This window comes from Paenibacillus sp. FSL R7-0179 (assembly GCF_038002265.1).
Classification (GTDB): Bacteria; Bacillota; Bacilli; order Paenibacillales; family Paenibacillaceae; genus Paenibacillus_AQ.
Genome location: NZ_JBBOCC010000001.1, coordinates 3,400,582 through 3,631,267, shown reverse-complemented (window position 1 = coordinate 3,631,267; position 230,686 = coordinate 3,400,582). Strand labels below are relative to the sequence as shown.

222 protein-coding genes, 1 pseudogene and 1 riboswitch (2 of these 224 running past the window's edge) are annotated in these 230,686 nt (G+C 52.6%); of the genes and pseudogenes, 48 read left to right on the top strand and 175 right to left on the bottom strand.

The features are described 5' to 3' along the window. Both MKX63_RS15930 and MKX63_RS15925 read left to right on the top strand, forming a co-directional pair. Positions 1–687: the 3' portion of an ABC transporter substrate-binding protein gene (locus MKX63_RS15930; protein WP_445321881.1), read on the top strand. 333 nt of this gene lie to the left of the window's left edge; only the last 687 of its 1,020 coding nucleotides appear in the window; its start codon lies beyond the left edge, outside the window; the stop codon is at positions 685–687. A gap of 143 nt (positions 688–830) precedes the next feature. Beyond that, positions 831–1,064 carry a hypothetical protein gene (locus MKX63_RS15925; RefSeq protein WP_341018233.1) on the top strand — a complete coding sequence of 78 codons (234 nt, stop codon included), beginning with the start codon at positions 831–833 and terminating at the stop codon, positions 1,062–1,064. Here the strand turns inward: MKX63_RS15925 and MKX63_RS15920 are convergent. The 31 genes from MKX63_RS15920 to MKX63_RS15770 form a co-directional block, all read right to left on the bottom strand. Beyond that, entirely contained in the window at positions 1,061–2,167 is a 1,107-nt protein-coding gene (locus tag MKX63_RS15920) for a GerAB/ArcD/ProY family transporter (RefSeq protein WP_341018232.1), read from the bottom strand. The two genes, MKX63_RS15925 and MKX63_RS15920, sit on opposite strands and share 4 nt — an antisense overlap. Before the next feature lie 34 nt (positions 2,168–2,201). Further along, positions 2,202–3,407 carry a Ger(x)C family spore germination protein gene (locus MKX63_RS15915; RefSeq protein ID WP_341018230.1) on the bottom strand — a complete coding sequence of 402 codons (1,206 nt, stop codon included), beginning with the start codon at positions 3,405–3,407 and terminating at the stop codon, positions 2,202–2,204. Continuing rightward, on the bottom strand, positions 3,397–4,929 hold the full coding sequence (locus MKX63_RS15910; RefSeq protein ID WP_341018229.1) for a spore germination protein: 1,533 nt from the start codon (positions 4,927–4,929) through the stop codon (positions 3,397–3,399). Before MKX63_RS15910 ends, MKX63_RS15915 begins: the two co-directional genes overlap by 11 nt. Positions 4,930–5,109: 180 nt before the next feature. After that, a complete protein-coding gene (locus MKX63_RS15905) occupies positions 5,110–6,150 on the bottom strand; it encodes an NAD(P)/FAD-dependent oxidoreductase (RefSeq protein ID WP_341018228.1) in 1,041 nt (346 codons plus the stop codon). Positions 6,151–6,177: 27 nt separating this feature from the next. Then, a complete protein-coding gene (locus MKX63_RS15900) occupies positions 6,178–7,194 on the bottom strand; it encodes a FecCD family ABC transporter permease (RefSeq protein ID WP_445323507.1) in 1,017 nt (338 codons plus the stop codon). Positions 7,195–7,214: 20 nt separating this feature from the next. Then, complete coding sequence (locus MKX63_RS15895) at positions 7,215–8,273, bottom strand: FecCD family ABC transporter permease (protein WP_341018225.1); 1,059 nt, start codon at positions 8,271–8,273, stop codon at positions 7,215–7,217. Between the two features lie 174 nt (positions 8,274–8,447). Continuing rightward, positions 8,448–8,759: a hypothetical protein gene (locus tag MKX63_RS15890; RefSeq protein ID WP_341018224.1), complete on the bottom strand. Its 312-nt coding sequence runs from the start codon at positions 8,757–8,759 to the stop codon at positions 8,448–8,450. A 95-nt stretch (positions 8,760–8,854) separates the two neighbouring features. Further along, a complete protein-coding gene (locus MKX63_RS15885; protein WP_341018221.1) occupies positions 8,855–9,076 on the bottom strand; it encodes a hypothetical protein in 222 nt (73 codons plus the stop codon). 72 nt (positions 9,077–9,148) lie between these two features. Then, positions 9,149–10,843, bottom strand: coding sequence for an oleate hydratase (locus tag MKX63_RS15880; protein ID WP_341018219.1), 1,695 nt, complete (start codon positions 10,841–10,843; stop codon positions 9,149–9,151). Between the two features lie 133 nt (positions 10,844–10,976). After that, positions 10,977–11,582: a TetR/AcrR family transcriptional regulator C-terminal domain-containing protein gene (locus tag MKX63_RS15875; protein WP_341018217.1), complete on the bottom strand. Its 606-nt coding sequence runs from the start codon at positions 11,580–11,582 to the stop codon at positions 10,977–10,979. Between the two features lie 85 nt (positions 11,583–11,667). Then, a complete protein-coding gene (locus MKX63_RS15870; protein WP_341018216.1) occupies positions 11,668–12,408 on the bottom strand; it encodes a metallophosphoesterase family protein in 741 nt (246 codons plus the stop codon). A 241-nt stretch (positions 12,409–12,649) separates the two neighbouring features. Further along, positions 12,650–14,017 carry a sigma factor-like helix-turn-helix DNA-binding protein gene (locus MKX63_RS15865; protein ID WP_341018215.1) on the bottom strand — a complete coding sequence of 456 codons (1,368 nt, stop codon included), beginning with the start codon at positions 14,015–14,017 and terminating at the stop codon, positions 12,650–12,652. Beyond that, positions 13,924–14,244, bottom strand: a complete 321-nt coding sequence (locus MKX63_RS15860) for an RNA polymerase sigma factor (RefSeq protein WP_341018678.1) — start codon at positions 14,242–14,244, stop codon at positions 13,924–13,926. Before MKX63_RS15860 ends, MKX63_RS15865 begins: the two co-directional genes overlap by 94 nt. Positions 14,245–14,338: 94 nt before the next feature. Then, on the bottom strand, positions 14,339–14,878 hold the full coding sequence (locus tag MKX63_RS15855) for an RNA 2'-phosphotransferase (RefSeq protein WP_341018214.1): 540 nt from the start codon (positions 14,876–14,878) through the stop codon (positions 14,339–14,341). Between the two features lie 749 nt (positions 14,879–15,627). Continuing rightward, positions 15,628–16,383: an RNA polymerase sporulation sigma factor SigF gene (sigF, locus tag MKX63_RS15850; RefSeq protein WP_076084301.1), complete on the bottom strand. Its 756-nt coding sequence runs from the start codon at positions 16,381–16,383 to the stop codon at positions 15,628–15,630. A gap of 11 nt (positions 16,384–16,394) precedes the next feature. After that, entirely contained in the window at positions 16,395–16,850 is a 456-nt protein-coding gene (spoIIAB, locus tag MKX63_RS15845; RefSeq protein WP_341018213.1) for an anti-sigma F factor, read from the bottom strand. Next, positions 16,847–17,200, bottom strand: coding sequence for an anti-sigma F factor antagonist (gene spoIIAA / locus MKX63_RS15840; RefSeq protein WP_036727462.1), 354 nt, complete (start codon positions 17,198–17,200; stop codon positions 16,847–16,849). The genes spoIIAB and spoIIAA overlap by 4 nt, the downstream gene beginning before the upstream one ends. A 194-nt stretch (positions 17,201–17,394) precedes the next feature. Beyond that, entirely contained in the window at positions 17,395–18,633 is a 1,239-nt protein-coding gene (locus MKX63_RS15835; RefSeq protein ID WP_445323506.1) for a D-alanyl-D-alanine carboxypeptidase family protein, read from the bottom strand. A gap of 189 nt (positions 18,634–18,822) precedes the next feature. After that, entirely contained in the window at positions 18,823–19,248 is a 426-nt protein-coding gene (locus MKX63_RS15830; protein WP_341018211.1) for a hypothetical protein, read from the bottom strand. 75 nt (positions 19,249–19,323) lie between these two features. Beyond that, a complete protein-coding gene (locus tag MKX63_RS15825) occupies positions 19,324–20,334 on the bottom strand; it encodes an acyltransferase family protein (protein WP_341018210.1) in 1,011 nt (336 codons plus the stop codon). A 773-nt stretch (positions 20,335–21,107) separates the two neighbouring features. Beyond that, entirely contained in the window at positions 21,108–22,070 is a 963-nt protein-coding gene (locus tag MKX63_RS15820; RefSeq protein ID WP_341018208.1) for an ABC transporter ATP-binding protein, read from the bottom strand. After that, positions 22,067–23,044, bottom strand: coding sequence for an ABC transporter ATP-binding protein (locus tag MKX63_RS15815; RefSeq protein ID WP_341018206.1), 978 nt, complete (start codon positions 23,042–23,044; stop codon positions 22,067–22,069). Before MKX63_RS15815 ends, MKX63_RS15820 begins: the two co-directional genes overlap by 4 nt. 107 nt (positions 23,045–23,151) lie before the next feature. Then, entirely contained in the window at positions 23,152–24,432 is a 1,281-nt protein-coding gene (locus tag MKX63_RS15810) for a M20 family metallopeptidase (RefSeq protein ID WP_341018205.1), read from the bottom strand. A 107-nt stretch (positions 24,433–24,539) separates the two neighbouring features. Next, positions 24,540–26,141 carry an ABC transporter substrate-binding protein gene (locus MKX63_RS15805; RefSeq protein ID WP_341018203.1) on the bottom strand — a complete coding sequence of 534 codons (1,602 nt, stop codon included), beginning with the start codon at positions 26,139–26,141 and terminating at the stop codon, positions 24,540–24,542. Between the two features lie 145 nt (positions 26,142–26,286). Further along, the gene (locus MKX63_RS15800; RefSeq protein WP_445323505.1) at positions 26,287–27,183 is read right to left on the bottom strand and encodes an ABC transporter permease; all 897 of its coding nucleotides are present in this window, start codon (positions 27,181–27,183) and stop codon (positions 26,287–26,289) included. A gap of 30 nt (positions 27,184–27,213) precedes the next feature. After that, positions 27,214–28,224, bottom strand: a complete 1,011-nt coding sequence (locus MKX63_RS15795) for an ABC transporter permease (RefSeq protein WP_341018202.1) — start codon at positions 28,222–28,224, stop codon at positions 27,214–27,216. A 241-nt stretch (positions 28,225–28,465) separates the two neighbouring features. Further along, positions 28,466–29,992, bottom strand: a complete 1,527-nt coding sequence (locus MKX63_RS15790) for a PucR family transcriptional regulator (protein ID WP_341018201.1) — start codon at positions 29,990–29,992, stop codon at positions 28,466–28,468. A gap of 1,209 nt (positions 29,993–31,201) precedes the next feature. After that, positions 31,202–31,873, bottom strand: coding sequence for an aspartate/glutamate racemase family protein (locus MKX63_RS15785; protein ID WP_341018200.1), 672 nt, complete (start codon positions 31,871–31,873; stop codon positions 31,202–31,204). Positions 31,874–32,054: 181 nt separating this feature from the next. Continuing rightward, on the bottom strand, positions 32,055–32,999 hold the full coding sequence (locus MKX63_RS15780; RefSeq protein ID WP_341018199.1) for an aminopeptidase: 945 nt from the start codon (positions 32,997–32,999) through the stop codon (positions 32,055–32,057). Between the two features lie 17 nt (positions 33,000–33,016). After that, entirely contained in the window at positions 33,017–33,685 is a 669-nt protein-coding gene (locus tag MKX63_RS15775) for an AroM family protein (protein ID WP_341018198.1), read from the bottom strand. Between the two features lie 115 nt (positions 33,686–33,800). Then, on the bottom strand, positions 33,801–34,751 hold the full coding sequence (locus tag MKX63_RS15770) for a DUF1177 domain-containing protein (protein WP_341018197.1): 951 nt from the start codon (positions 34,749–34,751) through the stop codon (positions 33,801–33,803). 246 nt (positions 34,752–34,997) lie between these two features. Between MKX63_RS15770 and MKX63_RS15765 the strand changes: the two genes are divergently transcribed. Then, positions 34,998–36,047, top strand: coding sequence for a serine hydrolase domain-containing protein (locus MKX63_RS15765; RefSeq protein WP_341018196.1), 1,050 nt, complete (start codon positions 34,998–35,000; stop codon positions 36,045–36,047). Positions 36,048–36,165: 118 nt separating this feature from the next. Here MKX63_RS15765 and MKX63_RS15760 read toward each other — a convergent pair whose 3' ends face one another. The 14 genes from MKX63_RS15760 to MKX63_RS15695 all read right to left on the bottom strand — a co-directional run bounded on the left by MKX63_RS15760 (position 36,166) and on the right by MKX63_RS15695 (position 49,886). Then, a complete protein-coding gene (locus MKX63_RS15760; protein ID WP_341018194.1) occupies positions 36,166–38,550 on the bottom strand; it encodes a hypothetical protein in 2,385 nt (794 codons plus the stop codon). Positions 38,551–38,997: 447 nt separating this feature from the next. Beyond that, positions 38,998–40,329 carry a pyrimidine-nucleoside phosphorylase gene (locus MKX63_RS15755; protein WP_341018193.1) on the bottom strand — a complete coding sequence of 444 codons (1,332 nt, stop codon included), beginning with the start codon at positions 40,327–40,329 and terminating at the stop codon, positions 38,998–39,000. Further along, positions 40,329–41,192: a purine-nucleoside phosphorylase gene (locus MKX63_RS15750; protein ID WP_341018191.1), complete on the bottom strand. Its 864-nt coding sequence runs from the start codon at positions 41,190–41,192 to the stop codon at positions 40,329–40,331. Before MKX63_RS15750 ends, MKX63_RS15755 begins: the two co-directional genes overlap by 1 nt. 57 nt (positions 41,193–41,249) lie before the next feature. Further along, positions 41,250–42,074: a purine-nucleoside phosphorylase gene (locus MKX63_RS15745; protein ID WP_341018190.1), complete on the bottom strand. Its 825-nt coding sequence runs from the start codon at positions 42,072–42,074 to the stop codon at positions 41,250–41,252. Between the two features lie 19 nt (positions 42,075–42,093). Next, positions 42,094–43,272, bottom strand: a complete 1,179-nt coding sequence (gene deoB / locus MKX63_RS15740) for a phosphopentomutase (protein ID WP_341018189.1) — start codon at positions 43,270–43,272, stop codon at positions 42,094–42,096. Positions 43,273–43,472: 200 nt separating this feature from the next. Next, positions 43,473–44,366, bottom strand: coding sequence for a site-specific tyrosine recombinase XerD (gene xerD, locus MKX63_RS15735; protein WP_341018187.1), 894 nt, complete (start codon positions 44,364–44,366; stop codon positions 43,473–43,475). A gap of 139 nt (positions 44,367–44,505) precedes the next feature. After that, entirely contained in the window at positions 44,506–44,739 is a 234-nt protein-coding gene (locus MKX63_RS15730; protein WP_341018185.1) for a DUF4227 family protein, read from the bottom strand. 414 nt (positions 44,740–45,153) lie between these two features. Next, positions 45,154–45,342: a hypothetical protein gene (locus MKX63_RS15725; RefSeq protein WP_341018184.1), complete on the bottom strand. Its 189-nt coding sequence runs from the start codon at positions 45,340–45,342 to the stop codon at positions 45,154–45,156. 15 nt (positions 45,343–45,357) lie between these two features. Then, positions 45,358–46,215: an IS3 family transposase gene (locus MKX63_RS15720; RefSeq protein ID WP_341018673.1), complete on the bottom strand. Its 858-nt coding sequence runs from the start codon at positions 46,213–46,215 to the stop codon at positions 45,358–45,360. 11 nt (positions 46,216–46,226) lie between these two features. Continuing rightward, positions 46,227–46,523 (bottom strand): transposase, encoded by a 297-nt coding sequence (locus tag MKX63_RS15715; RefSeq protein ID WP_341016938.1) that lies wholly within the window; start codon positions 46,521–46,523, stop codon positions 46,227–46,229. Between the two features lie 231 nt (positions 46,524–46,754). After that, positions 46,755–47,222 (bottom strand): ferric iron uptake transcriptional regulator, encoded by a 468-nt coding sequence (gene fur, locus MKX63_RS15710; protein ID WP_341018183.1) that lies wholly within the window; start codon positions 47,220–47,222, stop codon positions 46,755–46,757. Between the two features lie 204 nt (positions 47,223–47,426). Continuing rightward, the gene (spoIIM, locus tag MKX63_RS15705; RefSeq protein ID WP_341018182.1) at positions 47,427–48,062 is read right to left on the bottom strand and encodes a stage II sporulation protein M; all 636 of its coding nucleotides are present in this window, start codon (positions 48,060–48,062) and stop codon (positions 47,427–47,429) included. Between the two features lie 67 nt (positions 48,063–48,129). Next, positions 48,130–49,323: an endonuclease Q family protein gene (locus MKX63_RS15700; RefSeq protein ID WP_341018180.1), complete on the bottom strand. Its 1,194-nt coding sequence runs from the start codon at positions 49,321–49,323 to the stop codon at positions 48,130–48,132. Next, positions 49,314–49,886 (bottom strand): NUDIX hydrolase, encoded by a 573-nt coding sequence (locus MKX63_RS15695; RefSeq protein ID WP_341018178.1) that lies wholly within the window; start codon positions 49,884–49,886, stop codon positions 49,314–49,316. Before MKX63_RS15695 ends, MKX63_RS15700 begins: the two co-directional genes overlap by 10 nt. A gap of 77 nt (positions 49,887–49,963) precedes the next feature. Here MKX63_RS15695 and MKX63_RS15690 point away from each other — a divergent pair, with 77 nt between their 5' ends. Beyond that, a complete protein-coding gene (locus tag MKX63_RS15690; RefSeq protein ID WP_341018176.1) occupies positions 49,964–50,137 on the top strand; it encodes a hypothetical protein in 174 nt (57 codons plus the stop codon). Between the two features lie 164 nt (positions 50,138–50,301). Here MKX63_RS15690 and MKX63_RS15685 read toward each other — a convergent pair whose 3' ends face one another. Then, positions 50,302–51,429 (bottom strand): M20/M25/M40 family metallo-hydrolase, encoded by a 1,128-nt coding sequence (locus MKX63_RS15685; protein WP_341018175.1) that lies wholly within the window; start codon positions 51,427–51,429, stop codon positions 50,302–50,304. 99 nt (positions 51,430–51,528) lie between these two features. On the opposite strand from MKX63_RS15685, the gene prli42 reads away from it, so the two are divergent. Then, a complete protein-coding gene (prli42, locus tag MKX63_RS15680) occupies positions 51,529–51,630 on the top strand; it encodes a stressosome-associated protein Prli42 (protein WP_155991680.1) in 102 nt (33 codons plus the stop codon). On the opposite strand, the gene lipB is transcribed toward prli42, so the two are convergent. From lipB to lpdA, 5 genes are all read right to left on the bottom strand, one after another. After that, the gene (gene lipB, locus MKX63_RS15675; RefSeq protein ID WP_445323504.1) at positions 51,627–52,385 is read right to left on the bottom strand and encodes a lipoyl(octanoyl) transferase LipB; all 759 of its coding nucleotides are present in this window, start codon (positions 52,383–52,385) and stop codon (positions 51,627–51,629) included. The genes prli42 and lipB overlap by 4 nt on opposite strands. Positions 52,386–52,418: 33 nt before the next feature. After that, a complete protein-coding gene (locus MKX63_RS15670) occupies positions 52,419–53,852 on the bottom strand; it encodes a dihydrolipoamide acetyltransferase family protein (protein WP_341018173.1) in 1,434 nt (477 codons plus the stop codon). 436 nt (positions 53,853–54,288) lie between these two features. Further along, on the bottom strand, positions 54,289–55,275 hold the full coding sequence (locus MKX63_RS15665) for an alpha-ketoacid dehydrogenase subunit beta (RefSeq protein ID WP_341018171.1): 987 nt from the start codon (positions 55,273–55,275) through the stop codon (positions 54,289–54,291). A gap of 3 nt (positions 55,276–55,278) precedes the next feature. Next, a complete protein-coding gene (locus MKX63_RS15660) occupies positions 55,279–56,310 on the bottom strand; it encodes a thiamine pyrophosphate-dependent dehydrogenase E1 component subunit alpha (protein WP_341018170.1) in 1,032 nt (343 codons plus the stop codon). A 395-nt stretch (positions 56,311–56,705) separates the two neighbouring features. Beyond that, positions 56,706–58,127 carry a dihydrolipoyl dehydrogenase gene (gene lpdA, locus MKX63_RS15655; protein WP_341018168.1) on the bottom strand — a complete coding sequence of 474 codons (1,422 nt, stop codon included), beginning with the start codon at positions 58,125–58,127 and terminating at the stop codon, positions 56,706–56,708. A gap of 174 nt (positions 58,128–58,301) precedes the next feature. Between lpdA and MKX63_RS15650 the strand changes: the two genes are divergently transcribed. Next, positions 58,302–58,607 carry a DUF2627 domain-containing protein gene (locus tag MKX63_RS15650; RefSeq protein WP_341018166.1) on the top strand — a complete coding sequence of 102 codons (306 nt, stop codon included), beginning with the start codon at positions 58,302–58,304 and terminating at the stop codon, positions 58,605–58,607. Between the two features lie 491 nt (positions 58,608–59,098). Here the strand turns inward: MKX63_RS15650 and MKX63_RS15645 are convergent, their stop codons facing one another. The 3 genes from MKX63_RS15645 to MKX63_RS15635 are packed head-to-tail and all read right to left on the bottom strand — an operon-like array spanning position 59,099 to position 62,897. After that, positions 59,099–60,946, bottom strand: coding sequence for an ABC transporter ATP-binding protein (locus tag MKX63_RS15645; RefSeq protein WP_341018164.1), 1,848 nt, complete (start codon positions 60,944–60,946; stop codon positions 59,099–59,101). Beyond that, positions 60,927–62,669, bottom strand: coding sequence for an ABC transporter ATP-binding protein (locus tag MKX63_RS15640; protein WP_341018162.1), 1,743 nt, complete (start codon positions 62,667–62,669; stop codon positions 60,927–60,929). Before MKX63_RS15640 ends, MKX63_RS15645 begins: the two co-directional genes overlap by 20 nt. A gap of 18 nt (positions 62,670–62,687) precedes the next feature. Continuing rightward, complete coding sequence (locus tag MKX63_RS15635) at positions 62,688–62,897, bottom strand: hypothetical protein (protein ID WP_340752771.1); 210 nt, start codon at positions 62,895–62,897, stop codon at positions 62,688–62,690. Between the two features lie 182 nt (positions 62,898–63,079). Between MKX63_RS15635 and MKX63_RS15630 the strand changes: the two genes are divergently transcribed. Beyond that, positions 63,080–63,649 (top strand): thymidine kinase, encoded by a 570-nt coding sequence (locus tag MKX63_RS15630; protein ID WP_341018160.1) that lies wholly within the window; start codon positions 63,080–63,082, stop codon positions 63,647–63,649. Between the two features lie 72 nt (positions 63,650–63,721). On the opposite strand, the gene MKX63_RS15625 is transcribed toward MKX63_RS15630, so the two are convergent. Together MKX63_RS15625 and MKX63_RS15620 are read right to left on the bottom strand one after the other, a co-directional pair. Next, positions 63,722–63,976, bottom strand: a complete 255-nt coding sequence (locus MKX63_RS15625) for a hypothetical protein (RefSeq protein ID WP_341018158.1) — start codon at positions 63,974–63,976, stop codon at positions 63,722–63,724. A gap of 15 nt (positions 63,977–63,991) precedes the next feature. Next, a complete protein-coding gene (locus tag MKX63_RS15620) occupies positions 63,992–64,510 on the bottom strand; it encodes a DinB family protein (protein WP_341018156.1) in 519 nt (172 codons plus the stop codon). A 137-nt stretch (positions 64,511–64,647) separates the two neighbouring features. On the opposite strand from MKX63_RS15620, the gene MKX63_RS15615 reads away from it, so the two are divergent. The 5 genes from MKX63_RS15615 (at position 64,648) to MKX63_RS15600 (ending at position 66,709) form a co-directional block, all read left to right on the top strand. After that, positions 64,648–65,316 carry a hypothetical protein gene (locus MKX63_RS15615; protein ID WP_341018153.1) on the top strand — a complete coding sequence of 223 codons (669 nt, stop codon included), beginning with the start codon at positions 64,648–64,650 and terminating at the stop codon, positions 65,314–65,316. Beyond that, positions 65,240–65,821 (top strand): accessory gene regulator B family protein, encoded by a 582-nt coding sequence (locus MKX63_RS32575; RefSeq protein WP_445323503.1) that lies wholly within the window; start codon positions 65,240–65,242, stop codon positions 65,819–65,821. The genes MKX63_RS15615 and MKX63_RS32575 overlap by 77 nt, the downstream gene beginning before the upstream one ends. After that, positions 65,818–65,937: a cyclic lactone autoinducer peptide gene (locus MKX63_RS15610; RefSeq protein ID WP_341018152.1), complete on the top strand. Its 120-nt coding sequence runs from the start codon at positions 65,818–65,820 to the stop codon at positions 65,935–65,937. The genes MKX63_RS32575 and MKX63_RS15610 overlap by 4 nt, the downstream gene beginning before the upstream one ends. Positions 65,938–65,958: 21 nt before the next feature. Beyond that, the gene (locus tag MKX63_RS15605) at positions 65,959–66,294 is read left to right on the top strand and encodes a LytTR family DNA-binding domain-containing protein (RefSeq protein WP_341018150.1); all 336 of its coding nucleotides are present in this window, start codon (positions 65,959–65,961) and stop codon (positions 66,292–66,294) included. Positions 66,295–66,535: 241 nt separating this feature from the next. Continuing rightward, positions 66,536–66,709 (top strand): sporulation histidine kinase inhibitor Sda, encoded by a 174-nt coding sequence (locus MKX63_RS15600; RefSeq protein ID WP_341018149.1) that lies wholly within the window; start codon positions 66,536–66,538, stop codon positions 66,707–66,709. 100 nt (positions 66,710–66,809) lie between these two features. Here MKX63_RS15600 and MKX63_RS15595 read toward each other — a convergent pair whose 3' ends face one another. Then, the gene (locus MKX63_RS15595; protein ID WP_341018148.1) at positions 66,810–67,118 is read right to left on the bottom strand and encodes a hypothetical protein; all 309 of its coding nucleotides are present in this window, start codon (positions 67,116–67,118) and stop codon (positions 66,810–66,812) included. Between the two features lie 119 nt (positions 67,119–67,237). Further along, positions 67,238–67,897: a helix-turn-helix domain-containing protein gene (locus MKX63_RS15590; RefSeq protein WP_341018146.1), complete on the bottom strand. Its 660-nt coding sequence runs from the start codon at positions 67,895–67,897 to the stop codon at positions 67,238–67,240. Between the two features lie 239 nt (positions 67,898–68,136). On the opposite strand from MKX63_RS15590, the gene MKX63_RS15585 reads away from it, so the two are divergent. Then, the gene (locus MKX63_RS15585; protein ID WP_341018145.1) at positions 68,137–68,508 is read left to right on the top strand and encodes a hypothetical protein; all 372 of its coding nucleotides are present in this window, start codon (positions 68,137–68,139) and stop codon (positions 68,506–68,508) included. Positions 68,509–69,846: 1,338 nt separating this feature from the next. Here the strand turns inward: MKX63_RS15585 and MKX63_RS15580 are convergent. From MKX63_RS15580 to MKX63_RS15450, 27 genes are all read right to left on the bottom strand, one after another. Continuing rightward, the gene (locus MKX63_RS15580) at positions 69,847–70,131 is read right to left on the bottom strand and encodes a hypothetical protein (RefSeq protein ID WP_341018144.1); all 285 of its coding nucleotides are present in this window, start codon (positions 70,129–70,131) and stop codon (positions 69,847–69,849) included. A gap of 45 nt (positions 70,132–70,176) precedes the next feature. Then, a complete protein-coding gene (gene spo0A, locus MKX63_RS15575) occupies positions 70,177–70,995 on the bottom strand; it encodes a sporulation transcription factor Spo0A (protein ID WP_036731960.1) in 819 nt (272 codons plus the stop codon). 197 nt (positions 70,996–71,192) lie between these two features. Continuing rightward, positions 71,193–72,302, bottom strand: coding sequence for a SpoIVB peptidase (gene spoIVB, locus MKX63_RS15570; protein WP_341018143.1), 1,110 nt, complete (start codon positions 72,300–72,302; stop codon positions 71,193–71,195). Between the two features lie 138 nt (positions 72,303–72,440). Continuing rightward, entirely contained in the window at positions 72,441–74,168 is a 1,728-nt protein-coding gene (gene recN / locus MKX63_RS15565; protein ID WP_341018142.1) for a DNA repair protein RecN, read from the bottom strand. Positions 74,169–74,218: 50 nt separating this feature from the next. Continuing rightward, the gene (ahrC, locus tag MKX63_RS15560) at positions 74,219–74,668 is read right to left on the bottom strand and encodes a transcriptional regulator AhrC/ArgR (protein ID WP_341018141.1); all 450 of its coding nucleotides are present in this window, start codon (positions 74,666–74,668) and stop codon (positions 74,219–74,221) included. A gap of 26 nt (positions 74,669–74,694) precedes the next feature. Continuing rightward, the gene (locus MKX63_RS15555; protein ID WP_341018140.1) at positions 74,695–75,141 is read right to left on the bottom strand and encodes a hypothetical protein; all 447 of its coding nucleotides are present in this window, start codon (positions 75,139–75,141) and stop codon (positions 74,695–74,697) included. Between the two features lie 146 nt (positions 75,142–75,287). Beyond that, on the bottom strand, positions 75,288–76,178 hold the full coding sequence (locus tag MKX63_RS15550) for a TlyA family RNA methyltransferase (protein WP_341018139.1): 891 nt from the start codon (positions 76,176–76,178) through the stop codon (positions 75,288–75,290). A gap of 42 nt (positions 76,179–76,220) precedes the next feature. After that, positions 76,221–78,125 (bottom strand): 1-deoxy-D-xylulose-5-phosphate synthase, encoded by a 1,905-nt coding sequence (gene dxs, locus MKX63_RS15545; protein ID WP_341018137.1) that lies wholly within the window; start codon positions 78,123–78,125, stop codon positions 76,221–76,223. A gap of 97 nt (positions 78,126–78,222) precedes the next feature. After that, a complete protein-coding gene (locus MKX63_RS15540; RefSeq protein WP_341018669.1) occupies positions 78,223–79,173 on the bottom strand; it encodes a polyprenyl synthetase family protein in 951 nt (316 codons plus the stop codon). After that, entirely contained in the window at positions 79,160–79,417 is a 258-nt protein-coding gene (xseB, locus tag MKX63_RS15535) for an exodeoxyribonuclease VII small subunit (protein ID WP_341018136.1), read from the bottom strand. The genes MKX63_RS15540 and xseB overlap by 14 nt, the downstream gene beginning before the upstream one ends. After that, positions 79,401–80,774 carry an exodeoxyribonuclease VII large subunit gene (xseA, locus tag MKX63_RS15530; RefSeq protein WP_341018134.1) on the bottom strand — a complete coding sequence of 458 codons (1,374 nt, stop codon included), beginning with the start codon at positions 80,772–80,774 and terminating at the stop codon, positions 79,401–79,403. The genes xseB and xseA overlap by 17 nt, the downstream gene beginning before the upstream one ends. 9 nt (positions 80,775–80,783) lie before the next feature. Further along, the gene (gene folD / locus MKX63_RS15525; RefSeq protein WP_341018133.1) at positions 80,784–81,641 is read right to left on the bottom strand and encodes a bifunctional methylenetetrahydrofolate dehydrogenase/methenyltetrahydrofolate cyclohydrolase FolD; all 858 of its coding nucleotides are present in this window, start codon (positions 81,639–81,641) and stop codon (positions 80,784–80,786) included. 88 nt (positions 81,642–81,729) lie between these two features. Next, positions 81,730–82,179, bottom strand: a complete 450-nt coding sequence (nusB, locus tag MKX63_RS15520; RefSeq protein WP_341018131.1) for a transcription antitermination factor NusB — start codon at positions 82,177–82,179, stop codon at positions 81,730–81,732. A gap of 132 nt (positions 82,180–82,311) precedes the next feature. Next, complete coding sequence (locus MKX63_RS15515) at positions 82,312–82,545, bottom strand: DUF2273 domain-containing protein (protein ID WP_341018129.1); 234 nt, start codon at positions 82,543–82,545, stop codon at positions 82,312–82,314. 15 nt (positions 82,546–82,560) lie between these two features. After that, positions 82,561–83,100 carry an alkaline shock response membrane anchor protein AmaP gene (gene amaP / locus MKX63_RS15510; protein WP_341018127.1) on the bottom strand — a complete coding sequence of 180 codons (540 nt, stop codon included), beginning with the start codon at positions 83,098–83,100 and terminating at the stop codon, positions 82,561–82,563. A gap of 72 nt (positions 83,101–83,172) precedes the next feature. Next, entirely contained in the window at positions 83,173–83,589 is a 417-nt protein-coding gene (locus MKX63_RS15505) for an Asp23/Gls24 family envelope stress response protein (protein WP_036698392.1), read from the bottom strand. 119 nt (positions 83,590–83,708) lie between these two features. Next, the gene (gene accC, locus MKX63_RS15500) at positions 83,709–85,052 is read right to left on the bottom strand and encodes an acetyl-CoA carboxylase biotin carboxylase subunit (RefSeq protein WP_341018126.1); all 1,344 of its coding nucleotides are present in this window, start codon (positions 85,050–85,052) and stop codon (positions 83,709–83,711) included. 56 nt (positions 85,053–85,108) lie between these two features. After that, positions 85,109–85,618, bottom strand: a complete 510-nt coding sequence (accB, locus tag MKX63_RS15495) for an acetyl-CoA carboxylase biotin carboxyl carrier protein (RefSeq protein ID WP_341018124.1) — start codon at positions 85,616–85,618, stop codon at positions 85,109–85,111. Positions 85,619–85,897: 279 nt separating this feature from the next. Then, on the bottom strand, positions 85,898–86,827 hold the full coding sequence (locus MKX63_RS15490; RefSeq protein ID WP_341018122.1) for a SpoIIIAH-like family protein: 930 nt from the start codon (positions 86,825–86,827) through the stop codon (positions 85,898–85,900). 109 nt (positions 86,828–86,936) lie between these two features. Further along, a complete protein-coding gene (gene spoIIIAG, locus MKX63_RS15485; protein WP_341018121.1) occupies positions 86,937–87,575 on the bottom strand; it encodes a stage III sporulation protein AG in 639 nt (212 codons plus the stop codon). 18 nt (positions 87,576–87,593) lie between these two features. Continuing rightward, a complete protein-coding gene (gene spoIIIAF, locus MKX63_RS15480; protein WP_341018119.1) occupies positions 87,594–88,394 on the bottom strand; it encodes a stage III sporulation protein AF in 801 nt (266 codons plus the stop codon). A 24-nt stretch (positions 88,395–88,418) separates the two neighbouring features. Continuing rightward, positions 88,419–89,714 carry a stage III sporulation protein AE gene (spoIIIAE, locus tag MKX63_RS15475; protein WP_341018117.1) on the bottom strand — a complete coding sequence of 432 codons (1,296 nt, stop codon included), beginning with the start codon at positions 89,712–89,714 and terminating at the stop codon, positions 88,419–88,421. Between the two features lie 47 nt (positions 89,715–89,761). Then, the gene (gene spoIIIAD / locus MKX63_RS15470; RefSeq protein ID WP_036698407.1) at positions 89,762–90,151 is read right to left on the bottom strand and encodes a stage III sporulation protein AD; all 390 of its coding nucleotides are present in this window, start codon (positions 90,149–90,151) and stop codon (positions 89,762–89,764) included. A 9-nt stretch (positions 90,152–90,160) separates the two neighbouring features. Further along, a complete protein-coding gene (spoIIIAC, locus tag MKX63_RS15465) occupies positions 90,161–90,364 on the bottom strand; it encodes a stage III sporulation protein AC (protein ID WP_020426549.1) in 204 nt (67 codons plus the stop codon). 13 nt (positions 90,365–90,377) lie between these two features. After that, positions 90,378–90,896 carry a stage III sporulation protein SpoIIIAB gene (spoIIIAB, locus tag MKX63_RS15460; protein ID WP_341018116.1) on the bottom strand — a complete coding sequence of 173 codons (519 nt, stop codon included), beginning with the start codon at positions 90,894–90,896 and terminating at the stop codon, positions 90,378–90,380. Then, positions 90,889–91,896 carry a stage III sporulation protein AA gene (gene spoIIIAA, locus MKX63_RS15455; protein WP_341018115.1) on the bottom strand — a complete coding sequence of 336 codons (1,008 nt, stop codon included), beginning with the start codon at positions 91,894–91,896 and terminating at the stop codon, positions 90,889–90,891. Before spoIIIAA ends, spoIIIAB begins: the two co-directional genes overlap by 8 nt. 83 nt (positions 91,897–91,979) lie before the next feature. Then, positions 91,980–92,252: a YqhV family protein gene (locus tag MKX63_RS15450; RefSeq protein WP_341018113.1), complete on the bottom strand. Its 273-nt coding sequence runs from the start codon at positions 92,250–92,252 to the stop codon at positions 91,980–91,982. Between the two features lie 230 nt (positions 92,253–92,482). On the opposite strand from MKX63_RS15450, the gene MKX63_RS15445 reads away from it, so the two are divergent. Beyond that, positions 92,483–93,349 carry a YitT family protein gene (locus MKX63_RS15445; protein ID WP_341018112.1) on the top strand — a complete coding sequence of 289 codons (867 nt, stop codon included), beginning with the start codon at positions 92,483–92,485 and terminating at the stop codon, positions 93,347–93,349. 79 nt (positions 93,350–93,428) lie between these two features. Here MKX63_RS15445 and MKX63_RS15440 read toward each other — a convergent pair whose 3' ends face one another. The 4 genes from MKX63_RS15440 to MKX63_RS15425 form a co-directional block, all read right to left on the bottom strand. Further along, positions 93,429–94,682, bottom strand: coding sequence for an aspartate kinase (locus tag MKX63_RS15440; RefSeq protein ID WP_341018110.1), 1,254 nt, complete (start codon positions 94,680–94,682; stop codon positions 93,429–93,431). A 702-nt stretch (positions 94,683–95,384) separates the two neighbouring features. Then, on the bottom strand, positions 95,385–95,942 hold the full coding sequence (gene efp, locus MKX63_RS15435; RefSeq protein ID WP_036731916.1) for an elongation factor P: 558 nt from the start codon (positions 95,940–95,942) through the stop codon (positions 95,385–95,387). A 45-nt stretch (positions 95,943–95,987) separates the two neighbouring features. Further along, positions 95,988–97,058, bottom strand: a complete 1,071-nt coding sequence (locus MKX63_RS15430) for a M24 family metallopeptidase (protein WP_036731914.1) — start codon at positions 97,056–97,058, stop codon at positions 95,988–95,990. A gap of 76 nt (positions 97,059–97,134) precedes the next feature. Next, complete coding sequence (locus MKX63_RS15425) at positions 97,135–97,626, bottom strand: YqhR family membrane protein (RefSeq protein WP_341018108.1); 492 nt, start codon at positions 97,624–97,626, stop codon at positions 97,135–97,137. Between the two features lie 206 nt (positions 97,627–97,832). On the opposite strand from MKX63_RS15425, the gene MKX63_RS15420 reads away from it, so the two are divergent. Both MKX63_RS15420 and MKX63_RS15415 read left to right on the top strand, forming a co-directional pair. After that, positions 97,833–98,786, top strand: coding sequence for a DUF1385 domain-containing protein (locus MKX63_RS15420; RefSeq protein WP_445321880.1), 954 nt, complete (start codon positions 97,833–97,835; stop codon positions 98,784–98,786). Between the two features lie 7 nt (positions 98,787–98,793). Next, entirely contained in the window at positions 98,794–99,132 is a 339-nt protein-coding gene (locus MKX63_RS15415; RefSeq protein WP_341018104.1) for a hypothetical protein, read from the top strand. Between the two features lie 145 nt (positions 99,133–99,277). On the opposite strand, the gene MKX63_RS15410 is transcribed toward MKX63_RS15415, so the two are convergent. From MKX63_RS15410 to mntR, 3 genes are all read right to left on the bottom strand, one after another. Further along, positions 99,278–100,258: a patatin-like phospholipase family protein gene (locus MKX63_RS15410; RefSeq protein ID WP_341018102.1), complete on the bottom strand. Its 981-nt coding sequence runs from the start codon at positions 100,256–100,258 to the stop codon at positions 99,278–99,280. 64 nt (positions 100,259–100,322) lie between these two features. Then, complete coding sequence (locus tag MKX63_RS15405) at positions 100,323–101,999, bottom strand: family 10 glycosylhydrolase (RefSeq protein ID WP_341018101.1); 1,677 nt, start codon at positions 101,997–101,999, stop codon at positions 100,323–100,325. Between the two features lie 177 nt (positions 102,000–102,176). Beyond that, positions 102,177–102,602 (bottom strand): transcriptional regulator MntR, encoded by a 426-nt coding sequence (mntR, locus tag MKX63_RS15400; RefSeq protein WP_036698430.1) that lies wholly within the window; start codon positions 102,600–102,602, stop codon positions 102,177–102,179. 193 nt (positions 102,603–102,795) lie between these two features. Here mntR and splB point away from each other — a divergent pair, with 193 nt between their 5' ends. Continuing rightward, positions 102,796–103,872 carry a spore photoproduct lyase gene (gene splB, locus MKX63_RS15395; protein WP_341018099.1) on the top strand — a complete coding sequence of 359 codons (1,077 nt, stop codon included), beginning with the start codon at positions 102,796–102,798 and terminating at the stop codon, positions 103,870–103,872. 7 nt (positions 103,873–103,879) lie between these two features. Here the strand turns inward: splB and MKX63_RS15390 are convergent, their stop codons facing one another. From MKX63_RS15390 to MKX63_RS15305, 18 genes are all read right to left on the bottom strand, one after another. After that, positions 103,880–104,611: a cytochrome c biogenesis CcdA family protein gene (locus MKX63_RS15390; RefSeq protein ID WP_445321831.1), complete on the bottom strand. Its 732-nt coding sequence runs from the start codon at positions 104,609–104,611 to the stop codon at positions 103,880–103,882. Positions 104,612–104,701: 90 nt separating this feature from the next. Next, positions 104,702–105,505, bottom strand: coding sequence for a metal ABC transporter permease (locus tag MKX63_RS15385; RefSeq protein WP_341018096.1), 804 nt, complete (start codon positions 105,503–105,505; stop codon positions 104,702–104,704). Positions 105,506–106,202: 697 nt separating this feature from the next. Continuing rightward, positions 106,203–106,952: a metal ABC transporter ATP-binding protein gene (locus MKX63_RS15380; RefSeq protein ID WP_341018095.1), complete on the bottom strand. Its 750-nt coding sequence runs from the start codon at positions 106,950–106,952 to the stop codon at positions 106,203–106,205. 48 nt (positions 106,953–107,000) lie between these two features. After that, complete coding sequence (locus MKX63_RS15375) at positions 107,001–107,978, bottom strand: metal ABC transporter substrate-binding protein (protein WP_341018093.1); 978 nt, start codon at positions 107,976–107,978, stop codon at positions 107,001–107,003. Positions 107,979–108,178: 200 nt separating this feature from the next. Then, on the bottom strand, positions 108,179–110,209 hold the full coding sequence (metG, locus tag MKX63_RS15370; protein ID WP_341018092.1) for a methionine--tRNA ligase: 2,031 nt from the start codon (positions 110,207–110,209) through the stop codon (positions 108,179–108,181). Between the two features lie 360 nt (positions 110,210–110,569). Further along, positions 110,570–110,833: a membrane protein insertion efficiency factor YidD gene (gene yidD / locus MKX63_RS15365; protein ID WP_339249555.1), complete on the bottom strand. Its 264-nt coding sequence runs from the start codon at positions 110,831–110,833 to the stop codon at positions 110,570–110,572. 2 nt (positions 110,834–110,835) lie between these two features. Further along, a complete protein-coding gene (locus MKX63_RS15360; protein WP_036731890.1) occupies positions 110,836–111,297 on the bottom strand; it encodes a Fur family transcriptional regulator in 462 nt (153 codons plus the stop codon). Positions 111,298–111,469: 172 nt separating this feature from the next. Further along, complete coding sequence (locus tag MKX63_RS15355; protein WP_341018091.1) at positions 111,470–113,773, bottom strand: copper amine oxidase N-terminal domain-containing protein; 2,304 nt, start codon at positions 113,771–113,773, stop codon at positions 111,470–111,472. 245 nt (positions 113,774–114,018) lie between these two features. After that, positions 114,019–114,813, bottom strand: a complete 795-nt coding sequence (locus MKX63_RS15350; RefSeq protein ID WP_341018089.1) for a response regulator transcription factor — start codon at positions 114,811–114,813, stop codon at positions 114,019–114,021. Further along, entirely contained in the window at positions 114,791–116,644 is a 1,854-nt protein-coding gene (locus MKX63_RS15345; RefSeq protein WP_341018087.1) for a cache domain-containing sensor histidine kinase, read from the bottom strand. Before MKX63_RS15345 ends, MKX63_RS15350 begins: the two co-directional genes overlap by 23 nt. A gap of 27 nt (positions 116,645–116,671) precedes the next feature. Further along, positions 116,672–117,502 carry a carbohydrate ABC transporter permease gene (locus MKX63_RS15340; protein WP_341018085.1) on the bottom strand — a complete coding sequence of 277 codons (831 nt, stop codon included), beginning with the start codon at positions 117,500–117,502 and terminating at the stop codon, positions 116,672–116,674. Further along, entirely contained in the window at positions 117,502–118,386 is an 885-nt protein-coding gene (locus MKX63_RS15335) for a carbohydrate ABC transporter permease (RefSeq protein ID WP_341018083.1), read from the bottom strand. Before MKX63_RS15335 ends, MKX63_RS15340 begins: the two co-directional genes overlap by 1 nt. Positions 118,387–118,462: 76 nt before the next feature. Continuing rightward, entirely contained in the window at positions 118,463–119,869 is a 1,407-nt protein-coding gene (locus MKX63_RS15330; RefSeq protein ID WP_341018082.1) for an extracellular solute-binding protein, read from the bottom strand. Between the two features lie 201 nt (positions 119,870–120,070). Further along, the gene (gene pflA / locus MKX63_RS15325; protein WP_341018080.1) at positions 120,071–120,808 is read right to left on the bottom strand and encodes a pyruvate formate-lyase-activating protein; all 738 of its coding nucleotides are present in this window, start codon (positions 120,806–120,808) and stop codon (positions 120,071–120,073) included. Between the two features lie 121 nt (positions 120,809–120,929). After that, positions 120,930–123,191 carry a formate C-acetyltransferase gene (gene pflB, locus MKX63_RS15320; protein WP_341018079.1) on the bottom strand — a complete coding sequence of 754 codons (2,262 nt, stop codon included), beginning with the start codon at positions 123,189–123,191 and terminating at the stop codon, positions 120,930–120,932. Between the two features lie 261 nt (positions 123,192–123,452). Then, the gene (adhE, locus tag MKX63_RS15315; RefSeq protein ID WP_341018078.1) at positions 123,453–126,074 is read right to left on the bottom strand and encodes a bifunctional acetaldehyde-CoA/alcohol dehydrogenase; all 2,622 of its coding nucleotides are present in this window, start codon (positions 126,072–126,074) and stop codon (positions 123,453–123,455) included. A gap of 476 nt (positions 126,075–126,550) precedes the next feature. Further along, entirely contained in the window at positions 126,551–127,075 is a 525-nt protein-coding gene (locus MKX63_RS15310; RefSeq protein ID WP_341018077.1) for a GNAT family N-acetyltransferase, read from the bottom strand. Further along, positions 127,065–127,895 carry an alpha/beta hydrolase gene (locus MKX63_RS15305; protein WP_341018076.1) on the bottom strand — a complete coding sequence of 277 codons (831 nt, stop codon included), beginning with the start codon at positions 127,893–127,895 and terminating at the stop codon, positions 127,065–127,067. Before MKX63_RS15305 ends, MKX63_RS15310 begins: the two co-directional genes overlap by 11 nt. A 425-nt stretch (positions 127,896–128,320) precedes the next feature. Between MKX63_RS15305 and MKX63_RS15300 the strand changes: the two genes are divergently transcribed. Further along, complete coding sequence (locus MKX63_RS15300; RefSeq protein ID WP_405115098.1) at positions 128,321–129,040, top strand: Crp/Fnr family transcriptional regulator; 720 nt, start codon at positions 128,321–128,323, stop codon at positions 129,038–129,040. 233 nt (positions 129,041–129,273) lie between these two features. On the opposite strand, the gene MKX63_RS15295 is transcribed toward MKX63_RS15300, so the two are convergent. The 15 genes from MKX63_RS15295 to MKX63_RS15225 all read right to left on the bottom strand — a co-directional run bounded on the left by MKX63_RS15295 (position 129,274) and on the right by MKX63_RS15225 (position 141,686). After that, positions 129,274–130,497: an MDR family MFS transporter gene (locus MKX63_RS15295; RefSeq protein WP_341018075.1), complete on the bottom strand. Its 1,224-nt coding sequence runs from the start codon at positions 130,495–130,497 to the stop codon at positions 129,274–129,276. Beyond that, complete coding sequence (locus MKX63_RS15290; RefSeq protein ID WP_341018074.1) at positions 130,494–131,462, bottom strand: pyridoxal phosphate-dependent aminotransferase; 969 nt, start codon at positions 131,460–131,462, stop codon at positions 130,494–130,496. The genes MKX63_RS15295 and MKX63_RS15290 overlap by 4 nt, the downstream gene beginning before the upstream one ends. Then, positions 131,459–132,499: a TrpB-like pyridoxal phosphate-dependent enzyme gene (locus MKX63_RS15285; protein ID WP_341018072.1), complete on the bottom strand. Its 1,041-nt coding sequence runs from the start codon at positions 132,497–132,499 to the stop codon at positions 131,459–131,461. The genes MKX63_RS15290 and MKX63_RS15285 overlap by 4 nt, the downstream gene beginning before the upstream one ends. Beyond that, positions 132,500–132,676: a hypothetical protein gene (locus MKX63_RS15280; RefSeq protein WP_341018071.1), complete on the bottom strand. Its 177-nt coding sequence runs from the start codon at positions 132,674–132,676 to the stop codon at positions 132,500–132,502. Positions 132,677–133,024: 348 nt separating this feature from the next. Next, positions 133,025–133,564 carry an orotate phosphoribosyltransferase gene (locus MKX63_RS15275; RefSeq protein WP_341018069.1) on the bottom strand — a complete coding sequence of 180 codons (540 nt, stop codon included), beginning with the start codon at positions 133,562–133,564 and terminating at the stop codon, positions 133,025–133,027. Continuing rightward, positions 133,551–134,216: a dTMP kinase gene (tmk, locus tag MKX63_RS15270; RefSeq protein WP_341018066.1), complete on the bottom strand. Its 666-nt coding sequence runs from the start codon at positions 134,214–134,216 to the stop codon at positions 133,551–133,553. The genes MKX63_RS15275 and tmk overlap by 14 nt, the downstream gene beginning before the upstream one ends. Before the next feature lie 30 nt (positions 134,217–134,246). After that, positions 134,247–135,161: an inositol monophosphatase family protein gene (locus MKX63_RS15265; RefSeq protein ID WP_341018065.1), complete on the bottom strand. Its 915-nt coding sequence runs from the start codon at positions 135,159–135,161 to the stop codon at positions 134,247–134,249. Further along, the gene (locus tag MKX63_RS15260) at positions 135,119–135,394 is read right to left on the bottom strand and encodes a hypothetical protein (protein WP_341018064.1); all 276 of its coding nucleotides are present in this window, start codon (positions 135,392–135,394) and stop codon (positions 135,119–135,121) included. Before MKX63_RS15260 ends, MKX63_RS15265 begins: the two co-directional genes overlap by 43 nt. 20 nt (positions 135,395–135,414) lie before the next feature. Continuing rightward, the gene (locus MKX63_RS15255; RefSeq protein WP_341018063.1) at positions 135,415–135,906 is read right to left on the bottom strand and encodes a hypothetical protein; all 492 of its coding nucleotides are present in this window, start codon (positions 135,904–135,906) and stop codon (positions 135,415–135,417) included. A 4-nt stretch (positions 135,907–135,910) separates the two neighbouring features. After that, positions 135,911–136,636 carry a CPBP family intramembrane glutamic endopeptidase gene (locus MKX63_RS15250; RefSeq protein WP_341018061.1) on the bottom strand — a complete coding sequence of 242 codons (726 nt, stop codon included), beginning with the start codon at positions 136,634–136,636 and terminating at the stop codon, positions 135,911–135,913. Between the two features lie 2 nt (positions 136,637–136,638). Then, entirely contained in the window at positions 136,639–136,890 is a 252-nt protein-coding gene (locus MKX63_RS15245) for a PqqD family protein (protein WP_341018059.1), read from the bottom strand. Between the two features lie 182 nt (positions 136,891–137,072). Further along, on the bottom strand, positions 137,073–137,900 hold the full coding sequence (locus MKX63_RS15240; RefSeq protein ID WP_341018058.1) for a hypothetical protein: 828 nt from the start codon (positions 137,898–137,900) through the stop codon (positions 137,073–137,075). Positions 137,901–138,104: 204 nt separating this feature from the next. Next, positions 138,105–138,206, bottom strand: a riboswitch (purine riboswitch). Positions 138,207–138,987: 781 nt separating this feature from the next. Then, positions 138,988–139,608: an NAD(P)-dependent oxidoreductase gene (locus MKX63_RS15235; RefSeq protein ID WP_341018056.1), complete on the bottom strand. Its 621-nt coding sequence runs from the start codon at positions 139,606–139,608 to the stop codon at positions 138,988–138,990. Positions 139,609–139,805: 197 nt separating this feature from the next. After that, positions 139,806–140,450: a cysteine hydrolase family protein gene (locus tag MKX63_RS15230; protein WP_341018055.1), complete on the bottom strand. Its 645-nt coding sequence runs from the start codon at positions 140,448–140,450 to the stop codon at positions 139,806–139,808. 48 nt (positions 140,451–140,498) lie between these two features. Then, positions 140,499–141,686, bottom strand: a complete 1,188-nt coding sequence (locus MKX63_RS15225; RefSeq protein ID WP_341018053.1) for an MFS transporter — start codon at positions 141,684–141,686, stop codon at positions 140,499–140,501. A 122-nt stretch (positions 141,687–141,808) separates the two neighbouring features. Between MKX63_RS15225 and MKX63_RS15220 the strand changes: the two genes are divergently transcribed. Further along, a complete protein-coding gene (locus MKX63_RS15220; RefSeq protein WP_341018052.1) occupies positions 141,809–142,678 on the top strand; it encodes an AraC family transcriptional regulator in 870 nt (289 codons plus the stop codon). Between the two features lie 79 nt (positions 142,679–142,757). Here the strand turns inward: MKX63_RS15220 and MKX63_RS15215 are convergent, their stop codons facing one another. The 5 genes from MKX63_RS15215 to ric form a co-directional block, all read right to left on the bottom strand. Then, positions 142,758–143,576: a formate/nitrite transporter family protein gene (locus MKX63_RS15215; RefSeq protein WP_341018051.1), complete on the bottom strand. Its 819-nt coding sequence runs from the start codon at positions 143,574–143,576 to the stop codon at positions 142,758–142,760. Positions 143,577–143,595: 19 nt separating this feature from the next. Next, positions 143,596–143,940 (bottom strand): nitrite reductase small subunit NirD, encoded by a 345-nt coding sequence (nirD, locus tag MKX63_RS15210; RefSeq protein WP_341018050.1) that lies wholly within the window; start codon positions 143,938–143,940, stop codon positions 143,596–143,598. 25 nt (positions 143,941–143,965) lie between these two features. Further along, positions 143,966–146,392 (bottom strand): nitrite reductase large subunit NirB, encoded by a 2,427-nt coding sequence (nirB, locus tag MKX63_RS15205; protein WP_341018049.1) that lies wholly within the window; start codon positions 146,390–146,392, stop codon positions 143,966–143,968. A 268-nt stretch (positions 146,393–146,660) separates the two neighbouring features. Beyond that, entirely contained in the window at positions 146,661–147,281 is a 621-nt protein-coding gene (locus tag MKX63_RS15200) for a hypothetical protein (protein WP_341018048.1), read from the bottom strand. A 198-nt stretch (positions 147,282–147,479) separates the two neighbouring features. Next, positions 147,480–148,175, bottom strand: a complete 696-nt coding sequence (gene ric / locus MKX63_RS15195) for an iron-sulfur cluster repair di-iron protein (protein WP_341018667.1) — start codon at positions 148,173–148,175, stop codon at positions 147,480–147,482. Positions 148,176–148,401: 226 nt separating this feature from the next. Here ric and MKX63_RS15190 point away from each other — a divergent pair, with 226 nt between their 5' ends. Then, positions 148,402–148,626, top strand: coding sequence for a helix-turn-helix transcriptional regulator (locus MKX63_RS15190; RefSeq protein ID WP_341018046.1), 225 nt, complete (start codon positions 148,402–148,404; stop codon positions 148,624–148,626). Beyond that, positions 148,604–149,047, top strand: coding sequence for a DUF6773 family protein (locus MKX63_RS15185; protein ID WP_341018045.1), 444 nt, complete (start codon positions 148,604–148,606; stop codon positions 149,045–149,047). Before MKX63_RS15190 ends, MKX63_RS15185 begins: the two co-directional genes overlap by 23 nt. Positions 149,048–149,154: 107 nt before the next feature. Here the strand turns inward: MKX63_RS15185 and MKX63_RS15180 are convergent, their stop codons facing one another. The 4 genes from MKX63_RS15180 to MKX63_RS15165 form a co-directional block, all read right to left on the bottom strand. After that, positions 149,155–149,877 carry a hypothetical protein gene (locus MKX63_RS15180; RefSeq protein WP_341018044.1) on the bottom strand — a complete coding sequence of 241 codons (723 nt, stop codon included), beginning with the start codon at positions 149,875–149,877 and terminating at the stop codon, positions 149,155–149,157. A 385-nt stretch (positions 149,878–150,262) separates the two neighbouring features. Continuing rightward, positions 150,263–150,580 (bottom strand): winged helix-turn-helix transcriptional regulator, encoded by a 318-nt coding sequence (locus MKX63_RS15175; protein ID WP_036698497.1) that lies wholly within the window; start codon positions 150,578–150,580, stop codon positions 150,263–150,265. Between the two features lie 125 nt (positions 150,581–150,705). Continuing rightward, on the bottom strand, positions 150,706–151,032 hold the full coding sequence (locus MKX63_RS15170; protein WP_341018043.1) for a hypothetical protein: 327 nt from the start codon (positions 151,030–151,032) through the stop codon (positions 150,706–150,708). A 32-nt stretch (positions 151,033–151,064) separates the two neighbouring features. Next, positions 151,065–152,000 carry a Gfo/Idh/MocA family protein gene (locus tag MKX63_RS15165; RefSeq protein WP_341018041.1) on the bottom strand — a complete coding sequence of 312 codons (936 nt, stop codon included), beginning with the start codon at positions 151,998–152,000 and terminating at the stop codon, positions 151,065–151,067. Positions 152,001–152,160: 160 nt separating this feature from the next. On the opposite strand from MKX63_RS15165, the gene MKX63_RS15160 reads away from it, so the two are divergent. Continuing rightward, positions 152,161–152,772, top strand: coding sequence for a TVP38/TMEM64 family protein (locus MKX63_RS15160; RefSeq protein WP_341018039.1), 612 nt, complete (start codon positions 152,161–152,163; stop codon positions 152,770–152,772). Positions 152,773–152,870: 98 nt separating this feature from the next. Continuing rightward, complete coding sequence (msrA, locus tag MKX63_RS15155; protein WP_341018038.1) at positions 152,871–153,857, top strand: peptide-methionine (S)-S-oxide reductase MsrA; 987 nt, start codon at positions 152,871–152,873, stop codon at positions 153,855–153,857. Positions 153,858–154,163: 306 nt separating this feature from the next. On the opposite strand, the gene MKX63_RS15150 is transcribed toward msrA, so the two are convergent. The 3 genes from MKX63_RS15150 to MKX63_RS15140 form a co-directional block, all read right to left on the bottom strand. Then, the gene (locus tag MKX63_RS15150; protein ID WP_341018665.1) at positions 154,164–154,928 is read right to left on the bottom strand and encodes an IS3 family transposase; all 765 of its coding nucleotides are present in this window, start codon (positions 154,926–154,928) and stop codon (positions 154,164–154,166) included. Between the two features lie 174 nt (positions 154,929–155,102). After that, positions 155,103–155,417: a helix-turn-helix domain-containing protein gene (locus MKX63_RS15145; RefSeq protein WP_341018037.1), complete on the bottom strand. Its 315-nt coding sequence runs from the start codon at positions 155,415–155,417 to the stop codon at positions 155,103–155,105. 272 nt (positions 155,418–155,689) lie between these two features. Further along, positions 155,690–156,829 carry a DUF4349 domain-containing protein gene (locus tag MKX63_RS15140; RefSeq protein WP_341018036.1) on the bottom strand — a complete coding sequence of 380 codons (1,140 nt, stop codon included), beginning with the start codon at positions 156,827–156,829 and terminating at the stop codon, positions 155,690–155,692. 370 nt (positions 156,830–157,199) lie between these two features. On the opposite strand from MKX63_RS15140, the gene MKX63_RS15135 reads away from it, so the two are divergent. After that, positions 157,200–157,352 (top strand): DUF1540 domain-containing protein, encoded by a 153-nt coding sequence (locus MKX63_RS15135; RefSeq protein WP_076079942.1) that lies wholly within the window; start codon positions 157,200–157,202, stop codon positions 157,350–157,352. Positions 157,353–157,542: 190 nt separating this feature from the next. Here the strand turns inward: MKX63_RS15135 and metE are convergent, their stop codons facing one another. Together metE and MKX63_RS15125 are read right to left on the bottom strand one after the other, a co-directional pair. Continuing rightward, positions 157,543–159,843 (bottom strand): 5-methyltetrahydropteroyltriglutamate--homocysteine S-methyltransferase, encoded by a 2,301-nt coding sequence (metE, locus tag MKX63_RS15130; RefSeq protein WP_341018035.1) that lies wholly within the window; start codon positions 159,841–159,843, stop codon positions 157,543–157,545. 194 nt (positions 159,844–160,037) lie between these two features. Then, positions 160,038–160,898 (bottom strand): undecaprenyl-diphosphate phosphatase, encoded by an 861-nt coding sequence (locus tag MKX63_RS15125; protein WP_209871277.1) that lies wholly within the window; start codon positions 160,896–160,898, stop codon positions 160,038–160,040. A 198-nt stretch (positions 160,899–161,096) separates the two neighbouring features. On the opposite strand from MKX63_RS15125, the gene MKX63_RS15120 reads away from it, so the two are divergent. The 4 genes from MKX63_RS15120 (at position 161,097) to MKX63_RS15105 (ending at position 163,865) form a co-directional block, all read left to right on the top strand. Next, entirely contained in the window at positions 161,097–162,128 is a 1,032-nt protein-coding gene (locus MKX63_RS15120; RefSeq protein WP_341018034.1) for an NADH:flavin oxidoreductase/NADH oxidase, read from the top strand. An 89-nt stretch (positions 162,129–162,217) separates the two neighbouring features. Beyond that, entirely contained in the window at positions 162,218–162,652 is a 435-nt protein-coding gene (locus tag MKX63_RS15115) for a MarR family winged helix-turn-helix transcriptional regulator (RefSeq protein ID WP_341018032.1), read from the top strand. A gap of 128 nt (positions 162,653–162,780) precedes the next feature. Then, entirely contained in the window at positions 162,781–163,062 is a 282-nt protein-coding gene (locus MKX63_RS15110) for a PQ-loop domain-containing transporter (RefSeq protein WP_341018030.1), read from the top strand. Positions 163,063–163,127: 65 nt separating this feature from the next. Continuing rightward, on the top strand, positions 163,128–163,865 hold the full coding sequence (locus MKX63_RS15105) for a class I SAM-dependent methyltransferase (protein ID WP_341018029.1): 738 nt from the start codon (positions 163,128–163,130) through the stop codon (positions 163,863–163,865). A 403-nt stretch (positions 163,866–164,268) separates the two neighbouring features. On the opposite strand, the gene MKX63_RS15100 is transcribed toward MKX63_RS15105, so the two are convergent. From MKX63_RS15100 to MKX63_RS15080, 5 genes are all read right to left on the bottom strand, one after another. Continuing rightward, complete coding sequence (locus tag MKX63_RS15100) at positions 164,269–164,955, bottom strand: YitT family protein (protein ID WP_036698508.1); 687 nt, start codon at positions 164,953–164,955, stop codon at positions 164,269–164,271. A 320-nt stretch (positions 164,956–165,275) separates the two neighbouring features. After that, positions 165,276–165,776, bottom strand: coding sequence for a Crp/Fnr family transcriptional regulator (locus tag MKX63_RS15095; RefSeq protein WP_341018027.1), 501 nt, complete (start codon positions 165,774–165,776; stop codon positions 165,276–165,278). A gap of 174 nt (positions 165,777–165,950) precedes the next feature. Further along, positions 165,951–167,900 carry a PTS fructose transporter subunit IIABC gene (locus MKX63_RS15090; RefSeq protein WP_341018026.1) on the bottom strand — a complete coding sequence of 650 codons (1,950 nt, stop codon included), beginning with the start codon at positions 167,898–167,900 and terminating at the stop codon, positions 165,951–165,953. Positions 167,901–167,946: 46 nt separating this feature from the next. Continuing rightward, positions 167,947–168,858: a 1-phosphofructokinase gene (gene pfkB / locus MKX63_RS15085; protein ID WP_341018024.1), complete on the bottom strand. Its 912-nt coding sequence runs from the start codon at positions 168,856–168,858 to the stop codon at positions 167,947–167,949. 39 nt (positions 168,859–168,897) lie between these two features. Next, positions 168,898–169,659 (bottom strand): DeoR/GlpR family DNA-binding transcription regulator, encoded by a 762-nt coding sequence (locus MKX63_RS15080; RefSeq protein WP_036731798.1) that lies wholly within the window; start codon positions 169,657–169,659, stop codon positions 168,898–168,900. Positions 169,660–170,046: 387 nt separating this feature from the next. Here MKX63_RS15080 and MKX63_RS15075 point away from each other — a divergent pair, with 387 nt between their 5' ends. Next, positions 170,047–170,364, top strand: coding sequence for a hypothetical protein (locus MKX63_RS15075; protein ID WP_209871792.1), 318 nt, complete (start codon positions 170,047–170,049; stop codon positions 170,362–170,364). Positions 170,365–170,390: 26 nt separating this feature from the next. On the opposite strand, the gene MKX63_RS15070 is transcribed toward MKX63_RS15075, so the two are convergent. Further along, entirely contained in the window at positions 170,391–170,858 is a 468-nt protein-coding gene (locus MKX63_RS15070; RefSeq protein WP_341018022.1) for a hypothetical protein, read from the bottom strand. A gap of 173 nt (positions 170,859–171,031) precedes the next feature. On the opposite strand from MKX63_RS15070, the gene MKX63_RS15065 reads away from it, so the two are divergent. Beyond that, positions 171,032–172,168: an AI-2E family transporter gene (locus tag MKX63_RS15065; RefSeq protein ID WP_341018021.1), complete on the top strand. Its 1,137-nt coding sequence runs from the start codon at positions 171,032–171,034 to the stop codon at positions 172,166–172,168. A gap of 75 nt (positions 172,169–172,243) precedes the next feature. Here MKX63_RS15065 and MKX63_RS15060 read toward each other — a convergent pair whose 3' ends face one another. The 4 genes from MKX63_RS15060 to MKX63_RS15045 all read right to left on the bottom strand — a co-directional run bounded on the left by MKX63_RS15060 (position 172,244) and on the right by MKX63_RS15045 (position 174,817). Continuing rightward, a complete protein-coding gene (locus tag MKX63_RS15060) occupies positions 172,244–172,648 on the bottom strand; it encodes a hypothetical protein (protein WP_341018019.1) in 405 nt (134 codons plus the stop codon). Between the two features lie 31 nt (positions 172,649–172,679). Beyond that, entirely contained in the window at positions 172,680–173,348 is a 669-nt protein-coding gene (gene ung, locus MKX63_RS15055) for a uracil-DNA glycosylase (protein WP_339219046.1), read from the bottom strand. Positions 173,349–173,419: 71 nt separating this feature from the next. Next, entirely contained in the window at positions 173,420–174,085 is a 666-nt protein-coding gene (rnhA, locus tag MKX63_RS15050; RefSeq protein ID WP_341018018.1) for a ribonuclease H, read from the bottom strand. A gap of 156 nt (positions 174,086–174,241) precedes the next feature. Next, positions 174,242–174,817, bottom strand: a complete 576-nt coding sequence (locus MKX63_RS15045; protein WP_341018017.1) for a TetR/AcrR family transcriptional regulator — start codon at positions 174,815–174,817, stop codon at positions 174,242–174,244. A 158-nt stretch (positions 174,818–174,975) separates the two neighbouring features. Here MKX63_RS15045 and MKX63_RS15040 point away from each other — a divergent pair, with 158 nt between their 5' ends. The 3 genes from MKX63_RS15040 (at position 174,976) to MKX63_RS15030 (ending at position 177,962) form a co-directional block, all read left to right on the top strand. Next, positions 174,976–175,530, top strand: a complete 555-nt coding sequence (locus tag MKX63_RS15040) for a hypothetical protein (RefSeq protein ID WP_341018016.1) — start codon at positions 174,976–174,978, stop codon at positions 175,528–175,530. Positions 175,531–175,602: 72 nt separating this feature from the next. Further along, on the top strand, positions 175,603–176,985 hold the full coding sequence (locus MKX63_RS15035; RefSeq protein WP_341018015.1) for a metallophosphoesterase: 1,383 nt from the start codon (positions 175,603–175,605) through the stop codon (positions 176,983–176,985). A gap of 74 nt (positions 176,986–177,059) precedes the next feature. Continuing rightward, the gene (locus MKX63_RS15030) at positions 177,060–177,962 is read left to right on the top strand and encodes a manganese catalase family protein (RefSeq protein WP_341018014.1); all 903 of its coding nucleotides are present in this window, start codon (positions 177,060–177,062) and stop codon (positions 177,960–177,962) included. A gap of 120 nt (positions 177,963–178,082) precedes the next feature. Here MKX63_RS15030 and MKX63_RS15025 read toward each other — a convergent pair whose 3' ends face one another. Next, entirely contained in the window at positions 178,083–179,192 is a 1,110-nt protein-coding gene (locus MKX63_RS15025) for a hypothetical protein (protein WP_341018013.1), read from the bottom strand. Positions 179,193–179,395: 203 nt separating this feature from the next. Here MKX63_RS15025 and MKX63_RS15020 point away from each other — a divergent pair, with 203 nt between their 5' ends. The 7 genes from MKX63_RS15020 (at position 179,396) to MKX63_RS14990 (ending at position 187,300) form a co-directional block, all read left to right on the top strand. Continuing rightward, complete coding sequence (locus MKX63_RS15020) at positions 179,396–179,614, top strand: hypothetical protein (RefSeq protein WP_341018011.1); 219 nt, start codon at positions 179,396–179,398, stop codon at positions 179,612–179,614. A gap of 228 nt (positions 179,615–179,842) precedes the next feature. Next, complete coding sequence (locus tag MKX63_RS15015; protein WP_341018010.1) at positions 179,843–180,838, top strand: LacI family DNA-binding transcriptional regulator; 996 nt, start codon at positions 179,843–179,845, stop codon at positions 180,836–180,838. A 137-nt stretch (positions 180,839–180,975) separates the two neighbouring features. Next, positions 180,976–182,397, top strand: coding sequence for a tagaturonate reductase (locus tag MKX63_RS15010; protein ID WP_341018009.1), 1,422 nt, complete (start codon positions 180,976–180,978; stop codon positions 182,395–182,397). A gap of 188 nt (positions 182,398–182,585) precedes the next feature. Beyond that, complete coding sequence (locus MKX63_RS15005; RefSeq protein WP_341018008.1) at positions 182,586–184,073, top strand: UxaA family hydrolase; 1,488 nt, start codon at positions 182,586–182,588, stop codon at positions 184,071–184,073. Between the two features lie 45 nt (positions 184,074–184,118). Then, entirely contained in the window at positions 184,119–185,540 is a 1,422-nt protein-coding gene (uxaC, locus tag MKX63_RS15000; protein WP_341018007.1) for a glucuronate isomerase, read from the top strand. A gap of 16 nt (positions 185,541–185,556) precedes the next feature. Beyond that, the gene (locus MKX63_RS14995) at positions 185,557–186,243 is read left to right on the top strand and encodes a rhamnogalacturonan acetylesterase (RefSeq protein ID WP_341018005.1); all 687 of its coding nucleotides are present in this window, start codon (positions 185,557–185,559) and stop codon (positions 186,241–186,243) included. A 214-nt stretch (positions 186,244–186,457) separates the two neighbouring features. After that, positions 186,458–187,300, top strand: a complete 843-nt coding sequence (locus MKX63_RS14990) for a sugar phosphate isomerase/epimerase family protein (protein WP_341018004.1) — start codon at positions 186,458–186,460, stop codon at positions 187,298–187,300. Between the two features lie 1,022 nt (positions 187,301–188,322). Here the strand turns inward: MKX63_RS14990 and fucU are convergent. From fucU to MKX63_RS14970, 4 genes are all read right to left on the bottom strand, one after another. Next, on the bottom strand, positions 188,323–188,763 hold the full coding sequence (gene fucU, locus MKX63_RS14985) for an L-fucose mutarotase (RefSeq protein ID WP_341018002.1): 441 nt from the start codon (positions 188,761–188,763) through the stop codon (positions 188,323–188,325). Between the two features lie 25 nt (positions 188,764–188,788). Then, the gene (locus MKX63_RS14980) at positions 188,789–189,439 is read right to left on the bottom strand and encodes a class II aldolase/adducin family protein (protein ID WP_036731751.1); all 651 of its coding nucleotides are present in this window, start codon (positions 189,437–189,439) and stop codon (positions 188,789–188,791) included. A 257-nt stretch (positions 189,440–189,696) separates the two neighbouring features. Beyond that, positions 189,697–191,277: a rhamnulokinase gene (locus MKX63_RS14975; RefSeq protein ID WP_341018000.1), complete on the bottom strand. Its 1,581-nt coding sequence runs from the start codon at positions 191,275–191,277 to the stop codon at positions 189,697–189,699. Between the two features lie 24 nt (positions 191,278–191,301). Further along, positions 191,302–193,068: an L-fucose isomerase gene (locus MKX63_RS14970; protein ID WP_341017999.1), complete on the bottom strand. Its 1,767-nt coding sequence runs from the start codon at positions 193,066–193,068 to the stop codon at positions 191,302–191,304. 321 nt (positions 193,069–193,389) lie between these two features. Between MKX63_RS14970 and MKX63_RS14965 the strand changes: the two genes are divergently transcribed. Continuing rightward, positions 193,390–194,163, top strand: coding sequence for a DeoR/GlpR family DNA-binding transcription regulator (locus MKX63_RS14965; protein WP_341017998.1), 774 nt, complete (start codon positions 193,390–193,392; stop codon positions 194,161–194,163). Between the two features lie 3 nt (positions 194,164–194,166). On the opposite strand, the gene MKX63_RS14960 is transcribed toward MKX63_RS14965, so the two are convergent. Beyond that, complete coding sequence (locus MKX63_RS14960; protein WP_341017997.1) at positions 194,167–195,006, bottom strand: MBL fold metallo-hydrolase; 840 nt, start codon at positions 195,004–195,006, stop codon at positions 194,167–194,169. Between the two features lie 193 nt (positions 195,007–195,199). Here MKX63_RS14960 and MKX63_RS14955 point away from each other — a divergent pair, with 193 nt between their 5' ends. Continuing rightward, on the top strand, positions 195,200–197,137 hold the full coding sequence (locus tag MKX63_RS14955; RefSeq protein ID WP_341017996.1) for an NAD(+) synthase: 1,938 nt from the start codon (positions 195,200–195,202) through the stop codon (positions 197,135–197,137). Between the two features lie 84 nt (positions 197,138–197,221). On the opposite strand, the gene MKX63_RS14950 is transcribed toward MKX63_RS14955, so the two are convergent. From MKX63_RS14950 to MKX63_RS14925, 6 genes are all read right to left on the bottom strand, one after another. Continuing rightward, positions 197,222–197,656 carry a GreA/GreB family elongation factor gene (locus MKX63_RS14950; RefSeq protein WP_341017994.1) on the bottom strand — a complete coding sequence of 145 codons (435 nt, stop codon included), beginning with the start codon at positions 197,654–197,656 and terminating at the stop codon, positions 197,222–197,224. Between the two features lie 174 nt (positions 197,657–197,830). Continuing rightward, complete coding sequence (locus MKX63_RS14945; RefSeq protein ID WP_341017993.1) at positions 197,831–198,763, bottom strand: methyltransferase domain-containing protein; 933 nt, start codon at positions 198,761–198,763, stop codon at positions 197,831–197,833. A 187-nt stretch (positions 198,764–198,950) separates the two neighbouring features. Further along, positions 198,951–199,352, bottom strand: a complete 402-nt coding sequence (locus MKX63_RS14940) for an Rrf2 family transcriptional regulator (protein WP_341017992.1) — start codon at positions 199,350–199,352, stop codon at positions 198,951–198,953. Between the two features lie 98 nt (positions 199,353–199,450). Further along, positions 199,451–199,987 (bottom strand): hypothetical protein, encoded by a 537-nt coding sequence (locus MKX63_RS14935; RefSeq protein ID WP_341017991.1) that lies wholly within the window; start codon positions 199,985–199,987, stop codon positions 199,451–199,453. Between the two features lie 229 nt (positions 199,988–200,216). Next, positions 200,217–200,651: an IS200/IS605 family transposase gene (gene tnpA, locus MKX63_RS14930; RefSeq protein WP_341017990.1), complete on the bottom strand. Its 435-nt coding sequence runs from the start codon at positions 200,649–200,651 to the stop codon at positions 200,217–200,219. 263 nt (positions 200,652–200,914) lie between these two features. Then, the gene (locus tag MKX63_RS14925; protein ID WP_341018663.1) at positions 200,915–203,587 is read right to left on the bottom strand and encodes a glycoside hydrolase family 78 protein; all 2,673 of its coding nucleotides are present in this window, start codon (positions 203,585–203,587) and stop codon (positions 200,915–200,917) included. A 139-nt stretch (positions 203,588–203,726) separates the two neighbouring features. Between MKX63_RS14925 and MKX63_RS14920 the strand changes: the two genes are divergently transcribed. After that, on the top strand, positions 203,727–205,472 hold the full coding sequence (locus MKX63_RS14920; RefSeq protein ID WP_341017988.1) for an ABC-F family ATP-binding cassette domain-containing protein: 1,746 nt from the start codon (positions 203,727–203,729) through the stop codon (positions 205,470–205,472). Between the two features lie 354 nt (positions 205,473–205,826). On the opposite strand, the gene MKX63_RS14915 is transcribed toward MKX63_RS14920, so the two are convergent. From MKX63_RS14915 to MKX63_RS14905, 3 genes are all read right to left on the bottom strand, one after another. Then, positions 205,827–209,030 (bottom strand): alpha-mannosidase, encoded by a 3,204-nt coding sequence (locus MKX63_RS14915; protein WP_341017987.1) that lies wholly within the window; start codon positions 209,028–209,030, stop codon positions 205,827–205,829. 134 nt (positions 209,031–209,164) lie between these two features. Further along, on the bottom strand, positions 209,165–209,662 hold the full coding sequence (locus MKX63_RS14910) for a hypothetical protein (RefSeq protein WP_341017986.1): 498 nt from the start codon (positions 209,660–209,662) through the stop codon (positions 209,165–209,167). A gap of 218 nt (positions 209,663–209,880) precedes the next feature. After that, the gene (locus MKX63_RS14905) at positions 209,881–210,948 is read right to left on the bottom strand and encodes a LacI family DNA-binding transcriptional regulator (RefSeq protein WP_341017984.1); all 1,068 of its coding nucleotides are present in this window, start codon (positions 210,946–210,948) and stop codon (positions 209,881–209,883) included. A 210-nt stretch (positions 210,949–211,158) separates the two neighbouring features. Here MKX63_RS14905 and MKX63_RS14900 point away from each other — a divergent pair, with 210 nt between their 5' ends. Together MKX63_RS14900 and MKX63_RS14895 are read left to right on the top strand one after the other, a co-directional pair. Continuing rightward, entirely contained in the window at positions 211,159–211,797 is a 639-nt protein-coding gene (locus MKX63_RS14900; protein ID WP_341017983.1) for a TetR family transcriptional regulator, read from the top strand. A gap of 10 nt (positions 211,798–211,807) precedes the next feature. Beyond that, positions 211,808–213,082, top strand: coding sequence for an MFS transporter (locus MKX63_RS14895; protein ID WP_341017981.1), 1,275 nt, complete (start codon positions 211,808–211,810; stop codon positions 213,080–213,082). A gap of 70 nt (positions 213,083–213,152) precedes the next feature. On the opposite strand, the gene MKX63_RS14890 is transcribed toward MKX63_RS14895, so the two are convergent. Continuing rightward, positions 213,153–213,668 carry a hypothetical protein gene (locus tag MKX63_RS14890; RefSeq protein WP_341017980.1) on the bottom strand — a complete coding sequence of 172 codons (516 nt, stop codon included), beginning with the start codon at positions 213,666–213,668 and terminating at the stop codon, positions 213,153–213,155. 207 nt (positions 213,669–213,875) lie between these two features. Between MKX63_RS14890 and MKX63_RS14885 the strand changes: the two genes are divergently transcribed. Continuing rightward, entirely contained in the window at positions 213,876–214,880 is a 1,005-nt protein-coding gene (locus MKX63_RS14885; protein ID WP_341017979.1) for an ABC transporter substrate-binding protein, read from the top strand. Between the two features lie 155 nt (positions 214,881–215,035). Here the strand turns inward: MKX63_RS14885 and MKX63_RS14880 are convergent, their stop codons facing one another. The 9 genes and pseudogenes from MKX63_RS14880 to MKX63_RS14835 form a co-directional block, all read right to left on the bottom strand. Further along, positions 215,036–216,391 carry a glycoside hydrolase family 30 protein gene (locus tag MKX63_RS14880; RefSeq protein ID WP_341017978.1) on the bottom strand — a complete coding sequence of 452 codons (1,356 nt, stop codon included), beginning with the start codon at positions 216,389–216,391 and terminating at the stop codon, positions 215,036–215,038. Between the two features lie 50 nt (positions 216,392–216,441). Continuing rightward, on the bottom strand, positions 216,442–218,082 hold the full coding sequence (locus tag MKX63_RS14875) for a sugar ABC transporter substrate-binding protein (protein WP_341017977.1): 1,641 nt from the start codon (positions 218,080–218,082) through the stop codon (positions 216,442–216,444). Positions 218,083–218,115: 33 nt separating this feature from the next. After that, positions 218,116–219,003 carry a carbohydrate ABC transporter permease gene (locus MKX63_RS14870; RefSeq protein WP_341017976.1) on the bottom strand — a complete coding sequence of 296 codons (888 nt, stop codon included), beginning with the start codon at positions 219,001–219,003 and terminating at the stop codon, positions 218,116–218,118. A 13-nt stretch (positions 219,004–219,016) separates the two neighbouring features. Further along, complete coding sequence (locus MKX63_RS14865; RefSeq protein WP_341017975.1) at positions 219,017–220,012, bottom strand: ABC transporter permease; 996 nt, start codon at positions 220,010–220,012, stop codon at positions 219,017–219,019. Between the two features lie 125 nt (positions 220,013–220,137). Further along, positions 220,138–221,157 (bottom strand): LacI family DNA-binding transcriptional regulator, encoded by a 1,020-nt coding sequence (locus MKX63_RS14860; RefSeq protein WP_341017973.1) that lies wholly within the window; start codon positions 221,155–221,157, stop codon positions 220,138–220,140. Between the two features lie 187 nt (positions 221,158–221,344). Next, positions 221,345–222,294, bottom strand: a pseudogene (locus tag MKX63_RS32570) (transposase); the annotation flags it as partial. Between the two features lie 268 nt (positions 222,295–222,562). Then, on the bottom strand, positions 222,563–222,943 hold the full coding sequence (locus tag MKX63_RS14845) for a hypothetical protein (protein WP_341017971.1): 381 nt from the start codon (positions 222,941–222,943) through the stop codon (positions 222,563–222,565). An 87-nt stretch (positions 222,944–223,030) separates the two neighbouring features. Beyond that, positions 223,031–223,831, bottom strand: coding sequence for a hypothetical protein (locus MKX63_RS14840; protein WP_341017970.1), 801 nt, complete (start codon positions 223,829–223,831; stop codon positions 223,031–223,033). A gap of 1,541 nt (positions 223,832–225,372) precedes the next feature. Then, positions 225,373–226,128 (bottom strand): YheC/YheD family protein, encoded by a 756-nt coding sequence (locus MKX63_RS14835; protein WP_341017968.1) that lies wholly within the window; start codon positions 226,126–226,128, stop codon positions 225,373–225,375. Positions 226,129–226,345: 217 nt separating this feature from the next. Between MKX63_RS14835 and MKX63_RS14830 the strand changes: the two genes are divergently transcribed. Next, complete coding sequence (locus MKX63_RS14830) at positions 226,346–227,161, top strand: DUF6492 family protein (RefSeq protein ID WP_445323521.1); 816 nt, start codon at positions 226,346–226,348, stop codon at positions 227,159–227,161. A 16-nt stretch (positions 227,162–227,177) separates the two neighbouring features. Further along, a complete protein-coding gene (locus tag MKX63_RS14825; RefSeq protein WP_341017966.1) occupies positions 227,178–228,242 on the top strand; it encodes a sugar phosphate nucleotidyltransferase in 1,065 nt (354 codons plus the stop codon). Here MKX63_RS14825 and MKX63_RS14820 read toward each other — a convergent pair. Then, a protein-coding gene (locus tag MKX63_RS14820; RefSeq protein WP_341017965.1) for a glycoside hydrolase family 2 TIM barrel-domain containing protein crosses the window boundary here: on the bottom strand, positions 228,239–230,686 show its 3' portion. Its footprint extends 1,038 nt past the window's final position; 2,448 of the gene's 3,486 nt are visible here — the last part of the coding sequence; its start codon lies beyond the right edge, outside the window; the stop codon is at positions 228,239–228,241. The genes MKX63_RS14825 and MKX63_RS14820 overlap by 4 nt on opposite strands.

Here is a 230,686-nt window from a genome sequence, read left to right as displayed (position 1 = left end):
AATATGTATTTCAAGGAATTCCTAACAGGAGTAGCCGATACCGGCACTTACGGCAAAATGTCACCGGAGAATATCCTCGCGCTGAATCCCGACTTGATTATCTCCGGCAATGCAGACAGCTATGCCGCGCTCAGCAAAATTGCCCCAACGGTTATTGTGCCGTACGGTGATTTGAAGAATGCGCATGAAGAGCTGACCTATTTCGGCAAGCTGCTGGGCAAGGAGCAGGAGGCAGCAGCATGGCTGGCTGATTACGATAAGCGTATTGCGGACGCCAAGGCCCGCGTGGATGCAGCGATTCCTGCCGGGGCCACCTTCAGTATTCTCGAGCATGCAGACAAGTCCACCTGGGTCTATGGGGACAACTTCGGACGGGGAGGACAGCCTATCTATCAGGCACTGGGGCGCAAGCCTCCGGCTGGAGTGGCTGATGAAATTATGGAGAAGCAGTGGGCAGAATTATCCGCTGAGACCCTGGGTAAGTATGCGGGTGATTATCTGGTCATCACTGACAATACCCGAACTGCTCAAGACTTCCAGGCAGACCCGATCTGGGGCAGCCTGCCAGCGGTCAAGAACGGGAAGATTTACGTATGGAAAGAAGAGCGCTCCTGGTATTATGATCCGATTGCCGTTCTGGCCCAGACGGAGGAGCTGGCCGATTGGCTGACCGGGGCACAACAATAATGGTGTCATGAATACGCTGCCTGTGGCCTTGAACGGCTTCCGGCAGCTTTTGGCGTTTACCCTATCCATAACTCGGAGATAATATCTGTAGCCCGCCGCGCCGGAACCGGCAAATTATTCTTGCGGTGCACAAGGAGACCTCCATGAAGATTATCAGTATCTATGTCCTGTTCGCTGTTCTTACGCTCACGTTAATAGTCATCATTGATGTGATGTCCGGGATCAGTCTGCCTGCCTCCATTCATTCGCTCGGGACCATCTTTGCCACAACTACACTGCAGGAAGGGGTATGTATCACAATCTTCCTGCTCCTCCCGTTCATCCAGGTTGCCATTCATGCCTCTAAGAAGCGTCAATCCCGCCGGAAACCCTCTTAATTCTGCTGACGGTACAAGCCGAACCTCCGCCGGACACGATGAATCAGCAGCAGCAGTATGGGAATTACCGCACAGAATACCGGCAGAAGCGTCTGCAGAAAAGTCTTCCCGTCATTCATATGCTCCGTGTAATTCTGCGCGCTGACAAAAGAGCTGAACAGCATAATCACAGCTGCCGGGATAACCAGCCTGCTGGTATCGTTTACCTTGAACAGATCGTTAGCAATCGCAACAGCAGCATAACAATAGACGGTCAGCTTAAAGAACGCCCCGATAATCAGCGTCAGCATCACCAGGGCATCCAGCCGTTGAATGAAATTGGCCATATTTACAAGAGTAATGGTCGTAAACATGGGAAAGGCGGTCCGGCTGTACAGATTTTCTCCCAACACAGCCATCTCAATGGCATGGGTGAAGCTCAGCAGGCAGGCACTGACAATAATCGCTGCGATCCCTGTTTTCTTGATTTTCCGGGAGTTGTTGAAATGGGGCAGAATGGTGGTGAAGCACATCAGCTCGCCGAACGGAAAGATCAGGATGTTGGGATAGGCTGATTTCAAGGCTTGCTTATAATCGCCCATATGAAGCGGAAACAGATTTCTATACTCCACCAGCCCGGCCGAGATTACAGCGACAATACAGATGCACCCCATAATGATCACAATCCACAAAACAATCTCGGCGGTCCTGGCAAATACCTCTATCCCTTTGCTAAGGATGTACATCACTGCAATAATCATAATTGAATTAATGATCAGAATCGGGGTTTTGTCATAGGAGGCCGAGATCAGCAAATCCCCCGCTTCCCGCAGATTTCTAGACCCGTTATAGAGAATTACCGGCAGGAACAGCAGACTTACCGGCCAGCCCAGCCATGGCCCTAGAATAGAACGCGTATATCCGCTTATGATCTGGTTCGGGAACTGGAGAGAGAGGTGTGCGAACACCAGATACAGCAAAATGCCTCCCGGGAGGGCAAACAGAATGGCGAGCCAGACTGCATGTCCGCTCTCCAGGCCGATAGGGACGAGGACGGCAGTCCCCAGCTCAAACAGAATAATCAATGCCAGCAGCTGGTTCGGGCCGATCACTTCTTTTTTCATAACAACAATCACCTGATTTCTGCGGTTAAGCCGATTATTTACCTTCGGGGATATAGGGTTTCAGACCCATGCCGGTACTGCGGATGTAAGCCTTGATCTTAAGGTCCAGCCTTCCCTTCGCAAAGACTCGGCCCCAGTCCCCGTCCAGTGCCGCCCATTCCTGCGGATTCGTCCGTTTCAGCTCATTGCCGAAATTGAATATATCACTCTCCAGCTGCTGCCCCTTCTGAAAAGCCTGCATGACCTCAATCCTCGTCTTCTTCTCCAGCCCCTGTTCAATCTTCATGATTTCCTCCCGCTTGCTGAGGTCTACGAAGCTGTCTGTTTCGTTAACGCTTCCCTCCTCCGCAATCGTCACATGAAAGACCGGAAGACCCTCCTCCATCGTGGTCTTTACCTCCGTTCTGGAATAGATGATATTGACGGCAACGGACTCTTTTTTATCATCTGCATCAATATTGAGTACTGTTTCTTCTATCTGGTTAAGCAGCCACTCGGTTCCTCTTGCTTCGGAGTCCTTCATCCAGTAGAGCAGCTTCCCCTGCCTGAACACCCCAAGCCCGTTCATCATCGTCTCAGTCAAGGTTTCAGACCCTTCCAGATTACTGCTCTTCTCCCCCTCCTCGGCATTTCCCTTAATCTTCACCGCATTGATCGTCAGATCGCCTTCTCCTGTAATGGCGTGAATGACATCGAAGACGCTGATTGGCCGGTTCTCGCCCCAGACTCTGGAGGTATTCTGCGCCTTTTTGACCAGCCCCAGGGCCGGCAGACTCTCTACAGGGGTCAGCAGCTTCAAGACTGAAGCGGCATCACTGTCACGGGCGACTAATATTTCTGAATTGAGCCGCAGCTCATGGGACCGCTCGAAGATGTCGAAGATATCGTTAATCCCGTCCCGCGCCAGGCGCTCCCCGAGTACAATTAGCTGGGTATGGGCAAAAAAAAGCTGGCGGGTCACATGCTTCGACGCCCGCCGCAACGCGCCGAACATCGTTTTGTCTGTGGCTGACACCACCACTACAGCAGGCTTGCCGCTTCCGGGAGAGGTACTTGTTGATGTGGAAGACGGATTGACCAATTGAAAGGTGACCCGGTATTCATCGGTCTCCGGAACGAGATCCATCCCGATCCCGCTGACAACGGCCAGCTCATTCAATTCCCGGCTGTTCCAGCAGCCGCCCAGCGGCAGGACCAGCACCGCTACGGCAATCAGACGCAGCAGCCCCTTACCGTTCATCAGATTTCCTCCCGGCGGCCCTTTTCCCTGCGGGAGAGGCTGAAGAGCGCTTGCTGTTGTTGACAAGCCGCTTTCTGAGCCTCGTGAAGCTCTGCGGGGAGCGGATGAAGGTATCCTTCAGATTCCCCGGAACAAAGGGACCAATAGGCGTCATGTAAGGAACACCGAGCGAACGCAGGCTGCACAAATGGGCAATCAGCATAATAGTGAATATGGCGATGCCATACAGCCCCATAAATGCGGCGATTCCCATGATGATAAACCGCAGCATGCGGATGGAGAGGGCCATGTTGAAGGCCGGGGTAGCGAAGCTGGATATTCCTGTTAGGGAGACCACGATTACCATCGCCGGCGAGACGATCCCTGCCTGAACCGCTGCTGTCCCGAGCACCAGACCGCCGATGATGGAGACGGTCTGGCCGATGGGCGAAGGCATACGTACCCCTGCTTCCCGGATAATCTCGAAGGTAACCTCCATGAGAACCGCTTCAACAAAGGCAGGGAACGGCACCCCTTCCCGCTGTGACGCCAGATTGATCAGCAGCGGGGTTGGAATCATCTCCTGATGGAAGTTCAGCGCAGCGACGAAGATCGCCGGGCCATACAGGGAAATAATAAGGCATACGAACCGGAGCATCCGGATCAGCGAGGAGATATCATACCGCTGGTAGTAATCCTCCACCGTATGAAAGAACATGAAGAAGGTGGTAGGAGCGATGAGGACAAACGGGGTACCGTCCACGAAGATAGCGATCCGTCCATCCAGCAGATTGGCTGCCACGCTATCCGGGCGCTCCGTATTGAACATGGTGGGGAACGGCGAATATTTATTGTCTTCCACAATCTGCTCGATATATCCCGACTCCAGAACCATATCGACCTTAATCTCCAGGAGCTTATCCTTGAACGCCTGAATCGTCTCTTCATCTGCAATGCCGCGGATATACATAATCGTAATATCAGTGTGGGTGACATCGCCCAGCTTCATCGTTTCAGTCCAGAGGTCCGGGTTCTTGATGATTTTGCGGACCAGGGCAATATTCGTGCTGATGGTCTCGGTGAAGCTTTCTTTGGAGCCGCGGATGGCGACCTGGGTACCTGCCTCCGTAACCGCGCGGGACTCCCCGCCGCAGGTGCTTCCGCTGATACCTCCCCCCACTCCGTTCACCAGAATAACCGTATCGCCCGAGAGCAGCGCCTCCAGCAGCCCGTTAATATCTGTAACGAGCTTCTCCTTGCCGATGCTAAGGGCATTCTCTTTAATATAGCTGTAGACTTCCTCCGGGGTTACCGCAAGCCGCGCACGGTCATTCAGAGCTTGAAAGGACATCACATGCGAGATATAATCATCAACCATCACTCTGTCTGTTATGCCAGCGACATAAATTGCAGCCACACGGGCTGTTCTATTAATTAGTTCATAGGTGCGTATAACCAGATCGGGGCTGTTGCCGAGCCTTGCTTGAATGGTACTGATGTTGTCTTCCAGCTTAGGGGAGACCGGCGAATTTAAATTATCCATATCCGCACCTCCTGGCTCTTACTATTCGCCCGCTATTCATTTTTTATACAGCATATGGAATGTGTACCAAGTGGAAACAAGCTGTCCCCCTACGGAATAATCCGTGTAAGGGACAGCTTGTGCAGATATTGCTTATAATGTAATGCAGGTACACCGGCTGGTATCTCTGAAGGAGGAATGCTAGTGATTATCTACTACGCCAAGCGCCTTATTTTTCTCCTTGAACCGGTCATTATGCGAGGAGACGTAGGCTACCTTCTCAGCGGTAGGGTCCATGTACAGCTTCGCGCTGTTCAGGGCAAGCACCGCATCGGTGAATGTTCCGGCAATGAGCCGTACCTTGCTCTCATGATCCACGAAATCTCCGGCAGCGAAGATGCCCGGCAGATTGGTCTCCAGCTTCCCGCTGACGTTCGCACACCATTCCCCCATATCCAGCCCCCAGTCCTTCAACGGACCGAAGTCGCTTCTCAGCCCGTGGTTGACAATGACGGCATCGACCTCAAGCTGCTCGTGCTCTCCGGTCTGGATATGGCAGACGGTCACCTGATCAATCTGCTCTCCGTCGCTGCTGTGCAGCTGGCTTACCGCGCAAGGCACACGCACATCCACCGAGGAGGCCTTCATCCGGGCAATATTCTTCTCATGCCCGCCGAACTGCTCCCGCCGGTGTACCACGGTTACACTGGCCGCAATCCCCTCCAGCTCATTCGCCCAGTCCACTGCGGAATCTCCGCCGCCCGAGATCAGCACCCGCTTGCCGCGGAAGGGCTCCAGCTCCTGAACCGTGTAGTGCAGGTTCGTCACCTCATAGCGGTCCGCCCCTTCAATCTCCAGCTTCGCCATCTGCAGAATACCGTATCCGATGGTGAGAATAACGGTACGGGTCCAGTGCTGCTCGCCGGTGGCCGAGGTCAGGATATACGTTCCGTCCTCCTGGCGGGCTTGATGAACAATCTGCTGTCCGAATACGAGGGTAGGATCGAAGGTGCGTGCCTGCTCTGCCAGCTGATCGATTAACTGGCGGCAGAGAATAGGTGTTACTCCTCCGACATCCCAGATCATTTTCTCGGGATAGATCAGCATTCTGCCGCCCAGCTCATCCTTCGCTTCAATCAGCTTGGTCTTCAAATCCCTCATTCCGCTATAGAACGCTGTATACATGCCTGCGGGGCCGCCGCCAATAATCGTCACATCGTATAATTCCATTGGTTCATTCATTGATATCCCTCCAAGGTCTGGTTGTATTTAAGATTTGGTACGGGCCAGAAGATACAGAAAGTATGGAGCGCCGATGACAGCTACCACTATGCCGGTAGGAATCTCGGATGGCTGCAATATCCGCCGTCCTATTGTATCGGCCGTAATGACAAGCAGCGCGCCGATCAGCGCGGAGGCGGGCAGCATCAGCTGATGCTTCGGCCCGACCAGCCGCCGTGCCAGATGCGGACCAACCAGCCCGACGAAGCCGATGCCGCCGCTGACCGCTACGCTGGAGGCCGCAAGGCCGACCGCTGCTGCCAGCAGGCGGAACTGCTCTCTGCTAACGTTAGCTCCGAGTCCTGTCGCTGTCTGCTCGCCCAGATTAAGTACATTCATCACCCGGGCCTTGTAGATGACATAAGGCAGCAGAATCACGATCCAGGGCAGCAGGGACAAGACAAACTTCCAGCTTGTACCCCAGATGCTGCCCGCCAGCCAGGTAGCCACGAACTGATACTTGTCCGGGTCGAGGCGAAGCGTCAGCACGATCATCGCCGCGCTCATGCCTGCCGCCACTGCGACCCCGGTTAGCAGCAGCCGGATCGGCGAAATACCCTGATGCCGCTTGAAGGCGAGGCTATAGATCAGAGCGGCAGTGCAGGCCGCTCCGGCAAAGGCAACCACAGGCAACAGATAGACCGGAGCCGCCGAGGTCGTCGGGTAGAAGGAAATCAGCAGCATGACCATCAGTCCGGCCCCGGCATTAATGCCGAGAATGCCCGGGTCAGCCAGATCATTGCGGAAGACCCCCTGCATCACTGCGCCGGATACGGCAAGTGCGATACCAATTAACAGAGAAATGACAATCCGCGGCAGGCGGAACTGGAACAGAATCAGCTCCTGCTTGTCCGTCCCCTTGCCGACCAGCGTATCCAGCAGCTCAAAGGGAGTAAGTCTTATGTATCCTGTATTCACACTTATAATGAACATGATCACAATCAGAACGGACAGCACGCCAATCACCCTCAGGCCATGCTTACGCCTTGTATCTTCTGAAGACATTATCTTATGGCTCTGCATCTTTACAGCTCCCTTCTTTCTTTTCGGGCCAGATACAGGAAGAACGGTACCCCAATCAGCGCTATAATCGCACCTACCGGCGTTTCATGCGGCGGATTGATCATCCGGGCCGTCAGATCGCCCCCGACCACCAGCAGTGCACCCAGCACCGCAGAGCAGGGAATAATCCAGCGGTAATCCACACCGACCAGATATCGGGTCAGATGGGGGATGATCAGGCCGACAAACCCTACAGCTCCCACTACAGCTACCGAGGCTCCGGCCAGAATCAGGACAATTAGCGTACCCGCCAACTTCACCAGCCCTGTACGCTGCCCAAGCCCCTTGGCAATATCCTCACCCAGGCTGAGCATCGTAATCGAACGGGACAGCACAACGGCTCCGAGGATAGCCGCTATCACCCATGGAGACATGATCTGCAGCTGGAACCACTTCGTTCCGGCCAGACCGCCGGCATACCAGAAGGCGAGATCTTGTCCGATCCGGAAATACAGGGCGATGCCTTCACTTAGCGCCGAGAGCAGCGCACTGAGGGCAGCACCTGCCAATACAAGCCTGGCCGGGGTTAGCCCGCCCTTCGCCAGCGAGCCTACTCCATAGACAATTCCCGCTCCCGCTCCGGCGCCAACGAAGGAATAGAGAATGAGATACATGAACGGCAATCCCGGAAAAAAGGCAAAGCAGACCGCCAGCGCAAAACCCGCGCCGGAGTTAATACCCATCAGTCCCGAATCCGCCAGCGGATTGCGGGTCATCCCTTGCATAATAGCCCCTGCCACAGCGAGGCTGGCTCCCACCATTACGCCGCCCAGCACACGCGGCAGCCTAAGCTCGCGGATGATCTGATGGTCGGTAATCTCGGGATTGAAATGAAAGACTGCGGTCCATACCACCGACAGCTTAATATCTGCGGCACCGAACGATACAGATATAGCGATACCAAGCGCCAGCACAATGAGGCCGCCAATAAGAATTAGTGTTGCCGCCCAAGGACGGGACCGCAGCTTCAGCGGCTTGGCTTTCTCATCCAGCCCGCTCCCGGACACTGCCTGTTGATTCATGAATGTCACCTGTTTCTTTGAAATTGATTCTCATTATCATTATAATATTGTAATGGAACAGGTCAAGGTTTGGCAATGGACAAAAAAATAAAATAAAACAGCCTATCCTCCCGGTTCCATCCTGTTAGAGATGTAGCTGGAGCTTAGGCTGTCAGATTGGCTGTTCGTTGAGTTCTATACATTCTGAAGCGTACCGCCGAATATTTTGCGGATGTACCCTTGCAGCTTACCGATATGCGGCACGAAGAGGCTTTTGTCATACACATAATTAGATTGGGTTACCAGCTGTGAATAGAGCAGGAAAAGGATGGCCGCAAGCTCCCGGTCAATCTGCCGCTCATGCTCCATCAGAGCATACGTCTCATCCAGCGCCTCATAGAGCTGAAGCATGGCCGCCTCATTAATGATCTTACGGCGCAGAGGTACAAGAATATCTGTAGCAATAGCGTCAATCCGCAAAATAACGGCCGCCAGTCTCTCGTTCACTCGATTCTCCTCCTGCAGTGACTGAATGGTAAAGCGCTTGCTTATTACCATCCTATGTCTGCCGGACCCTTAGCATGCCTGAGCTGCGGAATCAGCTACCTCGTGTAATCCTCGTATTCGTCTCTCCTGTTCAGCTTGGAGTACATATATTCATCATTCTTCAGCTTATAGAGCTGGCCCATGGCACCAAAGATCAACAGCAGCACTACAATCAGACCATAGGCATAGCTAAACTGGTTGAAATAGAAGCACAATACAATGGCTGCAAAGGTCATAAGCAGCAATGCAAATGCGATCCGGCTCAAAATTCTCTTCATCAGGTTCCTCCGCAGAAATTTTTAGTCTAAATGTATCATAATCTACGGACGAATCCTGTCGAAAGCTGGCAGCTAGATCAATTTCGAGAGTACCGTTCCCGCCAGCAGCTCACCGAGCGTCTTATCGAGCGGCAGCGGCTTGTTGCCCAGACAGGTGCGGAGCGCAGTCAGCAGCACACGGACATCATATTTGCTCGGATGGACGGGAATGACCTCTTTGTCCAGCGCCAGTAAATTGTAGACGGCCATCATTGCGGAGCGGACCGAATACTCCACAGTGAACACGCAGTCGTCCGGCACTTCGGCGAACTGGCCAAGGAAGGCCAGATTCAAGCTGCCCTGCGGCACGACCTGCGGACGGTCACCAAGCACGCGCGGCATGAACTGTGCAGTGATATAAGGCATCATACAAGGGATGACATTCGTGGTATGCTCCAGAATCTCGGGAATGCGGTCCGCAAGCCCCATATGGTAGCACAGTTCCTCCAGCAGCTCGCGTCCGGTGCAGTCGCTCATTTTTTTCTTAATATAGTCGCCTTCGGCATCCGGGAACAGGCCATACGCCCACAGCACCTTCACATTGTCCGGCTGGTTAATGAAATGCGGCTGCTTCGGTGCGGTCCAGGACATCATCCAGCTGGAGTCTTTGATCGTCACCACGCCGCCCATGCCGGGAGCATCTCCCGTCAGTTCAAGCAGATAAGGGAATACAATCTCATCATCGGTAAAAGTCATCGTGAACGACAGCCATTTGGACTTGTCGATATCCCCGCAGAACACCTCAGGACGGCCGAAATCCGGAGATTTGGCGGCAAGCTTCTCCCATAGGCTCCAGCAGCCGCGCTCAGTCAGAGAGCGGTTCAGCACCGCCGGATGGTCCAGATCGCCAAGGGTAGAATTCTCTGTCATTGAGCCGTTCGTGACCATGACCAGATCCCCGCGTGTCACCGGAATGGTCTTCGGCGAACCGTTCACCAGCACCTGAATTGCGGTTACAACCTTCTCATCATCGTTGATATCAAGCTCCAGATCTGTGACCTCATGCCCTTTGTCAAAATGAACGCCCTCACGCTCCAGCCACTTCATCAGCGGCAGGATCAGCGAGTCGAACTGGTTGTATTCGGTGTGCAGAATCCCCTTCAGCTGGTTCATCCCGGAGATCAGGTGCATGAACCGTTCCATGTAACGCTTGACTTCAACCACACTATGCCAGTTCTCGAAGGCGAACATGGAGCGCCAGAAATACCAGAAATTCGTCTCCAGGAAGCTCGGGTCAAAAAACTGCTCAATCGTCACCGCGCCCAGTCTCTCTTCGGTAGCCAGTGTCAGCTTGCCTAATTGCAGGGCGTGTGCGGTAGAGAGTCCCAGCGAGGAGAAGTCGGCGGGGGTGCCTTGCTTTTCGACCAGACGGCAATGCGATTCAATCGGTTCTGCCAGATTCAGCTCCCGGAATTCATCCAGCACCGTCCGGTCCGGATTGGTCAGGGAAGGGATGAAGCCGAACAGCTCCATGAAGCATTCGAAGTGCTCTTCAATCTCGCGTCCGCCCCGGGCGCTGTAGCCGTCCTTGGCATTACCCGCCCCGTCCATGGAACCGCCGTATATCGATGATTGCTCCAGAATATGAATATTCCGTCCGGGCATATGCCCGTCACGGATCAGGAATGCCGCCGCCGACAGGGAGCCGATTCCTCCTCCGACGAGATAAGCCTTGCGTGAAGCGATGCCTTCCTGTACCTGCGGATGAATTCTTTGATATGTACCCATATGTCCTCTTCCTTCCTTGATCAGGGGATAAGTGCCTGCTAACTGCCTTCACTATACCCGCCGTGAACCAGGGATTCTATGGACAGCCGGACGCAACTGTCTAGGGATTACACATCCGCCGGATATTGTGTCATTACTTCGCCGGATGCACCGCAGTCTGATAATGCTCTAGCCCCCGGGCAATGCATCCGTCCATAATCCTTGATACCTTATCCACCACTCCGGCCGGATCTGTGTTCGCTCCTGCTTTGAGCCAATGGATTACCTGTTCAAGGATGGCCAGAGTGTAGAAATCGGTTATATCGAGTCTGGCCTGCATTCTCACTGGCTCTGGGATCTGCTCCTGTCCCGGCCACGCCTGCCCGTCCAGCTCCTCCACTACGCTGATCATGACGCGGTAAATCACCCCGTACAGGAACTCTTCCAGATGCTCGCGTCCCAGCGAGTGGAAGGTATTCAGACAGATGGTTTTGTTATTTACGGTATAGCGCAGCACGCTTAAGAACCCTTGCTTCCAGCCCGCCAAGCAGCAATATTGGTCCAGTCCTTCAATCACTTCTGACTTGTAGATCCAGCCGAGCAGCTCATAGATATCCTGAAAATGATTATAAAACGTATGGCGGGTCACCCCGCAATCCGCCGTGAGCTGCTGGATCGTTATTTTATTCAGCGGCCTTGTGAGCATTAGCTTCTTCAGGGACCGGGCTAACGCATTCTTCGTTAAAAGGGAACCCAACATCTCTTCCTCCTGAACATTCGGATTTAATATTCCAATTATAACCAATTACGAGTTTGTTTTCACCCCGTCTGTTCCCCAGCTCTTGTTACTCCCGTTCCCCAAGCCGAACCGCATAGGTCTTATATCCGGCTTCGCTAATCTCCAGGCAATTCAATTGCTCCCCGTACACACAGCCGCCGTCGATGCCTATTTTGTCACCCAGCGGACTGAACCAGACTCCTGCCCCGTCCTGCAGATCTACCGTAGAGGTATGGCCGAATACAACCGTCTTCTCCGTAGAGGTAACAGGATGATTGTAGAAAGGCTCCCGAATCCAGATAAAATCATACTCCCGCTGGGTCCGCCAGTCGGCAAGGGAAGGATCAATGCCCGCATGAACGAACAGATGGGTCTCCGTCTCATAGTAATAGGGCAGCGAACCCAGGAAATCCAGGTGCTCCTTATGTTCCGTGCGCATGAACCGCTTCATCTCCGTATAATCCCTCCACCCTGAATCCGGGTGCAGGAGCACCGAATCCCGGCCTCCGCAATAGCTCAGCAGGGTGTGGAATCCCCCATTCGTAATCCAGTGGGTATCCCGCTTATCATCCTCTCCCGCCAGCGCATCGCAGGCCATTTGATCATGGTTGCCCCGTAGCACAATAACCCCCTCGGCCTCGGCAAGCCGCTTCACCTGTTCCACAACCGCTCTGCTGTCCGGCCCCCTGTCCACATAATCGCCCAGCAGGACTAACTGATCCCTTGAGGAGTCATATTCCGCCCGGCGGAGCAGCAGGTTGAATTCCTCTATACAGCCGTGGATGTCACTGATTACTAATGTTCTCATGCCGCTCTCCTCCTTTTTTAGACGAAACTATTATACTATAAAGAGCATATGAGGTACTCCATAAGGCATAAGGCGCACTTCAGAGCTTAACTTGAAGCATGGCCGGCGCTGCGGTTAACATTTGGCCCTCCGGCCGCTGCCGCTCCTCCACAACAGACTAAAGCTATAATTTGCTAAATAGCACAAAAAAGAGGCTCACCCGCAAGCATTCAGCTTAGCAGGAAAACCTCCTGGTTACATTCTATTCCGTCCGCTCGGATAACGGGGTCTGTACAGGCCTTCCCGCAGTGCGGTCCCAGCGCCAAGGGGCGCCATGACCCTCCAGATGCAGGCCGCCGTACCATTCATCGATATTTTGCAGCTGTAGCCGGTCGGCTGCTCCGGCCATCACCTGCTCTCCCCATCCAGTCAGCGTAACGCTGCGGTGCAGAAATTCCGGTACCTCCCTGTAATCTCTCAGCTCTGTTGCACCATCAATCTCAAGCAGCGGCTGCGTGCCCGCCGTAAGTGTGCGCAGGACCTTCCAGTATTCCGTATCGCCCATGCCAAGCCGGTGGAGCTGATCCGTAACCTGGCGGAACAGCTTAAGCGGCGTATCCATACCGTTAGCTACAGCTTGGAGAGTGGTCTGTTCGACAATGCCGAGTCCATTCTCTACGGAAGGCAGGCGGGAGAGATGGGCCATGAAGGCATCATAGGCAAAAGCAAGCGCACCTCCCGCCAGCTCCTCCCGCTTCGCTGCAAGCAGATCCGCCAGTTCGCGGGGATTGGGATCGGCATAGGCTTCCCACAGCAGGCTCCCCAGCTGCAGCTCCTTGCGGCCAATCTTCCGCCAGGTTCCCGGCAGGGTGCTAAGCTGGGCTTCCGTCAGCTGTCCCAGACCATGGAACCGCTCAATCCCGGGGTAATCTCCGATGCAGAGCAGGCTCAGCTTGGTGTTGCCCAGCTTTTGCCCATTGAACCAGTGTAATAGGTAGGCAAGCATACTCTGGTCGAACAGATCATGATCGAACCACAGCACCACCTCATCATACTGGCGGAATCCGCTAATCCTCCGCTCCTGCTCCGCACAGCCGGCCAGATATTCAGCCGCCGGAATACCCAGCGTGGCCTGTAGCACCTCAGCCCGCAGCAGCCGGTTTTGCTCTGCCGCCGGATCGGTGAAGATCGGCCCCGCCGAATAGATCTCTCTCCACACCAGCACCTCCCCCTGGACAATTCCCCGTTTCAGCTTATCTCCCACCGTGTCACCATTGACAATATGCAGCATACGTGCTCCCCCTTCATGTAACAGATGAAATGCGGCAGCCAGATCGGCAACAGGTAAAGCGCCCTTCAGCTTGCGTCTGCCGTCATACAGCCTTTTCTTCAGCGTAGCGACGGGAAGGCTCAGATATACGGAAATCTCCTGAAGCGAGTAGCCGTAGAAATAGAACAATTGCAGCGGTACCCGCAGCTTGGCGGACAATTCCGCCACTGACTTGTGCAGCACCTGTGTCCATTCCCTGTATTCAACTATCTCGGCTGCGCCGGGGATGCCCCGGGCACCTGCTCCGCTGCCTCCAGAGGCAGGATCGTCTCTGTCTTGCGCCGCAGCAGCCGGTGGCACTGCCTGACCACGATCGTTTTGAACCATCCCGGGAACGCGGCCGGCTCCTGAAGGCTGCCAAGATTCATATACGCCTCCAGCAAAGCTTCCTGCACCGCGTCTTCCGCGAGCTGTACATCACTGAGCATATCGTAGGCCACTACGTAAGCCATCCCCCGCACATGCCCGCTAAGCTCCCGGAAGGCTTCGGCATCGCCCTGCTGCGCTTGTTCAATCCACTGTTGCATCACTCTACCGAACCTCATTTCTGTAAGTCTTGATCACGTTACACTACTAAGTGCCAATAAGGGGGAGAAAGGTTACAAAAGAGCTCTATCCTATTCAGTTCAATGTAATGAATCCGGGAGGAATAGAGTCCGCGAGCCAAATATTATGATTTCCGTGGTAGAACTTGATTCCTTCCTGTGCGGCCCGCCCGGCATCGATGGTTAAGATTACAGGACTTGAATCCTTGCGCCCTCCCACCAGCTTGGCTGTAGCCGTATCCACCGAGAAATGAACATACTGCCTCTTCATTGGTTTCAGTCCTTCGTGCAGAATCGTCTCTACCCATTGCCTGGCTGTTCCGTGGTACAAAATAGGGGGCGGCGTTTCAGCCTGCTTGATTATTTTTTGCGGGACCGAGTGACCATACAGCGCCCTTATTCTGCCCTCCGCAAGCTCGTGCCGCTGCTTATCCGATGCCGCGATCATTTTGTCCAGATCCTCTGCACCGACTGCTTCCCACTTCTTGTCCTGATGCAGTGAGTGGAGCAGCTGTTCAATATCCACCCACCCCTGTTCATCCAATTCCAGTTCATATTCCCACGGAGCGTGACGCAGAGCGTAGGAGACCTCCTTGCTGAGTTTTGCATAATCCATTGGCTTTAGTCCTCCATAGTCATTTGGGATCATTAGTTAGTTGCTGCAATCATCAATTGTTGAGTTTAGCCTAGTTTAGCATATGTGAAGCTTCCGGGATAACCATGCGCAAAGCTATAGGTGTGCTGCTTCTTTCGGGGCGCTCCATCGGGGGGCTACAACAAGAGTCCACTGGGAGGCTCCATCTGGGGCTCCATCCGCTATGTAGGCGGACTGGCATTCCGCTATTTCTGCTTATCCGTCGGATATGCGAAGTGCGCGGACTCAGTGGAGCTATGTGGCTGGATTTCGCTTGATTAGGGGCCAAAAAAACAAGATAACGTAATCTGAGTCCACCTCACACTTCTCAGCTATGCATTATGGAGCATTCTAGCTAAACAGCTCTCTCAACACTGGCCTTAGACTAATCTGGTCTCTGTATAGCTCAGGTATGGTTGGCGTGGTAGCACAATGATCGTGGTAAAAGAGGGCCGTGAACGCACGCAAAAAGCCGCCCCTCAAAGGGGCGGCCCGCCTTGCACCCGTCACTGAACATTACTTACCTAACCATGCTCCACACGGTCCCTGCCGCTTAGCGGCCGGGCTTCTTGCCTGCTGCACTGCTGCGTGCTGTACCGGGCCTTACCGAGCTGCCGCCGATCCAATGTTGCAGCATACCCGCTGCGGCCAATGCCACTCCACTGTGATACGCTGCTCGCTACTGCTTATCAGCGGCGGCTGCACGAGGCGGCTGCGCACCAGCCTTAATTCTACTGCGCAATCTGCTCGCGGATGTTCGCGAGAATCTTCTTCTCCAGCCTCGACACCTGCACCTGCGAGATGCCGAGGCGGCTGGCGACTTCCGACTGGGTCTGATCGCGGTAATAGCGCAGATACACGATCAGACGCTCGCGCTCGGTTAACGCACCGATGGCCTCGTTCAAGGCCAGCTTGTCGAACCAGCGCTCCTGCGACTCGTCAGCGATCTGGTCGATCAGTGTGATCGGATCGCCGTCATTCTCGAAGACGGTCTCGTGGATCGAAGTCGGCGGCTTGTTGGCCTCCTGGGCGAAGACGATTTCTTCGGGCGTGACGCCCAGCGCTTCGGCCACTTCACCGATGGTCGGGAGGCGGTCGAGCGTTTTGGACATCTCATCCTTCATCTTGCGCACCTTGTTGGCCATCTCCTTCAGCGAGCGGCTGACCTTAAGTGTGCCGTCATCGCGCAGGAACCGCTGGATCTCGCCGATAATCATCGGCACCGCATAGGTGGAGAACTTGACCTCATAGCTGAGATCGAATTTATCAACGGACTTCAGCAGTCCGATACAGCCGATCTGGAACAAATCATCCGGTTCATATCCGCGGTTCATAAACCGCTGCACCACCGACCAGACGAGGCGGATATTGCAGTTGACCAGCGTGTCGCGGGCCGTATGGTCTCCGGCTTGACTGAGCGCGATTAGACGTTTGACCTCCGCATCGTCCAAATAGGTCGGCGGAGCTTTTTTTGCTTCTGCATCCATGGCTCCAACCCCTAATTGTATAAAGCTTTTTTCGAGACGATGGTTTTCTTCATGGAGATTGAGGTTCCGCGTCCCGGTTCGCTGATAACCTCGAATTCGTCCATGAAATTCTCCATAATGGTGAAGCCCATACCCGACCGCTCCAGCTCCGGCTTCGAGGTATACAGCGGCTGCTGGGCCAGCTCCAGATCCTCAATGCCCCGGCCCTTATCCTCAATCTTCAGATGCACGGTCTCATTGTCGAGCGAAGCGGATATGCTGACAATGCCAGCGGGATCACTGTCATAACCGTGAATAATACAATTGGTAACGGCCTCCGAGACTACCGTCTTCAGGTCATTCAGCTCCTCCATCGTCGGATCGAGCCGGGAGACAAAGGCAGCCACTACGACACGCGCGAACGATTCATTCTCCGACAGCGCAGCAAACTGGACACTCATGAAGTTACGGGCTTCGCTACTAGTCATAACGCGACCTCCAAATCCGAGAGTGCAGCGCTCTCGTCGTCATATAAGGGCATGATTTTGAACAGGCCCGACATTTCCAGCAGGCGCTTCACAGGCGCTGTGGCATCGCAGACTGCCATTTTGCCGCCCTTACTGCGGATCAGCTTGTACCTCCCCAGAATCACTCCAAGACCCGAGCTGTCCATGAACTGCAGCTCCTTCAGACTCAGAATCAGATGCTCCACCTGGCCCCGCATAATTGCTTCATCCATATCCATACGTACATAATCGGCTGCGTGATGATCCAGTTCCCCGGACAACCGGACAATCAGCACACCCCGGTGATGCTCCATCTCCACATGAGAATTCATGCTTGCCACTCTCCTCTTCGTTGCTTGGACAACCTTCCTGTAACCATTTCTTTCCCCTACAGGGACAAGGTTTCTACACCGCAACTTAGGATTCCTGCCTCACGACAAAACTAGAAGAAAACCCCTAAGAACTTACACAAAGCCCCTAGTTCAATCTACAAAAAGGAACAAACAAGCTTGAAGCGGCTGCGGCCTTAATCCTTCGTGAACATAGCGCCCGTTGCCCGCTTGAACAGCTTCCACCAGCCTGCCTTCGGGACAGCCTCGCCTGCCTTCAGCTCGTATTCCTTCAATACATCGTTCCCCTGATAGACCACCAGCTTGCCGACCGTCTGGCCTTCAGCGACCGGAGCCTTGACATGCTCATCCAATACCAGCTTATTACGGATACCCTCCTGGGTTACTCCTTTGCGGAGCAGGACACTATAGTCTTCCTTCGCCACCAGCGGCAGCTGCGACTTGACGCCCTTCTCAATCCTTACCGTGCCGATGGTGTCGCCTTCCTTGTGAATCGTATGCAGTTTATATTGGGAAAAGAGGTAGTCGAACATCGCCGAGACCTCGCTGTTGCGGGTCTTGGTGTTCGGTTCGCCCAGCACCACCGCTACAGCGCGCAGACCGTCTCTGGCCGCCGTCGCCGACAGGCAGAACTTCGCTTCGGACGTATATCCCGTCTTCAGTCCGTCAGCTCCCGTGTAGAACCGCACCAGCTTGTTAGTGTTGACCAGCCAGAACGGCTTGGTGGAATCCTTGCGCAGGTAATCCTGATAAGAGCCGGTGTATTTGATAATCTGCTCATGCTTCAGCAGCTCCCGGCTAATGACGGCAATATCATGCGCGGATGAATAATGATTCGCAGCAGGCAGACCATTACAGTTGGCGAAATGAGTATCCTTCAGGCCCAGGTCCTGCGCCTTCTGGTTCATGAGATCAACGAAGGCGCTCTCCGAGCCGGCGATTTTCTCCGCCATAGCTACGGAAGCATCATTGCCGGAGGCCATCGCAATACCCTTCAGCATATCGTCTACCGTCATTTCCTCACCCGGCTCTAAGAAAATCTGTGAACCGCCCATCGATGCCGCATATTCGCTGGTCCGCACCTTGTCGGTCAGCTGCAGTCTGCCCTCGTCCAGCGCCTCCACGGTCAGCAGCATGGTCATAATCTTGGTAATACTGGCCGGCGGAAGTTTATCATGGCTGTTCTTCTCATAGATGACCGTGCCTGTGCTGGCATCCATAAGAATGGCAGAACGTGCCCCCGGCGCAAGCGTAGCAGCCGCCCCTCCGGCATTGCCGGAATTTGCGGTGCCTTTGGCTTTTTCCTCGGCCCAGGCTCCTGTAGCGCCTCCCAGAACCGATACAGCAATGCACAGCACAAGCGTAACATAACGAATTTTCCTCACAATGGTTCCCCTCCTGAACTTAACCTTCATTTCACAGGTACTGTGTTCCAGTTTCGTCAGAATGGCAGGAAATTATTCCATTTCAGCGAGAAATAGAAGGATTAGCTATCTTGTGAAACAGATATATTCTGTATTTCAAACTATATTTCAAAAAAAGGCTTCCCCAGGTATCTTCACAGATACTTGAGAAAGCCTCTTTTCCATGGCGCTAAGAATGGCCTATCCGCCGATAGCCAATGCGCTGAAAATAACAGGTCCCACCACTGTAGCAATGGCGTCAACATCCTGATTCTCCACAATCAGCTGATAGTTCTGCACACCGGCCGGGACGTTGATATCTACCATATGCAGCGAAATAATACCGTCGTCATTGTAATTCTCTTCAAGCTCTACCCGAGCATAGAATATTTCGGTGCCTGCCCGCCAGATGCGGACCAGCACATTAGGAGTATCCAGAGTAACATCCACGCCGATGGTGGCTTTCAGTTCAACCTTATTGGGAAAATGTCCTGGAACTGCGGGATCGATATGAACCGAGGTTCCTGCAATCTGTATACCTGCCGGAGAAACAGGGACGGGTATGGAAACCCCGTTAGTAATAGGTGTAACTACGGATGCGTTATAATCCAACAGTATTTTGGCCAAAGGGTATCACTCCTTTTCATATTCTACTAAAGTATATGTAAAATATGAAAAAGAGCTTGTGCACCTGTCCGCGCGTTAGCGTGCGTTGCTAGAGTTCACTGCCGGACGGCTCCCGCCCTTATGCCCGAGATAGAGTCTGGAGAGCACCGGAGAGCGCACAGCCCACATGGCCACGAGCAGCGGCACACCTACCCCGATCAGCGTAAAGGGGATTAGCCCGTAATCCGCGCCAAGCAGATATTTCAGGCTGTAATTCAGCGGCAGATGCAAGTACATGATCGCAATAGAGTTGCGCCCCAGGCTGCCCATCCAATCCAGCGGAACAAGCTGCACCAGCCGGTACACCCCGGCGCAAATGGTCAAAGAGACCAGCAGCGGAACCGCGAGATCCAGCACGAGTGAGGTATATTCCTTGTACTTCATATTCAAGCTGTATTGAATAACCCCCCTCCGTTCCAGCAGCAGCACAAGGCCGCATAACGGGAGCAGCACCGGGAGCGCCCAATAGCGGCGGATCAGCGCAGGGATCACCTTTTTACCGTAGAAGCCAATGGCATAGTAAGTGATGGCAAGCAGCGACACATCTATATTCCAGGGAAGGTTGAAGTTCTTGAGCGAGGTCAGCGAGATTACATGAGAGAGGAGGTAAGCAGAGGCGATTATGAGTAATTGGATACTGCGGGAATAACGGACGATATATCCGAACAGCAGCTGGGTGAACAGCAGGCAGGTGATGAACCAGAACACCCCGTAAGGACCGGTAAGCGACAATCCCCCGTACAGCAGCCTCGCCACATTCTCTGCGAACCCCTTAAGATTCAGGTTGAACAGCAGCAGCACTGCGGCAATCAGGAGCCCGTAGGCAAAATAAGGAGTCATCAGCCCCCGTGTCCGCTTCACTGCCCAGCGCAGATAACGTCCGGATTCGATCGGCTTAAACAGCAGCCCGCTAAGCATGAAGAACAAAGGCATCCGGAACCAGGACAAATAATGATTCGCTGCCGCATCGCCCGAGTGGCCCATAACGACAAAAATAATACTGAATCCCTTGGCGGCATCAATCCATAATTCGCGTGGTTTATTCACTGTCTTCTCCCATCTCCTCCCATAACAGTTGTAATTTAAAGTAATTATAAAAGGGTTTGTTTTTATTTTCAAACTTCTGTGAAATATTTCATTGTTATTTCTGAAAGGTTATTCCCTTAACAACGGAGCAGACTCTGTAAAAATAAGTCATTCTGCCTAGACGGGGGATGCTGTCCCAAACTAGCTTATCATAGGGCTAAAGTCTACGGTGTTGCCAGTGACGTAGCGGGCAGAAAAGGCGGCTGGTAGGGTGAGGGGAAGATGGAGGCGGGCTGCCGAATGTAATCGGTTTTTCGATTACATTTGGACCACACGCCTCCGCAGGGGCGAATGTAATCGGTTTTTCGATTACATTTGGACCGCACGCCTCCGCAGGGCCGAATGTAATCGGTTTTTCGATTACATTTGGACCACGCGTCTCCGCAGGGCCGAATGTAATCGGTTTTTCGATTACATTTGGACCGCGCGCCTCCGCAGGGGCGAATGTAATCGGTTTTTCGAATGTATGCTGTTTTCCGCATACATTCGGCCCACATGGCTGCGTCGAGCCTAATGTATGCTGTTTTCCGCATACATTCGGCCCACATGGCTGCGTCGAGCCTAATGTATGCTGTTTTCCGCATACATTCGGTCCACATGGCTGCGTCGAGCCTAATGTATGCTGTTTTCCGCATACATTAGGCCCACATGGCTGCGTCGAGCCTAATGTATACTGTTTTCCGCATCCAGCAAAAGCAAAGGGCCACCCGCTGCCGGATGGCCCATAATATTACTTAATACAAATGACAGGCCACCTGATGGCCCGAATCCAGCTCCCGCAGCACGGGCGCTTCCGACTTGCAGCGGTCCATCGCATGCGGACAGCGGGGGTGGAAGGCACAACCCGTGGGCGGTGTCTCCGGGTTCGGAACATCCCCGGTCAGGACGATGCGCTGCTTCTTCAAGCCCGGATCCGGCACCGGAACGGCAGACATCAGCGCCTGCGTATACGGATGCAGCGGCTTCGCGAAGAGTGCCTTTGTCGGCGCCAGCTCGACAACCCGTCCCAGGTACATGACGGCCACCCGGTCGCTGATGAACTTCACAACCGACAGGTCATGCGAAATGAACATATAAGTAAGGCCATATTGCTCCTGCAGATCCTGCATCAGATTCAGCACCTGGGCCTGGATGGAGACATCCAGTGCCGATACCGGCTCATCGCAGACAATGAACTTCGGATTCAGCGCAAGCGCACGGGCAATCCCGATCCGCTGCCGCTGGCCGCCGGAGAATTCATGGGGAAAACGGTGAGCCTGATAGGGGGACAGGCCCACCACCTCCATCAGCTGCTCGACTCTGCTTCGCAGCTCGCGGGCGGGAGCCGATCCGTGGGTACGGAGCGGTTCCTCCAGAATGCGCTGGACTGTCCAGCGGGGGTCGAGTGAAGCATAAGGGTCCTGGAACACCATTTGCATATCGGTACGGAACTTGCGGAGCTGCTCCGTATTCAGGCTGCGCACATCGGTGCCGGCGAACATAATCTCGCCTTCTGTCGGCTCAATCAGCCGCAGAATGGCCCGTCCGGTGGTCGACTTCCCGCAGCCGGATTCCCCGACCACCGCCAGCGTCTCTCCCTGCTCAACGGATAGGGTAATGCCGTCAACGGCTTTGACCGCACCGACCTGCTTGGAGAAGAAGCCTTTGCGGATCGGATAATGCTTCTTCAGATTGCGTACTTCCAGTAATGTGGTCATAGAACCCCCTCCTGCTGCAGGATACAGCGGCATGTATGACCCGGCTGCACTTCAAGCAGCTCCGGGAGCTGCTCCCGGCAGCGGTCCACCGCTACAGGACAACGCGGCGCGAACCGGCAGCCGGGCGGCAGGCTGGCCGGATTCGGCACCTGGCCCGGAATCGAGCTGAGGCGGTCCTCATCCCCCGCCAGCTGGGGCAGGGAAGCCAGCAGCCCTTGCGTATACGGATGCAGCGGCTGGCTGTACAGGGTAGCCACGTCCGTCTCCTCGACAATCTGACCCGCGTACATGATAACGACCCGGTCACACATCTCGGCAACGACTCCCAGATCATGCGTGATCATCAGGATCGACATGCCCTCATTCTTTTGCAGATCCCGCATCAGATCAAGGATCTGGGCCTGAATGGTCACATCCAGCGCTGTCGTGGGCTCATCGGCTATGAGCAATTGTGGATTACAGACCATCGCCATGGCAATCATCACCCGCTGCCGCATCCCGCCGGAGAGCTGATGGGCATACTGCTGGGCAATCTTCTCCGGGCGGGGAATCCCCACCTTGCGCAGCATCTCCACCGCCCGGGCATCCGCCTCCTTCTTGCTTAGCTTCAAATGATACCGGGCAGATTCGGAGATCTGGCGCCCGATCTTGAACACCGGATTCAGCGAGGTCATCGGCTCCTGAAAAATCATCGCAATCCGGTTCCCCCGGATGCTCCGTACCTCTTTCACCGACATCTCCAGCATATCCTTGCCCTCAAACCGGATACGGCCGGAAGCAATCCGGCTGATCCGCTTAGGCAGCAGCTGCATGATGGAGAGTGAGGTGATACTTTTGCCGCAGCCGGATTCTCCGACAATGCCCAGCGTCTCTCCCTTGCGCACTGACAGACTGATGCCGTCCACCGCACGGATCGTACCCGCCGCTGTCTGGAACTCGGTGCATAGCCCTGATACCTCCAGCAGTTCTGTCATGATTGCCCCTCCCTTCTTCATCCCCACAAAGTGAAGTATTTACTTCGATGATTACTCAGGTACTTTGCGGAGCCCCCAAGTAATTATTCCTCATCTTATTCCTCTTCTTATTGCTCTTCTTCCACACCCAGATATTTAAGCGCCGTCAAAGCATACACCTTCGCACACTGGATAATCTGCCAGACAGGAGCTTTCTCATTGAAATTATGAATCGTAGACAGCTCGGCCGGGCCATATTGCAGCACTGGAATGTTATGAGTGCGGAAATGGCGCGCATCGCTGGAGGCCCATTGCAGCACCCCGTAGGCTTCTTCCCCGCTTACCTCACAAATGCTCTCAACCAGATCCTTGACTACAGGCTCCTCATCGGATGTCCAGTTGGCATTGCCCTGGAAGCCGAAGCCCTTCACCTCGGATTCAATGCCAGCTTCAAGCAGCAGGGAGCGGGCACGGTCCAGCACATCACGGTAGTCTACCCCGAACGGTACACGGGAATCGACCTGAATCGTGCAGCGGTCTGCCACTACGTTCACCTTGGTTCCGCCCTGGATCGTTCCGATGTTGACCGTCACATGGTCGAATACCTGATAGGCAAGGGAATCTCTGTCTTCGCTGCCCTTTACATACTCCTGCGAGATGCGGATAATCTCCCTTACTTCCTCAGGCACCTCGACCTTAATGTCCCACAGGCGCTGTAAGGCTTCAATCCCTTTGGCGGCCTTCACAATGGCGCTGTCTCCAACCACTGGCGACAGGCTGCCGTGACCCGGTGTGCCTTCGACGGTGAATTCGAACCAGCAGCTGCCCTTTTGCCCGATGGTCGGGTTCAGCGGGCCGGAAGGCTCGGCAATCACCGCAGCGGTTCCGGTAATCAGGCCGCGCTCCAGCACCCAGGGAACTCCGAGATGACCGCCCGTTTCTTCATCGGGCACGATCAGAAGGGACAGATCCCCTTGCAGCGGGACGCCCAGCTTCGACAGCAGTGCAGTGACGTAGATTAACCCGGCCAGCCCCGCTTTCATATCCGAAGCGCCTCTGCCCAGCAGATAGCCGTCCACAATATCGCCGCAGAAGGGATCAAAGTCCCAGCGCGAACGGTCCCCGGCCGGAACGACATCGGTATGTCCGCAGTAGATCAGCTTTTTGCCGGTGCGCTCCTCTGCTCCTGCGCCCAGGGTGGACACCAGATTGAACATGGTTTCAGTCGCCGGATAGATCGAAGTATCGATCCCGGCTTCCTTCAGATAACTAATAATATAAGCGCTGATCTCCCGCGAATCTCCCGGCGGATTCTCCGAAGGGAATCGGATCAGCTCAGAGCACAGCGCAAGCAGCTCCTCCTGCCCGGCATCAATGGCCTCCAGTACCTTGCTTTTCCAGTCCGTCATGGGTTACGAATTCTCCTTTGTGCTCCCCTCTCCGGGGACCGCTTGAATTTGTGACAAGAAGAGGGACGAAGCCCAGGGCTTGTCCGCTCTCTTTTAGCCAAACCTGCTTATTCTGTAATCGACAGCGGATAGAAACGGATCACTTCATCCGGGTAGAAGGCGTAGCCGCTGATCTTGTTGCTCATACCGACAATGCGGTTATATTCGTAGAGATACGCCCAAGGTGCTTCTGTCGTGATGATCTCCTGAGCCTGCTTGTAGAGCTCTGTACGCTTCGCCGTATCTGTCTCCAGGTTCGCCTGCTCCCACAGCTTGTCTACTTCAGCATTCTGGTAGTTGATATAGTTGGAAGAGCCCTTGCCGTACAGCAGGAAGCCAAGATGGTAGCCAGGATCATTGACGAATGAAGTCCATTTAGAGATATAAGAGGTCAGATTATTGGTCTTCTGCTGCTCTAGGAACTGGGCACGGGCCAGCTTGTTGATCTTCATGTTGACTCCGATTTTGGCCAACTCAGCCTGGATCAGGACTGCATCATCTTCCCAGTCATCGAAGCCGGAGCCCAGCGTGAAGTCGAAGTCAAAGCCTTTCTCGTAGCCTGCTTCCTTCAGCAGCGCCTTAGCCTTGTCCAGGTTGTACTCATACACATAGCCTGCATCAGTGAAGCCTGGGGTGTTGCTCGCTACCGCACTCTTCATCTGCTTGGCCTGGCCGTACATGACCCCGCTCAGCAGCTGATCGTAAGGAATCGCATAGTTGATCGCCTGACGGACTTTTACATTATCGAACGGCTTGATCTTGTTGTTCATGGCGAAGAACAGAATCCGGTTACTCGCATTGGAAGCGACCGTCAGCGCCGAATTGCTCTCCAGCGTGGATACATCCTTCGGAGGAATCTCAATCGCCATGTCTACATCGCCCTTACCCAGCAGCAGCACGCGGTTCGAGGCTTCCTTGGTGAACTTCAGAGTTACCTTGCCGAGGCTTGGCGCACCCTGCCAGTAGCTATCATTAGCGGTGAATACAGCTTCAGTAGCCGGGTCCCACTTCGTAAGCTTGAACGGGCCGGAACCGGCGGCATTCGTCTTCAGGTAATCTGCACCCTGTGCTTCTACCGTCTTCTGGTCCACGATGGAGAAGGTGTACATCGCCAGAATCTGCAGGAAGTTATGGTTGGCATTCGTCAGGGTCACTTCAACGGTCGAAGGATCTTTTACTGTCACCGTCTTGATGGAGGCCATGCCGTAGAGGAAGCTGCCGGAGCTGGACTTCGCCACACGTTCAAAAGAATACGCCACCGCCTCGGCATCCACCGGATTGCCGCTCTGGAAGCTCACGCCGGATTTCAGCTTGAACGTATACACCGTGTTGTCAGCATTCACTTCCCAGCTCTCTGCGAGCATGGGCTTGATATCTTCGGTATTGGCGATGCTGGCGCCATTCTCGGTCTTGATGCCGTAAGTGACCAGCTGATCATAAGCGGCCAGTACAAGCGTATCGGAGGTCAGATCGTTGGCTTCCGCCGGGTCGAGCGTGGTGCCGCCCTCGGAATAGGCCACCGTCAGGTTCTTTTTGACCGGCGCTGCGGTTGCTGCGGTATCTGTTCCTGCCGAAGTGGCAGCAGGGGTCTGCGGATTGGCACTGCTGGCGCAGCCGGCAAGCATGATTGAAAAAGCGACGAGTGTGGACAACAGTTTAACTTTTTTCATCGGTAATTCCTCCCTTTTCTATATCCTGCCTGCAAAACAACTACTTGTGCTGCTGATGATTGTCTGCCACCCTACGTTCCAGCTGACATTAATCTATCTATCTTTATCGGGGATGGGGCAGCCTTGGGGGATTCCCTGCTACGCCTCATTTCCCCGAACGCAACCGCGGGTCTAGCACATCCCGGAAGCCGTCTCCGAGTAAGTTGAAGCCTAAGATGGAAGTAGCAATGCCGAGGCCTGGAAAAGTAACCAGCCACCACTGCCCGGAAATGATATATTCCCGGCCTTCGGAGATCATCGCGCCCCATTCGGCAACCGGGGGTCTGACCCCCAGCCCCAGGAAGCTGAGACTGGACGCGGTCAGGATGGCGAAGCCCATCCCGAGCGTAGCCTGTACCATTAACGGAGCCAGGGCATTCGGCAGAATGTGGCGGTACAGAATGACTCTATCCTTCACACCAATGGCGCGGCTGGCTTCGATATACTCCTTCTCCCGCAGCGAGACCGTCTGGCCGAACATCAGCCGGGCGAATTCGGGAATGCCGACAATGCCGACGGCGATCATTGCGCTGCTGAGTCCGGCGCCGATCGAGGCGGCAATCGCCATTGACAAGACCAGGGACGGGAAGGACAGCAATACATCCATGACCCGCATGATGATGGTTCCGGTCCGGCCGCCATAGTAAGCGGCAATCCCGCCCAGCGGCATCCCGATCAGGAAGGAGATCGAGACCGCGATCAGGCCGGTCCAGATGCTGATCCGCGCGCCGTACAGCACCCGGCTGAGAATATCCCGGCCGAAGTTGTCGGTTCCGAACCAGTGGCTGCCGGAGGGCGGCTGCAGCTTGTTCGCCATGTCCGTGACGAACGGATCATGCGGAGCCAGCCAGGGGGCGAAGATGGCTACCATAGTCCAGATCAGGATGAAGGTCAGCCCGATGGCCGCCAGGCGGTTGTGCAGCAGCAGGGATAATAGGGTCCGGGGCTTCGCCGGTGCTGGCTTCGCCGGACTGCCCTGTGCTGAATGTGCTGCAGTGCTCACAAGCAATCTCCTCCTCTCACACAAGCTGTTCTATTCATAGCGGATTCTCGGATCAATGAACCCGTAGATCAGGTCGACCGCCAGGTTAATTCCGCAGTAGAGCACGGCACTGACCAGGGTGAACGCCTGGATCGGCGCGTAATCCGCCGCCAGGATGGAGTCGGTGACATAGCCGCCGATTCCCGGCCAGGAGAAGATGGTCTCCGTGATGACCGCGCCGCCCATCAGGAAGCCGAACTGGAGTCCGAGCACCGTTAGCGTAGGGATCAGCGCATTGACCAGCGCGTGCTTGTAGATGACGGCCGATTCCCGCAGCCCCTTGGCCCGGGCGGTGCGGACGAAGTCCTGATCGACCACCTCCAGCATGCTGGAGCGGGTCATCCGGGCGATGATCGCCATCGTGCCGGTACTGAGGCAGATGGCCGGAAGCAGCAGATGCGCGAGACTGCTTTTGAGTGCGGCGGTATCTGCGGAGAGCAGACTGTCCAGTACGTACAGCCCGGTGATATGCACCGGCGGGTTGAGATCCCCGCTGATCCTGCCCATCGGCGCCGGTGCCCAGCCCAGAATGGAGTAGAAGATATAGATGAACATCAATCCGAGCCAGAAGATTGGCACACAAGCACCTATCAGGGAGAACACGCGGGAGATATGATCCAGAATCGACTCCTTGCGAGTCGCGGCGATAATGCCTACCGGAATGGCGATTAGAACGGCAATCAGGATGCTGGCCAGGGTCAGCTCAATCGTAGCCGGGAAGCGTGAGGCCAGATCACTTGCGACCGAATGTCCGGTGTGATAGGCATAGCCGATATCGCCTTGCAGCAGCTGCCCGATGTAAGCGAAGAACTGGATATACAGCGGCTTGTCCAGCCCCATATCCTGGCGGATCTTGTTCACAATCTCCTCTGGAGCCTGCTCTCCGGCCAGCATAATCGCAGGATCGCCCGGCAGCACTCTCGATAGAATGAAGGTGATGACGATAATGCCGAGCAAGGCTGGAATCATCTGCAGAAGTCTTTTTAATGTATAAGCAAACAATGAATCAACCCCCTTACGACTTCGACTGCTGTGCCTCTGTTACGGAATTCTTCTCTCATGTCAGGTAATGCGTGTATGCTTTGTCTTATTAAAGTGTTGAGCTAATTCTACATAGATTTTCACAGTCACTCTACGTCCCGTTCAGCTAAAAAAATGCACAACCGTTTGTCGGTTGTGCACTATCAAGGACCATGAATGTTAGATTTACTCACACAACATTCCAGAAATCTTCCAAAGCGCCCTATTTTTCCTGGAGGTAGTAGTAAATCAGGCATAAATGACAGACGAACTGCTCGCGCGGATCATTCAGATCGAAGCCGGTGATATCCCGAATCCGCTCCAGCCGGTACTTGACGGAGTTACGGTGGATATAGAGGCTGTTCGCCGTCTCAATCAGACTGCCCCGGCACTCCAGATAATGATAGAAGGTCAGCAGCATATTGCTGTCATGCTCCTGGTCGTATTGCAGCAGCTTGCCCAGCTTGCGCTCGAACAGCCGCTCGAATCCCGGACCGCCAAGCCCCTCCAGCAGATGATAGACCTCCATCTCTTCATAGCGGGTGATCTCGCCGGGGCCTTGTCCCAGCCTTCTGGAGATGGACAGCGCTTTGCGCGCCTCGTTATAGCTGGTGTGGATGTCCCACAAATATTCCGAGGTGCCGATACCGCAGCGGTAGCTGCTTAAGCCTTCGTTCTTATCCTGCAGCCAGCCGCCCAGCGTCTTCTCCCACGGCTCCTCTGCGTCACCGCCCGGCGTGAACCTGCGCCCCTCCTGTGTAGGCAGGAACAGCACCGCCCGGCTCGAACGGTACTCTGCGTGCGGCATGACGCCGCGCTTCTTCGCCTCCCGCTCCAGCAGCCGGTTCACTGTATCCTCGCTCGGCGCCGTCTCCCCTTCAATGACGGCCACCTCCCACTTGTGCTCCGGGTTCATCCCAAGCTGGCGGGCCCGCCGCTGGACTTCATGTCTAGACGGCAGCGGCGGGGTCAGCAGCTCATCGATGAAGTTGCCGCGCAGCCGGAATTCCGTATCTTCAGCTACCTTACGGCGCATCAGTTCAAGGGCAAAAACAAGCCGGGCCTGCTCTATGCCCACCTCTTCCATATCATCGAGCCGCTCCTTGTGGACGAGCAGCCGGGCAACCGTCCTGCGGTCCACATGGATGTTCCAGCTCAGCGGTGCGGCGCTCTGCACCCAGTCATAGTCTGCCGGTGAGGATACAATAATCTTCCGCTCCGTATCCACGAGTGCTACCGGAGCCTTCAGGAACTCCGCCACACTGTCGCTGACCGCCTGAATGCCGCTGTTCTCCAGCACCATGGTGGTCAGCGTGCGGTAGACCTCCTCCGCCCGGCGCAGCAGCATTGCCTGCCGCCCCAGCAGCAGCTCCATCACCGGCTGCGTGATATCCGTGTACGGAATCTCGGGCGGGATCTCCACAATCGGCAGACCGCAGGCATTGCTGGCCTCGATGGCTCCCTGTGGGATCTCCTTTAGGAAGCGGGCCGGCTTAATCGCCAGCGCCGCTGCACCCAGATTGTCGAGCGTGTAGATCACCTCGGTCAGCAGCGAAGGATCATGCCGGATCGAATAGGCCGTTGTCAGCAGCATCACCCCTTCGCTGATCCAGCCTTTCAGATCCGGGACCTCCATAATATCCACGAACCGGACCACCCGGTCCAGCCCCTGCTCCCCGCTGATGACCTTCGCTTTCCCTAGCACCGAGAGCTCCATTAGCTCCCGCAGCGTAATTCCTCGTGTATTCACCCTTCCGCCTCCCTCTCCTGTCTTCAGTATTTCATGATTTTTCCTAAAATATGCCACATCTCTGCCGCCAGCCACTTTTTGCGTTCCCGCTAGTTTATCAGAGATTCCCGCCGAGCCACAGGAAAATCATATCCAGTTGGCGATATTTTCGGTGTGAACACGCATTAGGAATAAATTGGATGGTGGTGGATGCGACGGGAGCGATTTCAGGGGGAAGGGGTTAGTAGCGCTAGGGACAGAGATAGGGGCGGCAAATGGGAAGAGGGTGAGAGAGGGAGGTAGGTAGGGAGGTAGGGAGGTAGGGAGGCGGGTCAGAGGGATTTATCCCTTTAATTATGCGCAGCGGGCGCGTTTCGCCGCATTCAGAGGGATTTATCCCTTTGATTTCGAGCGGCGGGCGCGTTTCGCCGGATTCAGGGGGATTTATCCCTTTGATCTCGAGCATGGAGCGTGTTTCGCCGATTTCAAAGGGATTTATCCCTTTGATTTCGAGCGGCAGATGTATGCAGATATGTTACCTATGGCTAAGTGCTCTAACCAATTTAGTACTCTACACCTTCTGGCTATTTCCCATTCTATAGCGCTGCATCATACTCCCTATGTACCTGACCAACTATAATTCACCTCGTTACTCTCCTCACTAACTGTTCTATTCAGCACAGCTAACCACAACGATTCAACAGATCTTTAACTAACTGTTCCCTAATTTGTTTCCCCTCCCATTCACTGAACACATGAAATGCCAAATGTTACTCAAAAGTTACTCTTCCACGCCGCCCCACTCTCCTCCTCCCCCAAAGCTCTCCCCCGCCAATACTCCCCTCATAGTCAATCTGCCCAATTCAGGGGCACTAATGCTCCTCATTCTCTCCTTTTGCCCACTTACGCCGAATTCAGGTGCACTTCTGCACCTCATTCTCTCCTTTTGCCCACTTACGCCGAATTCAGGGGCACTTGTGCTCCTCATTCGCTCCCATTGCCCGCATACGCCGAATTCAGGTGCACTTCTGCTCCTCCAACCCCCTAACCATAAATAAGCGCCCCCCTGGCCTGAGCCAGGAGGAACGCTTGGAAGAGATCAGCTATTAATTTGCCACACATTGATTTTCACGCATTATTTGCCGCACATCGCCTACACACTTAGTCTGCCCCACACTTAGAGCAACAGCGAGTTTCAGCAAATTGCGAAACCGTCCAACACAAGGCCAACTACGAGCGACGCATATCTCCCGCAGCAGAAGCTCCTGCACCAGAGGCTGATGCAGCGGCAGCCGCACCGAGGCAGAGAATCGGATCGAACGCGCGGATGCCCAGCCGTTCTTCCAGCTCCGACGCCAGCCCGATGGTGGCGAAGCCGGTGCACGCCAGCACCAGGACTTCGGCGCCGCGCTCCACGAGCCGGGCGGCACCGGCCATCGCACCAGCCCGTCCGGCAGGCGTGCCCAGATCCAGCGTAGTTGTTACGCCGTCGGGGCGATCCATGCCGATGTAGGCATCGCCGAGAATGCTGCGGATGTGCGGCGGCACCTCTTCCAGAATCGTCAGCACGCCCACCCGGTTGCTGTACGCCATAGCCATATGAGCTGCGCAGGAGCCTGCTCCCAGCACAGGAACATTCACCACTGCCCTGGCTTCTGTCAAGGCCGGATCAGCAGCACAGCTGATGCCGATTGCCGTGCAACCCTGCTGCTCCAGCTCCTGGGCAAGCGTGATAATCTTCGGAATGGATTCCGCCTCTGTCTGCGCATCATACACACCCTGAGGCTGATCCGGGATACAGCGGCTTATCACCGGCAGACCGTACCGCCGCTCAATTAGAGCCCCATGTAACTGAATTGCAGAGTTCTCCTGCAATGTAATAACACGTATGATTCCAAGCATCCTGTCTCCTCCTGATCCGCTCTGATTTAGATGCTGCAAAAACATAACCAGCCACCCTATTTCAGCCGTAAACAGCAATAGCAACCGGAAATCCAAAGGTTCACTACAGTAGCGATTGCACCCCCCGTCCAAATCTGTGATGCAGCCTGCTTAATCTTGCGTTCAGCAGGTTCCATTCCGTTTACAGCAATTCCCCAGCCTGCATAATCAGCTTATCATCGATATACACATCCGGCTTCATGACTACAGCATCAATATGTACGCCAGCCGCTACAACTCCGCCGAACGTATTATTGCTGCCAAAAGCCACATGGATCGTCCCGTACACCTTCTCATCCTCCAGCACCACACCTGTGATCCGGGCCTTGTTGTTAGTCCCGATGCCGAATTCGCCGAGCAGCCTGCCATCGCCATTGCCAAGCATGTCCAGCAGCTTGACGCCATGCTCCCCGTCTGCATGGATCAGCCGTCCATCTTCCACTGTCAGAACCATCGGACCGTCCAAGGCACCGATCCCTGCAACTGAACCATCCACCTTAATCTGGCCGCTGGCTGTGCCTTCCAGTGGCGCAATATAAGCTTCACCGGAGGGCAGATTGCCTGATTCGCCCGGATTTAGATATAATCCGGTGCTGAGAATGCCCTCCCGGCCGTCAATAGAGAAACTAAGAACCAGACCTTCCTTCTCTACACGCACCCGGCTGCCCGCAGACAACAGCGCAGCAACCTGCTCGGTCAGTGCCTTCACCTGCCCGTAATCCGCAGTAATCGCCCCGTTGCTGAACATATCATCGGTGATCCCCGGCATGGTCGCTACCCGGGTTCCCGCTGCGGCTGCCTGCTTGCGCGCCGCTGTATGTGTCATCGAATGGGTCGTGATGCATACGGCTACATCCGCCTTGGCCATAGCTTCGGCAACCGGAGCCGGAGGCTCTTCTCCTGATCTGCTCCGCGGCTGCATGACCAGCAGCATCGATTCCGCTCCCAGCCGCTTGCCTGCCTCATAGACCGACTCAGCCAGATCACGCTTATCATCGTCGGCTACTACGGCCAGCAGTTCTCCGCTGGCAAGCCCTAGACAATCCTTAAGAACATTCATGCTAATTCCAATTCTTGCTTCACTCATCTTCATTTCCTCCCGAATCACACCATTTCTGCTACCAGCTTGCCCATCAGGGCATTGGACAGCAGGGCGGGCACTCCTGCGGAGGCCGCCCACTGTCTATGCTGCTCCACATATCCCATACAGTCAAGCACTATCACATCCGCATGATCCCGCAGACGCTCTGCTGCGGCACGAAAATCCGCTTCCGTCCCCGTATAAGGTGAAGCCGCTGTGAACGGCAGCCGTGCTCCGGCTCCTGCGAATTTCTCAATCATTGCGCCCTCCTGCTCGGGCAAAGGGCCAATCAATCCCAGACGGCGCCCGTCCAGCATCGCCTGCACGACCGGTGGAATAATCCGGTCCGGCTCAATCAGATGGGCAGCAGATGTATGCAGCCCCGGAAAAACTCCCGTGCAAGCCAGCAGGATCGTCCGAATCCCAGCAGCTTCCATAGCATCAATCTTCCCTTGCAGAACGGTCTGTATCCGCTCCCGGGAGATTACCGCAGCAGACCCGTCTGTCATACGGGTGGTCAGCACATACTCCCCCGGGGCTGGACTGTAATATTCCTTAACCTGTTCAGCCGTGAAGCCGTCCAAGACCCCGGATTGTACCAGTCCCGCCTTGCCTTCAAGATATTTCTCAATGATAGGCGCGACATCCTGCCTGGGCGCTTGCCCAATTGTAATCAGCCCGATATTCTTCATCCTTATCCCTCCAGACGCTATGGGTTACAGCAGCCACGCTGTGCTAACCTGTGCTAACAGAGCAGGCGCTGAAGAAAGCTCAGCGCCTGACTGTACATGTACATCTGTTATCCTGTTAGTGAGAGGTGACTGCAGGTTTACCAAGTGTCTGCAGCACGTTCATGGAGCCGTACAGCTCAGTGATTTTGGCAAACTCCGCTTTGTTGTAGAAAGAGCATGTCCCCTGTGTTACTTCCTTGGCCGTCTCGATGGCGAACCGCACCGCCTGGGCAATATCCACCTCATGACTGGCACCAGTACCGCAGCCCGGAACCATAGACTGGGCAGTAATCGCGAGGCCCACCACCGGAGCAGAGGTAGCCACCGCAGGCTGAAGAATGGAATTGATATGATACAGCCCGTTGCCGTAAGGGGTAATATCCTGAGTCGTCACCGGAAAAGTAACCGGATATTGCCCTGTCGTCATTTCCTTGATCCGCAGCAAATCTTCGCTGACCCGCAGAATATAGCCTTCTTTGACCGTCGGCGAGATGGCGATCCCTTTGTGGTTAACCACACGGTTGCCTTTGGTCGTATCAATCGATAGAACCGCTTCCATCTCCGGCAGCACTTCATGCTCATTCATCTGCAGAATATCCACAGGGGAATCCATGAAATCCACCGGCTCGTGCGGCAGGGTCGGAGCATCCGGGCAAATATGGGTAGTAACCAGCACATCCCCCAGCAGCACATCCCCTTTGGTCTGCATGTCTGCCAGCTTCAGCGCAGAAGCAATCGCCGCAACCGCACCGTCTGCATCTGAGACCAGGCCAATCCGGCTCGGGCGTGCCCCGATACCACCCAGTCTGCCGACAATACCGAACGTTGGGGCAGATCCGCCGCCAAACTTTCCTTCGCTGCCCGGGATCGTAATTTTGACGAATTCTGTGCTGCCCTTTTCCCCGTCCACCTTCTGAATCTCAACCTTAACCGCAGGATATTCTGCAAATAACTGCTTGACCTGCTTACCATTAACATAAGCGCTGTCCAGTGCGTTCAAGACTGTAATCGTTTGATGAAGTGCCATTCTAATTCCTCCCCGGATGCATGCTCATGTTTGTCATGTTTGCATTTATACTATCCCATCTTCCAAAATGTCCACAATGTACCGCCCTGCCAAACTGGAACAGCATTTCTTGTCCTTTGCAGATAAACCTTACGCGCGGAGTACACTCTTACAGCTTAATGCCATATAAATAAAGGTGAATTCTCCCAAGCAGCGAATTGTAACAGGGGAATGATGCATATTTTCAGACAGGAGGTGCTTCATAGGGTGAAGCCTGCACATCAGATTAACACGGACAAGCTGGCCCAAATCATCAGTGAAGAGGCTCGGCTGAGAGAGTTCTCAGGGGTCGCACAAGTGGCAGAACGGGAGCAAGTCCTTGCAGCCGCAGCTTTTGGATTAGCCAATATGGGGGACGTACGGCTCAATCAGATCCATACCCGGTTCGCCATCGCTTCCGGCAGCAAGCTATTTACCGCCATTGCCGTCTGTCAGCTCGCAGAGCAGGGACTATTTTCTTATGACGATAAAATACTGGACATCCTGCCGAAGCAGGAATTCCCATTGTTCGACCCAGTGGTCACGGTGCATCAGTTATTGACTCACAGCTCAGGCATACCGGATTATTTCGATGAAGAGGAGATGGAGGATTTCGCCGCACTGTGGAAGGTGACTCCGATGTACACACTGAGGCGGCCCGGAGATTTTCTCCCGCTGTTCGCCGGACTTCCTATGAAATTCGCCCCAGGCGGGCGTTTTCACTATAACAATGCAGGATATATCATGCTTGCTATGCTTGTAGAAGCCATAAGCGGACAGCCATTCACGGAATATGTAGAACAGCATATTTTTCGCGCTTGCGGGATGAAGGATTCCGGTTATTTCGCGCTTGATGCGCTTCCGGCACACACTGCTCAGGGATACATCGACAGCGCCAACGGGAAAAAGACCAGCAACATCTACTCCATTCCGGTCGTCGGGGGCGGGGACGGAGGGGCATTTGTTACGGCGGCGGATATGCATAAGCTGTGGAGCGGCTTACTTGAACACAAGCTGTTACGGGCTGAGACCACGGCTCTGTTGCTGACACCGCATTCGCAGGAGCGGAAAGACAGCTATTACGGTTATGGAGTGTGGATACAAGTCGGCCCCGGCGAAAAGGTGCTGAAGTACCATATCATGGGCTACGATCCCGGAATCAGCTTCCACTCCGCATACTATCCTGAACGCGGCCTAACGACTACTGCTCTCTGCAACAAGAGTAACGGGGCTTACACGATGATGTCTGCCATGGAGGGCTATCTGCCGGTGGGGTAGCGGTATGTTTCCGTTTAGCGGTTACGGGACATGATTCAACTGTCCTCAGATGCACTTAGAGCCTTAGCCCAATTTCTGGGCTAAGGCTCTTTACTTTTAATCTGCTGAATGGAGTAGATTAGGGTGTGAACGTAATAATATTCAGATTTCGATTGATAACTGTTACTGAGGTTATATTGGTATCCGTGGTAACAATTGCACGAACTTGGTAGGTTACAGAAGCTGTAGCCGGAGCTGTATCCACATAAGTGTCCGCAATAGGAAAACGTTGAGTTCCCGACGCATTTCCGCTACGGTTAAGGGTTCTTGTAGAGATCAACGTAGCACCGCGGTAAATGCGAAGCTCAGCAACAATTGACCAGTTGGAAGATGTAACAGCTTCCAATGATATAGCATAATCAATTTTCAGCAGCTGGGAGATGACTTCAGCCTGATTCACCGTAACGGCAACGACTTCTGTATTAAGTGGCGGATAGACCGATATCGAACCAGGTGAATTGGAAAATGCCAGAGTAGGCGCACCTGTGGCGCCTGTTGCTCCAGTTGTTCCTGTGACCCCGGTTGCTCCTGTTGTACCTGTGATCCCCGTTGCCCCGGTGGTTCCCGTAGTCCCCGTTGTACCTGTGACACCTGTTGTCCCGGTGGTTCCCGTCACTCCTGTTGCCCCGGTTGTCCCCGTTACCCCAGTTGCTCCCGTCACTCCGGTCACTCCTGTTGCTCCGGTTGTTCCCGTAACTCCAGTGACTCCTGTTGTTCCCGTTACACCAGTAGCTCCGGTCTCTCCCGTTGCTCCTGTAACTCCAGTTGCCCCCGTAGTCCCCGTTGTTCCTGTGACCCCTGTTGCCCCAGTGGCTCCCGTGGCTCCGGTTGCACCTGTTATTCCTGTCGTACCCGTAATCCCGGTCTCGCCTGTTACTCCCGTAACTCCTGTTCCCCCGGTTCCTCCCGTTATTCCTGTAACCCCGGTTGCACCGGTTCCTCCCGTTATTCCCGTCGTTCCTGTGACCCCTGTCGCCCCGGTTGTTCCCGTAGCTCCTGTCGCTCCTGTTGTCCCTGTCATACCCGTGATTCCGGTCTCGCCCGTTGCTCCCGTAACTCCAGTTGCCCCGGTGGCTCCCGTTGTTCCTGTTGTTCCCGTGGTCCCGGTCTCGCCCGTTGTTCCCGTAACTCCTGTTGCCCCAGTGGCTCCCGTATTCCCCGTTGTTCCTGTGATCCCTGTTGTCCCTGTCGTACCCGTAATCCCGGTCTCGCCTGTTACTCCCGTAACTCCTGTTCCTCCGGTTCCTCCCGTTATTCCTGTAACCCCGGTTGCACCGGTTCCTCCCGTTATTCCCGTCGTTCCTGTGACCCCTGTTGCCCCGGTCTCGCCTGTTACTCCCGTGACTCCAGTTACCCCGGTGGTTCCCGTAATCCCCGTTGCACCTGTGACCCCTGTCGCCCCGGTTGTTCCCGTAGCTCCTGTCGCTCCTGTTGTCCCTGTCATACCCGTGATTCCGGTCTCGCCCGTGGCTCCCGTAACTCCAGTTGCCCCGGTGGCTCCCGTTGTTCCTGTTGTTCCCGTGGTCCCTGTTGTCCCTGTCGTACCCGTGGTCCCAGTCTCGCCCGTGGCACCTGTGCCCCCTGTCGCCCCGGTTGTTCCCGTAGCTCCTGTCGCTCCTGTTGTCCCTGTCGTACCCGAGGTCCCAGTCTCGCCCGTTGTTCCCGTAACTCCTGTTGCCCCAGTGGCTCCCGTATTCCCCGTTGTTCCTGTGATCCCAGTTGTCCCTGTCGTACCCGTGGTCCCAGTCTCGCCCGTGGCACCTGTGTCCCCTGTCGCCCCGGTTGTTCCCGTAGCTCCTGTCGCTCCTGTTGTCCCTGTCATACCCGTGATTCCGGTCTCGCCCGTTGCTCCCGTAACTCCTGTTGCCCCGGTTGTTCCCGTAATCCCCGTTGCACCTGTGCCCCCTGTAGCACCCGTGGTCCCGTTCTCGCCCGTTGCTCCTGTTGCCCCAGTAGCTCCCGTATTCCCCGTTGTTCCTGTGACCCCTGTTGTCCCAGTTGACCCCGTGGCTCCCGTCGTACCCGTGGTCCCAGTCTCACCTGTTGCTCCCGTGACTCTAGTGATACCGGTTGCCCCTGTTGCACCCGTGGTACCCGTAACTCCAGTTAGCCCAATTAGCCCAGTGACTCCAGTCGCTCCGATTGTTCCCGTATTCCCCGTTGCTCCGGTTGCTCTCGTTACCCCGGTTACCCCGGTAGCTCCAGTTACTCCCGTAACTCCAGTTGCCCCGGTTCCTCCTGCTACACCCGTAACTCCAGTTACACCAGTCGCTCCCGTAGCCCCTGTAGCACCAACTGCTCCAGTTGAGCCTAATAATTCTGCAGAGACTAAACGATGAGGTGTGGTTAGCTGTCCTGAACTTCCTTTTCCCCATGCAGATATATCTGTATTGTCTACTGCTCCGCCAGTGACTGTAAATACAAACTCAAAGGAATTAAGATTACTATAATAATTCTTCGACAACACCGTACCCGGCAGAATCCATCCTGGCTCAAGACAAATAATGCTCTGGTTCCACTGAGATTGTACCCCTGAGTTAAGACTACAACGCTTTGAGTGGCACTTTCATTCACGATGATTACAGTTGTTGATACCGTGGGTCTTGAGCCGCTAACGGCATTATTCTCAATAGGCCCCGTATTCCATACCGCCATTATCCGCCCTCCTACTCTAGATACTAGCTGCTCAATTCCTCTAGAATCTATCTCTTCCTTTCTATATGAATCCGCTAATAAAATTGTACGTAGTCTATCATATTCATACCAATCTCAACTGCGTATGCTGTTGACCCCAATAATCAGTTGGTTAGCCGGATTGTTACAAAAATAAAACAAGCCGTACGCCAGCAATCTGCTGATTCGTACGGCTTGTTTATATTAATGCAGTTTTCCAGAGTGTACTCCGTTCCGGCTAGTAACGCGTTACCCCATCCTTGGTCACCAGCGCAAAAACCAGCGGCTGCGGCGGAACCGGCTGGGCGGAGATGCGATAAGCCTCAAGGACCTTGGCTTCGGCTTCCTGCACCTTGCTCTCGCTGGCATCGTTCACGTGCAGCACAGCCAGCGTATCGCCTGCGGCCACGGCGTCGCCGACCTTCAGCGAGAGCTGAATGCCGACCGCCAGATCGATCACGGACTCCTTCGTCTCGCGTCCGGCACCGAGCAGCATCGCGGCCACCCCAATCTCTTCAGCCTGGATGCTCTCCACATAGCCTGCGGCCGCAGCCTTGACTTCGATGAATCTGCGGGCAGCGGGCAAGGTGTCAGGAGAATCAATCTGCGAAGCATCGCCGCCCTGAGCCGACACCATCTGCTTGAACTTATTCAGCGCACTGCCGTCCTTGATATGGGACAGCAGCATGGAGCGTGCTTCTTCTTCATCCTTCGCCTTGCCGCCAAGTACGAGCATCTGGCTGCCCAGGATCAGGCAGACCTCCTGCAGATCCTTCGGCCCGTGGCCGTTCAAGGTCTCGATGCCCTCCTTGATCTCCAGAGCATTGCCGATGCCGAAGCCCAGCGGCTGATCCATGTCGCTGATGACCGCTACCGTGTTGCGGCCAAGGTGAGTGCCGATATCTACCATCGCCTGGGCGAGTGCAATGGAATCGTCAAGCGTCTTCATGAACGCCCCGCTGCCGGTCTTCACATCCAGCACGATGGCGTCCGCACCTGCGGCAATCTTCTTGCTCATAACGGAGCTGGCGATCAGCGGAATGGATTCCACTGTGGCCGTTACATCACGCAGAGCGTACAGCTTCTTGTCTGCCGGCGTGATGTTGCCGGATTGGCCGATCACAGCTGCGCCGATCTCGCCCACCTGGGCGAAAAACCGTTCCCGGTCCATCTCCACCGAGAAGCCTGTAATCGACTCCAGCTTATCCAGTGTGCCTCCGGTGTGGCCCAGGCCGCGCCCGGACATTTTGGCTACCGGAACTCCGGCCGCTGCGACCAGCGGTGCAAGCACAACCGTCGTCTTGTCGCCCACGCCTCCGGTAGAATGCTTGTCCACCTTGATGCCCGCAATCGGGCTAAGGTCCACCTGGTCGCCGGACATCGCCATCTCCAGGGTCAGGTCGCCGGTCTCCCGTGCGTTCATTCCGCGGAAATACACAGCCATTGCCCAAGCGGAAATCTGATAATCCGGGATCTCTCCCTTGCTGTAGCCCTGAATAAGGAACGCTATTTCTTCGCGGCTGAGTTCACCGCCGTCTCTTTTCTTCTGAATGAGATCAACAGCACGCATCAGACCTGCACCTCACGGACGAAGGCACGCACCAGTCCGATGAATTTAGGCTTGGTCAGGTTCGCCACTTTTACCACCTGCTCATGGGTGAGCGGCTCCAGCTCATCGCCGATAGCCATGTCTGTGATACAGGTAATGCCGAGCACGCGCAGCTTGCTGTGGCTGGCTACGATAACCTCCGGCACAGTGGACATGCCCACGGCATCGCCGCCGAGATAAGCCAGCATTTTCAGCTCAGCCGGGGTCTCATAAGTCGGGCCGCTGATGCCGGCATATACGCCTTCCTGCAGAACAAGCGCTTCACCGTCCACACCTGTAACTCCGCCTGCAAGCTTTTTCGCAAGCTGAATATATTCAGGGTCATAAGCACTGGACATATCAGGGAATCTTACGCCGAGCTCCGGATCATTTGGTCCGATCAGCGGATTGTCGCCGGTCATATTGAGGTGGTCGGTAATCAGCATCAGGTCGCCTGCCTTGAACGCTCTGTTCATTCCGCCGCCAGCGTTGGTAATGACAAGGGTGCCGATGCCCAGCTTAGCCATTACATAGACCGGAAGAACTACCTTGCGCATCTCATAACCTTCATAGTAGTGAAAACGGCCCTGCATAATCATAACATCCTTGCCTTCCAGCTTACCGATTACGAACCGTCCGGCATGACCTTCCACCGTTGAATGGGGGAAATGCGGAATTTCTTCATAAGGCAGGTAAACTGCATCTTCGATCTGATCGCCCAGATCGCCAAGCCCCGAACCCAGAATAAGACCGATTGCCGGTGTATACCCGCCGAATTTGGATTGAATATAAGCAGCGGCTTCCTTCACTTGAGTGCCGTATGGGACTGCTGTTGGTGTTGTCATAGGTTGATCCTCCCGGATATGAATTGTGTATAGAATAACGCTTAAGTGAAGCAGTACCTACATTTTGGGAATAAAAGCAAGCACAAGCTTCAGGAACTGCTCGCGCACACGCTCAGCGGTCTCCATCACCTCTGCATGATTCAGCGGCAGCGGCAGAATACCGGCGGCCATGTTGGTGATACAGGAAATGCCCAGCACTTCAATCCCGGCATGACGGGCAACGATGGTCTCGGATACGGTGGACATGCCTACGGCATCTGCTCCCTGGCGGCGCAGCATCACGATCTCGGCAGGCGTCTCATAGTTCGGTCCGAGCAGACCGGCGTATACGCCTTCCTTGAACTCGAAATTCAGGGCGGCGGCAGCTTCCTTGGCGGCTGCAATCAGACGCGGGCTGTAAGCCGAGGACATATCCGGGAACCGTACGCCCAGCGCATTGTCATTCGGTCCGCTCAGCGGATTACGTCCGGTCAGATTCAGATGATCCGTGATCAGCATGAGATCGCCTGGTGTGTATTCAGTGTTGACGCCACCGGCAGCGTTGGTGACCAGCAGGCTGGTTACGCCCAGCTCCTTCATCACCCGTACGGGGAAGGCTGTAACCTCCGGGCCGTAGCCTTCATACATGTGGAAGCGGCCCTTCATCATGACCACGCGGCGGCCTTCGATCATGCCGATCAGCAGCTCGCCTTCATGTCCTTCTACCGTGGACACCGGGAAATGGGGAATCTCATGATAAGGAATAACAACCTCATCTGTGATGAGATCCGCCAGAATGCCGAGGCCGGAGCCCAGAATCAGCCCGATTTCAGGGGCGACGGTGCATTTATCTTTGATATATACGGCTGCTTCTTGAATATGGTTAAGAGTCACACTGGTCATAGTTTGGTTTCCTCCAGAATTAGATTAGTTGAGCCAGGAAGCTTGTCCCGTACTGCGGAGCCTTCGCCCCGAAGTTATCGGCGATTGTGGCGGCCACATCCGAGAAGGTCTGGCGGATGCCGAGGCTGCCGGGAGTCTTGAATCTCGGGCTGTAGACCAGGAGCGGCACGTACTCGCGCGTGTGGTCCGTTCCGGCATGGATCGGGTCGTTCCCGTGATCTGCGGAGATGATCAGGAGATCATCCTCACCGAGCGTACTGAGCAGCTCAGGCAGCGCCTGATCGAATACCTCCAGCGCACGGCCGTAGCCTTCCGGATCACGGCGGTGGCCGTAGAGGGAATCGAAGTCCACCAAATTAGTGAACAGGAATCCGTCAAATGGCTTGCGCAGCTCGTCGATGGTAATCTGGATGCCGTGTTCATTGCTTTTGGTCGGGTAGGAAGCTGTCACTCCTTCGCCGGTAAAAATATCATTGATCTTGCCGACAGCAATCACATCCTTGCCGATATCCTCCAGAGCGTTCATCACCGTAGGCTCCGGCGGCTTCACCGCATAATCATGGCGGTTCGGCGTACGTACGAAGTTCCCCGGCTCGCCTACATAAGGGCGGGCGATCACGCGGCCTACGGAGAACTCGGGAGCCATCGTCAGCTCACGGGCGATTTTACAGGCGCTGTACAGCTCCTCCAGAGGGATAATATCTTCGTGCGCTGCAAGCTGGAACACGCTGTCCGCCGAGGTATAGACAATCCATGCCCCCGTCTTCATCTGCTCCTCACCGTATTCCACGAGAATCTCGGTGCCGGAAGCTGGCTTGTTGCCGATAACCTTGCGTCCGGTAGCCGCTTCGAATTTCTCGATCAGCTCCGCCGGGAAGCCGTCAAAGTAGGTGTTAAAAGGAACCTCGATCTTCAGCCCCATCAGTTCCCAGTGGCCGGTCATTGTGTCCTTGCCTACAGATACCTCCTGCATTTTACCGTAGTAGCCTGTAGGAGCCGTTACCGGTTCAAGCGGCGGCAGCGGCGCAATATTCGCCAGCCCGAGCTGCTGCAGATTCGGAAGCTTAAGACCCGGAACCCGCTGCAGAATATGTCCGAGCGTATGGGAGCCTGTATCTCCGAAATTAGCGGCATCCGGCGCTTCACCGATACCTACACTGTCCAGAACAATAAATCCGATGCGTTTAAATGAGGACATTGCCGTCTTCACTCCTTTTATAGTTTGCATAATTCTGCCCTGTGCGCTAAGCATGAAGAAACTCCGGGAGAACCTCTCCCGGGAGCGATTTCTTCAGTATGATTCCATCATAACTTTCTTACTCACAAAAAGCATCTTTTCGGCCCAATCCAAGTCCATCTGCCCGTTATTTCTAAGGTCCCTCATCCCTGTAGAGCGGGCTATTTCGCCCGGGGATGATGATTCTCGTAGACCTCCTTCATATTCTTGCGGGCAATTCCGCTGTAAATCTGAGTGGTCGATATATCGGAATGGCCCAGCATCTGCTGCACAGAACGCAGGTCCGCCCCTCCTTCCAGCAGATGCGCAGCGAAGGAGTGGCGCAGGGTATGCGGCGTGATGTCCTGCTCAATCTGAGCTTCACGCGCGTATTTTTTGATAATTTTCCAAAAGCCCTGACGGGTCAGCCGTCCGCCCAGACTGTTCAGGAACAGCGCAGGCTCGTCCTGATTGACGCGCAGCAGCTTGTCCCGCATCCCCGAGGTATAACGGGCAACGCAGTCCGCAGCAATCACGCCGATCGGGACTACACGCTCCTTACCGGAAGCGCCGCTGCAGCGAGCGAACCGCAAGGAGGTGTTCACATCGTCCACATTCAGTGAGATCAGCTCCGTCACACGGATACCCGTCGCATAGAGCAGCTCCAGCATAGCCTTATCGCGCATCCCCTGGGGAGCAGCTTCGTCCGGAGCCGCCAGCAGACGTTCGATCTCCTCAATGCTAAGAATCATCGGCGGCTTCTGGCTCGGCTTGATGGCTTCCATATCCAGCGTAGGATCTTGGACAATCAGCCGTTCCTTCAGCAAATAATGAAAATAAGCACGCAGCGATACCGTATTCCGGTTCACAGTGGCCGCTGCCTTCCCTGCTCCGCGCAGGGCGCCCAAATAAAGCATAATATGTGTTCTTCTAATCTCTTCCGCCGCGTCCAGGCCGCGCTCTTCCGCGAACTCCAGAAACTGCGATATATCCCGTCCATAGGATTCCAGCGTACTAGGAGACAATCCTTTGTCCCCGGACAAATACTGCATAAACGGCTGTAAGTATGACTTCATCAATTCACGCTCCTGTCAGACTCAGGCTGCTTCATGCAGCTTCACAGCGGATGGGGTCCAGCAGCCGGAACAGCGTTGTTCCATGACATGCTATAGATTGATTCGACATACTTCTCCCTTAATCCTGCAATCCGTGCCGTTACTCCCCGTACCAGTAAAATAGGCGCAGGCGATCCCCCGCACTTATCCCCTGTTCCCCATACTGGACATCCTGAAATGCCCGGACGGCGGTGCCTTCCGGAATCTCAGCATTGCGGGCCGGACTGATCCAAGCGCTAACCCAGCTCAAAACATAATACAGCACACAGCTTACCGCCACAAGCATCGTCATGAAATACAGCCGGCGCACCGTGCGGGGCAGAGAAATAATCATCCAGGCAGCCTCCTCAAAATGATACTAGCGTCTGCGTCAGCCTCCTGTATAACACGTATACAGTGCACATGCTCCCCTTCTGCTGCCTGCGTATGCGCGCGGCCGGACGGCGAGTAAAAGATAGCGGGCAAAAGGATGTGAGCAGAAGGAATGTGAGCAGAACTCGTCCTTCACTTTATGCGCCGGAGAGTAGTATTATGTATGTGGAGTAATATTCGGCTCCCTGGCCGCTCTCAATGAGACGGCTCTGCCGAGATCAGGTGTACTTTTACACCTTATTCCCCCTGTCTGGTACACGTTTGCCAAAATCAGGTGCACTAATGCTCTTCATTTCCCCATTTAGCCGACTTTGGCTGAATTCAGGTGCACTTATGCTCTTAATTACTCTCTTACAGCTACCAGTCCAGCCTATGTTCAGCCGAATCCAAAGGGATTTATCCCCTTCATTCCCTCATCCAGCCCACTTCCAGCGAATTCAAAGGGATTTATCCCCTTCATTCCCTCATCCAGCCCACTTCCAGCGAATTCAAAGGGATTTATCCCCTTCATTCCCTCATCAAGCCCACTTTCAGCAAAATCAAAGGGATTTTGGACTCCTGTCAAGAAAGTAGACAAAACCTACAACGTTTTTCGCTTAAATGTGGCTGCAAACTGAACCGGAGAAACGTACCCCAGTGCCCCATGGATTCGTTTACGGTTGTAGAAAAATTCAATGTACTGGAAAATGGCATCATACGCCTGTTGCTTCGTTTTAAATCGATTCCAGTACACCAACTCTTTTTTTAAGAGGCTGTGAAAAGATTCGATACAGGCGTTATCATAACAGTTTCCTTTGCGGCTCATGCTTGCGGTCATCTGGTACGTCTTTAGGCGTTCCCGGTAGTCTGCAGAGGCGTACTGGGAGCCTCGATCCGAATGGTGAATCAAGCCCTTTCCGGGGCGTTTGGCCTGGTAGGCAGCGTCCAGAGCGCCCTGTACGAGGTCAGTGGTCATCCGGTCGCTAAGCCGCCAGCCGACAATCTCCCGGGTACACAGGTCCAGCACGCTCGCCAAGTACATTCGTCCTTCCCGGCAGGGAATGTAGGTGATATCCGCTACCCACGTCTGGTTCGGCTTTTCCGTGTGAAATTGCTGGTTTAACAAGTTGGGGGCAATGGGTAGCGGATGGTTGGAGTCGGTGGTGCATACGCGAAATCTCTTTGCGACACAAGAGCGCAGCCCCAGTTCTTTCATGTACTTGCCTACCGTGCGTTCACTGACCTGGTGCCCTTCACGCACTAGGAGAACCTTGATTTTGGGGCTGCCATAGCGACCCTTAGAGTCGTGAAAATGATAGGCAATCCGCTTTAGCAACAAGGCTTTACGAGTGGCTTGAGGGCTGGGCTTCGCTGTTCTCCATTTGTAATACCCGCTCCGGGACACCTGAAAGACACTGCACATCTTCTCCACGCGGAACTCGGAGCGATGATCTTCAATAAACCGAAATCTCAGTTCTTTGGATTGCTGAAGATGTGCACGGCTTTTTTTAGGATGGCCATCTCCTCTGTCAGGTCTGCGAGTTCTTGCTCCCGCTCCTTCAGTTGACGTTCCAGCTCTCTGTATTTGTCTGGAGTAATGATGGGCTCATTCTCAAACTGCCGGTACTGACCTAGCCATTTATGCAACGTTTTGGCGGGGACATCCAGCTCCAGGGCCAATTCCGCCACCGTTTTCGTCTGCTCCTGGATGTACTTTACGGCCTGTCTTTTGTATTCTTCATTGTAGCTTCTCCGTGTTCCACTCATGCGGACACCTCCTCGTTAAACTCATTATCTCTATTCTCTTAACGGGTGTCCACGGTTAACACTAACAGCATTTATCCCCTTCATCCCCGCTGCAGCCCAATAACCTGCTCTCCAGGCATCAAAAAGCTCCCCTCCAGCCATTCAGCCGGGGAGAGCTTGCGCGGTCGTTCCTCAAAGATGAACCCAGAAATTTCGCAATGAAGCATTCATAAGTCCACATTCTATATAAGCTTATTCGGGAGTATCGCCCTCTGCCGGATTCTTCTCCTTGCAGCGGTAGCATATTCCGTGAAAATCAAGTCTATGATCAACCACCGTGAAGTTGTATTCCTGCTCCAGCCGCTCTTCCAGCGGTCCCAGCCAATCCTCACGAATCTCATCCATCGTTCCGCACTGCACACAAATCAGATGATGGTGATGATGCTTCGCCGTATCCGTACGCAGATCATAGCGGGCCACACCGTCTCCGAAATTGATCTTCTCCACGACATGAAGCTCGCTAAGCAGTTCCAGGGTACGATATACGGTGGCAAGACCGATCTCGGGCGCCTTTTCTTTCACAAGCATGAATACATCTTCCGCACTTAAATGATCATCCTCGTTCTCCAGGAGAACTCTTAAGGTCGCTTCCCGTTGAGGTGTAAGCTTGTATCCTTGGGATTGTAGTTGTTGCTTAATCTTGTCTATTCGGGCTTCCATTGTCTGCCTCCCCCTTGGAAAATTACCACACCGGGCTTCAAGCCACTTCTTCCATTATAGGGGGATTTCCTTTGAGAAGTCAAACGGTTTTAGCAGCTGGAGGGAGCTGACCCGCACGTTCACAAATACTCCATATTAGTAAAATATCCCACTCTCTCTCCGCAGCACCGGCGCCGCTTCCCTGCCCCTGTCTGCTTCTCACTTTCATCCGGCCGCCACCAGAAGCGGCGTCACCCAGCGCATCATCACCGGCGTCAGATAGGCCTCGAAACCCGAGATCCCCATCACCAGCAGCGCCATCCCCAGGGAGAGAAGTGTATACATCATGAACGGATGAGTAATTTGCGTGCGGCGCTGCTGTCCCAGCACACGGCTGCGGATCATCAGCAGGGAGAACCCGAGGGCAGCCGCGCTGCACACCAGCAGCACCGGAATCAGCACCAGATTATGCGGAGCGACGGAGACCAGGGCGAACAGCATGCCGTGCCAGGAATATTGGCTGACCAGTGTACCGACGGTGAAGCCGATCAGCACGCCTTTGAGGAAATCCAGAATCAGAATGCCCGGGAGCCCGATTACAGACAAGCCAAGCACCCAGATCAGGCCGACCCACTTCAGATGAAAAGCGGCGATGCTCCAGTATGAATCCTGCGCGTCAGGCAGTCCCTGCTGATCGACCGTCACGAAGAAGTTGCTTAAGTAATCGCCCAGCTCCTGCTGCTGATCCAGCGTAAGCGCAGTGACGATAAGCGCCCCGAATACCACCCCGACCAGAAATAATACCGCGACAAAAATATAAAGAGGCGTCTGTTCCTTCACCATCAGCTTTAGACTGCGCACCCTGACATTCCCCTTTCCGGTCACATGTTACACCATATGAGGGAATGTCCTGAACTATGACTTGTCCTTAGCTCTTGACCACCTTGCCGTAGGTCCCGCCGCCTCCCGAGGAGAGGACGAGCTGCCCGCTGCGGGCCAGCACGATCAGCCCCGCCAGCTCTGCTCCCGCTACAGCGGCAAGCTCGGCTTCCGCAGCACGGTGCAGAATATTCATCTCTGTGCCAAAAGCCTCCAGCAGCAGGTTCAGCTTACGCTTGCCAAGGCCGGGAATGAACTCCAGCGGTACCTGGTAGTGATACGGGGGCCGGTAATCCGGAACCTGCGGCTGCGAACGGTCGGCAATGTGCAGAATCCGGTCCAGTACACCCTGGACCAGCTTCGGACTGCCGCAATACGGGCAGCGCTCCGAGGTGCTGTAGGCTTCGTCAATGATGCTGCCGCAGCCGCTGCAGTAGGTCCGGTGATATTTGCCCAGCCGGGGATTCAGCCCGAAGTTGGCGCTGACCCTGCGTCCTTCCGAGCGCTGGAGCGCAAGCTCCAGCTCCTCGAAGGAGGGCTCCTGCATCTCGATGACATTGTACTCGCGGCCGATTTTGCCAAGGGAATGGGCATCGGAATTGGTCAGGAAGCTGTAACGGTCAAGCTCCGAGATATACCCCGCCATCTCTGAATCCGCACTGAGCCCCAGCTCCACCGCCGCGATGCGGTCCAGATCGAATAACTCAGACATCCGCTCGGCCGCACAGCCATAGAGTCCCTTGTGGGGCGTGAAAATATGGGCCGGGATCAGCAGCCCGCCCCGCCCGGTAATCTCGTCCTGAAGCACCCTGGAAGGGGCGTACAGACGCTGGGAGCTGAGATTCACATTACGCATATGGGCGCTCATCCAGGTGCTGAAATCCTCCATCGTCCCGAGGTCCGGCATGAAGGCCAGGACATGGCACTCTTTTCGCCCGGGCTCACGGATCTCAATCTCGGTTCCCAGCAGGATCGTCGTCCCCCGGTAAGCAATTCCGCCGCCTGCGGCTATCGTCATCTCACCGGAATCCAGCGCCGCAGCAATATCCCGCAACACGCCAGGAGAGTGGCTGTCGATAATGCCGATCAGGCCAATCCCCTTGCGTTCCGCTGCCTCCCTGGCAATCCCGGCGAAGGTCAGATCACGGCTGCCGCTGATTTTGACCGCCTGGCCCTCCGAAGTCCGTCCGATATGCACATGCAGATCACAGTAGACGCTGCTGAGCTCCGCCGCTAGTGCCATTGGCCTGTCAGCGTATAGAGATGCCAGGCATAGACCGCCATCATCGTCTTGGCATCGGCAATACGTCCGTCTGCAATATACTGGTAGGCTTCCTCCAGCGTCAGCTCGGAGACCTCCAGGAACTCATCCTCATCCAGCGCCATCTCACCCGGTTGGGCATCCTCGGTCACATAGAGGTGAATAATCTCGTCGGCGAAGCCGGGAGAGGTATAGAACGACTTCAGCAGCGTAAGCCCCCCGCTATGAAATCCGGTCTCCTCCTGAAGCTCACGGCCCGCAGCCGCCAGCGGATCTTCACCCGGGTCCAGCTTCCCTGCCGGAATCTCCACCTCGGTACGGTGCATCGGCTGACGGTACTGCTCCACGACCAGCATTTTACCTTGATTCAAGGCCAGCACGGCTACAGCTCCAGGGTGCTTCACAACCTCACGGGTTGCAGTGTTGCCATCCGGCAGTCTCACAGTATCCACCTGAAGCGAAATAATGTGGCCTGCAAAAATCGGCTTCGTCGACAATGTTTCTTCATCCAATGCGGGGTTGCGGTTTATTTCATCTTTTTTCATAGATTAGTGGTCTCCTTTGGCATCGTTATGCATAGGGTGTATTATAGCAAACTTAAGCAGAAAGAAGGAATGCAGGCATGAAAGACATCCTTGTCCAAGCAAGCTCATCCGCAGTAACAATGGTAGGTAAACCGGAACAGATTATGGCCGTAATGGCCGGGTGGATGAAGCAATACGGGCGCGATATGCCCCTCTCTTACATCCTGCTGCTCCAGGCAGATTCGCGGATCAAAGCTTCCAAGGCTGGATAATGCCGCTTCGTTCTTCCGGTCAGCGTCTATGATATTCCAGGGTATAAGAAGGAGCTGTCTCCCGGATCCCGGAAGCAGCTCCTTTAATGTTATTTTTAAGCGGCAGCAGACCGCCTGAGCACAAGCTTTGCCCTGTCCGGGTCCCTGCATAGCCTCTTATCAGCTTAGCCCTTCTGGCTCTCGGCCACAATGGCAACTACCAGACTGGCCACCTTGACGATGTCTGCGGCCTTGATCCGCTCCTTCGTGGTATGGATATCCTCGTAGCCAACTGCCAGGTTCACAACCGGAACGTTCAGGCCATTGAACACATTGGCATCACTGCCGCCGCCGGAGGCGAACAGGCGGGGTGTCAGGCCCTCCGAAGTGACCGCACGGGCCGCCAGTTGAACGACCGGATCACCCGCACCAAAGCTGAATGCCGGATAAATAGTCTCGCTGCGGAATTCACTCTGCGCCCCGTGTTCGCGTGCAGTAGTCTCCAGTGCCTCCCGCATGGAGGCCACCTGAAGGTCTACCTTCTCCTGCACAATACTGCGGGCTTCCGCATCCAGCTGCACATGGTCACAGACCACATTCGTTGGACCGCCGCCGGCGAACTTGCCGATATTCGCTGTAGTTTCGTTGTCGATCCGTCCCAGCTTCATCGCCGAAATGGCTTTGCTCGCTACCTGGATGGCGCTGATGCCGTCCTCCGGGTTCACGCCGGCATGTGCGGATTTGCCGAAGATCTGCATGGAGATCCGGGCCACGCCCGGTGCCGCAGTAGCAATGGCTCCCACCTCTCCGTTGGAATCCAGCGCAAAGCCCATATCTGCATCCAGCTGCGCCGGGTCCATGGCGCGTGCGCCCATCAGCCCCGACTCTTCGCCTGCCGTAATGACGAACTGAATCTGGCCGTGCGGCAGCTTCTGCTCCTGAATCACCCGGATCGCTTCGAACAGGGCAGCTAGTCCCGCTTTGTCATCCGCTCCGAGAATGGTGCTGCCATCGCTTCGGATCCAACCGTCTTCCCCAAGGGTTGGCTTGATCTTCTGGCCGGGCACCACGGTATCCATATGGCAGGTGAACAGCAGCTTCGGCGCGCTCACTCCGCTGTCCGCAGGCCAGGTCACGAACAGGTTGCCGGCTCCGTGTCCCGTTCTCTCCTGCGAATCATCTTCCACCGCGCTCAGCCCCAGGCTGCTGAATTTCTCCTTAAGCACATCGGCAATCTGCCGTTCATTCCGGGTCTCACTGTCAATCTGGACAAGCTCCATGAATTCATGGATCAATCGGTCTTCTGATATCATATGGACTTCCCTCTCTTTCTCAGATACGTTACAATGGTTGTACTGCGTTCAATTGTGGGCTTATGCTCATAACTTACACTAATCCCAAAGGAGTCACTCATGCAACGACAAAAATGGTTCCGCATTATCATCTACATCATGCTGTTCGCTATGATCGCCTCTACGGTGCTGTTCGTCATCGAACCGTTTATGGCCGGTTAATCAAGCTTAGCGCTTAAGTAACAGCGTCCGGGTTCCCCGGGCGCTGTTTGGCTATAGGGAAACTGCTCCAGGAAGTAAGGCACCAGCTCTTCAGCAACCGTCCCGATGTCAAAAGCCCGCCCTGTGCATTCCTCAAGCGAAGTCACTCCGTATTCCGCAATACCGCAGGGGATAATGCCGGTGAAGCCGCTTTGTCCGATCCCGGCCGATACGTTGAAGGCGAAGCCATGGCTGGTGACAAAACCCCGGCGGAATTTACACTTGTTGAACTTGACGCCGATTGCACAGATTTTCTCATCTCCGACCCACACCCCGGTATACCCCTGCTTGCGGGCTCCCGTAATTCCATAGGCCTCCAAGTAAGCAATAATCACCGACTCCAGCCTGCGCAGATAGCCGTGCAGATCAACCTTGCCGTGCTCGCCCAGCTTCAAAAGCGGGTACCCGACCAGCTGGCCGGGCCCGTGATATGTAATATCTCCCCCGCGGTCAATCTCAAACAGCGCAATGCCCTGCTGCCTGAGCTGTTCCCTGCTGAGGAGCAGATGCTCCGGATGATTCTGAGAACCGATGGTATACGTGGGTGGATGCTGCAGCAGAATCAGCTGCTCGGAAGCCGTGCCAGCGTCAATTTCATGCACTGCTTCCTTTTGCAGCTCCCAGGCCGCTCCGTACTCCATCAGCGGAAGAATGGTAACTGTAAGTTTGCTTAGGTTCTGGTTCTCCATGATCGTAAGTTCCCCTTTGCTTCTCATTCTCCCTGTCCCAGGGGTCCGCAGCCGCCTTACTTAGTAGAGCTTCGTCTCCGGGGTGTAGCCTTCCACATTATCCTTCACGCGCTGCAGGAAGCGTCCGCTGATGACTCCGTCCAGAATCCGGTGATCCAGCGACAGGCAGATATTTGCCATCGAGCGTACGGCAATCATATCATTGATGACGACAGGCTTTTTGACAATGGATTCAAAAGTGAGAATCGCAGCCTGCGGATAGTTGATAATCGGATAAGACAGAATCGAGCCGAACGAGCCGGTGTTGTTCACCGTGAACGTGCCGCCCTGCATATCATCCAGGCGCAGCTTGCCCTCCCGTGTCTTCAGCGCCAGTTCGTCGATCTCCCGGGCCAGCCCGGCGACATTCTTCTGATCGGCCTTCTTGATGACCGGCGTCATGACGGAATCCTCTGTGCCTACGGCCAGCGAGATGTTGATGTCGCGTTTGACGATGATTTTGTCAACGGCCCAGACCGAGTTCATGATCGGGTAATCCTTGATCGCACTGACCACCGCCTTCATCAGAAAAGCGAGATAGGTCAGGTTAATGCCCTCTTTACGCTTGAATTCATCCTTCAGCTTGTTGCGCAGCACCACCAGATTGGTCACATCGACCTCGATCATCGTCCAGGCATGCGGGATCTCCGAGACACTCTGGCGCATTCTGGTGGCAATCGTATTACGGATCGGCGTAACGTCGATCAGGTACTCCGAGCTGCTGCCCCGTCCGCCTTCGATCTCAATCGTCGGAATCTTCGGCGATTCGCTGAGGTGCAGGCCGGAGTTGCGGACCGGCTGCAGCTCTTCCCGCAGGTCCGGCTGGGCAACCTGGACGGGCGGTGCCAGAGGTGCGGCTGCCGGAGCGGGCGCAGCCGCCGGTGCTGAAGCAGCAGGCTGCGCTGCTGCGCCGCTCTCAAGGAACGTGAGCACATCCTTGCGTGTGATGCGTCCGCCCAGGCCGGTGCCCGGCACGGCCGCCAGGTTGATGCCGTGCTCGGCGGCCAGCGACTGCACAGCCGGAGAGTAACGGGCGCGCATTGGCGCTGCGGCGTCATACGCAGCAGCGGGCACGGGCGGCCGCGCGGCGGCGTGAGCCGCCTGCGGGGCGGTGCCGGATGCCGCAGCCGGGGCAGCGGCAGGGGCTGGGGCGTCACCGGAAGCTGCCGGTGACGGGGCCGCTGTGGCTGGCGCGGCGGAGCCGGCCACAGCGATGCGGGCGATGATCTCGCCGACGCTGACCGTCTGGCCCTCCTCGGCCAGCAGCTCGGCCATGGTGCCGTCTACCGTTGCAGGCAGCTCCGCGTTCACCTTATCCGTGATCAGCTCGCAGATCGGCTCATATTGCTCTATTGAATCGCCCGGCTGCTTCAGCCATTTCCCGATGGTCGCCGATACCAGCGATTCAGCCAGCTGCGGCATAATTACATCCGTCAGCGTTGTATTGTCAGACATAATGTCACTCCTTAAAGTTTTGTAAGCATAAGCTTCCTGATAGACTCCGTACAAAAGTGGCTTCGGAAGCATACGCTTAGTTTTGTAAGCGTGGATTTCTCGAATTTGCTTCGTACACAACTGGCTTCGGAAGCATAGGCTTAAAGTGTTCTAAACGGAATTTTCCGTTTTCTTCTCCCAGGTGGCCAGTCAGCCACGAAATCCTGCACTTCATGCAACATTCGCCCATACCAATCTGCCCAAACTCAAAAATGTTGCACAAAAAGCAGCAATTCTCTTCATTCAGGCGGCTAAGCGGACAATTTGTTGCATTTCCTGCAGCATTCTGCCAAATCCACTGTCTATTTCATATCCAAGTTGCACATTCTGCAACATTATCGCTCAATGTTGACACAGGCAGTTTCAACTTACTCATCCCGCCTGTTCCACTTATATATTAATACTCCGCCAGACGCAGCATCTCAGCCTTAACCTTATCCTTGCTGAGCAGGAAGAATTTTTCCATCGGCGGTGAGATCGGCATCGCCGGAACATCGGGTCCGCACAGGCGGAAGATTGGGGCATCGAGGTCGAAGAGACAATGCTCGGCGATAATCGCCGCCACTTCAGCGCCGATACCTCCGGTCTTGTTGTCCTCATGGACAATCAGCACCTTGCCGGTCTGACGTACCGCAGCGATGATCGCCTCACGGTCCAGCGGCTGCAGGGTGCGCAGATCGAGGATATGTGCGGTAACGCCATGCTCCTTCTCCAGCTCCTCCGCTGCCTGCATCGCAAAATGCAGCGGCAGGCTATACCCGATCACCGTAATATCGCTGCCTTCACGCAGCAGATTCGCTTCACCAATCGGCACGGTGTAGTCGCCTTCCGGCACATCGCCCTTGATCAGCTTGTAGCATTTCTTGTTCTCGAAGAACAGCACCGGATCTGGATCACGGACAGCCGCCTTGAGCAGTCCCTTCGCATCTGCAGCCGAATAAGGGGCCACAATCTTAAGTCCCGGCGTGCCGAAGAAGATCGACTCCGGGCACTGCGAATGGTACAGCCCGCCGAAGATGCCGCCGCCGATCGGCGCGCGGATAACAACCGGACAGTTCCAGTCATTATTGGAACGGTAGCGGATTTTGGCTGCTTCGCTGATAATCTGGTTCGTTGCGGGCAGCATGAAATCCGAGTACTGCATCTCGGCAATCGGCTTCATACCGTACATCGCAGCACCGATAGCCACCCCTGCAATGGCAGATTCCGCAAGCGGTGTGTCCAGCACCCGTTCTGCGCCGAACTGCTCCTGCAAGCCTTTGGTCGTTGTGAAGACGCCTCCCTTCACGCCGACATCCTCACCAAGCACGAACACCGACTCGTCACGTTCCATCTCTTCCTTCATCGCCAGCCGGATTGCATCGATATATTCCATCATCGCCATGGCTTAAGCGCCCCCCTTCAGGCCGGATTCATCGTAGACATGCAGCAGCGTATCTTCCGGTTTCGGGAACGGCGCATTCTCCGCGTAGGTTATAGCTTCTTTCAGTTCAAGATTATATTCGGCAGCCAGATCACGCTCCTGCTCGTCACTCCATAGACCGAGTCCGGTCAGATAGGTGCGGAACGCGGCGATGCCGTCTTTTTTCCAGTTCTCATCGACTTCCTCCTGCGTCCGGTAAGCCAGATCGTTATCCGAAGTGGAGTGCGGCGACAGACGGTACATCATCGCTTCAATCAGGGTCGGGCCTTCTCCGGCCAGCGCGCGTTCGCGGGCTTCCTTCACCACGCGGTACACCTCAAGCGGATCATTGCCGTCCACCCGGACACCCGGGAATCCGTAGCCCAGCGCACGGTCACTGACCTTGCCGCCAAGCTGCTTGTGGGCCGGAATCGAGATTGCATACTGATTGTTCTGGCAAAAAATAATCATCGGCAGCTTATTCACACCGGCAAAGTTACACGCTTCATGGAAATCCCCCTGGTTGCTGGAGCCTTCCCCGAAGGTGACGAAGGAGACGAACCTCTTCTTCTGCATCTTCGCCGCCAGCGCGAAGCCCGCAGCATGCGGAACCTGGGTCGTGACCGGGCTTGAGCCCGTTACAATCCGCAGGCGCTTGTGCCCGAAGTGGCCCGGCATCTGCCGGCCGCCGCTGTTCGGATCTTCCGCCTTGGCGAAGACGGACAGCATCAGCTCGCGCGTGGTCATTCCGACAGAGAGAACAAAAGCATAATCCCGGTAATAAGGAAGGAAATAGTCGTTCTCCCGGTCCAGTGCAAATGCCGCCGCGACCTGTGCCGCCTCCTGCCCGATGCCGGATACATGGAAATTGATCTTGCCCGCACGCTGTAACAACAGACTGCGTTCATCATATTTCCGTCCCAGCTGCATGAATCTGTACATATCGATAACCTGGCCGTCTGTGAGTCCAAGCTGCTTATGTCTGTTAACGGTGTCTACAGTACCTTGGGATTCCATATAAGAGGTACCTCCTTGAAAGTATTGCCGGCGCCAGCTTCCAGCCCCCGCTATCTCTAACCGGTTCAGGACGCGTCCGCCAGGCGGATTGACTTTAATATTAATATATGCGCCCTGATCCTATCACCAGGTACTAAATTCATTATAATCGTTTTTCCGGCAAAAAGAAAAGCCAAAATCCCTCCGCCAAGCGGAGATTCTGAAACCCTAGTGGAAACGGCTTTGCCGTCCTATTAAAGGACGGTACCGTTTCAGCGAGAAATAGAAGGATACGATATTGTATGCAATTTACAAAATTCTTATATTTGAACAAATATAGCCGGTATGGAGCGATACCCAGCGCAGTACGCGCCTTCCGCTCCCTCCGGCCTTCTTGTTAAGCTCTCTATCGCACGCTAGAATCCGATTGCTCTTCCATCCACTGCCAGCATCGCCTCGCCCAGAACCTCCGACAGTGTCGGATGAGCATGTACAGCCTCCCCGACCTCCCAAGGTGTGGCATCCAGAATCTGCGCCAGCGCCGCTTCGCCGATCAGATCAGTAACATGCGGGCCGATCATCTGCACGCCGAGGATATCCCCGTTCTTCGCGTCAGCCACCACCTTCACGAAGCCGTCCTTCATGCCGTAGACAATAGCTTTGCCGATGGCGGAGAACGGGAACTTCCCGGTCACCGTCTCACGGCCGAGCTGCTTCGCTTCCTTCTCCGTGTATCCGACACTTGCCACTTCCGGCCGTGTATAGACACAGCGCGGAACCAGATGGGCTTCATACGGATGGAGCGCTTCACCGGCCAGATGGTTGACGGCACGGATGCCTTCATGGCTGGCAGCATGAGCCAGCTGCAGTCCGCCGATACAATCGCCAATCGCATAGATATGCGGTTCACCCGTCTGCATATTGGCATTTACCGCAATGACACCTGTGTCGAAGCGGATATCTGTATTTTCAAGTCCAAGATTCTCAATATTCGCTACGCGTCCTACGGATACGAGCAGCTTATCAGCCGACAGACTCTGGCTCTGCTCCCCCTTGCGGGCTTCAATCGTAATCCCTGTCTCCGACACTATGCAGGTCTCGGCATCCACCGTTGTTCCGGTGAGCACCCGGACTCCGCGCTTCTTCAGCAGGCGCAGCAGCTCGCGGGCCACCTCTTCATCCTCCTGCGGCAGCAGTTGTCCGGCAGCCTCAACTACAGTCACCTGTACGCCAAAATCAGCCAGCATTGATGCCCACTCCACTCCGATTACCCCGCCGCCCACAATAAGTATTGAGGCCGGCAACTCCTCAAGCGTCAGCGCTTCTTCACTGCTCAGAATCACCTTACCGTCAGGCACCAGACCCGGCAGAACGCGCGGACGCGAGCCGGTAGCGATGATGAGATTCGTAGAGACCACGGTCTCCATCTCGCCATCCTCCAGCTCCACGGCCACAGCGCCGCTGCGCGGGGAGAAGATCGACGGGCCGATGATCCGGCCTTTGCCCTTTACCACCTGAATCTTATGCTTGCGCATCAGATACTGTACCCCCTGATGAAGCTGCTCCACCACCGCTTCCTTGCGCTGTTGCACTTTGGGGAATACCAGCTTGGTGCCCGTAGTCTCTATACCGTAGCTCTCGCTCTCGTTGATTTCAGCCAATACCTCTGCACTGCGCAGCAGTGATTTGCTGGGAATACAGCCGCGGTGCAGACAGGTTCCGCCCAGCTTGTCCATTTCAATAACGATAACAGACTTGCCCAGCTGTGCAGCGCGGATCGCTGCTACATAACCGCCGGTGCCACCGCCAAGTATCGCTACATCACAGGTCATTGTCATGATATGTATCCTCCAGTCATTCCTCTTGAATTCAGTTCAATCTCTTATATTGTACTCTCTTTCGGGAGTAATACAAAACTTACAAACATCATATATCCGTAGACTTTTATGGAATGAAGCGTTATCATATGGTTGAAATCTAAGCGGCTGCGAAGAGGAGGGTGTGTTACCGTTATGAAACTGCTGATATCACGCTTCATTGCCATACTGATCCTGGTCATTCCCGGCCTGCTAGCGATGACGGGCTTCCTGATGATGAAAGATGATCTGTTCAATTATTTCGCCATGCATGGCGATGAGACTGCTATTCCCGAATTTGCGTGGCTGCATTTCGGCGGCGGGCTGCTTTTATTCCTGGCAGGAATGACCTTCCTCGGCGGCTGGATTCTGACCCGTGACCGCAAAAAGAACTACGTAGGCCCCCGCTTCCGGGAGAAGCAGCAAGCGCAGCAGCCCCCGTCCTCCGAAGCACGCTCGTAATCCTATACTTGAAACAGGGGATGCCTCAAGCCATGAACGAACCGGCTGCTGAGGCATCCCCTTGTTGGTAACAGATCCTACCCAATATTAGTTACCTGCTGTACACGTTACGCATAGAGCAATTGCACAATGTACAGCAGAATAGAGCCATATCCGGCAGAAATCAGAAGCTATTGTACTTTGTACAACAGAATTTCGCTCAAACCCGCTATTAGCCCCAAGCTGACAAAATCTAATGTACCAAATACAACAGACTGAGCTTTTCCGCTGCGAATCCGGTTTTCTGTTGCACAAACTACAATCAGCTTACTCGAATGGCAATTGAATCCCATCTACAGCGCATTTTAACCGCCAGCGTACCTTCCTCATCAGCCTATATATGAACCGCCTTCCTTCATCGGACTCCACACGTGCTTTCTTCCTTCATCCGGTCCGTCAAACATTCCTGCAAAAGCTCCAGCACACGCCCGCTCTCTCTACTCAGCGCTCATTCACTCCCCAGCCTCTTCCTTACTCCCCCGCACCAGCTCGCTGTAAAGGCCGCCCTGCTTCAGCAGCTCCTCATGCGAGCCCTGCTGAAGCAGGCGGCCGCCTTCCAGCACCAGGATGCGGTCAGCCGCGCGGATTGTGCCCAGCCGGTGAGCGATGACGAAGCTGGTCCGGCCGCGCATCAGCGCCTGGAGCCCTTCTTGAATCTTGATCTCGGTCACCGTATCGATGCTGCTCGTCGCCTCATCCAGCACCAGCATGGACGGATTCGCCAAAATTGCCCGGGCAATAGCCAAGAGTTGCTTCTGCCCCTGGCTGATGCCGCTACCGTCCACAGACAGCATCCGGTCGTAGCCGTCCTGAAGTCTCATGATGAAGGCATGGGCATTGGCCAGCTTCGCAGCCTCCTCCACCTCTTCATCCGTGGCATCCAGCCGGCCGTAGCGGATATTATCGCGGATCGTACCTTTGAACAGGAAGGAGTCCTGGAGGACGAAGGCCATGTGGCTGCGCAGACTTTCACGGGTGACCGTTGACAGCTCCCGCCCGTCCAGCGTAATGCTGCCACGGCTTGGGTCGTAGAAGCGGGACAGCAGGCCGATCAGCGTCGTTTTGCCGGCACCGGTAGGTCCGACCAGCGCAATCATCTCTCCGGGCTTCGCCTCGAACGTAATTCCCTGGAGCGTATCGGCGCCACCTTCATAGGAGAAGGCCACGTCCGTGAATTTCACGGCTCCCTCCACATGCTCCAGCTTCACCGCCGCGCCTTCATCCCGGGCCTCCGTCTCCTCATCCAATACCTCGAAGACACGCTCCGCACCCGCGATAGCCGACAGCAGGGTGTTCCACTGGTTCGCCAGATCATTCAGCGGCCGGGTGAACTGGCGCGCATATTCGGCAAAAGCGATAATAATCCCCACCGTCACCAGCCCGCGGATCGCCAGCAGCCCCCCGACCCCGGCCACGATGGCAAAGCTCAGATTGTTCAGTCCATTCATCAGCTTGGGAATGAAGCCCGAAATCGATTGCGCCCAATACCCCGACAGCATAATCCGTCTATTACGCTCTCTGAAGCCGGTAATTACCCGCTCCTCCTGCGAGAAGGCTTTGATAATCCGCTGCCCGGACAGGGTCTCTTCGATGAACCCGTTCAGCTCCCCCATGTTCCGCTGCCGCTCCTTGAAGAGCGGGCCGGTCCGCCGGGTAATCCAGCGCATGCCCAGCATCATCAGCGGCACCACAATGAAGGTCAGCAGCGTCAGCAGCGGGCTGAGCCACAGCATGACACCCACCGTACCCACCAGCGTCAGAATACTGGAAAAGATCTGAATCGCCGAGCTATTCAGCGTCGAGCTGATATTCTCAATATCATTGGTCAGACGGCTCATAATCTCCCCCTGCTGCCTGCGGTTGAAGAAGGGGATCGGCAGGCGGTGCAGGTGCGAGAACAGATCGGTCCGCATCCGGTAGACCGTCTCCTGGGCCACTTCGATCATCCAGACATTTTGCAGCCAGGAGACCAGAGAATTCAGCAGGTAGACGAGCGCCAGCACCAGCAGGAAGACGCCCCACGTTCTGCCGCCCTCTCCGCCCAGATAATCGTCCACTGCCCGGCTGATCAGGTAAGGTCCAAGAAGGGACAAAGCTGAGCTTAGCAGAACCATGAACAGCACTAAGATCAGCTTGGTCCGGCGTTCGGCGAGATAAGTCCATATGCGTCCTAATGTGCCTGACCAGTTCTTGGCCTTCGCCTTCGGCTTCCGGCTGCCCATCGCCCCGAAGATCTTGGCTTCGCCGTGGCCTACATCCAGCTTCGGATAGCGGAACGGCTCAATGAGTGCTTTGAACATGCTGCGCCTCCTCTGTCTGCGATTGATAGATTATGCGGTACAGCGCAGATTGGTCCATTAGTTCAGAATGGGTCCCCTGCGCAATCAGCCGGCCCTCGTCCAGCAGCAGAATCAGATCCGCCGAGGCGGTAGAGCTGATTTTTTGTGTGATCAGGAAGGTCGTGCAGGACAGCTTCTTCAACTCCGCCAGCAAAAGCCCCTCCGTCACCGCATCAAGCGCACTGGTGCTGTCATCCAGAATCAGAATCGCCGGTCTGCGCACCAGCGCCCGCGCAATGCTCAAACGCTGCTTCTGCCCGCCCGACAGATTGACTCCGCGTTGCCCGAGGGCAGTATCGTAGCCCTGCGGCAGCGCTGCAACCGTGTCATGAATCTGCGCTGCCGCCGCTGCATGCTCAATCTCTGCCTGACTCGCCGCTGCATTTCCCCAGGCTATATTCTCCCGGATCGAGCCGGTGAACAGGAGAACCTCCTGCGGTACATAGCCAATCGAGCCCCGCAAGGTCTGCATATCCATCTCCGTATGCTTCTGTCCGTCCACCAGGATGCTCCCGCTGCCGCATTCATACAGCCGGGGAATTAGCGTTACCAGAGAGGATTTGCCTGAGCCGGTCGCGCCCATAATCGCCACACGTTCACCCGGCTGCACCGTGAAGGAGATGTCCTCCAGCACCTTAATGTCACTGCCTGGATAACTGAAGCTGACCTGCTGAAATTCCACCTTGCCCTGAACCGCAGACACTAGGCCTTCTCCAGAAGTCATGCCCAGCTCGCCCGGACCTTCGCTTGCCGCCATTACTTCAGCGACCCGTCCCGAAGACGCCCGTGCGCGGGAGAAGCTGACCATGATCCAGGATAACGCTGACAGCGCTCCCATCGTCCGCAGCGAGTAGTTAATGACAGCAACCGTCTGCCCCAGTGTCGCATCCCCTGTAGAGATCTCTATCCGCCCAAACCATAGCACAGCCAGAATCCCGGCATTGACAATAATCATAATGAACGGCGTTGAGGTCTCGGTGAGCCTCAGCGCAGCAACCGTCGATCTCATCAGCTCTCCGCTGAACGTTGCGAACCGACCGATCTCATGGCCCATCCGTACAAAGACACGAATCAGCCGGATTCCGGTCAGATTCTCCTGAATAACACCATTCACGTCGTCAAGCCGGCTCTGCACCTTGCGGAACAGCTCGGATGCTCTACGCATCAGCCAGATCATAAATATCACCAAAAACGGCAGGGTCACGGTCAGCAGCAGCCCCAGCTTGATATGTACAACAAGCGCCATAATCACGCTTCCGATCACAACCAGCGGAATACGGGTCATGAACCGCAGCCCCATGAATATCGTATCCTGAATTTGTGTTACATCGCCGGTAAGGCGGGTGATCAGGGACGAAGTGGGAAAGCGGCTAAAAATATCGTAAGAGAACGACTGTACCTTTTCATATAGCTTGTCACGCAGGTCAAACGCGAACCCCTGACTGGCATGCGACGCAAAAAAGGAGCTGAGTATTCCCGCCACAAAGGCCACAGCGGCACTCCCTACCAGCACACCGCCCCACAGCCAGACGACAGCCGTGTCCTGTTGCCGGATACCGTCATCAATGATTTTGGAGATCAGCAGCGGCTGCGACAGCTCCACGGCCAGCTCAATCAGCATCATGACCAGCGCGGCAATGGCGGCGACCCAGTATTTTTTTAGAAAAGTCAACATTAGCTTCATCGAAAATACCCCATTTGCTTATTCGTAGAGCGCATCCCGCAAGCGGGTAGACATGGCAGAGCCCTGTCCCGACTTCAGAATGACCCGGCGCAGTGCCTTGTTGCTGCGGTTCAGCTCAGTGAGCTCGGCCAGCATGTCTTCCAGTAAATTCTCCGTACCCGGGATAAGCTCCCCCTTCTCCCGCAGTGCATTGATCCGTTCCTTGTATTGCTCCAATTTCTCTGTCATCTGACTAACTTCCCTTCTGTTCACTATATTCTCCTGCTGAAGACACAATTGCGTTCATTATAGCACATCCCGGGCGGAAACAATGTTTGCACTGGCTACTCCGGCCCCGAGTATGATACTCTAGTAAGGTCGATTTTTTGGTCGTGTAGCAGATTAGCTGAACAGTGAAAGGATAGATGGACGTGGCACAATTATTTTTCAGATATGGAGCTATGAACAGCGGTAAATCCATTGAGATTCTCAAGGTTGCCCATAATTATGAAGAGCAGGGCAAGTCGGTGCTCCTCTTCACACCTTCCCTGGATAACCGGGATGAAGTGGGATACATCTCCTCCCGGATCGGACTGCGCAAGCAGGCCATTCCGATTGATGAGCATACAGATATGTACAGCATCGTCAAAAATAGTCTGCCAAAGCCCCACTGTGTGCTGATCGACGAGTGCCAGTTCCTGAGCAAGGACTGCATCCTGCAGCTGGTGCGCATTGTGGATGAGCTGGACATTCCGGTGATGGCCTTCGGCCTCAAAAACGATTTCCAGAACAATCTGTTCGAAGGCAGCAAATATATGCTGATCTACGCCGACAAGATTGAAGAAATGAAGACCATCTGCTGGTTCTGCGCACGGAAAGCTACTATGGCACTGCGGGTCGAGAACGGCAAGCCGGTATACAGCGGCAAACAGATCCAGATCGGCGGCAATGAAGCCTATTACCCGGTCTGCCGTAAATGCCACAAGAATCCTCCATTGTAAAATACCCTAATATACAACATTAAAACGCACTCCAGCCCTGATCCGGCCGGAATGCGTTGTTTGTTCTCCCGTCTATTGAATCGCTTGAAGCGCCTTATGCTCATCCTCCTTGCGGACGAACAGTTCATGCTGTACCGTAGCCTTTCCGCCGAAGTTAGCACGCCGTGTTGTCTCTCTCATCCCGCCGTTAATCCGCGAACGGTGCGGGATACCTGCTGCCGCAAGGCGGCTTTTGACCCGGAAATATTGCCCCTGATCGAAAGTAGTGTACACTAATGTGCGCTCACGAGGGACAAAGAAATGCCAGATGCCTCTAAGAAAGCCCACATGCGTCACCTCCCTTTAGTTCAGATAACGTTCATTAAGAATCCGCAGATGATGCCGCTCATGTCCGATGATCAGACAGAGCTGCGCACGCACAGACATGGCAATCCCGCCAAAATTCCCTGTACGGGCATAGACATCCTCCGCAAGACTATCTGCCAGCGCCAAAGTGGACTCCCGGACGATCCGGTAGTGCGCAATCATCTCCTGCAGCGTGAAACGGTCGAACGCCCCGGCAGCCGCATAATCATTCTCCTCATAGCCGGGCAACGGCGCCTGCTCCCCCCTTGCAAAACACAGCAACCGGTAAGACATAATGCGGTCATTATCCGTCAGATGCCCTAGCATTTCCTTAATACTCCACTTCCCGGGGGCATAGCGGTAGGCTCCTTGCTCCTCTGTCAGCCCGCCAAGCAAAGCCAGCACCTCCTGAGTCTGCTCTCTTAGAATGACGCTAAGTTCTCCTTCGGGCGGCACCAATGTAATATATCTGGACTGAAATTCGGTGTACTCTCCTTGCGCAGGACGCTGATTCATGGTAAAAACCCCTCTCCAATCCAATTTTTAAGAAATATTTGCCGGATTGTGTCAAAACCTGTTGTTGTATCTTAGCCTATTATGTATAATATCACCAGGATTACAGATTTGTTAATCTATTTCCCGGGAGTGTAAGCATGCTGGATTTTGTGCTTTATATGGTGTTTTCTATTTTAGAAACATACGCAATGTTTTATTTGGCTTTCAAAGTTTTTAAGATTGATATTTATCCAGTGGAAATAGTGTTCGCAGGCACGATTATGGCGTTTGTATCTTACGCCCTTCGTATTGATTATAAAATGGTGCTCACAGATGTTTTCATCCAGTATCTGTTAACCTTCTGCTTTTTTTGGCTTTTATTCAGGATCCATGTTTTCTATGCTGCCATAATGACTGGCTTAGCCTATTTATCATATATGCTCATTCAATCCACGTGTTATTTTATTATAAATTCAACATTTTTATATTCGGTTAAACCTCCATTTACGGCAATAAGCGTTTATGTTCTACAATCTATTTCTGTTCTATTAACAAGCGTAATCGGTTTTTATATTGGTAAATATAGAAAAGGTTTTGATTTTGTTCCTGATAAACAAAACGTTAAAGTCACGATAGCAAATCGTGAAATTAACATTTTTCTTTTAAGTGCACCTTCCATATTCTTAGTAATACTAATGATGATTTTAACACAAAAATACTCTCAATTTTTCTTCTTGATACCTGTAATAAATGCTATTCTTCTGTATGCTTACCTGTATCATTCCTACAAAAAGGATCGAACCCAAGATGAATTCATTAGCTTATAAAATTGCCGTTAGCATCAAGAATGCTAACCCTGAGGAGACCCATTCCATTGAGGTCATGCAGTATTCGCTGGGCATTATTATTAATACACTAATAATTATAGTTTTCACGGCCATAATAGGACTTACATTAGGCAGCTTTACAGATTGTTTAATTTTTCTTTTATTCTTTTGCGCTCTACGGCTCAGCTCCGGCGGCTTTCATCTGAAAACAGCCTTAGCATGTAACATAGTCACAACCTTATTAAGTACTACTTTGCCGACATTCGTTACTTTATCGAATTCAGCACTCTGGTTTGCTAATATACTTAGTTTGATCATAATCATTACTTTCGCTCCGAACCCGGACAAGAATGCGAGAATCCCTGCTTCGATATATCCTTTATTGAAGTTGGTTTCTATAGCAATTGTGTTATCCAATTTCTTTCTGCACTCAACTGTAATCGGATTAGCGTTTCTGATCCAATCATTAACAATCATCCCTTGGATAAGGAGGAGAACACAGTGAAAAAAGCACTAGCTAAACAGGCTTCAGCCGTTCTTGCCGGATCTGCCCGTTTCTTTGTTTCAATTATGAAGCCGATGATTCACAGCCCGGAAGCACCAAAAGAATTACGCAAGTAATTACATAAGGATGGGGAGTACATGCGTGTCTTACTAAACGACGGCTCTTCCCGCAGTATCCGGGAGGAGGAGATATTGTATTTCTCTAACCACAAGAATACGATATTCGTCCATACGAAAGAAGGCGAATTTGTTCTCCCTACCACTCTTTCCGATTTGTATGCAGCTTACGGAGGCATGGGCTTTGAACGTCTTGACCGCAGCAATGTAGTCAACATTGGCAATATTGACGGTTATGATCCGGAACGGAAGATTGTTCTGTTCAATCAAGGGGAACAATTTGCAACGGTATCTGAATCCAATGAACCACGTGTCCGCAGATTTCTGGCTTCGCAGAAGAACGAATCACCGTCATAGAATGTAAAGAAAGCAGCGATCCTCCAAAAAGAGGGTCGCTGCTTTTTTTGTAATCATCTACGGCTAATAAAATCAAATTCAATCATTATCACATATTATCCAACTTATGTAAAGAAAAATTCAGAGGGCGAATGCCAGCAGACGGATTATATTCCAGATGGTACCATTTACCTAGAAGTCTAACATTAATATCGTGATTATCTTTCTTTCCCACCACTCTCAATCATGATGGAGGAATACAATGGAAACTTACTTTCATCCTTCTCCGCGCCCCTCATCACTTGAGCTATTGTCTGACGAACAATTAATAAACATCTACGATTTGGCGCTGGAAGCCAAGGCTTCACCGGATTTTATTCAGATTATCAGGAATGTTCTCATCACAAGGAACCTCTCAGGTGCCCAACATCATTAGAGTGCGATGCTCCATCCATAAGATATACCTGGCAGAGACGCCAAAAAACCATCCTCCACATGATGCGGGGATGGTTTTTGGTGTGTAAACAAACTTTTGTCTACTCGATAATTTCGGTCTTGAACACGTTCTCCAGCTTACCGCCGAGCCGCTTCTTAAGGGGAACCTTGATATCGCGTCCCAGCTCCTTGAAGAAAGTCTCGGCATCACATTTGACGTTCTGGGCCACAGCAATGACGGTTCCATCGGCAACGATATTCTGGTTCACTTCAAGCGGCACATCTACTTCGATATCGTATTTTTTGGTCAGTGTCTTGATGTATCTTGCAAAAATCTCCAACAGCTCTTCGTTGTTGAAATTCTCGATAGCCGCTTTCCCTTTGCTGGTGAACTTCATATTGATTCTCATGTTTCTTATCCCCTTTTCTGTCTAACCATTTGTAGTTTGTTTATGGATCAAGATGAATAGATGGCTGCAAGAAAGGGCAACATTATTCATTTTGGAAGCAAGCTAAGCCGGGCCCTTCGTTACTTGTACACGCCCTTGATCTGTTGCACTTTGAACTGGGTGAATTCCTTCAAGGCCTGGATAACCTGGTCCTGTTCCTCTTCCTTCAGCTCATAGATGCCTTCACGCAGCCATTCTCCAAATAGGTAGGCCTGACGCCCCTGGCGCGGCTGCCTGCGGAGACTGTCCAGACTTCCCTCGAATATATCGTTCAGCACATCGGTCAGGTTGTACTTCTCGATCTTCTCTATAACCATTCCTGCCCCATATTCCGTCTCATAAACGATGACCTCGTCAGAATCAAAGGAAACATATGACGTTTCTTTGTCTTCCTTCGCCCGGAATTCCTTCAGCTTGTTGAACGCCGTCTCGTAAATATAATCTTGGGACTGATTATGCTTAGGCAGCTTGTAGCCCTGCTTCAGCGTCTTGATGTACTCAATATCAGGCATATAGTCGGCCAAATGATACATCCGGTTCTTGAGATCGCCTCCGAGTGCTTCAATGATCTTGTCCAGGTTATCCTTAAGCGGGATACTCTCTCCCCGTTCAATCTTGCTGAGCTGTGAATAGCTGATGCCGCTCTTCTCTTCCAGCCCCCTGAGGGTTAACCCCCGGGCCTTCCTGAAGTGCCGGATGAAATTCCCCAGCTCATCGGGGTAATTATCGAAATCGTTCATAAGAGCCACCTCTACCTATATCATAACACAAGACAACAATTTGTGTTTCATAATAACAATTGTTTGTGTAAAATCTTTGTTTTTGAACCGTAAAAATCAACACATCCATTTAATATATATGGACTTAATTCCCATAAATGCAAGCTCACGCGATCCGATTTCCTTATTCTCTCAAAAACATCCCGATTTTATCCGATATACTCTAATGTAAACTTAATCCCACAACTGGAGGAATGTTCATGTCTTACACAATGGAAGTCAATATTGCAAAAAACCAGGTGATCGTCAAAGCCTACGGCCTGACTGAGAGTGACGTGCCCGCCTACATAGCAGATTTCGAGAACGCTCTGAAGCAGCTGAAGCCGGGCTTTACCGGAGTAACCGATGTGACGGGCTCCCCAACCGTTCTATCCCCAGAAGTAGCCGCAATGCTCGCTCCCACCGGTGACCGCGCGATAGAAGCAGGGGTAGGCGGCTGGGTATACGTTGCGGACTCTCCGGTCTGGAAAATGCAAATGAAACGGCTGTTCGGCAAATTTGCCGTGCATTATCCTACATATCAAGAAGCCGATGCTTATCTGAGCAGTCTTGGCAACCAGTCCGTTAACTAAGTATTTAAACTTCCTCGGGATCGGTACAGACCCTCGCTGGATATTCAGCTGTGACTGCACAGCTAAAAACCGTTCCATCCCGGAACGGTTTTCACTTTGTTTACGGATTCACCACATATAATGACCCAGGTGCTTTTTGTTATTCCTTAATACCCCGGCTAAGGACGCTGCACACAATATAATATAGAGTCCCAGGAAAACCGGCATGGACAGGAATCCCTTACGCTCAACAATCCCCATTCCAATAAAAGTCATTCCTAATATGAGATATGGCAGGACCATCCCTGTTTGGAAAGAGGCCCGCTCCTCCTTACTCAAGCTATTCCTAACGGATTGCCGAAGGAACACATCAAGTCCAAAAAAGTGACAAGCCGCTTGCGTGAGCATCCAGATCCCTAAAAGAATCTGCGCTATGATTTCTCCCACCTCCTTTGCTTATCCCTTCATTATAAACAAAAAAGGCCACTCAATGAAGGAGTGACTTGATTTGTTATTTATTCACTTGACGCAGCTTCACTATCTTTTATATATAATACTTTCCAGCTGATACTGTCTAAAGTATGATTATAGATGTAAGGGAGGACTTAGACTTTTTATTAATGACATCATTGAACTTGTAAATCACATTAAAAATTCTAAGAAAAAGAAGAGCAAAAAGAAAAGCGCTAAAACCTCTCGCAAAGGTTATAAGCGCTAAAGCATCCAAGGTTCCTCAACCTCATGACTATGCACGGAACGGACACAACACCGTTCCCCTTTTTCCCTTACATTGTAATCAATTCATTGCTTATAGTCAACACCAATACGTCTATCCATTACTACAATCATTTTAGAACGGAGGAGGACATTTAATGTCTAAATCTAAACGTGAAGGTGCCTTGCGATTGTCAATATTCATCATCTTCGTTCCACTCATATTTGTCGTACAGTCTAATAATTGGCTAAGTATCTTTATTGCATTCGTTGCCTTGTATGCGCTTGTTACTGGCGTTTACAGACTCACACGCAAGTCATGACCATGACCGCCAGACGAGTCTGCTACTCAATCGGGACTGTCTCAGGATCATCCTAGATAGCCATTTCTGAGAGTTTTTCTCACCGACCACTGTATGGAGCCACATTGTTGCATTTGTTGCAGGATTCCTCTATAAAATGTTACTGGCTACGGTACATTGTTGCATCATTTGCAGGAATTCTGGCATTTTAGTGCAAGTTAGCGGTGGCTTTGTTGCATTTCCTGCAGGATTTCAGCATCGGCCGCCTCTATCGGGCAGCATTGTTGCACTTCTTGCAGGATTTCCCTATAATCTTACGGGCTGTAGAGCAATAGTTAGGCCCCTACATCATCGCAGCAGCACCGAATATAATCGGTTTTTCGATTACATTTAGGCCACATGCCTCTGCCGCGCGAAATGTGATCGGTTTTTCGATTACATTTGGGCCACGTGCCTCTGACGCGCGAAATGTAATCGGTTTTTCGATTACATTTGGACCATGCGCCTCTGCCGCGCTCAATATAATCGGTTTTTCGATTACATTCCCATTGTGTTCGGCTTTTCGTGTACATCCGACCTGTGTCCGGTGAAACAAAATACCACTTGCTATCAGGAATACGATTTCCATTAGCCAGTGGTATTTATTATTATGCTATTCCTGCCCCTAACCCTTTCAAGACACCTTATGCTCAATTCGCAGCTTGTCAGCGACCATGGCAATAAACTCCGAATTCGTTGGCTTGGATTTGGAGATATTAATCGTATAGCCGAACAGGTGGGAGATGCTGTCGATATTGCCACGGGTCCAGGCGACTTCAATCGCATGGCGGATGGCGCGTTCTACGCGGGAAGGCGTGGTCTTGAACTTCTCGGCTATAGCCGGATACAGCGTTTTGGTGATGGCACCCAGAATCTCAATGTTGTTATAGACCATGGTGATGGCTTCACGCAGGTACTGGTAGCCTTTGATATGCGCAGGGACGCCAATTTCATGAATGATTGAGGTAATATTCGCATCCAGGTTCTTGCCCTTAGACAGCGGAACCACATTACTGGAAGATCTGGAAGAAGAATAGCCGGACATGCTTCCGGAGGTGCTCATGCTGCCCTGCGTGCCGACCAGCTGGCGTACACGGTTCGCAAGAACCTCCATGTCAAACGGTTTCAGAATATAATATGAGGCGCCAAGCTGAACCGCTCTCTGCGTAATATTCTCCTGGCCAAAAGCGGTCAGCATTATGATCTTTGGCTGAGGGTTCAGATCCATATCACGCAGGCGTTCAAGCACGCCGAGGCCGTCCAGATGCGGCATAATGATATCAAGAATAAGGACATCGGGGATCTTGCGTGCTCCGCTGAGCATCTGCAGTACCTCTTCCCCATTATAGGCAATGCCTGTCACGGTCATATCTTCTTGTTCAGTAATGTACTCGGCGAGCAAGTTCGTGAACTCCCTGTTATCATCGGCCAACAACACTTCAATATTCTGCACTGGCTGCTTCCTCCTTATATATCTGCTATTCAGAAAATAATAATCATCTTCTCTCCCTATAACTTTCGACATCTGGTTTGAATATCCTTCTGTCGAAAATTATTTTTCTTTATTTTTTTTCGGTGTTGATTTATAATTAAATATTTTGTTTCACGTTTCGAGTAAACCTGCTGCCCTTCGACAAAAAAATCTTAAGGCTAAACCGCCTTAAGATTGTATTGAAGCTCCTGATCCTGTTGAACCACACCGGAGTCCCTAAGCATCCACTCAATGAAGCAGCCATACCCTGACTTGGGATCATTGACGAACACATGGGTCACTGCTCCGATTAGACGGCCGTTCTGAACAATCGGGCTGCCGCTCATGCCCTGGACAATCCCTCCGGTCTTATCGAGCAGACGGGGGTCGGTGATGCGCAGTACCATGCCCTTAGTAGCAGGGGTCTGCTGACGGGCCACATGGATGATCTCCACGTTGAAGCGTTCGACCTGCTGACCGTCGACGACAGTTAGAATCTGTGCGGGACCTTCCTTCACTTCCGAACTCATGGCTACCGGAATCGGCTCCTGATACAGGCTGTGCTCGGGATTACGGGTCATTTTACCGAATATTCCGAAATCCGTGTTGCTCTCCACATTCCCGAGAACCTGGCTTTCCTTCAAAAAATGGGCCCGTTTCTCACCAGGATCACCATCCTGGCTCTTGGAGATCGAAGTGACGCTGGACTGCACGATATGGCCGCTGCCGACCACAATCGGCGTACCTGTGTTCATGTCAGTAATGACATGTCCTAGGGCCCCGTACACACCCTGCTTCGGGGCATAGAAAGTGAGGGTCCCTACACCGGCTGCGGAATCACGGATGTAGAGCCCAAGCCGCCACACCTTGTCTGTGCGGTCATACGCGGGCTTCAGCTGAGCTGTATGCTCTTTACCGCCGCGTTTGTAGACAATGCTTAAGGAATCATTGCTTTTGCCGGCCTGCTCGACCAGCCTTGCTACCTTCGATACCTCGTCCAGCTTCACCCCGTTGATGGAGATCATCAGATCGCCGGGCAGGATGCCGCTGTTCTCGCCGGGTGAAATCCTGGACTGCCCCGATACTTCAACCAGATGATGGCCAACAACCAGCACGCCTGCCGACTTCACCTTCACGCCAATTGTCTGACCTCCGGGGATGACCTTAAGTTCATTCCCGGTTCCCTGTACCGCCCTAAGCGGCTGATGTTCAAGCGGTGCTGCGTGGATCTGTGAGGGTCCCGTTATGCCTGATAAACTGAGAAAGAAGGCAAATAAAAGGCCGGGCATTAACTTCCTGAGGTTAGGCTTCAATGGCTGTCACACTCCCTTTTGCTTCTTTCGCTTGACGAAAAAGGTGGTCGCCAATTGCGTACCTATAAGATAACCTTGCCCCCAGGCTTTTATTACTGTCAATCATTGTCCCGCTTAGCTTGCAGCTGCCTTGCTGGCCTCGGCCAGACCCAGCATCTCCTGTGCGTGATGCAATGTTTTTTCGGTAATTTCCACACCGCCCAGCATCCGGGCCAGCTCCATTACGCGGCCTTCGGCCGAGAGGGAGTCCACCTCGGTCATCGTGCGTCCGTCTTCGACTTTTTTGGCAATCAGGTACTGATGATCCGCCATACAGGCCACCTGCGGCAGGTGGGTAATGGAGAACACCTGGCAAGTGGACGACAGCTTATACAGCTTGTCCGCAATAGACTGGGCCGCCCGCCCGCTGACCCCGGTATCCACCTCATCGAAGATAAGGACAGGAATCGCATCATGCCGCGCAAAAATACTCTTCATCGCCAGCATGATCCGCGACAGCTCTCCGCCTGAGGCAATCTTGCCCAGCGGACGCAGCGGCTCGCCGGGATTCGGGGAGATCATGAATTCAGCGCTGTCGATCCCCTGCCGGGTCAGACGGTACCGCCGTCCCTGATACTCCATGCCGCGCGGATCTTCGAGCGTTTCCATTTTCACCTGGAGGGAGGTCCGCTCCATCTGCAGATCCTTCAGCTCTCCCTCGACCTGTGAAGCAAGCTCCGTCGCACACTGCCGCCGCGCTCTGCTCAGCGCTTCGGCTGACTCCATTAAGATGTGAAGCAGGCCATCGCGTTTGGCCGTTAACTTCTCGATATATTCGTCCTTATTCTCCAGAAGATCCGTCTCCCGCTCAATCTGCTGATAATACTCCAGAATCTGCTCCACGCTATCCCCGTATTTGCGCTGCAGTCCGGTGATCAGATCCAGCCGGTTCTCAATATCCTCCAGCCGCGCCGGATTGAACTCGATCTCTTCACGGTAGTCGCGCAGCTGAAATGCCGCATCCTCCAGCTGGTAATAAGCCGACTGCAATTGCTCGTAGACTGCCCGCAGACCCTTCTCGTCATACCGCACCGCATCTTCAAGCCTGGAGATTACATTGCCAATGGACTCCAGCCCTTGCCTGTCATACAGCAGCTCGTATGCGCCGGATACTGAATCCATCATTTTCTCACTGTGGGATAGTTTTACCCGTTCTTCGGCAAGTAATTCATCTTCTCCCGGTTTTAGTCCCGCAGCAGAAATTTCCTCCAGCTGAAAACGGTACAAATCCAGCATCTGATACGCCTTTTGGCTGGACTCCTGAAGTTCCCGGAGTTCTTTTTCCACTTTGGCAAAAGCCGTATATTTCTCCTGATAATCTGCTTTGAGCGGTCCAATCACCGCTTCCCCATAGGTATCCAGCAACCCTAAGTGACGTTCAGCCTTCAACAAATTCTGATGCTCATGCTGCCCATGAATATTGACTAACTGCTCCCCGATTTCGCGCAGCATGCTCAGATTGACCATCTGGCCGTTCACGCGCGAGGTACTCTTGCCCTGGGAGGTAATCTCCCGGCGGATCACCAGATGCTCCTCACGCTCTGCACCGATGCCCAGCCGTTCCAGCGTATCCCAGACCGGATGACTTCCCGGCAGACTGAAAAGCGCTTCCATTTCGGCCTTCTCACACCCATACCGGATGGAGTCAGCGGAACCGCGTCCCCCGGCAATGAGTGCGAGCGCATCGATAATAATTGATTTCCCGGCACCGGTCTCCCCTGTAAGGACATGAAAACCCGGATAAAAATGCACATCCACCGCCTCAACCACGGCCAGATTGCGTATAGACAATGTCTCTAACACGAATACAGCACCTCCGACATGATGATTGCCTGCCAAGCCTATAAGCAGAACTACGAAATATAGCCCATAATTTGTGAAATGACGTCCTTGCTGTCCTCCGGCTGGCGGCAGATAATCAGGATGGTGTCGTCTCCGGAGATTGTACCCATAATTTGCGGCCAGTCGATATTGTCGATTAGCGCAGCCACGGAATTGGCCGTTCCCGGCAGACATTTCATGACCACCAGATTCGCGGAAAAGTCGATTTGTACAAAGTTGTCCACCAGCACCCGCTTCAGCTTCTGAGTAGGGTTGTAACGCTGGTCGGTAGGCAGGGAATACTTGTAACGCCCGTCATCCATTGGTACCTTGATTAGCAACAGTTCCTTAATATCGCGGGATACGGTAGCCTGTGTTACTTGAAAGCCTGCTTCCCGTAGCGCCTCGACCAGATCATCCTGGGTTTCAATTTCCTTTTGCGAGATAATTTCTCTAATCTTGATATGCCTGTGTCCCTTCATTGTTGCCTCCCGTATTTATATAGTGCTTAACTGGATTCTCCGTCGTCCTTGCCGAAATTAATTACATGAATATTGGAATTCACCGTATCCACATAGAGTACCCCGCTGCAATCCGGGTAGATCAGCAGATAGGGGAGGATGTAGTCCCGTAGTCCGCTGCCGGTGAATTCAAGCTCCTTGCGGGGGCGGGAGAGGATGACCAGATAATAATGCTCCTCATTCTTGGTGGCTACATAATCAATGAACAGCCTGCTGAAAATCGGTGCCCCATTTACCTGAAAAGACAGCGGAATCTTCAGCTTCCCGCCGATGACCTCATACCCCGCATCCTCCAGCAGACCGATGGACGGGTGGGACTGAATGACCTTGTTGATCGGCACCCGGTCCTTCATGAAGGAACCAGGAGACCCCTGCAGCCAGATATAGATTCTATAAAGGATAAAGATTGCCGCCGCCAGTCCTATAAGTGCCACCACAGCCTTGTCCGAGCTCGCCACTCCCATCACCTCGGTGAATCTATTCGCGTGCGGGCGGCTGAAATCCTGCTTCCGGCTGACAATCTGCCGCTAATTTCGGTTCTGGAAGACCTGTAAATTGTTATCTTGGCAGCAAAAGAAACTCATCTCTTGGATGAGTTTCCATGGCCCGCAGCGCTGAAGGTTGCATTCGCTTCCTTAATGACGGAGTCGGCAAGCGCGGCGAAATTATTCGGCTGTGCTTCAGCCGCAGAAGTCTGCTGCACGGAAGGCTGCTCAGCAGCTTCATCAGGCAGCAGCTTCCAGTGTGCCAGAAATTCGATATTCCCTTCCCCGCCGGTAATGGGGGAATAAGTCAGTCCTGCAAGCGTGTAGCCCAATTCGGCTGCCATGGTCAGTACGTTTACCAGCACCTCACGGTGAACAGCCGGTTCGCGTACGACTCCAGACTTGCCCACCTTCTCGCGGCCGGCTTCGAACTGCGGCTTAATCAGTGCAGCGATATCAGCAGGACGGTTCAGCAGCGCCATAAGCGGCGGCAGGATGATCTTCAGGGAAATGAAGGAGACATCGATACTGGCAAAGTCAGGTACCGGTCCCTTCAAATCAGGTGGGGTCATGTAACGAAAGTTGGTCTGCTCCATTACGGTTACCCGTTCATCATTACGCAGGCTCCAATCAAGCTGGTTATGTCCCACGTCAATCGCGTACACATGGGCTGCACCGTTCTGAAGCGCACAATCTGTGAAGCCTCCTGTAGAGGAGCCGATATCCAGCATGTTGCGGCCGGTCAGCCCGATGCCGAACTGCCGAAGGGCCTTCTCCAGCTTCAAGCCGCCCCGGCTGACATAGGGGTGCAGCGCTCCCTTGACTCTGAGGACAGAGCTGCGGAGCACCTTCATCCCAGGCTTTTCAATCCGTTCTTCATTCGCCAGCACCAGGCCCGCCATAATGGCAGCCTTGGCCTTCTCCCGGCTGTCGTAGAAGCCATGCTCCACCAACAGCACATCAATTCGTTCCTTAGGGTGTTCCATGTTCATCTCCCGATCACTTCGGTCCGCCCTCCGTCCCTGCCCTTAGGAGGTGGAGGTTGACTTATAGGTATAAGTGCTGAGCCCTTTCATTGACTTAATACGTGCGCACACGGCTTCTACGGTAAGCCCCGTCTCCTGGCGCTGCTCCTTGATCGACCCGTGCTCGACGAAAATATCCGGCACGCCCATCAGGTGAACATGCGCATCATATATCTCATGCTCCGCAAAGAACTCCAGCACCGCACTGCCAAGGCTGCCAGCCTGGCTCGCTTCTTCCAGCACCACCATGCCCGTTCCGGCATGTGCCAGATCAAGCAGCATGGTGTTATCCAGCGGCTTCAGGAAGCGCGCGTTGACTACACCGATCTGAATACCTTCACGCTTCAGCACTTCCGCCGCCTCTTCTGCCACCTGAACCATCGGGCCGCAGGCAAGCACGGCATAATCCTCTCCGGGACGCAGACGTTCCCAGGTGCCGATAGGCAGAGTGTGCAGCTCAGCATCCAGAGCCACACCCGTGCCGTTAATGCGCGGATAACGGTAAGCAATCGGTCCTTCATTATAATCCAGCGCCGTCTTCATCATATGGCGCAGCTCATTCTCATCCTTCGGCATCATAAGCACCATGTTCGGGATATGACGCATAAACGCGATATCGTACACACCCTGATGAGTCTCCCCGTCAGCACCCACGAAGCCCGCACGGTCGATGGCGAACATGACATTGGCATTATGGCGGCAAATGTCGTGAACGATCTGATCATAGGCGCGCTGCATGAAGGTGGAATAGACGGCAAATACCGGCTTCATGCCTTCCATAGCCAAGGCCGCACATAAGGTGGCGGCATGCTGCTCCGCAATACCGACATCAATCATCCGGTCAGGGAATTCCTTGGCGAACGGGAATAGTCCCGAGCCGCCCGGCATCGCCGGTGTTACCGCAACCAGCCGCTTATCCTGATGCCCCAGCTCAATTAGCGTCTGTCCGAAGACTTCCGTGTACATCGGATTGCCGACTGCTTTAAGAACCTGGCCGGATTCGATTTTGTAAGGAGAAATGCCGTGCCATTTATAGGAATCGACTTCCGCCGGTTTGTAGCCCTTGCCTTTGGTGGTAAGGACATGCACCAGAACAGGCCCGGATACATTATCCGCCTGATGGAAGGTGTCAATCATCTTCTCCAGATCATGACCGTCCACGGGTCCAAGATAGGTAAATCCCAGTTCTTCAAACAGAACACCTGGCACCAGCATGTTCTTCAGACCGTCCTTCACATTCTGTGCAGTCTTCGCCAGACGTCCGCCGATGGCCGGAATCTTCTTCAGCAGCCCTTCGACCTCGTCCTTGGCCCGCAGATAATGGCGGTCCGAACGGATCTTGCTTAAGTAGTTATGCATCGCCCCTACATTCGGTGCAATGGACATTTCATTGTCGTTCAGAACCACCATGAGCTTGCGGCGCTCATGTCCAATGTGGTTCAGCGCTTCAAAGGCCATTCCGCCGGTAAGGGCGCCATCGCCGATTACGGCAATCACCTTATTGTCTTCACCCTTGAGGTCACGGGCCATCGCCATGCCCATTGCCGCCGACAGAGAAGTGCTGCTGTGACCGGCCTCCCAGACATCATGCTCACTCTCCGAACGTTTGACGAAGCCGCAGAGTCCGCCCTGCTTCCGCAGGGAGTCGAACCTGTCCTGACGGCCGGTCAATATCTTGTGGACATACGCCTGATGCCCTACATCATAGATCATCTTATCCCGGGGACTGTCATAACAGTAATGCAGGGCCAGCGTGAGCTCCACGACTCCCAGATTGGATGCGAGATGTCCCCCTGTGACTGACAGCTTCTCGATCAGAAACTGGCGGATTTCCTCCGCAAGGGCAGCCAGTTCTCCGGCTGATAAAGATTTTAGCTCCTGAGGATCATTTATTTGTGGAAGCAGCACGAGTATTCCCCGCTTTCCTAGATGTTGTTAAAATATAAACCCCATTATAACACAAACGAAACGGCTGCCGAAACACAGCCGTTTGCCGAATCTTCATTTAGTGGTCACGTGACATCAAATAATCTGCAATTTCCAGCAGCCGGGACGGGTCCTGGAACCCTCCTTTTAGAATCGCCAGATGCGCAGCAGCCGTAAGCTGCTTCACCTCTTCGCGCGAAGCTTCAAGGCCGATGAAATACGGATAGGTCACCTTCTGCTGCTTGATATCACTGCCGGTTTTTTTGCCCAGCTTACTCTCATCGCCGACGAGGTCCAGAATATCATCCTGAATCTGGAAGGCCAGGCCAATCTGTGTGCCGAACCGGCGCAGGGCCTCCAGCTGTCCCTCATCCGCACCGGCGATTCTGCCGCCTGCAAGCAAGGAGAAGATCATCAGATCGCCAGTCTTATGCAGATGAATGTACTGGAGCTGCTGCAGGTCGGTCATTCCCTGCTCGCCTTCCATATCGGCTACCTGACCGCCGACCATACCGCGCGGGCCTGCCATCTCGGCCAGATCCTCCACGATGGACAGCACGCGCTCTGCCGGAACCCCATACTTACGGGAGGCTTGTACCACACTGTAGAATGCATGGGTCAGCAGCGAATCTCCGGCCAGAATGGCCATCGCTTCCCCGAAGACCTTATGGTTCGTCAGCTTGCCGCGCCGGTAGTCATCATTATCCATCGCCGGAAGATCATCATGAATCAGAGAATAAGTGTGCACCATTTCAATCGCTGCTGCTACAGGAAGCGCAGCTTCACGGCTGCCGCCCAGCGCTTCGCAGGCAGCGGTGACCAGCAGCGGCCGCAGGCGCTTACCGCCAGCTTGCAGCGAGTATTCCATCGACTCCCTAAGCACCTGCGGGACATCCCACTGCTCCGGTACGATCCCGCTTAGAGCAGCGGCAACCCAGCGGCTAACGTCAGCTATATACTGCTCCAGCGGTTCGCGGCCTTCCTGCGGCGCTGCCGAACGGCCAGATGGTTCAAGCTCAGAATGACTCATCGTTATCGCCTTCAAGCTTGCTGCCGAATGGCTTCTTGCGAAGTTCGCCATCCTCCACAGTGATCATTTCAATTTTGCGTTCCACCTGCTCCAGCTTGCTGCCGCATAGCTGCGAGAGCTTCATCCCCTGCTGGAATAAATCAATCGCCTTCTCCAGGGGAACATCACCGTGTTCAAGCTCACGCACGATACCCTCCAGGCGCTCCATGGCTCCTTCAAAATCCAGCTCAGCTTCCTTCGCCATTCGCTTTATTATCCTCCTTCATTCCCCATACGTGGCAGTTTAGTTGTCCGTCATTAAGCTTTATGTTAACCACATCGCCAAGCTCTACTTCCTTCAGCGATTTGATTAGATGCTGTTCCTTCTCGTCATACACGAGGCTGTAGCCTCGTGACATGACCTTAAGCGGGCTGAGCGCATCCAGATGGCGCAGCTCAGCCCCGAACCGCGCGCGCTTCTCTGCAAGGCGCGCCTGCATGGCCGCCGTCAGCTCACGGGTGAGGCCATCCGTGCGCCGGCGGGCAGCGCTGACGCTGCTAAGCGGATGGAAGCGCTGCAGGCTCTGGTGCAGCAGCGCGCTGCGCCCCTGTGCGCGGCTGTGCCTGGTCTCTGCTGCGCGGAGCAGGGCCGCGCGCAGCATGTCCAGCCGCTGCGCGTGCTGGGCCAGCTGCCGGCGGGGGCCGGCCAGCGCCAGCGAGCGCTGCAGCGCAGCGAGGCGTTCGCCGCCGCGCTGCGAGCGGCGCAGCAGCCCTTGGCGCAGCCGCTGCCGGGCCATGCGCAGCTGCCCGGCCAGCTCGGCAGCGCTCGGCACAGCGAGCTCCGCCGCTGCCGTAGGGGTGGCCGCCCGGAGATCGGCGGCGAAATCGGCGATCGTGAAGTCGGTCTCGTGGCCCACGGCCGAGATGACCGGAATCCCGGAGGCCGCAATCGCCCGGGCGACGGCCTCTTCATTGAAGGCCCACAGCTCCTCCAGGGAGCCGCCGCCGCGCCCGACAATCAGCACGTCAGCCTCACCCATCGTGTTCAGGTTCTGAATGGCCTGTACAATGGACGGGCCGGCCCCCTTACCCTGCACTAGTACAGGGTAGAGCACAATCGCCACCTGCGGGTAGCGCCGCTGCAGGGTGATGATGATGTCCCTCACAGCCGCTCCTGTCGGGGAGGTCACAACCCCGATGCAGCGCGGGAATTGCGGCAGCGGACGCTTGCGCTCCGCAGCGAACAGGCCTTCCTTCTCCAGCTTGCTCTTCAGCTGCTCATATGCGAGATACAGACTGCCGATTCCGTCAGGCTGCATATGTGTCGCATAGAACTGGTATTGCCCGTCCCGTTCATATACGGTCACATTTCCTCTGGCGATTACCTTAGTGCCTTCCTTCGGCACGAACGGCAGCCGCGAGTTATGCGAGGCGAACATGATGGCTTTGATCCGGCTGCTCTCATCCTTCAGCGTGAAGTACATATGCCCGCTTCCGTGATGGGTGAAATTCGAGATTTCACCGCGAATCCATACATCGGACAGCAGCGCATCCGAATCCAGCTTCATGCGGATATATTTGTTAAGCTCCTTGATGGAGTAGATCTGCCGCTCTGCCGCCATAAGCCCTGCCTACTTCAGGCCGCGGAGACGTTTGGCCGCGATCAGCGTGTTGCTCATCAGCATAGTGATCGTCATCGGTCCCACTCCGCCCGGCACCGGCGTAATGAACCCGGCCGCTTCTCTGGCACTCTCATAATCCACATCACCGGCAAGCTTGCCGGTATCCAGACGGTTCATGCCGACATCAATCACAATCGCACCCGGCTTCACGAACGAGGCATCGATGAAGTTGGCCCGGCCAATCGCTACCACCAGAATATCAGCCTGACGGCTAAGCTCAGCCATATTCGCTGTACGCGAGTGGCACATAGTTACTGTGGCATTCTCACGCTGTAACAACAGAGATACTGGCTTGCCGACAATGTTACTGCGGCCGATCACAACAGCATGCTTACCGGAGATGTCCGTACCGGTCCGCTTGATCAGTTCAATGACTCCGGCAGGCGTGCAGGGAAGCAGACTGTCGTCCCCGATGACGAGGTTCCCCACATTGACCGGGTGGAAGCCATCCACATCCTTCTCCACAGAGATGGCGTCAATCACAGCCTTCTCTTCAATATGCTTCGGAAGCGGCAGCTGAACGAGGATGCCGTCAATATCGCTGCGGCCGTTCAGGTCTGCCACCAGTGCCAGCAGCTCCTGCTGGGTGGTAGCGGCATCCAGCCGGTGCACCTCGGAATGGAAGCCCAGCTCAATACAGGACTTCTCCTTATTGCGCACATAGACCTGGGAAGCCGGATCTTCACCGACCAGAACGACAGCCAGACCCGGCTTCACGCCGCGCTCCGCTAAGTCTGCAACCTCCCGGGCAATCCCGATCCGAATGTCGTCCGATACCTGTTTACCGCTGATAATCGCTGCTGTCATGTAAAGTCTCTCCCCTATATGTCTATTGAAGGCTTATAAGCCTGTTACTGCCGCTTGCTGCTCAATTTGAACCGATTCTGAAGCAGAACTACAGCTCAGCTCTCAGCGTGTCCACATCCTGAATCATTTTGCCGAGGACACCATTCACGAACTTCCCGGAATCTTCTGTGCCAAAATGCTTGGCCAGATCAATTGCCTCATTGACGGACACCTTGGCCGGCACATCGCTGGCGAAGATCATCTCGAAGGTGGCCAGACGCAGAATCTGACGGTCTACGCGTGACAGGCGGCTCATCTGCCAGCCCTTAAGGTAATGCTCCAGCATATCGTCAATCGCCATTTTGTGCTCCCACACGCCGTTGACATGTGTAATTACATAAGTCTTCAGTTCGCTCTCATCCGTAATGACGCGCTCGGTCTCGTTCTCATCCGCCGCTTCTTCAATCAGCATCTCAACCGCTTCAGTTACCTCAACATCATTCATTTCCATCTGGTACAGGCTTTGTACAATAATCTCTCTCGCTAAACGTCTCTTCATGTGTTCCTCCTACGAACTAACTTTCATTCTTGTTTTGATTTTATATTTCAAAAAAACCGCGCAGCCTTTCTTCCGCAGGTCAGCAACTCAAAGTAACGGGTTCCAGGCTTCCGGGAGAAAGACTATCGCGGTTCATTTGAAGGGACGCCAGCGTCCGGACAGCCGCTGTGCGATCTCCTGCCATTGAAACAGGGGACCCTGCGCGGTATCCTTTCGTTTGCCGAACGTATATCCGATGAACACTACCAGTGCAAAGAACAGCATATCCCAAAAACCGCTAATCAGATAAATCAATCCGAGAAAGACACCGAAGGCAACTCCGGTAATTCTACCCCCGTGACTTTCCCATACTTCTCTCCAGGACATAAGGGAAACTCACCTCTATTCCACTCGACTTTTGAAGCTTGGTGCCTGTGTGAGGTTAGCAATGTATACAGACACATCTGCAACCGGAATTCCGGTTGTCTCCTGTACGAAATCATGCACCTGACGCTGTACATCCGTAGTAAGCAGCGGAAGTGAATGCTCGCCATCAACAACCGCCCGGATCATAATCTCAAGGCCAGCCTGTGAGACACGGATGCGCGATTTCAGGTCACGGATGCCCTTCACTTTGCCTGCGGCCTTCAGACTCAGGTTCTCAATGGTCTCCATCGAGATCTGAATATCCCCGTACTCCGTGCGCTGATCCACAGACGGCAGGGATGCGCGGTCGCGGCGCAGAGAGATGTAGAAGAAGCGGATACTCAGCAGGAACAGAATGACCGCCACCGAGATCGCAGCGATATAGACCGCTGGTTCGTCCGAAATCTCATACTTGTCCGGGATGACGCCGCTTAAGAGGAGGATGGCAGTTACAGATAGTATTCCAATGCTTAAGCTGTACAGAAACAGCAGAAGCCTGTCCAGAATTTTGGCCACGAGTCTCACAACCTCCTTAAATTAAGGTAAACCCTCGACGCACTGTCGGGGGTTTATGGAAGAACTGAACCCTTACTTCACGCGGATAACCGCATCCGTGTCCTCGCTCTTGTCAATGCTTGTATTGCTTTTGAACTGCACATCATGAATATGCACGTTCACTTCCACAACGGTAAGACCGGTCATGGTTTCGATGGAGCGCTTAACATTGCGCTGAATTTCAGCAGCCACTTCCGGAAGACGGTACCCGTATTCGATAATTACGGACACATCCACCGCAGCCTCGCGTTGTCCAACCTCAACCTTAACCCCTTTGGACAGGTTCTTGCGTCCGAGAAGCTCCACGATTCCGCCGGCGAAACCGCCGCTCATTCCGGCCACACCTTTCACCTCAACGGTTGCCAAACCGGCGATAACCTCGATCACCTCTGGAGCGATCTGGATTTCACCGATTTCCGTACGTTCAAATTCTGTCGGCAATGTACTCATTTGGACTTCACACCTTTCCAGCAAAAAAGTTGTAGGGGGCACTTCAAGCGCTCAGTACGCCTCTTATTAAACATACTATATCATTTGACGAACTTTATGACAAACCATGAGAAGCCGTCCTAAACTTCATACTCCTCAAGAAACTTGATATCGAAGTTCCCGTCCAAAAACACCGGATGCTCCAGCAGTCTCTGGTGGAATGAAATGGTGGTATGTATGCCCTCCACCGCAAATTCAGCCAGTGCACGCTTCATCTTGGCAACCGCCTCATCCCGGGTAGGTGCCCAGACGATCAGCTTGGCAATCATGGAGTCATAAAAAGGTGAAATGGTATAGCCCGGGTACGCTGCGCTGTCCACCCGTACGCCGAGTCCGCCCGGAGGCAGATAGAAGCCGATTTTGCCGGGAGACGGCATGAAATTACGTTCAGGGTCCTCCGCATTGATCCGGCACTCGATCGACCACCCGTTGATGACAATATCCTGTTGGGTGAAGGAGAGCGCGTTACCTTCTGCCACAGAGATCATTTCCTTGATCAGATCTACTCCGGTAACCATTTCGGTCACGGGATGCTCCACCTGGATACGGGTATTCATCTCCATGAAATAGAACTGGCCGTCAGGTCCCAGCAGGAATTCCAGGGTGCCCGCCCCTGAATAATTAACTGCAAGCGCGGCACGTACAGCCGCTTGGCCCATCGCCTCACGGGTCTCCGGTGTCAGGATGGAGCAAGGCGCTTCCTCCACCAGCTTCTGGCGGCGGCGCTGCACAGAGCAGTCACGTTCACCCAGATGGACTACGTTGCCGTGATTGTCGGCGATGATCTGAATCTCCACATGCTTCATGCCGGTCAGGAATTTCTCCAGGTAGACCCCGGCATTGCCGAAGGCCTTCTGCGCTTCCTGCTGGGCTGCGGTAATCTGCTTCACCAGCGATTCTTCATCCTCGGCAATGCGGATGCCCTTGCCTCCGCCGCCTGCGGTAGCCTTGACGATGATCGGATACCCGATATCCCGGCCCAGCATCACCGCTTCTTCTATGTCGCCGACAAGCCCGTCGGAGCCCGGAATAATCGGAACCCCCGCCTGCTTCATCGTCTCCTTGGCTACGGCCTTGTCGCCCATCCGCGTAATCGCATCCGGTGACGGGCCGATGAAGGTAATGTTACAGGATTCACAGATCTCGGCGAAATCCGCATTCTCGGCCAGGAAGCCATAGCCGGGATGAATAGCATCGCATTCCGTCAGCGTGGCAACGCTCATAATATTGGTAAAGTTCAAATAGCTGTCCTTGGCGGGCATCGGTCCGATGCAGTACGCCTCATCTGCAAGCCGGACATGCAAAGAATCGCGGTCCGGCTCCGAATAGACAGCCACGGTGGCAATACCCAGCTCGCGGCAGGCCCGGATAATGCGGACCGCAATCTCGCCGCGGTTGGCAATCAACACTTTTTGAATGTTCATGCGTTTCCTCCCAAAGTTTAGCGAAGCTTGCAAGCTCCTCCTCATTCTCGCGGCAATTATTCCGCTCTCACCAGAAACAGCGGCTGGCCGTACTCCACCAGTTGGCCGTTCTCAACCAGGACAGAGACAATCTCGCCCTTCACTTCGGCCTCCAGCTCATTCATCAGCTTCATCGCTTCAATGATGCAGACCGTGGATTTCTCATTCACCCGGTCTCCGACATTGACAAAGGCAGGCGTCTCCGGTGAAGCCGCACTGTAGAAGGTTCCGACCATCGGCGAGACGATTTTATGTAATGCGCCTTCAGCGGAGGTTGCGGGCTGCTGCGCCGCAGCAGGAACTTCACTAACAGCCGGAGGGGCAATAATCTGCGGACTTTGCGGCTGCGGGGCTGGCGTAAAGGGGTAGGTATAAGGAGCCGCCTGAATTACTGTTCCTTCAGCTTCAGAGCGATCCGGTTTACGGATAGCCAGCTTCATACCTTCGCTTTCAATCTCCAGCTCGTGCACGGAGGAAGTCTGGTCCAGCAATTGAATCAATTCCTTAATCTCGCTTAACTTGAACATTGGGTAGTTCACTCCTTCAGCTTTCTCTCGAAGCCATTTTGGGGACGCTGGCTGAGACGGGTACGATATCCGTTCTGACAAGCATACCCGTAAGGCGGGTCTGCTCTGTAATTCTCTTGAATCGCTACCTTGTGTAACCGCTGCCTGCGTAATCTTCTTTTTTCTATACATCGATAACTTTATGTATTATATCACAAACGCTAGAAATGGAAAGAGCCTGGGACGCGCCCGGGCTCTTTCGGCATTTTATTCTATTTTCCCTGATTATATTCAGCCGGCTTACTGCTCCGAGACGTATTGGACCTTAATCTTGTCCTGGGTAACGCTCAATTCCTTCATTACAAAGTCTACGATGCCTACCGCCTGCTTCACATCCAGCTTATCGCTGAGCACCACGATCGTGTAGGCGTCACCGGCTTCTTCCTTCACAATGGCTTCGCCATATTTTTGTTGGAGCTTCTCTTCAATCCCGGTGATTTTGGATTCCTTCTCTTCCAGCTTGCTGAGCTGCTCCTGGGCTGCCGCATTCTCGGCAGGTGTCTTATCCATATTGTTAATCAGCGCCAGCAGATCATTATGATCCTTCAGGTTCTTCTGCTCGCGTTCGTACAGGTAGTTCGTGAACAGGCTAGTGGCCGATACGCTCTGCGAAGCCACTTCATCCAGAATTGCCTCGTCGTCCTTCGCCGGAGTCTTGTCTGCAGCGGCTGACGTATCTTTGCTGTCTTTGGTGTCTTTGCTGTCCTTGGTGTCCTTAGTATCCTTATTTTCCTTGGTATCCTTGCTGCCAGCCGTATCCTTGCCTTTATCAGCCGTAGTCGTAGCCGCCTTATCTGTTGCAGCAGTTGTATCCTTGGCAGTGTTGCTGCTGTCAGCAACCACACTGCTGTCATCTATCACGGACGGAGTCGTGCTGTCCTCAGTTGCTACTGTGGATGCCGCTTCATCCTTAGCGGTCTTGCTGCTGTCATCCACGGTTCCTACTGCAACCCCTTTATCCGTGCTGACCTCTTTGATGACAAGTCCGCTGTTCAGCGTAGTGGCGGTTCCGCCGCCCGTGCCGTCTTTTATAGTGTCCACCTGGATGCTGCCTGCGGTTTCTTTGGGGATGGGAGCCCCCGTGTCTTCCGTGAACAGATAATATGCAGAGAGCACTACCATCAAACTGAGCATAGAAACCAGCCAAATCGTTTGTCTTTTGCCCTTCATTGTCTATACCTCCTATAATTTTGTTGCCAGCCTTCTTGTCGTCTCTGAGTCGTGTGTATCGTACAAGCCTCTTCTGTTAAAGCATATGCCGGGGTTGCCGGAGACATGCCTATTCCTGCTTGCGCGGGACAACAGAAATCCGGTAGACCGGTACGTTAAGCCCCTTTTCAACCGCCTGCTCAATCAGACTGCGCACGACCTTGTTCTCTGCCCCTTTGGCGACCACCAGCACTCCCCGTACCTGGGGTTTCACCCGTTTGGTGATAATTGGAGCCTCGTTCCCTGACTGGCTGTAAGTGACGATCTGGCCGTCCCTGGTGTACTGGGTGGTATGGCGTTTACCTCCGCTGGCATCCGTTTCTTCACTTTGCTGCTGCGAGTCGTTCATATTGCGCTGCACGATAATCTCCTCTGTGGAATCTACAGTGACCATGATATCCACAGTGCCGACCCCCACAATTTTCTCCAGAATCTCCTTGGTGCGGTTCTCCATCGCCAGTTCGATGCTGTCAAAAGAATTCGTGCTCCCGGCCTCCTGCTGCAGCACTGTCTGCGAGTTCCCGCTGTCCGGCGGTTCACGGCCCGTGTTCTCGTTGTCCAGCTTCTTCACATTCACGAAGGAGTTGAACAGCATGATCGCAACACCCAGCAGGCCGATAATGATCAGCCAGCGGAAGGTGTGGCTGCGCTTCGGGCTGCCGCTGCCGCCTCCGGCCCACTGTTCCAGCTTTTTCAGCCAATTGCCCATTGATTTCCCTCCTTCAACCTATGATTTCACGGTACCGCCCCCGCTGCTCTGCACCTTGATCAGAGCGGGGTCCAGGTTCCAGTTCTGCTCCAGCAGCTTGATAATGGTGCCGGCTTCCTCCGTCACTGTCTCCTGTGGTCCATCCGTTCCGCTCCCGGAAGAGGAGGATGACGCCGGAGCCGAATCCCCCGAGGAGGACGCTTGTGATTCCCCCTCCCCGCCGCTATCCTCCAGGCTGACCTGAACCGGCTCCACAGGGGTAATCTGTATCGGCCCGGCTGACGGTGGGGCTGCAGTACCCCTGCCCGGGACAGCGCCTCCAGAGGCACTCTGCTCCGGCGGAAGAGCTACCGTGACCGAGGAAATCTGCGGCACCTCCTCGCCCAGCGGCGCATTTGGATTCGGGCCCATGGCCAGGGCCACCGTCACCTTCACCCCGCCGAGCCCCGTGCTCCCGGCAATCTGGTCGCGCATCTGGCCGGCGATTTCCCCGGCAGCCAGCTTCAGGCTCTGGTCCTGCGCTCCGGCGGCGAGCATCCGCCCGTCCGCCAGAATCTTGTCCAGTGAATCCGGTGCGCCGCCCGTTCCGCCCTTCAGCCCCCCGCTTCTCTCCTGCTGCTGCATCGCCACGGTCAGCTCTTTGCTGGCATCGCCCTTCAGCAGAGAGATGATCGGGCTGAGCATTGTCAGCAGGACCAGCAGGCTGAGGACCAGCCTCGCATAGCGTTCCATGGATTTGCTGGGCAGCAGCATCTCCACGAATGCAGCCATCAGCACGACGAGAATCAGCTCATGGAGCCAACTGCTGAGCCAGGACATGGCGCACCTCCTTATCATTTCGTTCTAACGCATCATCACGGTCACATTGCCCGCAGTCAGCATAATAGTTACCGCCAGGAAGAACATCAGCGAGACGGCGGCCAGTGCTGCGAAGACATAAATCATACTTTTGCCGATCGTCTGCAGGCAGGTCACGATCGGTGTCTCGCCCAGCGGCTGCATAACGGCGGCGGCCAGATTATAGATCAGGGCGAGAATCAGAATTTTGATTGCCGGGAACGCACACAGGAAGAGGATAATGATCACTCCCGACAGCCCGATGGCGTTCTTCACCAGCAGCGAGGCCGAGATGACCGTGTCCGTGGCATCCGCGAACATTTTGCCGATCACCGGCACGAAATTCCCTGTGATATATTTGGCCGCGCGTATGGTCACTCCGTCTGTAACCGAGCTGGTAATCCCCCTGACGGAGATCACGCCGAGAAACACCGTCAGCAGCACCCCGAGCAGCCCGGCCCCGATATTGCGCAGCAGGTTGGCCAGATGGGTCAGCTTGTATTTCTCCGACATGGCGCTCACCAGATGCAGCACCGCCGAGAAGAACAGCAGCGGGAAGACCAGCGTATGAATCAACGTGCCTACGGTATGGATCATGAATACAATCAGCGGATGGGTCACCGACACCGTGACGATATTGCCCATCGAGGCCAGCAGCGCGAACAGCAGCGGAATCATGGCCATCATGAAGTCGATCATCCGGTCGATGGCATCCTTGGCATAGCCGATAGCGACATTGAAGCTGTTAACGGCGATGACCAGCACCACCATGTAGCAGAGCATATAAGCGATTTTACTGACGGATTTCCGTTCAAAAGCAGTCTGCAGCGTCTCCAAAATCATGCTCAGCACACTGATCATCACAATCGTGACCAGCAGCTTGCCGTTGTAAAGCACCTCATGCCACATGAAGTTCATCAGGCCGGACAATACGCTTTTGAAGCTTAAGCCCTTATCTCCCGGCAGCAGCATATCCATTAAGGAAGGCGTCCGGCCTTCCGGGAAAAATCCCCCGTAATCCTTCATTAACTGATCCCAGTAAGACTCCACTTTGTCCTTCGGCAGATGCTCTACCTGCCCCTTCACCCACTGGTCAACGGGAGACGTAGGGCCTCCGCTGCCGGCTGCAGCCGGGGATGAAGGAACCGGAGCCGTACTTGGAGCATCTGCAACACTTGCAGAACTTGCGGCGCTTGCCGTGCTTCCACACAGCAGAAGCAGCTGGAGGACCAGCAGCAGGGCTGGCAGAAGCAGGAGCGCTTTTACCCCTTTTGGCGGCCGAAAAAACCTATGCTCCTGCATTCCCCTCACCTCCGCTTTACTCCAACTTGTCCGGCATGTCCGCTGTATCAGGCTGGCAGCAGCTTCATGACCGTTTCAATAATAATGCTGATAATCGGGACAGCCAGCACCATGATCAGCACCTTGCCGGCCAGCTCAATCTTGGAAGCAATCGATTCCTGCCCGGCATCCCTTACAATCTGCGCCCCAAATTCCGCGATATAGGAGATGCCGATGATTTTGAACACGGTTTTGATATGGATCATTTCCATCCCGGAGGATTCCGCGACCCGCTCCAGCGTACCGAGAATTGTTCCGATCTTGCCGATCAGGAACAGGAAAATCAGAATGCCGGCCGCCGTAGTCAGCAGGAAGGCGAATACCGGCTTTTGCTCCTTCAGGACGAGGATCAGGACCGTCGCCAAGATGCCAATTCCCACAATCTGAATGATTTCCATAACTTCAGCCTACTGAAAAAGAAAAATCGTTTTGATTTCCTGCAGCAGCCCATCCAGCATCCGGATGACCATGAAGAGGACGATGATAAAGCCGACAATCGTTACCCAGTGGGCGATATCCTCTTTACCCATCTGCTTAAGCACCGTGTGGATCATGGCGATAATGATGCCGATGCCGGCAATCTGAAAGATCGCGTTGACTTCAATATTCATTCCTGGCACCTCGCTAAAAGATCAAAATGACGATCAATGCTCCAAGCAGCAGCCCCAGGCTTTTGCTCACCTTCTCATACTTGCCCTGATCTTCTCTGGCCGCTGTCTCCTCCTGCTTCAATTGTTGTAAAGCCAGTGCAATATGTGTGCTCTGATTCGGCCTGTCACTGGTTCCAAGCGTGCAGCTGAGCTGCCGGATGATCTCCTTCTCCGTGCCCCGCAGCGATGCGCTGCTCCAGTGGGCTTCCATCGCCCGCCGGATGGCCTCTTCCGCACTGTAGTTATGCGGCGGATTCATCTCATCCGCCGCCGTAAGGAAGAAGGCCCGCAGCGGCTCCTTCGTCTGCAGCCCGATCCGGCGCAGCGCCTCCGGCAGCGGCGTGTAACCGTACTGGATCTCGGTCTCCAGCCGCTGGAGCGCTGCAATCAGGGCCCGGATATGCCTTGGCCGGTCGGCATACTGGGCCGCCCGCTTGAAGCCGGCCAGTGTTCCGGCCAGCACGATCAGTACCGCGCCAAGCAGCTTAAGCATGGCGGTCACCCCCTGACACCGGCTGCTCCTCCGGCGAGACCAGCAGCAGCCCGCGCTTCTGGGCATCCAGAATGCGGAAGGACAAGCCGGAGGCCCCGCGGTGCAGAATCACATACCGCTCGAACATCCGGTGCTCCAGCAGTCCGCCGAGCCCCGGCCGCCGGGCCAGCTCGGACACTTCCTTGCCGTGCGCGGAGGCGACCACCGAGATCCCGGCGTGCAGCGCCTCGGTCACCGCCTCCGCATCCTCCACGCGTCCAATTTCATCGGCAATCAGCACATCGGGCGACAGCGAGCGGATCATCATCATCATGCCCTCCGCCTTGGGACAGCCGTCCAGAATGTCCGTGCGCGGCCCGACATCGAAGGCGGGAATTCCCCGGCGGCTGCCTGCGATCTCGGAGCGTTCGTCCACGATGCCGACCTTCAGCCCCGGCCGGTTGCCCTCCCGGCCGCCGCTTGTACCCGCCGACAGCTGCCTGGCCAGATCGCGCAGCAGTGTGGTCTTGCCATGCTGCGGCGGTGACAGGATCAGCGTATGCATGACCCGCTGCCGCCCCCGGTCCAGCAGATAAGGCAGCACGCTGTCGGCGATGCCGTGCACCTCACGGGCAATCCGCACGTTGAAGCCGGTAATATCGCGCAGATGCTCCACACCGCCCCCGCTCAGTACCGTCCGGCCGCAGAGGCCGATCCGGTGTCCGCCGGGAATAGTGATGAAGCCCTTGCGCAGCTCCTCTTCCATCGTATAGAGCGAATGATTGCTGATGAGGTCCAGCAGCCGGTGCGTATCCTCCCGGTCCGGCCGGTAAGCCTCGGCGGGAAGCTGGGTCAGAGTGCCGTCGGCGCCGATGAAATGATATTTGCCGGAATAGTTAATCTCCAGCGGCCGTCCCTCACGGACACGAATCTCCTCCACCTTGTCCAGGAGCGCAGCGGGGAGGCCGCCGAGCAGCGCTCTTACTTTTTCGGGAAACAACAGAAGCCAGTCATATGCCATACCAGGTACCCCCAAGCTGTACTCTACTAAATTAGCTTTATTCCATATTTATGCTTGTACTTGTGCATTATGCCTAGCATCTATCATTTCTTCAGAATCCCGAATAAGAGAATAGCCACCCCGCAGCCAATCCAGCCCAGCTTCCCCCAGGACAGTTGCTCTGCCATCCCTGTAAGGCCGACAGCCGTGGTCAGAATGAGGATTGTAGGGCCGACGAGCGCCAATCCCGAATTGACAGCCAGCGCCTTATCCACCTGATTCAGCTTCAGCATAATTATGGCCGCCGCAATCTCCACACTGCCGGACAGCAGCCGCAGGCCGGACATCCAGCTTACATACTTGTCCAAAAATCTCATCTCCTTCGTTCAAATCTATGGATCGTACACATTCCCTGCACACAAACAAGCTGTTATCCATGGATATGCGGAAAGGGGCGACTTTAGACAAGAAGAAATGGGGATACTAGCGGAGATTTCAGGAGGTGTGAAAGAAATCATAGTGCAGCCCTATATAAAAAAATATCATCGGTATGATAAAATTAATTTTGCCATTTAAAAGATAACTAACAAAGAAGGGGATCACAGTCATGCAGGTTCGTAATTTCGTAGTACCGCTTGTATCAGGAACGATAGCCAGACAGGTAAAAGAGGTTGCTATTATTATATTTTCAGCCTTCCTGGTCGCAGCCGGGCTCCGCCTGTTCCTGATTCCGCACCAGCTGCTCAGCGGCGGTGTAGCGGGGACAGCTTCGATCATCGGGTATTTAACCCATCCTAAGTATATTTCGCTGTATTATTTCGCCATCAATCTGCCGATCCTGATCTGGGGCTTCGTAGCCGTGGGCAAAAAATACATCTGCTATAGCATGCTGTCCGTTCTGTCCACCACCTGGTTCCTGACCGTTATCCCTGTAGTGAAGCTTACCAAGGACCCGATTCTGGCCAGTATCTTCGGCGGGGTAATTATTGCGGGAGGGGTGGGCTTCTCGCTGCGGGCGGGCGGTTCTTCCGGGGGCTTCGACATTCTCGGCTCCATTATTACCCGTAAGCGGGATATTCCCATGGGCACCGTGCTGTTCGTCATGGATGGTCTGGTCATCTTAAGTCTCGGCTTCTTCAAAAGCTGGGATTCCGCGCTATACGCCATGCTCTGTATCTTCGTCAAAAGCCGGGTGGTTGATATGATCCACATCCGCCATGTCAAGCTGACCTGCTTCATTGTCACCAAGGAGCGCGAGAAAATGCTGAACCGGCTGACCAGCCTGCCGCACGGCATCACCGTTGTGAACGCGGAGGGCGGGTACAGTCACGAGGGCAATACGATGCTGATGACCGTAACCACCCGTTATGAGCTGGCAGATCTGCGCAAGACGATTCTGGAGACTGATCCGAAATCCTTCGTTAACGTGCTGGAGACCGTAGAAATTATGGGCAGGTTCCGGCGGCTGAGCTAGTGAATGCAAAAGAAGAGTGCTGTTCTCCGCTTCGGCGGGGAACAGCACTCTTCTGTAATTACGATACCTTCCGGCAGGCTTAGCGGCGGTCCTGCGGACCTCCCACGAAGGCTTGCTCTTCTGTATCCAGGTTATAAGCGGTATGCAGCGCCTGAATAATCTGCTGCAGGTTGCCGGATTCAATCACACACGATACCTTGATCTCGGAGGTGCTGACCATCTTGATGCTCACGCCTTCATTCGAGATGACCTCGAACATCTTGGCGGCAACCCCCGGGTGGCTGACCATCCCGGCGCCGACAATCGACACCTTGACCAGACTGTCCTCAGAGGTCACTTCACGGTAAGGCAATACGCTGTGCAGCCCCTCGATGACCTCCTTGGCCTTCACCAGATCGCCAAGCGCTACAGTGAAGGAGAAATCTGCAGTCTCGTTCTGCACCCCGCTCTGCACGATAATATCAACATCCACGCCCTCATCGGCCAGCTTGCCGAATACCTGCGCAAGTACCCCCGGTACATCAGGAACTCCCAGAATACTGATCCGGGCCACATTCTTGTCATAGGCAATTCCGCTTACCACTACACCCTGCTCCATGCTTGCTTCCTCCTTCACCACAGTACCTTCATTATGGTTAAAGCTTGATCTTACGACCAGCTTCACTTGATATCGTTTGGCATATTCCACAGCACGCGGATGCAGCACGGCTGCCCCGAGATTCGCCAGCTCCAGCATCTCGTCATAGGAGATTTCCTTCAGCTTGCGCGCCGTCTTCACAATACGCGGGTCAGTCGAGTAGATCCCGTCGACGTCAGTGTAGATCTCGCAGACATCCGCTTTAATCGCTGCAGCCAGCGCAACCGCCGTCGTATCCGAGCCTCCGCGGCCCAGCGTGGTGATCTCGCCATCCAGCGTCATGCCCTGGAAGCCGGCTACAATTACAATCTGCTCACGCTCCAGCGACTCCAGCACCCGGCGTGGAACAATCTCACTGATCCGTGCCCGGCCGTGGGTCTCATCGGTACGGAACCCGGCCTGCCAGCCTGTATAGGATACGGCATTCCGGCCGATTCCGTGAAGCGCAATCGACAGAAGCGCAACGGAGATCTGCTCTCCGGTAGTCATCAGCATATCCATCTCGCGTGCGGGGGGCTGACCGTTCAGCTGTTTCGCCTGATCGATCAGATCATCTGTGGTATCTCCCATAGCGGAGACCACCACAACGCAGCGATGTCCTTCATCCTGCTTGGCTGCGATCCGCCCGGCGACCCGCTTCATGCGTTCAACATCGCCGACGGAGCTGCCCCCGAATTTCATGACATAAAGTGACAAAGTTCCATTCACTCCCTATTTCGCTCTAAAGTAGCTTGAATTTTGGTTAACGCTTTAACACAGTATAATACGAAAATCATAACATGCGTTAATGGTTTCACAAAATAATATGCCCATTTTTGATGAACCCGGCCTTAATCTCCAGCCCGCCACGGCCTGCTCAGGCTTCATTCTGGTGCACTAATGCTCCTCATTCACTCATCCAGCCCGCTTCGGCCCATTTCTGGTGCACTAGTGCTCCTCATTCAGTCATCCAGCCTACTTTGGCCCAATTCTGGTGCACTAGTGCTCCTCATTACTCTCCTTCACTCCACATTCAGCCCCACCTGAGACGTACGTCTGAGGGATTTATCCCTTTAATTCCTAGTGTGCCATCCGCTTCTTACCAATCTGAGGGATTTATCCCTTTGATTTTACCCGTCCTGTCCACTTTTAGCTTAATCTAAGGGATTAATACCTTTAATCCCCCCGTTTAGCTAACCTCCCGCTAAATCAGAGGGATTTATCCCTTTCATCCGCTTTTCCCATCACTTCTTCCCTCTCGGCCAGCCTGCCACACAAGTGGAAACGGCTTTGCCGTTCTTTTGAAGGACGGTTCCGTTTCAGCAGGAAATAGAAGGAGTTCCCTTATATTTGCAAAAAGACCTCCGCCGCATCAAGCGGGGAGGCCCTCAAAGTTACATTTGGAATCCAAAAAGACTCCTACGCGCGGGAGATATATTTACCTTCGCGGGTATCGACCAGGAGAACGTCTCCTTCGTTGATGAACAGCGGTACCTGAACCGTATGACCGGTCTCCAGAACAGCAGCTTTGGTTGCGCCTTGAGCCGTGTTACCCTTCACGCCCGGTTCGGTCTCGGTAACCTTCAGCTCTACGCTGGTCGGCAGGTTGATCCCGAGGATTTCGCCCTGGTAGCTGACGATATTTACGGTCATGTTCTCTCTAAGGAAGTTAAGCTCCCATTCGAGCTGCTTGGCTGTCAATTCGAACTGGTCGTAAGTCTCGTTGTCCATGAACACATGCTCGGAGCCGCTTGCATACAGGTACTGTACGCCACGGTTCTCGATGATGGCGCGGCCAATCGTTTCGCCTGCACGGAAGGTACGCTCAACCGTATTGCCGTTACGCAGGTTCTTCAGCTTGGAGCGGACGAAGGCTGCGCCTTTACCCGGCTTCACGTGCTGGAAATCTAGGACGGTGAAGATGTCCCCTTCTACTTCTACGGTCAGGCCTGTCTTAAAATCGTTAACTGAAATCACAAAAAATCCCTCCTGGAATCCATAAATGAACTGAATGATAGTGTCTTACAGTACCAAATAATCCTTCGATGAATGTGTCAGCAGCGTGATGCCGCTCTCGGTAATGACAATATCATCTTCAATCCGTACGCCGCCAAGGCCCGAGAGATAGATTCCCGGCTCCACAGTAACAACCATCCCCGGCTGGATGACTTCATCCGCCAGCTTGGATAACCGCGGCCATTCATGTACTTCCATCCCGAGACCATGGCCTGTGCTGTGGCCGAAGTATTCACCGTACCCGTAACGGGTGATGATATCCCGGGCCAGAGCATCACATTCACGGCCGGTCATGCCGGGCTTGATATGCGCCAGCGTATGAAGCTGCGCTTCAAGCACAATATCGTAGATCTCCTTCAGCTTAGGGTCCGGTGAACCCAGAGCAATCGTACGGGTCACATCGGAGCAGTAACCGTCCAGGAGCGCGCCGAAATCGAAGGTGACGAATTCGTTGTTCCCGATAACCTTGCTGCTCGCTACTCCATGCGGCATAGCTGAACGCTCACCGGAAGCGACGATCGTATCGAATGAAGACGAAGTTGCACCATGCGTACGCATGTAAAACTCCATTTCCAGATCAACGTCGCGTTCCGTCATGCCCGGCTTGATCACATTCAGGATATGACTGAACGTGGCGTCTGCCAGATCGGCAGCCCGCTGCATAACAGCCAGCTCTTCCTCGTCCTTGAACATACGCAGGTTCTCAACAGCCTTCGATACCGGTACCATAGCTGCCGGGGCAAGAGCCTCCGCATAAGCGGTGTACGCACTGAAGGTCACATCATCCTGCTCGAAGCCGACGCGGACTTGTCCGCCCTTCGGCAGCAGTTCCCGCACGGTGTCAATGAATTTGGAGTCATGCTGTACCACCTTGAGGCCATTCACCTGTTCCGAGGCCTGTGTCATATACCGGAAATCAGTCAGCAGATAACTGTCATCACCGGTAACCAGTACATACCCGGAGGAGCCGGTGAACCCGCTCAAATAGCGGCGGTTATATCCGCTGGTAATTAACATCGCATCCAGTCCCAGTTCCTGCAGAACCTTACGCAGCTTGGAGACGCGCTTGTTGCCCATTTTCATTCTCCTCTCGAAATAGCCACATTGTATTTTACCATAGCGGCAGGCCAACTGAGAAGTTTTTTCGAAGGGCCTAAGCCAGCTTCGTCTGCTGTTCGCGTTTGCGTTCATCCGTATACTCGATTGCCGCCGTATATCCGATGAATAATCCCCAGAGCAGGAACAGGCAGAATTCGCTGATGACCGTGTTCCACGGCAGCTTGAACGGAGGCTGGAGCAGGAATAAGCGCGAGCAGGCAAGGAACAGGACCGACCACCACAGCACCCCGTATATCATCCCAGGCCAAGGGCCGTTAAGCTTCCGGAAAATAAACACGTAGATCAGGGAAGCCAATACGGAGAGTACAATGAAGCATAAATAACCGAGCAGCTGTCCGGCAGGGGTCAACAGAAATTCATGCTTGAAAAAAGGCTCCGCCAAAAAACCCGGAATGACCTTGGTAAAGTGCAGAACATACATCAGCCAGTGCAATCCCCCCCAGATTAAACCGGCGAAATAACCTAGTTCAATGGAGAAATAAAAAGGATTCGTCTGAACGTTTTTGGGCTTGCTGGAAGAACTCATAGAGCCGCCTCTCTTTCGGTATGGGGTTAATCCGGTTTCCACTCCGCTCTCTATGCCTAGTATGTACAACTGACGGCAATCCAACTAGTAATGTGTTTAAAAATTAGTTACAATGTATTATATAAATCATATCAATATACGGGAAGGTGAATTGGTTGTCCCAGGAAACTCCCAGTTACGGCGGCCAAGCCGTCATCGAAGGCGTCATGTTCGGCGGCAAGCATGTCAACGTAACAGCAGTAAGACGAAAGAATCAGGAGATTACATTTTTGGAGGTGCCGAAGAGCGATAAGAGCTGGGTCCTTAAACTGCGCAAGATTCCGCTGCTTCGCGGCATTGTCAGTATTATAGATTCCAGCGCCAAAGGCTCGAAGCATCTGAACTATTCGGCAGAATCTTATGCCGAGGACGAGACGGAGCCGGAAGAGCTTGCCAAGCAGCAGGCGAAGGGTAAGGACAAGAAGAAGGACGAAGGCTGGAGCCTCGGAATGATCTTTGGTGTAGCTGTAATGGGGATTTTGTCTTTCCTGTTCGGCAAGCTGATTTTTACGCTGGTCCCGGTATTCGTAGAAGATTTTTTGTTCAAGAATGTATTTGACAACTATATTCTGCACAACCTTGTGGAAGGCGGCATTAAGCTGGTTCTCCTGCTCGTCTATCTCTGGGCGATCTCCCAGACGCCAGTGATCAAGCGGCTCTTCCAGTATCACGGAGCTGAGCATAAGGTCATCAGCGCCTTCGAAGCCGGTGAAGAGCTGACCGTAGCGAACGTACAGAAATACAGCCGTCTGCATTACCGCTGCGGAAGCAGCTTCATGATGCTGACGATTATCCTCGGTGTAATTATCTACTCAGTCGTCCCGTGGGATTCCCTGATGGAACGGGTGCTGCAGCGTATCGTTCTTTTGCCGGTGGTCATTGGAATCTCGTTCGAGGTACTGAAGGGCACGAATGCGGTAAGAGATATTCCCGGCCTCAAGTATCTGGGGTACCCGGGCCTGTGGCTGCAGCTGTTGACTACCAAGGAGCCTAAGGACGATATGGTAGAGGTGTCGATCGCTTCCTTCAACCGGATGCGGGAGCTGGACGCTGCAATTGAAGCAAAAGGATATTCGGAGGCAAGTGTGTCAGGCGGCATTTTGGATCCTGCGAAAGGATGATTAGCCCATGATCAGACATGCTTTGATATTTTGGATTACAACAGCTCTTGCCGTATGGGGCCTGGTGGTAGATATTATGGCACGCGGCCTGATGGCCCTGTCCATCTTCATCTTACCCCTGATTCTGCTGGGACTGTTGTATTACGCCTACAAGGTAGCCCCCGGAAGAATGGGCGGCGGACCCGGCCGTCCGCGCACCAAGGTTAAGCCTTCAGCCAAGACGATGTCCAAGGTTGCCGGCATCCGCAAGACCACTGGTTCACCCGGTAAGCGCAAAAGCTATCCCTTCCAGGTCATCGAAGGCAGTAAGGGTAAGAATGACGATCAGTTGCCCAAATATCACTGAATACTGAATGTTAACGAAGTAGAGCTGCAAAAGGCACCCCCACGTGATCAAATCACGAGCGGGATGCCTTTTTTTGTTTTTGGGGCCCCCGCAAAGCACCTGACTCATCTTCTAAGCTAAAGCCGCACTTTGTGGGGTTATTTTGTTACCGCCTTGAACCTGCGGGATCAAGGGCTTCCCTCCGGGTGCAGGACGGCGGTGCCGGACGATAGTTAGCGAAGAACTCTTCTCCGGCAGCGATGCCCGCCGTATACAAGGCGTCCGTCTGTGCCTGTGTGATATGAAACTCGGTGGTGGAGATACCCAGCGTAGGGATTTTAACCGTACGAACGAATTTATCCGTCTCAATATAGCGTTCATCATGCGCGGAGAGCATCGTCTCCACCATTGCCTCCAGCATGCTGAACGGCCCCGTAATATGATGCGGCTGCGGAGCCGTCTTCCCGATCAGCTGATAGCCGATCGTTGGTGTCCTGCGCTGCGGTGAGAGGAAGCCGTCCTTCTTCTCATCGAACAGCCAGAGCGGGAAATTACTTAGCACTCCCCCGTCCACCATATAGACCAGCTGCCCGCTGAATGATTTCCCCCGGGCCGCCTCACCGGCCAGCCGCAGGATCACCGGATCGAAGAAATACGGAATGCTGCAGCTCATCCGCACCGCCTTGGCAACTTCGAAGCGCTCAGGCTCGATCCCGTACAGCACCAGATCATCAGGCAGCACCACAATCCGCCCGTTGGTAATGTCCGATGTAATCACCCGCAGCTTGCCGCACGGCAAATCCCGGAACGTAACTATCCCCTGCTCCAGCAGCAAGCCGCGTATCCACGATTCCAGCGCCTGACCTGAGTACAGTCCTTTCTTGAGCAGCACACGCAAGGCCGGCCCAACAAAGGCGGTGTTGTAGAGTGCTCCCCGCTTCAGAAAAGAGGTGAACGGTGTTCGCCGGATAATCCGGCTCATGGTCTCCCCGCTGTACCCCGCTGCCAGCAGCGAGGCAATGATCGAACCGGATGAGGTTCCTGCTACCCGCCCGAAGGTGCGTCCCGCGCGTTCCGTCGCCTCCACCGCACCTGCCAGGGCAATTCCTTTGACTCCCCCGCCTTCAAATACTGCGTTAATCTCCATACATGACAAACCCCCGTTCCATAGAATGTATTGTTATCTATGAGCACGGGGGACTATTCATGACTTAACTCTTGAAATAGAAGCTGAGCAGACTGGCCAGCCCGTACGGGTCACGAACCACAATATCATTCGCCCGGAACAGGATGCTGCCTGATACCTCATCGTATTTCTCATTATATTTGAGCTGGTTGATAATCTGATCTCCGCTCTGCCATTCCGCTGTCTGCTTGGTATCCCCAACCTTGTAGGAAGCCAGGCCGATATACAGCTTAACCTTCGTTCCCTTAACCTCATTCACCCACCAGTCCACCAGCTTATCATAACGGGCGGCGCTGAAGGAGAGACTCCAGTAGACCTGCGGGGCTACATAATCGATCCAGCCGTTCTGAATCCAGGTGCGCACATCCGCATACATATCATCGTAGGCTGACACCCCTGCTGTAGTATCTGAGCCGGTGCTGTCCGCTTTTTTGTTGCGCCATACCCCGAACGGGCTGACTCCGTAAGAGACGGACGGCTTCACTGCATGAATCTCCTGCCCCAGCTGACGGATGAACTGGTTGATATTATCCCGCCGCCAGTTGCCTTTGCTGGTAATCCCTTGTGTATTGTAGGTCTTGAAGGCTGTGTCATCGGCAAAAGCTACATTGGACGGATAGAAGTAATCATCCAGATGCACCCCGTCGATATCGTACCCTCTGACTACCTCCATCACCGTGTCAATGATATGCTGCCGCGCTTCCGGAATCCCCGGATTGATGTACAGCTTGTTCTCCGCCTTAACAATCCAGTCCGGATGAAGCTTAGCGACATGGTTAGGGGCTAGACTGCTGGTAGAAGCATCGGTTGTAGCCCGGAACGGATTGAACCAGGCGTGCAGCTGCATTCCCCGGCTGTGGGCACTGTTAACCATATAGGCCAGCGGATCATAGCCAGGCTCCTTACCCTGAGTCCCGCTAAGCACCTTGGACCAGGGCACGATCTGTGAAGGATAGAGCGCATCACCGGAAGGTCTGACCTGGACGAATACACTATTGAATCCGGCCGCCTTCAGCTTGTCCAGCAGGCTGTCGAACTCCTTCTTCTGCTTGTCCGGATTGCCTGCCGAAGACGTTGAGGGCCAATCCAGATTATACACGGTAGATACCCAGGCACCCTTCATCGCCTTCCCGGTCTTGACACCAGGAATGGAAGGTACGGTTGGTGACGGCACCGTTGGGATAGGCACAGATGGCGTAGGTACCGTTGGTGTAGGCACTGACGGAACGGTCGGCGTCACAGGTGTAGAAGGCCCGCCGATCTCCATGCCGGAATATAAGGAAATATGCTTCGTAGCCTGATCCCAGACTACCTGAAGCCCAAGCTGCTCGCTTACAAAGCGAAGCGGTACCATCACCCGCCCCTGCGAGATCTGCACAGAAGTATCCAGACGGACGGCAGCACCGTTAACGATTGCGCTTGTTTTGCCGCTGGTCAGCTGCAGTACATTATTATCCTTGCTGATGGTTGCTGTCTTACTGGCCTGATCCCATTTCACACCGGCACCCAGTCCCTGGCTAATCACTCCGGCCGGCACCATCGTAACGTTAGTACGTGTAATATAAGGCGGCACATCCGGGTTCAGCGTCTCCCCATCCAGTTCAATGGTGATTTGCACAGAAGCTGCCTTGACCTTCGGCGTCCACACCGGAAGACACAATATAAGCACAAGTAATGCCATAATCCATTTACGGTAATTCATAATTCCTCCCAGATTGTAAAAATATATTTATGTACAAAAACAGCCCTCTCATCCTCTGTTCAGGGAGAAGGCCGTTCTTTTGTAAACGGAAGCCTTCCTTAGGTGAAAAAGGAACGGTACCCGTTTTGACGTAAAAAAACTGGAAAGGTTGCGCTAATCAAACAAAAAAAGCCACGTTTATGAATCGCTGGCTATCTCATGGTGAATATCGTACAAGGTTTGCACACGCGCTTCATCCCGGCGGAAATATTCCACCAGCGTTTCGATCCGGGTGATGGAATCCCAGCTCAAGTGATGCTCAATGCCTTCAACATCCTTATAAATATGCTCTTGCTGTACCCCAATAATCCCGAGGAACTCCTCCAGCAGCTGATGGCGGTCCACAAGACGTTTCCCCACTTTTTTTCCTTTGCTTGTTAGGACAAGCCCACGATATTTCTCATAGATGAGATATTCGTCCTTATCCAGTTTTTGGATCATCTTGGTCACAGAGGAGGGATGGACCTCCAGCCCCTCGGCAATATCCGAGACCCGCGCATAACCCTTCTCGTCGATGAGCTTGTATATGCGCTCCAAATAATCCTCCATGCTGGGTGTTGGCATTCTAGCTTACCTCTTTTCTATAATGAGCGTAACGGTGGGACCGGGCCTTGCTCTAACAATGATACATGCTTCTGCCGCTCCTTGGCAAGTCCTGCCGGTCATCCGCTTCCCCGCTTAGTGATGTTTACCATGATTCCATTCGCCTGCGGATTGGCACAATAACGTTATCCTCATCCCTAAGGAGCGTGAAATCATGAGCTTAATCACACCCGAACGCCCTCCTGCCAAAAGAATACGCAAGCCCACCGGCCTCTTCATCCCGGAACTGGTGTTCTTTGAACCTGATGCGCTGAATTATCCCAAAGGGGAGCGGATTATGGAGTGGGTCAAGTCCCGCAATATTCCCTACCGCATGACCACCTCGCATAACCGGATCACCAATCTGCCGGGCGAGACGGAAGTCGAGCAATACAAAATCGCCAAACGGACGCTTGTGGTCGGCTTGCGCAAGACGCTTACTTTTGACCAGTCGAAGCCGTCTGCCGATTATGCAATTCCTATTGCCACCGGGTGCATGGGCCACTGCCATTATTGTTACCTGCAGACCACGCTGGGTGCGAAGCCCTACATCCGTGTCTATGTCAACACCGGGGACATCATCGATGCAGCCAAAAAATATATCACCGAGCGCTCCCCGGAAATTACGACATTCGAAGCAGCCTGTACCTCAGACCCGCTTGGCCTTGAGCATATTACCGGCTCGCTGACGGAGCTGATCGAATTCATGGCGGAAGAGCCGCTCGGGCGGCTGCGCTTCGTGACCAAATACCAGCATGTCGAGCCGCTGCTGAAGCTGAAGCATAACGGCCATACCCGTGTTCGCTTCAGCGTGAACGCAGATTATGTGATTAAGAACTTTGAGCCAGCCACCTCACGTTTCGAGGAACGGATTGAGGCCGCCGGACAGATCGCCCGTTCCGGGTATCCGCTGGGCTTCATCATTGCCCCTATTATCTGGCATGACGGCTGGGAAGAAGGCTACAGCGAGCTGCTGGAGAAGCTGGCGCATGCGCTGCCGCCGGGAATTGGCAAGGGGCTGACCTTTGAGATGATCCAGCACCGCTTCACTAAGACGGCCAAGACCGTGATCGAGAAGCGTTATCCGAAGTCGAAGCTGGAGATGGATATTGAGAAACGCAAGAAGAAATGGGGGAAATGGGGACAGAACAAATATGTCTACCCGGACGAACAGCAAACCGCCCTGCGCGAATTCATCACAGAGCGGATTTTTGAACAATTTCCGGAAGCGGGGATTGATTATTTCACTTAAGTTTCTCTTAGAAAATCAGCCAGCGCGGCGTGATGCCCTGCAGCCAAATCGTAATGCGGAACATCTGGTCGGTGAACAGCAGAATGCCCATGAATACCATCAGCCCGCCGCCCAGCTTCATCAGCAGGTTGGAGTATTTCAGGATCTTGCGCGCCCCGCCCAGGAAAAAGGCCAGTCCGAAGAACGGCAGGGCAAAGCCGATACTGTATGCCGTAATCATTGTAAACCATGTTCCGGGATCACTGGCCGATAACGCAATAATAGCAGTTAGAATGGGACCTATGCAGGGCGACCAGCCTGCCGAGAATCCGATGCCGAAAATGAAGGAGCCGAGGTACCCGGCAGGCTTCCATCGCAGCTCCAGCTTGCGTTCCCGGAGCAGAAACTGCGGTTGGAATATCCCCAGCAGAAAGAGCCCCATGACAATGATTAAGATTGCCGACAACTGACGGATCAAATCCCGCTGGCCATTGAAGAATTCACCGAACAAGCCAGCTCCAAAACCAAGCGTATAGAACACTGCCGAGAAGCCCAATATGAACGCCAGCGTATGCGAGAGGGTCCGGAGACGGACCTCTTTGCTGTTGCTGCCGCTCTTCAGCTCCTGGACCGATAAGCCGGTAATATAAGATAGATAAGAGGGATAGAGCGGCAGACAGCAAGGCGATATGAATGACGCCACTCCGGCGGCAAAAGCGATTCCTGCATTCAGGTTGGACACGGGCGCATCTCCTTCCATAGTCGGGGTCACTCGGGTCACTTCATGTAGCAACAGTACAGATACAGTTATGTAGTTGGTGCAAAGGGCGGCCGGTTGTACGCTTAATTTTTAGGCTGGCAGCCCTTTTTTGCCGATGAGGGTTAGAGTCAATAGTGCAATTAACAGCAGAACAATCGTTGCTCCCGGAGCCAGATTCCATACTCCAGCAATGACCAGTCCGGAAGTGACAGCAATCTCGGCAATCGCCACCGACAGAATAACTGAAGACTTGAAGCTCCGGGACAGCAGCAGACTAATGGCTACAGGAATGGTCAACAGCGCAGAGACCAGCAGCGAGCCGACAATCTTGATCGCCGTACTGATCACCAGAGCCGTTAACACCGTAATCAGCATATTGAGCAGCTTCACCGGAAGTCCGCTGACACTAGCCGCATCCTCCTCGAAGCTGAGCAGGAAGAATTCCTTGAAGAATAAGGTTACGACGACTACAACCGCAATCGTTACGATTCCCACCACGACAAGATCCGTTGTATTGAGCGTATAGATGCTGCCGAACAAATAGCTCATTACATCTGCATTATACCCTTTGCCCAGGGTGAAAAATAGTGAGGCCAGCGCTACACCGCCCGACATGATGATCGCAATGGACAGCTCAGCGTAGCTTTTGTAGGCTTTGCGCAGCTTCTCAATGGCAAATGAGGCCACGACCGCAAAGATCAGCCCCGCCCCCAGCGGATAAAAGCCGGTCAGAAAACCCAGCGCTACCCCGGCAATCGTAACATGCGCCAGTGTATCTCCAATCATCGATAACCGCCGCAGCACCAGAAAAACGCCGATTAGCGGCGCCGTAATGCCAATCATCAGCCCGCCGGCCAGCGCCCGCTGGAAAAAATCACTAAACAGGATTTCCAAGATGAATGTCTCCTACCTTTCAAATATAAACCTTTCATGCGAAAAGCTTTATCAAACCCTTTATCAAACCCTTTTCGAGATCCCTCCCAAACCCTCCCTTCCCGAAGGGAGGGCCCCAAGGGCTCTGCCCTCTGGACACCCTCTAAGTGCAACTGGCGTGGGAGGACCGATTTTCGCTGCTTAGGGACGTTTGCGGAAGGATCGCTTTGCCTCCCTTCGGGATACGCTTCACTGGAAATGGGATTTAGTTACGTTACAAGATTAAGATCAAGAGATTAAGATCAAAAGATCAAGAGATTAAGGTCAAGAGATTAAGATCAAAAAACTAAGGGATCGTCCTATGTTGTACAATGGACGATTCGAAAACTGACTAGTAGCTCATCAGATCTAAATGTTTGAGAAATACTTTAACTAATGGCTTGCTGAGGGTTTACCTCGCCCTGATGAAGGTGCACGGGGTAGGCTTAGTTGTAATTTGTACAACTAAATCGCCGGATGTGCCGACAAATCTCCGTTTAGTTGTATTTCCTGCATTTAAAATGCCTCTAGTTCTGGATTTTCGCCCATCCGGGCAAATTTAGTTGTACAGACTACAATTAGACGAGGATGTCCACCCGTTTCACTGTTTTTAGTTGTACAGAATACACTTATCGTCCAATGTTATACAATGGGTGCTCCAAATGATTGACGACAGTTATCAGGACAACGTATGCTGTAAATTATCGACTTCACAGTTCTGCGCCTCATGCGAGTGGCGGCAATAGAAGTTGATTTTACCATTCTTCTGGACCGGCTCGCTGCCCAGGTAGTTCTTCATCATGTCGATATCATGCGAGACCATCAGGAAGGTCATATGGTGATGAGCATGCATGTGCATGATCAGCTCGAAGAATCCGGCCTGGGTCTCGGCATCAATGCCGACGGTAGGCTCATCCAGAATCAGCAGATCCGGGTGGTTGATCAGCGCGCGTGCCAGGAATACACGCTGCTGCTGGCCGCCGGACAGCTGGCCGACTCTTTTCTCCGCAATATCCTGAATCCGCATGACTTCCAGGGCATCCTCACACTGCCGGTGCTGGGCCTTCGAGACCCGCCGGATCAGGTTCTTGTTGTTGTACAGGCCGGACAATACGACCTCACGGACCGTTGCCGGGAACAACGGGTTGAACGCATTCTTCTGCGGCACATAACCGATACGCTCCCAGTCTTTGAACTTCCTTACCGGCTGGCCGAACAGCCGGATCTCACCGCTTGAAGCAGGCAACAGGCCGACAATCATCTTAAGCAGTGTCGTCTTGCCGGCACCGTTAGAACCGAGGATACCGAGGAAATCACGTTCTTTTACCGTATAATTCAAGTTCGAAATGACCTTCTGTTCCCCGTAGGAGAAGGACAAATCCTGTATTTCGATCATATGCTGATGGCAGTCCAGGGATACCGGTTGCATGTGAAGTACCGCCTTTCACTTATACTTTCCTTACTTATACTTTCCTTATTATTGTAAGGCCAGAATGAGATTTTGCAAATTTTTCTCCATTAAGGTGAAATAGTTGTCCCCGTTCTTCTGCTGAGCCTCAGTCAATCCTTCTACCGGGTTCAGTACCATCGTGGATACACCCGTCTCACTTGCCAGGGTCTTAGCCAGCTTATCAGAGACAAGCTCCTCGAAGAAAATATAACGGATGCCCTCTGCCTTGACCAGCGCCGCCAGCTCCACCAGATCCTGCCCGCGCGGCTCAGCGTCCGGCGACAGCCCCATAATGGCATGCTGCGACAGGCCGTAGTCACGTGCCAGATACGAGAAAGCCTGATGAGATACGACAATCTCCTTGTTAGGCAGCTTGCCCAGCTCTTCGGTGAACTTCAGATCCAGTGCGTTCAGGCGGTCCGCGAGCTTCTGGTAACGTTCTTCGTAGCCTGCAGTATGCTCAGGATCAACGGCTTGAAGACTATCCTTGATATTCTTGGCCATCACAAGCGCCGACTTCGGGCTTACCCAGGTATGCGGGTCGGTGTGCAGGCTGTCGCCATGCCCGTCTGCTTCAGCGCCTTCACCTTCATGGCCGTGATCATGCCCATCGTCTTCATCCGTTGTAATCAGCTTCACCCCTTGGCTAACCTCTACAGCCTTGGTCTTACTGTCACCATCGAGGCTCTTGAGGAAATTAGGTACCCATCCTTCCAGCCCGGCTCCGTTATAGAGGAACAGCTGCGCTTTGGAGGTACTTATGATATCCTGGCTGCGCGGTGTCCAGTCATGCGGCTCAACCCCTACAGGAAGCAGGTTGATTACATTGGCATCGTCGCCGCCGATTTCGGCAGTGAATTCATATATAGGATAAAAAGTAGTGATAACATTCACTTTTCCTTCAACAATGCTTCCGCTGCTCTTCGGTCCGCATGCGGCCAGTGACAGCGTAAGCAGCAGGACAGCAGCGAGCAGCAGCCCTTTTTGCAAGCTTCTTATTACCATTTCTCTATCGACCCCTTAAATCGTAAAATTTACTATCAGAATTATAATAGTAATCGTTACGATAAGTCAACTCCGATCTGAATTTCGTTATCTGGATGGCTTCCTATGCACTATGATCTTGGAGCAAAAAGAAGCAATCCCCGCTGCCTCTGGCCTGCGGGGATTGCTATTAAATCATTATGCGGATGCTCTTTGCATTCTTATTTCACAATCGCTCCGTTCGGCATGCTATCCGGCACGGTAGCAATGGTCAGCTGCTCGCCCTTGGAGGCGGCCAGGATCATGCCCTGTGACAGCTCACCGCGCAGCTTCACCGGCTTCAGGTTCACAATGCAGATCACCTTGCGGCCCACCAGCTCCTCCGGCGTGTAGAACTTCGCAATGCCGGATACCACCTGGCGCTGCTCATAACCAAGATCCAGCTGCAGCTTCAGCAGCTTATCTGCCTTCTTCACCGGCTCGCAGGCGATGACCTGGGCTACGCGCAGCTCTGCCTTGGCGAAATCGTCGATGCCGATTTCTTCCTTATGCTCCTCTTCCTCCGGATCGGCAGCCGCCGCTTCCGGAGTCACAGCAGCCGCAGCAGCAGGCGTTGCCTCTGCAGCGGCCGGCTTCCCGGCTCCCATCGCTTCGGCGATGTACGCTACCTCCTGCGCCACATCCAGGCGCGGGAAGATCGGGTCGCCCTTCACCAGCCGGGTACCTGCCGGGATCAGGCCGAAGGATCTGCCGCTCTCCCAGGTGGTCAACTCGCCCGGCTGAATGCCCAGCTGCTCCCAGATCTTCGCCGGAGCGCCGGTCAGGAACGGCTGGAGCAGAATGGACGCGGTGCGCAGTCCCTCGACCAGATGTCTCATCACTGAAGCCAGCTCAGCGCTGCGGCTCTCATCCTTAGCGAGCACCCAAGGCTGGGTCTCGTCAATGTATTTGTTCGTCCGGCTGATCAGCGCGCCGATGGCAGTCAGGGCTACGGAGAATTCCATCTTCTCCATCGCTTCTTCCACCTTGGTGTAAGTGCTCTGCACCACCGCTTCAAGCTCGCCGTCAAATGCGGTGACCTGACCGGCATAAGCCGGAAGCTCGCCGCCGAAGTATTTCTCCACCATTGCGCCGGTCCGATTCAGCAGGTTGCCCAGGTCATTGGCCAGATCGTAGTTAATCCGGTCCACGAAGCTCTCCGGCGTGAAGGTTCCGTCCGAGCCGAAGGGAACCTCGCGCAGCAAATAATAGCGTAGAGCATCCAGGCCGTAGCGGTCAATCAGCGTCACCGGATCAACCACATTACCCTTGGATTTGGACATCTTGCCGTCCTTCATCAGCAGCCAGCCATGCGCGAATACCTTCTTCGGCAGCGGTTCGCCGAGCGCCATCAGAATAATCGGCCAGTAGATCGTATGGAAGCGGACAATTTCCTTCCCGACGATGTGAACATCAGCAGGCCAGTACTTCTCGTACAGGCTGCGGTCCTCCGAGCCATAGCCCAGAGCCGTAATGTAGTTGGTAAGCGCATCGATCCATACATACACTACATGCTTCTCGTCGCCTTTTACCTTAACGCCCCAGTCAAAGGTCGTACGGGATACCGCCAGATCCTCCAGACCCGGCTTGATGAAGTTGTTAATCATCTCGTTCTTGCGGGATTCCGGCAGGATAAACTCCGGGTTCTCCTCGTAGAACTTCAGCAGGCGGTCAGCATATTTACTCATACGGAAGAAGTAGCTTTCCTCCTTGACCAGTTCCACCGGATGACCGCTGTCAGGACTTTTCCCTCCGGTAATCTTGCCGTCAGCATCACGTTCAATATCCACCAGCTGGGTTTCGGTGTAGAAGGTCTCATCCGAAATACAGTACCAGCCTTCGTATTCCCCTTTGTAGATATCCCCCTGCTTCAGCAGACGGTCAAAAATATCCGCAACTACCTTCTTATGCCGCTCCTCCGTGGTACGGATGAAATCATCATTTGAGATATCCAGCTTCTTCCACAGGTCCTTAATGCCGACGACAATCCCGTCCACGAACTCCTGCGGGGTCTTTCCGGCCTTACCGGCCTTCTCTTCAATCTTCTGCCCATGCTCGTCCGTTCCGGTCAGATAGCGTACCTCATAGCCGCGCAGCCGCTTATAGCGGGCCATCGCATCACCGGCTACCGTGGAATACGCATGCCCGATATGCAGCTTGTCGCTCGGATAGTAGATCGGTGTTGTCAGATAAAAGGTTTTGTTCTCACTCATTACTTCATCATCCCTTCGTTATCCCTAGTCGTTCATTTCACACAAAAAACTCCCGCCCCTCTATGGGGCGAGAGTAAACTCACGCGATACCACCCAACATTCCCCGGCTCCTCACAGAGCACAGGCTTCGTCAGTTCCTCAAGCGGAACTGTCCATTAACGCTGGAACACGCCGTGCGCTTACGCAGGGCCTCGGCTTCAGGCCTTCCGCTCGAACACAGTTCCTCCCGGACCATATTCAATCTGGCATTCCATACCGGCTCCCAGCAGTACCGGCTCTCTGTAATGGTGTCCACATCTACTTATCCGTTCCTCGGAATATCACTTATTATTCAAAATATAACCATCCCGGCGGCCCGTGTCAAGTCGTATGCAGCGGCTTATCCCCGGAGGGCTGCTCTTTGCGCGGCGGCACCGGGTCAAGGCCTCCCGGATGGAAGGGATGACAGCGGGCGATCCGCCTGGCAGCAAGCCATGAACCCTTCAGCGGCCCATGGACCTCAATGGCCTCCAGCGCGTAAGCCGAACAGGTCGGGTAGAACCGGCAGGTTGCGGGCTTGAGCGGCGAAATGAACTTGCGGTAGACCCGGATAGGGGCCTGCACTGTTCTTCGTAAGCTAGCCATACTCAGCGTCCCTCTTTGCTGCGGGCAGCACCGGCCGGCTCTTCTTCTCTTCCCTGCTCACAATCCTTGCAATAGCCGAATACCTCGAATTTATGCTTGACCACCCGGAACTGATCCGGCGGATCAGTTAGATTCATCGGGCAGAATTGAATCGGGTATGTCTTCATACACTGCAGGCAAATCATATGGTGATGATGGTGATCCTGACTGCAGCTTGCCTTGAATTTGACGCCTTCTTCAAATACAATCTGCTCCAGTACGCCCAGCTCCTCCATAACACGCAGGTTACGGTAGACGGTATCGAAGCTCAGCCCGCTATACTTGCGGCCCATATGCTCATATACATCCTTTGCAGACAAATATCCCGTATTCTCGCCGAATAATTTGGCAAGCGTCTTGCGCTGATCGGTGATTCGCAGCCCCTGCCCCGACATGGCTTCCAGGATTTGATCTGTCGACAGCATTCGCTCATCTCCCATAACATAGGTCGTTTGTGTTGCACTCTCTTTATAATGCCCCAAAAGCACTGCCCCGTCAATAAAAGTGCCTGCCTGAACGCATCCACAGTCTTGCTGCAGAATACAAAACGGCAGCCGCCCCCTAAGGAGCGCTGCCGTTTGTATTTTTCACAATAAATTATTTTTTCGCCGGAAGCGGGGTGAAGACAAAGTTAACGGGCAGGTTGCTGCCGGAAGCGACGGAGAACACAATCTCCACACGCCCTTCATACTCTCCGGTACGGTAGACAACAGCATTCGTGTCTGATGATAGGCCTAAAGTGCCCTTATTGGGCAGGTTCACCATTGTGCCGTTTACAATCAGCGGTCCCAGATAAGGCCCCCCGCGCGGGTTGAAGGTGATCAGCGTGTTTGCTGCAACACGATCCAATACGATTTTGTAAAGCACCCCGAAGTTACCCGCATTGGAAACATACGTCCCCTTCATTGGATCAATCCCGTCCAGGTTTTTGTCCAGTTTATTGTCGCCCAGAAGCAGCTTACTTTGCGTGGTCCCCACCAGATCGGTCACGTTCATGATCCGCGTAGAATCAGGGAAGGTTCCCCGGGTATGCACACCATCGCTGTCAAGAAAAGGAAGATAAGGAAGCTCAGCAAGCGGGTCCTTGGTCTGCTCCACCATGACTACGTTATACTGAACCGGCAGGTCACTGAACAGATCCGCACTCAGCGACATTACGTCTTTAGGCTTCATGGCAATTTTGTTCAGATCTGTCATGATAATCATGCTCTGTCCCGGCTGCAGGGTAACCGGAGCTTCGGTCGAGCCGGTAACCATGGATTTGAAGTATTTCTCCATCGATACTTTGCCCGTATATTCCGGTGATGTCACCGGACCGGCAATCCCCAGATACTGGGTAGTAATGGTTGCCGGATACAGGTTGTTGTTCGTAGCAATCACATAGAGCTTCTGTCTGGTAGCCATATTGTTCATATGGTGCACAAGGAAGCGTGTATTGCCCACAGAGCTTTCACGGTACAGAACACCTTCCGTATTCACAGTCTCTGGACTGTTGCTGCGGATCAGAGTGTAGCCCTCTGAGGACAGGTTATACGGCAGATTCGGAAGCGACGGAATCTTCCCGCCGTCCATGCTGATGATATCCCCCGGAATGGTGAACAGCTTCGTTACTTCATCCTGCGTATACAATTGCTCGCTGGTAATATTGATGATCTTCTCAGCAGTACTGCTAAGACCATGCTTATCAGTTACTGTCAGCTGGATAGGTACAGGCCCGGAAGTAAAGTAAGCCAGCGACCGATTGTTCCAGGTAACGGTCAGCTCTTCATTCTCAGGATCATAGCTGGTATCGGTCAGGATTACCGGCTCACCCATTTTGTATTCGTCTTTATCTGTGGTGAACTGGGCCACTGGCGGCTGATTAGGCTGCAGCACCTGAATGGTCACCGGATAAGGATCACTCCACATGTTGTTGGCATCCCGTACCGAATACATAACCGTATAGAAGCCCGGCTGATCATACATATCCCGCTTGTTGTCACTCCAACGTTCTTCCACAATCGGCGTACCGTTCGGGGAAGAGCTGGAGGTCACATAAGTCACGATCGTTTCCCCGGCATAGATTTCCTTGGGCTGAACCGTGAAGGAAGCAGTTGGCTTCGTATTCAGTGTAAGAATAACCCGCTTCTGAACATTGTCAACGGTGTAAGGAATTTTGAGTGCAGAGGTTATCGAGGTTAACGGTATCATAAAGGTGCCTTTGAACTGGTAAGCAGGACCCTTCATGGTAACCTTGGTACCATCGACTGTGTATATTTTGCTGTCGGTCTTGAAGCGCATAATGCTGGTGCCCTTGGTCACAATGACCTCTTTGGTTTTGGCATCATACGTGAAGGCAACGCCTACCATTTCCACCATTGCGCGGATCGATACATAGGAGACACCATTCTTGACTGCCATCGGCTGATTGGCGGTGTAAGGCGTGCCATTTCTGAACATCTTGTTGCTGTTCATCATCAGGATCAGCTTGCCTGCCCCATCCGCGGGCGCAGCTATGCCTGGAGTTGGTGTAGGCTGCATGAATGGAGTCATCGCCGGATCTTCGGTTGGTACAACACCATCTACAGGCGCTGTTGTTACGGTACCGTCTGCAGGCGCTGCAGTCTCACCAGGAAGGGCCGTTGCAGCCGGACTTGGCGTTGCTGTGGCTGCCGGAATCCCCTGGGCCGGTGTTGCTTCAGGCACAGGTGTTGATGTTGGTGTCACTGATCCGGCAGGCGTCTCCGTAGCCAGCGGATTAGTCGACTCGGTCTGAAGCTGCGTTGCGCCGGTATTTCCCGCTGCGGCAACAGTCCCTGTTATTGTTGTCTGAGTGCTGACTGGTGCTGCGAAGGCTGGAACCGCTGCTACGGATTGCGATACCACCAATACTGCCACCAAGAACGTTCTTTTCAAATTCATTATACGACTCCTTCTGCTCCCATTTGTAGTGTATAAGGCAGTCTCTTCATTGCATTCTTTCCACCTTATATTCCCCGCAAAATTGCAACCGCCCTCTTAGAGAACGGAAGAATGTTTTGCCACGTTCATTTTACAAAACATAGTATTAGACGCATGTTATAGCGAAAAGTTTCATTCTGTGTAAAAAGAAAACAAAAAATAACGACCACCCCTGTACCCGGGCAATCGTTATGGCTGGCAACCCGCTAGGTACGGGCATCGGTCGCCCCGAACCTGCTGCGGTATTCCTTCGGGGTCATTCCTGTCTGCTTCTGGAACACCTTGGTGAAATAACGCCGCTCCTGATAGCCGACGCCCGAGCTGATGGCCGTGATGCTCTTGTCGCTGCTGGCGAGCATGAACTTGGCAGCTTCAATCCGCTGCTGGGTGACATACTCCACGAAGGTCACCGCGAAGCGGTTCTTGAACAGCAGGCAAAAATAACTGCTGCTAATGCCAATCGTATTCGCCACCTCATCAATACCGAGATCTGTGTGCAGGCGCTCCGTAATGAACTGTGCGGCTTGATTCATCAGCTGCTCCGGTGTTTTTTTGACAGGCTCATCAGCCGCAGGCACTTCCTGAAACAACGGGATGCTGTTGTACAATTTGTCCTTATACTGCCTGCTGCGTATCCGCGAGCCGATTTCCCGTACCTTGTCGCCAAGCTCCCCGTAATGAATCGGCTTGCAGATATACTCCTTCACCCCGAGCCGGATCGCTTCACGCGCATAATCGAATTCCTGGTAACCGCTGAGCAGCAGTACCTCGCTCATAAGCCCCATCTCCCGCAGCTTGCCGATGAATGTCAACCCATCCATCACCGGCATACGGATATCGCAGAGCACCAGATCAGGTGGCGTTTCCTCTGCCAAGCGCAGCGCCTCCATCCCGCTTCGTGCCAGCCCCGCAACCTCCATCCCCATGTCCTGCCAGGGCAGCACAGTGTTGAGATTGCTCAGAATGGGCGCTTCATCGTCAACCAATAATACTTTTAGCATAATGGCCTTCCCCCTGCCCGTATTTCGGAATGACGCACTGGATGATCGTTCCTTCCCCAGGACTAGCACATATGAAAATCCCATATCTGTCGCCGTATTCAATTCGTATCCGGTCCGCAACACTTCGTACACCCAGCCCCCGCCGCTCCTGATGAATGCCCTGCTCCGGCCTAGCTTCCGTCTGCTGCTCTGCCGCGTCATTCACCATGTATTGAAACATCGACAGCTGGGACGGGGTCATCCCGATTCCGTTATCCTGTATCCGCAGCACCAGATTGCCTTGGGTCTCCCACACCTTAACACTCACCAGACCCTTATACCCGATCCCCTCAAAACCATGCTGAATGCTGTTCTCCACCAGCGGCTGGAGCGTAAGCTTCAGAATCCCGCAGCCCAGCAGCTCTGCCGGAATCTCAAGCTCATAATCGAACAGGTCCTCGAACCGGAATTTCTGGATATCGAGATAATTGCGCAGATGCTTAACCTCTTCCTCCAGCGTAATCTCATCCCTGTCCTGAATGCTGATCCGCAGAATACTTGCCAGCCGGTAGACCATCTCACTTACCTTGCGCCCTTCATTTTGCACAGCCAGCACATTGATCGATTCCAGAGTATTGAACAAAAAATGCGGCTTGATCTGGGCCTGCAGCACACGCATTTCCGCTTGATTCTTGCGCTGCTGCTCAACGTGAACCCGGCTGAACAGCGAGTTGATTTTGTCCATAAGATCATTGAAGCCTCTGGCCAGCAGCGTCATCTCATCGTTGCCCTTCTCCTCAACACGGGTAGTAAGATCTCCGTCCTCTACCCTGCGCATGAAGCGTACAATGACAGCAATCCCGCCAGTAATCCGGTTCATGAAGAACAGATTGAAGATGACAGCGCCCAGGAGGCACAGGAACATCACTATGACGAACCAGCGGGCGAACACCGTCACCTCATGAGACAGAGTATCCCAGGAAGTGACAGAGACCAGACTCCAGGGATAGTCCTTGAGATGGTAGACCGACAGAATGCTTTTCTCGCCGCCGAACAGTGTCTTGAAGCTCTGAAAGCCTGGCTTAAACGTAATATCCTTCGTGGTGAAGCTGCGGAAATCCTGCCCGTCCAGCTGCCTGTCCGGGTCCAGCAGAATCATTCCATCATCGTTAACCAGCATGAAGGACACCTTCTGGTCGGTACCCCCGATCTTAAGATTGCGGAATATCGACTCGAACTCCCAATTCTTGATCTGCACCACCAGAATGCCGATATTCTGAAAGAAGCTAAGCTCCTTAACCAGCCGGATTTGCGTAAATACAGCCTCCGTTCCGGTTAGCTCAGGGTACTCATGCGGGGCCAGCCATTTCGGAACCCCGTTCAGCTTCATTACCTCCTGGTACAGCTCGCTGCCTTTGAACTTGTCATAGGGCAGGGTGCGGAAATTCTCCTTGTTGAAGACCGAGACGATCTCCGAGCTCCCTTTTCCGTTGAAATTATACAGGAAGGCATAGCTGATCGACGGATGATTATAGAGCAGGCTGCGGAAATTACGCTGGCTGGCATTCAGGCTAAGCTGCTCGGCATCGGTCAAATCCTGTTTGGAGGGATCATCTGCACTAAGCGCCATATGAAAGACCGAGGTGGCAATTCCGTTGTCAGTCACATTGTCCATATCCTTGAACACATTAGAAATGCTGTAGCTGATCGCTTTGAGCGAATATTCGGACTGCTGGCTATATTTCTTCTCAATGGAATTATAAGTCACGAAGAACATAATCATGCCAAGAATGAACAGCGGAATGATAATCAGGCCTAAGAATGCCGTAAACAATTTGTAGCGCAGATTCATCGGCTGTTGCTCCTGACATGATTGATATTATCCTTTTACACTGCCTGCGGTGACGCCTTCAATAATCTTCTCCTGCAGGACCGCATAAATCACTATAACCGGAACCACACTGTAGACAATTCCCGCCGACATCTGTGCGTAATTCATCTGGTACTGATCGCGGAACTGGACCATCCCTACGGGGAGCGTACGCAGCTCGTCATTAGACAGAAAATAGTTGGCCAGCAGGAACTCATTCCAATTTCCCAGGAAATTAACAATGAATACCGTAACCATCGCCGGAACTGTCAAAGGTACAATAATTCTAGCAAATATACCCGGGGCCTTCAAGCCGTCCATGACCGCCGCTTCTTCGATTTCACTGGGCAGCGAACGCATGAAAGCCGCCAGAATAATGATCGTGAACGGGATTGCATTGGCAATGTACGGAATAATGAGCGCCCAGTGGGTATTGAGAATATGCAGCTTGCGGACAATCGTGTAGATGGGCAGCATCAGCGCATTGTTCGGAATCAGCATCCCGATCAGGACCAGCGAGAAAAGAATGGCATTCCACTTCCCCTGGCGCATCCGCGTGACCGCGAAGGCGAACATGGACCCCAGCAGAATAGACACTACTGAGGCCAGAACCGAGATATATAAGCTATTGAAAAAATAAGTACTGATCTTGGCATTGACCCACGCTTCTACATAATTGGACCATTCGAAGCTCTTCGGAATGCCGAACGGGTTGAGGGCAATCGCATTATTATCCTTCTTCACCGAAGAGAAAAGGACGAAGAGGAACGGGAACAGCACAATTACCAGATACCCCAGCAGGGCAATGTGCGGCAGACTTTTTTTCAGCGGGCGCGGCATCAGTATTCAATCCTTTCCGTACGGCGGGCAAACACCAGCTGGTAGAGGGCGGTTACAACGAGCGTGAACAAGAAGATCAGAACGGCGATGGTATTGCCGTACCCGTATTTGAAGTTGGTAATCGCATACTTAATCATATAGGTGGCCATTACCTCGGTTGAACCTGCCGGTCCGCCCTTGGTCATTACGATAACGATATCGGCAGCCTTCATCGCTCCGGCAATCGATAGCATAATCACCACCGAGATGATTGGTACGATCAGCGGCAGGGTGATGCGTGTAGCCCGCTGGAACCCCGTAGCGCCATCGATGGCTGCTGCTTCCTCAAGCTCACCGGGAATAGAGAGGATCGCCGCCAGCACCATTACAATGTAGAAGCCGGTCCACTGCCAGGCATTCGTAATCAGAATCGACAGCATCGCGAACCGTTCGTCCGACAGCCAGTAGACCGGCTCAATGCCAACCAGACTTAGTACTTTGTTGAACAATCCAATGTTCGGCTCGTAAATGAAGCCCCAGAGAATGCCGATTACTGCAGTAGACATAATGGATGGCATGAATACCGCTGTCTTATACAGCCCCTTCAGCTTCTTCACATTGGCAATCAGTAAGGAGAAGAACACAATCAGCGGCACCTGTATGCCTACGGAGAAGAGAATGAACCAGCCGTTATTTTTCACAGAGATCCAGAAGCGTTCATCTCCCAGAGCTTTCTTGAAGTTGTCCACTCCGGCATATTTGACCGTCTCGGACACACCGTTCCAGCTGGTGAAGCTATAGTAAATCGAGCTGAAGATCGGATAGATGAAGAACATAATGAATAGCACCAGTGCCGGAATAACGAACAGAATGAACACCAGAGGATTTCTCAGTGCCTTATTCATAGCTACCTCCATATTGCTTTTCTTTTGAAAAATGCACCCTGGAGCAAGCACCAGGGCACATATAGTTCACCGCTTCTTATTCCACGGCCGCATTAGCCTCTTCCTGAATCTTCTGAAGCGCTTCGCCCATCTTCTCAGGAGTCGTCTGCCCGCCGATCAGGCTCTGGATCTGGATGTTACTGATCTCGGTGGTAACATCTGCCTGCACCAGTGAGTCAAAGGCCGGGAAGGACGACTTGGAGCTGTTCAATACTGCGACAATCTCACTCATTAGGTCATCCGTAATATTCTTGTTCAGCACTGCCTGATCAATCTTCATGGCAGGCAGAACTCCGTCCTCTACCAGACCGCGCAGCTGCATCTCTTCATTAAACATATTCTTAATGAAGGATTTCACTGCTGCAAGCTGCCGCTCATCTTCACCCGCCGAAGCGGAGAAGCCATAACCGTTGTTCACATCCCGCATTAGCGCTGTCTGATCCCCCACTCCGACTTCAACCGCCGGAATATTGAAGAAGCCGACCTTGCCGATTAGACCTTCGCCGGATTGGCCGGCTTTGAACACGGAAGACTTCCAGGTTCCGTCATACATCAGGATCGCTTCCCCGCTGGTGAACTGGGTAGTGTATTCGGCATATTCGAAGCCCAGCTCGCCCTTCTTGAAGTAGCCCTTATCGACCCATTCTTTGTATTTTGCCAAGCCCTTAACTACGTTAGGATCATTCCACTTCGCTTCACCCGTAGCGAACTTCGCAGTCACATCCGGTCCGGCATAACGGGACCAGAGATGATTGGCCAGCATCAGCGGTACCCAGCCTGCTTTGGAAGCACCAGCCATTGGCACTTTACCATCCGCTTTAATATCGGCCAGCTGCTGCTCCAGTTCGGCGAAGGTCGTTGGAGCCTTCCAGCCCTTGCTTGTATAGTATTCTTTATTATAGAAGAAGCCTTCACCGGAGCCGCCGATCGGCAGGCCGTAGATTTTACCTTCATAGGTGAACGGGTCCAGATTGGAGAACTTGTCTTTGATGCCTAATTCATCAAGGATCGGGGTCAGGTCCAGCAGTTTGCCTTCTTTGGCATAGATCTTGGAATCCGGGCTGCCGAACAGGTCGAAGATCTCCGGAGGGTTACCGGCCGCCATTTCACCGCGCAGCTTCTCCTTACGGTTCACATCCGAATCTACTCCATCAAGCTTGAAGGTCAGTCCGGGCACATCCGCCTGCACCTTGCCCACCACATCCTCCAGAATAGCCAATCGTTTCTGTTTGTCTGCCCCAACCTGAGTATGACGGATCGTCATCTCAAAGGGCTCCGCACTTGCAGGCTCTTCCGTTGCGGCAGCATTGGTAGCAGCAGCCTCTTCCGTCGCCGCCGGCTCACCTTTATTGTTGGCAGCATTATTCTTGTTACCTCCGCAGCCAGTCAGCAGCGCCGAGGTGACGAACATCAGGGACAACAGCAGTGTTAGACTTTTTCTCATTACGGGTGACCCTCCCTATTTAATGATTTCCCTTACAACTCTAATTATAGAAAATCACATTTGTAATCGTAAGGTTAAGATTTATCTTCAATAGGGATAAAATCCTCTAATGAAAGCGAAATCAGTTAGGTTTCCTGACACACAAAAAAAAGCGAAACTCCTCAGAATAGAAGCTCCGCTTTTGATAATTACTATATTTAATTAGACCAATGCAGACTCTTTACGACCTTCTTCAATCAGCCGGTACGCACGCTGCACTTCTTCATCGGAAGGTGACTCCACCCCTTCAAGCTCATAGGGACGGCCAAGTTCTTTCCATTTGTAGATCCCCATTACGTGATAAGGCAGGATTTCGAACTTCTCCACACCCTTTAAGGTGCCGATGAACCGTCCGAGATTCTGTAAATCCTCTTCATTATTATGAATGCCGGGAACATAGACATGGCGAATCCACATTTTACGGTTATTATCAGATAACCAGCGGGCCAGCTTCAAGGTACGGTCGTTGGATTTGCCGGTTAGCTTGATGTGCGCTTCGTCATCAATATGCTTCAGATCTAAGAGTACCAGGTCGGTAACATCCAGCAGATCGCTGATTTTCGAACCATCATTATAGCCGTTAGTATCAAGCGTGGTATGCAGATTCCAGCGTTTCTTCACCTCGGTGAACAGCTGCTTCACAAAATGCGCCTGGAGAGTTGGTTCACCGCCGGATACGGTCAGACCGCCGCCGGACGTTTTATAATAATTCAGGTAAGGCTCAATTTCCGCCAGCACTTGCTCGACGGTCATTTCCTTGCCTTCATTCAATTCCCATGTATCCGGGTTGTGGCAATACTGACACTTGAGCAGGCAGCCCTGCATAAAAAGCACGAAGCGGATACCCGGGCCATCCACCGTTCCAAAGGTTTCTAAAGAGTGGATATGTCCTTTAAGCATGAGATGTCATCCTTTCAAAAAAACTTAAAATTTTAACCACTTTCAGACAAGAGTGTACCGCCCTCTTGCAAGGGCGGCAGCTCTTTAGTTCATTTCAGTTCTTGCAGAACATGAACGTATCTTACATGGAATCGTGGAATGTACGGTTGATAACATCCATCTGTTGTTCACGGGTCAGCTTGATGAAGTTAACAGCATAGCCGGATACGCGAATGGTCAACTGTGGATAGTTCTCTGGATGATCCATAGCGTCGAGCAGCTGCTCACGGTTAAATACGTTAACGTTCAAGTGCTGAGCGTTATTGTGGAAATATCCGTCCATCATGAAGACCAGGTTGGACTTACGGGAATCTTCGTCTTTACCCAGTGCCTTAGGAACGATGGAGAAGGTATTCGAGATACCATCCTGTGCATCGGAGTAAGGAAGTTTGGCAACAGAGTTCAGGGATGCCAGGGCGCCCTTCTTGTCGCGTCCGTGCATTGGGTTAGCACCAGGAGCGAATGGTTCGCCTTTTTTACGTCCGTCAGGAGTAGTACCGGTCTTTTTACCATATACAACGTTCGAAGTGATAGTCAGTACCGATTGAGTAGGTACAGCGTCACGATATGTTTTGTTTTTGCGGATCATCGACATGAAGGTTTCAACCAGTTCAACTGCGATGCTGTCAACAGCGTCGTCGTTGTTACCGTAGCAAGGGAATTCACCCTCAGTTTCAAAGTCGATTGCGATGCCTTCTTCGTTACGGATTGGCTTAACCTTAGCGTATTTGATCGCGCTCAGGGAGTCAGCAGCAACGGACAGTCCGGCGATACCGCAAGCCATTGTACGCAGAATGTCGCGGTCATGCAGCGCCATTTCGATACGTTCGTAGGAATATTTGTCATGCATATAGTGAATGATGTTCAGCGTGTTGACATAAGTCTTAGCCAGCCATTCCATCATTGGTTTGAAACGTTTCATTACTTCATCATAATCCAGGTATTCAGAGGTGATCGCAGGATATTCAGGGCCTACCTGAACGCCGGATTTCTCATCTTTACCGCCATTGATCGCATACAGCAGAGCCTTAGCCAGGTTGGCACGGGCACCGAAGAACTGCATTTGCTTACCGATACGCATTGGGGATACGCAGCAGGCAATCGCATAATCTTCACCCCAGTATGGACGCATTACATCATCGTTCTCATATTGGATAGCGCTGGTCTCAATGGATACCTTGGCACAATATTTCTTGAAGCCTTCAGGAAGCTTCTCGGACCACAGTACAGTCAGGTTTGGTTCTGGAGCCGGTCCCAGATTGTACAGGGTATGCAGGAAGCGGAAGCTGTTCTTAGTTACGCGGGTCGTACCGTCTTCAGCCATACCACCGATGGATTCTGTAACCCAAGTCGGGTCACCGGAGAACAGGTCGTTATAGTCAGGCGTACGCAGGAATTTCACAATACGCAGCTTCATTACGAAATGGTCAACGATTTCTTGAGCTTGCTCTTCAGTCAGAGTACCTTCTTCAACGTCGCGTTGAACGTAGATATCAAGGAAGGAAGATACACGTCCCAGTGACATTGCCGCACCATTCTGTTCTTTAACAGCTGCCAGATAACCGAAGTATACCCATTGTGTAGCTTCTTTGAAGTTGACAGCCGGTTTGGAGATATCCATACCGTGAGCTGCAGCCATTTGTTTCAGTTCGCCCAGAGCACGCATTTGCTCGGACAGCTCTTCACGCAGACGGATAACATCTTCTGTCATGGAGTCTACTTCAAGCTCAGCCAGTTGCTGCTTCTTATCTTTGATCAGGAAATCAATACCATACAGAGCAATACGGCGGTAGTCGCCGATGATACGTCCGCGGCCATAAGCATCAGGAAGGCCTGTGATTACGCCGGATTTACGCACAGCTCTCATATCTGGTGTATATGCATCAAATACGCCTTGGTTATGCGTTTTGCGGATGTTCGTGAACATGTCAACGATATTCTGCGGAAGCTCGAAGCCGTAAGCCTTAGTAGCATCGATCATCATTTTGATACCGCCGAACGGTTGGATGGAACGTCTGAAAGGCGCATCAGTCTGAACGCCGACAATCTGTTCCTTGTCCTTGTCAATGTAACCAGGAGCATGGGATGTGATAGTGGAGACAGTATCGAGGGAAACGTCCCATACGCCGCCTCTTTCTCTTTCTTCCTTACTCAGCTGGGAGATAATCTTCCACAGTTCAGTAGTATTGCTGGTAGGACCTACGAGGAAATCTTCATTTCCTTCATAAGGCTTGATGTTCTTGGCAATAAAGTTATTAACGTCAACTTTCTTGGACCATGTACCTTTTGTGAAATTTCTCCAGCCAGACTTAACCTCTTGTACTTCTTTTTCAATTACCGACATGCTAAATCCCTCCATTTATATTTAGTATATTTGTAGAGATCGCGGGCTTGAAGGTTGATCCCGTGTCTCGTGATCCCATGAGCTATGGTTGTTATAAAATTCACAATCGCATCTTCATAACCGGGACCGTTGTTTATATAAACATTTTAGTTTATTTTCTGAAAAAGGACTGTGACAAATATCACTCTTTCGGTGATATTTGTCACTTCCATCCAGTCCCATATTAACCTTTAACCTTATTCTTTGTCAGGCAATCGTTACTTAGTTATCGAATTTTCCGTAGAATGCGTTGCGGTATACATCAGCAAGCTCGGATACCAGCGGCATTTTAGGGTTGGCAGTTGTACATTGGTCTTCAAATGCACGGTCAGCCAGATAGTCTACACGGGATTCGAAGTCCTTAGGATCGAAGCCAAGCGCCGAGAAGGATTCTTCGATACCGAGTTTTTTGTTCATATCGCGGATTGCATTGATCAGGCTTGTTACGCCTTCTTCGGTAGTGCGTGCAGGCAATCCCAGAATACGGGCAATCTCAGCATAGCGTTCGTCAGCTACAAAGTGAGAATATTTAGGGAACGAAGCGAACTTCGTAGGCTTCTTGGCATTGTAACGGATAACATGCGGCATCAGGATTGCATTGGTGCGGCCATGTGCGGTGTGATACTGTCCGCCCCATTTGTGCGCCAAGCTGTGGTTAATCCCCAGGAATGCATTGGCAAAAGCCATACCGGCAAGTGTCGATGCGTTGTGCATTTTCTCACGGGCCAGCTTGTCGCCTTGCAGTGCGGATTTCTCCAGCCACTGGAATACCAGTTGAATGGCTTTGATTGCCAGACCATCGGAATAGTCACTGGCCATTACTGATACATAAGCTTCAATAGCATGTGTCAATACGTCCATACCTGTATCGGCAACAGCGGTTTTAGGCAAGCTGTATACAAACTCAGGATCGATAATAGCTACGTCTGGAGTCAGCTCATAGTCAGCCAGCGGATACTTAGTATTATTCCCCGTTGTTTTATCTGTGATAACTGCGAACGAGGTTACTTCGGAACCTGTACCGGAAGTTGTAGGAATCGCAACGAATTTCGCTTTGTTGCCAAGCTTAGGGAATTTGTATACCCGTTTGCGGATATCCATGAACTTCTGCTTCAGACCATTGAAGTCTGCATCCGGATGTTCGTAGAACAGCCACATGCCCTTGGCAGCATCCATTGGGGAACCGCCCCCGAGTGCGATGATGCAGTCCGGCTGGAATCTGTTCATCATAGCTGTACCTTTTTCCACTGTAGTAGTCGACGGATCAGGTTCAACTTCCGAGAACACTTCGATTGCTACAGGAGTCTGGCGTTGACGCAGATAGTGCTCAACTCTTTCTACATATCCCAGCTTCACCATCACAGGGTCAGTGATAATAGCTACGCGTGTAATATCAGGCATTTTGGCCAGGTACTGAGTGGACCCCTTCTCGAAGTAAATCTTGTCAGGTACTTTAAACCATTGCATATTCACGGTACGACGGTTCACCCTTTTCACGTTGATCAGATTGATGGCAGTCACGTTCTGCGATACCGAGTTGCGTCCGTAAGATCCGCAGCCAAGTGTCAATGAAGGGATATTGGTGTTGTAAATATCGCCGATTGCGCCATGTGTAGATGGCGAGTTGACGAGAATACGTCCGGTCTGCAGACGGTTGGAGAACTTCATGATGACTTCTTCATTATTGGAATGGATAGCTGAGCTGTGGCCCATGCCGCCAAATTCAACGATTTGAGCTGCGCGTTCGATACCCTGGTCAGCATTCTTCACTTTGTAGCAAGCCAGAACCGGGCTCAGCTTCTCAGCAGACAATGGATATTTAGTACCTACGCCTTCAAGCTCAGCTACCAGGATCTTCGTTCCGGCCGGAACCTGAATGCCGCACATTTCAGCGATCTTCACAGCCGATTGGCCAACGATAGCCGGGTTAACCGCACATTTCTCTACGTTCATTGCGCCGCTGGTCAGCTTGGCAGCTTCTTCTTTGTTAACGAAGTAACAGCCGTTCGCAATCATTTTCTTCTTCACTTGATCGAAGATGGCTTCTTCAATGATGACTGCCTGCTCGGAAGCACAGATCATACCATTATCAAAAGTCTTCGACAGGATAAGGTCTGTTACAGCCTGATCAATGTCAGCACTCTTCTCAATGAAGGCAGGCACGTTACCAGGACCTACGCCGAGTGCCGGCTTGCCGCAGCTGTAAGCTGCCTTGACCATTGCCGATCCGCCGGTTGCCAGAATCAGTGCAACGTCCGGATTGTTCATCAATGCGTTTGTTTTGTCCATCGTAGGAAGCTCAATCCATTGGATGAAGTTCTCAGGTGCGCCGGCTGCTACGCCTGCATCATGCAGAATTTTGGCTGCTGCCGCACTGCACTCTTGCGCTGACGGGTGGAAACCGAATATAATAGGGTTACGTGTCTTAGCGGAAATCAAAGCTTTAAACATCGTGGTGGATGTTGGGTTGGTTACCGGTGTGATACCCATAATGATTCCGACTGGTTCAGCAATCTTCTGGAAGCTGTCATAAGCGTTATCCTCAATAACGCCTACAGTCTTGTCGTACTTAATTCCGTGCCAGATATATTCAGTGGAGAAGATGTTCTTCGTGATTTTGTCTTCGTATACTCCGCGTCCTGTTTCTTCAACTGCCAGTTTTGCCAGGTACATATGCTTGTCGAGTCCGGCCAGCGCCATTGCATGAACGATTGTGTTTGTCTGCTCTTGGTCCAGGCCCATGAACGCTTCGTGGGCTTTCTTTGCTTTATCCACCAAAACCTGAATATACTCTTCAGCGGTGGTTTGTTTCACTTGGGCGGCGACTTCGTTTTTAACTGCCATCTCCCTCGTCCTCCTGTCAATTTTTAGGTTGTTTCTTTCTATACATTTATCTTAGCACATCCTTTTCACCTTGTATAGTGAAATCTTTCACAAAGTTTAAAGTTTTTTTTGAGTTGTTTTCAAAGCGCTTTCATTCGATCATTTACCGGTATCTTTTCCATATTATATGTATTATTTAATTAATATTTGTCTAATCTGCGAACGCAATACGGCCAGTTGTAGCGTTGATGACCCATCTCAACCTTATGAAGCCGGGTGGGTTTCAGTAATTCTGCTCATGAATGCCAAGCCGTCACTTCGGCTCATCCGGCACTCTTCTATAGAATAACTCTGACAGGGTGAATATAAATATAAATCTCTTTATGTCCATTTGTATGGATTTTTTCTGCTAAATAAAAACCAGCCCACACAAACTTCCCGCGTTAGACTGGTTTTATAGTGTTTCATCCTGAGCATATTGCGCCGGACGGCTTATATTAGCTGTAAATCCCTCTAAAAACCGGAATTTCTTTCTCCATAATAAAATCATCCATGACGAATCCATTGCCGATATCCGCCATTTGCTCCCGTAGGATACGGAAGCCTTTTTTCTTATATACCACAATACTGGATTCGTTGTCACGATTGACTGTCAGCCAGATATGAGTCAGATTACGGTCCTCACACAGCTTCTCCAGGAAGGCCAACGCTTGACTGGCATAGCTGCGCCCCCTGTACTCCTTGCCGATATAGAACTTACTCAAAAAGAGCTTGCCATCTTCTTCTCTGGCCGACATATATCCGGCAATAGAGCCATCGCCATTATGGATCAAGTAATATTCGTAGCCCTGATGATGGATTTGATCCGTTATCGCGGGAGCCGATTGGAACTTTTCAATCATGTAATCAATCTGCTCGATGGTAATAATGGAGACATAATATTCTTGCCATATTTCTGCAGCCAATCGGGCAACCTCAGCGGTTTCTTCCGCTGTAGTCACTTGTAGAAATCTAAGCTCCATAATATGTACCCGCTTTTCCTGGGGCTCGGGTATACCCTTGCAATTGCAGCCATGAGCCACAGGCATCCGTCCAAGTCTTAGTGTGCGGCTCTTCAGGGGCTAGGCCCAGACCGTGTACGCCGTGTGCATAGATATGCAGATCGAATGGAACCTTATGACGGCTAAGCCCTGCAGCAAACAACAGGCTGTTCTCTACCGGGACATAATCATCATCCGAGGTATGCCAGAGGAACGTTGGCGGCGTGTCCGGGGTTACCTGGAACTCGCTGCTGAGCTTAAGCGACAACTCTGCACCGGGAACAGCTCCCAGCAGATTCTCCTTCGAGCCCTGATGTGTAACCCCTTCGGTCATCGAGATGACCGGGTAGCATAGAATCAGGCGGTCAGGACGGCTGGATAGCCGCTCCAATGGCTCCGGGTGATCAGGATTGCCCAGATCATAAGATACCCCGGCGGTAGAAGCGAGATGTCCACCTGCCGAGAAGCCCATAATGCCGAGACGGTCCGGGTCAATGCCGAATTCGTCCGCGCGGAAGCGGATCGTACGCAGCGCCCGTTGCGCATCCTGGAGCGCACTCGGGTATTGATAAGGCGCTACACGGTAGCGCAGTACGAAGGCGGAGATGCCCAGCGTATTCAGCCACTCCGCAACAGGACCGCCTTCATGGTCGGCTCGCATGGCGTACCCGCCTCCCGGACAGACCAGCACAGCAGCATTCCCCTTGCCTTCCACTAAATAAGGTGTAATCGCAGGCTGATCCTCTTCGCTGGTTCCCAGCGCTCCTGGCACCCCTTTAGGCCATAGCAACAACGTTTCCATTATCATCCCTCAAGCTTTCCTTCTATAAATAGAATAGATAATAGAGGAAAAAGTTCCTCAAGGGCCATTCTATCAAGCTCTTACAATTCATGCAATCCGGATATCACCAGATCCGCTGCAAGGCTGATGGATTGAACTTCAGGCATTTGTACGGACATCATTACCCTGCGGGAAACCAAAAAAGCAGCTCCCTCTCGAGAATTATCCAGAACAGAGGGGGAGCTGCTATAATATCCTATAACACAGGAACAGGAACTCTTTTCAGGGCAAAAACGTAAGCAATCTCACACAAATGAAGTGAAAATTATCACAATGTTAAAAATTCGACACTTTTAAGGGAAAATTTTTACCCATAAAGAGGAATTTCAAGGTATAATTAATTTAAAATTTACTGAAAAACTGAGGGAATAAAGGGGATGTCGATTATGATAAAGGAACATTATAATGTTATCGAAGCCCGCGGCAATACAAACTGTTTCTCCGAGCAGAACTTTAACCGCCTGCTGGTCACCATGAAGGAACGCGTAGTCCCTGAAGGATCACACCTGTTCTGGGAAGGCGATTTTTCGGATAAACTGTTTTATATCAAGCGTGGACGTGTGAAATTAACCAAATCTACAGACGAAGGCAAAGAACTGATTCTGTATATGTATCAGGCCGGCGACATGGTCGGTCAGGCTGACCCGTTCTTCAGCACGAAGCACAGCTTCACAGCCGAAGTCATTGAAGAGAGTGAAGTTGGCGTGATCGAGCAGAAGGATCTGGAGATTCTGATCTGCCAGCACTGTGACTTCGCCATCGACTTCATGAAGTGGATGGGGATTCATCACCGTCTCACCCAGACGAAATTCCGCGATCTGATGATGTACGGCAAACCGGGCGCACTCTGCTCCACACTGATCCGTCTTGGCAACACCTATGGTGAGAAGACGGGCGACAGCATTCTCATCAACAAAAAAATCACGCATACAGATCTGTCCAACATGATCGGCGCTACCCGCGAGAGCGTTAACCGGATGCTAAGTGATCTGCGTAAAAAAGATGCGGTAGAGTATGAGAACGGCATGATTGTCATCAAGGATCTGGCGATGCTGCAGGAAATCTGCCACTGCGAATTATGTCCCAATGAAATTTGCCGAATTTAATTTCCTATCAATAATACCCTCTATTCACCTCATTGAAACATATCTGACCCAATAAATTTAATAGAGTGGTCAAGGCGCCTGTCCGGCGTCTTTTTTTCATTCCAGGATGAACTGATCTACATTGATAGGATTCCTTCAGACGGATATTTCATTTAGGAATACAAAACATAAAAAACCTCTTTTGAATTATCTGTCCTGATAAAACAGATAATTCAAAAGAGGAATTCTGCGGATTACGAAACGTTTATCATATTGCTCGCTTGATTTCCCTGTTGATTAGACTTACCCATATGTATATACTGCATTAAACCTCCTAGCAGGAGTAAAGCGCTTAGAAGGAGGAACATAACTCCCCCACCAAATTTAGCTAAAACAAAACCGCAAATAGTGGGACCAATCAAACGGGGAATCTGCATATACATTCCGAATATGGAGAAATATCGTCCGCGTTTATCTAAAGGAGCCATTAAAGATACATATTTCTGCAAGTGATTAATTCCAATCATTTCAGATAAGGAGAAGATGATTTCAACAATAATGAGTGTAAGAAAGCTTGGTGAATAACCATATCCAAAGCTGACCAGTGCAAACAAAATATAGCTTATAGTTATCATATTTTTAGAGGACTTATTCTCTGATTTCTTAGCAATCCAGATATTGGAGCTCATTACCAGAACAGCATTTACGGTGAACAGCACTGCTAGAATTGACGTATGATTTACAAAGTTATCTTTAAGGTGAAGAGGAAGCGTCGTTTCAACCTGCGAATAAAGTAAACCGACGGGAACGGCGAAAAGTGTAAAAAGATAAAGTTTTTTATTGTCTATCCAAGACAATCTTGGAACCTTTTGTTTAATATTTATTACTTCCCTTTGCGGTAAAGTCTCGGGGATTTTCCACCATACAATTAAAGTATATAGACCAAATGCAGCAGATGCAATTGCAAATACAACAGCCTGATTCCAAGCAAATACCGCCAATCCAAGTAAAGGTCCAATGGCTGGACCTACGTTAAATGCAGTATGCAGCAAGGCAAATACCTCGGCCCTTTTATCCGGCGGTACAATATCGGCAATTTGTGCATTTGCTGCAGGAACAAAGAGTGGCACACCAAATCCGTTCAAAAAGCTGAGAATTGCAAATGCCCAAACTGAATCCGCAAATATAAATCCGGTCATCGTCATAGCCTGAACCAGTAATGAAGCTACCATCACTGGCTTACGCCCAAAACGATCTGAAATTCCTCCGCCTATTAAACTTACTGCAATACTGGCTAGCGGCTGGAGACCTACAATCAATAACGGTACTATAACTGTTCCTTCCAAACGGTCATATAGATATAAGATGAGAAACGGACGAAGCATAAAATTTGTAATTGATGTAATAGCCGAGCCGAAAAAACGTATCCATATTGCTACCTCATAGTATGAGAGTATTTTGAAGATTCTTCTCATCATATCCTCCGCTCTTGTTTAATAAGCTCTATAAACCTCTTCATAACCTTGGTGTCTTCTACCGATAACCTGACATAGGATCTCAGTTCAGAATCAGCATATGGAATTAATTGATTAACATAATAACCTTCTTTTTTCCAGTTTGCTGTCCACAAATCTATCTGTGGATGTGAACAACATAAAAAGTTGGTCTGTGAAGGTAATACGAAAAATCCTGCTTGTTCAAGAGCTGTTTGAAGGATCTCCCGCAATTGTATAGTCTGCTGCCTGCCTTCCATATAACGATTCTTATCTTGGAGACAAACTACCGCCCTTTCAATAGCCGGAATATTCACATTCCATAATTGCAGATAAGGGCGTAAAGTTCTGAATAATTCAGGATGAAGCAGGGCATATCCAATCCGTAAACCTGCAAGAGCATAAAATTTAGAAAATGTCCGTACGATAATACAATTCGAATATAGTAACTCATCTATTGTAAAACAATCATCTCCTATTTCACGTACATCTATATATTCAATATAGGCCTCATCCAATAGAATCGTAGTTGAGTCCGGCAGACTGGAGAGAAGCCTTAGTATATCTTTCCTAGTCACATATCTGCCCGTGGGATTATTGGGATTACACAAAATTAATAGCGAATTCTCCGGCACCACTTCAGCGATTTGATCTACATCCCATTCTCCTAGGCCAACTGGGATTCTGATTACATCGGCGTTGTAAACCCTCTCTAACTCTTGGTATAATATATAAGATGGCCATGGAAACAATATTTTCTTGTGATTCAAATGAGCCCATAGAAAAATAGTTGAGATAATTTCCGTCGACCCGTTACCGATCAGGACCTCCGTATCGCGTAGACCAAACTGCAAACGAAGCAAGCTTCGTAGCTGTTCATACCCCGGATCAGGATAACGGCAATAACTCTGATCAACTAACGGGTTCTCATTAAGATGCATCCGGATCATAAAAAGCCGCCGTAGGATTCGAGATCCAACTGGCCGTTTCCTGTAAGCAAGGCGACTATGTTTTTATTCTCATACTGACTGCAAATTTTCTTAATGCCATATATGGTATAGGAGCTTTCTGGAGAAGCAATAATCCCTTCAATTCTTGCAAACTCCACTGCGGAGGCCATGGCCTCCGCCTCATCAAAGGCCTGAGCTTCAATGATGCCTTGATTGACAAAGTGGGATACGATCGGCGCAGCAGCATGATACCGTAAACCAGAAGCATGCATCGAGGGCGGATTAAAATCGTAACCTAGGGAATACATAAGCAACTTACTGCCTCCGCCTTCTCCATCTGCATAATCATAGTCGTATACCCCCCTGGTGAGCGTTGGTATGGCTGAGGATTCCGTACATATTACCCGTTCCAACCGATCTCCATAATAATCGACAATAGGCAGAGCAAATCCTCCGAATGAACTGCCACCGCCCACACAACCGATCACAATATCCGGTTCAATATGGTTAGTGGAGAGTTGTTCAATCACTTCCAAACCAATAACAGTGTTATATGTAAGCACAAAATCAAATAATGAGCCTGCAATGTTCATACTACCTTTTGAAAGTGCTATTTCCTCCAATACCTCAGATGTTGCAAAAGCAATCGATCCATTATTTTCTCCTTTTGCTATAAATGCTCTTCCTGCTCCAGTTAAACTACTTGGAGAAGCGACTACTTCAGCACCATATGTTTCCATCATCAGCCTTCTCAACTTCTTTAATTCATAAGAACTGCGAACCATATAGACTTTGCAATTCAAACCAGTTAACTTTGCAGCAAGTGCTGCTGCTACACCTGTCTGACCCGCACCTGTTTCGGTAATTACAGACACTTTCCCCTCCGTTGAACCATAATAAGCCTGTGGTAGAGCTGAGGTGATTTTGAAACTTCCATTACTCAGTGTATCTTCACGTTTGATATAGATTCTGTTGGTTGTCTCAAAAGCTTGTTCCAAGCGATATGCTCGATGCAATGGCGTTTGGCGGCCAACCATTTAATAGCTTTGAAGAATCGGCTGTGGAATGTCGATCCATCGCTCTTTAGATACACCATGCTCAACAACCTGGGCTGGGTGATATTTCAGGTATTCTTCCATCTCTTCATATTTATAGATCTGATGCAGCTGCTCCTCTGTAAGCATACTACGTACATTAAGCCATTGATTAACCATTAGCCATGAGCTCCTTTTAAAGAAGTAGCACAAGCGCACTTGTGTTGTTCGGGTTCCGTTATTTCCAGCACAGCTTCCAAAACTGTCATCATTCTCTCTATGGAGGTTGCAAAGCTTGTAACAACCTCTTCATGGGTAGACGGCAGTTCAGGATGTACCTGGCTGTTCAGTACACAAGCCATATCTGTAACGACTCCGAGGGACATATAGCACATTCCGCGTTCCCGAGCTAATACCACTGTATGTCTGAGGAGGGTTTCCCATATGATGTTGTTGCCTTAAAAGACATATTCTGCTCTAGCAGTTGATAAAGTCCGCTACCACCTATAATTCCCACTGCCTGATCCGTCATAGTTGCACCCTCTGACATTCATCTATTAAAATAAGCGGAAGTAAGTCTACTCCGAACTGCTCATGCAAAATAAATTCCGCTTGTTCTTGACGATCAACAATAGATGAATACCCTACTATCGTAACCGCTAATTCACGCAAAATTTTGCAACATCTTACAGCCGCTGAACCTCTTCCTGTCACATCGTCAATCAGCAACACACGGCTGCCTGAAGGCAAATCGCCCTCAATCAGGCTGGATTTTCCGTAAGATTTAAGCTTCTTGCGGATCATGAAGCCATGCAATTGTTGTCCTCTTAAAACACTTAAAGTCATAATTGCACCGATAAGAGGCAAGGCAGAAGTTGCTTCGCCTCCAATATGCGTGGCTCTCCGTTCATACGCAATACTAAGCATCTTCTCGGCTGCAAGAGTTAAAACCTCTGGATGGTATAGTAAATGCGCAGAATCCACGTAGACGTCACATCTACCTCCGGAACGACGGGATATGGGTTCATAAACGATAGATTGAGAAACGAGTTTTTTAAGACGCTCCATGATCGACCGCCTCTAAGTTATCCACAATAGCTCCGATTTCGGCAAATGCAGCGTCAATTCCTAAGTTCGCTGATGAAATGATATGCATTCCAAAATGTTCACCCACAGTCCGGTAGCTGGTCAGACTCTTCAACAGATGTTCCCGTTCGACAAAGGAGTCTTCAAAGCTTTTGCGTTGTTGTATTCTTTCAACACTCGTTTCCAGATCGACATCCATAAGAAATGCCACATGCGGCTGGCGAATAGATGGAAGTAGCTCAATAAGCCACGACTCCGGGGAATGTCCGCGAGCAATCATTGTTGCTAGCATTGTATAAATATAACGATCACTGATTACGTAAATCCCCTCTTGCAAGGCAGGCTCAATAATTTCTCTATAGTGCTGCTTTCGATCTGCGAACATATACATCTGCAAGGCGTTATAATCTACAAGATGACGTTTTTCAGGTTCATAAATATACGTTCTGAAAATATGGAGCTGGCGCATTTCCGGCGTTGGCTGCATAGTCAATAGCACCTGCTTGCCTTCTTTGCGGAGCTTTTCTGCAAGCATTTCGATCATTGTGGTCTTTCCTGCACCGTCAACACCATCAAATACGAATAGTCTGCCCTGATATTCATCGTTGGAAATCGGATTAAGCGCGGGAAACATAGATTGACCTCCTCTAACGTTAATTAGTATTTATTGCTGTATAGGTCTCTGCAATCTGGATGTATCCATTAAAACCTCCTGTAAAGCAGCATTAGCTGCTCCAAAGGTACAAAATTTCTGCTGAAGCGTGATCCTCCTGATGTTTCCCTGTGCCGTCAGTTGCGTAATGGAAATTCCATTTTCAGTGGTAACTCGACCACCTGCTTCCTCAAGAATCAGGGAGGAGGCCAAAACATCAACCAGTTTTGCCGTAAAACTAATATCCACAAAAACAGAAGCGGCGCCAATTGCCACACAACAGAGATCCAGTGCCGCACATCCCATAGCCCTGTAACTCTTCAGTTGAAGAATTACTCTTTTCATAGCTTGCAGTTCACGTTCAGTCTTGGCCAATCCAACAAAAATGCCGTCGCATTGATTAAGATGCTGATGTTTCATTGTATGAATAGGCTGTCCGTTTCGAAAGGCACCTACTCCTTTAATAGCAGTATATTCATGGCCATTAGCCAGATTAATGACATATGATCCACGTACATGACCGTTCTCATCTAAGATAGCTATTGAACAAGCATAATAGGACAACCCCATAGTAAAATTCTTGGTTCCGTCAAGCGGATCAAGGATGACAGTAAACCGGCCCCGGTTGAAATCGAGATATCCGCTTTCTTCACTAATGATATTGCGGATAGATGGAATACCTTTAAAGAAGTTTACACAAAGCTCTTCAAGTATGAGATCAATCATCAGACTTCTTTCACCGTACGCGTTAACTTCTTGAACATTAAATAATGATCTTTGATTCAGGCATGCCACTTGTTTAAGAGCATAGCCCAATTTGGTGCACTCCCTGATAATATCTTCGACTTGTTCCATGCTGTCTGTCATGATCTCACCTACTTTTTTTAGTGCAAGAAGCACCGTTCCTTTGAGAAAAGAATTGTACAACCGGTCTTTTCAAATTGGTTAAGCAACACCTCATCATTAGAGGAATAACCTGGAAGATTGAATGCATAAATATTCGCTTTTATGATTTGTTGAACCGGAATTTCATGCGGAAAATTACCATCAACCGCTATAACAGCATGAGTAAAATCAGTAGTATGTGCATGATAAATTGCTTTGTGGATTGCATGCTCTACTGCAGTGACTCCATCCTGATGTCCGGCAGCCACTGCCAAAGTGCGCCCCCCCTTTACGATCACTGCGCAGTATCTTGAATAAGTCTCGTGCCATCAAGCAGATCAATGGCTTCAATACGCCTTAAATTAGAACAAACGCTTGCTCTCATAGTCAACAACCGTAGACTGCTAGATATTCCTTCTTCAAAGGAGGGTGCTGCAACACCATCAAAGGGATAAGCTTCGATTTCACGCATATGATCTGCTGTCAGTTGGTGATTGACCATCAAAATACCATTTTCGGCTGCCCTATGGTCGGTTGCAGTTGCATTCTTCCACCGTACGGAGAAAGATGAGCCCGCTGATAACCCTGCAATATTCGCATGTTTTATTATGACGGCAGCTGGTTGTGCAAAATATTGAAGCAGCGAATACCCTGTATTGATATTATTGATATCGTTTAGCGAAAGATTTGAACCCTCAGACAGCATAGCGTTTTGATGACATTCCCAGGAAGCTGTCTGATGAGGATTCTCACCATACTTTAACTTTATTACCCCTTTTATCTTCACTCGTTTAGTCCACCTTCATATTCATTCTCATGGTTACTCCATACCGATATAAGTAGGAGAAAGCAAGTGGTGCATTAAAGGTAAAGTGCACCAAAACAGCAACCCACACCGACCCACTGTATACATAGAGCAATCCTGAACACAGACCCATTACAAATTGTGCTAGATAATCAGGAAGCTTGAAAGTTGATGACCTTGCATGGACCAGATGATCAAATACGAACAGTAAAGCGGAGATTATTACAGCTGCTACAGCTCCGGTCAATGGCATTAATAAAGCTATTACAAATGCTTTGTAATACAATTCCTGCAGGACTGCGGAACAGAGGTATGAATACACCTCCAAACAAGCTGCATTTAAACTCAAGGGGGGGAAGAAAAGTGTCAAATCTTTGTTGTAAAACGGCTTAATCTCACCAAACCTGGGAATCAGAAATATTAATCCCGCCAGCAGAGCAAGTGAAAAAGATATGATTAAATTTCCTTTCTCTAATGAAGGACTTGAAAAAAAACTATATGCTATCAAATACGAAAAAAAGTAGACTGATCTCCTCACCCAATTCGCTCCTTTAAAGGCAGAATCACGAATACGGTAGGCATTAAGATTAATCAATAACTGAGTTTGCGTGAAAATCAACAAATATAGTGTTTCTTGTCTAGGATGAATAATAAGTATTGCTGTAAGAAGAATATATACAGCTCCAATCGCACACCATTTCGTTCTGTTCATAATTAAACCTCAATAAGCTCTTTCTCTAACAGTTCTTTAATAAATTGTTTTATATCAAGCTCTACAGTTTCTAGAGGCTCATTATAAATATTTGAAATATTCTCTGCAATTTGCTGTACGGTAGTTTCACCGTCCAAAGCGTCCCAGACGATTTCACCGATTTCATCCAATTCAAATACATGGTAATTCTTCATAATGAATTTGGTTCCTTTGATTACCCTATATTGAACAAAAACATCCCTGGTTGGCTTCATCCCTATCACTTTCCTTTCTGAAAGTAAGAGATACCGGAAGTTCATTTCCGGTATCTCTACCTGTATGATCTCATTAATAATTCATCATGCCTGGAGTAAGTTTCACTTGCTTCAGCTTCGGAGCATTGTATTTCTTCATGGCTATCACCTCCTTTCAATACACTATTCACGTAATCTGTATGTTAAGCTCTTTGTCTTATCTGAAGAGCTAGCTGAGTTCTAGAGTTTAAATCCTGAGCAAATCTCATTGCTTTTTTAATAAACACTTTTACTGAACTCTGTTCAAACGAATGAGTTTGGAAATACATATATTTTTCTAAAAGATCACGATCTTCGCTTTGCTCTTGGTAACGCAATAATTTTCTATACATCCATTTAAGATTTGGATTCGTTTCCCCGTGAATCGCCAGATGAGAAACAGTTGCCAATTCTACCAATCTACGGACCATAAAAAAGGCTGAACCAAAATCTTCAGATAATAAAGCTCCTTGAATATCTTCAACAAATGAAGTAAACCGCTCAGACAAGGTCACTGCCTGATAGAATCCAAGATTCTCAAAGGGAACCGTAGAGTAAAATTCCAGGAACCCTTCAATGTTTATGAGCGGCCTAGCATACTTTAAACGGTGTAGCAGAACAATATCCGAGTCTGAAATACGTTCAATATGATTAATTTTATTAATATCGAACTCCTGCAGTTGCCGCACGGCATTATTAAAATCTTTTAGGGTCCAATATTCGAAGTCAAAACGAACCTGCTCATGAATCAGATTACGTACCAGTGTTTTTCCTTCCCATAGATAACTTTCACCTGAATTATCATAACCAATGGAAAAATCTTCAGGAATTACATTACAAATAACATACACATCAACATCTGAGGTCTGGTTTCCAAAACCCTCCATTAACGAACCTGAAACATATACATAACCATCATTCAGTTCCAAACCATGTAAATAATTAAGTATCTGCTCCGGTTGGAGCAAAATTTGTTCTGCAGCGATTTGCAAATTGCTAACCTCCTTCTAATTAATCTAAATTCGTTGTTATAAGAATAATCACTATAGATATTTAATGTTTTTTATCAGACAACAGCGCAAAAAAACGGAATTCCATAAGGAATCCCGTTCAATAAAATACATAACTTCATTTAGACACAAGGACATGATGATTAAACATAGATGCAAATCTCGCGAAGAAATATAGCATGATTTCGTATTGATGTGATCCCCCATAGTCAGATAATTTACGGTTATCCGGTAGAAACGTTCAGGCCATATCCCTGAGTATATATGAGAGTTATTCAATTAATTGGTAATATACTACCATGATATTGATTTAAAAGTAAATAGTTTCAAATAGTATAAAATAATAAATATTTGTGAATAAATTTTCTCCACAACTCATCTGTTAATACAATAATTATCTTAATGGAGGCAAAAGGCTATTAGAATATGGACTTTACAGACTGGCTTCCATTAATCATTCAGGGGATTGGGTATCCCAAATTTTATGCCAATCTAGCATATCTAAATATTTTATTACCTATAGGTGATACCAACAGTCTTCTGGATATGTGATTGGTGCAACCAATCACATCCTACTAGGCAGATTCACACTAGTACCTTATCAGATTTAAAATAGTTAACTTTTGGTAGACATGATATAGTGAAGAAAAAAAGAGGTATCGACCATGAAACAACGTGAATTTGCGGTCTGTTTGAACCCGGAGCAACAGAAAGAATTACAAGGAGTGCGCTTCTCAAAAAGGTGTGGATTGGCAATTTACTACTGAAGAGGCACGAGTCAAACTCAAAAGGTTGTATCCACAGTTTAAAGACTGATGAGCTACTAGCAGCACATCCTATGTACCTTTTACTTCCCAATCATCATAATATTCTGGCGTTAAAGGCAGCTCCTCACCCTAAGGAACTTAGCAGCATGTACGGCTAACGGAGAAGCTAAATCGAGGGTTATTCTAGTGATATCCACCCATTCCGCCCCGCGGGAATCCTGTTCTTCGAATAGTGCCCCAAAATGGTTAAAGCTTACCATATAAGCCCTCTCCTCCGTTCATTTTCTAAATAGATTACTTGATCAGTAGGCTATACCGACACGGGATCTGATGAAATCGCCAGCATCAATTTGACTATAGGTGAATTCCGCTGTATCCGCTACAGATATTTCAGTACCGCCTCCGGGCAAAATATCCTGTCTCACACGATAGGTCCCCAAGCGTTCTCCGTTCAGCAGAGCGGTTGGGCATACAATGGTCCATTTCAGCGCTGATCGCTCCAACAAGCGGTAGGCTTGCTCATGTTCTTCTGCGGCGCGGGTGGACCTGCGTTTAGATTCGCTGGATTGATAACGCAGGATTTTCGGGAAAAGCTCACTTTGAAGAATGCCTGCAGTTCCCACGGTAATAATACGCTCTATCCCTTCCTCATACATAGCTCCGATGATAAAAGGCATACTGTCTGTAAGCGTGGTTGTCCCGTCGGTGTTCAATGCACTAATCACTACATCATTTCCCTGCACTGCCCGTGCAACATCTTCTTGATTAAGAACATTCCCTTGAATGATCGTCAGGTTGGTATGGAGAGAGTGAATCTTCTCCGGCGTGCGGACCAGCACAGTCACATGATGTCCATCCTGAAGAGCATGAGTAACCATGTGGCTCCCCACCCGGCCGGTGGCACCAAGAACCAATATATTCATATGAAATAACCTCCTAGAGTGTATCTCCTATCACTCATTCATTTTAGGCCGCAAAGTTACCAGATTACAACTGGATATGCGAGTCCATGGCCAGGCAGCAGCTTGTTCGAGTAATGCAGGGAAACGCAGTAATAGAAAAGAGCCGATTCTTGATCGGCTCTTTTCTGGCTCTTTTTTCATCGCTGAAAGCTTCATTCTTATAAATGAGTTATTTGCCTGATAATATCACCTGAGCTTAATACCGCTACTCCGATGTTCTTTAGCTCTTCAACCCCTTTATCGTATACCCCGGATATGGCGTCAACGGCCATCACCACTCTGAGATCCCGTTCACTGGCTTCATACATGCTTGTCCGCGGGCAGTTTGGAAAATTGCATCCGGCAAAAACTAAGGTATCAACCTTCTGCTGAGTGAGAAACTCTTCAAGTCGGGTCTGATAAAAGGCCCCCCACCGAGGTTTATACATTGCCCAGTCATACGGTCCCAACTGTTGAAAATGCCCTTCGAGGAGCAGTTCACTGTCTAGAAGCGGACTCTGTAGAGGCTTGATTTCGTTCACTAATTCTGCCCCGGCCGTATTCGGCAATACCAAAGTACTGCCCTTTTCAAAACCATCCCTGCGGCAGATATCAACATTGGTACCATCCTCTTTATACAGACGAATGACATGTACGATAGGCAATTGTGCTTGGCGGTATGCTTCCGCAAGCCGCCTCATCGCCGGCAGAATTTCTGGAGTTCCTGCTACCTCCGCTTTTGATCCGGATAACGAATTGTCATTTTGAGTATCAATCGTAACCAATGCACATTGGTTCCAATGGGGTTCAGTGTATGGCGGCATGCGATTATCATCCTTTCATAACCTCTCGGAGTGTATCAACCATTCCTGTTAGGCCGCTAAGTTGGAATCACTAAGGGAACGGTCTGCCCCCTGCTTTTGCGTTGCAGCGATTTGAATGAAGAACATGATAATATTAATTAGAATCATCCCTATTAAAGCAGAAGAAAAGCTATTAGATGCATCATGAATCCAGCCCAGAAGGATGGGACCCGTTGCACCAATTACGTATCCGGCAGACTGCTGCATGGCTGACCAAGAGGTAGCTTCGCCAGCAGTGCTGGTAGCATCCATGGGTAATAAAAGATTCAGTATAAATAAGCCTCCCGCTCCAAGCCCAAACAGCAAAGCGGAGACAACCGGTAATTTACCTGAAATTAATAATATCAAGCTTGCGAGCACGATGAAGGATTCCGTCAGCATCCATAGCCGTCTTGAAGGGAATTTCTTCAGTATCACAGGAAGGATAAAGCTAACCGGGATTTGAACGAGAACAAATACAGTTAGGCATAGAGATGCATATGACTTGGAATACCCCATCTCCTGTATGATTAACGGAAGCCAGGCTGTAAATGCATACATTAACATAGCCATCGAACCAAAGGAAAGAGTAAGCACCCAGGCCCGTCTATTATTCCAAGGCAAGGACATTTTCGGACCTCCTGAGGCTTTAACCGTTTTTGCAGAACCCGGTTTAACCAATACCCACCAGAGCATCGCAGCAATAAAAGCAAGCATCGCCCATAATCCAATCGCCTTCTGCCATGATTGGAAGTATTCCTGAACTGGACCTGAAAGCATCGTGCTTGAAGCGGCGCCTATCGTTAATGCTATGCTGTAAACAGCAATGACGGAGGGTACATGGGACGGGAAATATTTTTTAATAAAACCTGAAGTTAGAGGCCCTATAGTGGCAATACCTATTCCCGCAATTAATGAAGATAAGAGAAGAACATTAGCCGAATGAGTAAATAAGCGAATGATTGTCCCTACTCCAATAATCAATAAAGAATATCCTATAATCCGTTCAATCCCCCATCTGCTGCTTGCCTTCGCTGCAAATGGCGAGAATAGTCCCATACAAAGGACAGGAATTGAAGTCAGCAAGCTGGCTAATGCCGCGCTCATTCCAAGATCAACCCTGATATCCTCCAGTAGGGGAGCTACGGAATTAATGGCTGGACGTAAATTCAATGTGGCAATAAATAAGGCAATAACTAATGATACATTTTTCCTCATCTGTTAACTCCCTTTGCAAGTATTTAAATTTCTTAATATATTGTAAGGTATGGGAGAGATCAAGATGTGGGGTGTTAAAGACATAACTATAGGGCGAACAGGACAGAAAAGGGGGAATAACCATGGACATTAAATCTAGTGCATTTATTATGTCTGGAGACGGATGCTTTGAACCGGGTGTGCCGATCAGTGTAAACCGGGTATATGAAACCTTTGAGCTGAGCACCCATGCACATGATTTTATTGAAATAACCTATATCAGTGAAGGTACGGGGGTACATTACATAAATGATGAGGCGCTTCCGATTGAGCAAGGGACTGTAGTATTCATTCCGGTTGGAGCAAGCCATGTGTACCGGCCCAAAACATTCAAGAATGGCGATCCTCTCGTTGTATTCAATTGTTTGTTTCCGGTAGAATACTTGTCGGAGCTTCAATCCAATTTCCCGCAAACCAAAGACATCTGTGAATATTTCTTAAATGAACAAATCCCCTGGTTCTCCATGAAAGATTCGGATGCTACTTATCATTTTCTGTTTCGGGAGCTATACCGTGAATTCTCGGCCAAGCCGCCGGGATATCTCGCAGCCCTTTCGGCTCTGCTCGTGCAATTATTAATTGGCCTATTCCGGCACCGGTTGCAAAGTGATAAAGTCTATACAGAGAAGCCGCAATGGGAAGCCGTCCACGAAGCTATTGTATTTGTAAATTCAAATTTCTCTGGTTCGCTTAAGATTAGTGAACTTGCTGACAAAGCAAATCTAAGTCAAAGGCATTTCAGTCGTCTGTTTCAGAGCCATACTGGAATGAGCTTTACAAATTACCTGCAAAATATCCGCATGGAGGCTGCATGCCGTTACTTATCAGAAAGCAGCAAGAGTATAGCTGAGATTGCTGCAGCGGTAGGATATCATGACATGAAGTTTTTTCATCAGCTATTCAAGAAAAAGATCGGAATGACGCCCATGGAATATAAAAAGACTATTCATTAATGAACGCTGTCAGATGGCGGATTTCCTTCCTCACATGAAAAGCCCCGCAGCCATGAAACCGCTGCGGGGCCATTCCTATCTAGCTTGCTTTCTTAGTCTGAGGAGGAGCAGGTACGTTACGCGGAGTTCGCACAGGTGAGATCAGCCAGTAAGCCATTCCGACAAAGACACCGCCGCCGATAATGTTGCCAAGCGTAACAGGAATCATGTTGTGAAACCAACCGGCGATGCTCACTGTCTCTGGATGATTCGGCAGCAGCACGGCTACACTGAGCAGCGTCATGTTCGCCACACTGTGTTCATATCCGCTCGCAATGAAGGCGAACAGACACCACCAGATCAGGACCAGCTTCGCCGTTTCACTCTTGGCGCGGGAGGACATCCACAGTGCCAGGCAGACCAGCCAGTTACAGAGGATGCCGCGGAAGAACAGCTCTGAGAACGGCAGGCTCATCTTTTTGGCGGCGGCGGCAAAAATCAGATGCTCTGCAGGCGCTGCCTTGAAGAGGCCCGATCCCTGAATCAACAGCGCCAGCACCACAGCACCGGCCACATTGCCGAGGAATACCAGCACCCAGTTCTTCACCGTGTCCCAGACTGTAGTTCTCCCGGCAAGCGTGCTTACCGTGAAGAACATATTATTACCTGTAAACAGCTCTGAGCCTGCGAATACAACCAAGGTCAAGGCAATCCCGAAGGATGCTCCCATAATCAGCGGCTGGAACGGTGACTTGATCGCCGCCAGCGGTGCCCCCAGTGAGAAGATCAGAATAATACCAATACCCACATATGCGCCTGCCAGGAGGGCCGCCAAAAAATATTTGGGCAGGCTCTCATTCATTTTGTCGCGTTTCCCTACGGCTGTCTCTACGATATTCTCTACGCTCTGCGTAAACATATCCGCACCTGCTCTTCCTTTAATTTAGGGTTGCTACTGCCGCAGGCAGAGTGACCTTAACAACTCCGCCCTCTATGGTAACCGGATAGACTTCTGCCTGCCCACGGTCCGGTGCCTGAACCTCTCCCGTGCGAAGGTCGATCTTCCAGTCATGCAGCGGATCATATAAATAATAGCCTGATACGATTCCCTCAGCGAGCGGGCCGCCCTTCGGGTGGGGACTGTGGTTGCGGACCGCATAAATTGCGCCGTCCGATGTGCGGAATATAGCTAATTCGACTTCTCCTGCATGAACTACCCGGCCGATCTGCAGCATGAAATCTTCCACTGCGCCTATCGTGTATTCCCGATTGCTCCGTTCCATTATGCTCTCTCCCTCTCCCTTTAGACTATACCTGTGTCTCTTCGAACAGCGCGGTGCGGGTGTTTTTGTCATCCAGCATTTTCCGCCAAGGATCACTCACCTGGGCCAGGGCAAAGTCAATACGTGCCGCAAGCTCTTTACGGTTGTCGTCATTACCCATAACCACAGTCTGGATTTGCTCAAGACCCATACGCTCTACCCATTCGGAGGTTCTCTCCAGGTAGTTGCCGGTCTCACGGTAGTACTGGATGACAGCGGAGCAGACCTCAACCAGTTCCTCGTCGGTCTTCACCTTGCAGAAGGCATCTGCGATGCGCGGCTTAATCCCGCCGTTGCCGCCGATGAACACTTCCCAGCCGCCGTCATTACCGACAATCCCGATATCCTTCGTGCACGATTCTGCACAGTTACGCGGACAGCCGTTAACCGCCATCTTGAACTTGGCCGGCATATCCAGCCGTTCATATTTACGCTCAAGCATAGCGCCCATGCCCATGGAATCCTGTGTGCCGAAGCGGCAGAACTGCGAGCCCACGCAAGTTTTTACCGTACGCAGCGACTTGGCATAACCATAGCCGGACGGCATATCCAGCTCCTCCCACACCTTAGGTACATCTTCTTTTTTGACACCGATCAGGTCAAGACGTTGTCCGCCCGTTACCTTCACAACCTTCACATCATATTTCAGGGACACATCGGCAATCCGCTTCAAATCCTCAGGAGTGGTCACCCCGCCATACATCCGCGGGATAACGGTATAAGTTCCGTCCTTCTGAATATTGGCGCTCATCCGTTCATTGACGAACCGGGATTCCTTCTCGTCCTCATGAGTGTCAGGGTAGATCATCCCCAGATAATAGTTCACTGCCGGGCGGCATTTGGAACAGCCTTCTGCCTGCTTCCAGTCCAGGACATGCATGACTTCCTTGGTGGTCCGGAGGCCTTTTGCCGTAATCTCGGCTACGATCTCATCCCGGCTAAGCGAGGTACAGCTGCAGATTCCCTGCTTGGCACTCTGCTGGAAGCTGTCTCCGAGAACGAATTGCAGAATCTGCTCCACCACCGGCTTACAGCCGCCGCAGGAGCGGGTTGCACCCGTGCAGGCTTTGATCTCATCCACCGTAGTGAAGCCGTTCTCCGTAACAGCATCCACAATCGCTTTTTTGGTTACGCCGTTACAGCCGCAGACGATTTCTTCATCAGCCATCGCTTCAACGGACATCCCCTTCTTGGCTCCTCCTCCGCCGCAGCAGCTTGTGCCCATAACCTCATCATAGATTTCATTCGTCATCTCTGTGCTGTTTTTCACAAGCTTCTGCAGGTTCGCAGATTCCGTTACATCACCGAACAGAACGGCACCGACAATCACATTATCCTTAAGCAAAATCTTCTTGTAGGTTCGCTTCCATTCATCCTTGGCAGAAATAACGGTATGCTCCGGCGTTTCGGTGAATTCACCGGCGGAGAATACATCTACCCCGGAAATTTTGAGCTTGGTTGCTACAACCGATCCTTCGTAACCTGGAGTCTGTACACCTGACAGATGCTTGGCGAGAACCATGCCCTGCTCGAATAGCGGTGCAACGAGTCCGTAGCAGGTTCCCCGGTGCTCTGTACATTCGCCGACAGAATACACATCTGCCATAGAAGTCTGCATATAATCGTCAACTACGATCCCGCGGTTAACAGTGATTCCGCTGTCCTTCGCAAGCTGGACATTCGGCTTGATTCCCACAGCCATTACTACAAACTCTGCCGGCAGCACACTGCCGTCACTGAAGCGCAGACCGGTAACCCGTTCTTCGCCGGTCAATTCAACCGTCTGCTTGCCCATGGCGAATTTCACACCTTGTCGTGTAAGCTCTGCCTGTAGCATTGAAGAAGCGGTGCGGTCCAGCTGACGCTCCATCAGATCCTCCAGCAGATGCACAACGGTAACATCCATGCCCAGATTGACCAGGCCCTTCGCCGCTTCAAGACCCAGCAGTCCTCCGCCGATAACAGCCGCCGTGCGGTACTGCTTCGCCGCTGCCAGCATCGCATCGCAGTCCGCGATATCGCGGAAGCCGACTACCCCATCCTTAGTGCTGCCGGGTACGGGTAGAATGAAAGAATTCGAGCCTGTTGCAATAATTGCTTTATCGTAAGGAACCGCCAGTCCATTATCGGTCAATATTACTTTGTTCTGTTCATCGATCCGGGTAACCGTTGTGCCGGTATGCAGTGTAATATGATTATCTTCATACCACCCGAGATCATTGAGAATGATGTCTTCAATCGTTTTGCTGCCTTCAAGTACATAGGACAACATAATCCGGTTATAGTTGGGATGCGGCTCACTGCCGAAGACAGTAATATCATAAGCGCCGCCCAGCTTCAGAATCTGCTCAATAGTGCCTACTCCCGCCATGCCATTCCCAATCAGCACTAACTTTTCTCTTTCCGCTGCCACTGGTAGACCCTCCTTCTGAAACTCTGATTTCTTCAATAACTTTACCTGATAGAGAAATTATACTGTCCCCCATTCCATGGCAAGTGTGACCACAGTCACACCTTATGTGAATTTTTTCACACAAGTGGAGGCGAGTTCGCAGTCCTTATGCTGGACAACTTATGGCGTGAAGCATAGAGATTTATTATTCAAAAAAACGGATACCCATGCAGTTTCGCACAGATATCCGTTCATCGGGTACACACTCTCACTCATTTACTTCATTCGCTTATTTCAGTACCAGAGAAATCTCCAGCTTGTCCTGCGGACTGAGCTTCATGTCCACACCATTGCCGAGCAGCCCTTTGTCGTTGACCTTCAGTCTCCATTCCTCGCTGCTGAGCGGGGTATATTCCATTACAGTAAGAACGGTACGGTTATCCTCAGCAAGCCGGACCATACCGCTATTCTTGAGCAGTCCCTTGACGGACATATCCTGCATGAAAGAAAGCACATGCGAATGTGTCAGCTCCGGCTGCTCACTCCCCCCGTTCACCGTGATGATGACAGGCTGAAACAGCTTTCCGGTTCCGGCAGGCCCTGCTGACATCGTAATGGCTGAACCCGGTTCCAGGGCCGTATTCAGCTCTTGAACCTTCTTGCCGTTCACCTGAATCTCCCAGCTCATATCCTCACCCAGGGAGACCTTGTTCACCTCAAGAATACTAGTTCCATCCGCTGAAAAAGTAACAACGCCGCTCTTCTTGAACAGCTCTATTAATGAATTTCCGGGTACGTAAGCTTCGTTAAGCAATCTGGCCGAGCTCCCGGCCATTTCGCTGTCCCCTACCTTAACCGAAAAGGTTAATCCCTGGCCCCCGTTACTGCTGCCGCCATTCCCTGATCCCAAGCCACAACCGCTTGCCGCGGCCAGCAAGAGAAGGCACAGCATTAAGCGAATCCATTTCGTGGACATCCCACGGCACCGCCTTCATATGTATTTTCCCAGACTCTTTAAGGATAACGCATAGAGGAAGGGTTCTCAAATCATTTCTCCCGGTATATAAAGTAAAAAGCCCCCGAAGGGACTTTTACCTTGCAGCAGATTCTATTGATAACGCAGGAACAGAATGTTGTTCTCCAGATGCACATGCTCAAAGGTCATGCCTTCCAGCTCTTCAAGACGGGCATAGGTCAGACGATAAGTCGTGCAGGCATGTGCGGGCGGTGTGTAGTCATTAGTAACTCTGCGCAGCTCACGCAGAATCTCTCCGGCCCCGTCATGCTCGGCTTCCAGATTATGCAGCAATCCGCGCAGCTCAGCAAGTCCTTCTTCGCTCGGGTTCTGAGTGTAAGCCAGCATCTTAGGGAATTCGCTCTCTTCTTCCTTCGCCGTATGCTGCAGCAGCTCTTCACGCAGCATATTGAACAGGCGGTGCATTTCTCCCAGATGCGGTGAATCCTCACCGTGAACGCGGAACACCTTGGTTACATTCTGGCTGATTAGCGGAAGCTCTTCACGCAGGTAACGGTGATGCTTGTTCACAATATAATCCACCAGCTCCTCTGACGAAGCCTCGTTCCATGAGGTATCCTCTTCCAGCACCGGATGCTGTTCCTGCAGCTTGTTCAGCTCCTGTACCATTGCTGCCGGATCAAGACCCTTCTCGGCCGCAGCTTCAGCCAGCGGCTTGGCACCTCCGCAGCAGAAATCGATCCGCTGTGCTTTGAAATAATCTGCAGCTTTGGGGAACTGCAGGACAATATCTCTGACCATTGCTTCCGGGGTGAACCCGGGATGAATTGTTGTATCGTTTAATTGATTGGACGCCATGTTGGCCCCTCCTCAGGTTAAGATGTAGGTTTGTGCTGCTTTTCACTTCTACACCTTATCACTGGCCTTTGGCCAAACTTGTGATTGTACGCACTGAATATAACAAATTTTAATGAACGTGAAATTTCAGTATCCCAATGTTAAATATACTAGACATTTTGTTTTATATATTTTACAATATGCGTGAGGTGAGGGAATGGGGAAAAACTTAAGGCTCAAAGCCTCCAGAGCGGCAAAAGACATGTCGCAAAAACAACTCGCAGATGCCGTGGGGGTCACAAGGCAGACGATTATCGCGATTGAGAACGGTGATTACAACCCCACCCTGAGGCTGTGCATTGACATTTGTGAAACACTTGGGAAGACGCTGGATCAACTATTTTGGGAGGGAACGAAGGATGAGCAGAACGAACCTGGATGAGAGACAACTGCAGAAGCGTCACAAGGCGGGGAATCAGGCATTTCTTTTGATGGCATTCTTGTTGCTGGCAGACATGGGGCTGCAAAACTACGGAATGAAGTGGCTGGAGTATCCGCTTAGCAATTACACAATCTTCATGCTGGGTGTGGGTTCCTATCTGGTACGGCTGATCTGGAGCGGTGCGTATGTAGGACCTGACGGCAGGCAGAGCGGAATAGGCGGGAAAAGCATAGCCGGTGCAGTACTGGCCATTGTGGTGGCGGCCTGTATTCTTATTGTTACCTTCGTGAATCCAACCGCCCAATCCGCAGCTAACGGCGGTGCGAACGGGACGGTAATACTAATCATTTCTGTTACAGCAGGACTGGTCATCTTAAGCACTGTGTACTTGATCCGGCGTAGGAATAACCGGGCGGAGTAGAGCGGTTAATATCAGGAAATCCAAACTGGGCAGCGGCCGGAAGTCCAAATGTTCACCGCAGTGACGACCTCGCTTCAAGTTCAACTCTTTTTTCGAGTTTACCTTGTTTATTGAACCGTCGCCTGCATATAAGTCCGCTTGCCCTGCGCATCCTTCAGGTAAGGGCCAAGTCCGGCGAACCGTGAATGATCCACATATACACCCGTCATCCATCTGCCTTCGGTCAGGCCGCCGTTCCACTGCAGCACCAGATCGGGGGCAGAGATCCATTCCTGATACACTCTGATGTTCTTGTCCTTATATTCTTTGGCTGGCTTCTTCAATTCGATGAGCGGTGCCGGAGTCAGATAGGTTGGCACGAAGTATACAGAGATTAGCTCCATATCCTCCTCACTTAGAAAAGCCTCCTCCCCCAAGTAAGGCTGAAGCAGCCGGGTGTTCTCATACATAGACCAGATTACAGCTTGAAGTACCATGCTCTGACTAATTCCATTATGAAAAGTAAAACGGCGCTGAGCATTTGAGCCACTCCCTCCTCTTGCCGTTACAGGCTCCAGACAATGCCGTTCACAGCCGATGCATTTCCAGCCGGATGGGCCTTGAATCCATTTCTGAAACACACTCCCGCTGTCATTGTCCCCTTTATATAGAGAAGAAATGATCTCATAAGGCACACCGATCCATGCATCCCACAGAGAATCCGGGAGATGGTTATGAAGCATGAACAACACCTTGTCATAGATCAGCTGCACTTTAATCGAAGCAGTCTCCAGTTCGGCGACATCCTTTTTTCCATAGGTTATTTCCCGGGAAAACAAGGTGATGGTCATAGTCCTCGCCTCCTAAAAGTTGTGTAAGCCCTCCGCTTCCCTTCCATCAGCATCGTCCAAAACACATCCCGTAAGCATCCGCCTGACATATAACCCTGGGCTTTTCCTACTTTTGTTAACGCTTCCACACATCCGTAATATTTAGTATGTTCTATTATATTACACAGGTAGGGCTTAAGTGCAAGGTTTATTTGGGCAAAACCTGCATAAACAAGCGGAAACGGCTTTGCCGTCCTTATAAAGGACGGTACCGTTTCAGCGAAAAATAGAAGGATAAGTTATCGTGTGAAACCTATAAGTTCTTATATTTCAAGCAGAACAGCATATGAAAAGCCCCTTACCCGGATACCGGGCAAGAGGCTGTCTCATATATATTACGGTATTGCTACTCCACCCAGCTCTCGGCCCAGGACTGGATTTGCTGCATGACCGGCTCAAGCGCACGGCCCTTCACTGTTAATTCATACTCAATGCGCACCGGTGTCTCCGGGTACACATGCCGTACCAGAATGCCCTCGCATTCCAGATCCTTCATGCGCTCGGACAGCATCTTATCGCTCATTGACGGAATCAGTCCGGAAATATCCTTGAACCGCTTGGGGCCGCTCATCAAGGTCTGAATAATGAGACCGTTCCAACGCTTGCCCAGAAACGAGAAAGCCGTCTCAAATCTCGGGCACATCGTCAATTGATGTTCTTCCATGGTTATCACCTCTCACTTATGAAGCTTACAATTAGTTAGTATATATAATTTTACCACATTTATTCTGGAATGAACATCGTTTGCCAAAAAAAAGTTCATTAACCACTATTATTATATTTCCGCTCTCAATCCTTGGTGTCTTCTGCCTTGCTTCTTAGCTGGCTGGCCTCTGTAACCACATAGGCAAGATCATCGTTACTATAGAGAGAGAGTACCCCCAGCACAGTATCATCGGAGATGAACCCGGCCTCCTCTGCGGGTACCGTCAGGGCCAGCGCATTGGCCAGCGCCTGGTTGCCCTCCTGCAGCGGATAAGCCTGCAGATACAGGGCATGCGGGTCCAGCCTGTTATTCACACACCACTGGGCAAATACGAGAATCATCATTTCCTCATCCCGCTTATAGCTCTCGATGATCCGCTCTTCCATCGACTTGTTGTCATAATCCTCCATGTTGTTCTCCTCTCTGCTGCGAATCTGACCGCTCAGCGGCTTAGTCTTGCTGCTAATTCATGGCTTGGCAATACGGCCGAAGCGGAAATGCCGCACTGCTCCGGTGTCGCTATATTGCTGAGATAATGGCTGACCGCTCCGCTGAAGCCTCTGCGCTCCAGCACAGTATCCCAGCTGCCGAAGTTCTGCGTGCGCGGCAACGACCCCTGCTCATATAATATAACCCGTTCCATGTCCGTCACCTCAACCGATCTGCCATGTCCGTGCAGCTCCAGCTTCTCCAGATCGGCCCCGGCATCCCGGACCATGCTGTAATGGCCGGTGGTGCCGTTCTCCCAGCCCAGCATTCCCGAAGCCTGCAGAAGCCTGCCCTCCGCATCCGCCTTCAGGCTGCTGTGCAGCAGCTCATAATCCCCGCCGGACAGCCAGAGCAGCAGATCCAGCATATGGATCAGGTCATCATGGACCGTCTCATGGCTGCTGCCCTGCTGCAGCTTCGTCCTGTGTTTGACTGCGGTGGATTGGCTGATGCCTCCGGCCTTAAGCAGCCAGGATTTGGCGGCGGTATACATCGGAGCATAGCGGCGGTTGAAACCCACGCCCAGCAGCAGCCCCTTGTTCTCAGCAAGCTCTGCCATCCGGCGGGATTCCTCCAGATCATAGGAGAGCGGCTTATCCACATACACGGACACACCATGCGCGAGGCAAGAGGTAACCAACTCATAATGTGTAGTTGTAGGACTATGTATGAACACAGCATCCAGATCCCAGGACAGCAGCTCCGTAAGCTCGGTTGTGCCCCGCTGAAGGCGATAAGCCTGGACTGCCCGCTCAACCGTAGCAGAGGAATGGCTGAGCACCCCCACCACCTCGGCCTGATCATGCCGGGAGAGCAGCGGCAAATAGACTTTGCGGGCAATATCGCCAATGCCGATCAGGGCCACTCTCTTGCGGACAGATTGTTTCATTAACAGCATCTCCCTTACATAATGGGGGAATTTCTATTCCCTTATAGATGTATTATACCGTGACATGCTGCGGGAACAATGATCTTTGCTTCAATAATTGCTTTAATTGCTTTTTTTTCAGTATGATGAAATGGATGGAGTGAAGAAGGGGCATAGTATAATGAGAAAATGGCTAACGGTTATTCTATATGTTTCGTGCATAATCCTCGCGTTTATCTACAGGTATGAACTTCTGGCCTGGCTTAGAGAGGATCATCCTTTGTATTTGTCCATGCTCGCCGCCACAGTGCTGGCCTTGTTTCCGGTCCTGCCCTATAAGCTGATTATCGGTCTGTTCGGATATGCTTATGGAAGCTTCGCAGGAGCGTTAATCTGCTGGAGTGCAACTACAATAGCGGCAGCCCTTGTCTATGGAGTCGTTGCATCCATGTTCCGGAGCAAATCTATGGCCTATCTAAGCAGAATTTCGGCGCTGGACAGATTTGTGTCCGCTGTGGAGCAGCGTCCCTTTGCATCCGTAGTGATTGCCCGGCTGGCACCGTTTATCCCTCAGATGGCTGTGAATATCTACGCCGGTGCCGCCGGACTGCCTTTCTGGAGCTATCTTGGAGCCACCGCACTTGGCAAAATCCCCGGCATCGCCCTCTACGCCTTCCTCGGAGGACAGATGTTCCAGCATCCGCGAAGTGCCGCTGTAGCTATAATCGTGTATATTGCCGTACTGGCTGTGGCCGGATTGTCCATGCGCCGCCGTCCTTCTGCGGGCCGCTAACACTTCAAGAATATCAGGCATGCTGGCAGTAAGCCTCTATTTGATTTATAATTAAATTGTGATCTATTTAATTGCATTCTACAGATGGAGGGATAACAATGAGTGAATTTCAAGCTGATTCTATAAATTTCAAGACCGAGCAAGCCACCTTCGCCGGTGGATGCTTCTGGTGTATGGTATCCCCTTTTGAAGAGCTTCCCGGCATTGTCAAAATTATCTCCGGCTATACAGGCGGACATACTGTAAATCCGACCTACGAAGAGGTATGCTCGGAAACGACCGGACATGTTGAGGCGGTACAGATTACGTTCAATCCGGATATTTTCCCATATAGCAAGCTGCTTGAGCTGTTCTGGCAACAGATTGACCCCACCGATGCCGGAGGACAATTCCATGACCGCGGCACTTCTTATGGAACGGCCATCTTCACCCATTCGGAGGAGCAGCGCCAGCAGGCAGAGGCTTCCAAGGCGGCTCTTCAAGCCAGCGGACGATTCTCCGCTCCCATTGTAACGCCTATTCTTCCGGCTAAGCCCTTCTATCCCGCTGAAGAATATCATCAGGGCTATCATCACAAGAATCCCGGCCATTACAAGCGTTACCGTAAAGGTTCAGGCCGGGAAGCGTTCATCGAAGCCCACTGGACCCATAAGGAGGACCCGCAGAGCCTGAAGGAACGCCTGACTCCGCTTCAATATGAAGTGACGCAGAACAGCGCAACGGAATCTCCGTTCCGCAACGAATTCTGGGATCACCATGGGGACGGGATCTATGTGGATATTGTCTCCGGGGAGCCGCTGTTCAGCTCAGAGGACAAGTATGATTCCGGCTGCGGCTGGCCGAGCTTCACGCGTCCGATCCGGGACTACGCGGTCAAGGAGAAAAGCGATCTCAGCCACCTGATGGTCCGCACTGAGGTACGCAGCAAGACAGCGGATTCCCACTTGGGCCATGTGTTCAATGACGGCCCTGGCGCGAACGGACTGCGGTACTGCATCAACTCAGCCGCTCTGCGCTTTATTCCCAAAGAGGATCTGGAGAAGGAAGGCTACGGCGAGTATCGTGTGCTCTTCCAGCATGTTTAAGGCTGGAGATTCCGCCTTGCCTGCCCTCCAATAGATAGCCTCAAGCTATAGCTTCATGTATTGCATAACTTACCTTTGACCCGAATGTATGCTGTTTTCCACATACATTCGGGTCACTTGCCTGCGTACCTGTACAATGTATGTTGTTTTCCGCATACATTCGGGCCACACACCTGCGCATCAGCACAATGTATGTTGTTTTCCGCATACATTCGGGCCACACACCTGCGCATCAGCACAATGCGGTGCGACCCCCTTATCCCGGAGTCCTCCGTATCAAATCGGTACTTGTCGTAGCTATGCTCTTTATTTCGCTTTTTCTCTCGGCCAGAAGAAGCGGGAGCGGTCTTCTAGAGTCAGGACCCACTCCGCAAAGGTAGCTGGCGGCATGTTCCGAAGGCTCGTATGCATTCTGCGATTGTTGTAAAAGTCCATGTACCGGTCCACGGCTTCATAGGCCTCTTCGAAGGTGTCGAAGGCCTCTTTTCGGAACAAATCCCGGTCGATATTGCTGTGGAACGATTCAATAAAAGCATTTAAATCTGGCGTTCGAGGCGGAATGCGTTCATGGGTCATTTCCCAGCTTTCACACATGTCGCCAAACAGGTGGCTGACGAACTGTGGGCCGTTGTCGGTGCGGATCACCGGGCGTGCGCTGCCAGGGGCGCAGTGTTGCTCCATGGCGCGTCCCAGCGTCTGGCAGGCGTGCTTGGCCTCACATGACGCTCCGCGGTGGTAGCCGACGATGACACGGGTAAACACATCGATTATGCTCAGGACAAAGAAATGCCGGTCTCGGCCCGCTACGTATCCATACTTAATGTCCATCTGCCAGAGCTGGCCTGCTCCGGTAATGACCCGGTTCTCCGGCAGCCTGCGGGGATGCTTAAAGCGCTTGTGACGCTGCGGCTGCAAGATATCCAGCGCCTGACACAGCCGGTAACTTTTCTTGTGATTGAGCCTCAGCCCGTGCTGGTTCCACAAGCACTTGGCCAGCAGTTTGTATCCGTACACGTGCTCTTCTCCAGCGATTAATTCCAGCAGCCATTCTTGGATTTCCTCGTCGCTAATCTTCTCTCCAGACTCGGTCAGGGAGTAGCCGGGTACGGGTCTTCCGCGCCCCTGAGGTACGGCCTGTGGCTCCTTGTGACTTGCGTTTCTTACGGTCGTAATACGTAGACTCTGCGAGCCCCACGAGACGGAGTACCAACGCTGCGGTATTCCCCTGCTTAATGAACATCTCGGCTATCTCGATTTTTTCGGATAAGCAGGGGTTGGCTTTTTTAGCAGTTCACGCAGAATCTCGATCTCTAACTCCTTTTCACCGAGGATCTTGATCGCCTTCTCGTATTTCTGCTCCACATCCAGGAGGCGCTTCAATTCCTCCACCTGCTCCTGGGGATACGGATGCTCTTGTTCCCCATGGGCTTCGCGGTAATCTCTCACCCACTGATTCACCGTCGATGGGGTCACCCCATACTTTCGGGCAACCACCGCTGCCTTAATGCCAGACAACACCTCTTGCGCGGCTTTCTCTCTTGTTCCTGTTAAGTGTCCCATACCGTTCATCCTCCTCCTGTTTCTAGTCTACATTTTTGTGGGGGAGGACTCCAACTTCTTTAGGGGGCTGTGGAGAATGTATGCTGTTTTTCGCATACATTCGGACCACACTCCTACGTACGTGCACAATGTATGTTGTTTTCCGCATACATTCGGGCCACACACCTGCGCATCAGCACAATGTATGCTGTTTTTCGCATACATTCGGGCCATATAATTTCCTGAACAAAACAAAGCCTCCAACCCGGATTCACGGGAATGGAGGCTTTACTCTACTTGTTCTGCTTACCCGTATTCTCCTCTTCCGGTGCGGCCGGAACTACAGGTGCCACTTCAGGATGAGGCTGCGATTCCCGGTCAGACAGACGATTGCCGCCCTGCCGCGCCTGTACAAGGTGCGCAGGCTGCCGCCGTTTGAAGCTTTTCCGTAACCAGAGCACCAGTGCAACCACCACTCCAGCTACCAGCAGGACGGGGAGCGCAGCTGCCAGTACAACAACAAGCCACTGGAACATCACAGACAACGCCTTCATGCTGCTCTTGAGTGCTTCCGAAGCCCGTTCACCCAGCGGTCCCTGGGCATTACTCTTCGTAAGGGTAAGACTCTTCTCGGTCTGGTAGAGGCGGAGCTCCACTGTAGAGAACGATACGTTCTGATCGATATACCGCATTCTGCCTTTAATCTGTTCAATTTGCTCCTGAATTTCCCCAAGCTGGTTAGCGAACTGGACGAGATCGGCTGGTTTGGTCGCTTTTTTCATAAAATCAATATATTGTGCCTCCATCATCTGCTTCGCCTTAAGGCGTGACTCCAGGTCCACATATTCCTCCGACACATCCTGCCCCTGGATGCTTCTCTGGAGCTTCTCATGCTTAATCTTCTCCAGATTGTTCAGGAACGGAGAGAAGCCCGCCGCAGGCACTTTCAGGATAAAGGTTCCGCCCTGTTCATATTCAGACATATTCTCTGAGAATTCGATAATGTAGCCGCCGGCCAGAGTGACCATATTCCGCACTTCCGTCTGCGCTGCCCCGTAGTCGCTTACCTCCATATTGAGGTTCGCCTTGTAGATCAGCTTCTTGTTCAGCCCTGCTACCACATCGGTGCCGGTGAATCCGGCAGAAGCATCTGTTCCTTGCCCAGCAACGGCCCCAGGGAGTGCCGAATTTCCGCCGCCGCCCTTCACTGCAGCCTGATCATTGACAGCCATCGCCGTGTTAGCCAGACTATCCTCCTTACCCTCTACCGCTGCAGGCGCACTCTCCGCTGATCCTTCTGATGCTGCTTCATTTCTGAACGCGCTGTCTGTATTCGCTGCCGAATCTGAATTATTACTCGACGCGCCGCATCCCGCCAGAACTATGGCTACAACCACTAGATACAATAAGTAATGCAGACCCCATTTTCGCATGCTCATTCCTCCATTAAAGTAATAGTATTCTGCTTCCGGTACTTCAGCTTCCACGGCGAAAGGCCGTTATCTGTATCGGTCCGTTCCGCGCTTATCCCTCTTGACGTTCCAAAAGCTGGAAGGTTGCAGCCATTTACGGAAAATAACAAAAAAGACCATTCAGCGATGAATTTCCCTGTATAGCCTTGTTTGCGTAATGTCTCTGTATTTGTTACAATTACGATGATAAAACGGCAAAAAAACACCAAAAACCCTATTCGCATAGAATAAGGTTATGGCGCTATTCGGACAAGCTCCACCTTGCCCGGGCAGCTGTATTGATTTCTTGCCGATTTATGTTGCCTACTACTACAAGAGGAGGTGAACCCTCATGGCAAAAGACGTATTGTGCGCAGTTAATTCTTGCACCTACTGGGCTGAAGAGAACAAATGCAACGCTGAATCCATCTTCGTTGCTTACCACAGCTCCAAGCAGCCTACACAATCTGAGGAAACAGATTGCAAAACCTTCGAAAGCAAATAATGAATGATTTCAGAATATGAAGGAGCCCTCCACAGGTTCCTTCTTTCTTTTCTTATTCTATCAAGAATGAGAATTATTATCAAGTGTTTCCTGCAAAAAACAAAACCACTGCAACAGGAGATATACGCTCCCGCTTGCAGTGGTTTTTCTGTGCAAATCTGAAGATTTTAAACGGAACAGCTCCGCCCTGTTAACGGGCCACTGCGCCGTGCTGCTCTCTCACCAGGACCGCGGCCTTCACCATATTGCGCAGTGCGCCAGTGGTCTCATCCCAGCCCCGTGTCTTCAGTCCGCAGTCGGGATTAATCCAGAACTGCTGGACATCCAGCACGCGAAGCGCACGTTCGATGGCCGAAGTCATCTCCTCTACCACCGGTACACGCGGACTGTGGATATCATACACACCCAGTCCAATCCCCTTGTCGTATTCCTGCTCCTCGAAGCTGACAATCAGCTCACCATGGCTGCGTGAGGTCTCAATGGAGATGACATCCGCATCCATCGCCGAGATTGAAGCGATCATGTCATTAAATTCACTGTAGCACATATGCGTATGCACCTGCGTGGTGTCCTTGACATGGTTCGTGGCAGTCCGGAAGGATTTCACCGCCCAATTCAGGTAATACTCATGATCTCTCGCCTTCAGCGGCAGACCTTCGCGGATCGCCGGCTCATCGACCTGGATCATCTCGATACCAGCCTCCTCAAGGGCGGATACTTCATGCCGCAAGGCGAGGGCGATTTGTCCCCCCACCGCTTCCCGGCTGAGATCATCGCGGACAAAGGACCAGTTCAGGATCGTCACCGGTCCGGTCAGCATTCCCTTCACAGGCAGCTTCGTCAGTGACTGGGCATACACGCTTTCCTTGACGGTCATCGGCTCTATAAAAGCAACGTCGGCATAGATTACCGGCGGCTTCACGCAGCGTGAGCCATACGACTGAACCCAGCCGCCTGCGGTGAACAGATAGCCGGCCAGCTTCTCCCCGAAGAACTCCACCATATCCGTACGCTCGAATTCCCCGTGCACCAGCACATCTAGACCAAGCTCCTCCTGAAGCGTAATCGCTTCAGCGATCTGCCGCTTGATGAACAAGTCATAACGCTCCTGGTTCCAGACTCCCTTGCGCCATTTCAGGCGGGCTTGACGGACTTCAGCCGTCTGCGGGAAGCTGCCGATGGTCGTGGTCGGCAGCAGCGGCAGACGCCACTTCTCCTGCTGGACCTTCACACGCTCGGCGAACGGAAGGCTGCGGTGGTCCGGCAGCTGGGCAAGGGCACGCACCTGCTCGGCTACATCCGCACGCCCGCGCTCAGGCAGGGCACGGAATACGGCCAGCACCTCACGGCTGCGCTCCAGCTCAGCGGCATAACGCTCTTTTCCTTCGTTTGTGGCTGCCGCAATCAGAACCAGCTCAGCCAGCTTCTCATTGGCGAACGCCAAGGCGTTCTTGACCGCAGCCTTCAGTTTGACCTCGCCCTCAACCGTTACAGGCACATGCAGCAGGCTTGAGGCAGGCTGAAGAATCAACTGCTCCTGAGGCACATAGGTCAGCAGCTTCGCTACCAGCTCCAGCTTAGCATCGGTATCGGCGCGCCAGATGTTGCGTCCGTCAAGGATACCGGCACCTAGTGTCTTATCCTGCGGCCAGCCCAGGCGTGCAACCGACTCCAGATTCTTGCCGCCGTCATGGACGAAGTCAAGACCCAGACCCTGCACGGGCAGCGCCAGCAATGCTTCAAGCGGCTCCGCAGCTTCGAAGTACGTCTGCAGCATCAGGTTCAGACCAGGTACGGCAGCAGCAATCTCACTGTAAATGTTCTGGAGCAGTGCGGTATCCTCAGCCGTTAAGCCGGTAACAATCGCCGGTTCATCGATCTGAACCCAGGCTACCCCTTCCGCCTGCAGCTCTTGCAGCAGCTGCACATACAGCGGGAGGAAGCGTGCGGCAACGGCGGCGATGCCGGCTGCCGGGAAGCCCTTGGACAGCTTCAGGAAGGTATACAGTCCGACTATAACCGGCTTGCCCTCAATGCCTGCCCGCTCTTTGGCGAAGCGGTAGGCGGCCAGCGGTTTATTCGCTGTCAATACCGGAGTCAGGCTGCCGATCTCAGGCACAATGTAATGGTAGTTCGTATTGAACCATTTGGTCATCTCGCAGGCCGGGGCCTCTGCATTGCCGCGCGCCATGGCAAAATACAGATCCAGCGGAATCTCCCCGCCCTTATATCCGTAACGCGCCGGTACGATTCCGAACATGGCAGCGGTATCCAGCACATGGTCATAGAAGGTGAAATCGCCCACCGGAATCAGATCAATCCCGGCCTGCTGCTGAGTCTGCAAATGCTGAAGCTGGATATCCTCCATCTGCGAGCGGAAGTTCTGCTCATCGATTTTCCCGGCCCAATATGCCTCAAGTAATTTCTTCCATTCACGGTTCTTTCCGATTCTCGGATAACCGAGGCTGCTTGTCTTGATTCCTTTACTCATAGCTGTCCACTCCTCTGTATAATGGTCTGCCCTTATGCCTGCAAGCCTTAATCTGATGCCATCTTACTGCACGCCTCCCGCGCCCCGCAACAGATTCCACGCAATCCGGCTATACAGATTCCCTATAGCAGAACGCCAAAAAAAGCCGCACCCCCATGAAGGAGGAGCAGCTAAGACTCTGAAGCCCGGCGAAATCAGAACCAGATCAGATAGACCACACCGGCAAGCACAATCCGGTAGATTGCGAAGGGCAGCAGCTTGATCCGGTTAATCAGCTTCAGGAAGAAACGCATCGATACCAGTGCGAATACGAAGGCACTGATGAACCCGGCAATGAAGAACGGCAAGGCATCCAGCGTGAAATACTGCCAGTTCTTCAGCAGTGAAATCAGGCTCGCCCCGGCCATAATCGGCACCGCCATGATGAAGGTGAAATCGGCTGCCGCACGGTGGCTCATGCCCAGCAGAACCCCGCCGGATATCGTCGAGCCCGACCGCGAGAAGCCCGGCCACAGGGAGATACATTGGATCAATCCGACTGATAGCGCCTGCCTATATGTAATTTGATCCACACTCTCAGTCCGGGCATTCGCAGGCGCAAAACGGTCGGCACAGATCATAAATAACGCTCCAACCACAAGTCCAATCAGCACAGTAAAGGTAGAGAACAGATGCTCATCGATGTAATCCTCCAGCAGAAATCCGAAGATTCCGGCCGGCAGCAGTCCGACAAGGATATGCGTCAGCTTCAGCCGTCCTTCCGCAGGAGCCTGCCGCTGCCCTTCCGGCACTACGGCCAAATCCTTGCGGCTGAGCTTCCCGAGGCCCAGCAGATCAATGAACCGGTTACGGAAAATAATAACGACCGCTAGAATAGAGCCTAATTGAATTACTACCTTGAAGGAGTTGGCCGTGTACTTCCCCAGGAATTCCTGCGATTTAAGCCACATATCATCAACGATGATCATATGGCCTGTCGAGGATACCGGAGCAAATTCGGTCAGCCCTTCCACAATTCCCAGGATGATTGCTTTGACAATGGTCAGCAGCTCCATGGCGATCCCCCTTTATTGTTTTCAATATAATAATTGTAAACTCACACAGCTATTTCTGAAACTTACAACCCTCTTGCACTATTGCAAAATTTAGTCCATAACGGTCACTTGACAGGCAGGAGTCTACACTTTATATTTATATGCATGCGCATGCATTTATTGTTTATCCATTCCATATAGAACGAAGGAGCGAAACCCATGACGAAAGATCTGTTCACCCCCTATGAATATAAAAGCTTAAAACTGAAGAACCGGGTGGTGATGCCGCCCATGTGCCAATATTCAGTGACCAATAAGGATGGAATCGCTAATGACTGGCATTACAACCACTATGTAAGCCGTGCTGTCGGCGGCACCGGGCTGATCATTGTCGAGATGGCTGATGTGGACCCGGACGGCCGGATTACCGATTATGATCTGGGCCTCTGGTCGGATGAGCAGATTCCTGCGCTGGCGCGGATTGTGGAAGCCAGCCATGCCCATGGAGCCAAAATCGGAATTCAGGTGGCCCATGCCGGGCGCAAGGCGGAGGATGCCAAGGTTCCTGTCTCCTCTTCAGCTATTCCTTTTGACAGCAAGTCCAAGACTCCTCATGCCCTGACAACAGAAGAAGTTAAAGAAATGGTCCAGAAATTCAAACTGGGCGTAGCGCGTGCGGTTCAGGCCGGGTTCGACACTATTGAGCTGCACGGTGCCCACGGCTATCTGATTCACCAGTTCCACTCGCCGCTGACTAACCAGCGGACTGATGAGTACGGACAGGATCTGACCTTGTTCGGCCGGGAGGTTATCGCTGCCGCTAAGAGCGTGATGCCTGAGGATATGCCGCTGATCATGCGGATTTCCGCCAGAGAATATGTGGAAGGCGGCTACGGCCTCCAAGAGGGTCTGGAGATCAGCAGAGCTTATAAGGAAGCCGGGGCCGATATTTTCCATATCAGTTCAGGCGGTGAGGGAGCAGTTGATACAGAGAATGGACCGGGCAACCATGCAGCCTATCAGTTACCGCTGGCCAGAACCATCCGCCAGGAGCTGAACGTGCCGGTGATTGCTGTCGGCCGCTTGGATGAAGCGGTTCTTGCCAATGCCGTCATTGGCAATGAAGAAGCTGACCTCGTGGCGGTGGGCCGGGGAATGCTCCGTAATCCTTACTGGACGCTGGAAGCCGGTGTGACGCTGCGCAAAGACGCAGATATCCCTAAGCAGTATGCATTGGGATTCCCGCGTTAAGGACAATTCGTCAGCAGCTGGCCTATGGTGATGGTATACTGTATAACAACTACTATTCATTACAGGTACACACCGGGAGGATGGAAGACATGACTAACCCCCCTTCGAATGATCTGATTAACAGCTGGTTATCACTCTCTCTGATACAGATGAAGGTGGCCGCAGTCCTTGAAGCGAGGCTGACCGAGAACTATGAGTTATCGCTTAAGGAATTCTACGTATTGCTGTTTCTGTCCGAAGCCCCTGAGCAAAAGTTGAAGCTTCAGCAGCTGGAATCGATGGTCGGGCTTAGCCAGAGTGCTGTGTCCCGGCTGGTCAGCCGCTTCGAGGCCAAGGGCTGCGGAGCGCTGGAGCGCAAGTCCTGTGAGGCGGACCGCAGAAGCATCTATACGTCCCTGACTGCTATCGGGCAAGACAAAGTTGACCGGGCGAAGCAGACCGTTAATGAAGTGCTGCAGGAAGCCTTTCCTGTAGCCGACACGCAGGAGCTGCTGGAGCAGCTTATCCAGCTGAAGCAATCCTAGACCCGGGCAGCTGCCTGCCGGGTAAACCCGCCGTCCCTCCCGAGGGGCGGCGGGTTTTTATCTGAACCTCCCTCTCTCCCTGAGCATACATCATACTAATACGTAATTAAGAAAAGCGGGGTGTACGAATGGTATTCACTGTTATGCAGCTGGTTGGCGGCCTTATTCTCTCTGTAGGCTGGATTCCACAGATTGTGCAGATTCTCAGGACCCGTTCTGTTGCAGATCTCAGTCTGAAAGCTTATCTGCTGATGCTGCTTGGCATCCTTCTTATGGAGGCTTATGCGGTTAACCTGGCGGCGCTGGGGGTCGGGCTGGCTTTTCTGATCACCAATTCCTTGTCGCTGGCGGTTGTAACAACGGTTGTCCTGCTAATTATCCGCTACCGCCACAAGGGTAACGGTTTCTAAAGGCTGCACCTCTGTCCAATCTGCGTTATACTTTCTGTAACAAAAGGATGCAGGAGGTTCAGTGAATGAAGCAAAATAAGTATGATGACGCGGTTTTTTTTGCGAATTACAGCCAGATGCCCCGCTCTACGGGCGGACTGGAGGCTGCCGGAGAATGGGAGGTCTTCCGTACCCTGCTGCCTGATCTGACGGGCCAGCGGGTGCTTGATCTGGGGTGCGGGTTCGGCTGGCACTGCCGGTATGCCCGTGAGCAGGGGGCGGCTTCCGTCGTAGGCATAGATCTCTCCTCCAATATGCTGGAGCGTGCCCGGGCGATGACGGACGACCCGAAGATTGAGTATCTCCAGCTCGCAATTGAAGATGCCGCATTCGGGGCAGAGCAATTTGATACCGTTATCAGCTCGCTGGCGATCCACTATATTGAAGATTTCGGCAGCCTCTGCCGCCAGGTCCGGCATTGTCTCAAGCCAGGGGGAGCCTTCGTCTTCTCTGTAGAGCATCCGATCTTCACCTCGCTTGCTGCACAGGATTGGCATTACAGTCCTGATGGGGAGAAGCAGCATTGGCCCGTTGACAACTATCATCTGGAAGGCGTGCGGCAGGCTGATTTTCTCGAACACAAGGTTGCAAAATACCACCGGACCACCGCCACCTACCTGAGTACGCTGCTCGAATCCGGCTTCGTCCTGAAGCAGCTGTCTGAGCTGCAGCCGACTCCTGAGATGCTGGAGAAGAATCCGGCCTGGCAGGAGGAGACGCGGCGCCCGATGTTCCTGCTGTTGTCAGCGGTGAAGCAGGAATAGCCGGATCTTATTTCATAAATAACAGAACAAAACCATCCTAACGCAGAAATAAGATTACCTTAGCACGAGTACAATGTATGCTGTTTTTCACATACATTGGTCCATCTGCCTGCTTGCAAGCACAATATATGCTGTTTTTCACATACATTTGATCCGTGTGCCTGCTTGCGAGCAGGTTGTATACTGTTTTTCACATACATTCAGACCGTATGTCTGCTTGCGAGCAGGATGTATGCTGTTTTTCACATACGTTTGGTCCGTGTGCCTGATTGCGAGCACAAAGTATATTGTTTTTAACACACATTTTGGTCCATATGCCGGTGTACCAGGCAATTATAAATAAAAAAAAGACCAGCCGGACGGTAGTCCGCTGACCTTTTATCATCCCCGTGGTTCACGGAGTTCACATTGCATTATTCACATTCACTGTGCCTTCCTGAGTCTTGGCAAGTGCGGACGGAATCTTAGGTGCCTGAACCAGCTTCCGTCTGCCCAGAGAGGTTGTAAAAGTGATTACATAACCGGCTACAACTACAGCCATCACCGTATACAGCGTTTCTCTTAACGGCATATAGAAGAGGGAGAAAGCCAGAACGATTACATCCATCAGGATAAATACGGTTCCTACCTTAATACCTTTCCATTCACTGATCAGCACGGACAAAATATCGTCCCCGCCGCTCGCCCCGCCGCCCAGCAGGACCATTCCTGCGCCCAGACCTGTCAATACCCCGGACAACAGCGCCGCAACCGGCAAGTTATCCTGCAGGTCAATAACCCAGCCGGAATAGCGTTCCATCAGCCCGTAGAATACCGTGAAGGCCACTACGGATATGAAGGTGTTCACTACGAATGATTTTCCTTTGAAAATGATTGCGATGATGAGTACCGGAATGTCCAAAATCAGGATGCTTAGTGATGGTGAAATCCCCAGTACATACTTGCCGAGCAGCGACAATCCTACGAATCCGCCTTCGGTCAAGTGGTTCTGATAATTAATGTGATAATACGTAAATGCAAGCAATAGTGTTCCGGTCAAAATAATCGCTAACCGGAGCGGCAAACTCATGCCACTGTCTTGTTTCCTCATTACTCGGTCTCCCCTTATCGTATATGGCGGCTAGACGTTCGTGCCAGCCTCTACGAGGGGGGTACCTGAGGAGATGTTGCTCCTTCGCATACAATACTCCCTTCCCTTCGCAGAAGCGGCTTCGTCAATGAACAACGGTTCGCACACATTCTACAGGGAAGCTAAGTATAAGACAGATCATAACGTTTCCAAATCGTCCTTTGGGGAATCGTCCTTCGGGGACACATGGTATCCTGATCCTTTCTTTAGTTTGATATGTTCTGAATAGATTATACCACGCGGAAGGGCCACTCTAAACAGTTTCCATCAAAAATAAGCAATCAGCCCTGATTTCTCAGCAGACGGTTGACGGTCTCGCGGCGGACGCCGATCAATTGTCCGATTTCTTCCTGTGTCAGCAGGTCTGTAAGCTGTGCGCCATGAGAATATTCGGTCAGCCAGCGGGTCAGCAGGGCCATACGCTCCCCCGGCGTTCCAACGGTGAGATGATCGAGCCTCGTCTGCATGAACCGCACCTTTTCCTGAAGCAAGAGGGCGATCTCCATCACCTTCTCAGGCTTCTCCCTCAGCTCCCGGTACCATTCTGCAGCCGGAATCAGCTCGACCTCACTTTTCATCATCGCCACTGCGGTTCCATGCGCCTCCTTCGGCGAAATGAGGGAATGATGCGGAACAGTCTCACCCGGATATAACAGGTTGAACAGCACCATGTTCCCGTTCTCATGCAGTCTCGTGACCTTGAACAGTCCGCTCTTCACCTTGAACAGGTTCTGGCCGCCGTCTCCCTGGCGGAATAAGACCTCACCTCTGTGCAGAATCATTTCGCATTCTCCTTTGCCTTCTCTGTATATATATTTTTAATTATACCGAAATAAGACACCAAAATGGAGGGGCAAGCGTAAAACAGCCATTATTCATGAGTTCAAAGACAAAGAAACCGCCTGGGCAGAGAAGGGTCTCTGCTCCCAAGCGGTTTCAGGGAAAGGCAAGATAGGTTATTTCGCTTCAACCGGCTTCTTCCAGAGCCCCAGGATCAGCCCGGAAATCACGGAGCCGATCAGCACAGATAACAGGAACAGCGCGGCATTGCTGGACAGGAAGGCTACAAACACACCGCCATGCGGTGCGGGAACGTTGAGGTTCCACAGCTGGGTAAGTCCGCCGGCTACGGCAGAGCCCAGGATACAGGAGGTAAGCACCCGCAGCGGATCAGCCGCAGCGAACGGAATGGCTCCTTCGGTGATGAACGACAAGCCCAGCACATAGTTGGTTACACCGGATTTACGTTCGGTCTCCGTGAATTTATTCTTGAAGAACGAGGTGGCCAGGGCAATCGCCAGCGGAGGTACCATCCCTCCGGCCATGACTGCGGCCATCATCATCCCGTTCGTATTGCCGCTGGACGTAAACACGCCGATGGCAAAGGTATAAGCAGCTTTGTTGAACGGGCCGCCCATATCAATGGCCATCATCCCGCCAAGCACCAAGCCCAGCAGAATCTTATTGCCGGTGCCCAGATTATTAAGCACATCGGTCAGTCCCCCATTGATCCAGCTGAATAACGGATCGAACAGGAAGAACATAATCGTGCCGGTAATCAGCAGGCTGAATACAGGATAGAGCAGAATCGGCTTCAGTCCGTCCAGTGTGCGCGGCAGGCGCGAGAAGGCTCTGCGGAGCATTACCACAACATAACCGGCCAGGAATCCGGCAGCCAGACCGCCGAGGAAGCCTGAATTGGAGTTAAGAGCCATCAGACCGCCGACCATACCCGGCATCAGCGCAGGACGGTCGCCGATGCTCATCGCGATAAATCCGGCCAGGATAGGAATCAGGAAGTGGAAGGCTCCGTCACCGCCGCCGATGCTCTGCAGCAGCTTAACCAGCGGATTGTCGGGGCTGGCCACCTGTTCAATCAGGAACGAGATCGCCAGCAGAATTCCTCCACCGACTACGAACGGCAGCATATGCGAGATGCCGTTCATCAGGTCTTTGTAGATTTTGCTTCCAATAGAACCGGACTTCACAGGCGTGGAACCTTCTTCACTGCGTCCAGAGCTGCGGTAGATAGGTGCATCTCCTGCTACTGCGATCCGGATCAGCTCCTCTGACTTGCGGATACCGTCGCTAACCGGACGCTGGAGCACAGGCTTGCCGCTGAAGCGCTCCATCTCCACGTTCTTGTCAGCGGCAATAATGACCCCGCTGGCCCGGGCGATTTCTTCCGGTGTCAGCACATTCTGCGCACCCTCCGAGCCGTTGGTTTCGACACGGATATTGACGCCCATCTCCTTGGCCTTCTTCTTGAGGGCATCCTCCGCCATGAAGGTATGGGCGATTCCAGTAGGACAGGCGGTTACAGCAACTACGAAGCTCTGTGAATCCGGGTTCCCGGTAATGATCCGTGCCGGTTCAGCTTGCGGTACGGCTGCCTTCGGAGCAGCCTTCACTTCCGCTGCCTTGGCTTCCGCTTCTGCCCGGGCCTCAGTCTCAGCTTGCTTGGCATCAAATAAGGCGGACACCTCGGCAGGTGTCTTCGCACCCATAAGCTGTTCGATGAATTCGCTTTCAATGAGCAGCCTGGACAGTGCAGCGAGTGTTCGCAGGTGCATATTTCCAGCTCCGTCCGGCGCGGCGATCATGAAGAATATATGGGCGGGCGCTTCATCCAGGGAGGCAAAATCAATTCCGGCACTGCTCTTGGCAAATACCACCGTTGCTTCCTTGACGGCCTTCGTCTTGGCATGTGGCATGGCAATGCCTCCGCCGATGCCCGTGCTGGACTGGGCTTCACGCTCCAGAATCTTCTCCTTGAACAGCTTCGCATCCGTGATGCGTCCACTGGCTGCGAGACTGGCAATCAGCTCGTCAATGACCCCTTCCTTCGTGGTAGCCTGGAGCTCCATAATCATTGTTTCCTGTATCATCAAATCTGTAATCTTCATCAAGACTCAACTCCCCGAATGTACTTGAACCTCTTACTTCTGTTATTCATAGCTGGGATATGGCAATAAGCGGACGAAGCTCTTCAATCAATGTCTTGTCTGCCAGATCGTCGGAGAATGCTGTGGCACTTCCCGATGCCACACCGGCACGGAAGGCTTCCAGCTCATTCCCTGTCTGCGACAACGTGCCCACGAATCCGGCAATCATCGAATCTCCCGCACCTACTGAATTCCTCACCTGGCCCTTAGGAGCGCTGGCATGATAGACCTCTTGCCCTGTAATGAACAGTGCGCCTTCTCCAGCCATCGAGACCAGCACATGCTTGGAGCCGCCCATAAGCAGCTTGCGTCCGTAAGTGATAATCTCTTCCCGGGTGCTGATCTGAACACCGAACAGCTCTGCCAGCTCATGGTGATTCGGCTTGACCAGCAGCGGTCCCTGGGATAAGGCATCCTGCAAGGCCTGCCCGGTTGTATCAATAACAAACTCCGCGCCCTTCTGCTTGCATACTGCAATCAGCCTGCTGTAGAAATCTCCGCCCAGCGAAGGTGGCGTGCTTCCTGAGAGGATCACTATGTCACCCGGCTCCAAGGATTCCAGCTTCTGCAGCAGCGAAGCCGTCTCGGTCTCCGTAATGACTGGCCCCGCCCCGTTAATCTCCGTCTCCTGGCCGGCCTTAAGCTTGATATTGATCCGGGTATCGTCCGCAATATGAACAAAGTCGCAGGCTATTCCCTCCTGGCCCAGCCAGGTGTCAATATAGCCGCCGGTGAAGCCGCCTAGAAATCCAGTGGCTGTATTCTCTACGCCAAGCTGCTTCAGAACACGGGATACGTTAATGCCCTTCCCGCCGGGCAGCTTCATATCCCGCTTCATCCGGTTGAGTCCGCCTAATGTTAACTCTTCTACCTCCACGATATAATCGACGGAAGGATTGAGTGTCACCGTATAGATCATCATTCATCCCTCATTTATAATGTTTGTCTTCCCATCCCATCACACCAGTGTATAATCCACATCCAGCTTCTCAAGCTGCCTCCGGAAGCTATCCGGTATCCCGGTATCCAGAATGCAGTGGTCCATCTCCTGCAAATCTGCAACCTTGCAGAAGGAGATCTGCCCGATCTTGCTATGGTCGGCCAGCAGGATCGTCTGCTTCGCTACAGCGATCATTTTGCGCTTCGTGGCCGCTTCCAGCATATTCGGCGTCGTAATCCCTTCGCGGATATCCAGCCCGTTGGTGCCGAGGAAGGCCTTATCCACCCGCACCATGTCCAGCGAGCGTTCGGTCATCGGCCCGACAAAAGCCATGGTGTCCGGCCGTAGCATCCCGCCTGTAATGGACACCTCAATATGGCGGCAATCCTTCAGCTCATTCAGCGCCATGATCGAGTTGGTGATCACCTTGAGATTGCGGAACGATTTCAGCGCCCGGGCAATCTGCAGGGTGGTAGTACCCCCGTCAAGGAGAATGGCATCGCCATCCTCAATCATCTCCACAGCCTTCCCGGCAATCCGCAGCTTCTCCTCCAGGAACCGGTCTTCCTTGTCCGGAACCGCGGCTTCAAAGTTCACACTCTGCAGGGACACCGCACCGCCATGCGTACGCTTTAGCAGCCGTGCTTCCTCCAGCTCCTTGAGGTCCCGGCGGATCGTGGATTCCGAGACGGACAGCTCCTGGCCCAGCTCCTGAACCGAGGCTCTTGTATGCTTCTCGACAAACAGCAGAATCATCCGTTTGCGTTCTTCTTCAAACATGCAGCTCACTCCTTAGGATGTGCAGCTACCCGCTGCCGGATTCCTATATATACAGTAACTACTGAATTTAAAGATAAGATGACTGGATTCAAATCACTTGTGATTGATATTGACCATTTGTGCTCATTTATGATTGTAACAACGTTTTCATGAACTGTAAAGAGGCTTTCTCTGCTTATTTTCCGCCAAAAAATCATGAATTTAAACCTGCTATTCCAGCCGTATTCACTGTTGCTGTAAGAATTGGATCATCACTTGCTCATTTATGCTCATTTCAGCCTGTCACTGTATCAGCATGCGCGGCAAATTACCTCCCGATTGCCTATTTCACAATGGCAGCGAGCGACATATTTATATTACATATGGGGAAAAGCGGGTGAACAGGAGATGGCCTATTACAATAACAACGGATATGGCAGCGCGGGCGGTAACGGCGGCAATGGCAGCAGCAGCGGCATTAACGGCCACGGAGGAGGCGGCAGTGACGGCCCTGTAGAAACCGAGGAACTAAGTGCAGAGGATTATGCGATTATTGCTGCCGGCTTCGGTGTGCTCGGGGAACTGTTTGCTTTTTTCTCTCTGGTAAAAGCCAAGCAGGTGACCAAGGAAACGGGCGGGAAGGTAGCTACAGACATCGACCCGGTGCTGTTCGTGCAGAACCGCAAAAAAAAAGCAGCCAGACGAAAGTCCCGCCGGCTGCGTTGAACGTTTATTTTGTCTGAACCCTTCACTTACTTCAAAGGCATGACCTCGTGCTTTGCAAATATGGCCTGCACCTTCTCCCGCAGCTCCTCTTCGGGCAGAAGGACAATGACAATAATATGCTCCAGATCGGCATGCTTCGCATAAGCCTGCGCATCCTCTTGCGGAATTCCCATCCCGATCAGGCTGACTGCAAGCCCGTCTGTCTCCAGATCCGCTCCCGCCAGCTTGCGGGCTGCCGGACCTGCTGCGACCGCTGAATCGGCCACCATGTCCAGACCTACCCCGAGCCCGCGTGCTGTGCCGAACAAGCCCTTATTCCCCTGCCCTGTCTCCACATCCCCGATTCCGGCATCCTGGCTGATGATCTCAAGCGTGTTCTTCTGCTTCGTGACAGCTGAGATATGCTTCGCCTTGATTCCGTTCTCCTTCAATTCCCCGATCGCCAGCACCGCATCACTCCGGTGTCCAAAAATCCCCAATATCAATGTTGGCATGCCGCATCCCTCCTGTTACTGCGATATTACCACTCTGCCTGGGGATTGAACCTGCCTTGAATCTTGCTAACAGCAGCGGCTCCTGCCGGTCGTGAATCAATCTCTTCTAATTCGGTTATAAAGATACGTATACATAAATATAAACATAACTTAAGAGATAGGGGGGGCTGCCTGTGCTTCAAAGCAAGTATTTCCGGACTTGCCTGGCCATTATCGCCTTTTTGACGATTCTGTACCTGGGGTCGAAGGTCATTTTTCTGTTCACACCGCTGGTATCTATTATTCAATTGCTGCTCGTACCGATGATGCTGTCGGGCTTCATGTATTATCTGCTGCGGCCGATCGTCAACTATCTGGGTACCAAAAATGTAAACCGCGGGCTGTCCGTGCTGCTGATCTATCTTGTGTTCGCCGGACTGTTCGTCCTATTCTGGGTACTGGTCTGGCCTACACTGCGCGAGCAGATCCAGAACTTCATCGACAATACGCCCTATCTGGTCGAGGGTATACAGAATCAGTTCAACAAGCTCCAGAATGATCCGTCGCTCTCCCGCTTCTTCAAGGGTGATACGGATGTGACCACACGCCTGACGGAGTATTTGAACAATGTCATTACCTGGGTAACTAATTCGATGTCCAATCTGATCGCAGTGATCTCCAGTATTGTCGTGGTAATCGCCACGCTGCCGATTATTCTTTACTATATGCTGAAGGACGGCCACAAGCTGTCTCCGATTCTTCAGGGACTGATCCCGAGAAAGTACCGCAAGGAAGGCCAGGAGATGTTCAAGGATATTGACTCTGCACTCAGCGGCTTCATCGTTACACGCGTCCTGCTTAATGTGGTGCTGGGCATCTTGCTGTATATCGGCTTTTTGCTGATCGGTCTGCCTTATTCCCTGCTGCTCGCCTTGATTTCCATCCCGCTGAATTTCATTCCTTATGTAGGCTCGCTGCTGGCGGCGGTTCCGGTGATTATCGTGGGGTTCATTGAATCACCTTCTATGGCTATATGGTCAGCCGTCGTCATTCTGATCGCGCAGCAGATTCAGGATAACGTGCTGTCCCCGGTCATCTACGGCAAGTCGCTGGATGTGCATCCGCTGACCACAGTGCTGCTTGTACTCGTGGGTGGCGACTTCTACGGCCTGATCGGCGTCCTCATTGCGCTTCCGGTCTATATGATTATCAAAATCATTTTCCTGCGCATTTACGAGATCATTGTCGCCGAACGGGTGGATCAACCCGTCCCTGAGCCCGGTGCTCCGCCCGGGATTGAGATTGAGATCGTCAAGGACGATAAGCTATAATAGTTAACAAAAAGCCCTCCGGCGCATCTTAGCGCCGGAGGGCTTGTCATGTACATGCTTGGACGTATCCAGACCTCAGCCGCGCAGCGAACGGACCACGAAGATGTGGTTGCCCTTTGGCAGGTTCTGCCCGTCACGCAGTGTCACGGAGCCTTTGGTATGTGCGATGATCGTCGCATTGAACGCCACCAGCTGGTCCCCCTTCCAGACAGTAACCGCTGATTTGAAATACACGGCATTATCAAACTGCAGACGTTCTGTCATGATATAACCGACCGAATGGAGAACCGGGGGCAATGCCCTCTCTTTGGGAGCCAAGGCTTTGATGTACACAATATCGCGGAAAGGGACGGCAATCTCCTGATGCCCGATGACGGCTACCGAAGCTGCAAGATCCCATCTGCGCAGAACGCCTTTCATGATCGTATATGGCTGCTCGCCGCAGTACATAATGACCGGTCTGCCAACCCAATGCTTCATGGCTCCACGCCCTTCCCTGTGCCTGAACTACTTATACCTTTGGTATGGACCAGTCTATACCCTTAAGCCCATGCTGCTCCAGATACTGGTTGGCCTGAGAGAACGGGCGGCTGCCGAGAAATCCGCGGTGTGCAGAGAACGGGCTCGGATGCGGAGACTGGATCACCTTATGTCTGCTGCGGTCCACTACCGCGCCTTTGAGCTGGGCATGACTGCCCCACAGGATGAAGACCATCGGTTCTGTCCGCTCGTTCAGCTTCTCCATAATGGCATCCGTAAAGGTCTCCCAGCCCAGACCTTTATGCGAATTCGGCTGGCCCTCGCGTACTGTCAGCACTGCGTTAAGCATCAGCACACCTTCTTCCGCCCAGTGCAGCAGCGATCCGTGACCCGGCACCTCCACACCGAGATCACTATGCAGCTCCGCATAGATATTGCGGAGTGACGGCGGAATCCTTACGCCCGGCTCTACCGAGAAGCTAAGGCCATGGGCCTGTCCTGCGCCGTGATACGGGTCCTGTCCAAGAATGACTACCCGGGTCTTACTGTAAGGCGTCAGCTTCAGCGCCGAGAACAGCTTGTCCTTCGGGGGATAGACTGTATACTGCTTGTACTCGCGTGCCAGTGCATAGCGTAATTCCTCGAAGTAAGGCTTCTGTGTCTCTTCCTGAAGCACTTCATCCCAATCATTGCCAAACATCCTGTTCTCCTCCCAATTGCCTTGATAGTAGTATTGTTTCATTACCCGTTATTAACCAGAATAAAAGGAACTTATTTGCGGCCATAGTCCGCTTTGATCTCGCCCCATGACTTCGTCTGCCATTTCAGCACCTTGTTGTCATAAGTGTGGTTCCGCAGCCAGCTCTCCGCCCGGTCAATCAGTTGCCAGATCTCCTCCGTAGAGGCATCCCGGGGCAAGGTCGTGGCCACCTTTTTCTGCTTGACCCATTTCATTGCATTAACAGAATCACTATACACCGTCTTGCTGCTGCCCTCCTGCTTAAGATGAGCCAGCGCATGCACAATCGCCAGGAACTCTCCGAGGTTATTGGTCCCTTTACGGATCGGACCGCAGGAGAAAATCACATCCCCGTTCTGGGTATCCACGCCTTTGTATTCGACGGGTCCGGGATTTCCACGGGTGCCTACATCCACGGAGATGCTGTCATAATCGATCTCCTCAGACGTCTCCACTCCGGCACTGCGGCTCCAGGACTTGCCTGACTTACTTGTGCCGGATGCCCCTGAAGCTGCCGAACCCGTTCCCCAGTTGCCCTTCCAGCCTGCCTTGAAGGCTGTCTCAGCAGCCGCCTTGCTCTCATAGGACTTATATTTCGCTCCGGTATAATGATCGGTCTGCGCCTGGCATTCCGCCCATGTAGTGTAGACTCCGGGCTTCTTACCTTCCCATACTACGTAGTATTTCTGCTTCGCCATTCCTCTTGCTACCTCCTGCCGGTGTCACCTCAACCAGAATAATATTGTAATGCCTACCGCGTTCATATTGAAGCCTGAATACACTCGCACGCCTGCTGCCAGCCCGAATATCTATTGGATAATTACCGGCAGGCGCGTTCATACTAATACGGCAGCTTAGTCCAGCACAGCAAGTGTCGTATCGGCAATGGTCTGGAGCTTGCCCGTATCCTGTGTTGCCTTGACCATAACCCGCAGACCTACCAGTGCATTATGCAGATAAGCAGCCAGTGCCGGAGCCGGATGCCGGGAGGAGAGTTCTCCGGTCTCCTGTCCGTGCAGGATCAGCCGCTCAATTAAACTCTCTGTATTCAGAAAAGCCTCATTCGCCCGGCCGGCAGCCTCCGGATCATGACCCGACAGTTCCACTGCCGTATTCACCAGCATACAGCCCTTCGGCTCCTCTTCACTTCTGTGAATTGTGGCTTCGAATAAGAGGCGGATAGCTGCCTTGGCGGAGGTGATGCCCTCGATCCGGCTCTCCATCCGGGAGCTTTGAAGGGATGCAAAGCGCTCCAGCGCTTTTATATATAAGGTATGCTTGTCTCCAAAGGTGTCATACATGCTTCGCTTATGAATTCCCATACCGGTTACAAGATCCTGCATGGAGGTCTTCTCATAGCCCTGCTGCCAGAAAATCGTCATTGCCTTGAGCAATACATCATCAATGTCAAACTCTTTGCTTCGCGCCATGATCATGCTCCTTTCGCGGTCTATTTTACCATTTATAGAACGATCGGTAAATATTATTGTAGCCATGTTAACTAGATCACATCAATTCCGCACCAATCATTCTATATTAATTTTAAGGAAAATACCATCAGCATTACACACCCCAAGGAGGTTATTACATGAGAAAAATCGCAGTAATACTTGCGGCATTCACCCTGACCCTGCTCATCGGCTGCGGCAACGCAAACAAAAATGCAGGCAACACTGGCACAGCAGCGAACACGAGCAATACGGCGGCTACCGCTGCACCGGATGCAGTCACTTCGGCTTCGGTAGTCGATAACGGGGAAGCCTTCAAGAAGGCGATCAGCAAAGACGGCACCTGGATTGCAGCTACGCTGAAGGACCTGAGCTTCTCCGAGGAGCTTGTGCTCGACGGACAATTCATCCATAAGGAAGAGCCTGCCCGCAAAATCGCGCTCTATACCCAGGATGCCGATCACAACATCACGAACTCCTTCAAGCTCACCGCCCCGAAATTGACGGTCCGCAGTGAGAATGCCCGGATTCAGGGAGGGACCTTTGTGGGTGATGTCTATGTGGAGGCTAACGGCTTCGCCGTCGTGAATGCCACCATTGAAGGCAATGTCTATTTCTCAGATGACAAATACCAGGCTACCTATTCCGCAGCAGACCAGGGTAAGGTAACCGGCGTCACTGAAGTGAAAAAATAATGCAGCAGGGTGCGGGGTGTTCCTCTTCGGGCAAGCGGCCGGGGAGAACACCCTATTTGTACATTGTTACCCATGAAAAGAGGTGCTGACCTGATGAAATTCATCCGTAAGTATGCTATCCTTCCTCTTCTGCTCCTGATGCTCTCCTCCTGTAACGGACAGGATGCGGCGCAGACGGAGCCGCAATACCGGATTCAGTCCGGTCATGATCTCAGTATTCTGACAACGAGTGATACCCATTATTTAGCGCAGGAGCTTAGGGATCTCGGTCCTGCCTTCCAGCAGTTTCTGGCTGCCGGTGACGGCAAGCAGCTTGGCTACAGCAAGGAGATGATGGAGGCGCTGGGCTATGATATCGGAATCCGTAAGCCGGATGTGGTGATTATCAGCGGGGACCTCAGCAACAACGGGGAAGAAGCCAGCCATAAGGAGCTGGCCGGACATCTGAAGCGCATCGAGCAAGACACCGGAACCCGGATCTATGTGATCCCGGGCAATCATGATATCCAGAATCCCTGGGCCCGGAGCTTCCGCGATAAGCGCCAATACGCCGCAGATTCCGTGAGCGCCAAGGCCTTCAGCAAAATCTATGGCGGCTTCGGCTATGATGAAGCCCTGCTGAGAGACGAGGATTCGCTAAGCTATCTGGCTGCCCCGTCGGAGGAGCTGTGGCTGCTCATGCTGGATACTGCACAGTACGGAGACAATAAAGCGCTGGGCCATCCCCAGCTGGAGGGGCGGTTCAGTGACCGGACCCTGGAGTGGATCGCCACCTGCGGCGCGAAGGCCGCTGCCGCAGGCGCGCAGCTCGTGACGGTCATGCATCACAGCCTGCTGAATCACAGTGAATTCATTCAGGAGGGCTTCACTGTAGAGGACCATGTCAAGGTTACAGATGCCTTGATGAAGAACGGTGTGCGGACCGCTCTCAGCGGGCATATACACATTCAGGATATCAGTGAATACAGTCATGACGGGGAGCGCATCTATGACATTGCCAGCAGTGCTTTGTCTGTATTCCCCCATCAATACGGGCTCTTAACCTATTCCTCCGCCCGTCAGACTCTGGATTACAGCACTGCAAGATTAGGGATGGAGCAATGGGCCGCAGCCACAGGCAATACCGATCCGAACCTGCTGGGCTTCAGGGCTTACAGTGAAGCCAATTTCCGTAAGCGGTCTGCCACCCGGAGTTATTCCCGTCTGGCTGAAGATCCCGCTTACGCCAGTTATACCGAGACTGAGCTGAAGCAAATGGCTGACGTTGTCGGAAGGCTGAACGAGAATTACTTCGCAGGCTCTGCCAGTACGGGCAATGCTGCCGTGACCGCTGCAGAAGGCTACCGGCTCTGGCAGGATGCTCCGGCGGGCGGAATGAGAAGCTATGTCTTGAAAATGGCCTCGCAGCAGCCGAAGAACAATCATGAACTGCATGTTCAGCTTCCTCAGCGGTGATGTTTGAAGAACTGGAAATAGGTGTAAGATAGACAAGTATGCTTACACCTATTGCTGAGGAGATGATAATCACCATGTTCACACGTATGGACGAGATTATGATAGAAATCCCGGACGTCGAGAAACCAGATCCTAATGCCGCAGCAGCTGTACAGGAGCTGCTCGGGGGCAAATTCGGTGAAATGTCAACGCTCAATAACTACTTGTACCAGTCCTTCAACTTCCGCTCCAAGGACAAGCTGAAGCCCTTCTACGACCTGGTGATGAGTATTACCGCCGAGGAGCTGGGCCATGTTGAGCTGGTCTCCCACGCCGTGAACAAATGTCTTAGAGGTTCCACGGCCTATAAGAAACCCGATTCCACGCCCCTGGGGGATGTCAAAGACGCACGGCTGTCTTATCATTTCCTGGCAGGCGCACAGGGGGCCATGCCGTTCGATTCGATGGGCAATCCGTGGACCGGAGCCAATGTGTTCAACAGCGGCAACCTGGTGGAGGATTTGCTGCACAACTTCTTCCTGGAGTGCGGGGCCAGAACCCACAAAATGAAGGTCTATGAAATGACCGACCATCCTGCTGCCCGGGCGGTAGTCGGCTTCCTGCTTGTCCGCGGGGGCGTTCACGTCGTCGCTTACGCCAAGGCGCTGGAGATTGCCACAGGCGTCAATGTTACCAAGCTCGTGCCGATTCCTTCCCTGGACAACAAAGCGTTCAATGAAGCCAGAAAGTATGAGGAAAAGGGCGTCCATACGAAGCTCTACACATGGAGCGATAAGGATTTCAGCTCCATTGACCAGATCTGGAAGGGTACCCATCCTGAGGACGGGCTTCCACTAGAGGTCATTCAGGGTGTACCGAAAGGCTTCCCTATCCCCGAAGCCCCGGAAGTGAAGGAAGAATTCGCACCGGGCATCTCTGCCGAGGAATTCAAGGAGATTGCCAAACGGCTGAAAATGGCCGGGAATATTAATGACTAGCAGCCGGAGCCAAGCCTAGCGAATAATAGCACCCAAGAAGAAGCGGATGTCCCGAAAGCCATGAACTGGCTGCCGGAACATCCGCTTTGTTTGGGTATGAATACTTGTACGATCTCCGCCTTATAACTCAGGCTCAAGCAGTAGTAGGGTATCGGCAACAGCCCGCCCATTCACAAGCAGCACAATCGTATGCGCACCGGGATAGTGCTTGCGTGTAGTCAGGTTGGCCCAGCGGTGGGTCCGGGTACCGGAGAGTCTGGTGCCGCCGGGCACGGTTTTGTCGGATAACAGAAACAGCTTGCGAGAGGTCTTGCCGCCGGCCTTGACGAAGTCGATTCCGTATTCAATGCGGATGCGTACCGGACCGCCCTCCCGGATCATCAGAGCGTATTGCAGCTCACACTGTTCCCCGATCCGCAGTACGGGCGGCTCAGCCGCCAACACAGCCGTGCTGACCAGCGGGGCGCCGCTCTCCTCCGGTGCATATCCGAACAGCTCCATGATCTCGGGATCGGCCTTGCGGATCAGTGAGCGGCAGCCATGCCGCACAATCCAGTTCGTATTCGCGTCACTGCCCAACCAGCGGCGGGCGGTGGCTATGACGATATCGGGGTGATCCTTTGCGATATCGTTCAGGCTGTTGGCTACACTTTTGCGCACATAGAGTGACGGGTCAGCCTTCAGCTTCTCCAGCAGCGGCAATAGCGGAGACGGGTCACGCTTGAACACCGGCAGCGCCTGGCCCCAGGGCAGACGGGGACGGCTTCCCTCGCTGGCGAGCCGCCGCACATGCTCCCCCGGATGCTCCGCCCAGATCAGCATCTGCTCCATCATCCGCTGCGGATCACGCAGCAGGAACGGCCTGACGGCGAATTCGGCCGAGGACCCCGGGGTGAACCGCTCCAGCGCCTCCATCGACAGCTCCCAGTGCTCCTCACTTCCGCCATACACCTCCACGAAATCCGGGAAGATCAGATACGGGAAGCCGACACAGTCCTTATCTATCGCATACAATATCTTCAGCGCTTCCTCATAGGCCGGGGGCAGGCAGCTGCCCAGCGTCTCTGTAATCCGCCGCATCCGTGCCTTCAGCTCCAGCTCTTCCCACGGCTCCCTCATCGCCTCCGCCATGAAGCGGCCCTGCTCGAACGAACCGTAGACGGCTTTAATTTTCATTCCCAGGCTGTGCAGGAATTCTTGGTTGTACATTGCTTTCAGGGGTTCGGCCATTCTTGAATTCCTCCTGCTGATGTAATTGGATTCTCTTATGATGAGAGCATACCATATGAACCGGACATCCCTGTGTCAACTTTCAACTGGATATATATACACCAAGTATAGCCTATGTTCAAATCCGGCAGCCTGTCGTACAATAAGATTTAAGTTTTTTCCGCTGACGATGAATTTATATTCCAATGAAAGGACTGGGACTTTTGCCACAGACACTTGTTAAAAACATTGATTTTTTCGTAGCCGCACTGTCACAGACCTTCGTATCCGCCCTCCAGCTTGACCCTGACGGAATGTACTCCCAGGTAGGCAGCGGAGTCGTTGAGAAATTCTCTGAGGAGTATGTCCGGCTGAAAAGATTCGACGGCACTACCTCGCATTACGCCCGCGACATTACGAAATTCCAGCACAATCATGCCTGAGAAGACTTCGGGGTTTATCATCCAGAGGAAAACCGGCAGGGGAGAAGCAGCGTTTGCCTGTGATCCTCCCTCCCTCTTCAAACGCAGACCCTGGGCCCTGATCCGGGTCTATTTTTGCGTTTATTTTTCACAAAATATTAACGTGTGCATTTCAAGAAACTATTGACTTGACGTTGCTGGAGAACTAAACTGAAATCGTTAACAATTCCATGTACCCGGGGAGAACCTATGATTACCATCAAAGATATTGCCCGTGTTGCCGGTGTGTCCCATACTACCGTATCGAGGGCGCTGAACGGCAACCCGCTGATCAAGAAGGCCACCCGGGATAAGATTGAACGGATCGCCGCCGAAATGAATTATGTGCCGAATTACAGCGCCAAGAGCCTGGTCACCAAGAGATCGTTCATCATCGGCCTGTTCTTCTCCAGTATTGAGCAGGGGACTTCCTCAAGCTTCCTGGTGGATGCGATCAAAGGCATTACGCATAGCCTCGATGAGAACTATAATCTGACGGTGAACGGGATCGACGGTGTCCAGCATTTCAGCAATATTCAGCCGCAGCGCTTCGACGGCATTCTGGTCATGAGCCAGAGCGATGAAGACAATGCCTTCATCTATCATGTGAAGAAGATGGGCATTCCGCTAGTGGTGCTGAACCGCCAGCTGGAGGACCCGGGCATCATGAACGTGGTGGCCAATGACCGCGAAGGCGTGAAGGAAGCGATTGATTATGCTGTGCAGCAGGGTCACCGCAAGCTGGCAATTATTGAAGGAAAGCCCGGCTTCAAGTCCTCAAGCGAACGCAAGCAGGGCTTTCTGGACAGTCTGATTGCAAGCCGGCTTCCGCTGAATCCCGATTATTTTACCGCAGGAGATTATAGTATTGAGAGTGGATATGCCGCGATGAGCAAGCTGCTTAGCCTGGAGGACCGGCCTACGGCTGTGTTCTGCTCCAATGATGATATGGCGATTGGCGCCATGAATGCCTGTTATGCCCACAAGGTCCGGGTGCCGGAGCAGATCTCACTGATCGGCTTCGATGATATGATGTTCGCCCGCTATACGAATCCTGCCCTGACCACCGTCCGCAAGCCGATTGCCGAGATCAGTGAGCTTGGCATTACCATGCTGATCCAGCTGCTTCAGCAGCCGGAGACCCCGCCACAGCAGCTGTTTGTTAAGACTTCGCTGGTGGTACGGGATACGGTGGCCGCAGAATAACTCTACCAGAACCCCAGCCGCTATTTTCTGCAGATACGGAGCCTTCCTGGAGAAGTGAAGGCATTCCGTATCCTGCTTAAAATAAAATGTTAACGTGTGCAATTTATCACTGTATTCTAAAGGAGATCATGACCACTATGACAAACCGTTTATCCAGAAGCACTCACCCGGGGCTAACCGTCCATCCTGAACGGATGATCCAGTTCGGCGAAGGCAACTTCATGCGTGCATTCGTAGACTGGCAGCTGCAGCAAATGAACGATCAGGGTCTGTTCAACGGAAGCGCTGTCCTCATTCAGCCCATTGCGCAGGGCCCCGGAGGAGTAGCCGATCTGATGGCCGCTCAAGACAACCTCTATACCGTGCTGCTTAACGGCATCATGGACAACGAGACCGTCAATTCCCGCGAAATTATCAGCTCGGTCAGCCGGGTGATTAACCCATATACCGATTATGAAGCTTATCTCGCGCTCGCCGGGAATGATGATCTGGAGTTCATTACCTCCAATACTACAGAAGCCGGCATTGCCTATCTTCCAGGCGACCGCGCAGACGATGCTCCCCCTAAGAGCTTCCCGGGCAAGCTGACTGCGCTGCTCCACCGCCGCTTCGAGCTTGGCAAGAAAGGCTTCGTCATCATCCCTTGCGAGCTGATTGACCGTAACGGCGAGAAGTTGCAGGAGATCGTAGAACGTTATGCGGCCGACTGGAACCTTGGCGCAGAATTCCTGCAATGGCTGAAGTCCGAAAACACCTTCTGCTGCAGTCTGGTCGACCGGATTGTTCCTGGTTATCCGCGTGACCAGGCTGCTGCCCTGGAAGCTGAGCTCGGCTATCTCGATAACGTGATGGTAACCGCAGAACCGTTCCTCTTCTGGGTTATTGAAGGGCCGGAGTCTCTGGCAGAGCGCCTGCCGCTGGCTAAGGCCGGACTGAATGTCGTGGTGACACCGGATATGACGCCTTACCGTGAACGCAAGGTTCATCTGCTGAATGGACCGCATACCGCTATGGTCCCGCTGGGCCTGCTCGCCGGTCTGGAGACGGTTGAAGACGTCATGAACGACGGTACCTTCTCCCGCTTCGTGAAGCAGTTGATTGAAGAGGAGCTGATCCCGATGCTGGATCTGCCTGCTGAGCAGCTCTTGTCCTACGCTGATGCCGTACAGGAGCGCTTCCGCAATCCGTTCATCCGCCATGAGCTGACCTCCATCTCGCTCAACAGCATTTCCAAATTCAAGGCCCGCCTGCTCCCGGTCCTGCTTCGCTACCAGCAGGAACGCGGCAAGCTTCCGGAGCGGATGACTCTCGCCTTCGCCGCCCTGCTGCTCAGCTACCGCGGAGACCGTATTCCCCGGCAGGACGGCGCAGAGGTACTGGCGGTGTTCGATCAGGCCTGGAGCCAGCCGGCCAGCTTCGTGAACACTATTCTTGCCGACACCAGCCTGTGGGGACAGGATCTGACCCGGCTGCCGGGACTGGCTGATGCGGTTGCCGCCCACTTGCAGCAGCTGGAGCGTGAAGATTCCCGCGCAGCATTACAGGAGCTCGTCGGCTGAAGCCGCGAGCTTGTACGAAGAAGTTCAGGGAAGTGTAGGCTTACAAACTTGGCATATGCTTCCGAAGCGAGTTTGTACGAAGAAGCTCAGGGAAGTGTAGGCTTACAAACTTGGCATATGCTTCCGAAGCGAGTTTGTACGAAGAAGCTCAGGGAAGTGTAGGCTTACAAACTTTTAGGAGGGCCAACATGAAGAACTTAATGAAAATGAACCCGAGAGATACGGTAGCTGTAGCCTTGCGGCCGATTGCTGCCGGAGAAGAACTGACGATAGACGGACTGACAGTTCAGGCCGCCCAGGACATACCGCAGGGCCATAAGATTGCCCTGACTGATTTCAGCAGCGAAGACATCATTACCAAATACGGGTCCCCGATCGGTCATGCCACGGCACCAATTGCCGCAGGCGACTGGATTCATACGCATAACATCAAAACCAATCTGTCCGGCGAGGAAGAATACGAGTATGTGCCGGATGTCCATCCGGTAATCTATCCGCGCCGTGATCTGACCTTCCAGGGATACCGGCGGAGTAACGGCAAGGTGGGCATCCGTAATGATCTGTTCATTATTCCGACTGTGGGCTGTGTGAACGGCGTGGCTGAGCAGATGCTTCAGGAGTTCAAGGCTGAGCATCCCGATCTTGGCGGATTCGACAACCTGACCGTGCTGAAGCATCCTTACGGCTGCTCCCAGCTGGGCGATGACCACCGCATGACCCGCAGCATTCTGCTGGATGCCGTTAATCATCCCAATGCAGGCGGTGTACTCGTCTTCGGCCTGGGCTGCGAGAACAATATCGTCTCCGAGTTCCGCAGCATGCTGGGCGATTATGACGAATCCCGGGTTAAATTCCTGGTAGCCCAGGAGGTAGGCAATGAGCTGGAAGCAGGTCTTGTACTGCTGGAGGAGCTGTATGAAGCCGCTGCGAACGACGTTCGTGAGCCGGTTCCGCTCAGCGAGCTGAACATCGGGCTGAAATGCGGCGGATCTGACGGGTTCTCCGGCATCACAGCCAACCCGCTGCTGGGCGCATTCTCCGACTTCATTATCTCCCAGGGCGGAACCTCAGTGCTGACGGAAGTGCCGGAAATGTTCGGTGCAGAGAAGGTACTGATGGCCCGCGCAGAGAGCAAGGAGGTCTATGATGATATCGTCTCGCTGATCAATAACTTCAAGCAGTATTTCCTCTCTTACGGTGAGCCTGTCTATGAGAACCCTTCTCCGGGCAACAAGGCCGGCGGCATCAGCACGCTGGAGGACAAATCGCTCGGCTGCACCCAGAAGGCCGGATCGTCACCGGTGGTGGATGTATTGCAGTATGGCGTGAAGCTGCGCAAAAAAGGGCTGAGCCTTTTGCAGGCTCCCGGCAACGATCTGGTCGCCGCCTCCGCGCTTGCCGCTTCAGATTGCCAGCTTGTGCTGTTCACAACGGGCCGCGGCACGCCGTTCGGCAGCTTTGTGCCAACGGTTAAGATAGCAACGAACAACGACCTTTTTGCCAAAAAAGGCCACTGGATGGACTTCAACGCCGGTCCCCTGCTGGAAACGCCGATGGCCGATGTGCTGGAGGAATTCATCACCTATATTATCGATGTCGCCAGCGGCCGGAAAACACGGAATGAGCAGAATGAAGTGCGTGAGCTGGCTATTTTCAAAACTGGCGTTACCTTGTAGAACTTATTCTATTTATCCTAATCCATTCAAAGGGAGATCCTATTCATGTTCCTAAACGAGGACTTCATGTTGTCCGGCGAAACAGCACGGCTGCTCTTTCATAATCACGCCAAAACCATGCCCATAATCGATTACCACTGCCATCTGGACCCGCGCGAAATCTATGAGGACCAGCCATTTGAGAATCTGACCGCAGCCTGGCTGTACGGCGATCATTACAAATGGCGGCTGATGCGCGCGAACGGCGTGCCTGAATCGCATATTACCGGTGACGCCTCTGATTATGATAAATTTCTGGCCTGGGCACGTACGCTGCCTAAGGCAGTAGGCAACCCTCTGTACAGCTGGACGCATCTGGAGCTCCGCCGTTTCTTCGGGGTAGAAGAGATGTTGAATGAAGCCACGGCGCCAGCCATCTGGGAGAAGGTCAACCGTAAGCTGGCTGAACCGGGCTTCACCCGGCGCGGACTGATCCGCAGCAGCGGTGTCAAAGTGATCTGCACCACTGATGATCCCGCAGATTCCCTGGAGTACCACAAGCTGCTGAGTGAGAGTGAGACCGCCTTCCAGGTGTTTCCGACCTTCCGTCCTGACAAGGCGCTGAACATCGATGCTGAAGGCTTCGCCGCCTGGACCCTTAAGCTGGAGTCGGCCTCCGGCCTGCCGGTCAAGAGCTATGCCGGGCTGCTGGATGCCCTGCGTAACCGGGTTGCCTTCTTCCACGAGCAGGGCTGCCGCCTGTCGGACCATGCGCTGGATGTCCTGCGTTATGAAGCGGTTGAAGCTGGAGCGGTTGAAGCTATTTTTGCCAAAAGAATGCAGGGAGCTGCGCTGTCGCTGGAGGAAATCACCCGCTACCGCACTGAGCTGCTGACCGCGCTGATCGGCTTCTATCACGACAAAGACTGGACCATGCAGCTTCACCTGCATGCTTACCGCAATAATAACACGCCGATGTTCCAGCGGCTTGGACCGGATACCGGTTATGACGGCATCAACGATCTGCCGCTGACCACAGCGCTGTCGCAGCTGCTTGACCGGGCCGAGAGCGGCAGCGGCTTGCCGAAGACAATCCTCTACTCGCTGAATCCCGGCGATTACCCTGCCCTGCTGGCTCTGCTGGGCTGTTACCAGAAGGACACCCCTGGCAAGCTCCAGCTTGGCTCCGGCTGGTGGTATAACGATACCCGCAGCGGCATGCGCCAGCAGCTGACCCTCCTGGCCGAAGGCAGCCTGCTCGGCAACTTCGTCGGCATGCTGACCGATTCACGCAGCTTCCTCTCTTATACCCGGCATGAATATTTCCGCCGCGTACTGTGCGGGCTGCTCGGTGAACTCGCCGAACGCGGGGAAGCACCGGATGACCTAGAGGTTCTCGGGGCCATGGTCCGGGATATCTCCTACAATAATGCTGCCGGGTATTTCGGGTTCCAGACGGCCGGCAGCGTAGCCGGGGTCACCGTCTAATGGAGGCATGCTGAAGATGCCGACAATCTATATCGCCGGAGACTCTACCGCTGCCCAGAAGGGCGGCGGGGAATGGCCGATGGCCGGATGGGGCGAATACCTGCAGCAGTATGTCAGCCGGAAGGTACGGATTGAGAACCGGGCCATTAACGGACGGAGCACACGCTCCTTCCTGGCTGAGGGCAGACTGGCAGACATGGAGCGGGACTTCCTCCCCGGAGACTTCCTACTGCTCCAGTTCGGCCATAATGACCAGAAGCTGGAGGACCCTCTCCGTTACACGGAGCCGCATACCGATTACCGCGAGAATCTCAAGGTATTCATCGATTCCGCCCGCAGCCGGGACTGCTTCCCTGTGCTGCTGACATCGGTCAGCCGCCGCCGGTTCACCCCGGACGGTGAACCTGATCCGCTGGCGGTCGGACTCTATCCGCAGGTCATGCGGGAGGTTGCCGGGGAGACCGGAACGCCTCTGCTCGATGTTTTTGCCGCCTCTCAGCAGCTCTACAGCAGGCTTGGAGCCGAAGCATCAGCCGGGCTGTTCATGCACCTGCCGCCGGGTGCACGCCCCAACTACCCGGATGGCATTACGGATGACACGCATTTCTCCAGATCCGGGGCGCAGCAGATCGCAGCGCTGGTAGCCGAAGCGCTCGCACAGTGTGCGGAGCTGAAGCTGCTGCACCCGTATTTGCGGGTGTAGCTGGGAGATGCGGGGGAGTGTGCCGCACGTATTAGGCTGTGCATTGGAATGTGGCACTCGCTACTGCTGCAAACGTATCGAATAGCTTCATTCTTTGGCCAGTATAACCGGGCCGCCTGTATCCTTAAAGGACACAGGCGGCCTTCTTGGCGGGAACCTGCCCTGCCGCGTTCCATGCAAACTCTTGTCCCAGAATATAAAGGAGGTTAACCCTATGACCGTTCCATTTCACCTGGGCGTCCGCGCCCATGACTTCAAGCAGTGTCCGCTGCCGCAATTAATCGATAAGCTGAAGGAGCATGGCTTCCCGGCGATTCAGCTCGCGCTGCATAAGTCTTTTCCGGAGAGTGTGACCGAGCTTGGCGCACTTAGTCCGGGTACTGCTGCGTACTATGGCGATGCCTTCAGACAAGCCGGTATCAAGATTGCTGTCCTTGGCTGTTATGTGAACATTATTGATGCTGACCCTGCCAAGCGCGATCAGGCGCTGAGCGACTTCAATACTCATCTGCGGCTGGCCCGAGACTTCGGCGCGAGTCTGGTAGGTACGGAGACCGGCAGCGTAGGCCAAGGATATACACCGGATAATTTCACGGAGGAGGCTTTTGAACGAGTGGTTGAGTCCGTTAGTGCCATGGTTGCTGAGGCCGAGCGGTTCGGAGTAACTGTAGGCATTGAGGCAGGCGTCAACCACCCGCTCTACACAGCGCAGCTAGCCCGGCGTCTGCTGGATACTGTGCCGTCCAATAACCTGCAAATTATATTGGATGCTGCGAATCTGATGACTCCGGAGAATTATCTTCAGCAGGAGCAGATTGTGGCAGAAGCGCTGGAACTGCTGGGTGACCGGATTGCGGTTCTGCATCTGAAGGATTTCACGGTAAAGAACGGCACCATCGACATCGTTCCTGCCGGACAAGGCATGCTGAACTTCGCCCCGCTGCTCCGCTACATGAAATATAAGCGCCCGCATATCCAGGGCCTGCTGGAGAGCACTCCTGAGGAACATCTCCAGGCCAGTGCGCAATTCCTGCGGAACATGTATAACGAAGTTTAACAAAAGTGGTCTGCGGATGGAACTTGGGGGGCTGGGTAAGAGATGCTCAATAATGGATGTTGGATGAGAGACAATTAATGATGAATAAAAGATAATGAATGAAAGATAAGGGATGAGGTAAGGACTTATACGGTCTACACAGCTTGTCTCACTAACAATGTCTTACCCATCCGCCTACTTTCGGGCTTTCGGCGAAAGTATGTGAATTCAGGGTATTAGTGCTCTTCATTTGCTCCCACTGGGCTGCATCCGATTTACGCACCTTCATGACTGCTCAAAGTATTCGGTTTTTCGAATACATTTGCTCTACGTGCCCTCATAACTGCGAAATGTATTCAGTTTTTCACACACATTTGCTCCATGTGTCTCACTTCCGGATGGCGTATTCGGTATTTCGCATACATTTGCTCCACCTGCCTCACCGCTACTCACTGTGTTCGGTTTTTCACACACATTTGGTCCACGCACCTTGGCGTCAGTACATTGCTTCCCAACTCTGTACTCCCTCTATCCACGACAGACGGAGATTATATTTACGCTACAGTACAGAAGTGCCACTTATCGGCGCATGGGGTACTTTTGCCGCATTCGTGTGTGGATTTCTGTGCTACAGTGTACAGGGGACAGAAACATATGCGTATGAGTTATAGAGTAATAAAGCAATAGACCAATAGACTTATAGCCTAATACCCTACAAACTAACACCAATAATCATGCACAAACTGCAGCTTCTCCCCCAACATATACACTCCATAGCTAGTATTGTTGTACAAAAAGCAGGATTTCTCCTTTACCAAAGCAGACTAGCCTGCACATTCCTGCATTTCCTGCAACAATCCTCAGGCAGGCCCTGGTTTCGGGGGTGCCAGGTTGCATAATCTGCAACATTTGAGGGTATACGCTCTATATGAGCGCTCCTCTAAATGACTGTCTTCCAAACGAGCGGTCCACTAAGCTGCGCGCTATAGGCATGGCAATAAGACCGCCCATAGCCTAACCGGACGGTCCGTCACTTGGTACCGCTATTCCCCGGCCTCGGGAGAAATCACACCTTTTTTGAGAATAATATTCCCGTAGAGCGCTTCTTCTCCTGTAATTAGAATGGCATAGCTGTGCTTGGAGCGGTCATAGAAATCAAAACGTTCTTCATACTCCACCTGCACCGCAGGATCATGCCGGGTGAGAATCTCCTTGTACGTGTCCCATATCACCGGAACGGTGGATTCCCCCTCCACTACGGCCATGAAGGCTGCCTGAGCCGGAGCATAATGATCCAGCGGAAGCAGCTCCAGGATCGCATCAAGCAGACAGGGGATGCCGATCCCGTCAGCCCGCAGCACCCGGGAATGCAGCGCATGTCCCGGATAATTGGCATCTGCCAGCACCAGCTCATCCCCGTGGCCCATCTCCATCAGGGTGCGGACGAGCTCGGGGGAGAGCAGTTTGGGTATTTTTTTGAGCATAAACATGTCTCCTCACTCAGCTTCATTACATCCCGTAGAATGATCTCAGCGCTACCAGCTCCTCAATCCGGTGCGGCGGCAGCTCGCGCTCTCCCCCGATCATGCGGGTCAGGAAGGTCAGCTTGGCCGTATACTCAAGCCGCTCCATATTCATATAAGCAGCCATTACGTCCTTGCCCCAGGTCAGGGCCCCGTGACTCTCCAGCAGCACAGCGGTCTTCTTGCCCAGGAAGGGAGTCAGCGAATCCGGGATCTCTTCGGTCGAAGGCGTCCCGTATACCGCCAGTGGAATGTCCCCCATGGCAATGACGGATTCCGGCATCATCATTTTGTCCAGCGCTTCGCCTTTGATGGCAAAAGCGGTAGCATACGGCGGATGTGCATGAACCACCCCGCCCATCTCCGGGAGCTCATTGTAGATCTTCAGGTGCATCTTCACTTCCGTCGACGGCCGGTAGCCCTCCGCTGCATCCAGGATTTCTCCCTGCAGATTGACTTTGACCAGCATATGCGGCTGCAGATAGCCTTTGCTGACTCCTGTTGGCGAAGTAATGACCTCGGTGGCCGACAGGCGGGCTGAGATATTACCGTCGTTGGCCGCGATGAAGTCTTTGTTGAACAGATTCCGGCCGATATCACAGATTAGGCGCCGTAGTTCTTCTTCATGATTATTCATAATTGCCTCCTTGATTGCTGCTTGATAAATTGAACTAATGATTTTTAGGTTTTAGGATTAACCGTGACTCCAGAGAAGTTTTGGACTTCCGGCCGCTGCCCTTCTGCAGATTTCTTAATTTTATACCGTTGTTAACGGTTGAAATCCGCAGACAAAGGCGGACGCTACCGCTCCTCCAGTTCCAAAATTCCCCTCCGCCACTTTTCCTTTAACTTGAATTTTTAGTTCAATCTATATAGATTGCTGGTTGAAGCTTGTCAGTTCTGATGTATTAAAAACGGCTGGTACCGCACGGTTGAGCAGGACCGGGCTGCCACGCTGCGGACCTCTGCGGGATCAACAACTCCAAGCGCTGTCAATTGCACCAAAAGGTTGCCAATCGCGCTCGCTTCTACCGGTCCGGCAATAACGTCTTTGCCGGTGGCATCCGCCGTCAGCTGGCACAGCAGCTTGTTCTGAATGCCGCCGCCGACCATGTGAATGCAGCGTACCGGACGGCCGGTGAGGATCTCCAGCTCGCGGATCGTATCCGCGTATGACCGGGCCAGACTCTCCAGTATTGAGCGGATAATCTCCGCCCGGGTCTGCGGCACCGGCTGCCCGGTGCGGATGCAGTAGGATTCGATCCGCAGCGGCATATCGCCCGGTGTGCTGAAGAGCGGATCGTTCGGGTCCAGCTCTGCTATGCACGCACTTGACCGGTCCAGCTGCCCGGCGTGTTCGGCAGCTTCCTGATGGCTGAGCGGTTCCCCCGCTTCAGCCCAGCTCCGCTGGGTCTCCTGGAGCAGCCAGAGGCCGGTGATATTCTTCAGCAGCCGGTTCGTGCCCCCGAAGCAGCACTCGTTAGTGAAGCCGCTGGCCCGGGCGGCATCGCTTAATACAGGCTCGGCCGTCTCCAGGCCGACCAGCGACCAGGTTCCGCAGCTGATGAATGCAGCGGATGGCAGCGGATCGCTGAATCCGCCGATCCGGGCTGGACCGGCGAAGCCAGGATCAGCGCAACCAGAATCGGTATTGCTGGCCTGAGCGCTGCTAGAGCCGAAGCCGCCGTAAGGAATGGACGCCACGGCGGAAGCCGTATCATGCGAAGCTCCGGCGATGATCTGGAGCGGGCCGCTGCCCAGCTCTTGCTGGAGCTCGGGCCGGAGTTCACCCAGCACCGTGCCTGCCGGAACCAGCCGGGGCAGCAGCGCAGCCGGCAGCTCCAGCCTGCGCAGCACTTCGGCTGAAGGCGCCGTGGACTGCGCGTTCAGCAGCCCGCTGGTGCTCCAGATGGTCTGCTCAGCCACTGCCACGCCGCTGAGCATATAATTGAACAGATCCGGCATCATCAGCAGCTGCCTGGCGGTTGTCCGCAGCTCCGGCTTCGCCATAAGATCGGCAAACAATTGATACACCGTATTGATCGGGCTGGACTGGTTACCCGTCAGCTTGAATTGCTCTGCCGGAGGCAGTGCAGCCTCCAGTGCTGATGCGATATCCGCCATGCGCTGATCCCTGTAATGATGCGGAGCGTCCAGCAGCTCTCCCCGCTCATCCAGCAGGCCGTAGTCGACTCCCCAGGTATCGACGCTCAGCGAGTGCAGCGGGCTATACTGTGCCGCAGCCGCTGCAATCCCTTGCTTAATCTCCTCAAGCAGCCGCTGTACATCCCAGTGCAAATGTCCGTTCACCTCTACCGGCCCGTTAGGGAAGCGGTGAATCTCTTCCACCGTCACCTTCCCGTTGCTGTAGCTTCCCAGCATCACTCTGCCGGAGCTGGCTCCCAGATCAATGGCCAGCAGCCGGATTCCTTCGTTACTGTTGACCTCCACAGCACTCGTCTGTGCCTCTGTCATCTTCCCACCTCTTCACCTGAGGGATTAGTAGAGCGGGCCAAAGTTGCGGCAGGCTCTGTAATCGGCACTCTCCAGATTCTCGGTGCCGAACAGCGACCAGACGCGCGGACGGAAAATCCGCGCTTCCTCCACGTTATGCATACTGACCGGAATCCGCAGGATCGAGGCCAGCGTAATGAGATCCGCGCCAATATGCCCGTAGCTGATCGCCCCGTGATTGGCGCCCCAATTGTTCATCACATCATAGACAGACTGGAAGGAGCCATGTCCGGTCAGCTTCGGAGCGAACCAGGTTGTCGGCCAGGTAGGGTCAGTGCGCTGGTCGAGCGTATCATGAACCTCTCCCGGGAGTTCAACAGTGTAGCCCTCTACCAGCTGGAGTACAGGTCCCAGACCCTTGACCAAATTGAGCCGTGCCATGGTGACCGGCATGCCGCCCCGGGTCAGATAGTCCGTGGAGAAGCCGCCTCCCCGGAAATATTCCTGGGAAGCCGGGCGGAACTGGGTCTGCGCGATACAGGCAGCCGCCTCTTCATCCGTGATATCCCAGAACGGCTTAATTGCCGGCTTGCCGTCAATACTCTGCTCGCCGGTGCCGTCCAGCGCTGCCGAGCCGGAATTGATCAGATGCAGCAGACCACCTGCTGCCGCTCCCTCCAGCTCATACCCGGTCACGCGCTTCACGGCCGCCGGACTCCAGAAGGTGCGGACATCGGCAAAAATCTGCGCTGTATTCGTCAACAGATAATTGAACAGCATCGTCACCCCGTTCAGGCTGTCATTCTCGGTGGCGACGATATAAGGCGCCCGTCTGCCGTTCCAGTCGAACGAGGAGTTCAGAATCGTCTCCATGAAGTCGCCGTTCGGGAAATGGTCGGTCCACTGCCGCTGGCCCTGGAAGCCGCCCAGCAGGGCATTGTGACCATTCGCTTCTTCTTCGAAGCCAAGCTTCGCAAGCTGCGGATTGCCGGTCATGAGATCACGGGCAATCAGCGTCATTTTGACCACCGTCTCCCACTGCTCTTCCTTAACCTCTTCACTCAGCTGCAGATGCTGCGGGTTATTATCCGCCCCCACACGGCAGTTGTCCTTCACCCAGGCCAGCGCCCGCGCGAACTCCTCGGGATCATAGATCCCTTCCTCAAATCGGCGTACAAATTCAGACATATCGATATATTCATTGCGCATGCCGAGATATTCCTGGAAGAACTGTTCGTTCACAATGGAGCCGGCGATTCCCATCGACACGGAGCCCATCGACAGATAGGACTTGCCCTTCATCAAAGCGGCCGCCAGCGCGGACCTCGCGAACTGCAGCAGCTTCACCTGAACATCCGCCGGGATTTCCTCGCTGCTGGATTCCTGGACATCCTCTCCGTAGATACCGAAGGCCGGAATGCCTTTTTGCGCATAAGCAGACAGAACTGCCGCCAGATACACTGCGCCGGGGCGCTCCGTTCCGTTGAATCCCCATACCGCATGCGGGATGGCCGCATCCATGTCCATCGTTTCCGAGCCATAGCACCAGCACGGGGTGACTGTAATCGATACGCCTACCCCTGCACCCGCGAACTTCTGCGCCGCCGCAGCAGCCTCCTTCACGCCGCCAATCGTAGAATCGGCAATGATACACTCCACCTGTGAACCATCCGGATATCTTAGATTCTCCTGCAAAAATGCCGCCACGCGCTGCGCCATGCCCATCGTCTGTGCCTCCAGCGATTCGCGCACCCCGCGTCTTCTGCCATCAATCGTCGGCCGGATTCCAATCTTCGGATAATTTGCTGTCACTGCTGTTCCTCCCCGGAATCGTAAGTTGATAGTATGAGAACATTACACTGGAGCTATGGCTCCGATTAGTAAGCGCTACCAAATACAGCCTCTGCGGTCTGCACATTTTTGTCTTCCTTCGCCGACTAATCCATTTCTTCTACATCATAGAATCACTCACCTGCAAAGTCAACACTATTCCACACTTTAAATTTGGTTATTGTGTGGTTTTATGTGATATAATTACGAAAGAGTGTGGTTTTTTTGTGATTGTGGGATTTATGTTATGCAGCAGGTTATAGTAAACTGTACATAACTACATAACGTAAGGGTGGGCATGCTATGAAGGCTTTTGAACGGCGGGATCTGGTCATTAATGAGCTCTACAGGCACAAGAAGGTTCATGTGGCGGATCTGGCGCAGAAATTCGGTGTATCGGAGGAGACGATCCGGCGCGATCTTGACCGGCTGGACAAGGAGGGCATTGCCAAGAAGAATTACGGCGGGGCGATTCTGAACGCTCACACCAACGAGGACCCCTCCTACTCGCACAGGCATCAGGTCAACATTGAAGCGAAGCGGATGATTGCGGCAAGTCTGCTGGAGCTGATTAATGACGGGGACAGCGTGATGACGGACACCAGCACTACGGCTTTTGAAGGCTTGCGGAGAATTGTGGAGGACAAAAAAAATCTGACCATCATCACCAATTCCCTGGCGGTATTGTCAGAATTCCAGCATTCCGGGCAAAAGCTTATCTCCACGGGGGGCCTGCTCGGGCCGGAGACCAGCTCTTTCGTAGGGCCTACGGCCTCGCAGACCATTCTGAAATATAATGTGGATGTAGCGATTTTCAGCTGCAAGGCACTCTCCATGACCGGCGGACTCTGCGATTCCAACGAAGCGGAGACCGAGCTTAAGGTGCTGATGCAGCGGCAGGCGAGCAAGGTGGTCCTTCTGGCTGACCATTCCAAATTCGACCGGATCGCCTTCATCCGGCTGTTCAGCTTCGACAAGGTCGATTATATCGTCACCGATCAGCGGCCGTCTGAGGAATGGATCGAGTTCCTTGCCAAATATCAGGTTTCCCTGCTCTACCCTGCTGACTCGCATTAGGTCTTAACCTTCACGCTTAAAAGCCTGCGCCGACACATACACGAACCGTTCCGCTCTGGCCATCATATGGAACTTCTGCTCCGGAAAGTGGCGGTACAGGTGATCTACGAAATAGCCCGGATTCTCGGCATTGCCGGCGAACAGGTCATAATGCAGCGGTACCACGGTCTCAAAGCCTGAGGTCGCCGCGAACTCCACCGCTTCCCGGTAATTCATATTGCCGACGATATTGCGGCTGCCCCGGTAATAATCGCGTCCGTTAATCGGCAGCAGCGCCAGATCGATCTTGCGGCTGCCAACCTCCTCAATCAGCTCAGGGAACAGCACGGTATCCCCGGCATGATAGAGTGTCACCCCGTTCAGCTCCAGAATGTAGCCCACATACTTAGGATGACCCTGTTCATCGCGTTCAAGCTGTTCGTGCGCCGCTGCAACGGGAATCACCTTCAGCCCGCTGGCAGGCTCTGCTGCACTGGCAGGCAAGGCAGCGGTGAGCTGCTCCTTGCGGATGCCCAGCTCTTGCAGACGCTCCAGGCAGACCGCCGGAGCCATGAACTGCGCCTGCGGATTCAGTCCGGCAAGCACGGGGAGCGCCTCCTCATCCAGATGATCTGAATGGTCATGGGTAATCAGGCAGACCTCCATATTTGTAATTTCACCAGGCCCCACCGGCGGCGGGAAAGTCCGGTCCGGGTTCGGGGATACATAAGGATCAATGTAGACGGTCACCCCCGCCCCCTTGACAATAACGCTGGCTTGTCCGAGGAACCAGACCGCCAGGCAGCCGTAAGGCACCTCGGTGCTGCGGATTTCTTCGATCAGTTCTTGTCCTGCTAATGGCATAATGGGTTGCTCCCTTCCTCTTCTATATCTCATTCATCATAGCTAACTGTTACATCCCTGTTTAGTTTATACCCGCGGGAAGGCAAATGGAAGCGCTTGTGATAATCCCTGCTTGTTACCGGTGCCCATTGATGGGTACAATTAATAGATAGCTTACTTCAACTACAGGACGTGTAAAGGACAGGTGAAATGAATGCAGAATTACGGATTCGCAAGAGTCGCCGCCGCTTCCCCGGAACTCCGGGTGGCTGACTGCGTATTCAATGCAGACCAGATTATTGAAGCGATCAATACAGCCAGCGCTCAGGAGGTGGAGTACCTGGTACTCCCGGAGCTGTGCATCACCGGCTACAGCTGTGCGGATCTGTTCCTCCAGCCCCGGCTGCTGGAATCCGCGATGCAGGCACTGCTGCGGATTACGGCTGCAACGGTGGAGCACCAGATGATTGTTATTGCCGGCCTGCCGGTCTCCATCAAGAGCAGGCTGTTTAACTGTGCCGCTGTCCTCCAGGAGGGCCGGATTCTCGGGCTTGTGGTCAAGACCTGCATTCCCGGCTACAGCGAATTCTACGAGCCGCGCTGGTTCGCGGGAGCCGAGGAACTGGAGGTGTCTGAGCTGCGGATCGGCGGATCGGCGGTGCCGGTGGGCAATGATCTGATTTTTGCTTGTGAGAGTGACGGTAATCTGTCGTTCGGTGTGGAGATCTGTGAGGATCTCTGGGTACCTGTGCCGCCAAGCAGCCTGCTGGCCCAGGCCGGGGCCACGCTGCTGTTCAACCCTTCGGCCAGCAACGAGCTGGTCGGCAAGGCCGATTACCGCCGCCAGCTGGTCGGCGGCCAGTCCGCCTCCTGTGTCGCCGGTTATGTCTATGCCAGCTGCAATACCGGCGAATCGACAACAGACGTTGTCTTCGGCGGACATTCGCTGATCGCGGAGAACGGCCAGCTGCTGGCCGAATCGGAACGCTTCACCCATGAGAGCCGGATGATTACCGCCGACATTGACCTGCCGCGGCTGCAGTATTCCCGCACCGTGATGGGCACGTTCCGGGCAGGCAAGGGCGGACGCAACTACCGTGAGATTCTCTATGCCGCGCCGCTTGGCAGCGGCACCCGGCGGGAGCTGAGACGGAACGTAGGCGTCAACCCGTTCGTGCCGGGCAATCCGCTCCATCGGGACGAACGCTGCCAGGAGATTCTCTCGATCCAGACCTCTGGCCTGATGAAGCGTATCCGCCACATCGGTACCAAGCAGGCTGTGATCGGCATCTCCGGCGGCCTCGACTCTACGCTCGCGCTGCTGGTTGCTGTGCGGGCCATGGAGCTGCTCGGACGTCCGGCCAGCGATGTGCTGGCAGTCACGATGCCGGGCTTCGGCACGACCAGCCGCACCTACGACAATGCTGTAGGCTTAATCAAGGCGCTCGGCGCCACGATGAAGGTCGTTGACATCAAGGCGGCCTGCCTCCAGCACTTCGCGGACATCGGCCACAACCCTGAGGTGCATGACTTGACTTACGAGAACGTACAAGCCCGTGAGCGTACCCAGATTCTGATGGACCTCGCCAACAAGAACGGCGGGATTGTCATCGGCACAGGCGACCTGTCCGAGCTGGCGCTGGGCTGGTGTACCTATAACGGCGACCATATGTCGATGTACAGTGTGAATTCGGGTATTCCGAAGACGTTGATCCAGTATGTTGTCGCCTGGTATGCGGACCATGAAGCCGACGAGACGGTGAACAAGTACCTCCACAGCATTATCGAGACCGGAATCAGCCCTGAGCTGCTGCCGCCTTCGGCCACCGGAGAGATTGTCCAGCTGACCGAGAATATCCTGGGGCCTTACATTGTGCATGATTTCTTTCTCTATTACATGCTGCGTACTGGCGCTTCTCCCGGCAAAATGCTCTATCTCGCCCAGCACGCCTTTGGCGGTGCTTATCCCAAGGAGCAGCTAACCGCCTGGCTGAAGGTGTTCGTCACCCGCTTCTTCACCCAGCAGTTCAAGCGCTCCTGCCTGCCGGACGGACCAAAGGTCGGCACGGTCAGCCTCTCGCCGCGCGGCGACTGGCGCATGCCAAGCGATGCTTCTGCCGCGCTCTGGCTGCAGGAGATCGAAGAATTGTAACTCCCGGCCGCAAACAGGGCCGAAGGCAAAGAGGCGTCCCCCATCATCGCAGGATGATCAGGGACGCCTCTTTTTTGTAAGCAATCAGCTTCTCTCGTACCTATTATCAAGAATTAAGACTTCATCGCTGCCGAACGGGGTCTGAATCGTTACCGTCTCGCCCGGACACGCCAGAATCAGCCCTCTGCCCATAGGCGACCAGAGTGAAATGCAGAATTCATCCAGCTCAGCTTCACCAGGAATTACAATCCGGTACGTATCCTTCAGCGTCTCCTGGCCGATCCGCAGCGACACCCGGGAACCGACCAGCACCATAGAACGCTCAAGGGCATCGTTGTCACCGGACAGAATCCGCTCCACCGTCTCCTGATAGCTCTTGATCATCGCCTGTACCTCTGCCCGCTCAGCCGGAGACTCCCATGTTCCCCTGTCCAGAATGGAGAATTTATGCTCATCGAGATAGACCAGCTGCTGCACCAGCTCCTCGCGTAAGGAAACAGTTCTGAGACTATGGCTCATAGTAGATTTCACCTACCTTCTTCATCAGGTCATGCTCGAAAATACGCTTGTTCCTGCTCATAGCCCTCAGTCCTCCTAATATAAGAAAATAGGTCCCGCGCAGGGACCTATTCTCTATGATAGCATCTTTCCTAGGAAAGACAATCTCATGTCCAGGGGATGGCGCGCTCCGGTTCAACGCTTCACAGGATCGGCAGATTTCCCGGATGTTCCGGCAGCGGCCCGGCTGTACATATTCAGGTCCTGGAGCTTAATCAACACTTTGCCGAACCGTCCGCCTTGGCGGACAATGACTTGCTGCTGCGGGTAGGCCGTGTGCAGATAGTCCGTTACTACTTTGCGGGCAGCCTCTCCCCCGTCCAGATGATGCAGCGGCAGCATCTCCATCACCTCAGCGGCGGCTGCTTCCAGTGACAGCTCCTTGCTTTTCGCTTCGCGGGTAATAATGGTCTCATAGGAATAGCCCTTCAAATATAATAATTGCGTCAGATAAGCCATATCCGAGGACTCCGCATGAACCTCTCTGCCTGTCAGCAACGGCAGTACTTCATTCATCAGACTATGCTCCTGCACACCTGCCGAGGTGCTGATATAGCAGTATTGCTTGGCACAGCTGATCACCTTCTCCGCACTCTCCCAGTCGAACACCGCCGGACACATGGACACGAAGACCAGATCGAAGGCATTCAGCCAGCCGCGTGCAGCAATGTCGATATTCTCGAAGGCTTCATGCACCAGCTCCACCTGTCCGGGGGCTGCTCCGGCAGTGTTCTTCAGGAACAGCTCCGCTAAGGGAACATTAGGCTCTACTGCTGTAACCTTGGCCCCCCGCTCGATAAAAGGAACCGTGAACCCGCCCGAAGCCGCCCCCACATCGAGAACAGTCAACCCGTTAAAATCCACGCCCTGGCCTTCCATCCAGCCGATAATCCGCTCACTCCGGTCCCGCCCGGCACTGCTGAAGACCTCTTCATTGAACACCTCGGCTTTATGATCGAAGCTCGTGTGCGGGTTCATGCCCATCGCCTTGAACTTGTTAGCCATTGCCTTGGGATCTTCCTTCCAGGCCTTCTCCCATACGCTTGCATCGAATAATCCGTTATTCATTAATCATTCATCCTCTCCTGGTTGTATTCATCGCACTATAATTACAGCTATGATTCTACAGACTTAACAGACTTTGAATATCTATAATACCCGCTAATTTGCAACGGCTATACCGCCCCTTGAAGGGACGGTATCCGTTACAGCGGGAAATAGCAGCACACAGAACGACACAGCATGGTGCCAGAGCTTATTGACAGGCCAGCATCTTCCCGGCAAGCTCGGACATCATTTTGTTACGCAGATAATCCTCCATCTGCCCTTCGGCCTTGACCATCTCCTGCTGAATCAGACACTCACTCGGATGGTCCAGGGAGCAGTCGAACAGCGACGCTGTGCCTTCAATGGCATGGATGATATCCAGGAACGAGATTTCGTCCCCCTTGCGCCGCAGACGATACCCGCCATTGGCCCCGGATGCGGATTCGATAAGCCCGGCCTTCACCAGCTTGGTCAGAATCTTCGACAAATACGTTGGCGATACATTCTGCCGCTCGGCAAGCTGCTGCACGCCCATTGGTTTATCGGGAGTGTGCGCCACCAGGAACAGCATCGTATGCAGGGCGTAGTTCGTTGCTTTGGAGTATTTCATGTCTTATTCCACCTTACATGAGGACTATATATTGACCATAAATTTGGACCAATATATGGAAAATAAATATGGACTACGTCCGTAATTACAGACTTTATTTATCTATGATAGCCCTTATGCGGGGGGAATGCAAGGGGTTGGGGGAATGGGATGCGGAAAAGATGGAAGGAAGAATTACAAGTGAACACGGCTTTGTTGTCCTTTAAGCAGCCAACCAACGTCTGCACCGCCCCATTGTGCTCGGTTTTCCGCATACATTCGGCCCGCGCATCCTCACTCGGCACATTGTATTCGGTTTTTCGAATACGTTTGGCTCGCACATCCTCATTTTGCGCAATGTAATCGGTTTTTCGATTACATCTGGCCCGCACAGTACCATCCAGCGCAATGTGATCGGTTTTTCGATTGCATTCGGCCCGCACAGTATCATCCAGCGCAATGTGATCGGTTTTTCGATTACATCTGGCCCGCACAAGTACCATCCAGCGCAATGTAATCGGTTTTTCGTTTACATTCGGCCCGCACAGTAGCATCCAGCGCAATGTAATCGGTTTTTCGATTACATTCGGCCCGCACAGTACCATCCAGCGCAATGTGATCGGTTTTTCGATTACATTCGGCCCCCACAGTACCATCCAGCGCTATGTGATCGGTTTTTCGATTACATTCGGCCCGCGCACCCTTGCACCGGCACAATGTGTGTTCGCACTTTCCAGCACAACAATCAGGACCACCCGTCCAACGGGTGGTTTGCTCTTGGGGTATAACCCCTTGTTGCCAAACTGCGCCTAAAGACGCTAGCCTGACTGCAATTCTGTTCAGGCTCAGTGTAATTTGTCTTTTTCACTTACCCGTTAAACGGGTTTACTTCTTTTTGTTTCTTTTATCGCTAAATGGATCTTCGTATTCTTTTACGCTCAGTTTATCTATGGCTTGGTCATGTGCTTCTTGTTCGCGGATGTATTTAGCTACCGTGGCCTCATTCAGACCTACAGTGCTTACATAGTATCCTTCTGCCCAAAATTTTCGATTTCCATATTTATATTTGAGCTGGGCATGCTTCTCGAAGATCATGAGCGAACTTTTTCCCTTTAGATACCCCATGAACGTTGAGACTGCAATTTTAGGTGGGATCGCTACCAACATATGAACATGATCGGGCATCATGTGGCCCTCTAGAATTTCAACTCCCTTGTACTTACATAAACGTCTAAAAATTTCGATCAGATCTTTCCTCACTTGATTATAAATTTCTTTCCGTCTATACTTCGGGGTGAACACGATATGGTATTTGCACATCTACTTCGTGTGAGCTAGGCTATAGCTCTTGTTTGCCATCTTTGACCATTCCTTTCCTTTGAGCCTGAACATCTCAATTCTATCGGAATGGTCTTAGTGGTCAAACCCTCGGTCCCTCCACCCGCATAGCGGGTGGTTTTTTGTTTCCCGCGTTTCACGCGCTCAACTGGCTAAAGCCATAAAAAAACAGAGCCCCCTACTCCCGAAGGCTCTGCATCGCAGCATGATCAGTGGCTGAAATAGCCCCGTCTGCTACACTTCCCTTACTTCCGCAAAGGGTACTGGAATCTGTATTCCCCGGAGCCGAGTGTAACCTTCACCGCCTGTGCCAGCTGCTCAGCGGAATGAATGCCGGGGATCTGCTCAAGCTGCTGCCCAGCCGCTATTCCTGTCTCCGACACTTCAGCCAGCAAGGCGTCAGGCAACAGCACCGTAGCCGAGGTATTCGGGGGAACCACGGCGGTCAGTCCAATTATCCCGGAGTCTATTGTCCATTCGGAACGGATCGTCCCGTACATGGATTCCAGAGTGGCGGCAGCCGAGGTGAGTCCGCCTCCCGGATGCGGCTGGATCAGGAACTGCTTGTAGCCCGGCCCCTCCTCTGTCTGCTCGATCCCGGCCACATAGCGGTACAGGAAATCACCAATCGCTCCATAAGCATAATGATTAAACGAATTCATCGACGCGCTCCAAAAGCTTCCGTCCTCCTTCATTCCATCCCAGTGCTCCCAGATCGTAGTTGCGCCGCGGGTAATCGGGTACAGCCAGGATGGATAGTCCGTCTGGAGCAGCAGCTTGTAAGCAGCCTCGTAGTGTCCCGCATCCGCCAGCACCAGATTTAAGTAAGGCGTGCCGACGAAGCCTGTCGTAAGGTGATACCCGCTCGCTTCCAGCAGCCGGATAAGTCCCGCTACGGTGCGGTCTTTTGCACTCCCCTCCACTAGTCCGAACATTAACGCCAGCACACAGGCTGTTTGGGTTGCCGGACCTTCCTCCCCCGCTGGCAGGATATACGTTTGGTTGAATGCTTCCTTGACCCGTTGATGAAGCTGCGAGTACTTCTCCACATCGCCGGTCCGGCCCAGCACCTTCGCCGTTTTTGCCATCAGCTGGACCGAATAAGCATAGAAGGCCGTTGCGATATAGTTCCGGTCCGTAGCACCCACATGACTGTCTGCTTTGGCATCCAGACCCAGCCAATCTCCGAAGTGAACGCCGGTATTCCATAGGAACTCATCTGTTCCCTGGCGGCGGATATACTCCACCCAGTCCTGCATGCTGCTGTACTGCTGCTCCAGAATCCGCTTATCGCCGTAACACTGGTATATCGTCCACGGACAGATAACCGCCGCATCGCCCCACGCCGCAGAGGAATGCGCCTCCTCCCCCAATATATGCGGAATCACGTAGGGAACTCCTCCATCCTCCCGCTGATCAGCAGACAGATCCCTCAGCCATTTGCTGAAAAAGGGTGCCACATTCATCAGATACGCGGCCGTGCGGATGAACATCTGAGCGTCCCCGGTCCACCCGAGCCGTTCATCCCGTTGCGGGCAGTCGGTTGGCACATCGACGAAATTCCCTTTTTGCCCCCATAGGATGTTGTGCTGGAGCTGATTCAATAGTGCATTGGAGCAGGTAAAAGTGCCGGTCGGCTCCGTATCCGAATGCAGCACCACGCCTGTGAAGTCCTGCAGATCCAGCGGGTCCGGGAAGCCGATCAGCTGGACATAACGGAAGCCCTGGAAGGTAAAATGCGGCTGGAAGCTCTCCCTGCCCCCGCCACGGGCGGTATAAGCAACGGTCTGCCTGGCCGTCCGGAGGTTATCGGTATATACATTTCCCTGCTGATCCAGCACCTCGAAATGCCGCAGCTGATATTCCTGACCCGCCGCGCCATCTACGGTGAACCGCAGCCAGCCGACCATATTCTGCCCCATATCGAGCACCGTCTCCCCTGCCGGGGTGCGGATGAGGTCCACAGGAACCAATTCCTGGACTGCCCGGACCGGATCATTCTCCTGCGCGAGCAGAATATTCTTGGCATGCGGAAGAATCTCCGCCGGTGTCCAGAGCGTGTCGTCATACCCCGGCAGGCTGAAGCCGTGCTGCGCCAAGCGGGCGTCATAGGTCTCGCCATGATACAGCTCCGACATGAGGAGGGGGCCGGGCGAAATTGTCCACTGCGGGCCAGTTCCTATGATCTGCTCCGTGCCGTCCTCATACGTAAGATGAAGCTGCATCAGCAGCGCTGTCCGGCTGCCATAGATATGCTTCCTGTGCTCCCAGCCGAGATTCCCTTTGTACCAGCCGTTCCCGAGCCAGGCACCCGCCGCATTGTCTCCAAGGACAAGCAGCGGGGTCACATCATACGTCTGGTATTGCAGACGCTGGCTGTAACTGGTCCACCCGGGATTGAGATAAGTATCGCCCACCCGCACGCCGTTTAGCTCCAGCTCATACAGCCCGAGACTGGTCACATAGATTCTGGCGCGGGCGACTGGCCGGTCCACCTGGAAGCTGCCGCGCAGCAGCGGGCTTTGCTCAGCCTCTTCCGCAAGGCAGGCCAAGGGAGCCGTAATCCATTCTGCGGTCCACTCCTCCGGCGAGAGCAGCCCCATCTCCCACCAGGCCGCTTCGGACCACTCCGTGGGACGATGGTGCTGATCCCATATTTTCACCCGGTAATAATAGCGCGTCCTGGACTGCAGCTGCAGCTCCTTCAGCTCAATGTGCAGGGAGTCCCCGGACTCCACTCTGCCCGAATCCCACCACACGCTCCCGAAATCCTCCGTGCCTGCCACCTGTAATTGATATGCCTGCTGCCTCACATCCCGCTCATCTGCTCTCACCTGCCAGCTGATTCTTGGCCTCGCAATATCCAGCCCCAGCGGATTCTCCTTATACTCCACACGTAATTGCCCAACTGCGATCATGAATTCCACTCCGTCCTATTCTAAGATTGGCCTTATACATAGGAAACGCATTCCATTCCAATTATAGAACCCCCGATTGCCCGTGTAACCTGTATAATAGGGAAGAGTTACTATTCCAGCTACACAGAAAGGTAGTCCTATGATTAAAGTTCAACACCTGTCCTTCTCCTTCCCGCAAAAAGAGCTCTACACTGACATTTCGTTTACGCTCGAAGAGGCGCAGCATTGCGCTTTTATCGGAACCAGCGGCAGCGGAAAAAGCACCCTGATCGACATCCTGATGGACCGGGACAGATATTTGTTCGACGGCAGCATTGAGATGGAGCCTGATTTCAGCATCGGGTATGTCAGCCAGTTTGCCAAGCCGGACCTGTCTGCCGACATCACCGTGTTTGAATATATAGCCGGACCCTTCATTAAGCTACAGGAGGAAATACAGCTCATCTGCACAGAGATGGAGACCTCGGCGGATATTGAGCCGCTGCTGGAGAAGTATCAACTGGCTCTGGACGCTTTTGAGGCCTTGGGCGGAGAGGATTACGAGAGCCTCATTCACAAAAAGCTGAATCTGGCTGATCTCATGAAGCGCAGAGACCTCAAGGTATCCGAGCTGAGCGGCGGGGAATTCAAGCTCGTTCAGGTCATGAAGGAAATGCTGAACCGTCCTGACTTCCTGATTATGGATGAGCCGGATGTATTTCTGGACTTCGAGAACCTGAATGCGCTCCGGCAGCTGATTAACTCGCATAAGGGAATTCTGCTGGTGGTTACGCACAACCGTTATCTGCTTAACCATTGTTTTAACAAGATTATTCATCTGGAAAATAAGGAGCTTCAAGAGTTTGACGGCCGCTATCTGGAATACAACCTCTCCCTGCTACAGACCAAAATAGAGCTGCAGGAGCTGGCCCTCGCCGAACAGGAAGAGATTGAGCGCAACGATGTGATCATCGACAACCTACGTGCGATCGCCACGTATAATTCAGAAGCCTCCAGAGGGAGAGCGCTGAAAGCGAGAGTGAAGTTTCAAGAGAGACTGGAAGCCCGCAGAATCAAAGCGCCGTTCGTGGACATTAAGCAGCCGCAGATTCATTTGGGTATGGTGCATGAGCCGCAGGACGACGACGCGCCTGTGGTGACAGTCCAGGAGTACCGGGCGGCCTTCGATGAACTGCTGCTGGACAAGGTTAGCTTCGAGATGAAGGCTGGTGATAAAGTCGCCCTGATCGGTCCGAACGGTACCGGCAAAACAACCCTGCTGCGCGATATCGCGCGGGGCCAGCACGACTCTATAACCCTGAGCCCGGAGGCTACGGTAGCTTATCTGTCCCAGCTTCAAGGCGAAGTGCTGACAGATTCGAACACCCTGCTCGAAGAATTCATCGAGGCCGGAATGGCTACGTATGATGAGATCCGCTCCCATCTGGCAGACTACGGCTTTGAAGGCGAGATCGTGAACCAGAGAATAGAAGCCCTGTCCGGCGGCGAAAAAAATCTGCTCCAGCTGGCCAAGGTATCTGCCCTGAAAGCCAATGTCCTGCTGCTCGATGAGCCGACCAGCCATCTGGACACCTACACGCAAATCGCGCTGGACCAAGCCATCCAGGAGTACAAGGGCGCGATTCTTATGATCTCGCATGACTTCTATTCCGTGGTCAACGGGATGGACTATGTCCTGATTATTGACAATAAGACAATCCGCAAGATGACGATCAAGAAATTCAAGAAGATGATCTATGCCCGGCATTTCGATAAAGATTATCTGGAGCTGGAGCAGAAGAAGAAAGCAGCCGAGACCCGGGTAGAACTGGCGCTGAAGGATAACAATTTCGAGCTTGCCAAAAGTCTGGTTGCCCACCTGGAAGAGCTGATTAAGCTGATGTAAGTATGCGGGAACCGTGGTATATTAGAACACCTGGCCCCAGCAATTATATGCTGTTTTCCGCATACATTCGGGCTGTGCGCCTGAGCGCTAGCAAATGTGTGTTGTTTTCCGCATACATTCAGACCACACCCCTGCGCGCTAGCACAATCTATGCTGTTTTCCGCATACATTCGGACTGTGCGCCTGTACGCTAGCAAATGTGTGTTGTTTTCCGCATACATTCAGACCACACGCCTCTGCGCCAGCACAATCTATGCTGTTTTCCTCATATATTGGGCCCATAAAAAAGGCCGCCAATTTCGGCAGGGTGTTGTGAAAACTCCCCTGCCGGAATGGCGGTCTTTTCGATGTGCATCAGGCAAAAGTTAAATGAACCGTATGGATCTCATAAGGCTTGAAATCAAGCCGGATCGCTGGAATTTCTACTGCTTTTGTGTCCAGCGGGCGCTCCATCAGATCGCGCAGCTGCCAGGAGGAGACGGCATAATCGCTGCTGACATTCGTCGTGCAGCGTGTTCCGGTGAACTCATGCAGCCGGACGATACAGCCGCTGCCGTCTTCCGCCAGCTTCACGGCATCGATCGCAATGTTCGGGGCATCGCAGGTGATCAGGGATTTGCCGGCTCCGGCGGTATAGGCACCTTGCACGGCCAAAAGGGGCTGGTTCAGCGCCCACGCTTCCTGCACCGTGCCCGCAGCCACCCAATCCCCTTCATGCGGAAGCAGGGCATACGTAAAGTTGTGCTCGCCCTGATCCGCCAGCCGGTCCGGGCTGGTTGCCGATTTGATCAGCGACAGCCGCATCGTATGATCCTTGATGTCATAGCCGTATTTGCAGTCGTTCAGCAGGCTGACCCCGTAGCCCCGCTCCGACAGATCGGCCCACTGATGCCCCACGCTCTCGAACCGCGCATAATCCCAGCTTGTATTCCAGTGAGTCGGCCGCTTCACATTGCCGAACTGGATATCATAGGTCGCTTCCGTAGCCCGCACGGCCACAGGGAAGGCTGCCTTCAGTAGCTGCTGCTGCTCATGCCAGTCTACATAGGTCTCGAAATCAATCCGCGCGCTTCCGGCATAGACCTTGACTTTCTGGACAATGGAGGAATCCATGTAGCCCCAGACGAATTCCAGCACTGCCTGAAGCGGCCCGCATTCGGTCAGCTTGACGGAACGCAGATCGCTGATGATCCGCATCTTCTCCTGGTAGAACAGATCGATATCCCAGGCATCGAACATCTTTGGCTTATCCTCGAAGACCTGCAGCACATTGCCGCATTCGCCCTGTGCCAGCACCTCGCGTTCTGCACGGCGGTCGAAGATCCGGCTAAGCTGCCCAGATCCGTTCCACTCCAGAATATAATAAGGAGTGGTCAGTGTGGAATCCTGCCAGCGGAAAGGAACGGTAGGTTCTGGATGAGCGGCTTCGGTACCGCCAGGCTCAGCGGCAACAATCACTGTACTGCCCATTGCCGGGACCGCCGCCGTCTCCACCAGCCACTGCCCGCGGGAGCGCTGGGCAGTCAGCCGGTTACCCTCGGCGTCTGTCCAGATAGCATTCTCTCCAACATGAGGCACGGCTGCCAGCCGGGGAGCGGTGAAGAAGGCGCTGTTAAACAGCGTGTATTCCGTCTGCATCGGGGTTTCTGCCGGAGGGAGACCGGCAAGTCCCGCAGGTGCCCCCTCGGCAGGGACAGATGCGAGACCGGCAAGTCCCTCCACAGCCGCTGTCCGCGCTGCCAGGCCAATCTGCTCCGCTTCCGCATATTCTACCCGGGAATCCTCGTACACCTCATGAATGGAGGAGCCGGGAATAATATCGTGGAACTGGTTGCGCAGAATGGTCTGCCAGCCTTCCAGGAGCGAGTCCGCCGGATACTGGCCGAATCCGCCGCTCTCCGCCGCCCAGAGCATCTGCAGCCATTCCGCTTCGCGGTAGAGCAGCTCCAGCTTGCGGTTCATTTTTTTATTATAGGCCTGGCTTGTATAAGTTCCCCGGTGGTACTCCAAGTATAGCTCCCCATCCCAGGTATGCACATACTCATCCGTAGCGTCTATCGTCTCATTGAGCCGTTCGAAGTACTCCGCTGCCCGGCCCGTCTTCACCTGCGGAAGACCCGGCATCATATCCAACCGCCGCCGCATCTCCAGCATCTCGCGGTTGACACCGCCGCCCCCGTCCCCGTATCCGTAGGACAGCAGCAGCTCGCGGTTCAGGTTCTTGTCGCGGTACTGCTCCCAGATGCCCTGCACGGAGAAAGGCTCGATCAGCCCGTTATAGGTGTAATACCAGGCCCCCGATTCAGGGCCCTCCGGCGTCGTGATGAAGTGGGTCAGCACCTCGCTGCCGTCAATCCCTCTCCACTGGAACGTATCATGCGGCATCCGGTTGTATTGGCTCCAGCTGATCTTGGTCGTCATGAAGGTGTCGATGCCCGATTTACGCAGAATCTGCGGCAGCGCCCAGCTATAACCGAACACATCCGGCAGCCATAGGTATTTACAGTCCACCCCGAACTCCTCACGGAAAAACTTTGTCCCATACAAAATCTGCCGCACCAGCGACTCACCGCTCGTCAGATTACAGTCCGCTTCCAGCCACATCGCCCCTCCGGCTTCCCAGCGCCCCTCTTCCACCCGCTCCTTAATCTCCTGATAGATCTCCGGGTAATCCTGCTTGATGTACGCATAGAGCTGAGGCTGGGTCTGCAAAAAAATGTACTCCGGGAACTGCTTCATCAGCCGGAGTACCGTCGAGAAGGAACGGGCTGCTTTCTCCCGGGTGTGGGTAAGCCGCCATAACCAGGCCACATCGATATGTGTATGGCCGATGGCGGTCACCGTTACCGGATGCTCCTGCTCCAGCCGGGACAGGTCTGCGAGCAGGCTTGACTCGGCCTCCTGGACTGAAGCATAGAACGCTTCGCTTCCAGGTCTGGACCAGTCCAGCAGGTTGAAGGCCTTGTTCAAAGCGGTTAGCAGCTCATGCTTCTGAATCTGGCTGTCTTGCAGCTGCTTGATCGTACCCAGCGCAGCCCGGCCGGTATAATAGAGATTGTCAGTGGACTCATCCAGATACGCCAGCTCCGACCGCTTGATCTTGTGCTCCTGCGGAATCAGCTGACCGTCGCCGTTCAAGCCCGACCATAAGCGGAAGGTGAAATCCAGCTCCCGGCCGGCCACACTGTCTTCCAGGAATACCTCCTGATGGTTGGAGTCGACCCCCTGATATGGCTTCCCGTCCAGGTACAGCAGGCATTCGAACCCGCCGTTATTCCCCCCGCCGGTGCGCCCGAAATCGAACAGTCCGACAACACGTTTGCCCTGCCATTCGGCAGGCACGGTTACCTTACGGTACAGCCACAGATAAGCATCATAGCCGGTCCAATACTCCCCGGTCAGCAGCTTCCTGTCCCCATCAAGTACGGGTGGATAGGCACCATTAGCTCCCTCCGGATCCTCAGTAACCTGCCATTCCTCAAGTGTAATCCCCTCACGGTACCTGTAACTCTCAAGCTCTCTCAACCGTGCACCAAGCTTATCTTCTGTCCAGAACATTAACATTCTCCTCTCATTTTATAACACGTGTTATTAAGCGGGCAAAAGTGGGGGCGTGCTGAGATCAGGTGCACTTGTGCTCCTCATTTGCTCACCCAGCCAACTTTCAGCCAACTCAGGTGCACTTGTACTCCTCATTCGCTCACCCAGCTCACCTTAACTAGCACATCCGGCCTAATTTCAGCCCATTCAGAGGGATTTACCCCTCTCATTTTTGCATCCGGCCTATTTCCAGCCGATTCAGAGGGATTTATCCCTCTCATTTCAGCATCCGGCCCATTTCCAGCCCATTCAGAGGGATTTATCCCTCTCATTTTAGCATCCGGCCTATTTCCAGCCCATTCAGAGGGATTTACCCCTCTCATTTTTGCATCCGGCCCATTTCCAGCCCATTCAGAGGGATTTATCCCTCTCATTTCAGCATCCGGCCTATTTCCAGCCCATTCAGAGGGATTTATCCCTCTCATTTCAGCATCCGGCCTATTTCCAGCCGATTCAGAGGGATTTATCCCTCTCATTTTAGCATCCGGCCCATTTCCAGCCCATTCAGAGGGATTTATCCCTCTCATTTCAGCATCCGGCCTATTTCCAGCCCATTCAGAGGGATTTATCCCTCTCATTTCAGCATCCAACTCATTTTCAGCTCACCTAGCGCACTCCATGCCACCAACCGGACCATCTCCACTAGCTCCAGCCTCTAAGCACTTATCTCCACTACCCCCATCATCTAACCGCTTTAGCTCCACTACCCCCATCATCTAACCGCTTTAGCTCCGCTACCATCAGCAGCTAACCGCTTTAGCTCCACTACCATCAGCAGCTAACACTTTAGTTTTACTTGCACCACAATCTACGCACTTTCTCCCGCCTTCAACACGGCCGGGAGCCAGATTTTCCCGGCCTGACCAGCCTTATTCCCGGTCCCGCCGCTCATGTCCCCGTTCCCGCCGCTCATCTGCGCGAGCAAGCAGCGGACGGCTTCCTCCCCCATAGTGACATAGGGGATCTCCACGCAGCTTAAGGAGGGCAGGCTGAGCCTGTCGCCTTGAATCGTGTTGTCTGCTGCCATAATGCGCAGGTCTTCGCCGATCCTCAGGCCCAGCTTATGAGCAGCACGGTACAGGTCGGGGACCGCGCTCGACCAGTTAACCAGGAGCGGCGCAGACGGCTGGCCGCTGCCCACCGTAAGTCTCTGGAGACAATCTGCCCATTCTCCGCCATGCTCTGCCAAACGGATAATTTCCGGCTCCATCCCGCGCGATGTACACCAGCTTGTGTAGGCTTCCCGGCGGTTCCGCTCCGCCCAGTTATCCGTGTCAAGCGCATGATACACCTCGGCATAGACCGGCCCCGGCTGCTGTGCCGTGCCTTTCCGCATCAAATAATTCATTGCGCTCTCTACACTGCCTGAATAATCAGCCAGTACAGAGTGTACATCCGGTACTTCCGCGTACCCTTCCACGGAGACATAAGGGACTCCGGCAGCGCTGACAAGGGACGCCCACTCCTCATCCTTGTAGCTGGTGTGGTCCAGGGTAACTATCCCGTCAATCTTCCGCTGGTGATACAATTCCAGCAGCTCGGCCCTGCCGCCCGCATTCCCCTTGGGGCGCGGGGAACAGAGCAGAATGTGATACCCGCCCAGCTCACACTCCCGCTGCATCCCTTCCAGCAGCCGGATAAATAGTGGATGGCGCGTATCTCCGTAAGCGGCAAGCGTCATGCTTCTGCCCGTCTTCATGCTTCGCGCACCCGCGTCCACATGATAATTCAGCTCACGGATCGCTTCCAGCACAGCCTCGCGTGTATCTGCTCCAACCCCTATACCGGGCGTATCGTTCAGCACCGCAGAGACTACACTGCGGGACACGCCCGCCCGTTTGGCAACATCGAAGCTGGTCACTCTTTTTTTGCTCATACTGTTCAGCACCTCAAGGAAAGTATAACACGTGTTATAAAATCATGTATAGCGCTTTTTTACAGGACTATCCATATCATTCTCCTCATACGTCTCCTCCTCAAGCTGCAAATAGTCCTTCAGCAACTGAAATCATCTTCTTGCAAAATGACAACCGTGTCATTATAATAATAATGACGCATGTGTCATTATTATTGAGGAGGAATCTGAATGTCACCGAGAATCTCCGATCAGCAGAAGGAAGAACGGCGCTCCAAAATCCTGAATGCTGCGAAGCTGGTATTCACCGCTAAAGGCTACGAAGCCGCTACCTTCAAGGATATCCTGGATGAAACCGGAATGAGCCGCGGCTGGATCTATCTGTATTTTCAGACCAAGGAGGAAATCTTCGAGGCGCTGCTGGACCAGCAGGACATGGAATATGAGGAGTATCTGGCGGAGCTGACAGCTAAGCAGCCTACAATCTGGGATGCCGTCATCCGGATGTATGCAGATCAGAAGACGGACCTTATGCAGATGCCGGGCGGGAGCTTCATGCCAGCCTTCTATGAGTATTTCCTGGGCGGCTCAAGGGATGAGCGGCGGCGGAGCCTGCTGTTGAAGCGGTACGAGACAGGTCTTTCACGCTTAGAAGGGCTGCTTCGCACAGGAGTGGAGCGCGGGGAATTCAGCCCTGTGCTGCCGCTCGCCCAGGTAACAAGAATTGTCGCAGCGTACCAGGAAGGAATTTCCACACACACTCTGGCTGTAGGGCCAGAGCTAGCCCATACGGAATTGCAGATCGAAGCACTGCTTGATTATCTGAAGCAGCTGCTGAACCCCCCGCTCCGTCCGGCGGCTCAGGAATAGGAGGCATCTGATGTCTGTGCTTTTTCGAAACCCTGTCTTCACCAGACTGTTCCTGGCCAACTTCGCTTCCCAGCTCGGAACGGTGGTCGGAAATATGGCCTTTGCCTACTACCTGGTCGATCATTTCAGTACCCGTCCGGCGCTGGCGGCAACCGCTGAACTGATGTATTCTCTGCCTACTCTGGCCGTATTCTGGCTGGTGGGGGTCATCGCCGACCTGCTTGACCGTGCCCGTATCGCAGTATACAGCGATTGGATCAGGGCGGGATTAACTCTGCTGCTCCTCGTAGCCTTGCATTTCGGACTGCTGACCCTATGCTTCCTGCTGCTCTTCCTGCGCAGCGCCGTAGCGAAGTTCTTCGGTCCTGCCGAGATGGGCTTGCTGCAGGGCAGCATCGGCCGGGAGCAATATGTGCAGGCCGCCGGGCTGAACCAGATGATTATGGGACTGTTCATGCTGTTCGGCATGAGCCTTGGGGCATTCGCCTACCGGTTCCTCGGTATTGAAGGCGCCCTTCTGATCGACGGTATCAGCTTCCTCCTCTCCGGACTGCTCATTCTAAGCTGCCGGTTCCATGAGGATGTGCGGATGCCCGGCGGGCGCCACGCTCTGAGGGATATCCGTTTTCCCCGGCTTATCGGAGATTTCCTGGAAGGTCTTCGCTATATCCTCAGCCACAAGCTGCTCCTGACGCTCATCTCCGGCTTCCTGTTCTTCGGGATCGTCAATGGGGTGTTTGCAGTTTTGCCTATTTTTACGATGAAATACAAGCTCAGTCCCGATTCCTACATGCTTCATGCCTCGCTCATTACTCTGTGCCTGGGCACAGGGTTCCTGGCCGGAAGTGTGGCAGCCTCTCCCCTGATCCGCCGGTTCACGCGGACCCGGGTGCTGATCACCGGACTGCTGCTGTCCAGCCTGCTCATTGTTGCTCTGGGCTCAGCGGATAGCGTCTGGGTCTATCTTCCGCTTGTCCTCATAGAAGGCCTCTGCATTGCACCGGTGAACATAGCCATTGGCAGCTGGCTGCCGGAGCTGGTCATTCCGAAGAATATGGGGCGTGTCAATGCTCTGATTGAGCCTATTATGATGCTCGGCCATTCGCTGGCGCTTGGGCTTGTTGCCCTTGCATTTCCGGCTATCCTCTCCGTCACTTGGCTGCACTATCTTCTGGCAGTATGTACGCTGCTGGTTTGTGTGTATTACGGTTTCGCCCTCCCTCCGCTGGTCCGAAGACTGGCCTTGAATAAGGCAGCGGCTTCGGCGGCTGAACGGGCAAGCTAGAACATGTATTTCCGTCAAAAAAGCCCCGCAGCCCATGATCAACCTCATTCATGGCTACGGGGCATTTTTTTTATCGCTGCAGCTCCTGATCCTTTTGCTTCAGCAGGTCGGCGTATTCTTCCTTGTACTGTTCCAGCTTCTGCTTGAGCTCGGCGTTGCCGGGACTCGTCTTCAGCAGGCTGCTGGTGGTCAGGATGTTAGTAACCACAGCATCGATCTTGTCGTCAATCATATCAATTTTGCTCTTGGCCGCAGTCATAGCAGGATCAGGGGTGCTTACCGGCACCGGACCCACCAATGAGCTTCTTTCGTCAGACAAAGGGGGTGCCGCCTGCCCTTTATCGTCCAGGCTGATCGTTTTACCCTTCACCGTCACTTGGAATCCGGCCAGTTCGCCGATGGCGCGCACGGGTGCATAGCTCTTGCCGTCAATAACAATAGCCGGATCGGCCAGCTTCTTCCCATACACATTTACCGTATACTCCGCCTGAATGGCCTTTCCTACCAGTGTTGCAGAAGCGCCCAGCGCCTGTGCACCCACCATCAGTATCGCTCCGGCAATGACTCCGGCAGCAATCTTTTTCATAAGAAATTCACTCCCTGTATAAGACTATGACTATTATTCTATCATTTTATTGCAGCGGGTGCTTCTCTCAGGCAGAAAGAGGGTTCAGTTATTTTTTCCAAATGAGCAGCTTAAGGATTGACAATACCCCTATTCCTCTCTATCATAATTAAATGATAATGATTATCATCTTCATTATAATACATACCTTCTAAAGGAGCATTGCACATGCCAAGCCTCAAAAAAATAGTACTCCCGTTAACCCTGCTTCTCTTCACCCTGATCCTGGCCTCCTGCGGTCAACCGGATAACTCGTCTACGCCAACTCCTTCAGCCGCCGCCACAAGTCAGGCAACTGTAGCGCCCGAAGCCAGTCCGGCGGCTGTCAAGGAAGCTGCTGCAACACGGAAATATACAGATTACAAGAAACGCGAGGTTGAGATTCCCGCAACCCCTAAGAAGATTGTCTATGTTGGCAGCAATCCGGGTGACCTACTGGCGCTGGGGATCAAGCCTGCGGGAGCTTCGTTAAGCGTCATCGGCACACAAGTGGCTTACCCCGATCTGCTCGAAGGGATCGAGGACATCGGATACCCGTTCTCCGCCGAGAAGATTCTGGCCGTGTCCCCGGACCTGATTATCTTCGACGACTGGGACGAGACCGGAATCGAAGCATTAAGCAAAATCGCACCGACCGTGGTCGTGGGGCTGGACGGTACCTTCCCGACAGAGGAGCGTGTCCGGCAAATCGCTGACTTGCTCGGCCGCACAGCTGCTGCGGATCAGTGGTTCAAGGACTATCAGGCGAAGGTAGACGCTGTGAAGAAGCAGCTTAACCTGAAGGAAGGTGAGACAGCCACCTCCCTGCTTGTCCTGGGCCAGGATCTGTACATCATGGGCAATAAAGGCTTGAACGAAACGCTGTTTGGACGCCTCGGCTTCAAGCCTGCGGAAGGCGTGCAAAAGGTGATTACTGCCGATGAACGGTTCGTAACCATATCCGACGAGGTCTTGCCGCAGTACGTCGGCACCCACCTGTTCCTCCTGACCGACACCGGCAGCAAAACAGTTGCGAGACAGAACGCACTTATGGACAGCGGCTTATGGAAAGCGATCCCTGCCGTCAAGGAAGGCCGTGTATACACGCTCGACAGCAAATATAACTTCGACGATCCGATTACGCTCGATAGGTTGCTGGATGAGATTGCGGGCATTTTCAAAGGTAAACAGTAATTAGAAAAATTGCGTTGACCTAACGTGCCTTACGGCAGCACATTGTAATCGGTTTTCCGATTACATTCCACCCACGCACCAGCACAATACTCTAAAAAGACTTAGGCTGCCCGGAATAATCCCGGCAGCCTAAGTCTTTGTCTAGCCTAAAATCTCTACTCCCGCTCGCCCCCCGCCTTCACCGATACCGCACCCTTCGCAGCAATAGTAAGGGTCAGCAGCTCTTCCCCATCCAGCCGCACAGACACGGTCTCTTCGGCCCCGCTGTCGTTGAATAGCACGGCGGCCAGTGAGCCGTCGCGGTTGCGGAAGGCTACGGAGCGCACCCGTTCATGGCTCGCGGCAGAATCCAGACGCAATGCCCCCGGACGAATTACTTTGCTGAAATGTGCCAGTGCATAATAGTCCAGGGTATAGTTCAGCTCACGGGTCTGCTGGTTAACCGTCACTACGCCGCGGCAGGTACTCTCCCCGAAGCCGGGCACCGTAGGGCCGTTCTGCTCATCCAAGGCCATATTCCATAGCACGAATGACTTGCTGTGATTCCGCAGAATCTCAATCCCCGTACGCATCACATTGGAGAAAGCCTGTTCGAACGGGGGAATCCATTCCCCGCCGGAGCCTTCGGTGAAATGGACCTCGTGATCCGGGTAAGCTGCCTGCACCTCCGACTGCGCAGACGCAGCACCGCCATACCAGTGCCAGGCTACGCCGTCCACGTCTGCTGCGGCTTCCTCCAGCACAGAGAGCGGATAATCCGGCCGGTCCCAGTTATGGTCGTAGCAGAAGATTTTGGCGGCCAGCCCGTGCTGCCGGAAGGCAGGCTTCAAATAGTTACGGATGAACTCCCGCTGCTCCTCCGGCAGCATCAGCATACTGGGATAATGCTGCGGCTCATAGAGCGGCTCGTTCTGCACGGTGACAGCATAGATCGGTAAGCCATGAGCAGCATAGGCCTGAATATAGCGGACAAAATAATCCGCATAGACTCCGTAATGCTCCGGCTTCAGCCGCCCGGCGATCATCGAGCCGCTGGTCTTCATCCAGCCCGGCGCACTCCAGGGGGAGGCCATCAGCTTCAGCTCAGGATTCAGCCTGAGTGCCTCCTGCACCAGAGGAATGATGTCCGCCTCATCGTGGGCGATGGAGAAACCGGCTAACTCCGGGTCGCCCCTGCCTTCAGGCATATCGTTATAGCTATAGACCGTTCTGGCATAATCCGAGGCCCCCATAGGATTACGCAGGAAGGACAGGCCGATGCCCTTCTGCGGATCGAACAGCTTCTGCATAACCTCGGTCCGCTGCCCGGTGTCAAGCACCTGATGGATCAGGTAAGCGGACGAATCAGTGAAGGAAGCCCCGAAGCCATCCATCTCCTGGTAGGTCTTACTTGCATCAATATCTACAGTGACCGTAACGCTTCCGGCAGGAGCCTGCGGCAGCGCCGCAGCAGGCTGCTTCACGAACAGACGGTTCTCTCCATTAGACTGGTATATGATAATTTCACGCATGTTCTTTCCCTCCATCCTGTTACTTAAGCGGGCCCTCCCTTGCGCCTTGCCTACTTAATGCCCAGCTTTTCCTTATTGGCCTTCATCTTCTCACTGCGGACCTCTACAATCTTGCTCCAGTTATTCTTATCCAGGAAGGCCTTATGCTCCGCCAGAACGCTGTCAAAGGTTGCTTCGTCCTTGGCACGGATCATGCTGACCAGCGTGGTGTTCCAGTTCGTATTAATGGCCGTCTGCCCGCGGGCCTCCGGCGTTCCCTGATCCGGGTTAATGTTCTCCAGGATGAAATGCGGCTTCAGCTTGCCCTTGCCCCATTCCTGCATCTGCTTGATCGACTCGGGGAAGGCATCCTTGCTCAGCGCTTTGTGGCGGTCATGTCCGAAGAACATGAATTCGCCCATCCGGTAGTCCTTCTTGAACTTATCCGCATTATTAAGCTGCAGGTCCTTCACTTCCGGCAGCAGCTCAACCGTACCGTCCGGATTGGATTTATAAGTTACGCCTTCAATCCCGTAGTTCATCAGCCTCTGCCCTTCTTCGCTCAGCAGATAAGTGAAGATTTGAATCGCTTTGGCCGGGTCCTTGCAATTCTTGGTAATGTAATTGATCATCCAGCCGGTAATCCCGGATTGATTGAGGGTCGGCTGATGTCCTACGGTGCTCCGCGGCCCGTCAACAGCCATATACTCCTTACCTGGATTGGCACTCATGAAGATCTGCAGATTGCCGCCCTGCTGAGGTGTACCATCAAGCAGCATCGTGGCATATTTGCCGGATTTCACCTTTTCCTCAAAGCCGGTTCCGTCATCCGCGAAGCTGTCATCACTGATCGCCCCGTCTCTATACACGGCATTCAGCGTCCGCAGCCAGGTCAGATAATCCTCATCCAGATTGCGGTTGTAGAACTTGCCGTCCTCTGTCTCCAGCGGAACGCCCAGAAAGTCCTGCAGCGCATCGCCGAGCGAGCCGGTCCCTTCTCCAATTGCGTTGAACCCGAAGGGAATCATGTCCGGGAACTTGGCCTTAATCTCACTCATTGACTTCCTGAAGGCCTCCGGGGTCCCGAAGTCAGGACTGCCAAGCGCTTCATACACATCCTTGCGTATAACAAAAGCCGTCTTCGCCGGAATATTGCCGCTGTCATAATCCGCCTGGGTATTGGAATAGTTCGGATAACCGTAGGTTTTGCCGTCCTTCAGCTGGAACCAGTTGAGCGTGTCGGCAGCGGCCACCTTGTTGAAATACGGATCATACTTCTCCGCCAGCTCATTGAGCGGAAGCGCCCAGGTGGCGGCTTTTTGCACAACCGGGGAATTGGAGTCGAAGATCGTCAGCAGATCCGGCATATCGCCGCCCGCGAAGAACGTATTCAGCTTCGTATCGTCCCCGGTAATGAACTTGATGTTGATGTTCAGATCCTCTTTGATCTTCTTGGTGACTACATCCTTGCCGAAGTCCGTATTCCACCAGTCCGCGTTCACATACCAGGTAAGATCCGTAGTCTCCTCTTTCTTATCCAGCTGCCAGGCCGGAGTCTCCGGGTCTACCGTATACCGGCCTTCAAGCGATACCTCTACTTCCTTAGTAGAACCGCCGCCCGAGCTGCAGCCTGCCGCTACCAGCATAGCCGCCATAAGGAGCAATGCGGGCTTCAGTGTCTTTTTGCCGAGAACCTTAGTCTTCTTGATCATCTTCTTGACCTCCTGTAATGTAGTGAATCTCTTCTACTCCTTGACCGCTCCCAGCATCATGCCGGAGATGAAGTACCGCTGAAGAATAGGATACATCGCAACAATCGGCAGTGTGGTAATGACAATGGTCGCCAGCTGAACTCCTTTGGTGGTGGTCTCAATGACGACGGAGCCTCCGATATTCTGCATGGACTGGGTCTGCGACTGCACAATAATCTCATACAGCTTCATCTGCAGCGGGTAGAGCGCCTGATCGGTGATATACAGCTTCGTGGTCATGAAGTCGTTCCATTGTCCCACCCCGTTGAACAGGGCGATGGTGGCCATTGCGGGCATGGACAGCGGAATGAAAATTTTGAGGAAAATATGCCAATCGCCTGCGCCGTCAATCTTCGCCGACTCCTCCAGCGAATCCGGCACGTTCCGGAAAAAGTTCATTAGAATCACCACATCGTAATAGCTGAATAACGCGGGGATAATATAGACCCAGAAGCTGTTCAGCAGTCCGAGCGATTTGATCAGCAGATACGTCGGAATCATTCCGCCGGAGAAAAACATCGTGATCACGCCCATCGCCACATACAGCTTGCGGCCGCGGATGTATCTTTTGCTGAGACCGTAGCCGATCATTGCGCAAAAGAACACGTGGGTGATCACCCCGATGAACGTCTTGGCGACCGAGACCACGAAGGATTGGCCGATCGTGCTGTCATTGAAGACCGCCCGGTAATTCTCGAGCGAGAATTCTTTGGACCAGAAGATGAAACCGCCCTCGGCAAGCGCCCTGCCCGAACTAAGGGAAGAGATAATTACATTCCATAAGGGAACGAGGATAATAACCATGAAGCAGACCAACAGCACCTTATTCACCGCATCAAAGATCCGGCTGTCGAGATCTTCCCGTATGACCTTCTGATTCACGCAAGCGCCCCCTCTACAACACGGATTGATTATTGTTCAATTTACTGGTGACCTTGTTGGCCATAAGCAGCAGGATCACCGACACAATGGAGACACCGAGACCGACGGCCGTAGCATAAGAGAAATCGCCCTGCGTCATCCCCATCCGGTAGACATAGGAGTTGATGACCTCTGCTTTCTCCCGGTTCTGCGAGTTCATCAAGACCAGCGTCTGATCCAGATTCGAGCCGAGTAAGCCGCTTACCGTCAGGATCAGATTCAGGCTGATAATCGCCTTCATATTCGGGAGGGTGATGTTCCAGATTTGACGCAGCCTGCCGGCTCCATCAATCCGTGCCGCTTCGTAATAGGTGGGGTCGATCTTCGCCATGATGGCCAGATACAGAATCGTGCCCCATCCCGCTTCCTTCCAGATATCCGACAGCGTCGCAATCCACCAGTACTTGCCTGCATCCAGCAGGATGTTGGACGGCTTCGAGATCAGCCCGAGATTCAGCAGCAGCTCATTGAACAAGCCGGAAGTAGAGAACCAGGTGATCAGCATCCCGCCCAGGACGATCCACGAGAGGAAATGCGGCAGATAGGAGATGGTCTGGACGAATTTTTTGAAGCGGCCCATGTTCAGCTCATAGATCATAATGGCGAGAATAATCGGAATGATGAACCCGACCCCAAGCTTCAGGAAGCTGATGCCCAGCGTATTGATAACCGCATCCCAGAAGTATTCGTCCGACAAAATAATCCTGAAGTTGTCCAGTCCCACCCAGGGTGCAGTGGATAAGGTATCAATGACCGTGTAATTCTTGAAGGCAATGCTCAGCCCGTAGATCGGTATGTAGCAGAAAATAATCATAAAAATAATGCCCGGCAGCACCATCGACTGAATCTCCCACTGCCGCTTGTAATCGGTTACAAATTCTTTGATCCGCTGCCCCATGGGCTTCTTGGCGGACGGCGGAATTGCTGGCGGGATGGAAGCTGATGCTGCAGACGCTGATGTTTTATTCATGATCTTGTCCCCCTCTCCATTGAGATATCCGGATGGCACACACATGGGTGCCCAAGCCAATAAAAACGTTTTTATTTTGGCGCAAAAAATCACCCTCCTGTAAAATCAGTTTCACCGGCTGCCCTCTACCTGCGGTCCTTCCGCTCCAGCTTCACCTGACTTGAGCCTCTTACGACAAGCTCACCCTGCAGCTTCTGTGCCGCACCCTGCTCCTTCTCTTGAATCATGCTGACCAGATGATCAATCGCCAGCATGCCCTGTCTAGCAATCTGATTCCTTACCGTTGTGAGCGGCGGCGAATAATAAGGAGCGATATCAATATCATCGAAGCCCATCACGCTGACATCCTGCGGTACTTCATAACCGTAGCTCTTGAGCGCTTGAATACAGCCCATTGCACTGATATCATTGCCGGCCAGGAAGGCGTCAGGGACTCGTGCGGGATGCAGACGGAGATAAGACTTCACGGCATTATAGGTGCTGTCCTCCTCAAAATACCCCTGAAGGATAAAATCCTCCTCCACCGGAAGCTGGTATTCACGCAGCGCGGCCAGATAGCCTTCCTTCCGCTGTTCGCTGTCAAACATCGTATCCACGCCGGAGATATACGCAATCCGCTTATGCCCCAGGCTGATCAGATACTTCGTAGCCTCATAGCCTGATTCATAGGAATCAAAGATAATGCTGCCCATCCCTTCATCCTCCAGCACCCGGTCCAGAAACACCGCCTTGATCTTGTCTTTCTTCATAGCGGCAATGTCCTGCTCGTCGATGCCCAGCTCCTCATAGATAATGACACCATCTACCCGACGGCCGAGGATATTGCTCATAATGACATGTTTGTCCTTGGTGACGAATACATTCAGGCCATAGCCCAGGCGGTCGCACTGACGGGACATGGATTCTACCAGCTTGTAGAAGTATGGACCGGATACACTTGTTGTGAAGAACCCAAGCATCTTCGTGGTTCCTGATTTAAGCAGCTTGCCGTTCAGATTCGGCACGTAATTCAGGCGCTGGGCCACCTTCAGAATATGGGCTTTGGTCTCCGGGCTCAGCACATCCACATCATTCAGGGCGTTGGAGACCGTTGAGATGGAGACCCCGGCTTCCCGTGCGACATCCTTGATCGTTATCTTAGCCATATCAATGTTCCTTTTTGATAAAAACGTTTTTATTGACTATAAAGTAACATGAAACCGCTTTAAATACAACGCTTTTTCTCATGAGCTTGTCCTGCCACCTTTATATGCTCCATATTGGCCCGCTGGATGCAAGGTCTAAGATTTGTCTAGCATACAATAACTAAAACTAACAAACGATTTCATTGAGAGTTGCTTCGTTATACACTAGTTCATTTATTGTAAATTTTCCCCAATTAAGACTTTCGCTGAGTGGTAACGAATAGCTACGTAAATCGTCTTTTCTGCTAACCTTAACGACCATTCCATAATTGGACGACGAACAGCCCGTCATGTCTAAAGGACAATTCACCTTCTTCGTAGAGTGTGGACGACGAAACTTTAAACGTTCCTTTTCCTGTCCCCAATACGTCATCGGAAACCCCATTGAACAGCAAGTTGTCTCTTTACTTGTGATGCCTGTAGGGGGTTCCTTTTCATTCCGTGGATTCATGGGAATAATCGCTTGAGCCTTGACACTGCGGGCCGTTTCGTAGTCTTTCATTTGGTCAAATCCTGCATCCAGCATGAAAAAAGTGATTTAAATCGCTCGACGGTTTGCTTCGTGAGTCTGGGTCCCTCATCGCCATCATTCACATGAGCAGGTGTAGCGTTAGGGCAATCGGAAGTTCACTCTTCGTATCGACGGCCAGATGCAGCTTATAGCAAAACCACTTGACTTTGTTGCCAAACGTATCGAGTTTAATTTCCCAGTTGGCATTGTCGGTGAGTTCGATATTTCGTTAAGGTTTTTTTCTCGTAAGCGTGAATGGCTGCGCTGTCGATGACTACATGAGTTCCGCTCAGAATTCCTGCTTCTTAGCACTGAGCCACATCCTCAAATAACTGCTGAGCAATGCTTTTGCAAGTAAACTCGGCAAACACCTGGCTTAATGTGCAAATCGAAGGGACCGGGATGTCCAGTTGAAGCCCACATTGGTAACGGAAGCGAAGGGCAAACTCCAGTCTGCGCGAGAGCCCGGTGAACTTATCGATGTTCCTCTAAGGGAGCTGGGAGTAATGAGCGAAGAATACCTTGATGGCAGTGTCAATTTGCTTCTTGGGGTGATGAATTCCTCAATTGTACGCATACGGTCTTAACAAATTAAGCTTATGAGCGCCAACAAAATCCGGTTTCAATACTATGATAACAACATTATCATTTGAGTTGAAAAGGTGTTATCTCTTTAGAAATAAAATAACTTATTTGGGGGATAGATTAAGATGACAATAACATCACAATCGTTCATTCTGCTGGGATCTAGATAAAACAAATCTGAGGACTCAATGATTGCTACTATTTCGTTTTACAACAGCCACTGCTACAAAAGAGGATATTTACTAAGCAATTAGATTTATAATTGACATATTATGGGTTTTTTGAGAGCATGACAAATGAATCACTTTTACCATCCCACCTAACTTCCACTTCAACGGTTACTAATGAATCAATTTTTTTGTCAAAATAACTTTTATCATATAACTTTCTCTCTTCTGTTAAATAACCTTCAATATTTACTTTAGAAGAGTTGACTTTATATGAAAAAGCAACTTTTCCGCTGTATTTATTACTTGTAGATGGATTTAAATAGAAATTCACCTCTGAATTAACAACTTCCATTCGTCCTTCCCAATTCTCTGTACTGCCAGTTAAAATAATTCCTTCTCTAGGATCAACACTTTTAAAAATATATACAATTAATAAAATAGAAACGATAACAGTAGTTAACAAAATCAGTTTTTTCTTCATGCATTCTCCCTTCAAAGTTCATTCTATATAAATAATGCAAATACTTGACCTAAGGCCATGTATTTGCATTATATACTAAAATATTTATTAATTGAATAGATTATTAAGTGTAAAATGCCACGTAGAAGTACCTCTTGTTAATGTTAAATCAACGAAAAGGCCGACAGAAGGATAATAGAAAGAAGAAGCTAAAACTGGAGTCCAACCAAAATTTTGAACAATTGTTTTAGTTTCACCAGAAATAACTGGCGAATAATTAGCTTCATATACTTGATTGGAACTAGAAGGTCCTCCAGTAATCTTTGAACCATTATTACCATAACGATATAACGCAGTTGGCATTACAATTGTCCCATCACTTCTTTCAAATCTCCAAGATACCTTTGTCAAAAGTACAGAGGGTAAAGTCTGTCCAGCATAAGAAACATTTTCAGTTGTGTAGTAAATGGTAGCAAAACCTTGAACCCCGTCATGCAAATCCCAGCCAGATATTGATTTTGAATTTGGATTACCCGCCATAGGAGTAACAGCAATAGAGGTCATAGCATAGTCAGTGTACGTAATATCGGTGGTTTTACTTTTGTATTCTTTTAACTTTTGAACAGTATCGTAAACATTTAGATCATCAGAAAGATTAGTCTCTGCATTAGTTATCTTCCCTTTAATTTCATTGACAGCACTTCTAGCCACAGAATCTGTTGCCTTGTCAGTAATTCCGTTCTTAGCTCGTTCTAACAAAAGAGTAGAATCAGTTATCTCTTCTTTTTGATAAATAATTTCATATTCATCATTTGAAGTTGTGGAAAATTTCTCATTGGAATTAGCATATGCAGGGATGGATGATAATAGTAAAAAAGCTGATATAAGAATTCCCAGTCTTTTTTTCATAATATACCTCCAAATATTTATTTATCTGAAAGCTGGCCAGATAACAAAATAGAATAGATGCCCTCTCTTCGTGGAATATAATACCACTATAATTACAAAAAATCAATTTATGTATTTTATTTCATATTCAAATCTATCAGTGCTTCATAGTTGATACATAGGTATAAGCAGCCACCATTTGTAATTCCTTAATACAAACCTACGGTACGTTTTATTTTAGTTCTTACTAAAAAATTATCCTGATAACTTACGCACCATAACCTTCCATAATTTATCATTTGTAAATTGTATTTTTACTAACAATCAAATGTGCTAATGGAAAGTTTAAGAGAATATCCCTAATCATAAGTTATTGTAATTATTATCTCTTCGAAATCCTATCTCGGAGTCGAAATGGGTAAAAAGCTTAACATATTTGTTTGCGGTACTAAACAAAGGAAGACACTATACCATATTGTAGAATTAAAAATACCATTTTCCACTTTGAGGGAATAATGATAAATATTATTAATTTAATGAACGTCACATTTTTCATTATGGATCTCCTCTTGGATAAACTGCTAATTACCAATTTAAATTTTCATCTTCATAAAGAAGTACCGAACTTATATCCCCCCACGGCTGTATTCGGAATTTTAAAAAGCAGGATATTGAAATCCGGCCGTGCTGCAGCATCTTGTATTTTTCGGGAGAAATCCAGGTGACCTGCTGGCGATAGACATCAAACCGATAGGGCCCACCTTAAGCTTCATAAGCACATAAGTGGCTTACCCCGATCGATCTGATCTAAGGGCTTGAAGATATAGGCTCCCCCTTCTCCCCTTAGAAGATCTTCGCCTTGTCACCGGACCTGATTACCTTCGACGACTGGGACGAGACCGGTATTGAATCGCTGAGCCGGATTGCTCCGACCGTGGTGGTGAGGCTGACCGGCACCTTCCCGACTTAAGAATGGGTCCGCCAGATCGCAGAATTATTCAGCATCACCGAATGGACAGACACATGGTTCAATAATTATAAAACAAAGGTTGTCTCCGTGAAGAAGCAGCTCAACTTAACCGAAGGCGATACAGCTACCTCCCTGCTGGTGCTTGGCTCCGAGTTGTACATTATGGGCGGCATAGACCTGAACGTAACACTGTACGGACAACTTGGCTCAAGCCGGCAGAAGGGTACAGAAACAGGTCGATGCCGGCGAACGGTTCGTAACCATTTCTTACGAGTGCTACCACAGTATATTGGAAAGCATATCTTCCTCCTTACCGACACCAGCAGCAAGTCGGCTTATGGCAAGAGATTCCTGCTGCTAAGGAAGGCCGTCTGTACACCTTCGATAGCAAGTAATATAACTTCTACGACCCGATTACCCTCGATCGGATGCTGGATGAAATCACCATTTTTATAATAGTTTTGGCTCTAAGTTGTTCCGTTTCATCTCCTGATCCTTCCTTCAGACGTGGTGCTGTGGCTCAGGAGATGAATGGATTACTAGATTACTTAACCGATTCGGCCGCTTGCGTGGCGTCCGGTGGCATATCGTATTATTGGGTCAAGCCCAAACGCCGGTATCTCATGACCCTGCGGTACATAGATTTATCCTTCAGCTGATTAAAAATGTATGGATCAGGATTCATATTCACTTCAATAATCCACGGCTTCCGCGCGCGGTCCAGACCGACGTCTACACCGAACTGCCGGTGGTGCGGATAAGTCTTTTTTAGCTGCTGCGCTATGCGGGTGCCCAGCCGGTTCATTTCCCCCTTAAGCTGCACAAGCTGCTGCGCAGACAGATGGGTGGAGAGCAAATGCTCCACTGCGGTTGGTTTGCCGCCGCTGTGGTAATTGGTCACAATTTTGCGCGGGTGCCCGAGCCGCCCGATAATTCCGGTAGCTTCCCATACGCCCTTGGGACTGAGCTGCACCATCACCCGGATATCGAAGCGGCGCCCGTGATGCTTCAGCAGGTGGATGCCTTTTTGCAGCAGGTAGCTCCTCTTGCCGATTCTTGCCGCCAGACTGTGATGAAAAGCCTCAAACGTAGCGAACCGGCGCACAGTCTCCTCATACTGATACATATATCCCTGCCGGTCCCTCCGCTCCGCGCGGATCACGCCCATGCCATACGTTCCCCGTTCCGGCTTGATATAGATCATTCCATAACCGTGCATCATCTGCTCCAGATTACGCCTGTTAAATCTCCGGGTATCGGGGATGAACGCCTTGATTGTCTCGTTCTTAAGCAGCAGTTGTGTCTTATACCATTTGCTTTGGCCTGACTGAACCTTTTTAGCTGTCACTTATGCACTCTCCTGTCCGGGCTGGGAGTCAACATTGTATTTTTACATAAAAATACATATTCACTGCATCCTATGCCGGTGGAGGTGCCATGGAATATATCATTTGCCCCGTATGAAAAGATTAACTTGATGCAGGATGTTTGCCCTCTCCACCACAGCTCAGCAGGCATACCCTAGTGAAGACTTCAAATGTCAATATATGTATGGAGATGAATCCATGTCCGTTCCTGCCGTAAGTGTGACCTCAAGCGCTCCGCCGATCGACGTCCTGATTCCTGCTATCGAAAAGGACCTCGCCACCCTCTCCTTTGTGATTGATAGTCTTCGCCGTTATGTCCAGCACCCTATCAGTAATATCTACATTGTCTCGCCGGAGAATAGTAGAATCAGACAGCTGTGCTCCCGGAAGGCTTGCGTCTTCGTCAATGAAACCACCGTCCTCCCATTCACCAAAAAAGCAATCCGCTATTCCTCCTCCCGCTGGAACCGGTCAGGCTGGCTGTATCAGCAGCTGCTCAAAATGAATGGGGATCAGGTGTGCCGCGAGAAGTATTTCCTGGTCATTGATGCAGATACGGTGCTCATCCGTCCCCATCGCTTCCGTTCCGGCGGGAAAAGCATCTTCTATTGCCGCAGCTGGAGCCAGCCCGAGTATTTCCGCACCTACCGCAAGCTGCTCGGTGTACCTGCGCCTTCGCCCAAGTCGTTCGTCACCCACTATATGCTGTTCGAGTCCGCGAAGCTGGCCAATCTCAAAAGAAAAATAGCAGCCCGCCACGGCATGTCCTGGCATGCGGCTATTCTGCACTCCATCAACAAGAAGCGGCAGTTCGGCTTCTCTGAATTCGAGACCTATGCCAACTACGTGTACAGCACAAACCGCGCCTCTGTGCTGCTCAAAAATGCCAATAATAAAGCGCTGAAGACCCCGGCGGGCTCATTGGGACAAGAGCAGTTAAGCAAGTATGCCCATACTTACCGTTCGCTCTCCTTCCATCAGCGCAAGGGATACTCCATTCCGGGCAAGCCCTAAGGAGGCAAGAAATGTGATGCATACTATTCTTCTGTGCGGCGGCTCCGGCCAGCGGCTGTGGCCTCTGTCCGGCAGCATCCGCTCCAAGATGTTCCTGCCGCTGCTGCCTGCACCGGACGGCGGCACCGAATCCATGATCGGGCGGGTATGCCGTCAGCTTGGTCAGGCCGGACTGGATCAGTCCCTGTTGCTCGTGGCCCATCAGCAGCAGGTAGCCCTCACGCAGCGGTATACCGGGAGCAATCATCCGGTAATCGGAGAGCCGTGCAAGCGCGGGACCTTTACTGCTGCCGCGTTTGGCGCGCTGCACTTGCTTGCCGCCGGAAAGGCACAGCCGGAGGACATCATCTGTATCGCACCGGGCGACATGTACGCGGATGATGATTTCTTCCGCCAGTTCCATCAATTCGAGGCTATTCTGGCCGATTCTGAGGCCGAACTCCTCCTGCTTGGAACGAAGCCTTCATCTCCCTCAGAGCAATACGGCTATATCGTTCCGGCACAGGAGGACGCTGGCGGGTATGCTCCGGTGTTATCTTTTGCAGAGAAGCCGGATACGGCAACAGCCCTGGAGCTGATGCGGGAGCAGGCCTTATGGAATTGCGGGGTATTCGCTGCGCGGCTGAGCTTCCTGCTGGAGCATCTGGAGCGGCTGGGGCTGCCCGCCGAACCCGCGGCGTTGACCGCCCGCTACCCGGATCTCCCGGTCCGCAGCTTCGACAAGGAAGTGGCAGAGCACTGCACCAATGCTGTCGTCGTCAGTCATGTTGGGGAATGGTCCGACCTGGGAAGCTGGGATACGCTGGCGGACCGGCTGCCCTCACAGGTCATTGGAGCAGGCGGATTATGGGGGGAATGCGGGAACAGTCAGCTCATTAACGAGCTGGAGGTGCCGCTGCATGTCATTGGGGTCTCCGGTATAGTTGCCATAGCCGGTCCCGAAGGCATCCTGATCGCCTCCAGGAAGGAAGCGAATCTGATCAAGGAGATTCTGGCGGAGAATCCGGAAATGGAGACAGGATCTAAAAAGGGATATCTCAAACACCGGATGAAGGCTGTTCGGGATATCCCTGATCGCTAGACAGACGGCAGGAACCGGAACCACTTGAAGTCAAACAGGCTGCCCGGCAGGAACAGGAAGGTGACGGTCTGGCTGCCGCTTACCGGCGGCTCCAGCGTGAATTCACGCTCCATATAGCTGGCGCTGCCGGCAAATTCAATCAGCTGCTTCGATTCACCGGCAGGACCGCTGAGCAGAATTTGCATTGTATTGTTCGCAAGCGCTGAGCGTCCGCAGATGACGATCCGTGAGCATTCCGCTGCGCCGAAGTCCATTCCTTCAAATATAAGCGACACATTGTTGCCGATGCCCTCGACAGCCTCTTCCGTTATGGTGAAGGTATCGCCGTAGACCGCAGTGTTGGCCAGTGCTTCCAGACGCTCGAACGCCTTGGTCTTACTGACAAACGTGAAGCCCTTCAAATGAATCTTCTTGCGCAGGAGGAAGGTTAATGAAGTGATGCCCGTTAAGCGTTTGGGCAGTCTATAGCTTGCTTCCTGATATACGTTCCAGCGGGACGGCTTCTGGTAAGTCACGGTTGTGAGCCGCACGGCACCGGGCTGTCCGGGTACGCCTTCCCATATCTCTATCGGAAATTCCTGATCATCCAGCGAGAAGATTGGCAGAATAATCTCATCGGCCCCATATCCGCCGAAGTCGATCCGTTCGAAGCAGATCAGGCTCTCCCCTTCGCGGGCGGTGGCAACCCCCCGTTCATTGCCGTTGGTCAGATTCCGGCTGTGGCTGCTGTTATACCCGGAAGATACGAATTCATAGGGATTCAGATATGCCTGCCCCAGGCCGATGAGCTGGAATTCCATTTGTGAATAGAGTCGTATGCCCTCTGCGCCATTGGCGGTTCCACAGCGGATGTAGACATTACCATCACCCAGAGCAGTAATCACCGCTTCATGCCCATTGGTCTCAAGAGCCGCAATATTGGTATCAATTCCGGCAGCATTAGTAATTCGCCACTCCACCTCCTGCCAGGTGGCCCCCTGAGGATGAAGCTTAACACGGACAGGAAGCGACGGGCGATCAGGCGTCAGAATATTACCCCCGGGGCAGATGATCTCCAGCTTGCGGACCGGGATCTCCCCTGCCCTGCCGCTCTCCAAATGACTGGAGGACGCATTCGCCTCCAGCGGATAATGCGCATACTGATACAGCTCATCTTCAGTTGTCGTTCCCGCTGCCGGAAGCACCGATTGCAGCGTAAGCTCAGCCGGAGCCAGATCTGCCGATACCGCACGCAGCGTAATTGTTCCGGCCTCCAGGGTGCCGGCAATTACTGCCAGCAGCTTACCGCTGAACAGGCGGCGGCTTACACCCTTGTAAGAGTCATAGTCGGTGCTGTCCCCGTTATCCAGACCGATCAATCGTCCGGGACCCTCCATACTGAGGTGAACGCGGTTATTGGCATTCGCTACCGGCCGTCCCTCCTGATCCAGAGTGCTGATCGTTACGAAGATAAGGTCCGTACCGTCTGCTGTAATTAACTGCTTGTCGTGAGCAAGGACAAGCGAAGCCGCATCTCCGAACGAGGAGATTTGCTCTACAGCAACGACCTCCCCCTTCTCATCATAAGCCACCGCCCGCAGGACACCATCCGCATAAGGCAACTGCCATTCGCCAAGCAGCTTGTGTCCATGAGCATGGTCGATATCCACGCTGCCCTGCGAGACTTCATTCAAGAACAGCTCGATGCGCGGAGCATTCGAACAGACACGCACATCTATCAGCTGGTCCTGCGAGAAATCCCAGTACGGGAAGATATGAATCATCGGATGCGCACGGTAATCTGTCCATTCCGCCTGATAGATATAATAAGAATCCTTAGGGAAGCCGGCGGTATCCAGCTGTCCGAAATATGAGTTCTTGGTGTGATAAGGAGTAGGCTCCCCGATATAATCAAAGCCCGTCCACAGAAACTGTCCCAGCGAGAAGGATGCATCCCGGTCTGCGGTGATACAGGCCTCCGTGCTTTTGGCGCCCCAGCTGGTAGAACTGTTCCCTAACGATGAGCACTGCTGGTCATCATCGGCAAGCACAGATTGAGCCAGCGGGAAATGATAGACTCCCCGGCTCTGCACTGTCGAGCAGGTCTCACTGCCGTAGATGATCCAGTCCGGATACTCCTTGTGATGCTGCTCATAATATTTCTCCGCATAGTTGTAGCCTGCCACCTTGACGATATCCGCGCATTTCTGCGCATTCTCCCAAGGCATATAGTTCGAGCCGATAGTAACGAAGGCATTGCCCCGCGGATCATGAACCAGCACTTCCTCCTGCAGATCCCGGGTGAGCTCCTGGCCGCGGCTGTCTGCATGGGTATCGTAGATCTCATTGCCGATACTCCACATCAGCAGGCTTGGATGGTTGCGGTCCCGCCGCACCCAGCTGGCGATATCTCGCTTCCACCACTCCGGATAGAATCGTGCATAATCATACGGCGTCTTACTTCG

Coding starts and splice junctions, on each gene's coding strand:
- MKX63_RS15175 (WP_036698497.1), bottom strand. CDS start 150,580: ATGGAAGAACATCAATTGACGATGTGCCCGAGATTTGAGACGGCTTTC.
- MKX63_RS15650 (WP_341018166.1), top strand. CDS start 58,302: ATGAAACTGCTGATATCACGCTTCATTGCCATACTGATCCTGGTCATT.
- MKX63_RS15190 (WP_341018046.1), top strand. CDS start 148,402: ATGGGGAAAAACTTAAGGCTCAAAGCCTCCAGAGCGGCAAAAGACATG.
- MKX63_RS14860 (WP_341017973.1), bottom strand. CDS start 221,157: ATGGCTAAGATAACGATCAAGGATGTCGCACGGGAAGCCGGGGTCTCC.
- nirD (WP_341018050.1), bottom strand. CDS start 143,940: ATGGAACGGAGCAATCGGGAATACACGATAGGCGCAGTGGAAGATTTC.
- spoIIIAG (WP_341018121.1), bottom strand. CDS start 87,575: ATGGGCAATTGGCTGAAAAAGCTGGAACAGTGGGCCGGAGGCGGCAGC.
- MKX63_RS15690 (WP_341018176.1), top strand. CDS start 49,964: ATGAAAGACATCCTTGTCCAAGCAAGCTCATCCGCAGTAACAATGGTA.
- MKX63_RS32575 (WP_445323503.1), top strand. CDS start 65,240: ATGCTATTCTTCTGTATGCTTACCTGTATCATTCCTACAAAAAGGATC.
- MKX63_RS15275 (WP_341018069.1), bottom strand. CDS start 133,564: ATGGAGCGTCTTAAAAAACTCGTTTCTCAATCTATCGTTTATGAACCC.
- MKX63_RS15875 (WP_341018217.1), bottom strand. CDS start 11,582: ATGTTGGGTTCCCTTTTAACGAAGAATGCGTTAGCCCGGTCCCTGAAG.
- MKX63_RS14890 (WP_341017980.1), bottom strand. CDS start 213,668: ATGAAAAAGATTGCTGCCGGAGTCATTGCCGGAGCGATACTGATGGTG.
- MKX63_RS14895 (WP_341017981.1), top strand. CDS start 211,808: ATGTCTGTGCTTTTTCGAAACCCTGTCTTCACCAGACTGTTCCTGGCC.
- MKX63_RS15120 (WP_341018034.1), top strand. CDS start 161,097: ATGACGAAAGATCTGTTCACCCCCTATGAATATAAAAGCTTAAAACTG.
- MKX63_RS15515 (WP_341018129.1), bottom strand. CDS start 82,545: ATGTCCTGGAGAGAAGTATGGGAAAGTCACGGGGGTAGAATTACCGGA.
- spoIIIAF (WP_341018119.1), bottom strand. CDS start 88,394: ATGTCCTGGCTCAGCAGTTGGCTCCATGAGCTGATTCTCGTCGTGCTG.
- msrA (WP_341018038.1), top strand. CDS start 152,871: ATGAGTGAATTTCAAGCTGATTCTATAAATTTCAAGACCGAGCAAGCC.
- MKX63_RS15685 (WP_341018175.1), bottom strand. CDS start 51,429: ATGATATCAGAAGACCGATTGATCCATGAATTCATGGAGCTTGTCCAG.
- fur (WP_341018183.1), bottom strand. CDS start 47,222: ATGGAAGCCCGAATAGACAAGATTAAGCAACAACTACAATCCCAAGGA.
- MKX63_RS15595 (WP_341018148.1), bottom strand. CDS start 67,118: ATGAGAATCAATATGAAGTTCACCAGCAAAGGGAAAGCGGCTATCGAG.
- MKX63_RS14920 (WP_341017988.1), top strand. CDS start 203,727: ATGATTAAAGTTCAACACCTGTCCTTCTCCTTCCCGCAAAAAGAGCTC.
- MKX63_RS15185 (WP_341018045.1), top strand. CDS start 148,604: ATGAGCAGAACGAACCTGGATGAGAGACAACTGCAGAAGCGTCACAAG.
- MKX63_RS14845 (WP_341017971.1), bottom strand. CDS start 222,943: ATGAAGAAAAAACTGATTTTGTTAACTACTGTTATCGTTTCTATTTTA.
- MKX63_RS15755 (WP_341018193.1), bottom strand. CDS start 40,329: ATGCGTGCTGTTGATCTCATTCAGAAGAAAAGAGACGGCGGTGAACTC.
- MKX63_RS15925 (WP_341018233.1), top strand. CDS start 831: ATGAAGATTATCAGTATCTATGTCCTGTTCGCTGTTCTTACGCTCACG.
- MKX63_RS15115 (WP_341018032.1), top strand. CDS start 162,218: ATGACTAACCCCCCTTCGAATGATCTGATTAACAGCTGGTTATCACTC.
- MKX63_RS14940 (WP_341017992.1), bottom strand. CDS start 199,352: ATGAAATACTCCAAAGCAACGAACTACGCCCTGCATACGATGCTGTTC.
- MKX63_RS15025 (WP_341018013.1), bottom strand. CDS start 179,192: ATGGCCGAACCCCTGAAAGCAATGTACAACCAAGAATTCCTGCACAGC.
- MKX63_RS15350 (WP_341018089.1), bottom strand. CDS start 114,813: ATGCTAAAAGTATTATTGGTTGACGATGAAGCGCCCATTCTGAGCAAT.
- MKX63_RS14995 (WP_341018005.1), top strand. CDS start 185,557: ATGCCGACAATCTATATCGCCGGAGACTCTACCGCTGCCCAGAAGGGC.
- MKX63_RS15030 (WP_341018014.1), top strand. CDS start 177,060: ATGTTCACACGTATGGACGAGATTATGATAGAAATCCCGGACGTCGAG.
- ahrC (WP_341018141.1), bottom strand. CDS start 74,668: ATGAAGGGACACAGGCATATCAAGATTAGAGAAATTATCTCGCAAAAG.
- MKX63_RS15780 (WP_341018199.1), bottom strand. CDS start 32,999: ATGAGTGAAGCAAGAATTGGAATTAGCATGAATGTTCTTAAGGATTGT.
- MKX63_RS15045 (WP_341018017.1), bottom strand. CDS start 174,817: ATGGCGCGAAGCAAAGAGTTTGACATTGATGATGTATTGCTCAAGGCA.
- MKX63_RS15660 (WP_341018170.1), bottom strand. CDS start 56,310: ATGGAATCCCAAGGTACTGTAGACACCGTTAACAGACATAAGCAGCTT.
- MKX63_RS15815 (WP_341018206.1), bottom strand. CDS start 23,044: ATGACAGAACTGCTGGAGGTATCAGGGCTATGCACCGAGTTCCAGACA.
- fucU (WP_341018002.1), bottom strand. CDS start 188,763: ATGCTCAAAAAAATACCCAAACTGCTCTCCCCCGAGCTCGTCCGCACC.
- MKX63_RS15855 (WP_341018214.1), bottom strand. CDS start 14,878: ATGGATTATGCAAAACTCAGCAAGGAGGTCTCCTACGCTCTGCGTCAC.
- MKX63_RS15075 (WP_209871792.1), top strand. CDS start 170,047: ATGGCCTATTACAATAACAACGGATATGGCAGCGCGGGCGGTAACGGC.
- MKX63_RS15600 (WP_341018149.1), top strand. CDS start 66,536: ATGGAAACTTACTTTCATCCTTCTCCGCGCCCCTCATCACTTGAGCTA.
- MKX63_RS15170 (WP_341018043.1), bottom strand. CDS start 151,032: ATGGAGGATTATGACAACAAGTCGATGGAAGAGCGGATCATCGAGAGC.
- MKX63_RS14880 (WP_341017978.1), bottom strand. CDS start 216,391: ATGCGTGAAATTATCATATACCAGTCTAATGGAGAGAACCGTCTGTTC.
- splB (WP_341018099.1), top strand. CDS start 102,796: ATGAGCTTAATCACACCCGAACGCCCTCCTGCCAAAAGAATACGCAAG.
- MKX63_RS15835 (WP_445323506.1), bottom strand. CDS start 18,633: ATGAAGGTTAAGTTCAGGAGGGGAACCATTGTGAGGAAAATTCGTTAT.
- MKX63_RS15125 (WP_209871277.1), bottom strand. CDS start 160,898: ATGGAGCTGCTGACCATTGTCAAAGCAATCATCCTGGGAATTGTGGAA.
- MKX63_RS15070 (WP_341018022.1), bottom strand. CDS start 170,858: ATGCCAACATTGATATTGGGGATTTTTGGACACCGGAGTGATGCGGTG.
- accC (WP_341018126.1), bottom strand. CDS start 85,052: ATGAACATTCAAAAAGTGTTGATTGCCAACCGCGGCGAGATTGCGGTC.
- MKX63_RS15415 (WP_341018104.1), top strand. CDS start 98,794: ATGATCAGACATGCTTTGATATTTTGGATTACAACAGCTCTTGCCGTA.
- MKX63_RS15015 (WP_341018010.1), top strand. CDS start 179,843: ATGATTACCATCAAAGATATTGCCCGTGTTGCCGGTGTGTCCCATACT.
- MKX63_RS15670 (WP_341018173.1), bottom strand. CDS start 53,852: ATGTCTGACAATACAACGCTGACGGATGTAATTATGCCGCAGCTGGCT.
- MKX63_RS14990 (WP_341018004.1), top strand. CDS start 186,458: ATGACCGTTCCATTTCACCTGGGCGTCCGCGCCCATGACTTCAAGCAG.
- spoIIAB (WP_341018213.1), bottom strand. CDS start 16,850: ATGACTAGTAGCGAAGCCCGTAACTTCATGAGTGTCCAGTTTGCTGCG.
- MKX63_RS15730 (WP_341018185.1), bottom strand. CDS start 44,739: ATGATTATTTCTCTGCCCCGCACGGTGCGCCGGCTGTATTTCATGACG.
- MKX63_RS15110 (WP_341018030.1), top strand. CDS start 162,781: ATGGTATTCACTGTTATGCAGCTGGTTGGCGGCCTTATTCTCTCTGTA.
- MKX63_RS15580 (WP_341018144.1), bottom strand. CDS start 70,131: ATGGAAATCGTATTCCTGATAGCAAGTGGTATTTTGTTTCACCGGACA.
- spoIIIAB (WP_341018116.1), bottom strand. CDS start 90,896: ATGCTTAAGCTGCTTGGCGCGGTACTGATCGTGCTGGCCGGAACACTG.
- MKX63_RS15785 (WP_341018200.1), bottom strand. CDS start 31,873: ATGCTTGGAATCATACGTGTTATTACATTGCAGGAGAACTCTGCAATT.
- MKX63_RS15250 (WP_341018061.1), bottom strand. CDS start 136,636: ATGAACAGAACGAAATGGTGTGCGATTGGAGCTGTATATATTCTTCTT.
- accB (WP_341018124.1), bottom strand. CDS start 85,618: ATGTTCAAGTTAAGCGAGATTAAGGAATTGATTCAATTGCTGGACCAG.
- MKX63_RS15380 (WP_341018095.1), bottom strand. CDS start 106,952: ATGCAACCGGTATCCCTGGACTGCCATCAGCATATGATCGAAATACAG.
- metG (WP_341018092.1), bottom strand. CDS start 110,209: ATGAGTGAGAACAAAACCTTTTATCTGACAACACCGATCTACTATCCG.
- MKX63_RS15080 (WP_036731798.1), bottom strand. CDS start 169,659: ATGTTTGAAGAAGAACGCAAACGGATGATTCTGCTGTTTGTCGAGAAG.
- spoIVB (WP_341018143.1), bottom strand. CDS start 72,302: ATGCCCGGCCTTTTATTTGCCTTCTTTCTCAGTTTATCAGGCATAACG.
- MKX63_RS15770 (WP_341018197.1), bottom strand. CDS start 34,751: ATGGCACTTCATCAAACGATTACAGTCTTGAACGCACTGGACAGCGCT.
- MKX63_RS15280 (WP_341018071.1), bottom strand. CDS start 132,676: ATGGTTAATCAATGGCTTAATGTACGTAGTATGCTTACAGAGGAGCAG.
- MKX63_RS15620 (WP_341018156.1), bottom strand. CDS start 64,510: ATGAATCAGCGTCCTGCGCAAGGAGAGTACACCGAATTTCAGTCCAGA.
- MKX63_RS15870 (WP_341018216.1), bottom strand. CDS start 12,408: ATGAGAACATTAGTAATCAGTGACATCCACGGCTGTATAGAGGAATTC.
- MKX63_RS15330 (WP_341018082.1), bottom strand. CDS start 119,869: ATGAGAAAAAGTCTAACACTGCTGTTGTCCCTGATGTTCGTCACCTCG.
- MKX63_RS15140 (WP_341018036.1), bottom strand. CDS start 156,829: ATGCGAAAATGGGGTCTGCATTACTTATTGTATCTAGTGGTTGTAGCC.
- xseB (WP_341018136.1), bottom strand. CDS start 79,417: ATGGCGAAGGAAGCTGAGCTGGATTTTGAAGGAGCCATGGAGCGCCTG.
- MKX63_RS15390 (WP_445321831.1), bottom strand. CDS start 104,611: ATGGAAGGAGATGCGCCCGTGTCCAACCTGAATGCAGGAATCGCTTTT.
- MKX63_RS14875 (WP_341017977.1), bottom strand. CDS start 218,082: ATGATCAAGAAGACTAAGGTTCTCGGCAAAAAGACACTGAAGCCCGCA.
- MKX63_RS14975 (WP_341018000.1), bottom strand. CDS start 191,277: ATGACAGAGGCACAGACGAGTGCTGTGGAGGTCAACAGTAACGAAGGA.
- MKX63_RS15100 (WP_036698508.1), bottom strand. CDS start 164,955: ATGAGGAAACAAGACAGTGGCATGAGTTTGCCGCTCCGGTTAGCGATT.
- MKX63_RS15695 (WP_341018178.1), bottom strand. CDS start 49,886: ATGAAAAAAGATGAAATAAACCGCAACCCCGCATTGGATGAAGAAACA.
- MKX63_RS15430 (WP_036731914.1), bottom strand. CDS start 97,058: ATGGGCAACAAGCGCGTCTCCAAGCTGCGTAAGGTTCTGCAGGAACTG.
- MKX63_RS15095 (WP_341018027.1), bottom strand. CDS start 165,776: ATGATTCTGCACAGAGGTGAGGTCTTATTCCGCCAGGGAGACGGCGGC.
- pfkB (WP_341018024.1), bottom strand. CDS start 168,858: ATGATCTATACGGTGACACTCAATCCTTCCGTCGATTATATCGTGGAG.
- MKX63_RS15090 (WP_341018026.1), bottom strand. CDS start 167,900: ATGAAGATTACAGATTTGATGATACAGGAAACAATGATTATGGAGCTC.
- xseA (WP_341018134.1), bottom strand. CDS start 80,774: ATGGCGGCAGAGCGGCAGATCTACTCCATCAAGGAGCTTAACAAATAT.
- MKX63_RS15885 (WP_341018221.1), bottom strand. CDS start 9,076: ATGAAGAGAATTTTGAGCCGGATCGCATTTGCATTGCTGCTTATGACC.
- MKX63_RS14980 (WP_036731751.1), bottom strand. CDS start 189,439: ATGAATAATCATGAAGAAGAACTACGGCGCCTAATCTGTGATATCGGC.
- MKX63_RS15490 (WP_341018122.1), bottom strand. CDS start 86,827: ATGAAGGGCAAAAGACAAACGATTTGGCTGGTTTCTATGCTCAGTTTG.
- xerD (WP_341018187.1), bottom strand. CDS start 44,366: ATGAAGTCATACTTACAGCCGTTTATGCAGTATTTGTCCGGGGACAAA.
- pflB (WP_341018079.1), bottom strand. CDS start 123,191: ATGTCGGTAATTGAAAAAGAAGTACAAGAGGTTAAGTCTGGCTGGAGA.
- MKX63_RS15585 (WP_341018145.1), top strand. CDS start 68,137: ATGTCTTACACAATGGAAGTCAATATTGCAAAAAACCAGGTGATCGTC.
- adhE (WP_341018078.1), bottom strand. CDS start 126,074: ATGGCAGTTAAAAACGAAGTCGCCGCCCAAGTGAAACAAACCACCGCT.
- MKX63_RS15900 (WP_445323507.1), bottom strand. CDS start 7,194: ATGTCTTCAGAAGATACAAGGCGTAAGCATGGCCTGAGGGTGATTGGC.
- rnhA (WP_341018018.1), bottom strand. CDS start 174,085: ATGGCGAAGCAGAAATACTACGTAGTATGGGAAGGTAAGAAGCCCGGA.
- MKX63_RS15305 (WP_341018076.1), bottom strand. CDS start 127,895: ATGGAAACGTTGTTGCTATGGCCTAAAGGGGTGCCAGGAGCGCTGGGA.
- sigF (WP_076084301.1), bottom strand. CDS start 16,383: ATGGATGCAGAAGCAAAAAAAGCTCCGCCGACCTATTTGGACGATGCG.
- MKX63_RS15540 (WP_341018669.1), bottom strand. CDS start 79,173: ATGAGTCATTCTGAGCTTGAACCATCTGGCCGTTCGGCAGCGCCGCAG.
- MKX63_RS15645 (WP_341018164.1), bottom strand. CDS start 60,946: ATGTTCAAAGCACTCATTGAGCCGTTCCGCTATCCGAAGCTGGATGTA.
- MKX63_RS15165 (WP_341018041.1), bottom strand. CDS start 152,000: ATGAAACAATCTGTCCGCAAGAGAGTGGCCCTGATCGGCATTGGCGAT.
- uxaC (WP_341018007.1), top strand. CDS start 184,119: ATGTTCCTAAACGAGGACTTCATGTTGTCCGGCGAAACAGCACGGCTG.
- MKX63_RS15775 (WP_341018198.1), bottom strand. CDS start 33,685: ATGAAGAATATCGGGCTGATTACAATTGGGCAAGCGCCCAGGCAGGAT.
- folD (WP_341018133.1), bottom strand. CDS start 81,641: ATGACAGCAGCGATTATCAGCGGTAAACAGGTATCGGACGACATTCGG.
- MKX63_RS15215 (WP_341018051.1), bottom strand. CDS start 143,576: ATGTTTACGCAGAGCGTAGAGAATATCGTAGAGACAGCCGTAGGGAAA.
- MKX63_RS14905 (WP_341017984.1), bottom strand. CDS start 210,948: ATGAGCAAAAAAAGAGTGACCAGCTTCGATGTTGCCAAACGGGCGGGC.
- MKX63_RS15230 (WP_341018055.1), bottom strand. CDS start 140,450: ATGCCGCCATACACTGAACCCCATTGGAACCAATGTGCATTGGTTACG.
- MKX63_RS15335 (WP_341018083.1), bottom strand. CDS start 118,386: ATGAATAAGGCACTGAGAAATCCTCTGGTGTTCATTCTGTTCGTTATT.
- MKX63_RS14960 (WP_341017997.1), bottom strand. CDS start 195,006: ATGCCATTAGCAGGACAAGAACTGATCGAAGAAATCCGCAGCACCGAG.
- MKX63_RS15295 (WP_341018075.1), bottom strand. CDS start 130,497: ATGATGAGAAGAATCTTCAAAATACTCTCATACTATGAGGTAGCAATA.
- MKX63_RS15715 (WP_341016938.1), bottom strand. CDS start 46,523: ATGAGTGGAACACGGAGAAGCTACAATGAAGAATACAAAAGACAGGCC.
- MKX63_RS15605 (WP_341018150.1), top strand. CDS start 65,959: ATGCGTGTCTTACTAAACGACGGCTCTTCCCGCAGTATCCGGGAGGAG.
- mntR (WP_036698430.1), bottom strand. CDS start 102,602: ATGCCAACACCCAGCATGGAGGATTATTTGGAGCGCATATACAAGCTC.
- tnpA (WP_341017990.1), bottom strand. CDS start 200,651: ATGTGCAAATACCATATCGTGTTCACCCCGAAGTATAGACGGAAAGAA.
- spoIIIAA (WP_341018115.1), bottom strand. CDS start 91,896: ATGGCATATGACTGGCTTCTGTTGTTTCCCGAAAAAGTAAGAGCGCTG.
- MKX63_RS15160 (WP_341018039.1), top strand. CDS start 152,161: ATGAGAAAATGGCTAACGGTTATTCTATATGTTTCGTGCATAATCCTC.
- MKX63_RS15235 (WP_341018056.1), bottom strand. CDS start 139,608: ATGAATATATTGGTTCTTGGTGCCACCGGCCGGGTGGGGAGCCACATG.
- MKX63_RS14950 (WP_341017994.1), bottom strand. CDS start 197,656: ATGAGCCATAGTCTCAGAACTGTTTCCTTACGCGAGGAGCTGGTGCAG.
- MKX63_RS14865 (WP_341017975.1), bottom strand. CDS start 220,012: ATGAATAAAACATCAGCGTCTGCAGCATCAGCTTCCATCCCGCCAGCA.
- MKX63_RS14915 (WP_341017987.1), bottom strand. CDS start 209,030: ATGTTCTGGACAGAAGATAAGCTTGGTGCACGGTTGAGAGAGCTTGAG.
- yidD (WP_339249555.1), bottom strand. CDS start 110,833: ATGGCTAGCTTACGAAGAACAGTGCAGGCCCCTATCCGGGTCTACCGC.
- MKX63_RS15300 (WP_405115098.1), top strand. CDS start 128,321: ATGATAAAGGAACATTATAATGTTATCGAAGCCCGCGGCAATACAAAC.
- MKX63_RS14840 (WP_341017970.1), bottom strand. CDS start 223,831: ATGAAAAAAAGACTGGGAATTCTTATATCAGCTTTTTTACTATTATCA.
- MKX63_RS15105 (WP_341018029.1), top strand. CDS start 163,128: ATGAAGCAAAATAAGTATGATGACGCGGTTTTTTTTGCGAATTACAGC.
- prli42 (WP_155991680.1), top strand. CDS start 51,529: ATGCAACGACAAAAATGGTTCCGCATTATCATCTACATCATGCTGTTC.
- MKX63_RS15410 (WP_341018102.1), bottom strand. CDS start 100,258: ATGGAGATTAACGCAGTATTTGAAGGCGGGGGAGTCAAAGGAATTGCC.
- pflA (WP_341018080.1), bottom strand. CDS start 120,808: ATGCTTAAAGGACATATCCACTCTTTAGAAACCTTTGGAACGGTGGAT.
- MKX63_RS15345 (WP_341018087.1), bottom strand. CDS start 116,644: ATGAATCTGCGCTACAAATTGTTTACGGCATTCTTAGGCCTGATTATC.
- MKX63_RS15375 (WP_341018093.1), bottom strand. CDS start 107,978: ATGGTAATAAGAAGCTTGCAAAAAGGGCTGCTGCTCGCTGCTGTCCTG.
- MKX63_RS15310 (WP_341018077.1), bottom strand. CDS start 127,075: ATGGAGCTTAGATTTCTACAAGTGACTACAGCGGAAGAAACCGCTGAG.
- deoB (WP_341018189.1), bottom strand. CDS start 43,272: ATGTCCTCATTTAAACGCATCGGATTTATTGTTCTGGACAGTGTAGGT.
- MKX63_RS15665 (WP_341018171.1), bottom strand. CDS start 55,275: ATGGCGATGATGGAATATATCGATGCAATCCGGCTGGCGATGAAGGAA.
- MKX63_RS15355 (WP_341018091.1), bottom strand. CDS start 113,773: ATGAATTTGAAAAGAACGTTCTTGGTGGCAGTATTGGTGGTATCGCAA.
- MKX63_RS15360 (WP_036731890.1), bottom strand. CDS start 111,297: ATGCTGTCGACAGATCAAATCCTGGAAGCCATGTCGGGGCAGGGGCTG.
- MKX63_RS15180 (WP_341018044.1), bottom strand. CDS start 149,877: ATGACCATCACCTTGTTTTCCCGGGAAATAACCTATGGAAAAAAGGAT.
- MKX63_RS15700 (WP_341018180.1), bottom strand. CDS start 49,323: ATGGCACTAGCGGCGGAGCTCAGCAGCGTCTACTGTGATCTGCATGTG.
- MKX63_RS15810 (WP_341018205.1), bottom strand. CDS start 24,432: ATGACGGACTGGAAAAGCAAGGTACTGGAGGCCATTGATGCCGGGCAG.
- MKX63_RS15405 (WP_341018101.1), bottom strand. CDS start 101,999: ATGAATTACCGTAAATGGATTATGGCATTACTTGTGCTTATATTGTGT.
- nusB (WP_341018131.1), bottom strand. CDS start 82,179: ATGAAGAGACGTTTAGCGAGAGAGATTATTGTACAAAGCCTGTACCAG.
- MKX63_RS15615 (WP_341018153.1), top strand. CDS start 64,648: ATGCTGGATTTTGTGCTTTATATGGTGTTTTCTATTTTAGAAACATAC.
- MKX63_RS15040 (WP_341018016.1), top strand. CDS start 174,976: ATGAGAAAAATCGCAGTAATACTTGCGGCATTCACCCTGACCCTGCTC.
- MKX63_RS14900 (WP_341017983.1), top strand. CDS start 211,159: ATGTCACCGAGAATCTCCGATCAGCAGAAGGAAGAACGGCGCTCCAAA.
- MKX63_RS15640 (WP_341018162.1), bottom strand. CDS start 62,669: ATGAAGCTAATGTTGACTTTTCTAAAAAAATACTGGGTCGCCGCCATT.
- MKX63_RS14885 (WP_341017979.1), top strand. CDS start 213,876: ATGCCAAGCCTCAAAAAAATAGTACTCCCGTTAACCCTGCTTCTCTTC.
- spoIIIAC (WP_020426549.1), bottom strand. CDS start 90,364: ATGAATATTGAAGTCAACGCGATCTTTCAGATTGCCGGCATCGGCATC.
- MKX63_RS15805 (WP_341018203.1), bottom strand. CDS start 26,141: ATGAAAAAAGTTAAACTGTTGTCCACACTCGTCGCTTTTTCAATCATG.
- MKX63_RS15550 (WP_341018139.1), bottom strand. CDS start 76,178: ATGGAACACCCTAAGGAACGAATTGATGTGCTGTTGGTGGAGCATGGC.
- MKX63_RS14825 (WP_341017966.1), top strand. CDS start 227,178: ATGCATACTATTCTTCTGTGCGGCGGCTCCGGCCAGCGGCTGTGGCCT.
- MKX63_RS15445 (WP_341018112.1), top strand. CDS start 92,483: ATGCAGGTTCGTAATTTCGTAGTACCGCTTGTATCAGGAACGATAGCC.
- MKX63_RS15145 (WP_341018037.1), bottom strand. CDS start 155,417: ATGGGACACTTAACAGGAACAAGAGAGAAAGCCGCGCAAGAGGTGTTG.
- spoIIAA (WP_036727462.1), bottom strand. CDS start 17,200: ATGAATTCTCATGTGGAGATGGAGCATCACCGGGGTGTGCTGATTGTC.
- MKX63_RS15010 (WP_341018009.1), top strand. CDS start 180,976: ATGACAAACCGTTTATCCAGAAGCACTCACCCGGGGCTAACCGTCCAT.
- MKX63_RS14925 (WP_341018663.1), bottom strand. CDS start 203,587: ATGATCGCAGTTGGGCAATTACGTGTGGAGTATAAGGAGAATCCGCTG.
- tmk (WP_341018066.1), bottom strand. CDS start 134,216: ATGTTTCCCGCGCTTAATCCGATTTCCAACGATGAATATCAGGGCAGA.
- MKX63_RS15135 (WP_076079942.1), top strand. CDS start 157,200: ATGGCAAAAGACGTATTGTGCGCAGTTAATTCTTGCACCTACTGGGCT.
- MKX63_RS15745 (WP_341018190.1), bottom strand. CDS start 42,074: ATGACCAGTGTGACTCTTAACCATATTCAAGAAGCAGCCGTATATATC.
- lpdA (WP_341018168.1), bottom strand. CDS start 58,127: ATGACAATGACCTGTGATGTAGCGATACTTGGCGGTGGCACCGGCGGT.
- MKX63_RS15905 (WP_341018228.1), bottom strand. CDS start 6,150: ATGAATGAACCAATGGAATTATACGATGTGACGATTATTGGCGGCGGC.
- MKX63_RS14830 (WP_445323521.1), top strand. CDS start 226,346: ATGTCCGTTCCTGCCGTAAGTGTGACCTCAAGCGCTCCGCCGATCGAC.
- MKX63_RS14945 (WP_341017993.1), bottom strand. CDS start 198,763: ATGAATAACGGATTATTCGATGCAAGCGTATGGGAGAAGGCCTGGAAG.
- MKX63_RS15220 (WP_341018052.1), top strand. CDS start 141,809: ATGGACATTAAATCTAGTGCATTTATTATGTCTGGAGACGGATGCTTT.
- MKX63_RS15450 (WP_341018113.1), bottom strand. CDS start 92,252: ATGAGATTTTTGGACAAGTATGTAAGCTGGATGTCCGGCCTGCGGCTG.
- MKX63_RS15590 (WP_341018146.1), bottom strand. CDS start 67,897: ATGAACGATTTCGATAATTACCCCGATGAGCTGGGGAATTTCATCCGG.
- MKX63_RS15915 (WP_341018230.1), bottom strand. CDS start 3,407: ATGAACGGTAAGGGGCTGCTGCGTCTGATTGCCGTAGCGGTGCTGGTC.
- MKX63_RS14965 (WP_341017998.1), top strand. CDS start 193,390: ATGAAGGCTTTTGAACGGCGGGATCTGGTCATTAATGAGCTCTACAGG.
- MKX63_RS15340 (WP_341018085.1), bottom strand. CDS start 117,502: ATGCCGCGCCCGCTGAAAAAAAGTCTGCCGCACATTGCCCTGCTGGGG.
- MKX63_RS15750 (WP_341018191.1), bottom strand. CDS start 41,192: ATGACAACACCAACAGCAGTCCCATACGGCACTCAAGTGAAGGAAGCC.
- MKX63_RS15880 (WP_341018219.1), bottom strand. CDS start 10,843: ATGGGTACATATCAAAGAATTCATCCGCAGGTACAGGAAGGCATCGCT.
- MKX63_RS15005 (WP_341018008.1), top strand. CDS start 182,586: ATGAAGAACTTAATGAAAATGAACCCGAGAGATACGGTAGCTGTAGCC.
- MKX63_RS15635 (WP_340752771.1), bottom strand. CDS start 62,897: ATGACAGAGAAATTGGAGCAATACAAGGAACGGATCAATGCACTGCGG.
- MKX63_RS15290 (WP_341018074.1), bottom strand. CDS start 131,462: ATGATCCGGATGCATCTTAATGAGAACCCGTTAGTTGATCAGAGTTAT.
- ung (WP_339219046.1), bottom strand. CDS start 173,348: ATGTTTGGCAATGATTGGGATGAAGTGCTTCAGGAAGAGACACAGAAG.
- MKX63_RS15920 (WP_341018232.1), bottom strand. CDS start 2,167: ATGAAAAAAGAAGTGATCGGCCCGAACCAGCTGCTGGCATTGATTATT.
- spoIIIAE (WP_341018117.1), bottom strand. CDS start 89,714: ATGCAGGAGCATAGGTTTTTTCGGCCGCCAAAAGGGGTAAAAGCGCTC.
- MKX63_RS15285 (WP_341018072.1), bottom strand. CDS start 132,499: ATGGTTGGCCGCCAAACGCCATTGCATCGAGCATATCGCTTGGAACAA.
- MKX63_RS15245 (WP_341018059.1), bottom strand. CDS start 136,890: ATGAAGCCAACCAGGGATGTTTTTGTTCAATATAGGGTAATCAAAGGA.
- lipB (WP_445323504.1), bottom strand. CDS start 52,385: ATGAGAAGCAAAGGGGAACTTACGATCATGGAGAACCAGAACCTAAGC.
- MKX63_RS14955 (WP_341017996.1), top strand. CDS start 195,200: ATGCAGAATTACGGATTCGCAAGAGTCGCCGCCGCTTCCCCGGAACTC.
- MKX63_RS15860 (WP_341018678.1), bottom strand. CDS start 14,244: ATGCAACAGTGGATTGAACAAGCGCAGCAGGGCGATGCCGAAGCCTTC.
- MKX63_RS15425 (WP_341018108.1), bottom strand. CDS start 97,626: ATGAGTTCTTCCAGCAAGCCCAAAAACGTTCAGACGAATCCTTTTTAT.
- MKX63_RS15060 (WP_341018019.1), bottom strand. CDS start 172,648: ATGAAGCATTGGGTTGGCAGACCGGTCATTATGTACTGCGGCGAGCAG.
- metE (WP_341018035.1), bottom strand. CDS start 159,843: ATGAGTAAAGGAATCAAGACAAGCAGCCTCGGTTATCCGAGAATCGGA.
- MKX63_RS14935 (WP_341017991.1), bottom strand. CDS start 199,987: ATGGTACTGTGGGGGCCGAATGTAATCGAAAAACCGATCACATTGCGC.
- MKX63_RS15820 (WP_341018208.1), bottom strand. CDS start 22,070: ATGACCACATTACTGGAAGTACGCAATCTGAAGAAGCATTATCCGATC.
- spoIIIAD (WP_036698407.1), bottom strand. CDS start 90,151: ATGGAAATCATTCAGATTGTGGGAATTGGCATCTTGGCGACGGTCCTG.
- MKX63_RS15420 (WP_445321880.1), top strand. CDS start 97,833: ATGTTCGGCGGCAAGCATGTCAACGTAACAGCAGTAAGACGAAAGAAT.
- MKX63_RS15910 (WP_341018229.1), bottom strand. CDS start 4,929: ATGGATAATTTAAATTCGCCGGTCTCCCCTAAGCTGGAAGACAACATC.
- MKX63_RS15225 (WP_341018053.1), bottom strand. CDS start 141,686: ATGAGGAAAAATGTATCATTAGTTATTGCCTTATTTATTGCCACATTG.
- MKX63_RS15505 (WP_036698392.1), bottom strand. CDS start 83,589: ATGAGTACATTGCCGACAGAATTTGAACGTACGGAAATCGGTGAAATC.
- MKX63_RS15035 (WP_341018015.1), top strand. CDS start 175,603: ATGAAAAGAGGTGCTGACCTGATGAAATTCATCCGTAAGTATGCTATC.
- MKX63_RS15895 (WP_341018225.1), bottom strand. CDS start 8,273: ATGAATCAACAGGCAGTGTCCGGGAGCGGGCTGGATGAGAAAGCCAAG.